The organism is Frigoribacterium sp. VKM Ac-2836 (assembly GCF_013248995.1).
In the GTDB taxonomy this organism is placed as follows: domain Bacteria; phylum Actinomycetota; class Actinomycetes; order Actinomycetales; family Microbacteriaceae; genus Frigoribacterium.
Map to the genome: position 1 here is coordinate 395599 of NZ_JABRPK010000002.1, position 227831 is coordinate 623429.

Here is a 227831-nt window from a genome sequence, read left to right on the forward strand (position 1 = left end):
ACCGCGAGGCCCGCGCCGGCGACGAGCGCGGTCACCGCGGCCACGGCGCCGACCGTCAGCCCCAGGCGGCGAGCCCGGGAGGCGCGGGTCCAGACCCGGCGCAGCGCACCACCGGTCCGGGCTCCGACCGTCCGCAGCGGGGACGGCCCCGCGCGCCTCCCTGCCCCGGTCGCCTCCACCCCGTCCGACTCGTCGCGAGCATCGGCGTCGGCCACGGGATCACCGGGGCGAGCGGGCAACCTCGTCGGCGGCCCGGAGGAGTCGACCCGCGCCTCCCAGGCTGCCGGCGGGCGCTCGGGGCGCATCGGCTGCCACGACGGTCCGTTCACATCGTCCCTCCCGCCCGCCATGCTACGAGACGGGACCGGTCCGCCGGTATGCTGGCGCGTCGTCCCCCGAGCCGGGGCCGCCGCACCCACCAGCCCACCCCGCCCGCACCACCCCAGGAGGCAGCATGAGCACCGTCCCCAAGTCCCGGGGTCTCAGCACCCTGTGGCGCACCAAGTCGGTCGAGTCCTCGCTCGCCGACTCGACGGGGCCCGAGAACGGGCTCAAGCGCTCGCTCGGCGTCACCGATCTGACCCTCATGGGCATCGCCGTCGCGGTCGGGGCCGGCATCTTCTCGGTCGGCGCCAACGCCGCCGCGAACTTCGCGGGCCCGGGCGTCACGCTGTCGTTCGTCCTCGCGGCCGTCACCTGCGGCCTGGCGATCATGTGTTACGCCGAGTTCGCCTCGACGATCCCCGTCGCGGGCAGCGCCTACACCTTCACCTACGCCACCCTCGGCGAGTTCCTGGCCTGGATCATCGGGTGGGACCTCATCCTCGAGACCCTCACCGGCGCGGCCGTGCTCGCCAAGTACTGGGGCATCTACCTCAGCACCGTGTTCGCGGGCTTCGGCCTCGACGTGCCCGACACCCTGTCGATCGGACCGCTCGAGCTGAGCTGGGCGCCGTTCGTCATCGTCGCCTTCTTCACCGTGCTGCTCGTCCTCGGCACCCAGCTCAGCTCGCGGGTCGGCAGCGTGTTCACGATCATCAAGGTCGCGATCGTCCTGTTCGTCATCGTCGTCGGCTTCTTCTTCGTCAAGGCCTCGAACTACACCCCGTTCGTGCCCGAGTCGCAGCCCCGCCCGGCCGGCGAGGGGGACGTCTGGACGCAGTCCCTGTTCTCGTTCGTCTCGGGCGCCGAGCCCGCGCAGTACGGCGTCTTCGGCCTGCTCGCCGGCGCCTCGCTCGTCTTCTTCGCCTTCATCGGCTTCGACGTCGTGGCGACCAGCGCTGAAGAGGTCAAGGACCCGCAGAAGACCATGCCCCGAGGCATCTTCCTCGGTCTCGGCATCGTCACCGTGCTCTACGTGCTCGTCTCGATCGTGCTCACCGGCATGGTCTCGTACCGCGATCTCGCCGCCGTCGAGGCCCCGACCCTCGCCACCGCCTTCGACCTGGTCGGAGTCGGCTGGGCGGCCCAGGTCATCGCGATCGGGGCCCTGATCGGCCTCACCACGGTCATCATGGTGCTGCTGCTCGGCCTGGCCCGCATCGTCTTCTCGATGGCCCGCGACGGCCTGCTGCCCCGATGGCTCGCCAAGACCTCGGCCACCCGCAAGACACCGGTGCGCGTGCAGGTCATCGCCGGCGTGCTCGTCGCCCTGATCGCCGGGTTCACCGACGTCGGCGTCCTCGAAGAGATGATCAACATCGGCACCCTGTCGGCCTTCGTCCTGGTCAGCATCGGCGTTATCGTGCTGCGTCGCACGCGGCCCGACCTGCCCCGCGCCTTCCGCGTGCCGCTGTCACCCGTGCTGCCGATCCTCGCGGCCGCGCTCTGCGTCTGGTTGATGTTCAACCTGACGACGCTCACCTGGGCACGGTTCGCCGTGTGGCTCGTGATCGGTGTCGTCGTGTACTTCGCCTACGGGCGCCGGCACTCGCGGGTCGGGCTCGGCGAGGACGCCGCCGCCCCGGCGCCGTCCGTCGAGCCCCGCTGAGCGGCACCGCCGATCGACGAAGAACCCCGTTCGGGACGATGAACCCCAAATCTTGGGGGTTCACCGTCCCGAACGGGGTTCTTCGCGGTGGGCCAGGGGTGGCCGGCGCAGGTCAGGAGGCGGGAGGCGTCTCGAGCGCGTCGACGGCGGCGAGGACCTCGTCGACCTCGGTGCGGGTCGTGTAGTCGACGTGGACGTCGGCGAAGACGACCTTGCCGTCGCGGTCGACGACCAGGACGGTCGGGAACGGCACGTCGGCGGTCGCGTCGGCGTTGCTGTCGGCGACGTCGAACCCGAGGTCGGAGTGCACCGCGCGGGCGGCCGCGACCGGCTCGGTCTGGATGCCCAGAGCCCGGACGAGCACGTTGCCCGGGTCGGACAGCACGGGGAACTCGAGCCCGCCGTTCTCGACGGACCGTTCGCTGCCCTCGGGTGTCTGGGGGCTGATCGCGACCAGCGCGACGCCCCGCGTGCGCAGCTCGGGCAGCAGGTCGGCCTGATAGGTCTTGAGCGTCAGGTTGCAGTACGGGCACCAGGCGCCGCGGTAGAAGACCAGGACGGCCGGGCCTTCGCCGACCGTCTCGGACAGCGAGACCTCGTCGCCGGCGGTCGTCACGAGCGTGGCGTCGACGATGGTGTCGCCCACCCGGACGGCGCTCTCGGGAACGCCCGTCTCGCGCAGACCCGACTGCTCGTCGTCGAAGACCTTCGTGGCGTCCGCGCCGATCCGGGCGTTGAAGCCCCCGCTGAACTCGCTCACCTGGTCGGCGATGCTGTGGGGGGTGCTGGAGTCGGCGTTCGACATGGAGGTCCTCTCGACTGCGGCAGGGCTGACCGGGCAGGGCTGACCAGGGCAGGGCTGACCGGGTTCGGGCCGGCCACCTCGATAGAGGGTAGGCGGATCGGTGCCCGCCGTCCGCACCCGACGAGTTCTCGTTCGCAAACGTCCTGCCGAGAGCGGAGACGGGCGTCGATCAGGCGGCGCGTCGCTCGAGCAGGTCGAGTGCGGCGATGATCTCGTCGACCTCGGTGCGGGTCGTGTAGTCGGTGTGGACGTCGGCGAAGACGACGACGCCGTCGTGGTCGATGACGAGCACGGTCGGGAACGGGATGTCGCCCGTCGCGTCCGCGTTGCTGTCGGCGACGTCGAACCCGAGCTGCGTGTGGACGGCGCGGGCGGCGGCCGCAGGCTCGGTCCGGATTCCCAGGGCGCCACTGAGCACGTTGCCCGGGTCGGACAGCACGGGAAACTCCAGGCTGCCGTTCGTCACCGACGCCTCGGAACCCTCGGGGGTCTGCGGGCTGATCGCGACGAGGGCGACACCTCGCTCACGGAGGCGCGGCAGCAACTCGGCCTGGTAGGTCTTGAGCGTCAGGTTGCAGTAGGGGCACCAGGCGCCGCGGTAGAAGACGAGCACGGCCGGCCCTTCGCCCACGGTCTCCGCGAGCGAGACCTCGGCGTCCTGGGGTGTCAGCAGTGTCGCCTCGACGACGGTGTCGCCGGGCGCGACGGCGTCGTCGGGGACGCCGGCCTCACGCAGGGCGCTCTGCTCGTCGTCGAAGACCTTCGAGAACTCGGGGCCGATCTGCGCAGTGAAGCCTTCGGTGAACACGGTCACCTGATCGGCGATGGTCTGGGTGTCGCTGGGGGTGTTGGCGTTCGACATGGTGGTCCTCTCGCGGTGACGGGCTCGCCGGGTACGGCCGTCAGGGGTGCCGCTGATCGTAGGCAGGCCGGCGCGGGCCGAGGGCGTCGGGCGTCACGGAGCGTCACACGGGCCGGGGCCGGGGCCGGGGCCGGGGCCGGGCCGGGGCCGGGGCCGCGGCCGGCCCCAGCCGTGTGACCCGTCAGCTCTGCCCGTGACGACCCGTCAGCTCTGGCAGTGCGGGCACCAGTAGGTGTCGCGCAGCTCGAGTTCGCTCTCACCGAGCTCGCCCCGCAGGATCTTCGTGCCGCAGCGAAGGCACGGCTTGCCCGCCCGGCCGTAGACCCAGTCGGTCGTGCCGCGCAGGTTGCCGGTCGTCGTGCGATCGACCCGATCTTTGTTCGCCTGGATCAGCCGGTGCGCCAGGTCGATCATCTTGGGTCGGTTCTCGACCTCGCCGACCGGACGCGTCGGCAGCACACCCCGGAGGAAGCAGAGCTCGTTGCGGTACACGTTGCCCACACCGGCGAGCACTCGCTGGTCGAGCAGGGCGAGCCCGACCTCGCGGGCCGGGTCGGCCTCGAGGTTGGCGAGGGCACGCGCGGCGTCCCAGTCGGGGCCGAGCAGGTCGGGGCCGAGGTACGAGACCACGCTGTCGTCCTCGTCTCGGGCCACGAGCTCGACGATGCCGAGGTCGAACCCGACGGCGACCCACTCGGCGGTCTCGAGCACGACGCGCGCCTGGTAGGCGGGGCGCTTCCACTTCGTGCCGTGCCGGTAGACGTGCCACGAGCCCTCCATCTTGAGGTGCGTGTGCAGCGTCACGTCGCCGATGTGGTGCAGCAGGTGCTTGCCGCGGGCGATGACGTCGTCGATCACCTCACCGCTGAGGTCGACGGTGGCGAACGCCGGCACCCGGAAGTCGCTGGCGGTGAGCGTCTGGCCGTGCAGCACCGCATCGAGGTTCTTGGCGGCGCGGTAGACGGTGTCTCCTTCGGGCATCGGTCAGGCCCTCAGCCGGATGCCGCTCGGCGTCGGTGCGAACCCCGCGTCGCGCAGGGCGTCGCCGAGCGAGGTGCCCAGCACGAACTCGCCGTCGACTCGTTCGACGGCCAGCTTGCCGATCCGGTTGCGCACGGTCGCCGCCAGCGAACCGGCGGCCAGGGCGAGCTCACGCTCGTCGGGCTCGCCGAAGGTCAGCACGGTCTTGCCACCACGCTCGACGTAGACGACGAGCCGCCCGTCGACGAGGACCACGAGCGAACCGGCCTTGCGCCCCGGGCGGTGACCCGACTTCTTCTTGCCGCCCGCGCCTCCTGAGGGGTCGTTCGTCTCGCTGCGGCCTGCCCCCGAGGAGGCGCGGGTCGCGTCACCCGCGGAGCTCGCCTCGGCGCGCGTCCCGGCTCCCGTCGCCGTGGTCGCCGCCGCCGCGGTGGCGGCTCGTGCCGCCGCGCTCGCGACGGCCGCGGCCTCGTCGGCGGAGGCCCCGTCGAGCGTCTGACCCGGCCAGGGCAGAGCGGCGCCGTAGGGGTTCGCCGGGTCGGTCGCGGCGAGGGTCACCACCGGCACGTCCCGCTGACGACCCGCCGCGACGAGGGTGTCGTCGTCGCGGCGGTCGCCCTCGTCGCGCACGAACGATCGGAGGCGGTCCACCGTCGGCCCGGTGGCGAACTGAGCCGCACCGAGCCCCTCGACGAAGTAGCCACGGCGGGCACGGCCGGTCTCTTCGAAGCCGCTGAGCACCTTATAGGCCGTGGAGAAGCCACCTCGGACGCCCTCGTTGACGACGGCGCCCCGCGTGACGACGCCGTGCCGCTCGAGCAGGATCTCGGCCGTCGCGGCGGCCCGCACGGTGCCGTCGGGTTCGGCGAGGGGAAGCAGCGACCACCGCCCGCCGACCGTGGGTGGTCCCGCCTGGCGGGGCATGGCTACGCGACCTCGGCTGCGGTAGGACGAGCGGGACCGTGTCGGGGTCCGGGGCTTCGGTGTGCGTCCACCCCCGACCTGGGCGCGCAGCGGGGCGAAGGTGTCGTTCGTGATCTGGCCGGCCCAGACGAGCTGCCAGATGGCGGTGACGAGCGAGTCGTCGTCGGTGCTGCCGACGGCGTCGGAGAGCTGACGGAAGAAGTAGGCTCCGCCGCCGGCCAGCGCGGCGAGCACCTCGCGTTGGAGGTCGTCGGTCTCGGCGCCCGACGGTTCGGGCAGGGTGACCTGGGCACCGTCGGCGAGGTGCAGGCTGACCCAGCCGTCGTTGCCCGGCAGGGTGCCGGTACCCGACCAGATGACGTCGCCGGTGGCGGTGAGCTCGTCGAGCATCGACGGGTTGTAGTCGGTCACACGGGCCGGCAGGATCAGGGACTCCCACGCCGACGCGGGCAGCGAGACACCGCTGAGCTGGTCGACGACCTGCACCACGCCGTCGAGGCCCCGCAGCCCTGATCCCTTGAGCCCGGTGGCGACGTGCTGCCACGCGGGCAGGAAGCGGCCGAGGGTCTCGGGCGCGACGGGTTCGACCTCGTGTCGCAGCGCGGCGAGCGATTTGCCGCGAAGTCGTCGCAACACCTCGGAGTCGCACCACTCGCTGCCCTGCTGCCGGGGCCGGAACTCGCCCTCGACGACGCGGCGCTGGGTGGCGAGCTTGCGCAGGGTGTCCATCACGACGGCGGTGCCGAGGCCGAGACGGTCGGCGACCATGGCGGGGGTGAACGGCCCGTGCGTGCGGGCGAATCGGCCGATCAGATCGCCCAGGGGGTCGTCGACCGGTTCGACGAACGCCGTCGGCACGCCGATGGGCAAGGCGACGCCGAGGGCGTCCCGGAGGCGCGAGGCGTCCTCGATGCCTGCCCAGCGCACGGTGCCGGCGTGGGTGAAGCGCAGCACGCGGTTCGACCAGGCGAGGTCGGTCAGGGCGGTCTCGAGCGACCGGTGCGCGTCGTCACGGGCGGCGACGTCGCCGGTGACGAGCGTCGCGGCGAGCCAGCTGCGGTCGATGATCTCGTCGGTGGTCAGCGGGCCGAGCAGGCGCAGCAGGTCGACGACGCCCTCGATGTCGCGGGCGCGACGGTCGGGGGCGAGACGCTGCAATTCGAGCTCGTGCTGGTCGATGACGTCGGCGTCGAGCAGCTCGCGCAGCTCGGCCCGGCCGAGCAGCTCTTGCAGCAGGCTCGAGTCGAGCGACAGGGCGGCCGCACGCCGCTCGGCGAGCGGCGAGTCGCCCTCGTACATGAAGGCGGCGACGTAACCGAAGAGCAGCGACCGTGCGAAGGGCGACGGCACCTCGGTCTCGGTCTCGACGATGCGTACGGTGCGGCTCGCGAGGTCACGCGTGAGGCTCATCAGGGCCGGCAGGTCGTAGACGTCCTGCAGGACCTCGCGCACGGCCTCGAGCACGATCGGGAACTGCGGGTACTTGCGGGCGACGTCGAGCAGCTGCGACGACCGCTGGCGCTGCTGCCAGAGCGGCGACCGCTTGCCGGGGTTGTAGCGGGGCAGCAGCAAGGCCCGGGCGGCGCATTCGCGGAAGCGCGACGAGAACAGGGCGGAGCCCCCGACTTCTTCGGTGACGATCTCGTCGAGGTCGTCGAGCTCGAACGAGAACAGCTCGGCGCCGGGAGGCTCGGCGTCCGTGTCGGGGATGCGGACGACGATGCCGTCGTCGGCCGCCATGGCCCCGCCGTCGACTCCGAGCTGGTCGCGGATGCGGGCCGAGACGGCCAGCGCCCAGGGGGCGTGCACCTGCATGCCGTAGGGCGAGTGCAGGATGAGCCGCCAGTCGCCGAGTTCGTCGCGGAAGCGCTCGACGACGAGAGTGGTGTCGGTCGGCACGTACGACGTGGCGGCCTTCTGTTCGGCGAGGAAGGCGATGAGGTTGCGGGCCGCGCGTTCGTCGAGGCCGCCGGCGGCGACGCGGGTCGTGGCGTCGGTCTCGCTCGAGTTCGACAGTTCGCGGACGTAGCCGCCGATGGCCTTGCCGAGCTCGGCGGGTCGCCCGATGCCGTCGCCCTTCCAGAAGGGGACACGGCCGGGCTGGCCGTAGGCGGGCGAGACGAGCACGCGGTCGTGGGTGATGTCTTCGATGCGCCAGCTCGTGGCCCCCAAGGCGAAGACGTCGCCGACGCGCGACTCGTAGACCATCTCTTCGTCGAGTTCACCGACGCGGGCGGCCTTCTCGCCGACCATGAAGACACCGAAGAGGCCCCGGTCGGGGATGGTGCCGCCGCTCGTCACCGCCAGGCGTTGTGCGCCGGGTCGGCCGGTCAGCGTGCCGTGCACGCGGTCCCAGACGATGCGAGGGCGTAGCTCGGCGAACTCGTCGGACGGGTACTTGCCGCTGAGCAGGTCGAGGGTGGCGTCGAAGGCGGAGCGGGGCAGGGTGGCGAAGGGTGCGCTGCGACGCACGGTGTCGAACCAGGCGTCCGCGTCGAGCTCGTCGAGTGCGACGGCCGCGACGGTCTGCTGGGCCAACACGTCGAGGGGGTTGGTCGGCACCCGGAGCTCTTCGATGAGCCCGGCGACCATGCGCTCGGCGGCGACGGCGGAGTGGATCAGGTCGGCCCGGTGCTTGGGGAACAGCACGCCCCGTGAGGTCTCTCCGACCTGGTGCCCGGCTCGGCCGACGCGTTGCAGGCCGCTGGCGACGGACGGCGGCGACTCGACCTGGATGACCAGGTCGACCGCACCCATGTCGATGCCGAGTTCGAGCGAACTCGTTGCGACGACGCAGCGCAACCGCCCGCTCTTGAGGTCGTCCTCGATCAGCGCTCGTTGGTCTTTGGACACCGAGCCGTGGTGGGCGCGGGCGAGCAGCGGGTCGCTGCCCGCGGTCTGGCCCGAGCCCCCCATGAGCTGGGCCGGGGCCCCGCCGCCGACGGACGCGTTGCGCTGCGCGGCGGGTGCCGGGGCGAAGGGGTCCACGGTGTCGGCGGCCGCGTCGTCGCCGACCGGACCGACGGTGACCAACTCGCCCCGCGCCTCCTCGGTCGCGCGTTCGGCGGCCTCGAGGTCACCGCCCTGGCGTTCGATCCAGATGTCGTTGAGGCGGGCCGTGAGGCGCTCGGCCAGGCGACGCGAGTTCGAGAAGACGATGGTCGAGCGGTGCGCGGCGATCAGATCGACGATGCCCTCTTCGACGTGCGGCCAGATCGAGCCCTGTGGCGCCGCGCCGGCGGCGGAGCCCTCGAGCGGGGCGGCGGTGCCGAGTTCGGTCATGTCGTCGACGGGCACGACGACGCGCAGGTCGAACTTCTTGTCGGCACGCGGGTTGACGATGGTGACCGGTGCCGGGCCGGCGAGGAACCGAGCGACCTCTTCGGGCGGGCGCACGGTGGCGCTGAGCCCGATGCGCTGTGCGGGCTCGTCGAGCAGCGCGTCGAGACGCTCGAGCGAGAGGGCCAGGTGGGCGCCGCGCTTGGTGGAGGCGACGGCGTGGACCTCGTCGATGATGACGGTCCGGACGCCCTTGAGGGTCTCTCGCGCCTGCGAGGTGAGCATCAGGTAAAGCGACTCGGGTGTCGTGATGAGGATGTCGGTCGGGGTGCGGGCGAGCCGGCCGCGGTCGCTCGAGCTCGTGTCGCCCGAGCGCACGCCCACCGTGATGTCGGGAGCCTCGGTGCCCAGTCGGCGGGCGGTCTGGGTGATGCCGACGAGGGGTGAACGGAGGTTGCGTTCGACGTCGACGCCGAGCGCCTTGAGCGGTGAGATGTAGAGGACGCGGGTGCGGTGCAGTTTCTCGTCGGGCGGGGGTGACGAGGCCAGCGAGTCGATCGACCACAGGAACGACGCGAGCGTCTTGCCCGACCCGGTCGGCGCGATGACGAGCGCGTGGTCGCCCTGGCTGATGGCCGTCCAGGCGCCTTCTTGGGCACGGGTCGGCGCGGCGAAGGCCCCCCGGAACCACTCGCGGGTCGCGGGGGAGAATCGGTCGAGCACGTCGGTCATCGCTGCCATCCTGCTCTGTGCCACCGACATTCCGCCGAGGTGTCACGACGTGCCGCTCACATCTGAAGCCGAGCGGCACGTCGTGACACCTCGCCAGTCGTGTCGGCCGCCCCGGCTACGGTGGGCGCATGCCGAACCTGCTCCACCTCGATTCGTCCGCCGACCTCACCACGAGTCGCTCGCGCGCGATCACCGAGGCGTTCGCCGACGCCTGGCGCGAATTCGGCGCCGACCACACGGTCGCCCGCCGCGACCTGCACCGCGACCAGTTGCCTCACCTGAGCGACAGCGCGCTGCACTGGCCGCCGCGCCTCCGTCTGCCGGGTGACGCCCCCGACCCCGCTCACGAGGCACTGCAGCAGGCCCTGATCGCCGAGCTCGTCGCCGCCGACGTCGTGCTGATCGGCGCCCCGCTCTACAACTACTCGCTGCCCTCGACGCTCAAGGCCTGGGTCGACAACGTCCACCTGCCCGGCGTCACCGCGCCCTTCGACGGCGACGATCAGCAGCCGATGCTCGGGCGACCCGCGGTCGTCGTCACCAGTCGGGGCGGCGTCTACGACGAAGGCACCCCCACGGCCGGCCGGGACCACGCCACCCCGGTCCTCGACATCGTCCTGGGGTCGACGCTCGGCATGCGCGTCGAGACGATCGCCACGAACCTCACGCTCAGCGACCGGTTACCCATGCCCGAGGCGGCCCGCGAGCGGGCCACGCGTGAATTGCGAGAAGCGAAGGAGGCGGCGGTCGCCTCGGCCCGTCGCCTCGGCTGACCGTGTCGTCGCGTCGGCGAGACGGCCGTCAGGCCCGGGGCGCGCCTCGGGCCGGGCCCGCGCCTCGGGCCGGGGGCGCGCGTCGGGCGGGGGCCGCGCGTCGCGCCAAGTCGATCGTCGCGCGGGTCTTCGGCATGCTGGCCGCGGCACTCGCCATCGTCGGCCTCGTACGGCTGCTGCAGGGGCAAGCCGGGTTCGGCGTGGCGTTCCTGTTCGCGGGGTTCGTCTCGGTGGTCGTCGCCTACGCACTCGTCCGCAGCGTGAACGCCTCCCGGCGCTGACCTCCGCGATCGGGCCGGCCTGCGCAGTCTGGGCCACCGGGTACCGGGCCTGGCTAGGCTCGGCGGCATGCAGAGCCGCACCCTCGGAACCCGTTCATCCTTCCTGTCCGACCGCCCCGTCTCGGTGATCGGCCTCGGCACCTGGCAGCTCGGCGCGGACTGGGGCGACGTCAGCGAGAGCGACGCGCTCGACGTGCTGGGCGCCTCCGTCGAGTCCGGGGTCACCTTCTTCGACACCGCCGACGTCTACGGCGACGGGCGCAGCGAGCAGATCATCGGGCGCTTCCGTGCCTCGAACCCCGACGTGCCGCTCACGGTCGCCACCAAGATGGGCCGCCGACTCGACCAGGTGCCGTCGAACTACGTCCGCGACAACTTCGCCGCCTGGACCGACCGCTCGCGCCGCAACCTCGGCGTCGACACGCTCGACCTGGTGCAGCTGCACTGCCCGCCCACCCCCGTCTTCGAGAGCGACGCCGTCTACGACGCCCTCGACGAACTGGTCGAGAAGGGGGCGATCCGTGCGTACGGCGTCAGCGTCGAGGAGACCGCGCAGGCACTCACCGCCATCGCCCGGCCGAACCTCGCGACCGTCCAGATCATCTTCAACGCGTTCCGGCTCAAGCCCCTCGACGAGGTGCTGCCCGCCGCGCAGCGGGCCGGTGTCGGCATCATCGCCCGCGTCCCCCTCGCGAGCGGGCTGCTCTCGGGCAAGTACACGACCGAGACGACCTTCGCCGAGAACGACCATCGCACGTACAACCGTCACGGCGAGGCCTTCGACCAGGGCGAGACCTTCAGCGGCGTCGACTTCGAGCAGGGCGTCGCCGCCGCGCAGGAGTTCGCCGCTGCGGTCCCCGACGGGGTCACCGTGCCGCAGGCCGCCCTCGCCTGGATCGTCGAACAGCCGGGCGTCAGCACGGTGATCCCGGGCGCCCGCAACGTCGCCCAGGCCACGGCCAACGCGGCGGCGGGCAGCGTGGGCGAGCTCGACGACGGTCTCGACAGCGAGGTCGTCCGCATCTACGACCAGTACTTCCGCGAGGCCGTCCACCCCCGCTGGTAGGCCCGGTGCCCGAGGGCCGGGCTCGAGGTCAGTGCCTGTTCGGCGTCGACACGAGCCGGCCCAGCAGGGCCACACCCGATCCGATGATCAGGCCGCCGACGACGTCCGAGGTCCAGTGCGCCCCCACGTGGAGGCGCGACCACGAGACCGCACCGGCCAGCGGGACGAGGGCTGCCGCGGCCCCCGGCGACTCGATCGCGACGCCCGTGACGAAGCCCGCGGCGCAGGCCGCATGGCCGGACGGGAACGACGCGGACAGCGGTTGGCTGCGCAGGCGTCGCTCGATCGGTACGTCGTCGATCAGCGGACGGTTGCCGCCGAAGAGGCGCTTGCCGACGATGTTCGCCATGGCGCTGGCGAATCCGAGCGAGAGGGTGCCACGGACGGCCGCGCGACGCTGCCCGACGAGAGCGAGACCCGCCGCGACCGCGGCCCAGAGCAGGCCGTGGTCGGCGAAGTGGCTGAGGCGGCTGAGGTTGCGGTCGACCACCGGCACGCCACGGACCGCGTTGATGCGTTTCGCGGCCCGCCGATCGGCACGCAGCACCCAGGCGGGCAGGACCTGACGGGGCGTCTCGGAAGGCAAGGGCAACAGGGGCACCCGTCCACCGTATCTTTCCCCGGGGGCCGCGCCCCGCCTCCTCTGCTCGTCTCGGTGTCCGCATCCCGTCATGTCGCCGTGCGCAGGGGTACAAGCTGTGCCGATGCGGCCGCAGGGCCGCGTACACCGGGGGACATGGCAGACAACATGTACACCCCGCAGAACCCCGTCACCCAGTACCCGCAGCCCCCCTTCGAACACCAGCAGCAGAGCGCTCCCGGTGACGTCCACGCCATGAAGCCCGAGCCCGACCACGGCGAGACCAGCTACGTCGGCAGTGGCCGTCTCGCCGGTCGCAAGGCCCTCGTCACCGGGGCCGACAGCGGCATCGGCCGCGCCACGGCCATCGCGTTCGCTCGTGAAGGCGCCGACGTCGCGTTGAGCTACCTCGCCGAGGAGCAGGCACAGGCCGATGAAGTCGCCGCCCTCGTCCGCGAGGCCGGCCGCACCGCAGTCCTGCTGCCGGGCGACCTGCAGGTCGAGCAGACCAACGTCGACGTCGTCGAGAAGACCGTCGCCGAGCTCGGGGGCCTCGACATCCTCGCCATCATCGCCGGTGTCATGCCGACCGTCAGCAGCATCGACGATTTCGAGACCGAGACGCTCGACCACGTCCTGAAGGCCAACATCTACCCTCTGTTCTGGCTGACGAAGGCCGCGTCGAAGCACCTGGAGCCAGGGGCGTCGATCATCACGACCTCGTCGATCCAGGGCTTCCAGCCGTCGCCCGACCTCGCCGAGTACGCCGTGTCGAAGGCCGGCATCGCCAACTGGACCCGCGCCATGGCCCAGCAGCTGGCCGAGCGCGGCATCCGGGTCAACGGCGTCGCACCCGGCCCCGTCTGGACGCCGCTGCAGCCCGCCTTCGTGCCGAACGAGAAGATCGAGAGCTTCGGTTCGGAGGCCGCCTACGGGCGCCCCGGCCAGGCCGTCGAGCTCGCCCCGTCGTTCGTCTTTCTGGCCAGCCAGGAGTCGAGCTACATCAGCGGTGAGACCATCGCCGTGACGGGTGGCACGCCGATCCACTAGGCATCGACCATTCCCTCGAGAACACCGTCGAGTGGACCGGGCACCGCCGAACACGGCGGCGCGCCGTCCGCTCGGCGGTGTTCTCGTGCGCCGTGGGCCGTGGGCCGTGGGCCGTGGGCCGTGGGCCGTGCGCCGGGCGGGTAGGTAGCTGGGCAGCTGGGCCGGGCAGGCCCGGTCTCAGGGGTGCCGGACCCCCTCACCCGCGATCACGGCCCGGTACCCCTCGCGGTAGGTCGGATACGCGAAGTCGAACCCGGTGCCGCGCAGTCGAGCGTTCGACAGCCGTTTGTCGCCGCCGGCCTGACGGCCCCGAGGAGGCGCGCTCGGCGGCACGGGCAGCCCCAATTCGTCGGCCACGAACGCCAGCACGTCGTCGAGCCGCGAGGGCTCGTCGTCGACCCCCACGTACAGCGCGGCGGTGGGCCCCGAGCTGGTGGTGAGGTGGACGATCGCGGCCGCCGCGTCGTCGCGATGGATGCGATTCGTGTGAGGTGAGCTGCCCGCCGGCTCGGCCAGTCGGGCTTCGCCGTCGCGCACCTGGGTGATGAGCCGTTCCCGCCCGGGGCCGTAGATGCCGCCGAGGCGGAGGACGATGCCGCCCGGGCGACGTCGGTGCAGCAGGGCCTCGGCCTCGAGGATCACCTCGGCCGTCGGCGAGGCCCCGGTCGCCGGCGTCGTCTCGTCGACGACGCTGCCGTCGTCGACGTCGTAGACGGCCGTCGACGAGACGAACAGCACTCGGGCTTCCACCGCCCCCGCCTCGTCGAGCGCGTCGAGGACGGACCGCAGCCCGTCGACGTAGGACGCCCGGTAGGTGTCGACATCGCGCGACCCGGCCGAGAGGGCGACGACGACGACCTCGGTGTCGGCGGGGAGTGTCGGACGTATCGTGCTCAGATCGATCGAGACACCCTCGATCGACGAGGGCAGCTTGCCGGCCGAGCGACGCAGGCCGAGGACGTGGTGCCCGAGGGCGGCGAACCGGAGCGCCGCCTCGGTGCCCAGGTCGCCGCAGCCGGCGAGGACGACGGTCATCGGGTGGCCTCGCCGTCGGATGCGGACGACCCGCCGGCGAACCGGTCGGTGGCGGCGATCAACGCCTCGAGGATGCCCGGCTCGTCGAAGGCGTGCCCGGCGTCGTCGACCAGGACGAACTCGGCGTCGGGCAGGGCGGCGTGCAGGTCGAACGCCGTGGTCGCCGGAGTGCACAGGTCGTAGCGGCCCTGCACGATGACCGTCGGGATGTGCGCGACGAGGTGAGCGTCACGGATGAGCTGACCCTCGTCGAGGAAGCCGCGGTGGACGAAGTAGTGGTTCTCGATGCGGGCGAAGGCCAGGGAGAACGCCGGGTCGGAGTACCGCTCGACCAGGTCGGGGCGCGGCAGCAGGGTGATCGCCGAGGCCTCCCACGACGACCACGCGACGGCGGCCGGCCCGTGCACGGCCGGGTCGGGGTCCGCGAGCAGGCGCGCATACGCCTCGATCAGTCCGCCCGGTCGGCGTTCGTCGACCGGCACCGGGGCGAGGTAGCCCTGCCACCGGTCGGGCAGCACGTTCGACGCCGGGCCCTCGTAGAACCAGTCCAGCTCGCTCTGTCGCAGAGTGAAGACGCCGCGCAGCACGAGCTCGGTGACCCGGTCGGGGTGGGTCTCGGCGTAGGCGAGCGCCAGGGTCGACCCCCACGAGCCACCGAACACCTGCCAGCGGTCGATGGCCAGGTGCTCGCGCAACGTCTCGAGGTCGGCCACGAGGTGCGGCGTCGTGTTCGTCGAGAGGTCGGTGCCGAAGGTGCCCGCGTGCGGCGTGCTGCGGCCCGCCCCGCGCTGGTCGAGCAGCACGATGCGGTAGCGGGCCGGGTCGAACAGGCGGCGGTGCGCGGGCGACGAGCCGCTGCCGGGCCCCCCGTGCAGGAACACCACGGGCTTGCCGTCGGGATCGCCGCATTCTTCCCACCAGACGTGCTGGCCGTCACCGACGTCGAGCAGGCCGGAGTCGTACGGTTCGATCGCGGGGTAGAGCGGGGGCATGTCGACGAGCGTAGCCGCGGGCGCCGACACCGGCAGGGGAGGCGCGACGCCTGTGGATGGTGACCCGCGCCTCCTCGTCCGGGGACGAGCCTTCTCGCGACCCAGGGTCGCCGACGAGCTCAGAGGCGGGCGACGGTCAGATCGTCCTCGACGCCGTCGAACCAACGCTCGAGCACGGCCCGGAACGCGGGCTCGGCCGGGTCGGCCCGCCCGAACAGCGTCATCGACGAGCGCAGTTTGAGGGCATCGATGCCGCCCATCAGGGCCTCGGCGCTCTCGGCGTCGGCCCGGGCCGTGACCTGCGCCGCCTCGCGCAGCCGCGGGCCGAGCACGGGGTGCGCGAGGTAAGCCCGCGCCTCGTCGAGCGAGCGGATCGCGTAGGTGCGATCCATGCCGCTGCGACCGAGGCCGGCGATCTGCGGGAACACGAACCACATCCAGTGCGAGGACTTCCGCCCCCGGCGCAGCTCGGCGAGGGCCTGGTCGTGGGTGTTGCGCACGTCCTGGGCGTCGACGTACCGTTCGAGGTCGAAGGCATGGCTCATCACCCCGTTCTACGCCTCGCGAGTCGAGCCATCGCCCCCTGGCAGGGAGGCCGAGACCGGCGCTAGTCTGGTCGGCTGCCCTGCCGGGCGGCGGACCACGTCCCCGCCTCGACCCCGGAGCCCCCGTGACCGACATCGTGATCGACGAGATCGTCGTGCCCAGCACTCTCGAGCCCCGTCGCGCCACCGACCGGGACGCCGACCCCGACCCGGGCCCCGACCACGCCGCCAGCGTCGCCGCCTATGTCGAGGCGATCGCCCTCGAAAACGCCGTCCAGACCGAGGTGCTCGGTTTCGGCGACCTCGACTTCGCCCCGGCCGAGCAGCTGCCGCAGTGGCACGACCCGTTCACGCCGCGGCGACTGTTCGTGGTGCGGGCCGAGGGGCGCATCGTCGGCCAGGCCACGTACGAGACGCTCGCCGACCCGGCCGTCACGACCTGTTGGCTCTGGGTCGCCGTCGCCCCCGAGCACCGCCGCCTGGGCCTCGGCACGGCCCTGCTCGACCACGTCGAGGCCGTCGCCCGCGCCGCCGACCGAACCGACGCCATCGCGTTCGTGGCCTCCGGTCAGGGGGTCGCTTCCGGCCAGGACGTGGCCTCCGGTCAGGACGTGGCCTCCGGTCAGGATGCCACCGCAGGCTCGGGACCCGCAGCGGGCTCGGCCCCTGCGGCCGCCCTGGCCGACCGCCTCGAGGCCTCGACCGGTCACGGCTGGGTGCCCCGCGCCTCCTCGGAGGTCCGGTTCGCGCTCTCGCGCGGCTACGCGCTCGGCCAGGTCGAGCGCATCAGCCGCCTGCCGCTGCCGGTGGACGAGGAGGCACTGGCCGCGATCCGCTCCGAGGCGCTCGCCGCGGCGGGGGACGACTATCGCGTCCACACCTGGTCGGGCCCCACGCCCCGGCGCTGGCAGTCCGGCGTCGCGGCCATGGCGACCGCCCTGAGCACCGACGCGCCGATGGGCGACGTGCCCGAGCCCGAGGACGTCTGGACCGTCGAACGCCTCGTCGAGGCCGAGCAGCGACGAGCCACGAGCGGACGTGCCTCGCTGACCGCAGCGGCCGAGCACGTGCCGACGGGTCGGCTCGTCGCGTGCTCCGACCTCGCGGTGCCCGACGACGCGTCGCGGCCCGCGATGCAGCAGATGACCCTCGTGCGACGGGAACACCGCGGGCACCGGCTGGGCTGGCTGGTGAAGGTCGCCAACCTCGACCGTCTGGCCGTGGAGAAGCCGGGCCGCCCGGCCGTGCTGACCTTCAACGCCGAGGAGAACCGGCCCATGCTCGCCGTCAACGAAGCCGTCGGGTTCGTGCCGATCGGCGTCGAAGGGGTGTGGCACCGGCTGCTGTGAGGTGCGCCGCCGGGCCGAGGGGCGGCACGGCGGTGCGCCGGGGTGCGGGAACCGGAATCAGACCGGCGTCTCGAGTCGGCGTGTGCCGAACCCGACCGGCGGCATGTGCCCGCGTGTGCCGAACCCGACCGGCCGAGCGACTCCTGGCGTGCACAACCCGACAACGCGGCGACGACACGCCGCTCAGGTCGGCCGCCGCCCGGCGTGTCGACGGCCGATTGGCGCGATTTGCACACCGGGCAGGGGCCGCGGTGGCGAGCAGAGGCGGGCGGAGGCGGGCGGGGTCAGGCGACGAAGTCGGCGCTGACCTCCGCGGAGACCTCGATGTCGTCGGGGTGCAGGTCGAACGTGGTGGAGCCGCCCGACGAGAAGGTCGCGGCGGCACGGGCCAGGCCGAACGGGCTGCCGCCCCCGGGGGCACCCGGTCGCAGCCCCGGCTCGAACACCGACTGCAGAGTGGGCCGCCCGAGCCCGAGAGCCTCGGCGTAGTCGCCGGCCCGGGTGACGGCGTCGGCGATCGCGGCGACCCGCACGGCCTTCTCCACCTCGGGACGGCGGGCATGGCTCAGCGACCACTCGACCCACTCGATGTCGACACCGGGTTCGAGGGCGACGTCGCCCACCCACGACGCCAGCGCCTCGAAGTCGCTGAACCGGACGTCGACGGCGGCGCGGGTGCGGAACCGCACCGTCGAGGAGGCGCGGGTCGCCTCGCCCCCCTCGCCCCGGTCGGTCTCCCTCTCGGTCACGACGGCGACCGTGACGCTCCGGGCGCTCCACCAGGTCGCGGCCTCCTGCCGGCGCCAGGCCGTGGCCTGCTCGGAAAGCCGGGAGTGCACCGCGATGGTGTCGCGGACGACCTTCTCGCGGTCATCGCCCTCGAAGCCCATGCTCAGGTGGACGACACCGCGCTCGGCACGGTGGCGGTGGGTGGCGGAACCGGACACCGAGAGCGTCGCCATCGCGCGCCTCCTTCGTTCGTCGGGTGGAGCGGGGCGTGTGGGCGCCGGATCAGTCGGTGGGGTCGGCGCCGACGGCCGACACGGGTGCGTCGGCGTCGACGACCGGGGCGGCGGTCACGCGTCCGATGAACGCGTTGAGGTCGTCGAGCTCTTCTTGCGAGATGCCGTGGGCCAGACCCGGGTACACGGTCTGTTCGGCGTCGGCGTGCGCCTCGAGCCAGGCCGAGGTGCGCTCGACGGCCTCGGCGGGGATGACCTCGTCGACGTCGCCGCGACCGTAGAAGACCGACGGGCGGACGGCCACCACGGCGTCGTCCCGTGCTGCTGCGCGCTCGAGCGTGGCGTCGTCACCCGCGGCGGGGACCACGAACCCGGCGAGCACGGCGGCGAACGCGAACCGCTCGGGTGCGTGCCGCACCAGTTGCAGCGAGAGCGATCCGCCCTGCGAGAAGCCGAGCAGGCTGACGCTCGGGTGGTGGGTGGTCAGCTCGTCGAGCCAGGCCAGCACGGCCTCGGCGGCGTCGTCCACGGCGCCCGGGTCGGGGGCCCCGGGGGTCGAGAGCGGGTACCACGAGAAACCGTCGCCGTGAGGCAACGGCGCCCGCAGCGACGCCGCCACGAACTGCTGCGGCAGGTAGGGCACGAGGCCGATCAGGTCGCCCTCGTGAGAGCCCACGCCGTGGAGCAGCACGAGCAGGGGCCGCCCGTCACGCTCGGCCTGGACGGCGGACCACTGGACGAGGGACGGGTCGATCTGCACCATGGACCGAGCCTAGCGACGGGTGGCGGCATCGGGGCCGGCGCTGTTCGCCCGTAGCGTCACGCCACACGATCGGGCCGTCGAGCCGGTAAGAATGGCCCATGAGCTCCGTGCGGACACCCGACCCCGACCCCAATCCCGGCTGGCTCTCGGAGGACGAGCTCTTCCAGGCGCGGCAGCACCTGCCGATCCTCTACGTCGAGGCCGTGCCGGTGCGCACCGATGGCATGGGGGTCGTGACCGAGGTCGGGGTGCTGCTCCGCGCCTCCGACGAGGGGTCGATCTCGCGCATGCTCGTCTCGGGCCGGGTGATGTACGGCGAGAGCCTGCGCACCGCGCTGTTCCGTCACCTCGAGAAAGACCTGGGGCCGATGGCGTTCCCGCAGCTGCCGCCGTCGCCGGTGCCGTTCCAGGTGGCCGAGTACTTCCCGCTGCCTGGCTCGTCGGTCTACACCGACCCGCGGCAGCACGCCGTGTCGCTGGCGTACGTGGTGCCGGTCACGGGCACCTGCGACCCTCGGCAGGACGCCCTCGAGCTCACGTGGCTGACGCCGCACCAGGCCGCCTCCGACGAGGTCGCCGCCGAGATGGAGGGCGGCCGCGGCACTCTGCTGCGCAGCGCCCTCGCCTCCGTCGGCGCCCTGCACTAGCCCCTGTCGCGCAACACCCTCGGACCGGCGTGACGCCCTCGGATCGCGGGGTGTCGCGCCGGTTCGGGGGTGTCGCGCGGCACGTCTCCACAGGCGAGGAGGCGCGGGTCGCGTCCCTGGCGGCGCTCGGCCAGGCTGGGGCGATGCGTGACATGTCGGGACTGCTCATCCGTCGTGCCCAGCTCGTCGACGACGGCGTGGATGCCTCGTCCCTCGAGCGGGACGCACGACGTGGCCTCGCGGTGAGGCTCGCCGCCGGCGTGTACGTCCGGACGGAGGACTGGCGATCGCTCGGCGCCGCGTCGCAGCACACCGCCCGCGTCCATGCGGTGCTGCCCCGACTCGGACCGCACGCCGTCGTCTCGCACGAGTCCGCCCTCGCCGTTCGGGGCTTTCCGCTGCTGGGCGAGTGGCCTCGCCGGGTGCAGGTCGTGGCACGGCAGCGCGTTCGCGACAAGGTGACCGGGTCGGTTCACCAACACACGGCGCCCCTCGGCGACAGCGAGATCGACACGGTCGACGGGTTGCCGGTGGTGGGTGCCGCCCGTGCGGCCGTCGACAGCGTGCGCCGGCGCGACCTCCGCGGGGCGACCGTCGTGCTCGACCACGGGCTGCACGCGGGCGCGTACGACCGGGCCGCGCTCGAGGCCACCGTGGCCGCCCGACCCAGGGTGCCCGGGCGTCGACGGGCGGCGGTCGCCGTCGCCTTCGCCGACGGACGGTCCGAATCGCCGGGTGAGTCGCTGAGCCGGGCGGGCATGAGGGCCGCGGGGCTCGCGGCGCCCGAGTTGCAGGCCCGGTTCCCGGTGACGGGCCCCCTCGTCGGCTTCGTGGACTTCTGGTGGCCGCAGTTCGGCATCATCGGTGAGTTCGACGGCGAGGTGAAGTACCGCAACGAACGGATGCGGGCCGGGCGCAGCCCCGAGCAGGTCGTGATCGACGAGAAACGGCGCGAGGACCATCTGCGGGCGCTGCCCGGCGTGCACACCGTCGTCCGATGGACCTGGGGCGACGCCCTGCGCGCCGAGCCCATGGTGCGGGCCCTGCTCCGCGCCGGGGTGCGCTGACGCGCGCGGAAGCGCGCCGCGCCGCGCGGGTGCCAACCGAACAGCCCCGAACCCGCGCGACACCCTCGGGACAGGGGGTGTGGCGCGGGTTCGGGGGTGTGGCAGCTGGTCGGGTCAGCGACCGCCGCGCTGGCCGCCGCCGGTGCGGGCCTTGCCGCCGACGAGGCCGCCGACCTTGAGCGAGCCGGGACGGCCGCCCTCGGACGAGGCGCGGCGTCCGCCGCTGCGCTGGACGCCCTCTCGCTGGCCGCCCTCACGCGAGCCGCCGAGAGACGCGGCGAACTCGGCCTGGTCGTTGCGGACCGCGTTGGTGCGGCTCTGGCCGCCGTCGCTCTGGGTGCCGCTGCTCTGGGCGCGGCGACCGGTCTGACGGGTGCCACGGGTCTCGTCACGAGCACCGTCACGAGCGCCACGGGCGTCGTCACGGACGGGCGTGGACGAACCACGGCCCGACTCGGTCGAGTAGAAGGTCGAGGCGCCACCGCGGGGAGCGGCGTCGCGGCGCGAGCCGCCGTCGCGACCCCCCTGACGTCCGCCGTCACGCGAGCCGGCCGAACGACCGGCACCGGTACCGGCGCGACCGGCGTCGGAACCGCGACCCGCGCCTCCGGACCGTCCGCCGGCCTGGCCGGCAGTGGGGCGACCCGAGCGGTCCTGACGGGCGATGGGGTTGCCCTGCGAGTCCTGACGGGCGGCACGCTTGCGCTGCGCGTTGGCGCCCTGCGAGCGTCCGCCGCCACCCTGCTGCTGGACGGCGGCCTTGGGCGAAGGCTTGACGTATGCGGCGACCTGGCCGACCAGGGCGTCGACCTCGGGCGAGGACGGCGTCACCGAGGTGATGGTCGGGCGGATGTCGGCCTTCTTCATCAGCTGGGCGACGTCGCGCTTCTGGCTGGGGATGACGAGGGTGACGACGTCGCCCTCGGCACCGGCGCGGGCGGTGCGGCCCGAACGGTGCAGGTAGGCCTTGTGTTCGGTCGGCGGGTCGACGTGGATGACGAGCTCGATGTCGTCGACGTGCACGCCTCGGGCGGCGACGTCGGTGGCGACGAGCACGCGGGCGGAGCCGTCCTGGAACGCGGCGAGGTTGCGGTCACGCTGCGGCTGCGAGAGGTTGCCGTGCAGGTCGACGGCGGGGATGCCCGACTCGGTCAGCTTCTTGGCGAGCTTCTTGGCGTGGTGCTTGGTGCGCATGAAGAGGATGCGACGGCCCTGGCCGCCGGCGAGCTTCTGGATCAGCGCGTTCTTGCTGTCGACGTCGGGCGTCTCGAAGACGTGGTGGGTCATCTTGGCGACGGGCGAGTTGGCCTCGTCGACCGAGTGCAGCACCTCGTTGTGGAGGAACTGCTTGACCAGCTTGTCCACACCGTTGTCGAGCGTCGCGCTGAAGAGCAGGCGCTGGCCGTCGTTCGGGGTGGCCTTGAGGATGCGCGTGACGCCGGGCAGGAAGCCCAGGTCGGCCATGTGGTCGGCCTCGTCGAGCACGGTGATCTCGATGGCGTCGAGCTTGACGAAGCCCTGCTTCATGAGGTCTTCGAGGCGGCCGGGGCAGGCGATGATGATGTCGACGCCGGCCTTGAGGGCCTGGACCTGGCGGTTCTGCGAGACGCCACCGAAGATCGTGGTGGTGCGCATGCCGTAGGCCTCGGCGAGCGGGGCGAGCACGGCGTCGATCTGCGTGGCGAGCTCGCGGGTGGGGGCGAGCACGAGGCCGAGGGGACGGCCGGCGCGGCGGTTGCCGCCCGCCAACTTGCCACCGAGGCGCGCGGCCATGGGGATGGAGAAGGCGAGGGTCTTGCCCGAACCCGTCTTGCCGCGGCCGAGCACGTCGCGGCCGCCGAGGGTGTCGGGCAGCGTGTCGACCTGGATCGGGAACGCGGTGGTCTTGCCTTCTGCGGCCAGGGACTTCACGATCGGGGCGGGCACGCCCAGCGAGCTGAAGGTGACGGCGTCGGCCGTCTCGTCGACGGTCGTGGCGTCGGTGTTCTCGGTGTCGAGGGTGTTCGTTGACATGTGGTGCACCTTTCGGGGCATCGGTGTCGAGCCGGGCCGAGGCTGCCAGCACGTCGCGGTGTCACGTTCGGGGACGTGCTCGCACGAGGGCGGGGCAGTGCCGGGAGAACGGCTGTCGTAGCCGGGCTCGAGGTGTGGCGACGGTGCAGGTGTGCACGATCGTTTCGCCGCAGAGTGAGCTTCGCGCGCCTGCTGGTCTGCCTGGGTGTGTGCCAGGGCTGAGAGGCGGTGAGGGGCGTGCTACGACGCAGGGAGCCGATCGGACCGGCTCGCAAGTACCTCCAGCGTAGCGGTCGCGGCCCGAAAACGCGACGGGCGTCGTCGGGGTCCGCCTCAGACCGCGCGCCCGTACCGCTCGCCGACGGGGATCTCGACGGCGACCGTGTTGCCCGGCTGTGCGAGCGGGCAGGCCCAGGCCGGGTCGTAGGCGCAACTCGGGTTGTACGCGAAGTTGAAGTCGAGCACGATCGTGCCGGGCTCGCCACCGGCGCCGAGGTCGGCTCCCTTGACCGAGTCGATCAGGTAGCGGCCGCCGCCGTAGGTGCCGCCGGGCTTGCCGGCCAGGGCGTCCTTGATCGGGATGAACAGGCCGCCCGCGTACTGCGCCAGCTTCCACACGTCGAGGCTGCCGACGCCGGGCACGTCGGCCACGCCGACGAGGTCGAAGAGCACGTCGCCGTCGGTGCCGGTCTCGACCACCATGCGTCGCGGTTCGGCCGGCTCGACCGGGACCTCGAAGCGCCAGGCCGAGTCGTACGGCTTCGTCGGCAGGCCCGTGAAGTCCGGGCGGTCCTCGGGCAGCAGCGGCGTCGAGGGGTGCGTCGAGAACAGCTCGTCTCGGGTCCGCCGCCAGAGGTCGTGCGCAGCGGCCAGGTCGGTCGCCTCGCGGACGTCGCGGTACAGGCCGTGGATCGTCCGGCGCCAGGACGCGATGTCGAGGGCGCCCTGGGCGGGCGTCGTGGCAGAGGACGAGGAGGCGCGGGTCGAGTCGGTCATCCCTGCCACCGTACGCAAGCGGTCACCACTGCGCCCGTGGTTCCCTCACAGGTGGGTCGATCGTCCACAGCCCCTCGTCGCGGATGCGGCGGCCGACAGCCCGTGGCTACGCTCGCCCCATGACGACCGACACCACGACCACCGACCCCACCGTCACCCCGGCCGATCTCGCGCAGCTGCACCGCGCGATCGAGGTCGCGCAGCTGGCTCGCGAGCACGGCAACCATCCCTTCGGCTCGTTGCTGCTCACGGCGGGCGGCGAGGTAGTCGAGGCCGAGAACACGGTCGTCACCGAGGGCGACCCGACCGGCCACGCCGAGACGAACCTCGTCCGCGTCGTCGCGCAGCGGTTCGACAAGGCGACCCTCAAGGCGGCCACCCTCTATACGAGCACCGAGCCGTGCGCGATGTGCGCCGGGGCCATCCACTGGGCGGGCGTCGGCCGCGTCGTCTACGCGCTCGCCGAGCAGCAACTGCTCGCCATGGTCACCGAGCAAGAGGGCGAATCGACACTCGACCTGCCCTGCCGCGAGGTCTTCGCCCGCGGGGGAGGCGCGGTGTCCGTGTCGGGACCGGCCCTGTTCGACGAGGCCTCGGCCGTACACGCCGGCTTCTGGAGCTGAGGCCGGCCGCCTTCCGCCCCCGGCCGCCTTCGGTCTCGCTACCGTCGCCCCGTGGTCAGGCGTGCTTCGGGTGAGAGGACACCCCGCGCCAGGTCGGCGCGAGCGCCTTCATGCGCAGGGCGCGCCATTGCCAGGTCGCCCAGAGCCCGGGCCACAGCAGCAGGCCCAGCGGTCCGGCGTGGAACTCGAGTCGGTCGCGCAGCAGCGTGTGGCCCGGGCCGTCCGGCACGACGGCCATCCGGTGGTTGATGCGCATGCGGGCGAACTGCCCACTCGTGCCGCGTCCGGTGTCGCGCTGGATCCACGCACCGTCGCGCTCGTGCCAGTCGAGGTCGACGTGCGTGCTGCCGAGCGGCAGGACGCCGAGGATGCTCGCCGACACCGGGTGCGCCTCCTCGGTCCAGCGGTCGGGGAAGCCCGAGGGTGACTCGGATCGGTAGACGACCAGAGGCTTCGTCACGGCGACCATCACCCGGGGGTCACGCAGGGCGTCGGTCGCGACGTCGACGGGGCAGGCGAGGCGGAGCTTGAGCTGCACGTGCATGTGTCGATCCAACTCCCGGAGGCTGACCGGGTCCGCCCTGCCCGCTGCGTCACGTCGCGTCACGCACGTGCGGCGACCCACGTGGGCTGCCTACGCTGGTCCGATGAGCTCGCACGGCCAGCAGAAGTACCAGGTGAGGTTCGACCACGGGGTGGCCGGCGCCGCCCGCATCGCACCCGGCGCGCACGTCGTCGTCGTGGTCGACGTGCTCGACGGGCACGGCAGGCTGACGCGAGACGAGACCGTCCGCGTCATCACCGAGGCCGTGGACCGTGCCGATGCCGGGGTTCCGGTCGCCGGCTCCGGCGACGGCACCCGCGTGCGCCGTGCGGACGTCCTGCTCGTGACCGGTGCCGGGGCGGCCGACGACGTCGCTCGGCACGTGGTCGATCGCCAGGCCCGACAGGGCGACCGCGCCCTCGTCGCGATCGTCGCCGCCGGGGCCGTCGAGCCGGACGGCTTCCGACCGGCCGTCGAGGACCAGCTCGCCGCCGGGGCGGTGGTGGACGCGCTCGCCGCGGTCGGCATCGACTTCTCGTCACCCGAGGCGGCCGTCACGTGCGCCGCCGCCGGGGCGCTCGCCCGGGCCTCGGCGCACCTGCTGACGGCCTCGGCCTCGGCGACCGAGCTGACCGCGACCGACCGGGGTGGCGTCGTCGACGCGGCCCGCGCCTCCTCGTCCTCGGGTGCGGTCGCGGTCGTGGTCCGAGCGGGTTCCGCCGAGGAATTCACCCACTCGGCGTAGCGTTGCAGCGAGAGCGACCAGGACGTCGCCCCCGACCGCAGGAGGAACCATGAAGGCAGTGCTCACCGACGGAACCGTCGTCGCCGAGGCCCCGAAAGACGAGCTGATCTCGATCGAGGGCAACTGGTACTTCCCGCCCGCGAGCGTGAACTCGGATCTGCTGACCGAGAGCCCCACCCAGTACCACTGCCCGTGGAAGGGCGACACCCAGTACTTCAGCGTGACCTCGGGCGACGACCTGCTGCAGGATCGCGCCTGGAGCTACCCGACGCCGATCCCGACCTCGTTCGAGCGCGTCGGCAAGGACTACTCGGGCTACGTCGCCTTCTGGAAGGACGTCTCGGTCGTCGACTGACGCCCACGCGCTCGAGTCGACGCCCTTTAGGGGCGCGCCGGCTCAGCCCCGGGAGGCGCGGGCCCGGTGGGCGCGTACCTTGGCCCGGTTGCCGCAGCGCTGCATCGAGCACCACCGGCGACTGCCCGCCCGTGACTCGTCGAAGAAGACCAGCCCGCAGGCCTCGTTCGTGCACCGACGGAGGCGCGAGTCGGGTCCGCCGACGAAGCCCACGGTCGTGAAGAGGGTCACCGCGTCGCGGGCCACGGACGCCATCGCCTGCCCCAGCCGCAGGCGGCCCGCGCCGGCCTGACGCCGACCGCCCTCGAGCGACGGAGGGACGTCGGGCAACGCCGCGAACAGGTTGAGCGTGTCGACGTCGTCGGGGTCCGTCGAGGTGCCGTCGGCGGCGGCCACGGCCAGACGGGCGATCGAGTCGCGCAGGCCGCGCGCGTCGGCGAGTTCGCGGTCGCCCGCCGAGCCTGCGATGCCCTCGAACCGTTCGCCGATCCAGTCGTCGAGGTCGGCGGGCAGCAGCAGACCGTCCCACGGTGTGGACCCGTCGGCAGGCAGGTCGAGGCCCGACTCCGGGCCGAAGCGCGACCCGGCGCGGAAGCCGCCGAGGTAGGCGAAGTCGAGGCTGAGGGCGCCCGAGTCGAAGAACCACCGGGTGTCGGTGTCGGATCTGAGCCACTGTCCGGTCTGCACCTGACCACCCTAACCGGTTACGCGCCTCCTGGGCTTTCCTGCCCCTGGGGCGCTACGGCCCGCCGGCGAGATGACACGACGTGCCGCTCACCTCTGAAGATGAGCGGCAGGTCATGACAGCTCGCCGAGGGACCGGCCCGGGAGGAGCGGCGTCAGACCTCGCGCTTCGTCCAGGTGATCAGGTGGGCCGGGTCGTAGCGTCGCGAGCACCGCCCGCAGGCGAGCAGCCGCGCCGGCTGCCGGTAGCGGTAGTGCTCGTGCCCCGCCGGGCAGACCCCGACCCACGGGGCGAGTTCGCTGGCGATGGCTCCGTCGTGCAGGCGTGAACCGACGTAGCCCAGATCGGTCGCCACGGCCTTCCACCTCGGGCCGTGGCCCGCGCGTGAGCCGGCGAGGGCGTGGGCGACCTCGTGCAGCAGCACCTGGTGGATCTCGTCGTCGTCGTAACGCCCGGCGAGGTGCCGTGAGACCGTGATGCGCTTGGTCGTGTAGTTGCAGAGGCCTGCGCGGGTCTTGGCGTTGTCGAAGCCGAAGGTCCACACGGCGGGGTCGAGGTGCAGGTCGATGAGCGCGGCGGCCCAGCGCCGCACCCGGTCGAGGTCGGCCACGTCGAGGTCAGGAGGCGCGGGTCAGCGCCGGGGGAACGGCCAGGTGGTGGGCTCGTCGTCGCGGGGGAGTCCGTCCACGACCCCGGTCACGCCGGTGCCGCCCGTGCGGGGCCGGTCGGTGACGCGGTCCGCGTCGTCGCCCCGCCGCTCGGCGTCGAACTCGTCGGAGTCGCGGTCACGGTGACCCGCGGCACGTTCGGCGAGGTGGCTGATCTTGCCCCAGAGTCCTCCGTCGCGTGGCGCGGACGGGGCCGAGGCGGCGACCTTCTCGGCCCGGGCGGCAGCGGCCTGGGCCACCGGTGAGGCCGCGGCCTCGTCGGGCATGGACTCGGGGTCGAAGCTGATGGCGGCCGTGCGTGCGGCGTCGATGGGCTGACGGGTCGGCACGGTGCCCTCGTCGGCCTCGACGTCGGACGTCGTGGCCGCGACGGGCGGCTGTGCGCCTGGGGTGGGTGCGGACGCCGGTGCCGGTGAGCCGCCGTAGAGCGAGGCGATACCGTCGAACCGGGGGACCTCGGTCCGGGCCGGGGCCGAGACCGGGGACGCGGGGGCCGAGACCGGGGAGGCCGGGGCCAGGGACTGCAGCGGCACGGGATTCGTGTCTCCCGCGGCGGGAGCGTCGAGCCGCGGCTGCGGGCCGGTGTCGCTGAGGTAGGCGCGCATGACTCCCTCGATCGCGACGCGCAGCCCGTTCGTCCGATCCCGCGGAGCGCCCGACGCCTCGTACGCCTCGAGCGCCTTGGCCAGGGTCTCGCGCGCTTCTTCGTTGCGACCCAGGTCGTAGAGCGTGTAGCCCTCGAGCTCGGCGGCCGCGGCCTCGAGCTCGCGCCACTCCTCCGTGGCCGCGGTGATGCGGCTCGTGTGCAGGTCGTTCAGCGCGCGGTCGAGCTTGCCCTGCTCGCGGAAGATGTGGGCGCGTCGGATGCGGGCGGCCGTCGAGTCGGCCCGGTCGCCGGTGAAGTGCGCCAGGCGGAAAGCCTCTTCGGCGATGGCGAGGGCTTCGTCGAGGCGGCCGAGCAGGCGGAGCAGATCGGCGCGCTCACCGAGGGCCGCGGTGCTGCGGCTTTGGCCGAGCGCGGCGAGGCGGGCCTCGGCGGCGGGCACGTCGACGGCCGTGCGCAGGCTGATGGGGTCGAAGCCACCGGCACCGCCGATGCCGCGCACGACGGGCGCGGCGAGCCCCGGCGGCACGGTCTGGGGGCGGGCGCTGCCGGGTGCTGTCGTGTCGGGTCGGTCGTGCTGGCTCATCGAGTACGAGGGTAACCGCCCGGCCCCCGAACAGGCCGCGCGGCGCGCAGCGTGTGAGCACGTGTCGGAGCCGACCTGCCCGACCCGACCCGCGCCTCCTCGGGTCGCGTGCCGAACCCGACCCGCGCCTCCTCGGGTCGCGTGCCGAACCCGACCCGCGCCTCCTCGGGTTCTGGGCAAATCCCGACCAGTGAGCGCATTCCGCCACGAGATGGTGCCGGCCGGGCGGCGTGTCGCCCTACGGCTGTCGCGATTTGCACAGGGACGAACTCCTGGAGAGGGGCGGGCGCGGCCGGGAGGCGCGCGCAGTGGGGCCGGGTCAGGGGGCGGCGGTGAGGGGGACGCTGACGATGCGGTCGTCGCCGGCGCTCGGCGTGCCGCGCCCGTCCGCGTTGTTCGTCACGAGCCAGAGGGTGCCGTCGGGACCGGGCAGCACGTCGCGGATGCGGCCGAGCGACGCCGAACCGGCGAAGAGCTCGGTCGGCACGGCCTCGGAGTCGGGCGCGACCTGGATCTCGAAGAGCTTCTCGCCGCCGAGCCCGGCCAGGTACAGCGTCGTGCCGACCGCCGCGAGGCCGCTCGGGCTCGCGTCGTCGGTCGACCACTGCAGCACCGGGTTCGTGAATCCCGCGGTCTCGCCCCGACCCTCGACCTCGGGCCAGCCGTAGTTCGCTCCGGGTTCGAGGGCGTTCAGCTCGTCGTAGGTGTTCTGGCCGAACTCGGCGGCCCAGGCGACGCCGGTCGCGTCCCAGGCGATGCCCTGCGGGTTGCGGTGGCCGAGGGTGTAGACGAGCGAGTCGGGCGACGGGTTGTCGTCGGGCACGCCGCCGACCTCCGTCGCGCGCAACACCTTGCCGCCGAGCGAGCCCGGGTCCTGCGCGTTCGGGCGCTGGTTCGCGTCGCCCGTCGTCACGTACAGCAGCCCGTCGGGGCCGAACGCGAGGCGCCCGCCGTCGTGGTTGCTCGCCTTGGGGATGCCCGTGATCACGGCGTCTTGCTCGCCCAGGCCGTACGAGCCGGCCTCGCCCGTGATCGGCGCACGCACCACACGGTTGTCGTCGGCGGTCGTGGCGTAGGCGTAGAGGTACGACGGCGACCCGGCGAGCACGGCCAGGCCGAGCAGCCCGCCCTCGCCCTCGTGCACGACCCCGCCGATCGTGCCGGCCTCTCGTGTGCTGCCGTCGGCGAGCAGCTCGAGCACGGTGCCGGTGTCGCGCAGGCTGACGAACGACGAGCCGGTGTCGAGACGGACGACCGACCAGGGGGCGTCGAGCCCCGTGGCGACGTCGGTCGGTTCGGCGTCGGCCGCGACGGTGACGGCGGTCGTGTCGGTCGTCGGGGCGACTGGTCCCGGGCCGGCGTCGGCGGTCGGATCGGTCGGGGCCTCGGACGCCGGGCGGGTGGCGGCCTGGCCACCCGAAGCCGTGGCGTCGGCCCCGGCGGTGCAGCCGACCAGCAGGACGGCGGTGACCGCCGCCATCGTGCCGACGGCGAGCCGGTGCCGTGTGGTGCGTGGTGTCGTGATCATGGTCGCGCCTCCTACATCCCAGGAAAGCCGATGCCCGCCACGCCCGCATCCGTCGTCACCACACCGTCACCGCCTTCGCAGCCGGTGCCCAGCCACCGGCCGAGCCACCGTCCCAGCCGGTGCCCGGTCGCGAGGCGGGTCTACGAGCGCGGGCTCAGCTCCGCACGCAGAGGCCAGTCCTGGCCCTCGAGGATCAGCTGGGCACCCGCCCCGGTGCGCACATTGACCACGATGGGTGCCAGCAGGTTGACGGTCATGCCGGTCGAGGCGGGCGTCGCGACGACGAGCAGCAGGGCCTCGGCGGCGTCCTGCAGGTCGAGGGCGAGCGTCTGCTCGTCGCTGACGACGGGCGAGTAGTCCGGCAGGTGCACCGCCGCGTCGAGCACGAACAGGCGCACGTCCGAGTCGGTCGAACGCAGGGCGTAGAGGCCCTCGGCCCCCTCGACACGTTCGAGCGAGAAGGCGACGAGCGGCTCGAGACCGAACGGAGGCGCGACGAACGACACCACGGAGCCCACGACGTCGCGGGCGGCCTGGGCGCTCATCGGAGGAAGTCCATCAACGTCGGCTGCAGCACCTTGGCGGTGACCGCGAGGGCCGCCTGGTACGAGGTGTTCTGCATCTGCAGGTCGAGCACGGCCTGGCCGAGATCGAGGTCCATGATGCCGGCGCGCTGCGCCTCGAGCGTGGTCTTGGTGTCCAAGAGGGTGTCCTCGGCTCTCAGGATCTGGGACTGTCGTGCCCCGATGTCGGACTGTACGCCGCGCACGGCCGTCAGCCGGGCGTCGACCTCGGTGAGCCGCGCGCCGACGTTGACCCCGCCCCGCAGGTCGCTGCTGATGCGGTCGAGCATGCTGAAGACCGAGTCGGCGCCGCTGCCGAAGGCGGTGGCGCCGTCGGCGTCGACGCGCACGCTGGTCTCGGCACCGATCTGGCGGGTGACGGAGGATCCCGGGGTGCCGGTGTAGCTGAAGTCGGGGCGGAACGCGACGCCCGCGTCCGACGTCCCCGCGAAGACGCTGCGGCCGTTGTACGAGGTGTTGGCGACGGCGAGCAGGTCGGCCTTCAGGCCGTCGATCTCGGTCGCGATGGCGTCGAGGGCGGGTTGCGACAGCGCGCCGGTGTTGGCTCCCTGCACCGTGAGGTCGCGCACTTTCTTGAGCACGTCGTCGGTGGACGACAGGGCCGCGTCGGCGAGCGAGAGCCACCCGTCGCCGTCGCCGACGTTGCGGGAGAACTGCACGTTGGCGGCCTGCTCGGCCTTGACCCGCAGGGCGTCCGCGGTGCCGGCCGGATCGTCCGACGGCTTCGAGATCTTGTCGAGGGTCGACGCCCGCTGCTGGGCCTGGTCGACCCGGTACGAGCTGGTCTGCAGGTTGCGTTGCGCGGTGAGCATCGCCATCTGGTTCGTGGTGCGGGTGATCATCGGTTACCTCCCGACCCGTCCCATGCCGTTGATCAACGTGTCGAGCATCTCGTCGATCGCGGTCATGACGCGGGCGGCGCCCTGGTAGGCGTGCTGATAGGTGAGCAGGTTGACGTTCTCCTCGTCGAGGCTGACCCCGGCCGTCGAGAGCTGGCGGTTCTTGGCCGACGTGGCCGACAGATCGGTGAGCGTCGAGCGGTCGGCCTCGGTCTGCGCGACGGCGCCGATCGTGCTGACGATCGAGCCCCAGGCACGGTCGGGCGAGCCGGTCGACAGGCCGATCTGACCGATGGACCGGGCGACCGACCCGTCGAGGGCGCCGCCGGTCCCGTTGCCCGAGGCGATCGTGGCGGCGCTCGTCGGGACGACGGTCAGGCCGCGGGCCGCAGGGACGCCGGCGGTGAACGAGAAGAACGCGTGACCGGTGGTGCCGTCCGCCGTGGTCCCGGTCGCGTGGACGGCGTTGACCTGGGTCGCGAGCTGGGTGGCCAGGGCGTCGTAGCTCGCGGCTGCTTCGGCGAGGACGCCGCCGGCGCCACCGGATGCAGCCGGCGCGAGGACCGACAGCGAGCCGGCGATGCTGCCGCCGTCGAGCGCGACGGGGTCGCCCGCACGGTGGGTCCATTCGAGCGAGACCCCCGAGGAGGCGGTGGCCAGGGTGTAGTCGCCGGTCACCTTCACCTGCCGGGCCGAGTCGCCCGACACGAGCGCGTTGCCGCCGACGATCACGTCGACCGTGCCGTCCGCGTTGTCGCGCACCGTGCCTCCGGCGAGCGTCGCGATCTTCTCGGTCAGCACCGCGCGGGCGTCCACCAGCTCGTTGGTGCTGACACCCTGCTGCTGCGCCGTGCGGATGCGCACGTTGAGGTCGGCGACCTGGGTCGCGGCCGAGTTGAGCTGCGAGGCGAGGCCGTCGAGCTGCTGCCGCTGGGCGGTCCACTGGTCGTCCACGGCCTTGTAGCCGCTCGCGAGGGTGCCCGCGATGGTCTGCGCCTGCCCGAGCAGCACGGCGGCGGGGGCCGCTGCCGAGGGGTCGTTCGAGACGTCCTGCCACGCCGACCAGAACCTCGTGAGCTGTGCCGAGAGTCCGGTGGTGCTCGGCTCGTTCAGTGACGATTCGAGGGCGGCCGTGACCGAGGCGCGGACGCCCTGGTAGCCGGCGGCCCCCGCGGCACCGCGCACCTGCGCGTCCGCGAACCGGTCGCCGATGCGGGCGATGCCGTCGACCGACACGCCCTGTCCGGGCTGGACGCCGGTCGAGAACAGGCCCACACGGGCCGCCGCCTCGATCGAGGACTGGGTGACCCGTTGACGTGTGTAGCCGTCGGTGTTGACGTTGGCGATGTTCTGGCCGACCACGTCGAGCCCTGTCCGGGCCGCTGCCAGTCCTCGGTAGGCCGTGTTCAGGCTGCCGAAGGTGCTGGCCACGTCAGAGCCGCCCGTCGAAGAGGTGACCGCCGGAGGCGCTGGTCGAGTTCGCGTGACCGGTCCGGCCGGTCGCGTCGTAGGTCGCGGTCGCGGGGCCGGTCGACGCGGTGGCCAGGGTCTCCTGGGTGGCGCGGGCGGCGGCCCGGAGGAAGCGCTCGTTCTCGTCGCGGAGCTGGGCGATGCGGCCGGTCAGTTCGGTCATGGCGCGCAGATGGGCGGTGAAGATCTCGCCCCACGGGCCGGACGGGGCCGCGGTGATGATCTCGCGCAGGGGCGCCTCGTCGTCGATGCCCCACTCGCGGGCGACGGCCGACACCTCGACGCTGCGCTCCAGGCCCGCTGATCGCAGGCGACCGAGCACCTGCTCGACCTCACGCGTCGCGTGGTCGACCCAGCGGCTGCGGCCCGCGGTGAGCAGCAGCTGCTCCTCCTCGAGCTTGAAGGTCAACAGCTCGAGCAGCTCGCGCTCTCGCCAGAGCAGCGCGGAGAGTTCGTTCGCGCCCATGGGGGCCTCCTCGGTCGGGTACGTCGGGTTCGTCGGTCGTCGGCGAGGAGTGCCGGACGTCCTCTGCACCGGTGACTATCGGCGGAGGAGCGCCGTGCGTTAGCGTCCGCGCCGACCGTCCTCGTGAGGACGCATAGCCTCAAACCACCGCTCGACGGAAGGGGCGTTCCGACCCAGTACGGGGGTGGGGGTAGGGGACGTGTCCCCCGAAGAGATGACGGGCGTTCCCCCGCACTGGGGGCAGTCCCGGTCTGCCGCCGCCCCCCTCCTGCTCGATAGCGTTGCAGAGCAGCGACGGGCCCGGTCGGGTCGGTCGCACCGCACCATCCGCGGTCCCGCCGTCCTCTCACACGGTGACCCGCGCCTCCTCGGCGATCCCTGTCGACGTGCCCTGATCAGAGGGCCGTTCGTCGCGCCCGGAGTCACCGTCACCGGACCCGAGAGGTCCCCTTCGCACTGGGAGTCGCGATGAACCGCACCGAACGCAACGCCATGGTGGTGGAGAACCTGCCGCTGGTCGGCTACCTCGTCTCGGAGGTGTGCGCCCGCGCAACCCACCTGTCGCGCGACGACCTCGCCTCGGTCGGTGCCGTCGCCCTGGTGCAGGCCGCCGACGCCTTCGACCCCACCCTCGGCATCCCGTTCGGCGCCTACGCCCGCACCCGCATCGTCGGCGCGTTCGCCGACGACATGCGCTCGGGCGACTGGGCCAGCCGCGGTACCCGCAAGCGCATCAAGGAGACCCTGGCCGTGCAGGAGGCGCTCACCGCGACCCTGGGGCGCGCCCCGAGCGTCGACGAGATCGCCGGTGCCCTCGGCGTCGACCGCCAGACGGCCGCCGGCGCCCTGACCGACGCCGCGCGGACGGTCTCGGCCCTCGACGACACCGTCGCCGACCACCTCGCCGCCGACCTGCCGCTGCCCGAGGAGAACCTGCTGGTCTCCGAGCGCAGCCGCTACGTCGCCGCCGCCGTCGAGGCCCTGCCCGAGCGCATGCGCCTGATCGTCGAGGGTGTCTATTTCGGCGACCGCACGGTCACCGAGATCGCCGACGAACTCGGCATCACCCACTCGGCGGTGTCGCAGCAGCGCACCGAGGCCGTCCGCCTGCTGCGCGACGCCCTCGAGTCGCACTACGCCGACGATCCCGACGCCGAGTTCACGCCGGTCTCGAAGACCGCTCCGGCTCGCCGCAGTGCCTACCTGTCGCGTGTCGCGACGAACGCCGCCGTGGGCATCGCCCGTGCCATGCGCGAGCCCGACGCGGCCGCGATCAGCACCGCGGTCTGAGGCCGTCAGAAAAACTTCTGCGGCTGACTAACAGTCGCGGTCGACCGGCCGACAGTAGCCGGTGTCAGCCCACGGATGGGCAGACGAACACCACCCAGTCACGGAGGAGAACACCATGGGTATGCAGATCAACACCAACCTCGCGGCCAACAACACGTACCGCAACCTGAACGCCACGCAGAACGACCTGTCGAAGAGCCTCGAGAAGCTCTCGTCGGGCCTCCGCATCAACCGTGCCGCTGACGACGCGGCCGGCCTCTCGATCTCCGAGGGCCTGCGTTCGCAGGTCGGCGGTCTGACGGTGGCCGCTCGCAACGCCCAGGACGGCATCTCGGTCGTCCAGACCGCAGAAGGCGGCCTGACGGAGGTCCACTCGATCCTCCAGCGTGTCCGCGACCTCGCCGTCCAGGCGGGCAACGACTCGAACAACGCCGACGCCCGCAAGGCGATCACCACCGAGGTCACGGCCCTGTCGGACGAGCTCACCCGCATCTCGGGCTCGACCAACTTCAACGGCATCGAGCTGCTCAGCAAGGACAAGAGCCTGACCTTCCAGGTCGGCGCGGGCAGCACGGCCGCCAACGACCAGATCGACGTCAAGCTGATCGATGTCAGCGCCGTCGCCACGGCCATCGGTGGCACCGTCGCAGCAGGCACGCCGGGGACGCCCGACACGACCGACCCCGACACCGGTGTCGTCACGCCGGGCACGCCTGCCGGGCCTGGAGTCCGCTCCGGTGCACTGAAGTTCGACACGGCCGCCGACGCCCTCGACTCGATCGCCGCGATCGACGCGCAGATCGCCAAGGTCTCGTCGGCTCGTTCCGAGCTGGGTGCCGTGCAGAACCGCTTCGAGCACTCCATCGCGTCGACCAACGTCGCGAAGGAGAACCTCTCGGCGGCTCAGTCGCGCATCCGCGACGTGGACATGGCCGAAGAGATGGTCAAGTACACCCGCTCGAACGTGCTCAGCCAGGCCGGCACCGCGATGCTCGCCCAGGCGAACCAGAGCACCCAGGGCGTGCTGTCGCTCCTCCGCTAGTCGTAGCCGAGGAGGGTCCCGTGCTCCCAGCTCGGGCCTGACACATCGCCTCACCGCGGTTCGAGACCGGGTGGTCTCGACGGTGCAGCTGATCCTGCACCGTCGGGCCACCCGGTCTCAGCACGTCCCCCCTACTTCGATCTGCCCCACGGTCCGATCCCGGACACCCCACCTCGACAGGAGCACCAGATGGCCTCGCTCGGCATCGACGGCCTCGTCAGCGGGCTCGACACGACCACGCTCATCAACACGTTGATGCAGTCCGAGGCCGTGCCCCAGACGATCCTGAAGAACAAGGCCACGGCCGGGCAGACGCTCGTCACGGCCCTGCAGGGCCTCAACACCAGGATCGCCGACCTGGCGACCCTCGCGACCTCGACCGCCAAGGCGGGCTCGCTCTCCCTCTTCACGCCGACCAGCAGCTCGACGGCCGTGACGGTCACCACCGCGGCCGGGGCCGTCTCCGGCTCGATCGACCTCGTGGTCGGAGCGACCGCGTCGTCCAAGACCGCGGTCACCGCGGCGATGACGGCCTGGCCCGACTCGCCCGCGACCCTCACCTTCGTCTCGGCCGCCGGCACGAAGACCGAGGTGACCGCCGCCTCCTCGTCCCTCGACGACGTCGTCAAGGCCGTCAACGCCTCGGCCGCCGGCGTCTCGGCCGTCAAGGTCGCCTCCGGCAAGGACGCCTCCGGGGCCGTCCAGTACCGCCTGCAGTTGTCGAGTACGACGAGCGGCGAGGCCGGCGGCTTCGACGTCCGTCGCGGGACCGCCGCCGACGTCGACGCGGGCACCGCCCCCGACCTCATCTCGCAGCCCGGCGCCGCCGTGATCTCGCAGGCCCGCGACGCGTCGATCACCCTCTGGGCGGGGACGGCGGCCGAGCAGGTCGTCACGAGCGCGAGCAACACGTTCACCGACGTCATCCCCGGCGTCTCGGTCACCGTCTCGGCCGTGACCACCGAGCCGGCGCACGTCTCGATCACGCGGGACGCGACCGCCGCCACCAAGGTCGCGACCGACCTGATCGCGGGCGTCAACGGGGCCTTGAGCCTGATCAGCAGCAAGAGCGCCGCCAGCACCACGACCAACTCCTCGGGCGTGAGCACGGTCGCCGCCGGCGTCTTCGGCGGCAACTCGACCACGCGCGGCATCACACAGCGGCTGACCGACGCCGTGCTCAGCCCGGTCGGCGGGCAGTCGCCGAGTGCCATCGGCATCTCGATCGACGCCAAGACCGGCCAGTTCGCCGTCGACGCCACGAAGTTCGCCGCCGCCCTCGCCGCCGACCCCGCCAAGGTGCAGGCGACCATGAGCGCCATCGCCGCCCGGGTCGCCTCGACGTCGACCGCCGTGTCGGACAAGTTCGACGGATCGTTGACCAAGGTCATCACGGGGCAGCAATCGGTCGTGAAGGACCTCAACAACCGCGTCAGCGATTGGGACGATCGCCTCTCCGCACGCCGCGCGAGCCTGCAGAAGACCTACTCGGCCCTCGAGACCTCGCTGAGTGCCCTGACCGCGCAGCAGAACTACATCTCGAGCCAGCTCGCCACCCTCTCGTCGAGCAGTAACTGATGGACGCCACCTCGTTCGCCGCCTTCGCCGCGGCCTCGGCCGGCCCCTCGGCCGTCGTGCAGAAGCAGCGCGCCCAGTACACGAGCGACGCCGTGCTGTCGGCGACCCCGGTGCAGCTCGTCACCATGCTCTACGACCGCCTCATGCTCGACCTGTCGCGCGCCGAGATGGCGCAGGTCGCCGCGAACTGGGGTGCCGCCTCCGAACAGCTGCTGCACGCCCAGGCGATCATCGCCGAGCTGTCGTCGTCACTCAAGATCGACGTCTGGGACGGCGGCGAAGGTCTGCTCGCCCTGTACACGTACACCTCGACCGCCCTGGTCAACGCCAATGTGCACCGCGACGTCGCGCAGACCCGCGAGGTGGTCGGGCTGCTCGAGCCGCTGCGTCAGGCCTGGCACGAGGCCGCGGCCTCGCTGCAGACCGGTGCGGTGTCCTCGGCGCCGGGCCTGGCGGGAGGCTTCGGTGTCGCCTAGGACCGACCGGACGCACGCCGCCTGGCGCGCGGCCCTGGACGAGCTGGAGGCGCTGGTCGCCGAGGCGGACGCCTCTCTTCCCGCAGGCGAGGCCGATACGGCCACCCCGCCGACCGAGCCGCGACGCTGGACGCCCCCCACGGGGCTGGGCCCGTTGCCGCAGGACCTGGCGACCCGCGCCTCCTCGTTGGCCGAGCGCCAGCGCGGCGTGATCGGTCGCCTCGAGGCCGCGCGCGCCGCCGTGTTGCAGCACCTCGGCGCCGTCCGCACGGTCGAGGCCTCTCACGAGCCCTCGCGTCCGGTCTACCTCGACGCCACCGGCTAGGCAGGCCTCACCGAGATGTCACGACGTGCCGCTCACCTATGAAGGTGAGCGGCACGTCGTGACATCTCGAGCGAACAGGAGGGCTCAGCCGAAGGGGATCACCCCGACGACGATCGCGACCACGAGCATCACGACCGAGACCACGGCCGCCCGCCAGAGCACCTTCTTGTGGTGGTCGCCGAGGTTGACGTTCGCCAGGCTCACCAGCAGCAGGATCGCCGGCACGAGCGGGCTCTGCAGGTGCACGGGCTGACCGATCACCGAGGCGCGGGCCATCTCGACCGGTTCGATGCCGAACGCCGCGGCGCTCTGGGCGAGCACCGGCAGGATGCCGAAGTAGAAGGCGTCGTTGCTCATGAAGAAGGTGAGCGGCAGGCTGAGCAGCCCGGTGATGACGGCCAGGTACGGTCCCAGCTCGTTCGGGATCACCTGGACGAGCCACTGCGCCATCGCGTCGACCATGCCCGTGCCGTTGAGCACGCCGATCAGCACGCCGGCCGCGAAGACCATCGAGACCACGCCGACGATGCTCGGCGCGTGGGCGACGATCTCGGCCGACTGCTGCTTCACCTTCGGAAAATTGATCAGCAGCGCGACCGCGACGCCGACCATGAAGACGTAGGCCAGCGGGAACAGGTCGAGCACGAGCAGCACCATCACGACGACGGTCAGGGCGAAGTTGAACCAGATCAGCTTGGGGCGCAGGGTCTCGCGCGTGGGGTCGAGCATCGTGTCGGCGAGGGTGCCGCTCATCGGGGTGCCGTTCTCGCTGCCGGTGCCGGCCGGGCCACCGGGGTTGTCGACCGCGCGCTCGCCGGGGGCGTCCGCGCGGCTGCCGTCGGCGCGACCGCCGCGCAGGCCCAGGGCGACCGTCGGGCTGGTGAACATCGAGACCCCCACGCCCGCCGTGCCCGGGCCGCCGCCGCGGGCGGCCGTGGCGAGCTCGCGCGACAGCGGTGACATCTTCTCGGCGGCGGCGGCCAGCACCGAGCCGCCGAGTTCGACCGTGCCGAGGCGGCGGCGCTCGCGCAGGCCCATCAGCCAAGCGAACACGAACACGATGATCAGGCCGGTGATCAGCGACGGCACGAGCGGCACGAAGATGTCGGACGGCGCGACGTTCAGCGCGGCGGCCGCCCGCACCGTCGGACCACCCCACGGGACGATGTTGAGCGTGCCGTTGGCGAGGCCGGCGACGCAGGTGAGCACGACCGGGCTCATGCCGAGCTTGAGGTAGATCGGGAGCATGGCGGCGGTCGTCACGATGAAGGTGGTGGACCCGTCGCCGTCGAGCGAGACGGCCCCGGCCAACAGGGCCGTGCCGAGCACGATCTTCGCGGGGTCGTTGCCCGTGACCCGCAGGATGAACCGGACCAGCGGGTCGAACAGGCCGACGTCGATCATCAGGCCGAAGTACATGATCGCGAACATCAGCAGCGCCGCGGTCGGGGCCAGGTCGCCGATCGCCTCGATCACCATGTCGCCGATGCCGAGCCCGGCCCCTGCGAACAGGCCGAAGATGGTCGGCACCATGATCAGGGCGAGCATCGGCGAGAGCCGCTTGGTCATGATCAGCACCATGAAGGTGGCGATCATCAGATAGCCGAGGATGACGAGCATCAGGACTCCTTCGTCCAGTTCGTGTGTCCGGGCACGCTAACCGCGCCGCCCGGCGCCCGTCGCGCTTGTGCGCATTGGCCGACTATCGCGCGTTCGGCACCTTGTGCTCGTTCTGCTCGGTCCGGTGCGTGCGGTCCACGAGGAGGCGCGGGTCGGGTCGGCCCCGCCCGGTACCCTGACGGGCGTGACCGACGACAGCTCACCACGGGGACGCCTCACGACGGCGAGACGGGGGACGGGTGCGCGACGCGACGCGAGGCGGGTGCCGACACCGCGCCTCCGGAAACGACGTTTCGCCACCGAGGTGCTGCTGTTGCAGCTGGCCGTCGTCACCGCCATCGTGCTGCTGACCAGCGCCGTCTTCGCGACGATCGCCGTGCAGCGCCTGGCGCGCGAGGCCGAGTCGACGGCCCTCGCCGTGGCGCAGAGCGTCGCGAGCGACGCCGACGTCCGCGAGCAGGTCGCACTGCTGAGCGTCGACGGGACCGCGATCGACCAGGAGGCGCTGGCCGGCGGAGCCCTGCAGCGCACCGCGGTCGCGGCCCAGCAGCGCACCGGGGCCCTCTTCGTCGTCGTGACCGACGATCGCGGGGTGCGGCTGGCGCACCCGGACCCCTCCCGCATCGGCGAGCGCGTCAGCACCAGCCCCGAGGCCGCGTTGCGCGGAGAAGAGGTCGTCGCCTGGGAGCGCGGCACGCTCGGCGACTCGGCCCGGGCGAAGGTGCCGATCTACGCGCCAGGCGTCTCGGCCGACGCGGCGTCGGAGGTCCCGGGTGCGGCGGTCGGCGTGGTCGGCGAGGTCAGCGTCGGCTACGCGCCGACCCGGGTCTACGACACCCTCGTGCAGGACGCCCTGCCCGTCGTCGGGGTGGCCGTGCTGGCCCTGGCGCTCGGCGTCGTCGCGTCCGTGCTGATCCGTCGGCGGCTCGATCGGGCGACGCTCGGTCTGCAGCCCGAAGAGCTGTCGACCCTCGTGCAGAACCAGCAGGCCGTGCTCGGCGGGGTCGGCGAGGGCGTGCTCGCGGTGTCCCGCGACGGCGTGGTGACGGTCTGCAACGACCAGGCCGCCCGTCTGCTGGGGCTCGACGCGGGCGCCGTGGTGGGGCAGCCACTCGACGGGCTCGACCTGCCCGAGGGGCTCGTCGCGCTGCTCGGCTCGAGCGGTCGGCACGACGACGTCGAGGCGATCCCGGCAGGAACGCCAGTCGGCACCCCGGCCGACACGACGCTCGTGGTCGACCATCACGTGCTGCTGGTCGACGTGCGCCCGGTGTCGCGCGACGGGGTCGACCTCGGCCGGGTGGCTGTGGTGCGCGACCGCACGGCCGTCGAGGCCCTGACCCGCCGGCTCGACGCCGTCGGCGCGATGACCACGGCCCTGCGCGCGCAGCGACACGAGTTCGCCAACCGGCTGCACGCACTCTCGGGGATGCTCGAGCTCGGTCGGGCCGAACAGGCCCGCGCCTACCTCGCCGACGTGCTCGACCACGGGCCGTTGCGCTACCCGGTCGCCCACGCCGACCGGTTGACCGAGCCGTACCTGCAGGCGTTCCTCGGGGCGAAGGGCGTCGAGGCGGCCGAGCGGGGCGTGCTGCTGAAGCTCGGGCCCGAGACGCTCGTCACGGGCTCGGTCGTCGAGCCCGGCGACGTGACGACCGTGCTCGGCAACCTGGTCGACAACGCGGTCCGCGCCGCCGTGGCCGGTCGGGTCACCCCGGCCTGGATCGAGGTCGAGGTGCTCGACGACGGCACCGACCTGCACCTGTCGGTGATGGACTCGGGTGACGGCGTCGCCGACGCGGGGCGGCTGTTCGACCGCGGACCGCACGGCGCGGGCGACGAGCCCGACCCCGCGCGGGTGCACGGCCTGGGCTTCGGGCTGCCGTTGTCCCGTGACATCGCCCGGCGTCGGGGCGGGGACGTCTGGCTGGGCTCGCCGGGCGGTGACGAGCACGGTGCGGTGTTCTGCGCGAAGCTCGTGGACGCGGTCTCGAGCGAGGCGGCGGCGACGGTCGTGGCCGAGCCGCCCCGCGCCTCCTCGTCCCCCGACGGACCACACGACCGGCACGACCCGCGTGCCGGCGGCACACCCCGCCGCCCCGAGAGGACCACCCCGTGACGACCGAACTCACCGTGCTCGTGGTCGACGACGACTTCTACGTCGCCGACCTGCACCGTCGCCAGGTCGAGCAGCTGCCCGGCCTGCGGGCGCTGCCGGCCGTCGGCACGGTCGCCGAGGTGCGTCGCGTCCTCGCCGAGCAGCAGCACGTCGACCTGCTGCTGCTCGACGTGCACCTGCCCGACGGCAGCGGACTCGACCTGCTGCGCGAGGTCGACGTCGACGCCTTCGTGCTCAGTGCCGCGTCGGACGCCACGACCGTGCGGCGGGCCCTGCGGCGCGGGGCGCTCGGCTACCTGATCAAGCCGTTCGCGTCGGGCACGCTGGTCGACCGGCTCCGTGCCTACCAGCGGTACCGCAACGTGCTCGACGAGCGGACGGCCGTCGACCAGGAGGCACTCGAACGGGCCCTGCGCATCCTCCACTCCGGCGACGCGGCCAAGGCGGCCTCGCCGTCGCGGTCGGCGACCGAGCAGGCGGTGCTCGAGCAGTTCGGCGCGGAGGCCGGGGGAGGTGCCGGTGCCGGTGCCGGTGCCGCTGCCGCCGGCGGGGCCGAGGTCGGGCCGCTCGAGCTCTCGGCGGCGGACGTCGCGGCCCGGGTCGGGGTCTCGCGTGCCACGGCCCAGCGCTACCTCGCGGCGCTCGCCGCCGACGGCCTCGTGACGATGAAGCTCAGCTACGGCACCACCGGCCGCCCCGAGCACCGCTACTCGCGCCCCTGACCCGACCCGCGCCTCCTGCCCGCCGCCCTGCCCGTCGCCCTGCCCGCCGCTTCGCACCACGGACTGGACGTCGCACCGCCCACTTCGGCGGTGCGACGTCCAGCAGGGGGTGCGATGCCCCCCCGCTCATCGGGGCGAGCCGCCGAGGAGGCGCGGCCCGGCCAGCACCACGACGAAGAGCACCCGGCGGTCAGCCGTCGAGGCCCACGAACCACCAGAGTGACGCGATCTCGGCGGGCTGCCGCTGGAGGCCGATCCACAAGCCGACCGGCCACAGGAGCAGGGGCAGCACGACCCCGACCGCGATCGCCGCGACCACGACGGCGAGGAACACGAGCCCGACCAGAGCGCCGACCGATCGGCGACCGACAGCCGCATCCGCAGCCGCCTCGTCGTCGTCGTCCACGACGATCCTCTCGTCGGGGTCGGCGGCGTGCTCGTCCCCGAGGCCCAACAGCCGTCGGCCGTCCTCGTCCATGCGCGCGCCTCCGTCCCCCGGTCCTGGGCGCGACGCTAGCAGTAGCGGGCGTGCGCCCCCACTACGGGGCAGCTGCCCGCCCGACGCTTACGTCGCCCCGCGTCCCGCCGATAGAGCGCCGTGAGCACGGATCGCTCGCACCCCCCGGCCACGGATCGGCCCTCGCACTCCACCGACCCCACCGGGACAGGCATGCCACTCGAATCCGTGACGCAAGCGGCGCTGCAGAGCGCCCTCGACGGTCTCTCGCTGCGCCAGAAGACGATCGCCGCGAACATCGCGAACGTCAACACCCCGAACTACACCGCCAAGCGGGTGCAGTTCGAGGAGGCGCTGGGCAGGTCGGTCGCGTCCGGCAGCGGAGCGGTCCAGGCGTCCACGTCGCGCAGCCTCGAGCCCACGCGCCTCGACGGTAACAACGTCAACCTCGACACCGAGACCCTGTCGAACGTCGACACCGTGCTGCGGTACCAATTCGCCACGCAGGCCATGAACTCCGAGCTGACGGCCGTTCGTGCGGCGTTCCGGACGAACTCGTGACCGCCTTCGACGCGATCGGCATCGCGAGCACCGGCCTGACCGTGCACCGCAAGTGGCTCGACGCCGTCTCGGACAACATCGCCAACGTCAACACCGTCAAGTCGATGGACGACACCGCCTTCCAGGCTCGCTACGTCGAGGTGCAAGAGGGTGCCGGCACGTCGGGCGCCTTCGTCAAGGCCGACCGGTACGGCAGCGAGGCCGGCCGCGTCACCTACCTTCCCGACCACCCGCTCGCCGACGCCGAGGGATACGTGCGCATGCCCGACATCGACCTCGGTGCCCAGATGGGCGACCTGATCATGGCGCAACGTGGCTACCAGGCCAACGCCGCCGTGGTCGACCGTGCCAAGACGGCCTACGAGGCCGCACTCCAGATCGGACGTGGCTGATGCCCATCGCAGGAATCCAGGCCCTCGGGGCCGTGCAACAGTCCGGCTACGCCGACGTGGGCTCGCTCATGCGGGCCGGCGGCGCGTCCGACGTGACGGGTGCGACCGGCGCGACCGGCGCCTCCTCGGTCTCGGGTGCGACCTTCGGGGCGACGATGACCGGTGCCGTCGAGGGGCTGCAGCAGCTGCAGTCCGAGGCGAAGACCCTCGCGGTCAAGGCCGTCACCGGTGACCTGACCGACATCCACGACGCGACCATCGCGGCGACGCGTGCCCAGGTCACGCTCGAGCTGGTCAGCGCCGTCCGCAACAAGGGCGTGGACGCCTTCAACGAGATCATGAGGATGCAGGCCTGATGCCCACCGCCGTCAAGGGTCAACTCGCCAAGCTGGGCGCCGCCCTCCAGAGCTTCACGGTCGCGCAGCGCACGATCGCCGTCATCCTGCTCGCCGCCCTCGTGCTCGGCGTCGTCGCCTTGGTCAGCTGGCTGGGCAAGCCCACCTACACGCCGCTGTTCAGCGGTATCGACCCGACCGACGCGAGTGCCATCGTCGAACTGCTGCAGACCGACGGCGTCCCGTACGAGTTGACGGCGGGCGGCGGCACGATCCTCGTGCCCGAGGCGAACGTGTACGACGAGCGACTCAAGGCCGCGGCCGCGGGGCTGCCCGCCGCGAGCTCGGGCGGCGGCTACTCGCTGCTCGACACCATGGGCGTCACCTCGTCCGAGTTCCAGCAGAACGTCACCTACAAGCGCGCCATCGAGGGCGAGCTCGCCAACACGATCAAGGCGATGGACGGCGTGAAGAACGCCAGCGTGCAGCTCGCGATCCCCGAGGACTCGGTGTTCGTCTCCGAGCAGCGCGACCCGACCGCCTCGGTCTTCGTCGAGACGCGGGCCGGCGCGACGCTGGACTCCAAGCAGGTGCAGGCCATCGTCAACCTCACCAGTGCCTCCGTCGAGGGCATGAAGGCCACCGACGTGGCCGTCACGGACGCCTCGGGCACGGTGCTGTCGGCCGTCGGCAGCGGAGCCGTCGGAGGCGCGGGCGGCGATGCGAGCGACTACGAGTCGAAGGTCCAGGCCTCGGTCCAGGCCATGCTCGACAAGATGGTCGGCCCGGGCAACTCGTCGGTCGTGGTGGCCGCCGACCTCGACCAGAGCTCGGGCACGAAGGTGACCGAGTCGTTCTCGCAGCCCGAGAGCGGACCGATCGCCCTCAACGAGTCGGGCACCACCGAGCAGTACGGCTCGGGCGCGAACGGGGCGAACGGCACCGGCGCGACCGGTGTGCTCGGACCCGACAACATCGCCGTCCCCACGGGCACCAACGGCACCACCACCGCAGGGACCGGTGCCGACGGGGGGTACACCAACGAGTCGACGACCAAGAACAACGCCGTCGACAAGGTGACCGAGAGCCTCGCCGTTCCGGCCGGCGAGGTGAGTCGTCAGACCGTGTCGGTCGCGCTGAACTCGGCCGCAGCGAACGGCGTCAACATGCAGAGCGTCCGCGACCTGGTCGGCGCCGCCGCCGGGATCGACGCCGCCCGCGGCGACACCGTCCAGGTCGCCCAGGTCGACTTCGACACCTCGGCCGCGGACGCCGCCGCCGAAGCGCTGAAGGCCGCCGACGCGGCCAGTGCCAGCGAGGCGATGTGGGGCACGATCCGCACCGTCGGCATCGTGGCGGCCATCGCGATCGCGGCCATCGTGGGTCTGATCGTCTTCGCCCGTCGCAGCCGTCGCCAGGACCGCGAGGACGTCGACCTCGGCGAACTCGCCCCGCAGAACGGTGCCCAGACCTGGGACGCCACGATGCCGTTGTCGCTCGACGACGCCGTGGCCACCTCACGGCTGACGCTGCCCGGCATGGGCGAGCCGAAGACCGAACTGCTCGACGTCGACGCTCCGACCCCCTCGCCCGAGTTCGTGTCGGCCGAGCGCCGCCGCGCCGAGATCGACGCGATGGCCGAACGCGACCCGGGCAAGACCGCCGAGTTGCTGCGGGGCCTGATGGACGACCGGCAGCCCGCATGAGCCTCGTCCCCACCACGTTCGGCAGCCCCGCGGCGCCCGGTGTCGGCACGCCTCTGACCGGGCCGCAGAAGGTCGCCGTCATCCTGATGCAGATGGACCAGGCCCGCGCGGCCGCGGTCATGAAGGAGTTCAGCGAGGTCGAGGCCGAAGAGATCGCCGCCGAGATCGTGCGCCTGCGTCGCGTGGACCCGTCGATCGCCGAGGCCACCGTGGCCGAGTTCCACGACCTCAGCGTCAGCGGCCGTTACCAGCGCCGCGGCGGGCACGACGTGGCCGTCGGCCTGCTCGAGGCCTCGTTCGGTTCCGAGCGCGCCGCCGGCGTCATGGAGCGCATGGCGTCGAACATGGCCGGCAAGTCCTTCGAGTTCCTCGACGAGGCCGAGGCCGGTCAGGTGGTGACGCTGCTCGACGGCGAACTGCCGCAGACCATCGCCCTCGTCCTGGCGCACCTGAGGCCGCAACAGGCGTCGGCCGTGATGTCGGGCCTCGACGTCGAGTTGCGCGCCGACGTCGCCCAGGCCATCGCCACCATGGGCACGGCCACCCCGGAGTCGGTCGGCATCGTCGCGGCCACCCTCAAGGTGCGGGCCGGCGCGGTCGTCGCCCCGCGAGAGCAGGTCGAGGTCGTCGGCGGCATCCAGCCGTTGATCGAGATCCTCAACCGCAGCGACGTGGCGACCGAGAGGGCCTTGCTCGAGGGCCTCGACGAACGCGACCCCGAGCTGGCCGAAGAGGTGCGCTCGCGAATGCTGACGTTCGAGGACATCGTCAAGCTCGAGTCGCGGGACATCCAGCAGGTGCTGCGGGGCATCGACGCGGCGATTCTCGCCACGGCGATGAAGGGGGCTCCGCCCGCGGTCACCGAGGTCATCCGCGGCAACGTCTCCGAGCGCAACCGCGAGCTGCTGGACGACGAGCTGCAGTCGATGGGTCCGGTCCGCAAGTCGCAGATCGAGGAGGCGCGGGCGTCGGTCGTGCGCGCCATCCGCGAACTCGAGGCGATGGGCGCGATCACCATGCACCGCTCCGACGACGACGCCCTCGTCGACTAGCCCGGCCCCGGGCAGCGTGTCTCGACCCCGGCACGCGCGGAGGCCCCCCTTCGGGGCAAGGGCTAACGCCGGCCCGGCGGACGCCGAGAGTCGCCGGTGAGCACGGATCGCTCACCCACCCCTGGCCACGGATCGGCCGTCACCCCCAACGCCGAACGGCCCGTGATGCTCGATTCCGTGATGACCCCCGAGGGCGCTGCCCCGGCCTTCGCGCGCGTCAGCTATCCCTCCGTGACGGTGCCCGGGTCCGACGCCGCCGCCACCCGACAGGTGCACGACGCCCGCTCCGAGGCTCGCGGTCACGCCGCCGGGTACGCCGCCGGCCTGCGGGCCGCCGAGCTCGAGCTGGCCGCCCGACGGGCCGTCCTCGAGGCCGAGCACTCCGACCTGCTGTACCGCCTCCAGGCTGCGACGGTCTCGACCGTCGAGGCCCTCGCCGCGTCCGCCCGTGCGCTCGACGCCCGCGTCGCGCCGGTCCTCGACGACGCCGAGGAGGCGCTGGTCGCGACCGCTTTCGAACTCGCCGAGGCGGTCCTCGGGTACGAGCTGCGGGCCTCCGAGCCCGTCGACGCCGGGTCGTCCGTGGCCGAGGCCGTCGACCCCCGCGCCGGACGCACGGCTCGCGCGGCCGTCGCCCGGGCCCTCGCCGTGACCGACCCCGGCGACGTGGTGACGGTGCGTCTGCACCCGGCCGACCTCGTCCAGCTCGACGCCGCGACGCGCGACTCGGTGGCCGCCGCCGTGGCCTTCGTCGCGGACGCGTCCCTGGCTCGCGGCGACTCCGAGGCCGAGCTGCGCGTCGGCCAGGTCGATGCGCGACTCGGCACGGCGCTCGACCGTGCCCGGACGGCGTTGCTCGGCGACTCGGCGACGGACGGGGGCGTCTCGTGACCCTCACCGCGCCTCCTGCCCTCGTGTCGACCGGTGCCGTCGTCGACGGCGAGCGTCCGCACGTGCCGGCCGTCGTCGCCCCCCGCCTCGACGCCGCCCGCGCCGCGGCTCGCCCGCAGCGCGTCGGCCGGGTCAGCTCGGCCGTGGGCCTCGGCCTCACGGTGCAGGGTCTCGACGCGGCCGTCGGCGAGATCGTCGCCGTGGGCGACAGGACCGCGACGTCCGGTGCCGATGCCGGTTCGAACCTCGCCGAGGTCGTCGCGACCACGCCCGACGGCGTGCGCTGCATGCCGCTCGGCCGCCTGACCGGCATCACGACCGGCACGCCCGTGCGCTCGACCGGCCGCCCGCTGCTGGTCCCGACCGGGACGGGCCTCTTCGGGCGCGTGCTCGACGGCCTCGGTCGACCCATCGACGGCAAGGGCCCCCTGTCCGGCTCGGACGGCGGTCGCGTCGACCTCGTCCCGCTCGACCACGAGACTCCCTCCGCCATGCATCGGGCGCGCATCGACACGCCCCTGCAGCTCGGCGTGCGGGTGCTCGACACCTTGACCACGGTCGGCAAGGGCCAGCGCGTCGGTTTGTTCGCCGGCTCGGGCGTCGGCAAGTCGTCCCTGCTGTCGATGATCGCCCGCGGTTCGGACGCGCAGGTCAGCGTGATCGCCCTGGTCGGCGAGCGCGGTCGCGAGGTGCGGGAGTTCCTCGAGGACGACCTCGGCCCCGAGGGCCTCGCCCGCTCGATCGTCGTCGTGTCGACCAGCGACGAGCCCGCGCTGATGCGCCTCCGTGCCGCGTTCGTCGCGACCCGCATCGCCGAGTCGTTCCGTGACCAGGGCGCCGACGTCGTGCTGATGATGGACTCGCTCACCCGCGTCGCGATGGCCCAACGCGAGATCGGCCTCTCGGTCGGCGAACCGCCGGCGACCCGGGGCTATCCGCCGTCGACGTTCTCGGTGCTGGCCGGTCTGCTCGAGCGTGCCGGGACCGACCGCGTCGGCTCGGTGACCGGGCTCTACACGGTGCTGGTCGACGGTGACGACCACAACGAGCCGATCGCGGACGCCGCGCGCAGCATCCTCGACGGGCACGTCGTGCTCGATCGCAAGCTCGCCGTGACCGGGCACTTCCCGTCGGTGGACGCACTCGGCTCGGTGTCGCGCGTCGCGTCGAAGGTGACCAGCCCGCCGCAGCGCGCCGCGGCGACGAGCCTGCGCAAGGTGATGGCCGCGCGGCGGGCCGCCCAGGACCTGCTCGACGTGGGCGCGTACCAACGCGGCACGAACCCGCTCGTGGACGCGGCCGTCGACCACCAGGGCGCCATCGACGCGTTCCTGCAGCAGGGCATGGACGACCGGGCGGCCTCGGCCGACTCGTGGAACGCCCTGGCGTCGCTCACCTCGCGGTTCGGAGGGCTCTGATGGCACGCCCGTTCTCGCTGCTCGGTCTGCTGCGGCTGCGTCACGCCCAGCAGGACCAGGCCGGAGCCGTCCTCGCCGAGGCCAACGACCGTCTGCGCGAGGCCGCCGACGAGCGCGTGCGCGCCAAGCGCACCCTCGCCGACGAGCCGTCCGAGGTCACCGACGCCGCGATGCTCAGTGCGCTGGCCGCGTCGCGGGCCTCGTCGCGCGGCATGCTCGCCGAGCTCGACGCGGTCGCCCGGCGCCGTCAGTCGGACGTCGATGCCGCGCAGGCCGCCTTCAACGAGGCGCGTCGTGCGGCGATCGGCCTCGAGAAGCTCGAGCACAAGCACGTGGTGGCCGAGGCGGCCGCCGACCTGCGCGACGAGCAGATCGCCCTCGACGAGATCGCCTCGCGCCCCCGCCCCGACGGCTCGCCGTCCGGCACCCACCCCGAGAACCCAGGAGGCGCGGCGTGAGCCCCGTGACCGAGGTCCTGTCCCGGATCCAGGACATCCAGGCGACGATCGCCCAGCTGCGTGCCGGTGCGACCGGTGCGACCGGCGGGATGACGTCCGCGACCGCCGCCGCCGGGTCGAGCACGTCGGCCACGGCGTTCGCCGACGCCCTCGCCGGCACGTCCGGGACGGGCGCCACGGCGACGAGCGCCTCCGTCGACGCCGTGGCCGGCTCGGTCGCGAGCGGCAGCGGGGCCGACGGCTCGGACGTGGTCGAGTCCGCGAAGAAGTACCTCGGCGTGCCCTACGTCTTCGGCGGGGAGGACCGGACGGGCATGGACTGCTCGGGCCTCGTGCAGACGGTCTTCAAGGACCTCGGCGTCAGCATGCCGCGCGTCGTCCCCGACCAGGCGAAGATGGGCGCCGAGGTGTCGTCGCTCGCCGACGCGAAGCCCGGCGACCTGCTCGTGCCGAAGGGTGAGGGCCACATCGTCATCTACCTGGGCGACGGCAAGGTGCTGCACGCGCCCCGCCCGGGCAAGGACGTGCAGATCGTCGACAACTGGTACAAGGACGCCGACCTCAGCACGATCCGACGCATCGTCCCGGCCGAGGGCGCGTCGGCCTCGCCGGCGAAGACGGTCACCCCGACCGCGTCGACCGCGTCGTCGGGGACCGACCTGATGACGGCGGCCCTGCAGAAGTTGATGAGCGCGGGGGTGGCCTCGTGACCCTGTCCCGCACCCAGCCGTTCGCACCTCCCGCCCTCTCGGACTCCTCGGCGCTGCGCAGCCCCACGGGGCCGCGAGGGCCGGGTGCCGGGGGAGCCGGTGTCGCCCGCGACGCCGATCGCTCGGCCACCGGCTTCGGCGCGGCCATGCGTGAGGAACGCGCCTTCGTTCGTACCCCGGATCGGCGCGAGGCCCCCGTGGACGGCCGGGACGCCCCGGCTGCCCCGGAGCTCACGGAGCCCTCGACGCCCGCCTCGGACGAGACCATCGCCCAGTCGTCGCCGCTCGATCCCGCCGCCGTCGTGTCGGCCTGGCACTGGCCCCTCGCGGGGGAGCGGGCGGCCCCGACCGGCGGTGCCGACGTGCTCGCCGCCGAATCGACCTCGACCACCGACGGTGGACTTGCAGCCGTGGGCGGCGCGACGCCCGAGGACGCGGCGAGCGGGCCCGAGACGGCCGGTCTCCCGGTCACCGGTGCGGCGTCCTCGGCGACCGCCGGCTCGGCCCTCGTCGGCTCGGCCCTCGTCGGCTCGCCCCTCACCGGCTCGCCCCTCACCGGCTCGGCCCTCGCGGGCTCGCCCCTCACCGTCTCGCCCCTCGCCGGCTCGGTCCTCGCCGCTCAGGCGGCCCCGGTCGCCCTGTCGGCGCGACCCGCCGCGTTCGCTGATCCGGTACGGACCGGATCGAGCGCCTCGTCGGTGTCCGCCGGGCCGGCCTCCGCCCTCGACACGACCCGGACCGGTTCGACGCTCGAGGTCCCCGCCGAGTCGCTGATCGACGCGGCGCCGGCCGCGTCGGGCACCGCGATCCCCGCGCCGGCCGCGTCGGGCACCCTGAACCCCGCGCCGGCTGCATCGAGTGCCGCGATCCCCGCGCCGGCCGCATCCGCCTCGGGCACCGCCGTCACCACGAGCTCCACCGTCACCTCGGGTTCCGCCCTCGCCACGGCCCCGACCGCCGAGGTCGCCTCCCCGTCGTCCGTCGGCACGAGCGCACCGCGCTGGCCAGTCGATCCGGCGGCGGCCGGGCCGGTCGATCCGGTCCGTACCGGATCGCTCGCTCCGGCGGCGGCCGGGCCGGTCGATCCGGTCCGTACCGGATCACCGATCTCGCGTCCTGCCCACCCCGAGGGCTCGGCGGCGGACGGCCGCGGCGTGTCGCCGGCCGCCACCGGCACCTCCGGCTCCACGCTCGGGCTCGCGCCGGCGGCCTCGGCCTCGGCGGCAGCTTCCTCCACCCCGTCCGCGGCCGCAGCAGCTCCTGCGGCCGCCCCCTCCCCGGCGGCATCCGCCCCTGCGACCGTGTCCGTCGATCCGACCGTCCTCGCCGTCCCCGCGGCCGGAGCGACGTTCTCCGTCGCGGCGACCGGCGCCTCCTCGTCGGCGACCCCGACCGCGGCCGCGACCCAGCAGGCGCCGCTGCCCCAGCAGCTCGCCCGCCCCCTCTTCACGCTCGCCGCGGCCGGTCCCGGCGTGCACGTCGTGACGGTGGACGTCGCTCCCGAGGCGCTCGGCCCGGTGACGGTCCGCGCCCACGTCTCGGCGCAGGGTACGCACGTCGAGATGTTCGCCGCGTCGGACGCCGGTCGGGACGCGGTCCGGGCGATCCTCGGCGACCTCCGTCGCGACCTCGCGACGGCCGTGTCGTCCGCGAACCCGGGAGGCGCGGGTCAGCAGACCAGCGTCGACCTCTCGTCCCAGAACCAGCCGTCCGACCCCCGTGGTGACCGATCCGGTCAGCTCGGGACGCAGGGTGGCGCGGAGGGCGGACCGGGCCGACAGGCGCGCGACGCCGCCGAGGCGCGCAGCGCCGACGCCCGTGCCGGACGCGCGCCGCGCGACGGAACCGACCCCCTCGACGCGACGGGTGCGGTCGACCGCACCCGCGCCTCCTCGTCCCTCTCGACGTCGATCGACGTCCTGGCCTGAACCGGAGACCCCATGCCCTCGATCGACCAGATATCGGGAACCGTCGACGTCGCGACCCAGATCGCAGCCGCCAACGCCGCGAAGAGCGGTTCGAGTCGCACGACGTCGAACACGATGGACAGCGAGATGTTCATGAAGCTGCTCGTCACGCAGCTGAAGAACCAGGACCCGTCGACCCCGATGGACACCAACGCCATGATGTCGCAGACCACGCAGCTGGCGATGATGGAGCAGGTCACCGCCCAGACGACGACCGCCAACGAGAACTTCTCGCTGCAGATGCGCATCGCCGCCTCGAACCTGGTCGGTCGCGAGGTCAGCTACACGGGCGCCGACGGTGTCGAGGTGAAGGGCACCGCCACGAGCGTGTCGTTCGCCGAGGCCGTCCCCAAGGTCTCGGTCGCCGGGAAGGAGGTCGCGTTGGATCTCATCTCGGGCATCGCCACGACGACGGCGTGACACCACCGGCACGACCCACACCACGGACACCACCCGCACCACCCGCACCACCACACGAACCGCCCCGGGAGCAGGACGCGACCGGCACCACCCGCGCAGGACGCGCCTCCAGATCTCTCCCCAGCTGAAAGGCAGCACCCATGCTCCGCTCCCTCTACTCCGGCATCTCGGGCCTCCGTTCGCACCAGACGATGCTCGACGTCACCGGCAACAACATCGCCAACGTCAACACCGCCGGCTTCAAGTCGTCGACCACCCAGTTCCAGGACACGCTGTCGCAGATCACGCAGGGCGCGGGCGGCCCGCAGACCGGCATCGGCGGCACGAACCCCGCCCAGATCGGCCTCGGCGTGCAGGTCGCCGGCATCTCGACGAACTTCTCGCAGGGCTCGGCGCAGGCCACCGGCAAGGCGACCGACCTGATGATCTCGGGTGACGGCTTCTTCGTCACGCGGCTCGGCAACGACACGATGTACACGCGTGCCGGTGCCTTCGACTTCGACGCCGACGGCCGCCTCGTCTCGTCCGACGGCAAGATCGTCCAGGGCTACTCGGCCACGAACGGCGTCATCAACGACGGAGGCGCACTCGGCGACATCACGCTGCCCCTGAACGCGGCGGCCCCGGCCTCGGCGACCTCGAGTGCCACCGTCGGCGGCAACTTGCCCAGCGAGTCCGCCGTCAACGACAGGATCGTCCGTGACACGAAGGTGTTCGACGCGAACGGCCTCGAGCGCACCCTGACGTTGACCTTCACCCGCACGACCACCGGCTGGGACGCCTCGGCGACCGACGGCAACGGCGGAGCCACCACCTCCCTCACCTTCGCCGACGGCAAACAGACCGGTGCGGCGGCGTTGAACCTCAACGGCGTGACCGTCGACCTGTCGGGCGTCACCGGCTTCGCAGCGCTCAACACGACGTCCATCACCGAGCAGAACGGTCGCGCCGCCGGCACGCTGCAGGGCTTCTCGCTGTCGAAGGACGGCACGCTGATGGGCCAGTTCAGCAACGGCTCGACCGTGGCGCTCGGCCGCGTCGCGCTCGCCACGTTCGCGAACCCCGGCGGCCTCGAGAAGGAGGGCAACTCGGGTTACCGTGCGACCGCCAACTCGGGTGCCGCGACGGTCGGCGCCCCCGGCTCGCCCGGCGTCGGCTCGCTCTCCAGCGGATCGCTCGAGATGTCGAACGTGGACCTGTCGCAGGAGTTCACCAACCTGATCGTCGCCCAGCGCGGCTTCCAGGCGAACGCCCGCATCATCACGACCTCGGACGAGGTGCTGCAAGAGCTCACCAACCTCAAGCGCTAGTCGTCCTCGGCCCTGACGTCGCCGGCTACCCCCGCGTGAGCCGCCGGGCCGCTCGGCGCGAGCATCCGCTCACGAACGCCTCGAGCGGTCCACGACGGTCGAGGAGCGCGAGGACCGCTCCGACGGCGATCGCGGCGGTCACGTGCACGGCGACGATCACGGGCCCGCTGTACCACCACGGATAGCCGGTCAGCGTCGCCCCGCCCTCGACCAGGAGTTGGAGGGCGACGGTCGTGAGCCCGGCTGCCGCGACGTGCAGCGTGTAGACGGTCAGCGGTGCGGCTCCGGCCGCGCGGAGGGGCTCGGTGACGCGTGCCGCGTTCTTCGGCAGCCGTGCCGTCGCCATCAGCAGCAATGAGATGACGAGGACCGCGAGACCGGTGCCGCGAAGGATGTCCAGCGTGGTTCCGGTGTGCGGCGTCCGCAGGGCGAGTGCCCACCAGTCCGAGCTGAACGGCGCGCCGAATCCTGGCGATCTCGTCAGCATCGTGAGTTGCTCCGGTGTCAGACCGGGCAGGGACGACACCATGGCCGCTTGCCCGCCCACGGTCGCCAGCAGCCAACTGATCGCGAAGGCGGCGGCCGTGGCGGAGGCGCCGACCACTGCGGCCCGGCGGAGCAGACGCGTCTGTGAGCCGTCGCGTCGTGCGTCGAGCAGCCACGTCGCGAACGCCATCCCGACGAGCAGGTACACGAGCCAGGTGACGACCGGGTACATGCCGGTGATGAGCACGGCGCGCCCCGCTCCGAGCGGGTCGCCGATCACGGTGTTCCAGCCGAGGCTCCCGCCCTCGTCGACGACCTGGAGCGAGCTGCGGAGCATCGCGTTCGCGATCGGGCCGAGGGCCGCCAACAGTCCGGCCCCGGCCAGTAGCCGGGACGGTCGGACGCCGAGAAGGGGGATGCAGAAGATCATCGCCGCGCCGAAGTAGACGAGCACGACCACGATGTTGCCCGGCATGAGGCCCAGGGTCGCGCCGAGGATCATCACGAGGAGGGCCCTGGTGAGCAGGGCCCACCGCGCTGCGGCCCCGTGGCCGTGCTCGAGGTAGCGTCTCGTGGCGAGCACCACGCTGACTCCACCGATGACCGCGAACAGTGTCGACGCATTGCCCTCGGTGATGCTCGACAACCACTCGACGGCACCGGGGGTGCCTGCCGTCGGCATGAGGTGCACGCACATCATGCCGACGATGGCGACGAACCGGGCGAGGTCGAGACCCACGAGCCTCGGGAGGCTGCCGGGCCGAGGCGAACCGTCTTGCGGTGTCGGCGGTGTCGGCGGTGTCGGCGATGCCGGGTGCGTGGCGGGGGCGTCCGGCACCCGGCGCCTCTGACGTGTGGCTGGGGAGATGTCGTTCATGGGTTCTCGTGCTCCGATGAGTTCGTGCGAGGCGGGGTCCGCTCGTCGTCAGCGTGCAGATGGGTGCGAGGAGCAGGCATCCGCCCGCAGGACGACAGCGATCACCCCCGTGACATTGACCATGTTACATGTCAGTTGCTGTGATTGGTCGGTCAGCGGGGGATGCGTGCGAACGCCGCGCGCAGCCGGGCCCCGCGCGACGGGTTCAGCTGCTCGACCCAGCCGATGCGGCCCCACAACTGCGCGGCGAAGTCCGGGTGCCCGGCCCGGTTCTGCGCCTCGAGCCCGGTGGTGGCGGCGTTGTGCAGCACGGCCCGCAGCCGGTCGTACTCGGAGCGCACCGTGTTCGTGCCCTGGTTCACGACGACGCCCGTGACGACCTGCCGTGTGGCCGCCCCGCGCACCCGCGTCTTGGCCGGGTTGAGGTCGTGGCCCTCGTCGGCGACGATGCGTCCCACGCCCCGCACGAACGCGTCGGCCCGTGCGGCGAACGCCCCGTCGCCGCTGAACGCGAGATCGTCGGCGTACCGCGTGTACGTCGCCCCCGCGGCCCGGGCGTACCCGTCGAGCCGCGAGTCGAGTCGGCGGACGGCGACGTTCGCGAGGGCGGGCGAGGTCGGTGCGCCCTGGGCGAGGTGGGCGACGGCGAGTGCTCGGCGAAGGGCGAACCGGTGATCCGGGCTGCCGCCGGGGGGCATGCGAGAGAGCACGCCCGGCGGCACGGAGGTGGTGCAGAGCCCGGTGAGCACGTGGGCGACGGCGTCCGGCAGCCCCTCGCGCCGCAGGGCGCCGAACACGTGACCGGCGGTGACCCGGGCGAAGAACGAGGTCAGGTCGAGGGCGATCACGACCTCGCGACCGACGTGCTGGCTGGCTCCGCTGATCGCGCTGCGCCCCGGGACGAAGCCGTGTGCCGCGTCGTGCAGGGGCACCGCCGCGAGCACCTCGTCGAGCACGACCCGTTGCAGGTCGCGCAGCCGGAACCCCGGCACCTCGAGCAGTCGCGGGGTGCGTCCCGGTCGCGCCCGCCACTCGTACCGGTGGTGCTGCAGGGGGCCGCGTTCGACGCGGCGGTGCCACCGGCCGGGGTCGGCGAACCAGTCGAGTTCGCCCACGGTGAGGCCCAGCAGACGCGCGACGTCGGCCACGGTGCCCAGGCGCAGGAGGCGCGGGTCGGCCGAGCGCGCCTCCTGCGTCACGGGCACGTGGTGGGCGATGCGCAGCGGTCGGCCGAGCGCGCTCGCCTCGGCCACCGCCTCGACGAACGCCGGGTGGTCGCGGACGAGGGCGACGAGGGTGCGGGGGTCGTCGTGCGGCGCTCGCGGCAGTGTGCGCACGAGGTCTCGGGCCAGGGGCCGCCAGAACCGGGACGGCCCGTCGATCGCGTCGGAGGCCGCTGCGGCGAGCTCGCGGACCGACCACTGCGCGCCGAGCAGGGCGTCGGCGAGGGCCGTCGCGACGGCGTCGGGCCCCGGGTCGGGGTCGCGGGCCAGCGCGGCCGACGCCGGTGAGTGGCCGATCACGAGATCACCGGCCGGGTGAGGGACCGGGAGGCGGTGGCCGCCGTGGGCGAAGGGAAGCGGCGGTGCCTCGGCGACTCGTGCATCGGTGCGGGCCGCGCGCCGCGCGAAGCGCGGTCACCGGCCTGCGGGGCGGTGCCGTGGTCGATCTGCGTGCCCCGGGGTAGCCCCGGAGAGGACGGCACAGCGCGTGTGCCACCCACCTCGCCGAGACACCGCCGCATCCCGTCACGCTAACCGAGGCCACCGACGGTCGAGATCCCTCGTGAGGCTGAATCGGGTGCGTTGCGCCTCCCCGCCCGGGATGACGAGGAGGCGCGGTGCCTGCTCTGCAGACACCGCGCCTCCTGTGCTCCCCGGCTCGTGCGCCGGGGTCGGGCGATCTAGTAGGTCTGGACCTGTGCCATCCCGGCGCTGAAGGTGGCGATGCCGATGACGATGCCCAGGACGAGGAAGACAGCGCTGAGGATTACTCCGGCCAGGGCGAGGCCATGGCCGCGCTCGCCGGTCTTCTTGATCTGCGACAGCGAGATCAGGCTCACGATCAGGCCGGCCAGTGAGAAGACGAAGGCCAGGATGAAGCCGACGATCGCGAGGACGTTGTAACCCGCGGCGGTGCCGGCGGACTGGGGCATAGCGGTGTTGGACATGGGTGCTCCTAGGTGAGGTGACGCCGGGGACATGAGGCGAGACGAGTGCGACCTGTTCGAATCGAGAATGCCTCAAACAGACCGGCCGCGCGCGCGATTCTGACAGATCGATGTGATCACGTGTGACCAACATATCGCCCGGCCTTGTGGTTCATCGCGAGGACGAGGTTCAACACGACGGCGCCGAGGGCCGAGAGCAGCACGATCCAGGGCGAGACGACGGTCAGCGAGGTCAGCACGATGAGCACGTCGAAGCCCATCTGCACGTAGCCGGCCCGCAGCCCGGCGCGTTCCTGCAGCACCAGGGCGAGGATGTTGATGCCGCCGAGGCTCGCCCCGTGGCGGAAGAGGATGAGCAGGCCCACGCCGACGAGCAGGTTGCCGGCGAGGGTGCCGTAGACCGGGTCGACGCCGTCGATGTCGAACATCAGGGGGTGCAGGTACGAGAAGGCGGACAACATGACGACGGTCAGGATCGTCCGCAGGGTGAACGGCCAGCCCTTCTTCCACACGGCGAGGGCGAAGAACGGCACGTTGACGAGGACGAACAGCACGCCGAAGGTCCAGCCCGTGGCGTAGCTGGTGAGCAGGGCGAGACCGGCGGTGCCGCCCGAGACGGCTCCGCTGGTCTTCAGCAGGAACAGTCCGAACGAGGCGAGGAAGACGCCGGTCACGACGCCCATCACGTTCTCGGCGAGGGTGTGTTTGTTCGCGTCGACGGTCTCGATCGAACCGGTCAGGGCGGGGTCGTCGATGCCGTGGCGGGCCGGGGCCGCGGCGTCGGGGGTCGCGGCGTCGGGCAGGCCGGCCGGCGAGGACTCGGACGCCTCGGCTCGATCGCTCTGCGCGGTGGGGGAGGAGGTGCGGGTGACGTCGTCGGCGCGGGCGGCGGGGGTGGTGCCGGGGCGCGACTCGTCGAGGGGTTCGTGGGTCACCGGCACATCCTGCCAGCCCCCTGTTTCGCGCGCGTGACGGGCCGCGCCTCCTGCGGCTCGACGGTGTCCCGTTGGAGCGATCAGGCCACGCCGGCCGTCACCATGGCGATCGGCACGACGACGGCGATCAGGCCGGCGACCGCCACGAAGGCGCAGAGCACCGGACGTCGGTTCGTCAGCGGGACGACACCGGGCACGATGAGAGCCGCCTTCTTGCCCGAGAAGACCTGATCGGCAGGCATGATCGTGAGGCGTGCGTGCTGGGCGATCTCGAGCAGCTGTTCTCCGGGCCAATTGGCCTCGGTGAGGACGAGGCGGCGGCCCTTGCCGTTGCGGACGGCGAGGTATGCCAGGTTCTGCACGCCCATGTTGAGGGTGCAGAGGATGCCGCGCTGTGAACCGTCGAGGTCGATCGTCGTGGTGCGTCCCCAGCTACGTCGGGCCACCGCAGTCTCGGACACCGTGATGCTCGTCGTCCGCAGGTAGAGCCACAGGCCTCCCGTCAAAACGATCAGCAGGACGAGGAGGTACGGGACGACGGCCAGTCCCATGCGGTTCCAGCCGATCAGGAAGGCGAGGGGGATGAGAACGAGCCGGTTTTTGGCCTGGGACCAGAAGTGCGGCCAGTCCGGGCGGTAGGTGGTGGCGGACGCGGGGGAACTAGTGGTCATGGTTCTGCTTTCTCTGGGGTGGTGTCTGATGAAGGGCCGTTCGTGGGACGCCAGGAAAGACCTTGTGCGAGCTCGTCCATCAGGGTGACGACCTCGGAGAACGGGTGGGGAAAAGGAGCTTCGGCGATCAACGTGACACGGGTCGAGGTGTCCGCCCGCAACCACGTCCAGGTCACCTGGCCCATGGCGGCTGGACACAAGAGACCCGGAAGTGGCACGAGGCGGACGGCCTGAATCCGATGGGCGCTTCCGAGCTGCGTTCCGAGGGTGGCGACGGAGGGTGGCCCGAGGCATGTCGAGCTCGCGGCGAGGGCCTCTCTCAGTAGCCCCTCTCGTGTGGGACGGTCGTCTTCGCCGACGTGGAGGGCGGCCCAGGCGGCCAGGCCAGAGCTCTGACTCCCGGAGGCCACGAACGCGGCTATCGCGCCTTGTTCCTCCAAGGTCGTCCGCAGTCCGGCAATCGATCGGGAGTCATTGGGAGACCCCTGGCCCGCCACGCCGAAGAGTGGTCGCCAGAGAGACGAGTGATGGATGGTCAATCCCAGGTCTTGGTCGGACCTCATGCGCTCGCCACCGCGACGACACGGGGAGCCCAGAGCGACCAGATGGCGATGCCAATGAGGACCGCGGCGATCATGGTCAGGCAAACCGTGATGACGAGGGTCGCCCAAGGATGTCGTTGCAGGGGCGACAGCATGCCTGGCGCGAGGGCGTCTGCTTCCGCAGGGCTCAGCAGACCATGGCCGTTGGAGTATCTGAGAGGAAAGTGGCGGGAGATCCGTTCCAGGTCGGAGGTGGCCCAGTAGGCACCCGTCAGACGCATGATGGGCTGCCTGCCCCGCCCCAGGATGAGTCGAAGAACGGGTCGAGGACCATCGACGTTGGCGAAAATTCCGGCCATCGGGCGAGTCCTAGGCACATGTCGAGTCAGGAAGAAGCGCGAGTAGCTCAACCCCTGGTCGTGCAAAACGATGCGGGTGGTCACCATGTAGAGGCCGACGCCGCCGAGAACGAATGCCAGTACGACTGCAGCAAGAGCCCAGCCCGCCGCCGAGTCCCGAACGGTGAACGGGATGAGGCTCGTGGACCCGACCGAGATGACGGCGTTTCGTGCGTAGTGGCGCCATTGTGGCCGCAGGACGAGTGGCGTTGACGTCGCCCGGCTCACGATGCGTCCTCCAAATCAGCTGAGGTCGACGAAGCTCCGGTTCTGGCAGGCATGGTCCATCGGAAGGCGCGCACGAGGTCATCGGCGTGGGCGAGTTGCGGCGAGAGAAAAGCTCCGCCCGTCGCGATGAACGTCAAGACGAGGACACAATCGCCCCGCTCGGGAACGTCGACGACGTAATGAACGCGTGCCGTTTCGAGGGGGTCCTCCAGCGCTTCGCGTTGCTCGGGTGAAAGATTTGTCCGGCCGTCGATTCCCGACCGCTCGAGCGCGACTTCGGTCGTCCTGGTCCACTGCGCGGCGCTTTCCGTCCAGCGATCCAGGACCCGAGCGATGTCGCCCTGGCTGGTACTCATGCTGCTGAGCAGGCTCGTCGGCCCGGAAAGGGAACGTGCGACTTCTACCTGCAGCGAGACGCCGGGGCGAGCCTCACTCGTCACCACGGGCAGGACGGACAGGCACATGGGGCCCATCGGCGGCCCGGCGGCCGAAGAGAAGACGAAGAGGTCGACTTCGAAGGTCACGCGAGTCTTGGTGCGCGCCGAAACGGCATCCCGAAGGGTTCGCTCGATCGCGTCGCAACTCAGCGCGGTTCCGGTATGGATGAGCGACACGGCCAAGGTCATCGGAAGAATGCCGGTCCGCGAAGGTCCGCAGAAGAGGAGAAGTGCGGCCAGTCCGGGCGGTAGGTGACGGGGGTGGTGGGTGCTGTGGTCATGGTCCTTCTCTCAGGTGGGAGTTGACGGCTGGCGGTGCTGCCCTGCTGCGTCGGTGACGCGTGCTCACTCATGCCGATGTCGAGATCTGCAGGAGTCGGGCCATGTCGTCGACCTCGGGTACGACGAGATCCGCGGGTTGGGGGTGTGGGCATTCGGTGACGAGGAGAACGACCTGACGGGCACCGTCCGCGTCGGGGACGACCCAGGACCAGGTGACGCGCGTGACGGCAGCACACGACGTCGGTTCCAGGCCGGGTCCGAGGACGCGAACGTTCTCGGTCCGGCAGGCGGGGCCCATGGCCGTCGAGGGATGGCCGTGGTCGGGCCGGTCGGTCCTCCGGCCTCGACCGCGAGCGTCGAGGTGCGGACAGCAGATCTCTTCTTCGTTTTGCACGATGACCAGGGCAGCCCAGCCGATCAGGCCGGCTGAGGCGTCGATGCGGGCCAAGGCGAAGTCGAAGTCCGCGAGTGAGGCCGCCAGCGCTTCGGCTCCCTGCAGCCCTTGACCGTGCGACAGGTCGATGCTCTGGGGCGAGTGCCTATCGTGGACGAGTCGCCAGGCGTCGTCATGGGTGATGGAGATGTTCACGGGGCATTCTCGTTTCGTGAGCCCCGGACCTCTCGGACGGTGCCGGACGTCGATCGGGACATGGCGATCAGGCGGGCGAGAACGCCCATGAAGGCGACGACGGAGCAGACCGTGGAAGCCGTCGCCACGCCGACGAGCAGCTCGGTCTGCAACGGCTCGAGAGCCGGGCCCGCGTCGGAGCGGAGGAAGACCACTCCGACGATCGACAGGGCGATGAGGCGGACGCTCGGGGCGAGCATTCGTGTCTGCAAGGCGCCGTACCCGGCGGCTGCATCGATGTGTAGCCCCCGGTTGAACTCGGGCCCGAGCGAGCGGATGGGCCGGGGCACCGGCCCGGGGAGCTTCGTCTTCGTCAGCCCGGCCGAGTCCAAGACCTCGAACAAACGGGTGCGACTGGTTTCGTCCGGGGCCCAGAGCGTCAGGGGCAAGGTCACCCGTTCGACACCTGACCGGTCGACGAGCGCGAGGGACCCCGCGGTCCTGCGAGAACGAAGGACGTACGACACCAACTCGGTGCCGGACGCGCTTCGGCTGGCTACGGTGACGAAATCCATGCCCACGGAAAGCTGGTCTCGCAGATGCAACCCGGTTCCGTCCACCCAGAGGCAGGCTCGGCGCGCGAAGCGTCGTGGTGATCGGGGGCTGACGGGGTGTTCGTGACCGCGGCGTCTCGTCGGCACGGGGAGCCATTCCACACAGGACGCCGAGACCGTCATCCCTGCACAGACGAGCGCGATGCAAAGAATGTTTTCACCGATGACGAAGGGAGACGCGTCCCTCAGTCGCACGGTCAGCCAGGAGGTCACGGCGACCATGAGGAAAGAGAGGACGACCGCGATCGTCGCAGCCACCTCGGCGCCGAGCCAGATGCGGTTCTCTCGAGTGGGTCGAAGTCCGACGAGGACGAGGTCGCCAGGGGCCGGGGTGCCCGACAGGAACGAGTCGGCGGAGGCCAAGGGGACGTCGAGCCGAGCTGCGAGGGACGCGAAGCCGGAACTTCGCATCATGAGGTCTGGATGGAGGTATCGGTGCCCTGGCCACCATTCGTTGAGGGGCCAGACGAAGGTGCCTTGTCGGGTCTCGATCCACGCGGCACCCTCCTGCCCGAACGGCGTCAGCGGAAACGACCGCGACTCGGACGAACTCCACCCCACCCGGACGACGTCCTCCCTGGGGACGAGAGTCTGGAGGCGTCCCCGAGCATCCGCGAGAACGAGGGCGCCCTGGTCGTCGAGTCCTGCAGCGACGTGCGCCCGAGCTCCCGCGAGCACGGGGCTCCTCGACGTGGCCGTGACGAAGGGGACCATCGCTGGAGACGGTGTCAATCTGCCCATGAGAACGTCCTGACGATCGAGTCGAGATGGGCGATCTGCGCTCCGAGCAGCGAGGTCCCCAGCGTGGACCCGGACAGGACGAGGAAGTTTCGCGGAGAGTTCCGGATGCCCGTCGCGAAGTGAACAGTGCCCTGCGACAAGGATGCCGACGTGGGGGTTGTTCCGACAGCGGTCCCGTCGATGCCGATCGTGTCGTGCAGGACTGTGTTCCACTCGTCCGCCGATCGGCTGACCCGTTGGACGGACCGAGACCAGGCGATTTCTGTGTCCTCGAGGGCACCGATCGAATTCGACGGCAGTCCTAGTCGGAGCAGCGCCCCCGTCGGATCGCTCTCCTGCGAGCAGGCATACACGACGAGCGACATGAGCGACATGGGCCCGATGCCCGTCCGAGACGCTCCGGCGCAGAAGTACAGCTCGAGTGCGCCGACCGCACGCGCCCGAGTGAGCGGTCTCGAGAGGGCTTCTCGGTAGCGGCGTCGCGCCGACGCCACCTCCCGAGAATCCCTGTCGGGGAGTCCGTCGAACGCGGCCCTGGCCAGTCGTTCGCATTCGACCGAGCTGTCGTTTCTCAGGTCGGCACGTCGCCACGAGGCGGGCAAGGTCAGCGAGAATGCGGTTTCGGTCACAGTGAACCCACGACCGGTTCACGTCGTTTCTGTCGGTACGACCCGTCGACGAGGTCGGACACGATCGTCTTGATCGTGACCACGTCACCGACGTGCCCCACGAGTCCGACGGGGCCGCTGACGCCGGCCCAGAGAATCCCCGGACCGAAGTGGGCGGTGGCTGACGGGCCACCTCGTGCCAAGCGGCGGACGAGGACGAGCTCGAGGCCGCCGCCGCCGACCATCTCGTCCACGAATCGAACCAGGGGGCTGCGGCCGATGGCGTCCGCTTGGGCCGAGAGCTCGCGACGGGCTTGCGCCCTCACGGCGTTGGCATACTTCGGGGCAACAGTGTTGGCCCGCAGAGCGGCACCGGAATGGGTCACCGACGTCTTCGTGGCCGACACGGCCCGGCTGACGGCGCGAAGTCCGCCCAGGCCGACGCAGGCCATGCCGAGGTTGGCGAGGTCACCGAGCACGTCCGCCGGAGTCGCGTCGCCGGCTGCGGCCTGGGCCAGGGTGATCAGAAGCGAGAGGGCGCCCGCAGCGATCGAGATCCCGAGCAGCAACGGGGCGACGGGACCGGCGAACATCGCAGCGATGCCGAGCACGAAGCCCAGAACGCTCAGGACGTCTTTGGTGATGTTCAGGGCTTCCTGCGCGTCGTGCACCACCTGCTTCACGTCGTCCCACCAGGTGTCGCGCAGCTCGTCGTCGCCGGCCAGGCGGATGGCCGCGATTGCCTGGTCGTTCAGGGCGCCGTACTCGCCGTCGGTGTCACCGCCGCTGCCGACCAGGCGGGTGATGACCGCCTTCGCGTCGGCGAGGTCGGTGTCGGCGAGGTCGACGGCCCGCGTCCGGGCGGCCTCTTGTCGGTCGATCTCGAAGGGGTCGGTCTCGCCGGGGACGACGAACTTGTCGGCCGTGCGCCGCGCCTCCTTCGCGTCGTCGGCGTCGAGGCGCGCGGCGTCGGCCTGGCGCTGCAGCTCTTCGAGGTCGTCCGCATAGGTGTCGAGCGCCGTGGCGAGGTCGAGGTAGCGCTGCTTCGCCTTGTCGATCGCGTCGGCGAGCGGTTCCGCCGAGGTCGTGAAGGTCCGGCCCGACTCGGAGTCCCAGCCGTCGGCCTTCGCCAACCGACGCAGTCGCCTCGACTGTGTCTCGATCGACGTGCCCGTGGCCCGAGCCGCGCTCGCCGACGACCGGATCTCGGTCGGGTCGCCGGGGACCGGGTCGCCAGGCAGGTCGAGGGGGCTCCAGTCCCACGGGCGGCTCATGCCGCACCCGCCGTGTCGGTCGGGGTCAGCGCCGCGGCCAGCTCGTCCTCGGCCTGCGTGAAGGTCTTCCGAGCCCCCTCGGCCATGGCGCCGACCGCGGCGATCGACTCGAGCATGCGCCCCCGGGCGATCGCCCAGTCATCCGCGAACGCCGTGACGGCCTGCTGCAGGCGGGGCGAGCCGATCCCGTCACCCGTGGTGCCGGAGCTGCCCGACGACAAGTCGGTGTGCAGGGTCTGCAGGTCGCGCGCCAACGTGGCCAGCGCCTCCAGGTCGATGTCCATGTACCCGGCCACGGTGGCTCCCCTCGTCGATATGAGCAATGTCACACACCATACCGACTGTTCGGCCCACCACGACCTGCCTGTGGACAACGCGTCGCCCGACGGGACACGCGCCGGCGATCCGCACCTAACGCCCCGCCACCCCCGGCCGATAGTCACCCGTAGCCGCTCAGGACGAGCAGCGACACCTGCCCCCACGGACGGAGGCAGGAGACACAGACCTAGGACGGGCCGATGATCGTCGTCACGCGACTCAACGACAGCAGATTCGCTGTCAACCCTGACCTCATCGAGCGCATCCACGAGACGCCCGACACGGTCCTGATCATGGTCGACGGCGCCAAGTACGTCGTGACCGAGCCGATGGCCGAGGTCATCGAGATGATCGCCCGTTACCGGGCCCGCATCGTCTCGCTCGCCTACGACGAGCCGTCCGTCACCGCGCCGGCCGGTCAGGCCCTCGGCAACCGCACCTCGACGGGTCCGCAGCTCGGCATCGTCCGTGGCTCGTCCGGGTCCGGAGGCGCGGGTCGCGTCACCGAGTTCCGTCCCGCCGTGCAGGCTCCCGCCGTGCACGCGCCGGCGCCGCACGCCCCGGCGGCTTCCGCCCCGACCGACGCCACGCAGGGACGCTGACCGTGGATCCCGCAACGATCATCGGCATCGTCCTCGCGCTGGGCGCCCTCTTCGGCATGATCCAGCTCGAGGGTGTCAGCATCGCCGGGCTGCTGCTGCCCGCGCCGATCATCCTGGTCTTCGGCGCCACGATCGGCGTCGGCATCGCCGGGACGACCATCAAGGACGCGATCCTCAGCTTCAAGAAGATCTCGCGCGCGTTCACCGGCAAGGTCGTCCCCCCGCAGTCGGTCATCGACGGCGTCGTCTCGCTCGCCGAGAAGGCCCGCAGCGAAGGTCTGCTCTCGCTCGAGCAGGAGGCCGAAAAGCTCGACGACCCCTTCATGAAGGGCGCGCTGCAGAACATCGCCGACGGCACCGACGGCGAAGAGCTGCGCATCCTGCTCGAGGACGAGATGGAGTCCCGCCTGGCCGCCGACCGCACGGCGAGCAAGTTCTTCATGAGCCTCGGCGGATACGCCCCGACGGTCGGCATCGTGGGCACGGTCGTCAGCCTCACCCACGTCCTCGAGAACCTCGCCGAACCGGACGAACTCGGCCACATGATCGCCGCGGCCTTCGTCGCGACCCTGTGGGGTCTGCTGACGGCCAACTTCCTCTGGCTGCCGCTCGGTGCGCGCCTGAAGAAGCTCGCCGACCTCGACGAGCTGCGCATGACGCTGCTGATGGAGGGGGTGCTGGCCGTCCAGGCCGGAAGCCAGCCGCGCCTCCTCGGCGAACGCCTCAAGGCCATGGTGCCGACGCACGCGCTCGAAGGCGGCGACGGGAAGGGCGGCAAGGGCGGCAAGGCCAAGGCCGGCGCGAAGAAGGGCGGCGACGACCAGGGGCTGGCCGCATGAGCGGGGCACGTGGCGGACGCAAGAAAAAAGGGCACGCCGAGGACGAGCACCCCGACGAGCGCTGGATGGCCTCGTACATGGACATGATCACCGTGCTGATGTGCATGTTCATCGTGCTGTTCGCCATGTCCAACGTCGACCAGGACAAGTACATCGCCCTGCGCAACTCGCTCGCCACCGGCTTCGGGCAGACCGACGTCGGCAAGGTCGACACGGCCTCGGGCACCGTCGTCAACGCCTCCGACGTGACCGCAGAGGGCAAGGGCTACTCGTCGGGCGACGAGACCGACATGAGCAAGGCCGCCGCCTCGGGCGAGGCCCAGACCGCCGAGCAGGCCGCCGCCGCCATGACGGCGGCTCGGGGCGAGCTCGACGACCTCACCGCGATCAAGGCGGCCATCGCGGCGAACCTCGAGGGCTCGGGGCTCAGCGCCGACGTCCAGTTCACGGTCGACGCGCGCGGCCTGACCGTCCGCCTGATCGGGTCGGAGACCTTCTTCGGCACGAACAGTGCCGACCTCAGCGGCACCGCCGTCGCCGTGATGAACGCGATCGGGCCGGTCCTGAAGGCCGCCGGTCACGACGTCTCGGTCGAGGGGCACGCCGACCAGCGCAGCTCGACCGCTCCCTACGCCACCAACTGGGAGCTCTCGTCCGCGCGGGCCACCCAGGTGTTGCGCGACCTCGTCGAGCGGGGCGGTGTGGGCGCGGATCACATCCAGTCGGTCGGATTCGGTTCGTCCCGTCCCCTCAGCGCGGGCTCGACCGACGCCGATCTCGCCGCCAACCGGCGCGTCGACATCGTCGTCCTGTCGAACCAGTCCGACGCCGTGAGCGCCCTGCTGCCGCAGCTCGAGCAGGCGGCGGCGGCCGCAGGAGGCGCGGTGACCGACGGTCGCAACCCCTCCGTCCAGCAGGCGGCCGACACCTCGACCACGGCCGAGTCGGGCGGCGCGTCGACGGCGGGCGGCGCGGCCGAGACCACGGCCGAGAAGAAGACGGAGAAGAAGACCGAGAAGAAGGAGGAGTCCTCGGGCCACTGACCTCCGACGGGCGACCCGGCCCGACAGCACGATGACGGCAACCCAGTCCGGGGGGTACGGACGATCCTGGGCTAACGCTCAGGTGGGGCGGGCCGATAGCTCCGTCCGTGACACTCCTCGACGCCCCCACGGGCAGCAGCGCACCGACCGCCACGGTCGGTTCGTCGACGCGCCCGCAGAAGGCCGTCGAGGTCTACGACTTCCGCCGTCCGACGACCCTCGCCCGTGAGCACTCGCGTGTCCTCGAGCTGGCCTTCGACACGTTCGCCCGGCAGTGGGGGACGCAGCTCACCGCCAAGGTCCGCGTGCTCTCGCAGGTCACCTGCGACCAGGTGCAGATGCTCACCTACGACGAGTACGCCTCGTCCCTGCCGCCGACCACCGCGATGGTGCTCTGCACGCTCGAAGGCGTCTCGGCGAAGGCCGTCGTCCAGTTCCCGTCGTCGGCCGCGCTGGCCTGGGTGAGCCACATGCTCGGCGCGGTGAAGCCCGCCACGCTGCCCGAGCGCACCTTCACGCCCATCGAGCAGGCCCTCGTGCGCCGCTTGATGGACGACGCCCTCGACGACCTGCGCTACTCGTTCGGCACGATGCTCGCCGATCCGATCAGCGTCGGAGGGTTCCAGTACAACTCCCAGTTCGCCCAGGCCGCGCAGAAGTCCGACCTGATGATCGTGGCCTCGTTCGAGATCCGCGTGGGCGAGCACGTGGCGCCGGGCACGGTCGCGATCCCCGCCGACGTCCTGCTGTCCCAGCTCGGCGAGTCCAACCCGACGATCGACTCCGCCGACGCGCGCGATCTGCTCGGCGCCCAGCTGGCCTCCGTACCCGTCGGCGTCTCGCTGACCTTCGCCCCGGCCGCGGTGCTGCCGAGCGTCGTGCTCGGGCTGGCCGTGGGCGATCTGCTGCCGCTGCCGCACCCGCAGCACCGTCCGCTCGAGATCAGCGTCGACGGCCAGCCCGTCGGTCGCGCCGCCGTCGGGGCCGCGGGCTCTCGTCTGGCCGGCATCGTCGTCTCCACCTCCCTGACCGGCACCGAAGAAGGAACCTCATGACCGGCACGACCATCACCCTGCACACCGCGGCGGCCGAGGCGCTGGTCGCCCAGCTGCCGACGCCCACGCCGCTGCGTGCCGTGGCCGTCGACCCGGCCTCCGCGCAGGGCCTCCGCGCCGCGGGCTCGTCCGTCGTCGTCACGTCGTTCGTCGGGTCCGTCTCGGCCGACACCGCGATCCTGCTCGCCGACATGGACCAGCTCGCGGCCGCCGCCGGCACCGACAACCCGATGGTCTCGGTCTCCGACGTCCTGCGTCCCGCTCTCGAGGCCGCGAGCGGCGTGCTCGGCACGGGCGTCCTCGGCGAGAGCCGTCGCGAGTCGGCCGACGCCCTGCTGGCCGATCCCGAGACGGTCGTCTTCGAGCTGACGGCCGCGGGTCAGCCCGCGGGCTGGTTCGCCCTGCGCCTGCGCGAGAGCGGCACGATCGGCGGCTCGTCGCCGGTGGCCCCGATGCCGGGAGCGGTGTCGACGGGCAACCTCGGCCGCATCAACAACGTCGAGATGGCCCTGACGGTCGAGATCGGACGCACCCGCATGTCGGTCCGCGACGTCCTCGGCCTCGAGCCGGGTGCCGTCATCGAGCTCGACCGCTCGGCCGGCGCCCCCGCCGACGTGCTGCTCAACGGTCGCCTGATCGCGCACGGCGAGGTCGTCGTCGTCGACCAGGACTACGCCGTCCGCATCACCAAGATCCTCGACGTCGCCGACGGCATCGCCTGATCGTGGACACCGTCGTCGTCGGCCTGCGGGTCGTCCTCTCGTTGGGCGTCGTCCTCGCCCTGCTCTGGGTGCTGCAGAAGCGCCTGGTGAAGGGCGGTCGCGCGGGCACCCGTGCCACGTCGCAGGTCTCGGTCGTCGCCCGTCAGGGCGTCGGCGCGAAGGCGAGCGTGGTCGTGGTCGACGTCGAGGGCGAGCGCCTCGTGCTCGGTGTCACGGAGTCGTCGGTGACCGTGCTGGCCGCCGCCGACCGTCCGGTCGACGCCGGCGCCCTCACGCTGGTCCCCGAGCCCACCGGGGCCGGGGCCGAGCCGGCAGCGCAGGAGGCGCGGGTCACCCCGATCGCGCCCGTCGCGTTCGCGTCCGTCCTGTCCGCCGAGAGCGCCGCGGCCCGCGACGAGCTGCCCGCCCGCCCGGTCGACGCGACCCCCGTCGAGCTGTTGCGCCCCCGCGGCGCCGCCCGTCGTGCCGCCGTCTCGCGTCCCCGTGACCTCGACGCCCGTCGCCGTGGTCGCACCGCGAAGTCGCTCGATGGCTCGATCCTGGCCCCCGACACCTGGCGCCAGGCCGCCGCGGCCCTGCGCAGCGGACGAGCCGGATGACCGGCCGTCGGTCGTCCGCGTCCCCGACCCGCCCCTCCTTCTCGTCCGCCCTGCGCGGGCTCGTCCGTCCCACGCTGCGCGACGGCCTGCACGGCGCCCCCCTCGGTCGCTCGGTGGTCGGCGCCGCCCCCGTGCGGTTCGCCGACACGCGCCTCGCCCGGGCCGTCGTCGTCACTCTTCTGGCGCTCGTCGTGGCGTCAGCCCTCGTGATGCTGATCGGTCAGCAGGCGAACGCGGCCCCGGTGGCGCCGACGGCCCCCACCGCGCCCACGGCCCCGGCCACGGACGGCAGCGGCACCGAGGGCACCACCGGCACGACCCCCACCGACTTCACCGACACCGACCAGACGACGTCCGACGGCACCGGCTCCGGTGGGCTCAACATCGACATCAACGGCCCCGACGGAGCGCCCAGCCAGGCCGTCGTCACGCTGATCGGCATCACGCTGCTGAGCGTCGCGCCCGCGTTGCTGTTGATGATGACGTCGTTCACGAAGATCTTCGTGGTGCTCGCGATGACGCGCAACGCTCTCGCGCTGCCCTCGATCCCGCCGAACCAGGTGCTCGCGGGGCTGGCCCTGTTCCTGAGCCTGTTCATCATGGCTCCGATCCTGACCCACATCAACACGGACGCCGTGCAGCCCTACCTCGACGGCCGTCTCGACCTGCAGGGCGCGATCGACGCGGGCATCGCCCCGCTGCGCGAGTTCATGCTCGCGCACACCCGTGAAGAGGACCTCGCGTTGATGACCCGGTCGGCGAACCAGCCGAACCCCGCCAGTCAGGCCGACGTGCCCATGCTGACGCTCATCCCGTCGTTCATGATCAGCGAGCTGCGCGCCGCGTTCATCATCGGCTTCGTCATCTTCATCCCCTTCCTCGTCATCGACCTCGTCGTCAGCGCCGCCCTCATGTCGATGGGCATGATGATGCTGCCGCCGGTGATGATCTCGTTGCCCTTCAAGATCCTGTTGTTCGTGCTCGTCGACGGCTGGGGGCTCATCATCAAGAGCCTCATCGAGAGTTACCAGGTGGGTGCCTGATGGATTCCAACGCCGTCCTCGACCTCTCGATGCAGGCCCTGATCATCACCGGCAAGCTCGCCGCACCCGTGCTGATCACCTCGCTCGTCGTCGGCTTCGCCATCTCCCTGCTGCAGTCGATCACGCAGATCCAGGAGGTCACCCTCTCGTTCGTGCCGAAGGCCGTCGCCGTCGGCATCGCCCTCGTCGTCACCGGCCACTGGATGATCAGCGAGATGGTGTCGTTCACGACCATGGTGTTCGACCGCATCCCCCAGCTGCTCAGCGGCGGGTAGGGGCGACCGTGTCGTTCGACCTGAGCTGGCTCGAGGCCACCCTCCTCGCCGCCGTGCGCATGACCGCGTTCCTCGTCATCGCGCCTCCGTTCTCGTACCGGGCCTTCCCGGCGCGGGTCAAGGCCATGCTCGGCATCGGGCTGGCGCTCGCCGTCGCACCGCGGGTCGCGCCCGGCTACGTGTCGCTCGAGACCGGCCCGTTCGTCATGGCCCTGGTGCTCGAGATCGTCGTCGGCGCGGTGCTCGGGTTCCTCGTCTTCGTGGCCTTCGCCGCCGTGCAGGCGGCCGGCAGCCTGATCGACCTCTTCGGTGGCTTCACGCTCGCGCAGGCCTTCGACCCGCAGTCGATGGTGAACGGCGCGCAGTTCACCCGGTTGTTCCAGATGACCGCGCTCGCGCTGATGTTCGCCACCGGCGGCTACCAGCTGATCATCGGCGGGCTCACGCGCTCCTTCGACGCCGTGCCGCTCGGTCTCGGCATGGACCTCACGCGCCCGGTCGAGCTGCTGACCACGGGGGTCAGTCAGCTCTTCCTCTCGACGATCCAGATCGCCGGGCCCCTCTGCGTCGTCCTGTTCCTCGCCGACGTCGGCCTCGGCCTGCTCTCGCGGGTCGCTCCGGCGCTCAACGCCTACGCGATGGGCTTCCCGCTCAAGATCCTCATGACGGTCATGCTGGCCGGTGGCGTGTTCCTCGCGCTGCCGGGCGTCGTCGGCTCGCTGACCGGCGACGCCGCCGACATGCTGCTGGGGGTGGGCTGACATGGCGGACGACTCCGGCGAGCGCTCCGAGGCCGCGACCGACAAACGGATGAAAGAGGTCCACTCCAAGGGCCAGCTGTCGCGGTCGCAGGACCTCAGCGCCTGGGTGGGCGTGGGGGCCGCCGCGGTGATGATCCCGTCGACGATCGAGCGGGCCTCGTCGGCCGGCGTCGACCAGATCTTCTCGATCCGTCAGGCGATCACGCACCCCGACGCGTCGACCGTCGTCACCGAATTGATGCAGGGCGCCGGGTCGATGGCTGCCACGCTCGGGCCGATGCTCGCCGTCGTCGGTGTGGCCGTGCTCGCGACCGCGATCGTCCAGGGCGGCGTGCACATCAAGCGCATGACCGGCAACTACGAGCAGTTCAACCTGCTCAACGGCTTCAAGAACACGTTCGGCACGCAGGCGCTCTGGAACGGCGCGAAGGCCTTGATCAAGACGACGGTCGTCGGCCTCGTGCTCTGGTTCGCGATCCAGGGCCTGATGCCCGTCCTCATGAGCGGCGGCGGACTCAGCGTCTCGGCCGTGCTCGAGGAGGCGAAGGCCGGCACCGGCATCCTCATCAAGGCGGCGATCGCCGCGGGGCTGCTGCTCGCCTTCGCCGACGTGTTCGTCGTCATGCGCCGCAACCGCAAGAAGACGCGCATGACCAAGAAAGAGGTCAAGGACGAGAACAAGTCGAGCGACGGCGACCCCCTGGTCAAGTCGCAGCGCCGCTCCCGTCAGCTCGCCATGAGCCGCAACCGCATGATCGGGGCCATCGCCGACGCCGACGTCGTCATGGTCAACCCGACCGACTACGCCGTCGCCGTGAAGTACGAGCCCGGCAAGTCGGCACCGCGCGTCGTCGCGAAGGGTGCCGGCACGGTCGCCGCCCGCATCCGCGAGCAGGCCACCGCCGACGGCGTCCCGCTCGTCGTCGACGTCCCCCTGACCCGCGCCCTGCACGCCGCCTGCGGTCTGGGCGACGAGATCCCCGTCGACCTCTACACGCCGGTCGCCCGCGTGCTGACCTTCGTCATGGCGCTCAAGGCCCGCGGCACGCTGAAGGGCACGCACACGCCGCCCCGCGTCACCACGGCCGACGAGGTGGCGGGCTTCCTCGCCCCCGAGTCGCTCGAGGCCGACGCCGTCCCCCGCCGACTCCGCGTCGCCCGCGAGGTCGCGACCGCCGCGGCCGACGCGACCTCCGCGTCCTCGCGCACCGCGCCTCCCGCGCCCTCCCGCTCCGTCCGTCCCGCCACCTCTGGAGGCATCCGATGAAGTCCACCCTGCCCAAGCTCGCCGTCCCGGTCGGCATCGTCGGCATCGTGCTGCTGCTCGTCGTGCCGGTGCCGGCGCCCCTGCTCGACGTGCTGATCATCCTCAACATCCTGTTGGCCCTGGTGATCCTGCTGACGACGCTGTTCGTCAAGAAGCCGCTCGACTTCTCGGTGTTCCCGTCGCTGCTGCTCGTCGCCACGCTGTTCCGCCTCGGGCTCAACGTGGCGTCGACGCGTCTCGTGCTCGGCGACGGCTTCGCGGGCGACGTGATCGCGTCGTTCGGACACGTGGCGGTGAGCGGCTCGATCATCATCGGTTCGGTGATCTTCCTGATCCTCGTGGTGATCCAGTTCGTGGTCGTCACGAAGGGTGCCGAGCGCGTCGCCGAGGTGGGCGCGCGGTTCACCCTCGACGCCATGCCGGGCAAGCAGATGGCGATCGACGCCGACCTCAACGCGGGCCTCATCACCGACGAGGTCGCCAAGCAGCGTCGCGCCGACGTCAGCGCCGAGGCCGACTTCTACGGTGCCATGGACGGTGCGTCGAAGTTCGTCAAGGGCGACGCGATCGCCGGCATCATCATCATCATCATCAACCTGGTCGGCGGCATCGCGATCGGCGCCCTGCAGAACGGCATGGCCATCGGTGACGCCCTCTCGCACTACGGGCTGCTGACGATCGGCGACGGCCTGACCACCCAGATCCCGGCACTGCTGATGGCCGTCTCGACCGGCATGATCGTCACGCGATCGGGTGCCGACACCGAGATGGGCGCGCAGGCCGCGTCGCAGCTCGGTCAGTCGCGCATCGCGCTCGCCGTGGCCGGAACCGCCGCCATCGGCATGGGCTTCATCCCCGGCATGCCGATCATCGCCTTCCTGCTGATCGGCGGGGCGCTGCTGATCGTCGCCTACCGGCTCGGCGTGGCCGCCAAGGCCGAGGAGGCGCGCGCGGCCCTCGCGGAACAGCAGGCGGCGGTCGTCGCCCCGACCGACACGACCGACGACCTGCTCGAGCAGATGCGGGTGCACGCGCTCGAGATCCTGCTCGCACCGGACCTCGTCGACATGGTCGGCGGGTCGTCGGACGACCTGCTCGGTCGGGTCAAGGCCCTACGCCGCAAGATCGCCGTCGACCTCGGCATCGTCGTGCCGCCGGTCCGGACCCGCGACAGCGTCGACCTGCCCCCGGCCACCTACTCGATCCGCATCGCGGGCGTCGAGGCCGGTCGCGGTCAGGCCCCGGCCCGTTCGGTGCTCGCCCTGGGCGACGCGCTCGACGGTCTGCCCGGCACCGCCACGGTCGAGCCGGTCTTCGGTCTCGCCGGCAAGTGGGTGCCCGCCGAGATGCGGCACAGCGCCGAGATGACCGGTGCCACGGTGATCGACCGCGTCTCGGTGCTGGTGACGCACCTCTCGTCGATCATCGCCGACAACGCCGCCCGCCTGCTCACCCGCGAGGACGTCCGCGTGCTGGCCGAGGGTGTCAAGCAGGTCAACGCGCCGGCCGTGGACGACCTCGTGCCGAGCATGCTGTCGCTCGCCGAGCTGCAGCGCGTCCTCCAGGGCCTGCTCTCCGAGCGCATCCCGATCAACGACCTGGCGCGGATCTGCGAGGGGCTGACGCTGCGGGCCAAGGTGTCCACCGACCCGGAGGGACTCGTCGAGGCGGCCCGCGCCTCCTTGGGGCCCGCGCTCACGGCGCAGTACCTCGACGGCCGGGTGCTGCGGGTCATCATGATCGACCCGACGCTCGAGCAGTCGATGCTCGAGGGGTTGCGGCCGAGCGACCAGGGCACGCAGATCCTGCTCGACGGGCACCGGGTCGAGCAGGTGCTCGGATCGTTGCGCGAGGCCGTGCAGTCGGTCGAGGCGCAGGGGCTCAGCGCGGTGCTGGTCTGCGCCCCGGCGTTGCGACCGGCCATCCACCGGTTGGTGTCGGCGCAGCAGAACGGCCTGCCGGTGCTGTCCTACCAGGAGGCCACCGCCGCCGGGTCGACCATCGAGACCGTCGGCGTCGTCCGTGCCGCCGACTCGATCGTGGCCTGACATGGCGACCACGATCGTCATGACCGGCGAGTCGCTCGACGGACTGCGCCGCGAGGTACGGGCGACCCACGGGGCCTCGGCGCGCATCGTCGCGGCCCAGAGGGTGACCGTCGGGGGAGTCGCCGGCTTCTTCGCCCGCAAGCACTACGAGGTGACGGTCGAGGTGCCCGAGGTGGGCGTCGACCTGCCCGTCGCCCGCGTGCGCATCACGACGCCGGTGCCCGCCGAGCGCGCCGGCATCGCGGCGCTGCTGGCCTCGGCTGACGAGGCCGAGGACGCTCTGCAGGCGGGAGCTCCGGCACCCCGGGCCGCCTGGTCGGCGTCGATGGCCCCGGGTGACGTGGCCTCGTCGAGCGCCCCGGTCCGGGACGGGTTCGACGACGTGCTGACCGGCTCGGCCGCGCCCGTGAGCCCGCGCCGGGCCGCCCGGGCCGCCGCGGCCGCCGCGACGACGACGGGCGGTGCCCCGGTCACGGCGTCCGCCGCAGGAGGCGCGGTGCCGGCCCCGGTCCCGGCCGACGTCTCGACGCGCACCGACGCCTTCGCTTCGATCATGGACGACCTCACCTTCAACGGGATCGCGCCCGCCGCCGGTGCCGACACCGGCGCCGGAACCGCGGGTGCGGGTCCCACCGCCCTCGCCGACGGTGACGCCGCCGACCCCGACCTGCCGCGCGGGGCCGCTCCCCGCCGCACGGCCGCCTCGCTCGCGGCCGCCGCCGACGCCCTCGCCGCGCAGGCCCGGGCCGTGGCCTCCCCGGGTGTGCCGCCCGCACCCGACGTGTCGCGCGGGGCAGGCGACCTCGTCGTGGTGGTCGGTCGCCCCGGCGACGCCTTCCGCGTGGCCGCCCAGATGGCGTCGACGTTCGGGCTGCGCTCGGTGGACGTGTCCGACCGCCGCAGCGGCATCCTGGCCCGGGCCACCGGCGTGCACGAGAACTCCGCCGTCGTGACGGCCCTGGCCTGGGACGCCGCCGCACCCGCCGCCCTCGAGGCGATCGCCGCCGATCAGGTCTGGGTCGCGGTCGACGTCGGCCGCAAGCACGACGACACCGCCCGCTGGGTCGAGGCCGTCCGGGCCGTGACGCCCGTGGCCGCGGCCGCGGTGGTCGGCGAGGACGACACGGCGACCCCGGGCACGGTGCACCTGCTCGGCGTGCCGGTGGGCTGGCGCGAAGGAGGCGCGACCCGCTGAGCCGCGCCTCCTCGGGTGGTCGTCCTGCCGCGGTCGCGCCTCGTGGTCGCCGCCGTTCCGCGGTCGCCGACCCGCGCCTCCTGCCTGTCGTCGTGACCGGACCGCCCCGCGCTCACTAAGCTGGCCCGATGCTGGTGCTGACACGCAAGGTCGGAGAACGCATCGTGATCGGCGACGACATCGTCATCACGGTGCTCGACTCCCGTGGCGACGGCGTGCGCATCGGCATCGACGCGCCCCGCGGCGTCAAGATCCAGCGCGAAGAGGTCATCAAGGCCGTCACCGAGGCCAACGTCGAGGCGGCGAAGGCCCCCGACGACGCCGAGGCCCGCCTCCGCGCCGCCCTCGGCGCACCCGCCCCCCGCGCCGACCAGTAGCAGGCGGTCACGCCGCCACGGGATGGTCACGCCGCCATCTCTTCGCCTGGCGTCGTGTCCACATCATGGTGCTATCGAGGCCCTCTCAGCGGGCCCCGAACACGCTGCGCGACGGCTCGGGCGACGGGACGGCGGTGGCGTCGGTGACCACGGGCGCGCCGGCGACGAAATCGCGCAGCTCGCGGCCGTGGACGACCTTGGCCGGCAGCGGGTCCGACGAATAGAGCCGAGGCATGCGGTCGGTCGGCAGCGGAGACGGCGAGCCGATCAGCACGACGTTGCCGAAGCGTCGGCCCTTGAGCGTGGCGGGATCGGCCACCGCCGCCACGTGCTCGAAGACGGTGGCGAGCGTCGACGCCTGCCCCCGGGCGAAGGCCAGCCCCGCGCCGTCGGCCGAGTTGACGATCAGCATGCCGGTCGGCGACAGGAACTCGGCCGCGGCCGTGTAGAACTCCAGCGAGGTGACGTGCGCGGGGATCTGCGAGCCGCCGAACACGTCGACGATCAGCAGGTCGACCGTGCCGCGCAGTCCGGCGGGCAGCTTCACCATCACCTCGCGGGCATCGCCGTAGCGCACCCGGATCGAGGCGCCGCGCGGCAGCGGCAGCGTCTCGCGCACCAGGGCCACCAGGTCGGCCTCGAGTTCGATCACCTGCTGGCGAGAGCCCGGCCGGGTCGCCTCGACGTAGCGCGGCAGGGTCAGGGCGCCGGCGCCGAGGTGGAGGGCCGTGACCGGGCCCTCGGGCAGCAGGTCGACGGCGTGCCCGATGCGCCGGACGTATTCGAACGCCAGGTGCGTGGGGTCGTCGAGGTCGACGTGCGACTGCGGTGTGCCGTCGACGACGAGCGTGTACGAACCGGGTCGGTGGCGGTCCTCGTCGACACGGGCGAGGCCCGCTCCGATCGAGATCTCGACGGGCGGTTCGTCGTGCTGTGCGGCCATGCCTCCAGCCTCCCATCCCGGGGACGAGGAGGCGCACGCGGCCCCCGATCCCGTGGAATGCCTGTGCATGCGCCCGGGTTATACCGAAGCTCGAGCGAAAGGTCAACGACAGGGCTTGCCAGGCGTGTCCGGGGCGACCTAGTATGGACCTTTGCGCTCCCCGTGCGTCCTGTCGTCATATTGCGGTCGACAACGTCTCGAGACACCCACCCCGAATATGACGGCGGGGTGGATGGTGTCCGCCGGGTAGGGCCGTTCACTCACTCACCACATACTGTCCGACAGTGATGACCCGACGGGGTCCACGGAGGTTACTTCCTTGGCTGCTGCGAACAACGCATCCACCAACTCACCCAAGAACGGTCGCAACGCATCGCGGCTCTCGTTCGCCAAGATCACCGACACGCTGACGGTCCCCGACCTGCTGGCGCTCCAGACCGAGAGCTTCGACTGGCTCGTCGGCAACGACATCTGGAAGGACCGCCTCGCCGAGGCGACCGAACAGGGTCGCACCGACCTGGCCCTCCACTCGGGCCTGGAAGAGATCTTCGAAGAGATCTCGCCGATCGAAGACCTCGGCGAGACCATGCAGCTCTCGTTCACGGCTCCCGAGCTCGAAGAGCCCAAGTACACGATCGACGAGTGCAAAGAGCGTGGCAAGACCTACGCCGCGCCGCTCTACGTGAACGCCGAGTTCATGAACCACCTCACCGGTGAGATCAAGACCCAGACGGTCTTCATGGGCGACTTCCCGCTCATGACCGAGCGAGGCACCTTCATCATCAACGGCACCGAGCGTGTCGTCGTCTCGCAGCTCGTCCGTAGCCCGGGCGTCTACTTCGAGCGCGCCTCCGACAAGACCAGCGACAAGGACATCTACTCGGCTCGCGTCATCCCGAGCCGTGGTGCCTGGCTCGAGTTCGAGATCGACAAGCGCGACCAGGTCGGCGTCCGCATCGACCGCAAGCGCAAGCAGAGCGTGACCGTCTTCCTCAAGGCCCTCGGCCTGACGAGCGAAGAGATCATGGAGGAGTTCAAGGGCTTCGCCTCGATCGAGGCCACCCTCGAGAAGGACGCCATCCTCACCAAGGAAGAGGCGCTCAAGGACATCTACCGCAAGCTGCGCCCGGGCGAGCAGGTCGCCGCCGAGGCCGCGCGTGCGCTCCTCGACAACTTCTACTTCAACCACAAGCGCTACGACCTGGCCAAGGTGGGTCGTTACAAGATCAACCGCAAGCTCGGCATCGACGCGCCCCTGGGTGACTCGGTCCTGACCGTCGACGACATCGTCGCCACGATCAAGTACCTCGTCTCGCTGCACGCCGAAGAGAAGTCGATGAACGGCACGCGTGACGGCGAGCCCGTCCAGTTGCGCCTCGACGTCGACGACATCGACCACTTCGGCAACCGTCGCATCCGCGCGGTCGGCGAACTGATCCAGAACCAGGTCCGCACCGGTCTGTCGCGCATGGAGCGTGTCGTCCGTGAGCGCATGACCACCCAGGACATCGAGGCGATCACGCCGCAGACCCTGATCAACGTGCGCCCCGTCGTCGCCGCGATCAAGGAGTTCTTCGGCACCTCGCAGCTGTCGCAGTTCATGGACCAGAACAACCCGCTCTCGGGTCTGACGCACAAGCGTCGCCTGAGCGCGCTCGGCCCCGGCGGTCTGTCGCGTGAGCGCGCCGGCGTCGAGGTGCGCGACGTCCACCCCTCGCACTACGGCCGCATGTGCCCGATCGAGACCCCTGAAGGCCCGAACATCGGTCTGATCGGTTCGCTCGCGTCCTTCGCGCGCATCAACTCGTTCGGCTTCATCGAGACGCCGTACCGTCGCGTCGACAAGGGCAACGTCACCACGACGATCGACTACCTCACCGCCTCCGAAGAAGACGACTACGTCGTCGCCCAGGCGAACGCCCCGCTCGACGACAAGTTCGACTTCGTCGACGACAAGGTGCTCGTCCGCAAGAAGGGCGGCGAGGTCGAGCTCGTCGACAAGGCCGAGGTCGACTACATGGACGTCTCGCCGCGCCAGATGGTGTCGGTGGCCACGTCGCTGATCCCGTTCCTCGAGCACGACGACGCGAACCGCGCCCTCATGGGTGCCAACATGCAGCGTCAGGCCGTCCCGCTCGTCCGCAGCGAGAGCCCCCTCGTCGGCACCGGCATGGAGGGCTACACCGCGATCGACGCCGGTGACGTCGTCACCGCCGACGCCGCGGGTGTCGTCTCCGAGGTGTCGGCCGACGTCGTCACCGTTCAGCTCGACGACGGCGGCACGCAGGACTACTACCTGCGCAAGTTCGACCGCTCGAACCAGGGCGCCAGCTACAACCACCGTGTGATCGTCGACGCCGGCCAGCGTGTCGAGGTCGGCGAGGTCATCGCCGACGGTCCCGCGACCGAGAACGGCGAGCTCGCGCTCGGCAAGAACCTCCTCGTCGCGTTCATGCCGTGGGAGGGCTACAACTACGAGGACGCGATGATCCTGTCGCAGAACCTCGTGAAGGACGACACCCTCTCGTCGATCCACATCGAAGAGTACGAAGTCGACGCCCGCGACACGAAGCTCGGCAAGGAAGAGATCACCCGTGATCTCCCCAACGTCAGCCCCGACCTGCTGGCCGACCTCGACGAGCGCGGCATCATCCGCATCGGTGCCGAGGTGCGTCCCGGTGACATCCTCGTCGGCAAGGTCACGCCCAAGGGCGAGACCGAGCTCAGCGCCGAAGAGCGTCTGCTGCGTGCGATCTTCAACGAGAAGAGCCGCGAGGTCCGCGACACGTCCCTGAAGGTGCCCCACGGCGAGCAGGGAACGGTCATCGGCGTCAAGGTCTTCGACTCGCAAGACGGAGACGACGAGCTCGGCTCGGGCGTCAACCAGCGCGTCGTCGTGTTCATCGCCCAGAAGCGCAAGATCACCGCGGGTGACAAGCTCGCCGGTCGTCACGGCAACAAGGGCGTCATCTCGACGATCCTGCCGGTCGAGGACATGCCCTTCCTCGCCGACGGCACCCCCGTCGACATCATCCTCAACCCGCTCGGCGTGCCCGGCCGCATGAACTTCGGCCAGGTGCTCGAGATCCACCTCGGGTGGATCGCCGCGCAGGGCTGGAACGTCGAGGGCATCCAGGAGTGGGCCAAGAACCTTCCCGAAGAGGCGCTCAGCGCCGCTCCGGGCACGAAGGTCGCCACCCCGGTGTTCGACGGTGCCGCCGAGCGCGAGATCGAGGGTCTGCTCGACTCGACCCTGCCGACCCGCGACGGCGAGCGTCTGATCGGTTCCTCCGGCAAGGCGCGCCTGTTCGACGGTCGTTCGGGTGAGCCGTTCCCCAACCCGATCTCGGTCGGCTACATGTACATCCTGAAGCTGCACCACCTCGTCGACGACAAGATCCACGCGCGTTCGACGGGCCCGTACTCGATGATCACGCAGCAGCCGCTGGGTGGTAAGGCGCAGTTCGGTGGCCAGCGCTTCGGCGAGATGGAGGTCTGGGCCCTCGAGGCCTACGGCGCCGCGTACGCGCTGCAAGAGCTCCTCACCATCAAGTCGGACGACATCCTCGGCCGCGTGAAGGTGTACGAAGCCATCGTGAAGGGCGAGAACATCCAGGAGCCCGGCATCCCCGAGAGCTTCAAGGTCCTCATCAAAGAGATGCAGTCGCTCTGCCTGAACGTCGAGGTCCTCTCGGCGGACGGTCAGACGGTCAGCCTGCGCGACACGGACGACGAGGTCTTCCGTGCCGCTGAAGAGCTCGGCATCAACATCTCCTCCCGCTTCGAATCGTCGAACGTCGACGAGATCTAAGCCCCCTTCCCACAACGACACGTCGATACATCTGACAAGGGATTAAATTTTGATCGAAGCAACAACTTTCGATGAGCTGCGGATCGGCCTCGCCACTGCCGAGAACATCCGTGCCTGGTCGCACGGTGAGGTCAAGAAGCCGGAGACCATCAACTACCGCACGCTGAAGCCCGAGAAGGACGGTCTCTTCGGAGAACAGATCTTCGGACCCTCGCGTGACTGGGAGTGCGCGTGCGGCAAGTACAAGCGCGTCCGCTTCAAGGGCATCGTCTGCGAGCGCTGCGGCGTCGAGGTGACGAAGTCCTCCGTGCGTCGTGAGCGCATGGGTCACATCGAGCTCGCCGCTCCCGTCACGCACATCTGGTACTTCAAGGGTGTGCCGTCGCGTTTGGGTTACCTGCTCGACATGGCTCCGAAGGACCTCGAGAAGGTCATCTACTTCGCGGCCTACATGGTCATCTCGATCGACGAAGAGGGTCGTCACGCCGACATGCCCGGGCTCGAGAACGAGCTCCGTCTCGAGATCAAGCAGCTCGAGTCGCAGCGCGACACGCGCATCGCCGACCGCCTGAAGAAGCTCGAGGACGACCTGGCCGTCCTCGAGGAAGAAGGCGCGAAGAGCGACCAGAAGCGTCGTGCGAAGGACGGCGCCGAGAAAGAGATGTCGCAGACGCGCAAGTCGTTCGACGAGGACATCAACCGCCTCGAGCGCGTGTGGGAGGACTTCCGCAACCTCAAGGTCGGTGACCTCAAGCCCGAGGACGCCGTCTTCCACGAGCTGCAGGACCGTTTCGGCATCTACTTCGAGGCCCACATGGGCGCCGAGGCGATCAAGAAGCGCCTCGAGGGCTTCGACCTCACCACCGAGGCCGAGAACCTGCACCTGCAGATCTCCGAGGGCAAGGGTCAGAAGAAGATCCGCGCCATCAAGCGCCTGCGTGTCGTCAGCTCGTTCCTGGCCACCGGCAACTCGCCGGCCGCCATGGTCCTCGACGTCGTCCCGGTCATCCCGCCCGAGCTGCGCCCGATGGTGCAGCTCGACGGTGGCCGCTTCGCGACCAGCGACCTGAACGACCTCTACCGTCGCGTGATCAACCGCAACAACCGCCTCCGTCGCCTTCTCGACCTCGGTGCCCCCGAGATCATCGTGAACAACGAGAAGCGCATGCTGCAAGAGGCCGTCGACGCGCTGTTCGACAACGGCCGTCGTGGTCGCCCCGTCACGGGTACCGGCAACCGCGCCCTGAAGTCCCTGAGCGACATGCTCAAGGGAAAGCAGGGTCGCTTCCGCCAGAACCTGCTCGGCAAGCGCGTCGACTACTCGGGTCGATCGGTCATCATCGTCGGCCCGACGCTGAAGCTGCACCAGTGCGGTCTGCCCAAGCAGATGGCCCTCGAGCTGTTCAAGCCGTTCGTCATCAAGCGCCTGATCGACCTGAGCCACGCTCAGAACATCAAGTCGGCCAAGCGCATGGTCGAGCGTTCGCGCCCTCAGGTCTGGGACGTCCTCGAAGAGATCATCCGCGAGCGCCCTGTGTTGCTGAACCGTGCACCCACCCTGCACCGTCTCGGCATCCAGGCGTTCGAGCCCCAGCTGGTCGAGGGCAAGGCCATCCAGCTGCACCCGCTCGTCTGCGCGGCGTTCAACGCCGACTTCGACGGTGACCAGATGGCCGTGCACCTGCCGCTGTCCGTCGAGGCCCAGGCCGAGGCGCGCATCCTGATGCTCGCGTCGAACAACATCCTGAAGCCGTCCGACGGCCGTCCGGTGACCCTGCCCGCACAGGACATGATCATCGGTCTGCACTACCTGACGACGGTCACCGAGGGCGCCGAGGGCGAAGGCCGTGCCTTCTCGTCGGTCGCCGAGGCGATCCTCGCGAAGGACCAGGGGACGCTCGACCTCAACGCGATGGTCAAGATCCGCATGAACGGCGTGCACTTCGCCGAGGGCGAGGCTCCCGAGGGTTACGAGGTCGGGCAGGACATCCTCCTCGAGACGACCCTGGGCCGTGCGCTTTTCAACGAGAACCTGCCGGCGGACTACCCGTTCGTGCAGCAGGTGACCGACAAGGGCATGCTCTCGACGATCGTCAACGACCTCGCCGAGCGCTACCCGAAGGTCGCCGTCGCGGCAGCCCTCGACAACATCAAGGACGCGGGCTTCTACTGGGCCTCGCGTTCGGGTGTCACCGTGGCGCTGTCCGACGTGCTCACGCCGCCGCGCAAGCCCGAGATCGTCGCCGGCTACGAGAAGCAGGCCGCGGCGGTGCAGTCCGAGTTCGACAAGGGCCTCATCTCCGACGCCGAGCGTCGTGCCGACCTGATCAAGATCTGGACGGAGGCCACGAACGAGGTCGCCGCCGAGATGCGGGCCAACTTCCCGGTCGACAACACCATCAACCGCATGGTGACGTCGGGTGCTCGTGGTAACTGGCTGCAGGTGCGCAACATCGCCGGCATGCGAGGCCTGGTGAACAACCCGAAGGGTGACATCATCCCCCGCCCGATCATCTCGTCTTACCGCGAGGGTCTGTCGGTGGCCGAGTACTTCATCGCGACGCACGGTGCCCGCAAGGGTCTGGCCGACACGGCCCTCCGTACGGCCGACTCGGGGTACCTGACGCGTCGTCTCGTCGACGTGTCGCAGGACGTCATCATCCGTGAGGACGACTGCGGCACCTCGCGTGGCCTCGAGATGCCGATCGCCGCACCCGATGCCAACGGCGTCATGGTGCGCGACGCGACCGTCGAGAACACCGTCTTCGCACGGTCGCTCGCCGCGGCCGCGGTGGACGCCCAGGGCACGGTGCTGGCCGAGGCCGGCGCCGACGTCGGGGACGTGCTGATCGACGAGCTCGTGGCGGCCGGTGTCGAGACCATCAAGGTCCGCTCCGTCCTCACCTGCGAGGCCGCCGTCGGTGTCTGCGCCCAGTGCTACGGCCGTTCGTTGGCCACCGGCAACCTGGTCGACATCGGTGAGGCCGTCGGCATCATCGCGGCCCAGTCGATCGGTGAGCCCGGCACGCAGCTGACCATGCGTACCTTCCACACCGGTGGTTCGGCCTCGGCCGACGACATCACGCAGGGTCTGCCCCGCGTGACCGAACTGTTCGAGGCGCGTACCCCCAAGGGTGCGTCCCCGATCGCCGACTCGGCCGGTCGCATCACGATCGAGGACACCGACAAGGCTCGCCGCGTCATCCTGCAACCCGACAATGGCGACGAAGAAGTGATCTACCCGGTGCTCAAGCGTTCGACCCTCCTCGTCGAGGACGGTCAGCACGTCGAGCTCGGTGAGCAGATCATCGCCGGTGCGGTCGACCCGAAGGAGGTCCTGCGAGTCAAGGGCGTCCGTGCGGTTCAGCAGCACCTCGTGGGCGGCGTCCAGGACGTCTACCGCTCGCAGGGTGTGCCGATCCACGACAAGCACATCGAGGTCATCGTCCGTCAGATGCTCCGCAAGGTCACCGTCGTCGACCACGCCGACACCGACCTCCTCCCCGGAGAGCTCGTCGACCGGTCGAAGTACAACGAGATCAACCGTGCGGCACTGACCGAGGGCAAGCGGACCGCGTCCGCTCGTCAAGAGGTCATGGGCATCACGAAGGCCTCGCTGGCGACCGAGTCGTGGCTGTCGGCCGCGTCCTTCCAGGAGACCACCCGCGTCCTGACGCAGGCGGCCATGGAAGGCAAGAGCGACCCGCTGGTCGGTCTGAAGGAGAACGTCATCATCGGAAAGCTCATCCCCGCGGGCACCGGCCTGTCGCGCTACCGCGACGTGTCGGTCGAGGCGACGGAAGAAGCGAAGGCCGAGCGGTACCCCAACCGCGTCTTCACCGACGATGCGTCGTTCAACGAAGCCGACCTGAGCTTCGTGGACTTCGACTCGTTCTCGTCGGACGACTTCACGCCCGGCACCTACAACTGAGCGCCTGAGGCAGGCGCGGTGAGGGGCTGACCCGCACCGCGCCTCCTGAAGGTCTCACCTCGAAGGGCCCCGGCTCGCACCTCGTGCGGACCGGGGCCCTCCGTCGTCCCCCCGCCCGCCCCGTCTGTGCAAATCGCGACACGTCGGGGTCCGCGTGGGTGTTCGGTGACGAGATGGGCGGCGTGTCGAGGACGGGCTGTCGGGAATGGCACGTCTGGCGGTGGAGGCCAGGTCGGGTTCGGCTCGTCGAGGTGCGGGTGCGGGTGCGGGTGCGGGTGCGGGTGCGGGTGCGGGTGCGGGGTGCGCGTGCGGCCCGTGGGACGCAGGGTGCGGGGATCGGCGAAAGGAACGGAGGCGCGGGGCGCGGGACGCAGGACGCAGGACGGACGCGGGACGCGCTGCCGGTCGTCCGTCCGGCCGTCCGCGCCGGTCATCCTGCTGATGCGAGGGGGTCGTCCCCCGACGGGCTGAGGCGACGGCGGCAGCCGACCCGGCAGGATGGACGGATGCCTGACGACCAGCCCGCCGAGACCGAGCCCACCGCCGAGCCCACCGCCACGACCTCCGTCGCCGAAGCCGTCACGGTCGGTGCACCGGCCACCTGGTCTCCCGTCGTCGCTCCCGGCGAGGCTGCCGAGGACGTCAGCATCGGCAGCGCCGACCGACCCGTGAGCGAGCGGGTGACGGCGTCCGACGTGCTGACGTCGCCCGAGCCTGTCGCCGGCGTCTCCTGGCGGCCGCTCACGCTCGACGACCTCGTGCCGCTGCACGCCCTCTGCGTGCGCGTCGGTGCCGTGGACCACCCCGATCGGGGTCGATCGCTCGAGGCTGTGCGCGACGACCTCACCGCTCCCGGCATCGACCTCGTGCGCGACAGCACCGTCGCCGTCGATCACGAGGGGCGATTCGTCGCCTGGGGGCTCAGCCACCTCGGACCGACCCGGGTCAGCATGGTCTGGGTGGACGTGAACGGCGGGGTCGACCCGGCCCGGCGGGGGGAGGGCATCGGCCGTCGACTCCTCGCGTGGCAGTGCGCCCGCGGAGAGCAGCAGCTCGCCACCTGCGACGAGCGGCTGCCCGCCGGCCTCGGCACCGACGTCGAGGAGGACGCCGCCGCCTCGCGCGCGCTCTTCCGCCGGGCGGTTTTCGACGAGGCGCGCTGGTGGTCGGAGCTGCGTCGTGAACTCGCGGAACCGATCCATGACGTCCCACTCGACCGGGCCGTCCGATTGGTCACGATGACGGACGAGTGGGTCGAGCCGGCCCGTCACGCGCGGAACGACGCCTTCCGTGACCACTGGGGCAGCCAGCCGACGAGCGAGGACCGCTGGGGGCGGATGACCGGTGCCGGAACCTTCCGGCGCGACCTCTCGATGCTGGCCGTGGCTCGGCCGCTGGACGACCCGGCCGCCGCCGAGCAGGTCGTCGCGTTCGTGCTCAGCGACGTCGATCCCGCGGACTGGGCCGCTCTCGGTCGGCGCTCCGTCTACGTCGAGTACGTCGGCGTGCGGCGGTCCTGGCGCGGGCGGCACCTCGCCCAGTCGCTGCTCGCGTCGACCCTGAGGGCGCACGCGGCCGAGGGGCTCGAGGTCGCCGTGCTCGACGTGGACTCGGCGAGCCCGACCGGCGCCCTCGGCCTGTACGAGCAGGCGGGGTTCGTCGCGGCGAGGCGGTCCACGACGGTCATGCGCACTTACTGAGGCCGAGCGGCGGTCGCGCCGCGACGGCCGGGCGTCGCACCCCTTCGAGGGGCACCCGCTCTGGGACGTGCCGCCGACGGCAGGGGGCCTTAGCGTGAGGCAAGCTCGGTCCCGACCCCGAGCGTCGACCGGCCTCGTCGTCCTACCCCCGAGGCCCTGTACTTCCGAGGAGGTACGCGTGGCTTCCATGACCGAGATCCTGATCTTGCACGGGCTGTTGCCGATCGAGCAGCTCGACGTGATCCCGCGCGGCCCCGCCGAGGAGGAGGCGTCGATCCGCGACCTGCTGTCGCGAGGGATCGTCACCGAGATGCAGGTGGCCCGGGCGCGGGCGACCGCCGCGGACCTCGACTTCGTCGAGCTGATCGACTATCCGGTCGACCGGTCGGCCGTGACGATGGTGCCCGCGGCCGTGTGCCGTCGACACAAGGTGCTGCCCATCGGGGTGCGCGACGGTGCGCTGATCCTCGCCATGGAGGACCCGGGCGACGTCTTCGCCATCGACGACGTCCGTGCCGGCCTGCGGATGGGTGTCGATCCCGTCGTCGCCGAGAAGAACGACCTGCGTGCCGCGATCGACCGCTACCTGCGTGCCGACGACGAGCTCAACGACCTGACGTCGACACTCGAAGAGGAGAAGGCGCACGAGACCGCGGCCGACATCACCGACGGTCCCGACGACGACGTACCGATCGTCCGGTTCGTCAACCTGCTCGTCAGCCAGGCCATCACCGACCACGCCTCCGACATCCACATCGAGCCGTCCGAGACCGACGTCCGCATCCGCTACCGCATCGACGGCGTGCTGCACGAGATGCAGCCGGCCCCGAAGGCGATCCAGAACGGCGTGATCTCGCGCCTCAAGATCATGAGCGAGATCGACATCGCCGAGCGCCGCAAGCCGCAGGACGGCCGCATGTCGGTCCGCCACGGCGGCCGTCAGATCGACCTGCGCGTGGCGACCTTGCCGACCGTGTGGGGCGAGAAGGTCGTCATGCGGATCCTCGACAATTCGAACACCTCGATGAGCCTGCGCGACCTCAACCTGCTCGAGCGCAACTTCGACGTCTACGCCGAGTCGTACTCGAAGCCCTACGGCATGATCCTCGTCACCGGTCCGACGGGTTCGGGCAAGTCGACGACTCTGTACACGACGCTCAACGCCGTCGCCCGCCCCGAGATCAACGTCATCACGGTCGAGGACCCGGTCGAGTACCGCATGAAGGGCATCAACCAGGTGCAGGTCAACCCCAAGGCGGGTCTGACCTTCGCGAGTGCCCTGCGCAGCATCCTGCGGTCCGACCCCGACGTCGTCCTGCTCGGCGAGATCCGCGACCACGAGACGGCGCAGATCGCGATCGAGGCGTCGCTCACCGGCCACCTCGTGCTGAGCACCCTGCACACGAACGATGCCCCGAGCGCGATCACCCGGCTCACCGAGATGGGCATCGAACCGTTCCTCGTCGGGTCGGCCATCGACTGCGTCGTCGCCCAGCGACTCGCGCGCCGGCTCTGCGACCGGTGCAAGACACCGACGGCGTACTCGCCGCTGCAGCTGGCGCACCTGAAGTTCCGGGTCGAGCCCGACGAGAACCCCACGGTGTACCAGCCGGTGGGCTGCCAGCAGTGCTCGAACACGGGCTACCGCGGCCGAATCGCGCTGCACGAGGTGATGAGTGTCTCCGAGGACATCGAGCGGCTCGCCGTCGCCCGGGCGTCCAGCGCCGAAATCGGTCGGGTCGCACGCGAGCAGGGCATGTTGAGCCTGCGCCAGGACGGGTGGGCGAAGGCCAAGCTCGGGCTCACCAGCGTCGAAGAGATCTTGCGGGTCGTCGCGTGACGCCCGCCTCCGGCCGCGGCCGGACCGACCACGAGGAGGCCCTCGCATGAGCGCTTCGATCTACGACATCCCCGACGACGCGGCCGCCGAGGCCGCCGCGGCCGCCGCCCTCGCGGGCTGGACGCCGGGCCGACCGGGCGACGAGGTCCGGGCGGCGGCGACCGCCGTGGAGACGACACCGGCAGGGGGGCCGGGCCGCGCCTCCACCGGTTCGCCCTTCCCGCCTGCCCCCTCGTCGTCCGACGGTACCGCCGCGGCGCCCGTCTACAGCCTCGACGGTGGCCAGGACCCCGTCATGGGGTGGACGCCCACGCGCGCACCCTCGAGTCGGCGAGCCGCCCGGCTGGCCGAGGCCCTGGTCGACAAGGCCGCCCTCGCCGACCAGGAGGCCCTGCTCGTCCCCGACACCGGCCCCTCGCCCGTCCTGTCCCGGTCCGTGGTGGCCCCGTCCTCGCCGGCCGAGCCGTCCTCGGACGCCACCACCCCGGCACCGCTCAGCCCGCCGCCCGCCGGCCACGTGCTGCCCTCGCCGTCGCGACCCGGCTGGGTCGACCCTCGCTTCGACGAGCCGATCCGTGCCTCCCGGGCTCGGGCGACCCCCACGCAGGAGGCGCGGGCCGGCTCCGCGGCGGACCTCGCCGCCACCGCGCCCACGGTCGCGATCCCGGCGACGGTCGGCACCACGGCGACGAGTCCGTCGCCCTCTCCGTTCGCGGCCGAGGGCGTGGTCTTCCCGACGGACCCGGGTCCTGCGGCGAGCCCGACCCCTGCGGCCCCCTGGGACGTTCCGGCGCCGCAGCACGTGGCCGCCGACGCGCCGACCGCCGTCCTCACGACGCCCGAGGCCGCGGCCGACTTCCACGGCATCGAGCTGCACCGCCACCCGCGTGACCATGCGCACGCCGGTCTCGTCTCGGCGCTGATCCAGGTCGTGCTGCAGAACGCGTCCGACCTGCACGTGACGACCGACGCGATGCCGACCATCCGTGTCGACGGCGACCTGCGGCCGGCCCTCGCCGGCGGCACCGTCTGGGACGCGGCGATCGTCCGCACGGCACTGGAGAGCCTGCTCACACCCGAGCAGCAGCAGCGCTTCGACGACGAGCTCGAGCTCGACTTCGCGTACTCGCTCTCGGACGAGTCGCGCTTCCGCGTGAACTTCTACCAGCAGCGGGGCTCGCTGGGGGCGGCGTTCCGGTTGATCCCGACCGAGATCAAGCAGCTCGGCGACCTGGGCGTGCCCGAGTCGGTGTCGACCTTCGCCAAGCTGCCGCGCGGTCTCGTGCTCGTCACGGGCCCCACGGGGTCGGGCAAGTCGACCACCCTCGCGGCCCTGATCGACCTGGTGAACCGCACGCGGGCCGACCACATCGTGACGGTCGAGGACCCGATCGAGTTCATGCACCAGCACAAGAAGTCGCTCGTGAACCAGCGCGAGGTCGGGCACGACACGCACAGCTTCGCGGCGGCCCTGAAGCACGTGCTGCGGCAGGACCCCGACGTCATCCTGATCGGCGAGCTGCGCGACCTCGAGACCATCTCGGTGGCGCTGACCGCCGCCGAGACCGGCCACCTGGTGTTCGCGACCCTGCACACGCAGAGCGCGGCGCAGACCATCGACCGCGTCATCGACGTGTTCCCGCCGTACCAGCAGGACCAGGTGCGCACGCAGCTCGCGTCGACGCTGCAGGGTGTCGTCTGTCAGACCCTTTTGCCCAAGGCCAGCGGCCGAGGACGCGTCGTGGCGACCGAGATCATGATGATGACCCCCGCCATCGGCAACCTCGTGCGCGAGGGCAAGACCTACCAGATCGCCTCGTCGATGCAGGCGGGCCGTGACCTCGGCATGCACACGATGGACCAGAAGCTCGCCGACCTGGTGAACACCGGCGTCGTGACGCACAAGGCCGCGATGGAGAAGGTCCACGACCGTGAAGGGTTCGACCGTCTCGTGACGCGCGTGATCAACAAGTCCGAGAGTCAGGGCCTCGACAGCGGCATCGACTTCGGCGACTCGTTCTCGGGCGGGGCCGCCTGATGGCCGGGGCAGTCGCCTACGCCTACAAGGGGCGCGACGGGGCCGGCAAGGTCGTCAAGGGCAAGGTCGACGCGTCCAGCGAGGGCGCGGTCATCACGCGCCTTCGCACCATGGGTGTGCAACCGATCTCGATCAGCGAGGCGGGCGCCGGCACGGGTCTGCAGCGTGAGGTGTCGATCCCCGGGCTCGGCGACCGCGCGGTCAAGATGAAGGACATCGCGGTCATGTCGCGCCAGATGGCGACCATGATCGGCTCGGGGTTGTCGCTGTTGCGCACCCTCACGATCCTCGCCGACCAGGTCGACAACAAGCGGCTGGCGAAGATCATGGCCGAGGTGCGCGACGACGTCGAGACCGGCGTCTCGTTCTCGGACGCGGTCGGCAAGCACGACAAGGACTTCCCGCCGTTGATGATCAACATGATCAAGGCGGGCGAGACCGGCGGATTCCTCGACAAGGCACTCGAGTCGACGGCCGAGAACTTCGAGAAGGAGGTCGCGCTGCGGTCGACGATCAAGTCGGCCATGACCTACCCGGTCGTCGTGCTCGTCATGTCGCTCGTCGCGGTCGTCGTGATGCTGCTGTTCATCGTGCCGATTTTCCAGGACATGTTCACGAACCTCGGCGGGCAGCTGCCCTTGCCGACGATGATGCTCGTCTACGCGTCGCGCGCGATGCCGTACGTCGTGCCGATCGCCGTGGTCGTGGGCATCGCGTTCTCGATCTGGTGGCGGACGAACAAGAACTCGGTGAAGGTGCGGTCGTTCCTCGACCCGCTCAAGCTGAGGCTGCCCGTCTTCGGTGCACTGTTCCGCAAGATCGCGATCGCCCGGTTCAGCCGCAACTTCTCGAACATGATCGGGGCCGGCGTGCCGATCCTCACGGCGCTGCGCATCGTGGGCGAGGTGTCGGGCAACTACGTGCTCGAGGAGGCGCTGGTCAAGGTGGCCGAGTCGGTGCGGCAGGGCGAGTCCATCGCCGGACCGCTGACCGAGTCGGGGGTCTTCCCGTCGATGGTCACGCAGATGATCTCGGTGGGTGAGGACAGCGGTTCGCTGCAGACGATGCTCGAGAAGGTCGCGGACTTCTACGACCAAGAGGTCAAGTCGACGACGGAGTCGCTCACGGCCCTGATCGAGCCCCTGCTGATCGCCTTCCTGGGCGTCGTGGTCGGCGGCATGATCGTGGCGCTCTACCTGCCCATCTTCCAGATCACGTCGCTGATCAAGTAACGCACCAGGTACCCCCGCAGGAGGCGCGGGCCGGCTCACGAGGCCGGCTCGCGCCTCCTTCTCGTGCCCGGCGTCGGGCGACGAGTCGGTCTACCCCACAAACGGGTGCTGACCTGCGATTTTCGGCCTTTCGGGGGATACCCGAACTGGGGCCGTGGCGCAGGCCAAAACCCCCCTTCCAAGGGATTCTGGGGCACTTTCCCAGGTGGCACCATCGATCCCGGCGGGAGCTCAGTGACCGCCTCACCCGATCACCGGGCACCACTCCCGCACCCGACCGAACAGGACCAGCGACATGTACTTCACCCTCATGGGCAAGCTCAGCGCCCGCCGCCAGAACCTCGCCGAAGACAAGGACAAGGGCTTCACCCTGATCGAGCTCCTCGTCGTCGTCATCATCATCGGCATCCTCGCCGCGATCGCCATCCCGGTGTACCTGGGTGTGCAGAACAACGCGAAGGACTCGTCGGTCAAGAACGACGTGAGCAACTTCAAGACGGCGGTCATCAGCCTGCAGACCAATTCGTCCTCGACAGCCCTTCCGGCCAAGACGACCATCTCGACCGCGGCGACCCTGCCCGCCGACTACGCCTCGGCTGGTGCCACGTTCGGCGGCAGCACGACGAGCATCGCCTACGGCCCTTCTGACGCCGACGGCTTCTGCATCATCGGCACGTCCTCCGCCGGTGACAAGAAGAAGTTCTACGCCACCCAGACCGCTGGCGTGAGCGAAACGGCCTGCACCATCAAGTAACCCCTCGGAGGCAGGTGGGTGACGACCACCTGCCTCCATCTCTCCGTGCCACGCCCCTGACCCGACCGGGAGGTGAACCACCTTGTTCCAGCGTCTCAGCGACCGATTGCGGCCAGCCGACCCGGATGACCGCGACGCCGGCCTGTCGATCGTCGAGGTGGTCGTCGCCCTCCTGGTCTTCGCGATCATCTCGGTCGGCTCCATCGTCGCAGTCGGCACGACCCTGGCGTTGTCGAGCGACAATCGCAACCGTGAGGTCGCGGCGAACCTCGCCGCTCAGGCCGTCGACACTGCCCGGGGAGTGAACGACGTCGTCTCGGTCTCGTCGGGAACTACCACGACGACCGTCAACGGCACCATCTTCACGGTCGCCCAGACCGCGGCCTTCGTCACCACCACGGGCGTCGACACGACCTGCACGCCCGCCGCATCGTCCGGCAACGGTTCGCTGTTCTACAAGCGCCTCCAGATCTCCGTGACCTGGCCCGGCATGCGCAAGTCGACGGCCCCGGTCCGCAGCGACACGATCCTCGCGCCCAACAGCCGGCTCAACGACCAGGACACCGGCACGATCCTCGTCGGCGTGAAAGACACCACCGGTGCCGGCGTCTCCGGCCTCGTGGTGACCGTCGAACCCGACGACAAGTCGTCGGCCCCCGGCAAAGCGCTGGCCTCGGCCTCCCGGCCCGGCCTGACGAACGGGGACGGGTGCGCGGTGGCCATCAAGGTGCTGCCCGGCAGCTACAAGGTCACCGTGTCCCGTGCGGACGCAGCCCCGTGGCGGGACGCGTACCAGTCGCAGGCTCCGGTCAAGACGGGGATCGTCGTGGCGAAAGGCGACTCCGCCGGTGTCTCCTTCACCTACGACCTCGGTGACGACTTCGCCGTCAAGTACGCGTCGACCTACACCGGAGGAACCTTCTTGCTGCCGAACGACCTCAAGACCACCGTGCTCGGCGGTCCTCTGCCCTACACGATCAACGGAAACGTCAGCGACGTCTACCTCTTCCCGAAGACGACCGGCTACCAGATGATCGCGGGTGACTACCGCCCGACGGGAGCGGAAGGCGGCAGCTGTCTGTCTCCCGACCCGGCCGCCTGGCCCGCCAACCCGACAGGCAAGACTGCCGTGCGGCAACCCTTCGTGGCGGCGTCGGCGGGTGGTGCGTCGTACGACCTGCCCATGGGCGTCACCACGGTCAAGCTGGCGTCCGCGTCCGACACGGTCATCCAGGCTCGCTCGACGACGGCCCTGAACGGCGACCCCGGATGCGCGGCGACGCAGACCTACACCTTCGACGTGAAGAACAAGACGGCGAAGAACGAGGTGACCATCGCCTTGCCCTACGGCTCGTGGGCGATCACTTCGGGACGATCCACGTCGTCGCTCTCTCCCCTCACCATCAGTGGTTTGATCGGCAGCGTCATCGGCTCGATCTTCGGCGGCACGGGAAGCACTGCGAACGTGGTCACCCTCGACCCGAGGCCCGCCTCGTGACCGGGCTCCGGGAGCTGCTCCACGACCGTGCCCTGGACGCTCGACGTCGGGACGTCGGCCTCAGTCTCGCCGAGCTCCTCGTGGCGATCATGGTCTTCGGAATCATCGTCACCATCGTCACCACGACCTTCATCTCCCTGACGAAGGCGACGGCGCAAGCACGAGGCGTCGACGCCAACACGCGCGTTGCGTCGAACGGCATGAACGAGGTCGCCCGTGTCGTCCGCGCGGCCCGAACCATCCCGACACCCGGGGGCACCGAGGCGACGTCGTTCAGCCTGGCCACCACCGAGAGCATGACGCTGACCACGGCCGTCAACGGCTCGGACTCGTTGACCACCGTGCCGCGGAAGGTGACCTTGAGCATCGCCTCCGACCGCAGCCTCGTCGAGTCGACGGTCGTCGGCACGGCGTTGAAGACCGACTTCTGGCAGTTCGTCTCGACTCCGTCGAAACGGACGCTCGGGGGGGCGGTCGTCACGACCCCGGCCAGCGGCACGCCGCTCTTCACGTACTACGACTTCTCGGGCGCCGTCCTCGCGCCCGACGCGGGCGGCACCCTGAGCCCGACACAGTTGCCGTCGATCGCCTCGGTCCAGATCAGCCTGACGATCGATCGCACGGCGACGCGGTCGAGCCAGGCCGTCACGCTGCAGACCACCGTCTCCCTCTCCAACCTCGTCGGTGGAGCTGCCTCATGACCGCCCTCCGCAGACGTCTCGGTCTCGTCGGTCACGAACGAGATGGCGGCATGGCGATGGCCATCACGATCATCTTCGGCATGGTCCTCGTCATCATGGCCGCCACCGCCCTCACGGTCGCCACGAGTGGACTCAAGAAGTCCTCGGCGGACCAGGACTGGATCGGCGCGCTGGCAGCGGCCTACGCGGGCGTCGAGGAGTACCAGGCGCGTCTGGCCAACGACAACAGCTACCAGCAGTACGGCGACTCCAACGCGCCGTTCAGCAAGGCGACCGGTAGTGCACTCACCTTGCCGACCGGCAAACAGGTGAACAAGGCGTTCGGCCACGGCAGCTCGGGAGGGTGGGCCAGCGTTCCGGGCAGCGCCGATCGGGCTCAGTACCGGTACGAGGTCGACAACTCGAAGTACGTCGCCTCTGGAGCCCTCCGCGTCCGCGCCACGGGCAAGGTCGGAGGGGCCACGCGCAGCGTCATCGCGGACCTGCGCCAGAAGGGGTTCATCGACTACCTGTACTTCACCGACATCGAGTCCCAGGATCCCGTCCTGACCGGCAGTACCAACAAGGACTGTGCGAAACACGCCTGGGAGTCCCGCACCCAAGCCGATAAATGCGGTGAGATCGCGTTCAGCGGCGGCGACACGATCTATGGCCCGGCCCACTCCAACGACACGATGCGCGTCTGTGCCGCCACGTTCAAGGAAGCCGTCAGTACCGCCGACCCGACCCCGGGCAAGACCTACTCCAAGGTCGATTCCAACGGCACGGCATGCAGCGGTGCCTCCTTCGAGAAGGAGCGGGCCAAGGGGGCAGGGCCGGACCAGGTCGCCAGCGTCACGATGCCCGACACCAACAGCGACAAGATCCGCGAGACCCGCACCGACCTGCCGACCGAGGTACCTCGTCCCGGATGCCTCTACACGGGTCCGACCGACATCGTCTTCACGTCCGACGGCAAGATGACCGTCAAGTCGCCGTACTCGAAGATGACCCGCATCTCCAATGACGCAGCGACCAAGGGAACGGCCGACGCCGACTGCGGTCTGCCCGGGACGGCAGCAGGCCAGCTCGGCTCACCCGGTGGAGCGACCATCACGGTCCCGGCCAACAACCTGATCTACGTGCAGGACATCCCCGTCCCACCGTCGGCTGGCGCGGAGCCCAACGTCAACGCCTCGGCGTCCAAGGGCGACCTGACCGAGACGTCCTGCAGCAACAACCACGTGGGGTACCCGACGGCCAAGGAGTCCGTGCCGACGTCGTCCACCGCAGGCGGCCCCGGCAAGGGCGCCTGCGCCTACGGCGCACGAAGCGGTGACGTCTTCGTCAAGGGTGCCTTCCAGGGGCAGTTGACGATCGCTGCGAAGAACTACCTCTACGTCACCGGTGACCTGACCTACTCGACCACCAACGCGAGCACGAACATCCTCGGTCTCGCCAGCGACGGTGTGGCCTGGGTGTGGAACCCGGTGGACGACCGCGGCAGGTCGCTGCTCGGGGACTCCGATCGCGAGATCGACGCCGCCATCATCTCGGTGCAGCACTCGTTCCTTGTCCAGAACTACGCGACGGGTGGTGATCGGGGCACCCTCACGGTCAAGGGGTCGATCACCCAGGCCTACCGAGGCGTCGTCCGCAACGGGTCGAACGGTTACGTCAAGGCGTACACATACGACACCCGCCTGCGCTACCTCGCCCCGCCGAAGTTCCTCAGCCCGGTGACCACCTCGTACGGCGTCACCACGCAGACCGAGGTCAAGGCTGCCTTCACCGCGACAGGAGCGGCCTCGTGATCGTCGCCCCCTGGACCGTGGCCGTCCTCGTGGCCGGTGGCTTCGGCCTCCTGATCGGCTCGTTCCTCAACGTGGTCGTCTACCGCGTGCCCGCCGGCCTCTCGGTCGCCCGACCCGCCAGTGCCTGCCCCGGTTGCAGCACTCCCATCCGTCGCCGCGACAACGTGCCCGTGGTCAGTTGGCTCGCCCTCGGTGGAAAGTGCCGCGACTGCCGGACGTCCATCTCGGCCCGCTACCCGATCGTCGAGCTGGCCACCGGCTTGTTCTTCGTGCTCGTGGCCGCCCGTCTCTGGCCGCTGACGGACGTGCCGACCGAGGCGCTGCCGCTCGTCTCGCGCCTCCTCTCGCTCGTCGCCTTCCTCTGGCTGGCCGGCATCAGCGTCGCGCTCGCCGTGATCGACCTCGAGCACCACCGGTTGCCGAACGCGATCGTTCTGCCGTCCTACGTGGTCGGGGGCGTCCTCCTGGCCGCCTCGAGCATCCTCGTCGGTGACTGGTCGGCCCTCGTCCGTGCCGCCATCGGGCTGACTTCACTCTTCGCCTTCTACCTGATCGCCGCTCTGTCGTACCCGGGCGGCATGGGCTTCGGCGACGTCAAGCTCGCCGGCGTCCTCGGCCTGTACCTCGCCTGGCTCGGCTGGGGCGAGTTCGCCGTGGGGGCCTTCGCGGCGTTCCTGCTCGGCGGCGTCTTCGCCGTCGTCCTCCTCGTCACCCGGCGCGTGCAGCGCACGGGTGGCATCCCCTTCGGACCCTGGATGCTCGCGGGCGCCTGGGTCGGCGTCTTCGCCGGCGGCACCGTCGCCACGGCGTACCTCACCCTCCTCGGCCTGGCATGACCCGGCGAGCTGACAGAGAGCAGAACTGATGGGCAAGAACATCGTGGGCATCGACATCGGCAGCCGCTTCGTGCGCGCGGTCGAGGTCGCCGACGCCGACAAGGCCAAGCCGACCATCGTGCGTTTCAGCGAGGTCGCGCTGCCCGACGGCGCCGCCAGCCGCGGCGAGGTCATCGAATCGCAGACCATGGCCGGCACGCTCAAACAGCTCTGGTCGGCAGGGGGCTTCAAGAGCAAACGCGTCGTGCTCGGCATGGGCAATCAACGGGTGCTCGCGCGTGACATGACCGTGCCCAAGGCCTCGCACCAACGCATCCGCGAGATGTTGCCGTTCCAGGTGCAGGACATGCTGCCCGTGCCGGTCGCCGACGCCCTGCTCGACTTCTACCCGTACGCCGAGGGGCTCGGCGAGAACGGTCCCGTCGTCCACGGGCTGCTGATCGCGGCCGTCAAGGACGCCGTCCTCGGCAACGTCCAGGCCAGCAAGCTCGCCGGCCTGACCACGCTGGGGGTCGACCTGATCCCGTTCTCGAACACGCGCCTCCTCGTCACCCGTCCACGCATCGCGGGCACGGTGGCCCTCGTCGAGATCGGTCACAGCACGACCTCGGTGATCATGATCGCCGACGGCGTCCCCCAGTTCGTGCGCATCATCCCTTCGGGGGGCGACGACGTCACCCAGGCCGTCGCGGCGAAGCTCGAGGTCTCCGCCCAGGTGGCCGAGGGCATCAAGTTCGGCCGCGGCCTGGCCACGACCGTCACGACGCCCGACGAACAGGCCGCTTCGAGCGCCATCTTCGAATCGGTCAACGAATTGCTCGGCTCGCTCCGCAACACGATCCAGTACTACGTCAACACCCGCCCGACCGAGACCGTCGCGGGCATCATGATCGCCGGCGGGGGAGCGGCCCTGCCGGGCCTGCCCGAGGCGCTCAGCGAGGTCACCCGCCTGCCGGTGGCCCTCGCCGACCCGTTCGCGACGGTGGGCTTCGCCAAGAACCTCGACGAGGCCGCCCTGCGGTCCCGGTCGACCGACCTGACCGTGGCCCTCGGCCTGGCCCTGGGGAGTGCAGCATGAGAACCCGCGGAAAAGACACCGGCATCACCGTAGGAGGCGCGCCCCGCGTCGACCTGCTGCCTCCCGAGGTGCGGGCGGAACGTCGTACCGCGGCGTTCACCCGCCGGGCCTGGGCGGGCGTGGCCGTCGTCGCTGTCGTGGCAGCCATAGGTTCGGGTGCTGCCTTCCTGCAGCGAGTCCAGGCCGAGGACGCACTGGTGATGGCCCAGGCGGAGACTCAGGCGCTGCTCATGTCCCAGACCAAGTACGCCGACCTCAAGGCGACCCAGAGGAAGATGGCCGTCGCGATCGCCGCCGAGAAGGTCGGGGGTTCCACCGACATCGACTGGCCGTCGTATCTCGAGAAGGTGCAGGGCACCCTGCCGGTGGGGGTGACCGTCGTCAGCGTCTCGCTGGACCAGGCCTCTCCGCTCGCGCAGTACGCACAGCCGACCGCGCCCCTCCAGGGTTCCCGGGTCGCCACTCTCACCTTCCAGGCGACGAGTCCCACCCTGCCGTCCGTCCCCGACTGGCTGAACGGACTCGCGACCCTGCCCGGCTTCGCAGACGCGCAACCCGGCTCGGTCACCCTCGACGACGGGCTGTACAAGGCCGACATCACCATGCACATCACAGCGGACGCCTTCTCGGGCCGCTTCGACCAGAAGGCCGGTGAGTGATCGTGGATCGCACCCGCATGCTCTTGATCGCCGCGGCGCTGACCGGCGTGGTCGTCCTCGCCTTGGGGTTCCTCGTCGGAGTCCAGCCACAGCTCGCGGCAGCCGCCGCGGCAGGCGAGCAGCAGTCGAACGTCGAACAACAGAACGGAGGCCTGAGGCAGAGTCTGACCCAGCTCGCGAAGGACGACGCCGAACTGCCGGCGTTGAAATCCGAGCTCGGGACGCTCACGACTTCCGTCCCCTCCCAGGCAGCGCTGTCGTCGTTCCTGACCCAGCTCGACGAGCTGGCGACGGCGTCGGGCACCACGGTCACGGGCTTCACGTCGTCGGACGCCGTGTCGTACGAACCCGTCGTCGTCGACACGACGGCCACAGACGCCGCTGCAGCCGCGGCCTCGGACCCGGCCGCGAACGACGGCGCGACGGCGACAGCCACGGCGCCCGTCCTGCCGACGGCGCCCGAACTGGTCACGGACCCCGAGATCACGGCGTCGAACTTCTCCTCCATCTCGATCACGGTCAGCATCAACGGCAGCTACGCCCAGGCCCTGGACTTCGTCTCGAAGCTGCAGGGGGGCTCGCGACTTTTCCTCGTGACGGCCTTCGCCAGCACCGGCAGCTCGGAAGGCGGCGACACGTCTGCCGTCCCGGACCAGTGGACCGTCGGCGGTCTCGTCTACGTCCTCCAGGACGCCGCCGCGACCCAGGCCTCCCAGGCCGCCGAGACGCCCACGACCACCGCCGAGGGCACCGACGGCACGAGCTCGGACACGGCCGCCGGCGAGTAGTCCAACGGCTCGTGCAGGCGCGTAGCCTCGAAGGATGTCCCGCGCCGTCTACGCCGTCATGGGCACCGTCCTCTTCGGTGCGCTCGTCATCATGGTCGCGGGGTTCGAGGCGCTGCTGCTCGACCGCGATCCGATCGACGAACCCGACGCTGGCACGCTGCTCGGGCCTCTGATGGTCGCCGCCGCCGTGCTCGTCGTCCTGCTCTCGTTGTTGCGGTCGGCGGCCCTCTCCGACGCCCGCGACGACAGGGCTCCGGAGGTGCGGGGCACGTTCCTCGCCCAGCCCGCCGTGTTCGCGCGCCCGGCGGGCTCGGGCGCGACGCGCTCCGGCACCGGTGACGAGGTGGCCGGCCCCCGAGGGCCCGCACCGCACCTCCTCGTCGTCGCGATCGTCACCGCGGCCCTCGTGTACGTCCTGATGCTCGCCGTCGGGGGAGTCGTCTACGGCCTCGTGCGCCAAGAGGTCGTCTGGGTGCTGCTCTTCGCCGCCCGGTACGCCGTGTCACCGTTCGTGATCGGCTCCGCGGTGTGCGCCGGACTCGTCGTCGGGGGCACGCTCGCGGTGTCCCGAGTCGACCCGGGGCGTTCCGACCCTCGACCATTTGATTAAGGCACTACCGCAAGATAAGCTCTTTCGGGTGTGCGCCTGACCGCGCGCCCGAATAAAAGCCCCCTCGACCTCGCGGCCGAGACGGGCAGACCGTCTCGGTCACCGAGACGAGGATGCCGGCTGATCAGCCGGACAGAGCAGAGCGATGCGAGAGCAGCGCGACTCGGCGTGTTCGAGAGGACGACGTCGAGATCCGATGAGGAGAACCAGTGCCAACTATTCAGCAGCTGGTCCGCAAGGGACGCACGCCGAAGGTCGTCAAGACCAAGGCCCCCGCCCTGAAGGCCAACCCCCAGCAGCGTGGCGTGTGCACCCGTGTGTACACCACCACCCCCAAGAAGCCGAACTCGGCGCTCCGCAAGGTCGCCCGTGTCAAGCTCTCGAACGGCACCGAGGTCACCGCCTACATCCCCGGCGAGGGTCACAACCTGCAAGAGCACTCGATGGTGCTCGTCCGCGGCGGTCGTGTGAAAGACCTCCCCGGTGTGCGTTACAAGATCGTCCGTGGCGCGCTCGACACCCAGGCCGTCAAGAACCGCAAGCAGGCGCGCAGCCGCTACGGAGCGAAAGCAGAGAAGAAGTAATGCCTCGTAAAGGACCCGCTCCCAAGCGCCCTGTCGTCGCCGACCCGGTCTACGGTGCTCCGATCGTCAGCCAGCTCGTCAACAAGATCCTCCTCGACGGCAAGAAGGGCCTCGCCGAGCGCATCGTCTACGGTGCTCTCGCCGGCGTCTCCGCCAAGAACGACCAGGACGCGGTCGCCACGCTGAAGAAGGCGCTCGACAACGTGCGCCCCACGCTCGAGGTCCGCTCGCGTCGCGTCGGCGGTTCGACCTACCAGGTCCCCGTCGAGGTCAAGCCCCACCGCGCCAACACCCTGGCCCTCCGCTGGCTCACCAGCTACGCCAAGGCTCGTCGCGAGAAGACGATGACCGAGCGTCTCATGAACGAGATCCTCGACGCGTCGAACGGTCTCGGCGCCGCTGTCAAGCGTCGCGAAGACACGCACAAGATGGCCGAGTCGAACAAGGCCTTCGCGCACTACCGCTGGTAACCGGCACGAGGAGGCGCGGTGTGCGCACGACGCGCACCGCACCTCCTCGTCCCCCCAACTTCCCCACCTACCCCTTCGGAGGAACCTGTGGCACAGGACGTGCTCACCGACCTGAACAAGGTCCGCAACATCGGCATCATGGCGCACATCGATGCTGGCAAGACGACGACCACCGAGCGCATCCTGTACTACACGGGCATCACCCACAAGATCGGTGAGGTGCACGACGGTGCAGCCACCATGGACTGGATGGCGCAAGAGCAAGAGCGTGGCATCACGATCACCTCGGCGGCGACGACCTGCTTCTGGAACAAGAACCAGATCAACATCATCGACACCCCCGGCCACGTCGACTTCACGGTCGAGGTCGAGCGTTCGCTTCGCGTGCTCGACGGTGCCGTCGCCGTCTTCGACGGCAAAGAGGGCGTCGAGCCTCAGTCCGAGACCGTCTGGCGTCAGGCCGACAAGTACGACGTGCCGCGCATCTGCTTCGTCAACAAGATGGACAAGCTCGGTGCCGACTTCTACTTCACGGTCGACACGATCATCAACCGCCTCGGCGCCAAGCCGCTGGTGATGCAGCTCCCGATCGGTTCCGAGAGCTCCTTCGAGGGCGTCGTCGACCTGGTCGAGATGCGTGCCCTCACGTGGCGTGGTGACGCCAAGGGAGACGTCGAGCTGGGCGCGAAGTACGAGATCGAAGAGATCCCGGAAGACCTCAAGGAGAAGGCCGCGGAGTACCGCGCCAAGCTGCTCGAGACCGTCGCCGAGTCCGACGACGTGCTGCTCGAGAAGTACTTCGGTGGCGAAGAGCTCACGATCGCCGAGATCAAGGGTGCCGTCCGCAAGATGACGGTCAACTCCGAGCTCTACCCGATCTTCTGCGGTTCGGCCTTCAAGAACCGCGGCGTGCAGCCGATGCTCGACGCGGTCATCGACTACCTGCCTTCGCCGCTCGACGTGCCTCCCATGGAGGGCCACGACGTCCGCGACGCCGAGAAGATCATCATCCGCAAGCCCGAGTCGAGCGAGCCCTTCTCGGCTCTCGCCTTCAAGGTCGCGGTGCACCCCTTCTTCGGTCGTCTCACCTACGTCCGCGTCTACTCGGGTTCGATCGAGTCCGGCGCCCAGGTCATCAACTCGACCAAGGACAAGAAAGAGCGCATCGGCAAGATCTTCCAGATGCACTCCAACAAGGAGAACCCCGTCGACAGTGTGACCGCGGGTCACATCTACGCCGTCATCGGGCTCAAGTTCACCACCACCGGTGACACCTTGTGCGATCCGTCCGAGCAGATCGTCCTCGAGTCGATGACGTTCCCCGAGCCCGTCATCGAGGTCGCCATCGAGCCGAAGACCAAGGCCGACCAAGAGAAGCTGTCGCTGGCCATCCAGAAGCTCGCCGAAGAAGACCCGACGTTCCGCGTCGAGCTCAACGCCGAGACGGGCCAGACGGTCATCAAGGGCATGGGCGAGCTCCACCTCGACATCCTGGTCGACCGCATGAAGCGCGAGTTCAACGTCGAGGCCAACGTGGGCAAGCCCCAGGTCGCGTACCGCGAGACCCTCAAGAAGGGCATCGAGCGTTACGACTACACCCACAAGAAGCAGACCGGTGGTTCGGGTCAGTTCGCCAAGGTGCAGATCGCTCTCGAGCCCTTCGAGGTCACGGCCGAGTCGACCTACGAGTTCGTCAACAAGGTCACCGGTGGTCGCATCCCCCGCGAGTACATCCCGTCGGTCGATGCCGGAATCCAGGACGCCATGCAGGTCGGCGTGCTCGCCGGCTACCCGACGGTTGGCGTCCGCGCGCTCCTGCTCGACGGTGCGGCGCACGACGTCGACTCGTCCGAGATGGCGTTCAAGATCGCTGGGTCGATCGCCTACAAAGAGGCGGCTCGCAAGGCCCAGCCCGTTCTCCTCGAGCCGCTCATGGCGGTCGAGGTCCGTACGCCCGAGGAATACATGGGCGACGTCATCGGCGACCTCAGCTCGCGACGCGGGCAGATCTCGTCGATGGAAGACGCCAGTGGTGTGAAGGTCGTTCGGGCCAGCGTGCCGCTGTCGGAGATGTTCGGTTACGTCGGAGACCTGCGGTCGAAGACCTCGGGCCGGGCCGTCTACTCGATGACGTTCGAGTCGTACCAAGAGGTGCCCTCGGCCGTCGCCGAAGAGATCATCCAGAAGAACAAGGGCGAATAGTCCTGAACCGCGTGGTCGTCCGACGACCGCGTAACATGTACACACACCAATCCGCGAGGCGTCCGGTAGGCCGGGTCATCGACCCGGCCCCCGGCCGCACCGCAACCGAGTCCTGAGGAGGACCCACAGTGGCTAAGGCCAAGTTCGAGCGGACCAAGCCGCACGTCAACATCGGAACCATCGGTCACGTCGACCACGGCAAGACCACGCTCACCGCGGCGATCACCAAGGTCCTGCACGACAAGTACCCCGACCTCAACACGGCGTCGGCGTTCGACCAGATCGACAACTCGCCTGAAGAGAAGCAGCGCGGCATCACGATCAACATCTCGCACGTCGAGTACCAGACCGAGAAGCGCCACTACGCTCACGTCGACGCTCCCGGCCACGCCGACTACGTCAAGAACATGATCACCGGTGCGGCTCAGATGGACGGCGCGATCCTCGTCGTCGCCGCCACCGACGGTCCCATGCCCCAGACGCGTGAGCACGTGCTGCTCGCTCGCCAGGTCGGCGTTCCCTACATCGTCGTCGCGCTGAACAAGGCCGACATGGTCGATGACGAAGAGATCATGGAGCTCGTCGAGCTCGAGGTCCGCGAGCTCCTCTCGAGCCAGGAGTTCGACGGCGACAACGCCCCGATCGTCCAGGTCTCCGCTCTCAAGGCCCTCGAGGGCGACGAGAAGTGGGCCGAGACGGTCGCCGAGCTGATGAACGCCGTCGACGAGAACGTGCCCGAGCCCGTTCGCGCCACCGACCAGCCCTTCCTCATGCCCATCGAGGACGTCTTCACGATCACCGGTCGTGGCACCGTCGTCACCGGTCGTGTCGAGCGCGGTCAGCTCAACGTCAACGAAGAGGTCGAGATCGTCGGCATCCGCCCGACCGTCAAGACCACCGTCACCGGCATCGAGATGTTCCGCAAGCTGCTCGACTCGGCTCAGGCCGGCGACAACACCGGTCTGCTCCTTCGCGGCACCAAGCGCGAAGACGTCGAGCGCGGCCAGGTCGTCGTCAAGCCCGGTTCGGTCACGCCGCACACCGAGTTCGAGGCGAACGTCTACATCCTTTCGAAGGACGAGGGCGGCCGTCACAACCCGTTCTACGCGAACTACCGTCCGCAGTTCTACTTCCGCACCACCGACGTCACGGGTGTCATCACGCTGCCCGAGGGCACCGAGATGGTCATGCCCGGCGACACGACCGAGATCAGCGTCCAGCTGATCCAGCCGATCGCCATGGAAGCCGGCCTGCGTTTCGCCATCCGCGAGGGTGGTCGCACGGTTGGTGCCGGTACGGTCACCGAGATCAAGAAGTAACCACTGCCTCGGCAGTGCTGCTGATCTGACGAAAAGAGGTCAGGCCCCACGGGGTCTGGCCTCTTTCGCGTTCCCGGTGCACGATGGAACGGACGTCGGAGGGTCCGGCGCCGACAGGAGGACGTCATGGCTGGCTTCGACGACATCACCAAGAAGGCCCAGGCCTTCCTGAAGGACGGCAAGGTGCAAGAGGCACTGAAGAGCGAGAAAGCCGAGGGCGTCAGCGACAACATCCTCGACGCCGTCGCCAACGCGACCGACAAGGCCACCGGTGGCAAGCACAGCGACAAGATCCAGCAGGCGAAAGAGCAGGCCGACAAGAAGCTCGGCAACCAATAGCTCCACGTCGCGAAGCCCCCTCCTCACGGCGGGGGCTTCGCTGTACCCCGCCCAGCCCCCTCGGCGACGAGCGGTGTTCACTCGACCGATGCCGCGCCTCCGGAGGACCGATTCGAGCCGCCCCGGGTTGACCCGGGTCAAAGCCGGACGTGGTTTCTCGTACCGCACCGCCGACGGGACCGCCGTCGCAGACACCGAGTTGCGAGGCCGCATCGAGGCGCTCGCCATCCCGCCGGCTTGGACCGACGTCTGGATCTCCCCTTACGAGAACGGCCACATCCAGGCCACCGGCCTCGATGCGGCAGGGCGACGCCAGTACATCTACCACCCGACCTGGCGCGAACAGAAGGACCGCATCAAGTTCGACCGGGCGCTGGCCCTCGCCGAGTCCCTGCCGACGGCCCGTCGCTTCGTCACCCGCGACCTCCGACTCGACGGGGCCGGTCGGGACCGGGTACTGGCGGCGGCGTTCCGCATGCTCGACACCGGTTCGTTGCGCGTGGGCTCCGAGCGTTACGCCCAAGAGCACGGCAGCCACGGCCTCTCCACCCTGCTCTGCGCGCACGCGACCGTGTCGGGCGACACCGTCGCGTTGGCGTTCCCCGGCAAGAGCGGGCAGGACTGGGACTCCGAGATCCGGGACGCCGACCTCGCGGCCGTCGTCCGCAGCCTCAAACGACGAGGCGGACGAGCCCGGTTGCTGGCCTGGAAGGTCGACGCCGGGGGAGCGAAGGAGGCGCGGGCGGCTTGGCACCCCCTCCGGGCGACCGAGATCAACGAGTACGTCAAAGAGAAGGCGGGCGACGAGTTCACGGCAAAGGACTTCCGCACCTTGCACGGTACCGTCGCCGCTGCCGTCAGCCTGGCCCGTTCCGGGCCGCAGGCGACGGCCTCCCGCCAGTCGAGGTCGCTCGCGCAGGCGATGCGCGCCGCCGCCGCCGTGCTGGGCAACACCCCGGCCATCGCGAAGTCCTCGTACGTCGATCCCCGGCTGGTCGACGCCTACCGCCACGGTGAGACGATCGACCCTGCCCGCGTCCACGCCGCGGAGTCCGAGATCAGGGCGTTGCTGTTCCGCTGAGGCCGCTCAGGGGCGTCGACGTCTCGCAGTCCGCAGAGGGACCCCGTCGTGACGTAACCTAGAGGGTCGCGTCCCGTTCGGGGCGCCCGAGAGGAACAACTGCAGTGACTGACGAGTGCATCCACGGATTCGAGCGAGAGTTGTGCGACATCTGCGCTCCCCGCAAGCGGGAGGGCGTCGCCGATGGCATGCCCTCGGCCGCCGCACGGTCGGTCACCACCCGCCGCCGCCCCTCCAATCGCAAGCCCGAGTCGTTGCGCAGCACGCCCGCACTGGCCCGTGACTCCGCCGCCGTGGCCGTGGCCGCACAGTCGGCCGCCGCTCCTGTCCCCGAGTTCTCCACCCAACGCGCCTACCACTGGACCCACGTCTCGAACCTGCCCGGCATCCTCGAGGCCGGCGCCCTGCGAGCCGAAGCCAGCCCCGTGCTCGACATCAGCTCCGAGGCCACACGCGCCCTCCGCGCCTCCGTTACGACCGCCTCGGGCCAGCCCGTCGCCGCGCACGTCCCGTTCTCGCTGTCGCCCCACGCGACCGCCTGGGACGCCGTCCGTACCGGCGCCGAGGGCTACGAGTGGTCCGAGGCCGCACGTGAGGCCCGCGCGATCGACTTCGTCATGCTCGTCGTTCCCGTCGCCTCGCTCGGAGACGACTTCGTGGTGACCGAGGGTGATGCGGCCGTCGAAGGCGTCCGCGCAGCCGCAGGGCTCGACGACGCGTCGTCGATGGTTCGTCGTTTCAGCCTGAAGGACCCCGACCTCCTCGGCCCCGAGGTGCTCGTCCCGGGAACGGTGCCCTTCTCGTCGGTGACCCTCGTCGGCGTCCCGAACGACAAGGTCCGCGATGCCGTCAAAGAGACGCTCGCCGAGCTGGGTGCCGCGGCACCACGGGTCGCCGTCTACCCGCCGTGGTTCCGCCCGGCCCCGGTCGTCGAAGCGGTCTGAGATCCGCGACACGCCCGGGTTGCAGCAAATGCAGGCGTGTGGCAAAATCGTCTAGTTCAACATTTCGAGCCTGGCCTCTGCGCCGGGTGTCGGATCACTGCCAGGCAGTGCACAGACGCAAGGCGTCTGGGCCGCGGGTAGAAGGACGCATCTCACAACGAAACCACCACCGTGACCTTGGGTCGCGGTGCGCCGGGGCGAAGCCCCGGGTGCAGGTGGCGGTGGCGAAGATGGCCCTCCCCGGGTCCTTCCTCGCGGGCACCGGCCGGTTTCGGCAGATGGATTGACACAAGAACAGCGGTACGCGAGAGACACGTAGTGCCAATAGATGTTCGCCCAGCGAACAGCGTCAGGCGGCCCTCGAGGTGCGCGACGTCCGAACGAGAGAGAGTCACACATGGCGGGACAGAAGATCCGCATCCGACTTAAGTCGTATGACCACGAGGTCATCGACACTTCCGCGCGCAAGATCGTCGACACGGTCACCCGCGCGGGCGCTACGGTCGTCGGCCCCGTGCCGCTCCCGACCGAGAAGAACGTGGTCGTCGTGATCCGTTCGCCCCACAAGTACAAGGACTCGCGCGAGCACTTTGAGAAGCGCACGCACAAGCGCCTCATCGACATCGTCGACCCGACGCCGAAGGCCGTCGACTCGCTCATGCGTCTCGACCTGCCTGCCGACGTCAACATCGAGATCAAGCTGTAGGGGGGCGACCATGACCATCAGCACCACCAAGAACGTCAAGGGCCTGCTCGGCAAGAAGCTCGGCATGACCCAGGTCTGGGACGAGAACAACAAGCTCGTCCCCGTCACCGTCGTCGAGATCGCCCCGAACGTCGTGACCCAGGTCCGCTCGCTCGAGAAGGACGGCTACACCGCCGTGCAGATCGCGGCCGGCCAGATCGACCCCCGCAAGTCGAACAAGCCCGCCACGGGTCACTTCGACGCCGCGGGCGTCACGCCCCGCCGTCACCTCACCGAGGTCCGCACCGCCGACGCCGCCGAGTACGCACTCGGCCAGGAGCTCACGGTCGACACCTTCGAGGCCGGCCAGAAGGTCGACGTCGTCGGCACCTCCAAGGGCAAGGGCTTCGCCGGCGTCATGAAGCGTCACAACTTCAAGGGCGTCAGCGCCTCGCACGGTGCCCACCGCAACCACCGCAAGCCCGGTTCGATCGGCGCCTCCTCGACCCCCAGCCGTGTCTTCAAGGGCATGCGCATGGCCGGTCGCATGGGTGGCGAGCGCGTCACCATCCTCAACCTCACGGTGCACGCCGTCGACGCCGAGAAGGGTCTGCTGCTCGTCAAGGGCGCCGTCCCCGGTGCTCGCGGCCGCATCGTTTTCGTCCGCACCGCCGTGAAGGGGAAGTAGCTCATGGCCACCACTACCGCACCGGCCGCTTCGGTCGACGTCGTCGACGCCAAGGGCAAGAAGACCAGCACGGTCGAGCTTCCCGTCGAGCTGTTCGACGTCGTCACGAACGTCCCGCTCATCCACCAGGTCGTCGTCGCGCAGCAGGCTGCCGCGCGTCAGGGCACGCACAAGACCAAGCGTCGCGGCGAGGTCTCCGGCGCCGGCCGCAAGCCGTTCAAGCAGAAGGGCACCGGCCGCGCCCGTCAGGGTTCGATCCGCGCTCCTCAGATGACCGGCGGTGGCATCGTCCACGGTCCCCAGCCCCGCGACTACGCGCAGCGCACCCCCAAGAAGATGATCGCCGCAGCCCTGCTCGGTGCTTTGTCGGACCGCGCTCGTGGCGCCCGCGTCCACGTCGTCGAGAGCTTCGTCGCCGACTCGATCTCGACCAAGGTCGCCCTCGAGCTGCTCGCGTCGATCGCTTCGAGCAAGCACGTCCTGATCGTCACCGATCGCGACGACACGCTGACCCTCAAGAGCGTCCGCAACGTGCCCACGGTCCACGTGATCACGTTCGACCAGCTGAACGCCTACGACGTCCTCGTCAGCGACGACATCGTCTTCACGAAGAGCGCCTTCGACGGCTTCGTCGCCTCGAAGACCAAGAAGGAGGCCACCGCATGAGCGGCTACGGAAAAGACCCCCGCGACGTCATCATCGCGCCCGTCGTCTCCGAGAAGAGCTACTCCCTGATCGACCAGGGCAAGTACACCTTCCTCGTGGACCCGCGTTCGAACAAGACCGAGATCAAGCTCGCCATCGAGAAGATCTTCGACGTCAAGGTCGACAGCATCAACACGCTCAACCGAACGGGCAAGACCCGTCGCACCCGCTTCGGCACCGGCAAGCGCAAGGACACCAAGCGCGCCATCGTCACGCTGAAGTCCGGTTCCATCGACATCTTCACGGCTGTCGGCTAGGGAGCAGAGGCATAAATCATGGCAATTCGTAACTACAAGCCCACGACCCCGGGTCGCCGCGGTTCGTCGGTCGCCGACTTCGCGGAGATCACGCGTTCGACGCCCGAGAAGTCGCTGCTGCGCCCCCTCTCGAAGTCTGGTGGCCGTAACAACGCCGGTCGCATCACGACCCGTCACATCGGTGGTGGCCACAAGCGCCAGTACCGCGTCATCGACTTCCGTCGCAATGACAAGGACGGCGTCAACGCCAAGGTCGCGCACATCGAGTACGACCCCAACCGCACGGCTCGCATCGCGCTCCTGCACTTCGTGGACGGCACCAAGCGATACATCATCGCGCCGAACAAGCTGAAGCAGGGCGACGTCGTCGAGTCGGGTGCCGGTGCCGACATCAAGCCCGGCAACAACCTGCCGCTGAAGAACATCCCGGTCGGTACCGTCATCCACGCCATCGAGCTCAAGCCCGGTGGCGGCGCGAAGATGGCCCGCTCGGCCGGCGCCTCGGTGCGTCTCGTCGCCAAGGACGGCCCCTACGCGCAGCTCCGTCTGCCGTCGGGCGAGGTCCGCAACGTCGACGCCCGCTGCCGCGCCACGATCGGCGAGGTCGGCAACGCCGAGCAGTCGAACATCAACTGGGGCAAGGCCGGCCGCATGCGCTGGAAGGGCGTCCGCCCGACCGTTCGTGGTGTCGCCATGAACCCCGTCGACCACCCGCACGGTGGTGGTGAGGGCAAGACCTCCGGTGGACGCCACCCGGTCAGCCCGTGGGGCCAGAAAGAGGGCCGCACGCGTCACCCCAACAAAGAGAGCGACAAGCTCATCGTCCGTCGTCGTAACGCTGGCAAGAAGCGTAAGTAGGAGTTGTAGAAGATGCCACGCAGTCTTAAGAAGGGCCCCTTCGTTGACGACCACCTGCTTCGCAAGGTCGTCTCGCAGAACGAGGCCAGCACCAAGAACGTCATCAAGACCTGGTCGCGCCGTTCGATGATCGTCCCCAACATGCTTGGGCACACCATCGCCGTGCACGACGGACGCAAGCACATCCCCGTGTTCGTGACCGAGAGCATGATCGGCCACAAGCTCGGTGAGTTCGCGCCCACCCGCACCTTCCGTGGTCACGTGAAGGACGACAAGAAGGGTCGTCGCCGCTAACGCGGCGACGTGAAGGAGGAGAGAAATGGTGGAGTCGATCGCACGCGTGCGTCACATCCGCGTCACCCCCATGAAGGCCCGTCGTGTCGTCAACCTGATCCGCGGCAAGCAGGCCGCCGAGGCTCTGGCGATCCTGAAGTTCGCGCCTCAGGGTGCCAGCGAGCCCGTCTACAAGCTCGTCGCGTCGGCCATGGCCAACGCTCGGGTCAAGGCGGACGCCTCGAACAGCTACCTCGACGAGCAAGACCTGTACGTCAGTCGTGCATTCGTCGACCAGGGCGCCACCCTCAAGCGGTTCCAGCCGCGTGCACAGGGCCGCGCCTTCAAGATCCTGAAGCGCACCAGCCACATCACGATCGTCCTCGCGACGCCGGATGAGGTCGAGGCTGCCGACGCTACGAAGAAGGCGAGCAAGTAATGGGCCAGAAAGTCAACCCGTACGGCTTCCGTCTGGGCATCACCACCGACCACGTGTCGCGGTGGTTCACCGACAGCACCAAGCCGGGACAGCGTTACAGCGACTACGTCGCCGAGGACGTCAAGATCCGCACCCTGCTCAAGACCTCGCTCGACCGCGCCGGCGTGGCCAAGATCGAGATCGAGCGCACCCGTGACCGCGTCCGCGTCGACATCCACACGGCCCGTCCGGGCATCGTGATCGGTCGTCGTGGCGCCGAGGCCGAGCGCATCCGCGGTGACCTCGAGAAGCTCACGGGCAAGCAGATCCAGCTGAACATCCTCGAGGTCAAGAACCCCGAGGCCGAGGCCCAGCTCGTCGCCCAGGGCATCGCCGAGCAGCTCGCTGCTCGCGTGGCGTTCCGTCGTGCGATGCGCAAGGGACTCCAGGGCGCTCAGCGTGCCGGCGCCAAGGGTGTCCGCATCCAGGTGTCCGGTCGTCTCGGCGGGGCCGAGATGAGCCGCTCCGAGTTCTACCGCGAGGGTCGCGTCCCCCTGCACACCCTCCGCGCCAACATCGACTACGGCTTCTACGAGGCCAAGACCACCTTCGGTCGCATCGGTGTCAAGGTCTGGATCTACAAGGGCGACATCACCAACAAGGAGCTCGCGCGCGAGCAGGCGAACCAGAAGTCGTCTCGCCCCGAGCGCCGCAACGACCGTGACGGCGCCCGCCGCGGCGGGGGCGACCGCGCTCCCCGCGAGCAGAAGGCACCCGCCACCACAGGAGCTGAGGCGTAACCATGCTTATCCCCCGTCGTGTCAAGCACCGCAAGCAGCACCACCCCGGCCGTAGTGGCCAGGCCACTGGTGGCACCAAGGTCAGCTTCGGTGAGTACGGCATCCAGGCCCTCACGCCCGCTTACGTGACCAACCGTCAGATCGAGTCCGCTCGTATCGCCATGACGCGTCACATCAAGCGTGGCGGAAAGGTGTGGATCAACATCTACCCCGACCGTCCCCTCACGAAGAAGCCCGCCGAGACCCGCATGGGTTCCGGTAAGGGCTCGCCCGAGTGGTGGGTCGCGAACGTCAAGCCGGGTCGCGTGCTCTTCGAGCTCAGCGGCGTGAGCGAGGAGATCGCCAAAGAGGCACTCACTCGCGCAATCCACAAGCTGCCCCTCAAGGCACGCATCATCAAGCGCGAGGAGGGCGACGCATAATGGCGATCGGTTCCAAGGAGCTCCGTCCTGTCGAGCTCGACACATTCGAAGACGAGCGTCTCGTCGATGAGCTGAAGAAGGCGAAGGAAGAACTCTTCAACCTCCGCTTCCAGTCGGCCACCGGCCAGCTCGAGAGCCACGGCCGCCTGCGTGCCGTGAAGCGCGACATCGCTCGCATCTACACGGTCCTGCGTGAGCGCGAGCTCGGCATCCGTGCCACCCCCGCCCCGGTCGAGGCAGCCCCCAAGGCCGCCAAGAAGTCGACCAAGAAGGCTGACAAGCCGGCCGAGACGGCTGACGAGACCGCCGAGGAGAGCAAGTAATGGCCACCGAGAACAAGACCGAGGTCGACTCGGCTGCCGTCGAGGTCCGCGGCTACCGCAAGACGCGTCGCGGTTACGTGACCAGCGACAAGATGGAGAAGACCATCGTCGTCGAGGTCGAGGACCGCGTGAAGCACCCCCTGTACGGCAAGGTCATCCGCCGCACGTCCAAGGTCAAGGTCCACGACGAGGCCAACTCGGCCGGTGTCGGCGACCTCGTCGTGATCAGCGAGACCCGTCCGCTCAGCGCCACCAAGCGCTGGCGCCTGGTCGAGATCCTCGAGAAGGCGAAGTAGGCCTCGCGGCCTGCTTGCGTAGAAGGAGACACAAGTGATTCAGCAAGAATCCCGCCTCAAGATCGCCGACAACACCGGGGCGAAAGAGATCCTGACCATCCGTGTGCTCGGTGGCTCCGGCCGTCGTTACGCCGGCCTCGGTGACGTCATCGTCGCCACGGTGAAGGACGCCATCCCCGGTGGCAACGTGAAGAAGGGTGACGTCGTCAAGGCCGTCATCGTTCGCACCAAGAAAGAGGTCCGTCGTCCGGACGGCTCATACATCAAGTTCGACGAGAACGCCGCAGTGATCCTGAAGGCCGACGGAGACCCTCGCGGTACCCGCATCTTCGGACCGGTCGGTCGCGAGCTTCGCGACAAGAAGTTCATGAAGATCATCTCGCTGGCGCCGGAGGTTATCTAAGTCATGGCAAACATCAAGAAGGGTGACCTCGTGCAGGTCATCACCGGTGCCTCGCAGGCCCGCGGCGGAGACCGTGGCAAGCAGGGCAAGGTCCTCGAGGTGCTCGTCGAGCGCAACCGCGTGGTCGTCGAAGGCGTGAACTTCGTCACCAAGCACGTGCGTGTCGGCCAGACCCAGCGTGGTTCCAAGACCGGTGGCATCGAGACGCACGAGGCACCGATCCACGTGTCGAACGTCGCCGTCGTCGACCCCAAGACCAAGAAGCCGACCCGCGTCGGTTTCCGCGAAGAGACGGTCACCAAGGACGGCGTGTCCAAGACCGTTCGCGTCCGTTACGCCAAGAAGTCTGGTGAGAACCTCTGATGACCGACACCACCACGCAGGCCGCCACGGCCCAGCCGCGGCTCAAGGCCAAGTACCGCGCCGAGATCATCGAGCAGCTGAAGTCCGACTTCGGATTCACGAACGTGCACCAGGTGCCCGGTCTCGTGAAGATCGTCGTCAACACCGGTGTCGGCGAGGCCGCCCGTGACAGCAAGATCATCGACGGTGCCATCAAGGACCTCACGGCGATCACGGGTCAGAAGCCCCAGGTCACGAAGGCCCGCAAGTCCATCGCGCAGTTCAAGCTCCGTGAGGGCCAGCCGATCGGTGCGCACGTCACGTTGCGTGGCGACCGCGCCTGGGAGTTCCTCGACCGACTGCTGTCGCTGGCGCTTCCGCGCATCCGCGACTTCCGTGGTCTGAGCGACCGCCAGTTCGACGGCAACGGCAACTACACGTTCGGTCTCAACGAGCAGAGCATGTTCCACGAGATCGACCAGGACCGGATCGACCGCGTCCGTGGCTTCGACATCACCGTCGTCACGACCGCCAAGAACGACGACGAAGGTCGCGCGCTGCTCAAGGCGCTCGGGTTCCCGTTCCGTTCGGCCGATTCAGCCAACTAAGATCGTCCGGTCGGCAACTCTCTCGTAGAGTTGCCGGCCGTTCCCCTGAGGTCGACGAGAACCGCTCGTCGACCAATCGATCGCCCAGGTCGGCACCCGGTGTACCGGATGTCGAAACCGGACGAGAAAGTGACAAACCGCATGACGATGACAGATCCGGTCGCAGACCTGCTGACCAGACTGCGCAACGCGAACTCGGCTTTCCACGAGACCGTGTCGCTCCCGAGCAGCAAGCTCAAGTCCCACATCGCCGAGATCCTCAAGCGCGAGGGTTTCATCGAGTCGTGGAAGGTCGAAGACGCCCGAGTGGGCCAGACCCTCACGATCGACCTCAAGTACGGCCCCGCCCGTGAGCGCTCCATCAAGGGCATCAAGCGCGTGTCGAAGCCGGGCCTCCGCGTCTACGCCAAGTCGACCGAGATCCCCCAGGTGCTCGGTGGCCTCGGCGTCGCCATCCTGTCGACTTCCTCCGGTCTGTTGACCGACCGTGAGGCCCAGAAGAAGGGCGTAGGCGGAGAAGTCCTCGCCTACGTGTGGTAACTCGTCATGTCTCGAATCGGAAGACTCCCCATCTCGATCCCTGCCGGGGTCGACGTGAAGATTGACGGCCAGGCCGTCAGTGTCAAGGGCCCCAAGGGTGAGCTGTCGCTCGTCGTCAAGAGCCCCATCGAAGCCAAGATCGAAGAAGGCACGGTCGTCGTGACCCGTCCCGACGACGAGCGCGAGTCGCGTTCGCTCCACGGCCTCACGCGCACCCTGATCGCCAACCAGATCATCGGCGTCACCGAGGGCTACACCAAGGGCCTCGAGGTCGTCGGTACCGGCTATCGCGTCCAGGCCAAGGGCTCGAACGTCGAGTTCGCCCTGGGCTACTCGCACCCCATCACCGTCGAGCCGCCCGCGGGCATCAGCTTCACGGTCGAGGGCAACAACAAGCTCACCGTCGTCGGGATCGACAAGCAGGCCGTCGGCGAGATGGCTGCCAACATCCGCAAGCTGCGCAAGCCCGAGCCCTACAAGGGCAAGGGTGTCCGCTACGCCGGCGAGGTCGTCCGCCGCAAGGCCGGAAAGTCAGGTAAGTAATCATGGGTCTCGGTACACGAGGAAAAAGCAAGTCGGCTGCCACCAAGCGCCGTCACACCCGCCTGCGCAAGAAGGTCGTGGGCACCGAAGAGCGCCCCCGTCTGGTCGTCACCCGTTCGGCACGGCACGTGTTCGTGCAGGTCGTCGACGACAGCAAGGGCTTCACCGTCGCCAGCGCATCGACCCTCGAGGCCGACCTGCGCACGTTCGACGGTGACAAGACCGCGAAGTCCCGCAAGGTCGGCGAGCTCGTCGCCGAGCGTGCGAAGGCCGCGGGCATCGAGGCCGTCGTGTTCGATCGCGGCGGCAACAAGTACGCCGGACGCGTCGCGGCCATCGCCGAAGGCGCCCGAGAGGCTGGTTTGAACCTGTGAGCGACGCTACGAACACCACTCCCCCCGCAGAGACCGAAGCGACCAAGGCACCGGCTGAGGCCGTCGTCGAGCGTCCCGTCGAGACCGCTGCCGGCTCGGAGTCGAACAACCGCGAGGGTGGTCGCACCGACCGCCGTGGCGGCCAGGGTCGCGGAGACCGCAACCAGGGTGGTCGCGGACGCGGCGACCGTGACGACAAGAGCCAGTTCCTGGAGCGTGTCGTCACGATCAACCGCGTGTCGAAAGTCGTCAAGGGTGGTCGGCGCTTCAGCTTCACCGCGCTCGTCGTCGTCGGTGACGGCAACGGACTCGTCGGTGTCGGCTACGGCAAGGCCCGCGAGGTCCCCACGGCCATCAGCAAGGGTGTCGAAGAGGCCAAGAAGAACTTCTTCCGCGTCCCGCGCATCGGCAACACCATCCCGCACCCCGTGCAGGGTGAGGCCGCTGCCGGTGTCGTGATGCTGCGTCCGGCCTCGGCCGGTACCGGTGTCATCGCCGGTGGTCCCGTCCGCGCCGTGCTCGAGTGCGCCGGCGTGCACGACGTCCTGAGCAAGTCGCTCGGGTCGTCGAACACGATCAACATCGTCCACGCCACGGTGGAGGCACTGCAGCAGCTCGAAGAGCCGCGCGCCGTCGCCGCCCGTCGTGGACTCGACATCGACGCTGTCATGCCGGCCTTCATGGTCCGTGCCGAGCAGGCAGCTCGTACCGCCGCGACCGAGAAGGCAGGTGCCTGATGGCCGCCAACCTCAAGGTGACCCAGATCAAGTCCGTAATCAGCGAGAAGCAGAACCAGCGTGACACGCTGCGGAGCCTGGGCCTCAAGCGCATCGGCCAGTCGGTCGTTCGCGAGGACACCAAGCAGAACCGCGGCTACGTCAACACGGTCGCCCACCTCGTGAAGGTCGAGGAGATTGACTAATGGCTGACGAGAAGAACGAGGCCGCCGCGAAGGCTGCTCCGAAGAAGGCCGCCGCCCCCAAGGCGACGACCACCAAGGCTGCTGCCCCCAAGGCCGCCGCCAAGAAGCCCGCAGCCGACAAGGCCGCTGCTTCGACGGGTTCGACCACCAAGGCCGCTCCCGCCTCGACGACGTCCTCCGACGACGTCGCGCGTCCCCAGGTGCTCAAGGTGCACCACCTTCGTCCGGCTCCCGGTGCCAAGAAGGCGAAGACGCGCGTCGGCCGTGGTGAGGGCTCGAAGGGTAAGACGGCCGGACGTGGCACCAAGGGTCAGAAGGCCCGGTACCAGGTCAAGGTCGGTTTCGAGGGTGGCCAGATGCCCCTCCACATGCGCACTCCGAAGCTGCGCGGGTTCAAGAACCCGTTCCGCGTCGAGTACCAGGTGGTCAACCTCGAGAAGCTGAACGAGCTCTACCCCCAGGGTGGTGACGTCACCGTCGGTGACCTCGTCGCCAAGGGTGCCGTTCGGAAGAACGAGAAGGTCAAGGTCCTCGGACAAGGCGACCTGAGCGTCAAGCTCACCGTCGCGGTCGACAAGGTCTCCGGCTCTGCCGAAGAGAAGATCGTCGCCGCCGGCGGGTCCGTCAACAAGTAAAAATCACCTGAGGGGGTGGTCCGCCAGGGCCACCCCCATCAGTCGTCTATCCTTCATACCGGGAGGCCCCACGTGTTCAGAGCTGTCGCGCGCATCATGCGCACCCCCGACCTGCGTCGCAAGATCGGGTTCACGCTCGGCATCATCGCGCTCTTCCGGCTGGGTAGCTTCATCCCCGCGCCGTTCGTCGACTACCAGAACGTCCAGGCCTGCCTCGCCGGCAACCAGGGCACCTCGGGCCTCTATGAACTCGTCAACCTGTTCAGCGGTGGCGCTCTGCTCCAGCTGTCGGTCTTCGCGCTCGGCATCATGCCCTACATCACGTCCTCGATCATCGTGCAGCTGCTGCGCGTGGTCATCCCGCACTTCGACACCCTCTACAAAGAAGGCCAGTCCGGGCAGGCGAAGCTCACGCAGTACACGCGCTACCTCACGATCGCCCTGGGTGTCCTCCAGTCGACGACCCTCATCACGGTGGCCCGGTCGGGTGCGCTGTTCGGTTCGTCGGGCATCGCGGAGTGCAGCCAGCTGATCACGAACGACGCCTGGTACGCCGTCATGCTGATGGTCGTCACCATGACCGCAGGCACCGGCCTCATCATGTGGATGGGTGAGCTCATCACCGAGCGCGGCATCGGCAACGGCATGTCGCTGCTCATCTTCACCTCGATCGCGGCACGTTTCCCGACGGCACTCTGGAGCATTGCGCAGTCGCGTAGCTTCGAGATCTTCTTGCTGGTGATCGCCGTCGGGCTGATCATCATGGCCCTCGTCGTCTTCGTCGAGCAGTCCCAACGACGCATCCCCGTCCAATACGCCAAACGCATGGTCGGCCGGCGTACCTACGGCGGTAACAACACCTACATCCCCATCAAGGTCAACATGGCGGGCGTCGTCCCGGTCATCTTCGCCTCGTCGCTGCTCTACCTGCCGGCGCTGGTCGCGCAGTTCAACCAGCCTGCGGACGGCACGGCTCCGCCGGCCTGGGTCAGCTGGGTGCAGGCCAACCTCACCTCCGGTGACAACCCGCTGTACATGGTGTTGTACTTCGCGCTCATCGTCGGGTTCACCTACTTCTACGTCGCGATCACCTTCAACCCCGAAGAAGTCGCCGACAACATGAAGAAGTACGGCGGGTTCATCCCCGGCATCCGGGCCGGTCGACCCACCGCCGAGTACCTCGACTACGTGCTGACGCGCGTGACCTTGCCCGGTGCGCTGTACCTCGGCATCATCGCGCTGATCCCCTTGATCGCCCTCGCCACGGTCGGTGCCAACCAGAACTTCCCCTTCGGCGGCGCGAGCATCCTGATCATCGTGGGTGTCGGCCTCGAGACGGTCAAGCAGATCGACTCGCAGCTCCAGCAGCGTCACTACGAGGGTCTGCTCCGATGAGCGCCGCTGAGACCCGACTCAGCCCGCGCCTCCTGATCGTCGGTCCTCCCGGGGCCGGCAAGGGGACCCAAGCGGTCGCCATCGCCGAAGCCTTGGGCATCCCGGCGATCTCGACCGGTGACATCTTCCGCGCCAACGTCAAGGACGAGACCGAGCTCGGTCTCCAGGTCAAGGCGATCCTCGACGCAGGCGACTACGTGCCCGACAGCCTCACCAACGAACTGATCTCCGACCGGTTGTCGCAAGCCGACGCGGCCGAGGGGTTCTTGCTCGACGGTTACCCCCGCACCCTGCAGCAGGTCGACTTCCTCGACGAGCACCTCGCCGAGCAGGGCCAGTCCTTGACGACCGTGATCCAGCTAGTCGCCGACCGGGACGAGATCGTCGAACGGTTGCGCAAGCGAGCCGCCGACCAGGGGCGCTCGGATGACACCGAAGACGCGATCCGCCACCGCCAGGACGTCTACCTCCGCGAGACCGCTCCGCTGATCGACACCTACCGCGAGCGGGGCCTCCTGGTCGAAGTGGACGGTCTGGGCGGCATCGACGAGGTCGCGGGACGCATCGAGTCGGCACTGGCCGCCCGTGGGTTCACGTCCGTCGCCTCGGCCTCCTGATCCCGTGGCGTTCCGACGCTCCGGCATCTACAAGACACCCGACGAGCTCCGCCGTCTGGTGGCACCGGGCCTCCTGACGGCCGCGTCGCTCGATGCGGTGCAGGCCCTCGTCCGGCCCGGCCTGTCCACGCTCGAGCTCGATGCCGTGGCCGAGGCCACCATCCGCGATGGCGGGGGAGAGCCCAACTTCATGCTGGTGCCCGGCTACCGCCACACGGTGTGCGCGTCGGTCGACGACGAGGTCGTCCACGGCATCCCGGGCTCCCGTCTTCTGACGCCGGGCGATCTCGTCTCGATCGACAGCGGGGCGCAACTCGACGGATGGAACGGCGACAGCGCTCGGACCTTCGTCCTCGACGACGTCGACCGTCCCGACCTGGTGGCCGAGAGGCGACGTCTGAACGAGGTCACCGAGCAGTCGCTCTGGCACGGGATCGCCGCGCTCTCGACGGCGTCTCACCTGAACGAGGTCGGCGGCGCCATCGAGGACTACATCGACGCGCAGGGTGACTACGGCATCATCGAGGACTACACCGGCCACGGCATCGGGCGATCGATGCACGAGGACCCGCCCGTCTTCAACTACCGCGTCCGTGGACGCGGACCCGCCGTGCGGCCTGGTCTCGTCATCGCGATCGAGCCCATGGTCACCACCGGTGGCATCGACACGGTCACCCACGACGACGGCTGGACGGTCAGCACCCGAGACGGGTCCCTCGCCGCGCACTGGGAGCACTCGGTCGCGGTGCACGCCGACGGCATCTGGGTGCTCACGGCACACGACGGTGGTGCAGCGGGCCTGGCGCCGCTGGGTGTGACTCCCGTCCCCGTTCCCTGACCCGCGCCTCCTGGGTGCGCCCCCTCGGGACCGACCGGACCCGAGGAGGCGCGGTGCCCTCTATCGGGAGGAGCCGACGCTGCAGGTGGCCTCGGCGGCCGACTGCCCGGTGATCGTGGGGGGCAGAGTGGTGGTCGGCGGGGTGGTCGCGGCCGGGTCCACCGGGGCCGCCGACCCGGACGTCGAGTCGGTCGGCGCCGTCGTCTCGCTCGGTGCTGCGGGGGTCGTGCTCTCGACCGGGGCGGTGCCGTCCGAGACGGAGCCCCGCCCGGCGCTGTCGTCGCCGAGGGCGAACTTCTGGTCGGCGTTGAGCGCCGCGTTCAAGGCCGCGGCGTCGGTCGACGACTCGACGACTCGGTTCGAGTTGCGAGGGTCGTCGACGACCGGGTACTGGACGAAGACGATCCCGGCGGGCTGGATGTCCTTCAGGGCGAGCGCCAGGCGGACGAGGGTGTCCGGGGAGCTGAGGGTCGACGACAACGTCATGTTGCTCAGTGCCGCGGAGGCGAGCTTGTAGAGCGTCGTCACGTCGCCGAGCGTGCCGCCCGAGATGATCTTGCGCATCATCGACGAGAGGAACACCTGCTGTGAGCTGATGCGCGCGATGTCGCTGCCGTCGCCCACCCCGTGACGGGTCCTCAAGAAGGCCAGAGCTTCGGCGCCCTGCAGGGAGTGGGTGCCCGCGCCGAGGTCGATGCCCGAGTCGGTGTCGCGGATCGTCCGCGTGACGCAGACGTCGACCCCGCCGATCGCGTTCGACATCTCGATGACGCCGTCGAAGGTGATCTTGCCGGCGTAGGGGATCGCCAGGCCGGTCATGCCCTCGACCGTCTTGACGGTGCACGAGAGCCCACCACGTCCGATGGTCGTGTTGAACTGCACGTAGTCCTCGGCGGGGTAGACCTGGCCGTCGCCCCCGACGCACTCGGGCACGTCGATCATGAGGTCCCGCGGGAAGCTCACGGCCGTCAGCTGGGTGTGATCCGCCGAGAGGTGGGCGAGGATCGTCACGTCGTTGCGGATGCCGTCCACCTCGCCGGCGTCCACCTGGCTGCCGTCGTCACGTTCGTCGCTGCCCACCAGCAGGATGTTGGCGCCGCCCTCGATGGCCGAGATGTCGACGCCCTGGACGTCGTCCTCGTTGCCGAGCGAGATCGTCTGCACCCCGGAGGTCGCGGTGCGCACGGCGATGGCCGCGACGGACACCCCGCTCACGAGCACGACGGCCATGGCTCCGGCCACGAGGGCCAGGAGCATGCGGACGGGGCCTCGCCGTCGGAGACGACCGTGGCGGGCGACCCCCTGGGGCGACGAGGGGGTGGACGGGCGTTCAGGCATGGTGCTCCCGGTCGGTCGTGGTTCGTGCTCCGTGGGCGGCGGCTGAGGTGGGCGGCTCGGGTCGAGCGGCGCCCCGGCGTGTCGGGTTGACCCGCCGGGTTGCTGAACTCTACCGGGATCACCTAGGATCGATCTTTGGTGTTCCATGTGCGTTTCTGCGCGCCTGGGCACCGCATCCCCGCACGACCAACACCCCTATTCTTAGCGACAGTGAGGCTATGGCCAAAAAAGACGGTGTCATCGAAATCGAAGGCGCAGTGATCGAAGCTCTGCCCAACGCGATGTTCCGCGTTGAGCTGACCAACGGACACAGGGTCCTCGCGCACATCTCCGGCAAGATGCGGCAGCACTACATCCGCATCCTCCCCGAAGACCGTGTGATCGTGGAGCTCAGCCCCTACGACCTGACCCGCGGCCGGATCGTCTACCGCTACAAGTAGGGCGTGCTGGAAAGGAACGGCCCCACGCACCCGTGGGGCACGAAGCCAGCGAGATCAAGGAATCAGCAATGAAGGTCAACCCCAGCGTCAAGCCCATCTGCGAGCACTGCAAGGTCATCCGCCGCAAGGGCAACGTCATGGTCATCTGCAAGAGCAACCCGCGCCACAAACAGCGCCAGGGCTGACTCGTCCGCCGCTCTCGCGGCGTGCCGATGCCGACCCGGCCGAGCCGGGTCACCCAGCAACACCCTCCCAGCAGCACCAGAACTCGTCACGACCACTCGTCAGGGTGGACGGAGGCGGGGGACACCCCGGGTCGGAGGCCCGGGCACCGGTGCTGTGACAGACCTCCACCATCTCTGAAAAGAGGCCATCATGGCACGTCTAGCAGGCGTTGACATCCCGCGCGACAAGCGCGTCGAAGTCGCACTGACCTACATCTACGGAGTCGGCCGCACCAGCGCGCTCAAGACTCTCGCCGAGACCGAGATCGACGGCAACATCCGCGTCAAGGACCTCACGGACGACCAGCTCGTCCTGCTCCGCGACTACATCGAGGGCAACTACAAGGTCGAGGGCGACCTCCGCCGCGAGGTGGCCGCCGACATCCGCCGCAAGGTCGAGATCGGCAGCTACGAGGGCATCCGCCACCGCCGTGGCCTCCCCGTCCGCGGCCAGCGCACCAAGACGAACGCTCGTACCCGCAAGGGCCCGAAGCGCACCGTCGCCGGCAAGAAGAAGGCTCGATAGGCCTCGGCTCCCGCCGTACGCCCCTCAAGGTTGTAGGAGAAAAAATTGGCAGCACCGAAGACGGCCGCGCGTAAGCCCCGCCGCAAAGAGAAGAAGAACGTCGCCGTGGGCCAGGCCCACATCAAGAGCACGTTCAACAACACGATCGTCTCGATCACCGACCCCTCGGGCGCCGTCCTGAGCTGGGCCTCGTCCGGCGCCGTCGGCTTCAAGGGTTCGCGCAAGTCGACCCCCTTCGCCGCGCAGCTCGCCGCCGAGTCCGCTGCTCGTCAGGCGCAGGAGCACGGCGTCAAGAAGGTTGACGTCTTCGTCAAGGGCCCGGGTTCGGGTCGCGAGACGGCGATCCGTTCGCTCCAGGCCGCAGGCCTCGAGGTCGGTTCGATCAACGACGTCACCCCCCAGGCGCACAACGGCTGCCGCCCGCCGAAGCGTCGTCGCGTCTAACTGAGTTACCGCCCGCCGCACCCGGCGCCAGTCCCTCGCCGGGGCTCACGGGTGCGGCGGGCTCCCCCGCGTCAGCACCGCCTCCCGCGTGTTCGCCCGAGGCGCCCACAACTCAACAGACCCGACGGGCCAGCCACCTGTCGTACCGCCAAGAGTCATATAGCGGACTCTTCGCCGAAAGGAATCCACAGTGCTCATTGCACAGCGCCCCACCCTCACCGAGGAGAACATCTCGGAGTTCCGCTCCCGCTTCGTGATCGAGCCGCTCGAGCCCGGCTTCGGTTACACCCTCGGCAACTCGCTGCGCCGCACGCTTCTCTCGTCGATCCCCGGCGCTGCTGTCACCAGCATCCGCATCGACGGCGTGCTGCACGAGTTCACGACCGTCCCCGGCGTGAAAGAAGACGTCACCGAGGTCATCCTCAACATCAAGCAGCTGGTCGTGGCCAGCGAGCACGACGAGCCCATCACGGCCTACCTGCGCAAGCAGGGTGCCGGCCAGGTCACGGCCGCCGACATCTCGGCCCCGGCCGGTGTCGAGATCCACAACCCCGAGCTCGTCATCGCCACCCTGAACGACAAGGCGAAGTTCGAGCTCGAGCTCACGATCGAGCGTGGCCGCGGTTACGTCTCGGCCGTCCAGAACCGCAGCGAGTTCAGCGAAGCCGGTCAGATCCCGATCGACTCGATCTACTCGCCCGTGCTCAAGGTCACCTACCGCGTCGAGGCGACGCGTGCCGGTGAGCGCACCGACTTCGACCGCCTCGTCGTCGACGTCGAGTCGAAGCCGTCGATCTCGCCGCGTGACGCCATCGCGTCGGCCGGTCGCACGCTGACCGAGCTGTTCGGTCTGGCCCGCGAGCTCAACACCGCCGCCGAGGGCATCGAGATCGGTCCCGCACCCGTCGACGCCGTCCTGTCGAGCGAGCTGCAGACGCCGATCGAAGACCTCGACCTGTCGGTCCGCAGCTACAACTGCCTGAAGCGCGAAGGCATCAACACGGTGTCCGAGCTGGTCGCCCTCTCCGAGACCCAGCTCATGAACATCCGCAACTTCGGTCAGAAGTCGGTCGACGAGGTGAAGGACAAGCTCGTCGAGCTCGGCCTCTCGCTGAAAGACACGGTCCCCGGGTTCGACGGAGCCCACTTCTACAGCGGTTACGACGAAGAAGAGACCACCAACTAGGTCTCTCCGCCCGACGCCCTCCACTCTCGACTCACTTAGGAACAGACAATGCCCAAGCCCACCAAGGGACCCCGCCTCGGAGGCGGCCCGGCGCACGAGCGCCTCATGCTGGCCAACCTGGCCGCCTCGCTCTTCGAGCACAAGACGATCAAGACGACCGAGACCAAGGCCAAGCGCCTGCGTCCCGTCGCCGAGCGTCTCGTGACCTTCGCGAAGCGTGGCGACCTGCACTCGCGTCGTCGAGCCATGCAGACCCTGCGCAACAACAAAGAGGCCGCGCACATCCTCTTCACCGAGATTGCCCCTCTGGTCGAGAACCGTGACGGTGGATACACCCGCATCACCAAGCTCGGCTTCCGCAAGGGTGACAACGCCTCGATGGTGTCGATCGAGCTCGTGCTCGAGCCCGTGACCCCCAAGGTCAAGAACTCGAAGACCACCGCCTCGGCGGCCCCGGTCACCGAGCCCGTCGAGGACGAGTCCACCGAGGCTCCCGTCGACGAGACCGAGACGGTCGAGGAGTCCGCTCCCGTCGAGACCGAGACCGAGACGGCTGCCGCCGACGAGGTCGAGTCCGACGCCGCCGCCAAGTCGGACGACGAAGCAGCCAAGTAGTCTCCCCAGCACCACCCGAAGGGCCCGTCACCGTGAGGTGACGGGCCCTCCGTCGTGCGGTGAGGGGGGCCGGTCCGCACAAGAGAGGACTGGCCCCTCGGGCGAGGGTCGTTTACCTTGGCGATTGTTCTGCGACACCTGTGGTGCACCTGTGCCTCCTAGGGTGACCGGAGCCCGACCCGATCACGAAGGACGTCATGACGCCACGCCCCCGCCCGCTCAAAGCCCTCGCCCTCACCGCCGGCGCCGCCCTGGTCCTGGGGCTCGCTCCGCTCGCGACCTCGGCCCCCGCGGTCGCCGCGCCCGACGGATCGGCCGTGGTCATCAGCGAGGCCTACCTGAAGGGCGGCAGCCGGAACGCTCCCTTCAACCGCAAGTTCGTCGAGCTGTACAACCCGACCTCCTCGCCCGTCTCGCTCGCCGGATGGTCGCTGCAGTACCGGTCGGAGGCCGGCGCCGGTGCGTTCGCGGCCGCGGCCCTCGCGGGCACCGTTCCGGCCGAGGGGTACTTCCTCGTCGCGATCCCCGGCAACGGCGCGACGGGTGCCGAACTGCCGACCCCCGACGCGACGGCATCGCTCAACCCCAGTGGGACGACCGGGACGGTCCTGCTCTCGGACCAGGCCGAGCCCCTGACCCTCACGCCAGGTCCGGTCGCCGCGGGGACGGCGGGTGTGGTCGACGTGCTGGGTTACGGCGCCTCGAACACCTTCGAGACGACCGTCGCGCCGGTCACCGGCGCCAACGCCGTGCCCAATTCGCTCGCCCGCGCGGCAGGCCTCGACACCGACGTCAACTCGGCCGACTTCTCGACCCAGACCACGGTCACCCCGCAGAACTCCGGCGGCACGGGCAGCGAGCCGGCCCCCGAACCCCAGCCCGAGCCCGACCCGGTCCCCGAAGCCGACGTCACCATCGCCCAGATCCAAGGCGAGACCGACGCGAGCCCGCTGGTCGGCCGGACGGTCACCACGCGTGGTGTCGTCACCGCGACCTACCCCACGGGTGGCCTCGACGGATACGTCATCCAGACCCCGGACACAGGAGGCGCGCTCGACCTCGCGACGCACGTCGCGTCGGACGCGCTGTTCGTGTACTCCGCGAGCACCGCCTCCTCGGTCGCCGTCGGCGACTACGTCGAGGTGGACGGAACGGTCACGGAGTACTTCGGCCTGACGCAGATCACCGTCCCCGGTGCCTTGTCGCTCAGGCAGCTCGACGCTTCCACCGTCGCCGCCCCGCGAGCGGCGAGCGTGGGCCTGCCCGCCACGGACGCCCGACGCGAGACGCTCGAGAGCATGCTCGTGCTGCCCCAGGGCGAGTTCACGGTGGCGGACACGTACACGACGAACCAGTACGGCGAGGTCAAGCTCGCCTCGGGTGACCGCCCGCTGATCCAGCCCACCGAGGTCGCCCGCCCGGGCTCGTCCGACTACGCGGCGGTGGTCGCCGACAACGCGGCCCGTGCCGTGACCCTCGATGACGGCGCCACGACGAACTTCTTCACGGCGGCCAATCAGTCGATCCCGGTGCCCTACCTCTCGAACGAGGACCCCGTCACCGTGGGCGCCTCGGTCGCCTTCACCGATCCGGTCGTGTTCGACTTCCGCAACTCGGCCTGGAAGTACCAGCCGACCGCCCGCCTCACCGGGGACACCGCGTACGGCGACCTGCCGGTCACGTTCGAGGACATCCGCACCGATGCCCCCCGCGAGGTGGGAGGCGACGTGACGCTCGCCAGCTTCAACGTGTTGAACTACTTCACCACCACGGGCGACCAGCTGCCTGGCTGCACGTTCTACACCGACCGGGCCGGTGCGCCCGTGACCGTCGACGGCGGTTGCGACGCCCGCGGTGCCGCGAACGCCGAGAATCTCGCGCGCCAGCAGGTCAAGATCGTCACCGCGATCACGGCGCTGGGTGCCGACGTCGTGTCGCTCGAGGAGATCGAGAACTCCGCACGCTTCGGCGAGGACCGCGACTCCGCGCTGGCGACCCTGGTCGGCGCGCTCAACGCCTCGGCCGGCAGCGAGGTCTGGGACTACGCCCGCTCGCCGGAGGCGCTGCCCGCCAACGAGGACGTCATCCGTCTCGCCTTCATCTACAAGAAAGCCGTGGTCGAACCCGTCGGTGGATCGACGATCCTGACCGGCTCCGCCGCCTTCAGCAATGCCCGTCAGCCCCTGTCGCAGGCGTTCCGTCCCGTCGGCGGCGACCTCGACTCGACGTTCGTCGCCATCGCCAACCACTTCAAGTCGAAGGGCAGCGGCTCGGGCCCCGACGCCGACCAGGGTGACGGCCAGGGCGGCTCGAACGGGTCGCGCGTCAACCAGGCGAACGCTCTGGTCGCCTTCGCGGCCGAGCGGGAGGCCGCGGCGGACACCGACAAGGTCTTCCTGCTCGGAGACTTCAACGCCTACTCGCGAGAGGACCCGATCGAGGTACTGCGCACCGCGGGCTACGTCGACCTCGGCTCGACCGAGACCGAGGAGTACAGCTACGTGTTCAGCGGCCTCAGCGGTTCGCTCGACCACGTGCTGGCCTCGCCTGCGGCGGCGCAGGCCGTGACGGGTGTGGACATCTGGAACATCAACTCGGGCGAGGGCGTCGGGCTCGAGTACAGCCGCTTCAACTACAACGTGGAGCAGCTCTACCAGCCCGACCAGTTCCGCTCGAGCGACCACGACCCGGTCGTCGTCGGTGTGTCGTTGCTCGCCGCTCCCGTCGACCCGGTGCCGCCGGTCACCGACCCGGGTGCGACGCCCGGTGACGGTGCCGACCCCACCACGCCGGGTGCCGGCTCCGGCGCGGTCACCCCGGGCACGACGGCGCCGACGGCGGACGGTTCGCTCGCCTTCACGGGCTCCGCTCCACTGGCCGGGTGGCTCGCACTCGCGCTGGTGCTGATGGCGATGGGTGGCACGGTCCTCGTGGTCCGGCACCGCGCCTCCTCGGCGGGCTGAGCGGCATCACCTGACGGCGGTCGCGACACGGGTGCCCGTGTCGCGACCGCCGTCGTCGTCCGGCGACCCGTCGGGCCGAGGAGGCGCGGTGTCGGCCCCGTAGGATCGTCGGGTGACGATCGACGCCCCGGCCCTGACGCGCCTCCGTCTCGGGGTGGCCTACGACGGCACCGGCTTCTCGGGCTGGAGCGAACAGCCCGGCCGGCGCACGGTCCAGGGCGAGATCGAGACCGCGCTGCAGACCCTCTTCCGCCGGCTCGGCGACGTACCGACGGTGACCGTGGCGGGCCGCACCGACGCCGGGGTGCACGCGCGCGGGCAGGTGGTGCACCTCGACCTCACCGACGCCCAGATCGCCCAGCTGCAGAAGCCCCACCGCGGTCTGCGCGACCGGTCGCCGCTCGATGCCCCGACCGTGCTGGCCCGGCGCTTGAACGGGCTGGCGGGCGCGACCGACGAGATCGTGATCTCGGGTGCGCGAGTCGCGCCTCCCGGATTCCACGCGCGGTTCGGTGCGCTCTGGCGCCGGTACGAGTACCGCATCGCCGACCGGGGGACCGAGCGCGACCCGACGAGGCGCAGCCACACCCTCTGGTACGACCAGCGCCTCGACCTCGATCTGATGAACGCCACGGCGACGGGCCTGCTGGGCCTCCACGACTGGGCCGCCTACTGTCGGCACCGCGACTACGCGACCACCATCCGCGAGCTGCAGGAGTTCTCGTGGAGGCGCGAGGCCGACGGTGTGCTCGTCGCCTCGGTGCAGGCCGACGCGTTCTGCCACAACCTCGTGCGTAACCTGGTCGGCGCCTGCGTCGCCGTCGGCGAGGGAGCGATGGAGGCGCATCGAGCGGTGGGCGTGCGGCGCGAGGCCCAGCGCAACGGGGAGTTCCGCGTCGTGCCCGCCCACGGGCTGACCATGGTCGAGGTCGGCTATCCGCCCGACGACGAGATGGCCGCTCGGGTGGCCCTGACGCAGGTGAAGCGGTCGCACGATCAGCTGGGGGAGTGACGCCCGGGCAGGGCGGGCGGCGGTTGACCGCCTGGTCCGCGTCGGGTAACGTGAACTCTTGGTGTCTGCGCAACTGCGCGCTTTCGCCCGAAGTTGAGCCCTCCACCTGACTCGTTCTCATCGCCTCTGCGGTGACAACGGCAACGGAGCGGGATTCACGAACCTCTCACCTCGACCAGAAAGCAGCACTACTGTGACGCGCACTTTCTCCCCCAAGCCGGCTGACGTTCAGCCGAACTGGCTGATCATCGACGCCAACGACGTCGTGCTCGGCCGCCTCGCGAGCCACGTGGCAGCCCTGCTGCGCGGCAAGCACAAGCCGACCTTCGCCCCCCACATGGACATGGGCGACTTCGTCATCGTCATCAACGCCGACAAGGTGGCCCTGACCGGCTCCAAGCTGGCCGAGAAGCTCTACTACCGTCACTCGGGTTACCCGGGCGGCATCACGGCCACCACGTACTCCGAGATGGTCGAGAAGCACCCCACCCGTGCGGTCGAGAAGGCCATTCGTGGCATGCTGCCGAAGAACTCGCTGGGCCGTGCCCAGATCAAGAAGCTGAAGGTGTACGCGGGTGCCGAGCACCCCCACGCTGCTCAGCAGCCCACGGTTTACACCCTCGACCAGGTCGCCCAGTAGCGTCCGCCTTCAGACTTAAGGACCCCCACACAGTGGCTCAGATCGCAGATTCCATCGACCAGGCTCCCGAGAGCTTCACCACCGAGAGCTCGGCCCCCGAGGCCGCCGCGACGCCCCGCCCCGTGCTGAGCGTCGGCGGTTCCGCCGTCGGTCGCCGCAAAGAGGCCATCGCTCGCGCGCGCCTCACGCCCGGCTCCGGCACGATCGTCGTGAACGGTCGCACCCTCGAGGACTACTTCCCCAACAAGCTGCACCAGCAGCTGATCAACGACCCGTTCAAGGTCCTCGACCTGCTCGGTTCGTACGACGTGGCCGTCAAGGTCACCGGTGGCGGCCCCTCGGGCCAGGCCGGTGCCCTCCGTCTCGCCATCGCCCGTGCGCTGAACGAGATCGACCGTGAGAACAACCGCGCCACGCTCAAGAAGGCCGGCTTCCTCACCCGTGACGCCCGCGTCATCGAGCGCAAGAAGGCCGGTCTCAAGAAGGCCCGCAAGGCCTCGCAGTTCTCGAAGCGCTAACCAGCACCACACAAGGCAGGTCTCGCGATGTCGCGTTTGTTCGGTACCGACGGTGTCAGAGGCCTCGCCAACCGTGAATTGACCGCCGCGCTCGCCCTGGGGCTCTCCCAGGCGAGCGCGGTGGTGCTCACGAAAGGGCATCACGCCGATGCCCGTCGTGCCGAGGGGCGGCGACCCGTCGCCGTCGTCGCGCGCGACCCCCGTATCTCCGGTGAGTTCCTCACCGCGGCCGTCTGTGCCGGGCTCGCCAGCTCGGGCGTGGACGTGCTCGACGCCGGGGTCATCCCGACCCCCGCGGCGGCCTTCCTGGTCGACGACATCGGCGCCGACTTCGGCGTGATGATCAGCGCGTCGCACAACCCGGCGCCCGACAACGGCATCAAGTTCTTCGCCTTCGGTGGCACCAAGCTGCCCGACGAGGTCGAAGACCGCATCGAGGCCGCGATGGCCGACCCGCAGCTCATGCCGATCGGTGGCGACGTCGGACGCATCCGTCGCTTCGCCGACGCCGAGGACCGCTACGTCCTGCACCTGCTCGGTGCCCTGCCGAACCGGCTCGACGGCATCCACGTCGTGCTCGACTGCGCCCACGGCGCCGCCTCGGCCGTGTCGCCCGAGGTGTTCACCGACGCCGGGGCCACCGTCACGCTGATCGGTGCCGATCCCGACGGTGTCAACATCAACGACGGCGTGGGCTCGACCCACCTCGACAACCTCGCGAAGGCCGTGCTCGAACACGGCGCCGACATCGGTATCGCCCACGACGGCGACGCCGATCGGTGCCTCGCCGTCGACGCCACCGGTGCCGTGGTCGACGGTGACCAGATCATGGCGATCATCGCCGTGGCCCAGAAAGAACGCGGTGCCCTGGTCGACGACACGCTCGTCGCCACGGTGATGAGCAACCTCGGCCTGATCCGCGCCATGGCCGAACACGGCATCACGGTGCGCCAGACCAAGGTCGGCGACCGCTACGTCCTCGAAGACATGAACGAGCACGGCTTCACCCTGGGCGGCGAACAGTCCGGCCACATCGTCTTCGCCGACTACGCCACCACCGGCGACGGCATCCTCACCGGTCTCTCGCTCGTCGCCCGGATGGCCGCGACGGGCAAAAGCCTGGCCGAGCTCGCCTCGGTCATGACGGTCTTCCCTCAGATCATGATCAACGTGCGCGACGTCGATCGCTCGCGAGCCGCGTCCGACGAGGGCGTGGCCGAGGCCGTCCGCCGGTTCGAGGCAGAGCTCGGCGACACCGGCCGGGTGCTCTTGCGCCCCTCCGGCACCGAACCCGTCGTCCGCGTCATGGTCGAAGCCGCCGACCAGGTCACCGCCGACCTTGTGGCCCACGCCCTCGCCGACGTCGTCCGCGAGCGCCTGGCCCTCTGAGCCTCTCGGCGGACGGGGCGCGACGTCGCGGAGACGTCCCTCGCGCCTCCTGACCGGGGCACGGCGTCGTCGACGCGCGTCAGATCTTGCGGAGCAACACCGAACTGACCTTGTGGTCCGCGGCCTTGCGCAAGACGAGCGTCGCCCGTGAGCGGGTCGGCAGGACGTTCTCGATCAGGTTGGGCTCGTTGACCGACTTCCAGATGCCCGAGGCGAAGGACCGGGCTTCGGGCTCGCTCATGTCCGCGAAGCGATGGAAGAACGAGCGCTCCTGAGTGAAGGCGCCCTTCTGCAGGGCGAGGAACCGGTCGACGAACCAGTTCTCGATGTCGCCCGTCCGGGCGTCGACGTAGACCGTGAAGTCGAAGAGGTCGCTGAGGGCGAGGCGACCGGCCACGGCGGGTTGCAGCACGTTCAGGCCCTCGACGATGAGGATGTCGGGGCGACGGACCACGACCTCGGCGCTCGGCATGATGTCGTAGCTCGTGTGGGAGTAGAAGGGTGCGCGCACCTCTTCGGCGCCGCTCTTGACCTGCGAGACGAAGCGCAGCAGGTGGCGTCGGTCGTACGACTCGGGGAACCCCTTGCGGCTCATGATGCCGCGGCGTTCGAGCTCGGCGTTCGGGTAGAGGAACCCGTCGGTGGTCACCAACTCGACGCGCGGGGTGTCGTCCCAGCGGCTGAGCAGTTCGCGGAGGAGGCGCGCGACGGTGGACTTGCCGACGGCCACCGACCCCGCGACGCCGATCACGAACGGTGTGCGCTGGGCCCGTTCGCCGAGGAAGTCGCTCGTCGCCCGGTGCAGGTTGCGTGCGCCGGCGGCGTACAGGTTGAGCAGGCGGCTCAGCGGGACGTAGACGTCCTGTACCTCGCGCATGTCGAGCCGGTCGCCGAGACCCCGCAGCTGGACGATCTCGGTCTCGGTCAGCGGCAGGCGCGTCGTGGGGGCGAGGTCGGCCCAGGCGTCACGCCCGATCTCGACGAAGGGGCTCGCGTGCACGGCGGAGGGTGCGGTCGTCGGGTTGGCTTCGGCCATGCGCACGAGGCTACCGGTCCGTCGTCGGCGTGCGTCGGCACGGCCCGCCGGGCTCTCGGACGGGAGCCTCTAGGATCGACCTCATGTGTGGAATCGTGGGATACGTCGGATCGGGTGACAAGAGCATCGAGGTGCTGCTGGGCGGCCTCAAGCGTCTCGAGTACCGCGGGTACGACTCGGCGGGCGTCGCGGTGATCGACGCCGAGGGTCACCTCGGAACCCGCAAGAAGGCCGGCAAGCTGCAGATGCTCGTCGACGACCTCGAGGCGACGCCGCTGACCGACGGCACGACCGGCATCGGCCACACCCGCTGGGCGACCCACGGCGGCCCCACCGACGAGAACGCACACCCCCACCTGGCCGACGACGGCAAGTTGGCGCTCATCCACAACGGCATCATCGAGAACTTCTCCGAGCTCAAGGCCGAGCTGCTCGCCGAGGGCGTCGAGTTCCTCAGCGAGACCGACTCCGAGGTCGCCGCGCACCTGGTGGCCCGGGCCTACCGCGCGTCCGGCGACCTGGCCGAGGCCCTGCGGGCGGTCGTCAACACCCTCGACGGCGCCTTCACGCTGCTCGTCGTCCACGCGGACCAGCCGGGCGTCGTCGTCGGCGCCCGCCGCAACTCGCCCCTGGTCATCGGCCTGGGCGACGGCGAGAACTTCCTCGGCAGCGACGTGGCGGCCTTCGTGGCGCACACCCGTCGCGCGATGTCGATCGGACAGGACCAGCTCGTGACCATCCGCCCCGACTCGGTCGAGGTCGTGGACTTCGCCGGTGCGCCCGTCGAGACGACCGAGTTCGAGGTCGACTGGGACGCCTCGGCCGCCGAGAAGGGCGGCTGGTCCAGCTTCATGGCGAAAGAGATCAGCGAAGAGCCCGAGGCCGTCGCGAAGACGCTGCTCGGCCGCATCACGACCGAGGGCGCGGTGACGCTGACCGAGCTCGACGGCGTGCGCGAGCGCCTCCTGACGGTCGACCGGGTCATCGTCATCGCCTGCGGCACCGCGGCGTACGCCGGCATCCTGGGCAAGTACGCCATCGAGCAGTGGGCCCGCATCCCCGTCGAGGTCGAGTTGGCCCACGAGTTCCGCTACCGCGACCCGGTCCTCGACGAGAAGACCCTCGTGGTGTCGATCAGCCAGTCGGGCGAGACGATGGACACCCTGATGGCCGTCAAGTACGCCCGAGAGCAGGGCGCCCAGGTGCTCTCGATCTGCAACACGCAGGGTTCGACGATCCCGCGCGAGTCCGACGCCGTGCTCTACACGCACGCCGGTCCCGAGGTGGCCGTCGCGTCGACCAAGGCCTTCGTCGCCCAGGGCACGGCGCTCTTCCTGCTGGGACTGCACCTGGCGACCCTGCGGGGCACGCTCAGCACCGAGGCCATCGCCGAGCAGGTCGCCGACCTGCACGAGATCCCGGGCAAGATCGAGCAGGTGCTCGAGTCGTCCGAGCGCATCAAGACGCTCGCCGGGTGGATGGCCGACACCCGGTCGGTGCTCTTCCTCGGTCGTCACGTGGGCTACCCGATCGCCCTCGAAGGGGCGCTCAAGCTGAAAGAACTCGCCTACATCCACGCCGAGGGCTTCGCGGCCGGCGAGCTCAAGCACGGCCCCATCGCCCTGATCGAGCCCGGCCAGATCGTCTTCGTCATCGTGCCGAGCCCCCGCGACCCGCGGTCGTTGCACCCCAAGGTCGTCTCGAACATCCAAGAGATCCGTGCTCGCGGCGCCCGGGTCATCGCGATCGCCGAAGAGGGCGACGCCGCCGTGCTCCCCTTCGCCGACGAGGTTCTGCACATCCCCCTCGCGGCTCCTCTGTTCGAGCCGCTGTTGTCCGTCGTGCCGCTGCACGTCTTCGGCATGGAGCTCGCGGCCGCCAAGGGCCTCGACGTCGACCAGCCGCGCAACCTGGCCAAGTCGGTCACCGTCGAGTAGCGCGTCGTGCAGCCGGGGCAGGGCATCGGGCGGGTGAGGACGTGATCGTGGGCATCGGCGTGGACGTCGTCGACCTCGAGCGCTTCGGCCGGTCGCTCGAGCGGACCCCGGCGCTCGCCACCCGCTTGTTCCGTCCCGACGAACTCGTGTTGCGCGACGGAGGTCCTCGCGGGCACCACTCCTTGGCGGCGCGGTTCGCCGCGAAGGAGGCGCTGATCAAGTCCCTGGGCGGGTCCACCGGGGTGCGCTGGCACGACGTCCTGGTCGTCTCCGACGACCAAGGAGCCCCGTCGCTCGTGCTGAGCGGGGGAGCGCGGGCGCTGGCGGACTCGCGGGGCGTCTCGCGCCTCCACCTGTCCCTCAGCCACGACGGCGGGGTGGCCGTCGCCTACGTGGTCGCCGAGGGTCAAGACCTAGGCCCCTCCCGCCACGACGAACCAGAGAACGAAGGGGCGGTCCGATGACCCACGACGTCACCATCACCGTCGACACGGCGGCGCTGCGACACAACGTCGGGGTGCTGCGGGCCGCCGTGGCGCCGGCGGCCGTCATGGCCGTGGTCAAGGCGAACGCCTACGGCCACGGTGCCGTCGAGTGCGCCCGGGCCTTCGTCGAGGCCGGCGTCGACTGGCTCGGCGTGGCCGACCTGACCGAGGCCGTGGCGCTGCGACGCGGCGGTGTCGAGGCGCCCCTCCTCGCCTGGTTGCACGCCCCTGACGAGGACTTCGTCGAGGCTGCCGCGCTCGACATCACCCCGGCCGTGTCGAGCGTCGAGCAACTCGAGGCCGCCGTGTCGGCCGGCGTCCGCGCCGTGCACCTGGCGATCGACACGGGTCTGAGCCGCAACGGTGCGGTCGAGTCCGAGTGGCCCGAGCTGTTCGAGCGCGCGGCCGGCCACGCCGCCGTCGTGCCGGTCGAGGGCCTGATGACCCATGTGTCGAACGCCTCGTCCGAGGACGACGGCCTGCAGATGGCCCGCTTCGCTCGGGCGTGCGAGATGCTCGACGGGCTCGGCGTCCGACCGCCGCTGCAACACGTCGCCGCCTCGGCGGCCGCGCTGGACTACGTCGGGTCGAGGGCGACCATGGTGCGCTTCGGACTCGCGGCGTACGGCCTCAGCCCCTACGCCGGCCGCACGTCGGCCGAGCTCGGCCTGCGACCGGCCATGACCCTCACGGCCCCGGTGACCACCGTCAAGCGCATCCCGGCGGGCGAGGGCGTGTCGTACGGCTACCTGTTCCGCCCCGAGCGCGACACCTCGATCGCGATCGTGCCGGTCGGGTACGCCGACGGCATCGACCGTGCCGCGAGCGAGCGGGCCTCCGTCACGATCGGTCAGCGCACCTATCGGGTCCGCGGGCGCATCGCGATGAACGCACTCGTCATCGACGTGGGCGACGACCCGGTCGAGATCGGGGACGAGGTCGTGCTGTTCGGTGACCCGGCGCTGGGTCGGCAGTCCGCCGCCGACTGGGCCGAGGCCATCGGCGGCATCACCTACGAGGTAGTCGCCTGCCTGGCGGCCGGCCTCACGCGGAGGTACCTGGCATGAGCGCCGCCGCGTCCCTGCGCCGGGCCACGGTCGACCTGGCCGCCTACCGGGCGAACCTCGAGTCGTTGATCGCCCGTCTCGACCCGGTCGAGATCCTGGCCATCGTCAAGGCCGACGCCTATTCGCACGGGGCCGACGTGCTCGTGCCCGAGGCCGTCGCGGCGGGCATCCGCTGGTTCGGCACGGTCGAGCTCGCACCGGCCCTCCGACTGCGACGGCTGGGCATCGGCGGCGAGGCCTCGTTCTTCGCCTGGCAGCTCAGCCCGTCCGACGACCTCGAGGCCGCCGTCGACCTGCAGGTCGACCTGGGTGTGTCCACGTTCGAGCAGCTCGAAGCCGTGGCCTCCGTCGCGCGGGCCCGGGACGGAGTCGCCCTGGTCCATCTGACCATCGACACCGGGCTGCACCGCGAGGGCTGCCTGCCCTCGGACTGGCCGGCATTCGTCACCCGTGCCGTCGCCTTGCGTGACGAGGGCGTGATCCGTCTGCGCGGGATCTTCTCGCACGTCAGCGAGACGAGCGAGGCCGACGACCAGGCCGCGGCCCGGGTGTTCGAGAAGGCCGTGGCCGACGCCGAGGCGCTCGGCGCCACGGTCGAGAAGCGGCACATGTCGTCGAGCTCGGCCGCGCTCGAGCACCCCGAACGGCGCTTCGACATGGTGCGCATGGGGTCGAACGGCCTGGGCATCCCCGTGACCGAGGGGGTGACGGCCGCCGACCGGGGGCTGCGGCAGGTGCTGACGCTGAGCGCCTCCGTGGTGAAGGTCAAACGTGTCGCCGCGGGCACCGGGGTCTCGTACGACTACACGTTCCGTGCTCCGTCCGACACCACGCTCGCCCTCGTGCCCCTGGGCTACGCGGACGGAGTCAGCCGCCGGGCGCAGGGGGCCGTCCACGTGGTGGTGAACGGCGCGCCCCGCCCGATCGTGGGCCGGGTCGCGATGGACCAGTTCCTGGTCGACATGGGCGACGACCCGGTCGCGGTCGGTGACGAGGTCGTGCTCTTCGGGCCGGGCGACCAGGGTGAGATGACCATCGGGGAGTGGGCCGACGCCACCGGCACGATCCCCGAAGAGGTCGCCTGCCGCATCGGAGCCCGGGTGCCGCGCGTGTACGTGGGCGGCCGCCCGTGACCACCGCGTCCGGTGCGGTCGACCTGACCGTCGCCGACGCCGCCGAGATGGAGTCGCTCGGGCGTCGGGTGTCCGGTCTGCTCCGCGCGGGCGACCTCCTGGTCCTGAGCGGGCCGCTCGGCGCCGGCAAGACGACCTTCACGCGGGGGCTCGGCGAGGGGCTCGAGGTGAGAGGCCAGGTCGCGAGCCCGACGTTCGTCCTCGCCAGGACGCATCCCACCGCCTCCGGGGTGCCCCTCGTGCACGTCGACGCCTACCGGCTCTCGGGCGAGGCCGAGCTCGACGATCTCGACCTCGACTACGAAGGCTCGATCGTCGTGGTCGAGTGGGGCGCGGGCCTGCTCGACGGGGTCGCCGAGTCCTGGCTCGACGTCGTCATCGAGCGACCGACCGGTGGGGTCGACGGGCGCGACGCCGACTTCGTCCAGGACGGCACCGTGGACGACGTGCCGGAGGAACCGAGGCGGGTGGTGATCACGGCACACGGCGCTCGCTGGGCCGATGTCGCCCTGCCCGCCACCTGACCGTCACGGAGCGGCGCACCCCCTCCGGGGGTCGTGAGGACTGCTCTGCTCCAGGTATGCTCGCGAGGTTCCACCACTTAACCCGGGAGTGTCCGTTGGATCCTCAGCACTACTGGCGCGCTCTCCTGAAGAGTTGGCCCCTCGTCGTCGTCCTCGCCCTCCTCGGCGGGGCCGCCGGGTACGCCTACGCCCAGACACAACCCGACTCGTTCCGGGCGACGAGCAGCGTCTTCGTCTCGGCGACCGAGGGCTCCGACCCCAACGAGCTGTTGCAGGGGTCGTCGTACACGCAGAACCTCGTGCAGAGCTACACGCGCCTGGCGACCTCGTCCGTCGTGCTCGAACCGGTCATCGGGCAGATGGGTCTCGACCTGACCCCCACCCAGCTGGCGCGACAGATCACCGCCGAGAACCCCCTGAACACCGTCATCATCGACGTCGCGGTGGTGGACGGCGACGCGCAACGGGCGGCCGACGTCGCGAACGCGGTGACCATCTCGTTGAGTCGACAGGCCCGAGCGCTGTCGCCCGAGAACACCGCCGGCAACTCGACGCTGAGCGTCGCGCCGATCGCCGAGGCGACGCCTCCGACGTCGCCCATCAGCCCGAACCGCCGGCTGATCGCCCTGAGCGGCCTCGCGCTCGGGGGAGTCCTCGGCATCGCCCTGGCCCTGCTGCGATCGGTGGTCGACACCAGGCTCCGCACCGCCCGCGACGTCGAGGACCTGCACCTCGTGCCCCTGCTCGGCAGCGTCACCCGGCGCAACCGTGGTGTGCTCGCCCTCTCCGACGAGCCCCAGGGCGCGGCGGCCGACGACTTCCGTCGCATCCGTGCCCAGCTGCAGTTCGCGGACGTCGACCGGGTCACCCGCACCATCGCCGTCTCCTCGGTCGCGGCCGACGAGCGCGAGGGCCGTGCGGCAGTGGCCCTCGACCTCGCGCTGGCGTTCGCCGAACGGGGCCTCGACGTGCTCGTGGTGGACGCCGACCTGCGGGGCAGTGGTCTCGCCGAACTCGCGGCCGTGTCGGACGAGGTCGGCCTGACCGACGTCGTCGTCGGTCAGCTCGAGTTCGCCGCCGCCGTCTCGTCGTGGCGCGACGGCGTCGACATCCTGACGGCCGGTGACGTGCCGCCGAACCCGAGCCCCCTGCTCAGCTCACGCTCCATGGCACTGCTGCTCGAGACCGCCCGGGAACGCTACGACGTCGTCGTGGTCGATGCGCCCGCGGTGCTCACCTCGTCCGACACGCTCGAGATCGGCCGTCTGACCGACGGCGTCGTCATCGTCGCCACGGCGGGCCGGTCGACCCGTCCGCGGCTCGCGTCGGCGGTCCGTGCCCTCGAGAACGTCAAGGTCCGCGTCATCGGTGTGGTCTTCGACGGCGTCACGGCCGGCAAGCAGCGGGCGTCACGCGACCTGCCGCCGTCGGTGCTCGTGCCCGTCTCGACGTCCTCCCACGAGCAGACCTTCCCCTTCGCCCGCGAGGCGACGAGCGGGTCCCGCGGCACCACGGGTCACGCGAGCGACGCCACCTCGTGAGCCCGACCCGCCGGTCTCGGAGTCGCGCGCCGCGCCTCCCGGCGGTCCGTCTCTACGAGTCGCTCCGCACGGCTCACCTCGAGCGGGCGCACGAGCTGGCACCGGCCAGCATCGTCTACCGGGTCACCCGGTACGACTTCGACGAATCGCTGGCCGCGGGGCTCGACCTCGTGCCCGCCGGCCCGCTCGCCTCGGCCTGGCTGATCGCGCGGTCACGCGTCGAGACGCTCGAGGTCAACGAGCCGCTCATGACCTCGAGCCTGCCGACCACCGCCTCGGTGCTGGCCGCGCTGGCGGTGCGCCGACGACTGACCGGCCGCCGGACGGTCGTCGTGAGCTATCTGATCGGCAACGCCGACCCCTTCGACGCGGCGACGGCTCCGCGCCTGAGGACGCGACTGCGCCGACGCGGCGAACGCGTGCTGGCGCGCGCGGTGTGGCGGCGACTGGATCGGATGGTCTTCGGGACCGACGCGGCTCGTGAGACGTACACGCGCCTCCTCGGGGCCCCCTCGCCCCGCGCCACCCCGACCACCGTGCCCGCGCTGCCCACCCGGCACCCGGACGCCCGGGGTGGCGGGGCCCGCCCGCCCTCGGTCGCGTTCGTCGGGTCGTTCGTCGAGCGCAAGGGACTGCGCGTGCTGGCGGCGGCCTGGCCGCTCGTCGTCGCGGCACGACCCGACGCGACGCTGACGCTGCTCGGCAAGGGAACGCTCGAGCAGGAGGCGCGGGCCCTGTCGGTCGCGCACCCCTCGGTCACCGTCGAGGTCGACCCGCCGCGCCCGCGCATCCACTCCGTGCTCGACGAGGCGCGCGCGCTCGTGCTCTGGTCCCAGCCGAGCCCGACCTGGCGCGAACAGGTCGGACTGCCGATCGTCGAGGGGCTGTCGCACGGGTGCACCGTCGTGACGACGACCGAGACCGGCCTCGCCGACTGGCTCGGCGCCCACGGCCACGTGGTCGCCGGTGACCCCCGGTCGCCCCGGGTACTGGCCGACGCGATCGTCGAGGCCCTCGACGCGGGGCGCACCGCCGACGACGTGCTGGCCGACCTGCCCGACCGGGACGGACGCCTCACCGCCGACGATCGACTGTTCGGGCGTGCCTCGTGAGCCGGTCGACGACGGGTTCGGCCGGTCGTCCCCGCCGGGGCGGCGCGATGGCCGCCGTGGGCTCGACCGCGGCGACGAAGGTCATCGTGATGGGCCTGTCGGGCGTGCTCGGCATCATCACGAGCCGCATGATCATCCAGAACTTCGGGACCGACGCCTACGCCCAGTACGGGCTGCTCTCGACCTTCCCGACCCTGCTGCCGTTCGCCGACCTCGGCATCGCGGCGATCGTGATCAACGCCGTGGCGGGGTCGTCGTCCGTCAGGACCGACGACTTCGTCAAGCGGTCGATCGTCACGGCCTTCCGGGTGCTGCTCGTATCGGGCGGAATCATGGTCGCGGTCGCGTTGCTGATCACGCTCGCCGGCTGGTGGCCCGTGCTGCTCGGCGAGGGCTTGCTACCCGACGGCGGTTCGCTCGCGGCCGGCCTCTGCCTGGCGGTGTTCGGCCTCGTGATCCCGCTGACGGTCGGCCAGCGCATCCTCGTCGGGCTGAAGAAGACCAGCACGCAGGTCGCCAGCCAGGCCGTCGTGGCGCCGTTCATGCTGCTCGCGATCGGCTCGGCCGTCATGTTCAGCGTGCCGGTCGGCAGCTACCTCGCCGTCATCTCGTACGTGGCCAACAGCCTGGTGTCGGTGATCTGCCTGATCGTCGCGGCCCGGGCGCTGTCGCCGCAGATCGGCTCGGCCGTCAAGCTCGTGCCGCGCGTCCGCAGCTACCGCGGGGTGCCGGCACTCGGGCTCGCCTGGCCGATGCTCGTCCAGATGATCGCCTTGCCGGTCGCGATGCAGACCGGCCGTCTGCTGCTCAGCCACCTGGCCGGGCCGGACGAACTCGCGCAGTACAACCTCGCCTCGCAGCTGTTCGGCATCGTGCTGCAGACGGTCGCCGCCGCGGGCATCGCGCTCTGGCCCGTCTACGCGGCGGCCCGTTCGGCCGGACGGGTCGAATCGCCGACCGTGCCGACCCTGTGGTTCCTGCTCGGCGGGCTGGTGCTGGGTACGGCGCTCGCGGTGCTCAGCCCGTTCCTGGCACGGTTCGTCTCGGGCGGGGCGATCACGCTCGACGGCTGGATGCTCGTCGGGTTCGTCGTGTTCGTCGGCCTGCAGGCCGCGAAGTACCCCGTCGGCATGTACATGACCGACAAGACCGGCCTGGTCTTCCAGGTGCTGCCGATCGTGCTCATGGTGCCCCTCAACCTCGGGCTGTCCTGGTGGTTCATCGGGCAGGTCGGGGCCGCGGGGCCCGTGCTGGGGTCGGCGATCTCGGTGGCTCTCTGCCAGCTCGTGCCGAACCTCTGGTACGTGTCGCGCGACCTCGGCCGGCGGCGGGCCGAAGCGGCGGCCGGCGGGCCGGATGACGGCACGCGGCACGACACCGACGACGGCACCGTGGGCCTCGACGTCGACGAGCAGCGCGGCGACGAGACGGCGACCGACCAGGCCATCGTCGAGCGGGCCGCGGCCGAGCAGGGCACGGACGACCGTCCGGGTGACGGTCCGGGGGAGGCGCGGTGATCGAGGTCCTGTTCGCGAGCGAACGTGACGTCCCCGGCTGGGCGGCCGACCACGGCGCCGGGCTGCGGCCCGGGCTCTGGCCCTACGGCCTCGAGGCGCTGCGCGACTCGGACCCGGAGGCGCGGATCGCGTCGGTCGGCGAACCCGGCCGCCTGCAGGTGCTGCGCGACCGGGTGGTGCCGCGCCGCGCCTCCTCGTCCGGGGTCCCCTCCGACGACGTCGGGGTGACCTGGGACGAGAACGTCGCGCGGCGGATGGTGTTGGCACGGCCCCACGAGCGCATGTACACGGGCGTGATCTGGGTGACCGACCGGGTCGCGCGCGGGCAGGACGTCGGGCGCATGCGTGACGTGCTGCGACGCATGAGCGGGCTCTGGGTCATCAGTCGCGGGCAGGTCGAGCCGCTGCGACGCTTCGTCGGCGAGGACGGCCCGCCGGTCGGGTTCTTCACCTTCGGGGTCGACGAGGAGTTCTTCGCGGCGCGCCCGTGGCCCGAGCGGCCGATGGTGCTGAGCATCGGCGGCGATCGCGACCGCGACCCGGCGACCCTGTTCGCGGCACTGGAACGCGTGCACGCCGAGCGGCCCGACGTCGAGCTGGTCGTGCAGACGACGAGCGACGCGGCTCCGCCCGAGGGGGTCACCGTGGTGCCGCACGTCTCGCACCGCGAACTCGCCGAGCTGTACGCACGGGCCTCGATCGTGGCCGTGGCGACGCGGGACAACCTGCACGCGTCGGGCATGACGGTCAGCCTCGAGGCGATGGCCACGGGTCGGCCCGTGGTGATGACGGACACCCCGGGCATCGAGGACTACGTGGCGCACGAGCGCACCGGGTTGCTCGCGCCGGTGGGCGACTCGTCGGCGCTCGCGGGGCACGTGCTGCGGCTGCTCGGCGACGAGGCCGAGGCACGCGCGTTCGGCGCGGCCGGTCGGGCCCTCGTCGAGGAACGCCTGACGACGCGGCACCTGGCGGCGTCGCTGGCGGAGTTCGTCGCGGGCTGAGCCCGGCTGGGGACATCGGATGCTCCCCGTGCAGTGCTGTCACCGTCCCGGTCGGGCTCAGCGGGCCGTCCGGGCTCTGCGCCGCAACTCGGCCGCGACGATCCGACGCCCCTCGAGCACGGCCCGCAACCCCACGAGCAGCGTGCCCGGCGATCGCACGAACTGCCGCCGACCGCCCTGCAGCAGCACCTCCCAGGCGATGCGAGGGGTCAGCCCGCGCCACCGGCGCAGGTCGTCGTCGTCGAGGTGCTTCGCGGCGAAGAGCAGCCGGTTGCGGATGTTGTACCGGTAGTACCCGGCCGACTTCGCCTGCCCCGACCGGTCCGCCCCGCCGGCGGTCTGCGTGCCCCCCTCGGCGTGGACGACGGTGACGTCCTCGAGCAGCCGCAGCGCGCCTCCTGAACCGACGACGCGGCGGGACAGGTCGACGTCCTCCCAGTAGAGGAAGTAGTCGTCGTCGAAGCCGCCGCAGCGCTGCCACAGCTCGTCGCTCAGCACGAGGCAGGCCCCGCTCAGCCACTCCTCGACGCGGACGCCGGGCAGCCGTCGTCGTCGCGACCGGATGCGGCCGTCGTCGAGGTACAGGTCGCTGCCCGCCGACCAGACGCTGCCGTCGGGGCGCAGCACGGTCGGCGCGCTCATCGTCAGCGGGTCGGACGAGGAGGCGCGGTGCAGGGCGGCGAGGGCCCCCGCGTCCGCGACGGCGTCCGGGTTCAGCAGCACGTGGTGACGGGCACCGGCCTCGCGGGCGCACGCCACCCCGAGGTTCACGCCGGTGCCGAAGCCCTCGTTGCCGTCGGGCGCGACGAGGTGCCAGCCCTCGGCCGCGGCGAGCTCGCTCACCCGGGCGCGCTCGGTCGCCCCCGACCAGTTGTCGACGACGACCACGACGAGACCTTCCGTCACCCGTGAGACGGGCGCGAGGTTCTGCCGCAGCAGGTCGGTCGAGCCGTAGTTCACGACGACCACCGACAGCCCGGCGAGCGACTCACCCACGGTTCGTCCCCCGTCCACCCGGAGGAGGCGCGGTGAACGACCCGAGGCCGGTCACCGACCTGACATGCTGGGGGCCGTGACGACCGACCCGACCGCCCCGCGCCTCCTGACGATCGCCGTGCTGACCTTCCGCCGGCCGCGTGATCTCGACGCGGTGCTGCCGCTGCTCGTGGACCAGGCCCGTGGCGTGCGCGCGCTCGGCGTCGAGGCGCGCGTGCTCGTGGTCGACAACGACGCGGGTGGGTCGGGACGCGAGCGCGTCGAGGCGGCGGCGCTCGCCGCGGCCGGCACCCGTGATGGTGTGACCGTGGACTACGTCGTCGAGGCGACGCCGGGCATCGCCTCGGCCCGCAACCGGGCCTTGGCCGAGAGCGGCGACAGCGACCTGCTGGTCTTCATCGACGACGACGAGCGGCCGTCCGAGGACTGGCTGCGGTCGCTGGTCGCCCTGCAGGCCGAGACCGGCACCGCAGCCGTGGTCGGTCCCGTGCGCAGCGAGTACGAGGTCGAACCCGAGCCGTTCATCGTCGAAGGTCGCTTTTTCGTGCGCCGTCGACTCGCGACCGGCACGTCCGTCGACGTCGCGGCCACCAACAACCTGCTGCTCGACCTGGGCGAGGTCCGTCGCCAGGGTCTGGCCTTCGACGTGGCGCTCGGCCAGCTCGGCGGCGAGGACACCTTGTTCACCCGGAGTCTGGTCGCCGGCGGCGGCACGATCCTGTGGTGCGCCGAGGCGATCGTCACGGACGTCGTCCCCGCGAAGCGGGTGACCCGGCGATGGGTCGTGCAGCGCGCCTACAGCAGCGGCAACGGCTGGAGCCTCACCTCGGTGATGCTGTCCGCGCGAGGGGCCTCGCGACTGCTCACGCGCCTCCGGCTGTCGGCGAAGGGTGCCGTGCGCGTCGTCGGCGGGCTCGGCCGGTACGCGGTCGGCACGGTGACCCGCCCCCTCGGTCGACGATCGCTGGGGCAACGCGCTCGCGGCATCCGGACGATGGCCCGGGGCGCCGGCATGGTGGCGGGCGCGTGGGGCGCGGGCTACCGCGAGTACGGCCGCGTCGACGGCTGAGCTCACGGGCGCGCCCGATGCCCCGCGACGCCGCGGCGACCGCGGGTGGCAGCGATCGCCCGCCGGTACGCCGCCACGTGAGCCTCGCCGGCGCGGTCCCAGTCGCGGGCCGACAGGTCGGGTCGGGCGTCGTCGTCCAGTCGCGAGGCCGCGTCGAGGGCGCGCTCGACGTCGTCGGGTCCGAGGTCGTCCGAGTACTGACGCACCCAGTCGGCACCGACCTCGTCGGCCAGGCGGGCGTTGACCTCGTTGGCCGGCACGAGCACCGGTCGCCCGAGCGACAGGGCGGTCAGCACCCCGCCCGAGTTGTGCATCTCGCGATACGGCAGCACGACCAGCTCGGCCCGTCTCACGGTGTCGATGAGGCTCTCGTCGTCCAGGAACCTGAGATCGAGGCTGACCCGCGGGTCGTCCGCCGCGAGTTCCTCGAGGCCGCGCGCGAGCTCCGGCGTCGACGGTTTGCCGGCCGCGTGCAGTCGCCGGTCCTCGCCCCGCACGCCCCGAAAGGCCCGGACGAGGGCGTCGACGCCCTTGTAGCGCCGGATGAAGCCGAAGTACGACACCCGTCCCGCCTCGCGCGACGGCCAGGGCCAGCGCGAGAACCAGTCGACGTAGTGGCCGTGGGGGATGAGCGCCCCGAGGGCGTCGGGGTGCTCGGGCGTCTCGTCGTTCAGCCGCACCCAGAGCGTGGTGCGTCGCTCGATCCAGCGCAGCAGGGCGCGCTCGCGGCGCGAGATGCCGCTCGGCAATTCGAGGTTGTGCTCGGTGCGGACGATCGGGGTGCGCGTCAGTCGCAGCTTCGTCACCAGGGCCACGGTCAAGGCCTGCCGCACGAGCGCCTTCAGCGGGCTCTGCCCCGAGACGAGGATCTCGGGCCAGTGCACGTGGAACACGTCGTAGCGGCCGAGCAGCGCACCCTTCCAGTCGAAGGTGCGCACCTCGACCCCGGGGACCGCCCCGACGGCGTCCCGGAGCATCACGAGGTAGGGGTTCGTCGTCGGCCGCGGTCGGGGGAACGACTGCTGGACGACGAGCCTGCTCGAGGGCTCCGGGACGTCGCCCGTCACGGCTTGAAGACGCTCAGGTCGTCGAACGAGACCGTCTGCGGCGCGTTGGTGGCGCTGCCCGACGCGTAGGCGCCGAGGGCGACCCAGCCGGGAGCCTGCAGCCCCGCGTACGTGTCGGTGGTCGACACGGTCCAGGCCGTCGGCTCGGTCGTGCCGTCCGCCCAGACCTTCGCGCGGATCGTCGTCGTGCCCGAACCGCTGACCTCGAGACGCACGTTGAGCTTGGCGCCGGGGGTGATCGTGCCGGGCACGAGGGTCTCGCCGACCAGGTTGACCCCGGTGGTCGAGCCCTTGAACGCCGTCAGGGCGACGACCGCACGCCCGTCGGAGCGGTAGCGCAGGGTCGCGCGGTACTCCGAGTTCGTCGCCACCTTGCGGCCGGTGACGTACACGAAGGTACCGCCGCCGGTGGCTGCCTTGTCGAGGCTGACGCTGGTCCGCAGGTCGGCATCGGTCGTGCTGACGCCGGTGAGGGCCATCGACGAGTTCCACCCCGCTGCTCCCAGGAACTGCGTGCCGACACCACCGGTGACCGCGTACTGCGACGCGCTCCCCGTGCGGGTCCAGCTGCCACCTACCTCGGCGGCGCCCCAGCCACCCGTCGTCGTCCGGCCGAAGCCGTCCTGCGCGACGGTCGTCACCACAGGAGGTGCGGTGACCGTCACCGTGGAGGTGCGGGTCCCGGTGGCGCCCTTGTCGTCGGTCACCGTGAGGGTCACCGTGTACGTGCCGGCGGCCGCGAAGTCGTGCTTCGCCGTGCTGCCGGTCGCGGTGGCTCCGTCACCGAAGTCCCAAGCCCACGCGGCGACGGTCCCGTCGGTGTCGGTCGAGGCACGACCGTCGGTGGTGACCGTGAGCTTGTCGGTGGCGGTCGTGAACGACGCCGTGGGGGCCGCGTTCGGGATCGGGGCCACCGTCACGGTTCCGGTGGAGGTACCGGTGGCGCCCTTGTCGTCGGTCACCGTGAGGGTCACGGTGAACGTGCCGGCCGCGGCGTACGTGTGCGATGCCGTCGCGCCGGTGGCCGTGCCTCCGTCGCCGAAGGTCCAGGCGTAGCCGGCCAGGGTGCCGTCGGGGTCGGTCGAGGCCGACGCGTCGGTCGACACCGCCAGACCCGTCGTGGCGCTCGTGAAGGAGGCCGTCGGGGCGACGTTCGCCGGCGGGGCCGGGGCGACGGTGACCGTCCCGGTGGAGGTGCCGGTGGCGCCCTCGCCGTCGGTCACCGTGAGGGTCACGGTGTAGGTGCCGGCGGCGGCGTACGTGTGGCCGCTGGTCGCGCCGGTGGTTGCGGCCGTGCCGTCACCGAAGTCCCACCGGTACGACGCGATGCTGCCGTCGGGGTCGGTCGAGGCCCTCCCATCGACGGCGACGACCAGGTGGTCGACGGTCGAGGCGAACGAGGCGGTGGGTGCCGCGTTCACGCGGGGAGGCGTCACCGTGACGGTCGCGGTCGTGGTGCCGACGGCACCCCGGTCGTCGGTCACGGTCAGGGTCACGGTGTACGTGCCGCCTGCGGCATAGGCGTGCGTGGGCTTGATCCCCGAGGCCGTGGCGCTGCCGTCGCCGAAGTCCCAGGCGTACGAAGCGACCGATCCGTCACGGTCGGCCGAGGTGCTGCCGTCGAAGGCGGCGCCGAGTCCGGACACCGTCGAGGTGAAGGCAGCGGTCGGGGCGGCGTTCGGCTTGTTCGCGCCGAGCGCGTAGTGCTGGGCGATCGTGGTGGCGTCGAGCGGCCGGGCGTAGACGGCCGCCTCGTCGAGGCTGCCGGCCCAGTAGCCCGAACCGGAGTTCCACGAGCTGTCACCGCCGAGGCGCCAGAACCCCCGGTATCCGTCGGAGCGGGTGCTCGCGTTCGACCCGACCTGCGTGCCGTCGACGTACAGCTTCATGCCGTCGGCGCCCTGCGTGGCCACCACGTGGTGCCAGCGACCGTCGTTGTAGCTCGCCGTGCTGCTCGCGAGGTTCATCTGTCCGGTCCAGTTGCCGAACTGCAGACGGCCGTCCTGCTCCATGTAGACGTGGCGGTCGTAGTTGCCGCTGTAGCCGGTCTGCTGGTTGCCGAAGCCGATCAGCTTGCCGCCCGAGGTCGTGGTCGTGTTGAACCAGGTCTCGAGCGTGTAGTCGTTCGGGCTGTCGTACGAGGTGGTGGTCGCCACGCCGGCGTCCTGCCCGTTGAACGTCGCCGACTGGCCGCTACCGCCCACGGCGGACGTGCCGCCGGTGGCCACGCCACCGGTGACGACGCCGTTGGTGCCGACGGGCGACGAGTCGGCCGAGACGGTGGACGCGTCCCCGTCGAGGCGGAAGTACGCCTCGGGGTCGTCCTGGAACACTCGAGCGCCATAGGCGTCGGCGGGTGCCTTGGGCAGTTTGCTCGTGCGTCCCGAGGCGACCCACTGGCCGTCGACCTGCTTGGCGCTCAGGGCCGCCGGGTACACCGACACGTCGTCGATGTCACCCTGGAAGTACGGGGCGCCGTCCCAGTTGTTGTCGCCGCCGATGCGCCAGTAACCCGTGTAGTCCTGTGCTCCCGTCGTCCCGGCGTCCGTCGCGACCTTCTTGCCGTCGACGTAGAACGACTGGCCGGCCGAGCTCAGCGTGCCCACGACCTGGTGCCACTGTCCGTCGTTCAGGGCCGTCGGGCTCGTGATGATGCGGCTGGCGTTCGGGTAGACACCGAACGACACGCGTCCCCGCGGGTCCATGTAGAGGTGGCGGTCGTAGGAGTTCGACGCGCCCGTGTTCGAGCTGCCGAAGCCGACGATCTTGCCTCCGGTGGTCGAGGTCGTGCGGAACCAGGCCTCGACCGAGAAGGTCTGCGGGCCGGGAATCGCCGAGGCGGTCGACGAGAGCCCGGTGTCGGTTCCCGAGAACGTGCTCGAGCCGTCCGAGTCGGTCGCCGCCTGGCCGGTCGCTCCACGCGTCACGCCGGCCTGGGCCTTCTGGTCGTCGTAGCCGACCCAGTCGTAGACCGTCGAGCCGCTCTTCTCACCCAGGCGCCACAGCGACGTGGCGCCGTCGGCAGCGACCTGCTTCGCGTAGGGCGAGACCTTGTCGGCGGTCACCGTGACGTCGACGCCGTCACCCAGGGCCGTGTTGCCGAGCGGATCCGTGGCGCGGACACGGTAGCTGTGGGTGCTGCCGGGTGCGAGGTCCTTGTCGACGAAGCCCAGGGCCGGTCGCTTCCAGAAGGTCGAGGCCGACGTGGTCGTGTACACGGGGTTCGTCAGGTCTCCGTCGCGGTACACGGCGTAGCTCAGATTCGCGTTGTCCTTGTCCCAGTTGGACTGCCAGCTGACGCGCACCGTGCCGGACGACAGCGAGACGAGGCTCGGGGTGAAGAGCGCACCGGACGCCTCGGGGCCCGTCTTGTTCGGTGCGAGGCTCGAGACGGCGAAGCGCACGAGGCCGTTCTGCGGTTTTCCGTTGACGGACGGGAACTCCCCGCCGTAGACGACGTACGTGTCGTTCGCGGCGACGCTCCACGGGCCCTGGCTCAGGCCGGTGTAGGTGCCGGTGGCGAAGTCGGGGAACCAGTTCAAGATGCTCGGGGCAGGGGTGCCGGCGAAGTTGTAGTACCCCAGGGGGTCGTTGGTGATCGTCTGGGTCGCCGAGTCGCTGAAGGCCATCGCCCGCTGGAAGGTCCAGGGGTTGGTCTGCGGCTGGCCGCCGATGTTGCCGCAGTAGTGCGGGTGACCGGCGACGTAGACGGCGGTGCTGTTGGCCGCGACCGAGTAGGTGTCGCCGTGGCAGTCCTCGACCCAGGCGAGGTCGCCGTTCCAGGTGGACTTGAAGGCGCCCTCGAGACGACCGCCGCCACCGAAGGTGTAGCCCGAGCCGTAGAAGCCGTTGGCGGTGGCGCTGAGGCTGTAGATCGCGGCCTGACCGCCGCCGTTGCGGACCACGTCGTTGGCCTGCAGGGGAAGGTTCGCCGCCGAGGTCGAGTCGAGCATCGCGAGACCGTAGCCGGGCTGCGACGAACCGTTGACCGAGCTGAACGACCCGCCGAGCACGATCTTCGACCCGTCGGGGCTGGCCACGAGGCCGAGGACGTCACCACCGGCGACCTGCGGGGCCCACGGCAGGTTCGTACCGTTCGACGCGGTGACCGCAGCGGCCTTGCTGCGGGTGTCCTTGCCGATGCTCGAGAACACGCCGGCGATGTAGACGTTCGGCCCGACGGCGGCGATGGCGTTGACCGTGGCGTTGGTGCCGGGGTTCCAGCTCGTGACGAGGGCACCGGTGGTCGGGTCGAGAGCCGCCAGGCGGTATTTGTTCACGCCGTTCACCTTGGTGAAGGCGCCGCCGATGTAGAGGCGCTTGCCGTCGGGCGAGGCCGCAAGGGCCTTCACCTGGCCGTCGATCACGGGCGCGAACGTGGTCGACAGCACGCCGGTCGTGATGTCGTACGCGAGGAGGTAGCTGCGGGGCACTTCGTTGACACCCGCCGCGGCGCCGGCCGGACGGGCTTTGCTGAACTTGCCGGCGGCGTAGACGGTGTTGCCCACGATGACCTGCGTGAAGACCGAGCCGTCGATCTGAGGCGCCGGCAAGGCGTCGGCCGTGACGGTCGCCGGGGTCGAGGGCGACGTCGGGTCGACGGGGGCGGAGTCGGCCGCAGCGGGCTGGACTCCGACCAGGACGGACAACAGCACGGCGGACGCAGCGACGATCGCGGGTAGGCGAAGGCGCGACGAGACGGTTCTTCCCATGGGGGAGCCTCATTCGGGTCGGGTAGGCGTCACCGGCATTCGGGTACCGATGGCTTGACGACTATAAGGTCCCCCCAAGGGGGGACAATGGCCCCCGTTGTGGGTACAGGGGTATTAAGAGGTCGATCCCTCGAAGACGACGACGGGGACGTCCACGGCGTAGTCGACCGTCAATCGGAGCTCGGCCTGCCCGTCGGCGGGCACGGCGAACACGTAGACGCCGTCGGCCGTCGCCCCGGCGGCCACGCTCGCCGGGAAAGAAGAAGTCCCGGTCGAGAAGGTGTTCGCGGGTGTGCGGTCGGCGCCGTAAGCCAGGTTGACGACGACGGTCGAGAGGTCGATCGGGGCCGCGGACGAGTTGTCGATCTCGAGTTCGGCGCGAACGGCGGGCCCGGTCACCTCACCGGGCAGCGTGGCCTCGCCGTCGACCGCATCGAGGCTTTTCACCCGGACCGTCACCCCGTCCACGACGGTGGGCGACTCGTCGAGGCCGACGGGTGGTGCCTCGGGTGTGTCCGGCCCGGCTGCAGGAGGCGCTGTGTCGGTCGGGGCCGCGGTGGCGTCGTCCGAGGAGGCATCGGCCGTGGGTGAGCTCGAGTCCGGCCCCGTCCCGCCGGCTCCGGGACCATCGGCGCCCCCGCCCGAGACGGCGGGCACGATCACGAAGGCGACGATCAGCGCGAGCACGACCGCGACGGCCCCGACGATCATCACCAGGCGTTTCCGCGACCGGGCAGCGGTGGGGTCGACGGGCGTCTGGTCCTCTGACGACATGGTGGCTCCTCGGTCGGGTGGCCCGTCCCGCCGGACGCCGGCGGGGTCCAGGGCCGCTGCTAGCATGCCAGCACTCCGGGCCACCCGCACCCGACCCGTCGGTCCGGTCGCCCTCTCCCTCGTCCGAGGCGACGGCCCGCGGTCGGCCACGTGTGAGGACGGCCATGACCAGCACCACCCCGACGACGCACCCCGCCGGGACCGCGGCGGCCTCGAGACGCCTCCGCGCCTCCTCGGTCGGTGTCGCGCTCGCGCTCGGTCTCGCCGGCACGGCCGTGGCGCTCGTCGGTTCGTCGACCGTCTCGCTGTGGACCGACGAGGCCGCGACCGTGTCGGCCGCGACCCGCAGCCTGCCCGAGCTCTGGGCCCTCGTGCAGCGCATCGACGCCGTGCACGCGGCGTACTACCTGCTGATGCACGTCTGGACGGCCGTCGCGGGTACCTCGCCCACGGCGCTGCGCTTCCCGAGCGCTCTCGCGGCCGGGGCGGCCGTCGTCGGCGTACATCGTCTGCTCGTCGTGCTCGGGCGCCCGGACGCGGCCGTCGCGGGCGCGGTCGTCGCCGTCGTGTTGCCGCGCATCACCTGGATGGGGATCGAGGCTCGCTCGTTCGGCCCCAGCGCGGCCGTGGCCGTCTGGGCGACCGTCCTGCTCGTCGTCGCCCTGAACCGAGGAGGCGCGGCGCGGTGGGTCGGGTACGCCGTCCTCGTCGGGGTGGGCACCGCTCTCAACATCTACGTCGCCCTGCTGGCCGTGGCCCACGCCGTCACCGTCGTCGCCTGGCGCCGCGTGGGCCTGAGGCGTCGGCTGGCCTGGCTGGTCTCCGCGGCGGCGGGCGGTCTCGCCGCGTCACCGGTCGTGCTGCTGGCCGCGGGCCAGCAGGGTCAGCTCGGGGACAACTCCCTGGGGCTCGTGCAGATCGCTCGCGGCGTCGTCGTGAACCAGTGGTTCCTCGGGGGGACGCCGACGCGTGTCGATTCGACGGCGTCGCCCACCGAGCCGTGGGCGCTGGCGTCCCTCGCGCTGGCGCTCGTGGGGTGGCTCGCGATGGTCGTCGCGGTCGTCGCAGGGGTCCGTGGCCGACGGACCGGGCCGCTCTGGGTGCTGATCGCCGTGCTCGTCGTCCCCACCGCCGTCGTCGTGGCGTACAGCCTGCTGGTGAGCCCCCTGTACAACCCCCGGTACTTCACCTTCGCGGCGCCGGCGTGCGCGGCCCTGGTCGGGGTCGGGGTGACCGCCCTGCGGCGTCGCAGCGCTCGCGTCGTCGCCCTGGTCCTGATCGTCGCCCTGTGCGCACCGGTCTGGCTGTCCCAGCGCCAGGTCACGGGCAAGAGCGGCACCGATTGGTCGGAGGCAGCGGCTGTGGTGGAGCGGGGTGCCCGTCCCGGGGACGGGGTCTACTTCGCTCCTCTCGACGCCGATCCTCCGCGGGTCGTCGAACGGACGACGGCCAACGTCGACCTCGTCTATCCCGACGCTTTCGACGGTCTCGTCGACGTGACGCTGCGGAGCCGGCCCGTCGACCAGGACAGCCTCCGCGGCACGGCCTGGCCGCTCGACTCGCCCCGCACGCGGCTCGACGAGGTCGAGCGCCTCTGGGTCGTCGAGCCGGCCGACGAACCCACGGCCGTCGACGACGACGCCGTCCTCGAAGCGGCCGGCTTCGAGGCCGTCAGCCGGTGGTCCGGCGAGATGACCGCAGTCGAGGAGTGGCGCCGACCCTGAACGTGTCGAGCCCCTCGCGGGCGACGGGAGAGAACGCCAGGGCCAGGGCGATCACCAGCGTCGGGAAGGCGCTGTAGAAGGGCGCGAAGAAAAGGTTCCAGCTGCTCTGTGCCGCGGCGTAGAGCAGGATGCCGCTGGCCGTGCCGTCCGCGATGCGGCGGATGACGCCGACCGCCAGCACCCCGAGGACGATCGCGGCGAGGGCGAGTCCGGCGATGCCGGACTGTGCCCAGAGGTCGCCGACGACCGAGTGCAACTCGAAGTGTCCGCCGAACATGAACCGTTCGACGTAGCCGTTGTCGGGCTGGTACCCGATGCTGCTCATCCCCTCTTTCGCGATTCGGATGTCGTCTGCGGTCGGGACGACTCCGGCTCCGAATCCCCACGGGTGGTGCTCCATGAGGGCGACCGTGGCGGCGAGCTCCGGCCGCCCGCCCAGGATCAGCGAGCCCGAGACCCTGAGCTGTTCGACGCTGCGCGCCTGGGTCGCCAGGCCGAGGTAGCCGTCGAGGATCAGGGCCTGGCCGAGCTGGAAGACCACGACCCCCAGCACCCCGAGCCCGAGCAGGACGGCCGCGAAGGACGGCCGCCGATGCGGGCGCACGATCGCCAACTGGGCGAAGACGAGCAACGCCGCGAGCAGCAGCAGCCCGAAGGCCGAGCGGAAGTCGCTGAGCGCCGCGACCAGCGTCAGAACCATCAGGACGGCGAGCTCCCACCGGCGTCCGTACCGCGCGGCGAGGGCCAACGCGATGACCGTGACCGGCAGGGCGAACCCGAATTTCCACGGGTTGCTCGCGAAGAGGGGCGTCGCCGAGGAGAACCCCAGTGCCAGGCCGATGCCGAACCACAGGACGGCCCGGTCGGGTGTCAGGACCTCGGTTCCCCAGAGGAAGAGGCCCACGCCGAAGAGGGTGCCGACCAGGATGACCGTCATCGGCACCGTGGACGACGCCGAGACGTGGTCCCCCGAGTTGGCCACGCCCAGCCAGAGGCCCAGGACGACCGCCAGGAGGCCCACCGTCATGAAGGCGACCGCCCCGCGGTGTCGTCGCAGAGAGCCCCACCACACCGGAAGCAGCAGCGCGGCCACGACGAAGCCCGCCTGCATGCCCTGGGGCAGGGTGAAGCGCATCCCGAGCACGACGAGGGCCGCGGCGGCGAGCGCCCGGGCCCAGGCGCGCGGGTCGCCCGAGGAGGCGCGGGTGCGGTGGGGACGGTCGGCCGCCGGCGCCGACGGGGCAGCTCGGAGCAGCGTCATGCGACGAACTCTAGGCGACGGTGACGGTCGCGACGACCCTCGTCCTGGTGTCCCCCACAATGCCGACACCCGAGTGGGAGCCACCTTGTTGGGGACTGACGGCCCCTTGCGGACTACGCGTGAATGTAACAAGATCACCTCTTGTCCTGACCGGGTGAGAATCCGTCCCCTCAGATCCATTCCGCGCAAGCCCCCGTCCTGGGGTCATGGCGCGGCGTTCTTCCTCTCGCACGAGCCTCCGCCCCGCGGCCCGTGGCGGGATCGCCCACACCTTCCTCTGATGAAAGCAGTGACGATGCCCAGCGCCCCCGAGCACCGCCTTTCCCCGCCCCACCGTGTCCGCACCGCCGTCGGCGCCCTGGCGACCCTCGCCGCCGTCGTGGCCGGTGTCCTCGTCCCGGTGACCAGCGCTTCGGCCGCCCCCAGCACGGTCGCCACCGACTCGTCGACCCGCGCGTCGACGACCGGATGGGGGAACGCCGACAAGGGCGGGGCCTGGTCGACCTGGTCCGGTCCGTCGAAGGCCTCCTTCACGGTCGGGTCGGGCGTCTCGACGATCTCGGACCTCGCCCCCGGTTCGACCGCGACGGCGACGCTCGCGAGCGTCTCGGTCAAGGACGTGGAGGTCGAGGGCACGATCGACCTGCCCAAGACCAAGGCCGGCTTCTACCAGGGCTGGGAGCTCCGTCGCCAGGGTGACGGCTCCGCGTACCGGGGTCGCCTCGAGTCCGGTGGCTCGGGCAAGGTCTCTCTCGCGGTGACCAAGGTGAAGAAGTCCGGCGAGAAGCTGCTCGGTCGCGTCGCGCTCCCCTCGACCGTCGTGGCGGGCTCCTCGCTCGCCATCTCGTTCCGCGCCGAGGGCACGACCACCGTGAACCTCAAGGGCAAGGCTTGGGTCGACGGTTCCGCCGAGCCGGGTTGGCAGCTGGCCGTCTCGGACTCCGCCGCCGACCGCGTCTCGCAGGGTGGCTCCGTGGGCCTCTGGCAGTACGCGAGCGCCGGCAACACCGCCCGCTCGAGCACGTCGTTCGACGATCTCGTCGTCATCGGCAGCCCGTCGGACTCGGCGCCCGCCCCAGCGCCTGCGCCTGCGCCAGCGCCTGCTCCCGCGCCTGCGCCTGCTCCCGCGCCTGCGCCTGCTCCTGCGCCGACGACCGAGCCCGCGACCGTTCCTGCCGGCTCCCGCGGTTCGCTTCCCGTCGGCTCCGCCTCCTACCCCGTGCCCTCGGGCGCGATCGTCGTCTCGCCGAGCGGTGACGACGGCGCAGCGGGCTCGCAGGCGGCTCCCCTCCGCACCCTCGCGGCGGCGGTGTCGAAGGCGAAGTCGGGCGCGACCATCGTGCTCCGCGCCGGCACCTACAACGAGAGCGTCGTCGTGCCCTTCCAGAAGAAGGTGACGATCCAGTCGTACCCGCGTGAGGCCGTGTGGCTCGACGGATCCGTTCCGGTGACGTCGTGGACGCGCTCGGGATCGGGGTGGAGCACCCCGTGGTCCGCGTTCCCGTCCTCGGTCATGGACAACGTGACCGACAACCCCCGCTTCGTCTCGCCGTCCTTCCCGCTCGCCGCGCGTCCCGACCAGGTGTTCCTCGACGGCGTCCAGCTCACCCAGGTCACGCCCGATCGGCTCGCCCCGGGCACCTTCGCGGCCGACCCGGCCTCGGGTCGCATGCTCATCGGCAGCGACCCGGCAGGTCATGCGATCCGTGTCAGCAACAAGGCGCAGGCCATCTGGGTGCAGTCGGCCGACACGACCGTCCGCGGCTTCGGCGTCAGGGGGTACGCGACGCCCTACTCGGAGCGTGGTGCGATCCGCCTCGGCAACACCGGTGCGACGGCCGAGAACCTCGTCATCCAGGACAACGCGATGATCGGGATCAACCTCGAGAACAACGGCGGCAGCCTGTCGAAGTTGACCGTCGAGCGCAGCGGTCTGCTGGGCATCGGCACGAACGCCTCGTACGACCTCTCGATCACCGACTCGGTGATCCGTCAGAACAACTGGCAGCGCTTCAAGGAGGCTCCCGTCTCGGGCGGCATCAAGATCACCCGCTCGCGGGGCGTGACGGTGTCGAACAACGACATCAGCCGCAACTACAGCTCGGGTCTGTGGCTCGACGAGTCCGTCTACGACAGCAAGGTGGTCAACAACACCGCCGAGGGCAACGAGTGGACGGGCATCCAGCTCGAACTCTCGAGCAAGGCCGTCGTCGCGGGCAACACCATCACGGGTGGCAAGGCCGGGCTGCAGATCTTCAACACCGACGACGTCCGCGTCTACAACAACTCCATCGGTGGCTTCAGCCAGTTCGGCATCAAGATCACCCAGGACGAGCGTCGGCAGGCCACCGCATCCACCGGTCAGGACCGTCGACGCCCGCTGCCCGATCCGACGATGACCTGGGTCACCGGCAAGATCAGCATCGCCAACAACGCCTTCGGCAGCGGCGGGTCGTACCAGGTCTTCGTTCTCGACGGCAAGACGAACCGCTCGGCCGACTCGATGGGCATCTCGCTCACCGGCAACGCCTTCAACCAACGACGCACCACGGCGCAGGCGACGCTCGTCGGCTGGGGGGCCGGGGACAACAAGACCGTGACCCGCCTCGACTCGGTCGCCGCCCTGTCGGCCAAGAACGCCGCGTGGCGCAACGTCGAGACGTCGGGGGTGCTCGACCTGGGTGGGATGGGCAGCCTGCTGGCCTCGTCGCTCGGCATCGCGGCCGCCCTGCCGTCCGACGTCGCGGCACTGCTCGGTCAGCCGGGCACGGCCCGCCGCATCGGCGCGTTCTGATCCACCGACGAAGCCCGGCGCCGCGAGGTGCCGGGCTTCGCCGCGTCCCGGTGCCCACGCGCCGGTCGAGGAGGCGCGGGTCGCCTCGTCCACACCGCCTACGATTGACCCGTGATCCTGGCCATCGACACCTCAGCCGGCTCCTCCGTGGCCGTCGTCGACCGCGACGGCGGAGTCCTCGCCGAGCACACGGTCGCCGACACCCGGCGTCACGCCGAGGTGATCGGCCGCCTGATCCACGACGCCCTGAGCGAGGCCGGCGTCGCGCCGTCCGAGCTCTCGGCCGTGGTCGCCGGCCGTGGCCCCGGCCCCTTCACGGGCCTGCGTGTCGGCATCGCCGCCGCCCGGGCCTTCGCCTTCGGTGCGGGGGTGCCGTGCCTGTCCGTGGGCAGTCACGACGCCGTGGCGTTCGAGCGGCTCTCGCCAGCGGCCGGGCGCTCCGTCGCCGCCTCCGGCGGAGCCGTCGACTCGCCGCTGGTCGTCGTCACCGACGCCCGACGCCGCGAGGTGGCGTACAGCTCGTGGTCGGGGCTCGACGACGACGGCCTGCCCGTGCTCGTGGCCGGCCCCGCCCTCGTGAGGCCGGCCGATCTCGACGAAGCGATCGGCGCCTCCTCGTCCTGGCCGCGCACCGACCCCGACGCGACGACGGTCTCGGCCGCCGCGCTCGGCATGCTCGCGGAGCGGCTCTTCGAACACGGCCGCCCGTTCGCCGACGCCGAGCCGCTCTACCTGCGCGAACCCGACGTCACCCCGTCCGCCGGACCGAAGCCGGTCACGCGATGAGCGTGCTGTTGCGGACGGCCACCCTCGACGACCTCGACGGCATCATGGCGATCGAGACGTCCACCTTCGCGAACGACGCCTGGTCGCGGGCGAGCATGACGCACGAGCTGACGGCACCAGGCGGGCGGTACCTGGTGGCCACGGCCGAAGGCGACGACACCACCGTCGTCGGTTACGCCGGCATGCTGGCGCCGAAGGGAGCCCCCGAGGCCGACATCCAGACCATCGCCGTGCTCGCCGGTCACCGGGGGCAGGGGCTCGGCCGGGCGATGCTGACCCAGTTGCTGACCGAGGCGCGGCAGGCCGGCGTGCGCGAGGTGTTCCTCGAGGTGAGGGCCGACAACCCGGGGGCCCAGCACCTCTACGAGACGCTCGGTTTCGAGCCGATCGCCGTCCGTGCGCGGTACTACATGCCCGACGGTGTCGACGCGGTCGTCATGCGGCTGAGCATCCCGACGGCCGTCACCGAGACCACCCCCGGCCGCGTCGAGCCGTTCGGCGACGCGCCCCTCGACGAACAGGACGTCCGCCCGTGACCGCCACCCGCGCCTCCTCGGCCGTCGCCGCCGAGCCGTCCGCCGCCGGGCCGCTCGTGCTGGGCATCGAGACCAGCTGCGACGAGACCGGCATCGGCATCGTGCGCGGCCGCACCCTGCTCGCCAACGTCATCTCGTCGTCCATGGACGAGCACGCCCGCTACGGCGGCGTCGTGCCCGAGGTCGCCGCCCGCGCACACCTCGAGGCGCTCGAACCGGCCCTCGCCGCCGCGCTCGCCGAGGCCGGCGTGACGGTGGCCGAACTCGACGCGATCGCCGTGACGAGCGGGCCGGGACTCGCCGGCGCGCTCATGGTCGGCGTCGGCGCGGCCAAGGCCCTCGCGCTCGCCACCGGCAAGCCCCTCTACGCCGTGAACCACCTCGTGGGTCACGTCGGGGCCGACGTGCTGCGCGACGACGGCAGCGACCTCGAGTTGCCGACCATCGCGCTGCTCGTCTCGGGTGGGCACACCTCGCTGCTGCACGTGCGCGACCTCGTCGACGACGTCGAGCTGCTCGGCGAGACCATCGACGACGCCGCGGGCGAGGCCTTCGACAAGGTCGCCCGCCTGCTCGGCCTGCCCTACCCCGGTGGGCCGCAGATCGACCGGGTCGCCGAGGGCGGCGACCCCAAGGCCATCCGCTTCCCGCGCGGGCTCACCCTGCCCAAAGACCTGGCGAAGCACCGGTACGACTTCTCGTTCTCCGGGCTCAAGACGGCCGTCGCCCGCTGGGTCGAGCAGCGACGCAGCGAAGGAGGCGCGGTGCCGGTCGCCGACGTCGCCGCCAGTTTCCGCGAGGCCGTCGCCGACGTCCTGCTCACGAAGGCGCTCGCGGCCTGCGCCGACCGGGGCGTGCCGCGTCTGTTGCTCGGTGGGGGAGTCGTGGCCAACGCCCGCGTCCGGCAGCTGGCCGCCGAACGGTGCGCGGCGGCCGGGGTCGAGCTGCGTGTGCCACCCCTGTCGCTCTGCACCGACAACGGCGCCATGATCGCGGCGCTGGGCGCCGAGCTGGTGTCGCGCGGACGGGTGCCCTCTCCCCTCGACTTCGGGGCCGACTCCACGCTGCCCGTGACGACGGTCCAGGCGGTCTGACACCTCGGCCGGGCGTCGGGCGACGCGTCACCCGGTCAACGGCACACCGTCGCCGATAACATGAGCGCTCGACCGACCGTGGCCGTCACCGGCCGAACCTCAGCAGAAGGACGTCCCCGATGACCGACCAGAACCCCACGCCCTACGGCCAGCCCTCGTCGCAGAACTCGCACCCGGGCCAGCAGCCGGCCTATCAGGGGCAGCAGTACGGTGGTCAGCCCGCCTACCAGGGTCAGAACGGTGCTCCCGGCCAGCGCAACACGCTCGCCCTGGTGTCGATGATCCTCGGCATCGCGGGGTTCGTGACCTCGATCTCGAGCATCGCCGCCATCATCACGGGACACATCGCCCTCAGCCAGATCAAGAAGCGTGGCGAGGAAGGCCGCGGGATGGCGCTGACCGGGCTCATCCTCGGCTACGTCGTCTTCGTCCTCTCGGTCATCGCCGTCATCGCCGCCGTGGTCATCTTCGGTGCCATCGCGAGCAACCCCGACCTCTACGACGGCAGCTACAGCTCGTAGGTCGTCCTCGCGTCGGCGAGCAGCGCCTCCCAGGGGCCGCTCATCGCGACCCTCGCTAGCATGACGGGGTCCGCACCGGACGGTGCGGGCCCTTTCGTGTCCCGAGACGCGACCGCCACCTCCGTGGCCGGTCGGGTCGACGGCACGACTCACGCACCGCTCGCGAAAGGCAGCTGATGGCCACCGACGACACCACCTCCGACAAGCCGTCCTCGGCACCGACCCCGCCCTCGGCACCGACCCCGCCCGACGCGCCCACTGCGCCTCCGACACGTCCGGTCGAGGGGGCGCCCTCCGCTTCGCCGCCGCTGCCCCCCACGGCCTTCCCGGGGGCTGCGTCCCAGGCGCCCGCGTCCTCGCCCTACGCCGGGGCCGGGGCCCCTCCGACGGGGTCGGCACCGTACGGCGCTCCCCAGGGGTCGCCGGCGCCGCAGTCCCGCCCGGGGCAGGTCCCGCCCGGTGCGCCCCAGCCGCCTCGGCCGCCCTACGGTCAGCCGGGTGCCCAGCCTCCGGCGGGCTACGGGCAGCCTCACGGGTACGGGCAGCAGCCCGGGTACGGGCAGCAGCCGCAGGGGCCCCAGCAGGGCAACGGCCAGCAGGCAGGCTACGGCCAGCAGCCGACCGGCCAGCAGTCCTACGGTCAGCAGTCCTACGGTCAGCAGACGGGCTATGGCCAGCAGCCCTACGGCCAGCAGGCAGGCTACGGCCAGCAGCCGACCGGTCAGCAGCCGACCGGTCAGCAGCCCTACGGTCAGCCTCCGACCGGCCAGCAGACGGGCTACGGCCAGCATCCGGCCGGTCAGCAGTCGGGCTACGGCCAGCAGCCCTACGGCTCGCCCTACCCGCCCTACGCGTCGGCCGGGGCCGCGCAGCCGCCGCGAATCCTCAGCCTGCTGTCGATGATCGGCTCGATCGCCGGGCTCGTGCTCGCGCCGGTGACGTTCGGGCTGTCGATCGTGGCCTCGATCGCCGGTGTCGTGCTCGGTCACCTCGGCATGTCACGCGAGCGTCCTGCTCGTGGCTTCTGGCTCGCGGGACTGATCGTCGGTTACGCCGGCATCGTGCTGATCGTGATCGGCTGGGTGGCCTTCGGCCTCTTCATCGCCGGTTTCTCGTCGAGTTCGGACTACTACGGCGGGTACTGACCCGCGCCTCGCCTCGGTGACGCATCGAGTGGGCGGAAGTCGTCGTTCCCGCGCAGGCGGATGACGCTTTCCGCCCACTCGTCCGTCACGGCAGGGGTGTCGAGCCGGGGCCCGGAAGGCTCAGACCAGCCGCTCGCAGAGAAGTGCCGTGTGCCGACCGGCGACCCGGGTCAGCACGAGGGTCGCCGACCCGGTCCCCTGCAACGAGAGCCGTTTGCGGAACGTCGCGGGGTCGACGTCGACCCCGCGCTTCTTGATCTCGAGGCGCCCGATGCCGCGCGCTCGCAGCTCGCGCTTCAGCGTCCGCTCGTCGAGCGGGAAGGTCTCGAGCACGCGGAAACCCTGGGCGAAGGGGGTGTCGACCCGCGCCTCCGTCGTCAGCCAGGCGATGTCTCGGCTGATCATGCGGGCGCCGATCGAGCGTGCGAGGTCGCCGATGAGGCGGGCCCGGATCACGGCACCGTCGGGCTCGTAGAGGTATTCGCCGAGGTCGCCCGTGTCGACGTCGTCGGAGTCGGCCGCGGCCGTCAGCTCGGCCGCCCCGGATGCGCTGACCACCAGCGCCGACCGGCCCACCCCCGGCCGTGCGAGGGGACCGAACCACACGCCGACCTCGACCACGTCGCGGTCGACCGAGATCCACTGGCACTCGGCGTCGGTCGGCAGCAGCTCGCGGTCGACGCCCGGACCGAGCTTGACGCCGGTGGGCAGACGCTCGGCGAAACCGAACGCGACGTCGAGGCCGGGCGACCAGTCGGCCGGGTCGGCGAGTCGCTTCGTGGCGTTGTGGCCGGACGTCCGGCGGGCAGGGTCGAGGAAGACCCCCTCGACGCCCCCGAGGTCGGTCGTCTCGGCGTCGCCCTGCTCGACTCGTGACGACGGCCACGGCGCGAGGTTGTACGAGGCCACGGCCGCGGTGACCTCGTCTCGGTCGACGGCGAGAACGTCGAGGTCGAGGGCGGCGAAGGCCAGGGCGTCACCACCGATTCCGCAACCGAGGTCGGCCACGCTGCCGAGGCCGGCGGCGGCGTAGCGACCGGCGTGGCGTGCGGCGACCGGGAGGCGCGTGGCCTGTTCGAGGCCCGCCTCGGTGAACAGCATGCGGCTGGCGAACTCGCCGAACTTGGTCGCGGCCCGGCCACGGAGTCGGGCCTGCGTGAGCACCGCCGACACGAGGGCGGGGGAGTGGCCCTGCTTCCGCAGCGCGGCCACGGTGCCGACGACGTCGTCGGCGATGCCGCCGCCCGTCGGCAGCGAATCGAGCAGCCGCAGCCCCTCGGGGGAGAGGACTTCGAGCAGCTCGGAGGAATCCATGTCGTCCAGTGTGACGCACGCGGGCCGGGGAGTTGGCACTCGGATTGACCGAGTGCCAGTCTCGTCCTACAGTTGTTCTGGCACTCGCCCCCGGCAAGTGCCAGCCCCCATGTTTTCGTAGCACCGAGAAAGAAGAGGTCACCCGTGTCGGTCAGCATCAAGCCGCTCGAAGATCGCATCGTCATTCGTCAGGTCGAAGCCGAGCAGACCACTGCTTCGGGCCTCGTGATCCCCGACACCGCCAAAGAGAAGCCCCAAGAGGGTGAAGTGGTGGCGGTCGGACCGGGCCGCATCGACGACAACGGCAACCGCGTGCCGCTCGACGTCGCCGTCGGCGACAAGGTCATCTACAGCAAGTACGGCGGAACCGAGGTGAAGTACGGCGGAGAAGACCTGCTCGTGCTCTCGGCTCGCGACGTCCTGGCGGTCATCGTCCGCTAGCGCCTTGGCACGGCTGAGACCGTGCCCCGCGACCTCGGTCGCGATCCCGAAGGCCCCTGCTCCGGCAGGGGCCTTCGTCGTGTCACCGGCTCGCCGAGCGGTCGTCCGCTTGTCCCCGGGCGTGATCGTCCGTCGATCGATCCACGGTGGCAGGAGTGGCCGTTCCCGCCGGGTGCGCAGCCACCTAGAGTCGCCTGGTGACCTCGACCCGCGCCTCCTCGTCCCCGACCACGCCGACCTCGGGGCTCGGCGTCGCCGGGGCCGGCGGGGCCGGCCTGGCCTACGCCCTGGGGGCGTACGGGCTCTGGGGCGTCCTGCCGGTCTACTTCTTGCTCCTGGCACCTGCCGGCCCGTTCGAGATCGTCGCCTGGCGGGTGCTGTTCTCGCTCGTGTTCTGTGCGGTGCTGCTCGTCGTGACCGGGGCTCTGCGTTCGTTCCTGGCCCTGCTGCGGCAGCCGCGCGTGGTGGGCACCATGGGGCTGGCCGGGGCGTTCATCGTCGTCAACTGGACGGTCTTCATCTCGGCGACCCTCAGCGGGCACGTGGTCGAGGCGGCCCTCGGCTACTTCATCAACCCGATCGTGACGGTCCTGCTCGGCGTGGTGGTGCTGAGAGAACGCCTCCGCACGACCCAGTGGGTGGCCGTCGGGCTGAGCGCCGTCGCCGTCCTCGTGATCGCCATCGGGTCGGGCAGGCCGCCCGTCATCTCGCTCGTGCTCGCTTTCTCGTTCGGGCTCTACGGTCTGGTCAAGAAGCAGGTCGGCGGCCGGGTCGACGCGGTCGGCGGGCTCACGCTCGAGACATTGTGGATCGCGCCGTTCGCTGCCGCGACCTTGATCGTCCTGCATGTGACGGGCCTCGGGGGCGGCGTCGTGCTCGGCAGCGTGAGCGTCGGGCACACCGTCGCCACGATCGGCACCGGCGTGATCACCGCCGTGCCCCTGTTGCTGTTCGCTTCGGCGACGCGGCGCCTGCCCCTGACCACCGTGGGGCTGACGCAGTACCTCGCCCCGGTGCTGCAATTCGTGGTCGGGGTCGTCGTGCTCGGCGAGCACATGTCGGTCGCACGCTGGGTCGGCTTCGCCGTCGTCTGGGTCGCGTCCGTCGTGCTCACGGTCGACATGGTCCGCGTGGGGCGTCGGTCGCGACGACCGCTCGCCGTGGCGCCGACGACCTAGAACCGACCATCTCTCGCAAAGTCACGAATGGCTAACGAAACGTCACTTTGACGTCGAGAACACACGCCAGAAACATTCGACCCCTAGTTTCGGACCAATCGCGGCAGGTTCGACCGCCACCGGTCGGGCTGCACTGCCGCTGTCCACGAAAGGGTTCCACGGATGATCCGATCCAGCACCGCCCTCCGAGCACTGGCTCTCGCCGGCGCAGCCTCCGTGCTGCTCGCTGCCTGTTCGACGGCATCTCCCTCCGACGACGCCTCGTCGTCGTCGTCGGCCAAGGCCGATCCCGCCGCGAAGTGCGAGGTCGGGACGCCCAGCACCGATCCGTTCGCGATCGGCACGATGCTGCCGTTGACCGGAACCCTGGCCTACCTCGGCCCGCCCGCCATCGCCGGGGCGAACCAGGCCATCAGCGACATCAACGCCGCCGGCGGAGTGCTCGACCAGCCCGCCGAGATCTCGACCAGCACCGACTCGGGCGACAGCAACGACATGACCGTGTCGAGCAACGCCGCGACTCAGCTGATCGACGCCGAGGTGCCCGTCGTGCTCGGGGCCGAGTCGTCGAGCGTCACGCTCAACGTGGTCGACCAGCTCACCAGCAACTGCATCATCGAGATCTCGCCCGCCAACACGGCGAGCTCGCTCAGCGGATACTCGTCGTACTACTACCGGACGGCTCCGCCGGACTCGGTCCAGGGCTCGGCGCTCGGTCAGCAGATCACCGCCGACGGCAACGCCAACGTCGCGTTCCTCGTCTTCAACGACACCTACGGCACGGGCCTCCGCGACTCGACGCAGGAGTCGATCGAGAGCTCGGGCGGAACGGTCGTCTACGGCGGTTCGGGCAAGGGCGAAGAGTTCCCCCCCGGTCAGACCACCTTCTCGTCCGAGGTCTCGGCTGCCATCGCCGCCGAGCCCGACGCGATCGTGATCCTCGCCTTCGACGAGACCAAGTCGATCGTGCCCGAGCTGAAGAGCCAGGGCTGGGACATGAGCAAGGTCTACATGTCCGACGGCAACACGGCCGACTACAGCGCCGACTTCGACCCGGGCACCCTCGAGGGTGCCAAGGGCACGATCCCCGGTGCCGACGCCAGCGCCGACTTCAAGGCGAAGCTCGCCGCGGGGTACCAGCAGAGCGAGGGCCAGACGCTGGCCGACTACTCGTACGCTGCCGAGTCGTACGACGCCGTCATCCTGACCGCCCTCGCGGCGCAGGCCGGTGGCGGCACCGACGCCGGGACGATCCAGGCCAACATGGCCGCGGTCTCCGGCGCCAACGGGGGCACCTCGTGCACCACGTTCGCGGACTGCAAGACCGCGCTCGACGCCGGTGACGACATCCACTACACCGGCCCCTCGGGCATCGGACCGTTCAACGACAACAACGACCCGTCGTCCGCCTCGATCGGTGTCTACACGTTCGACGCCGACAACAAGCCCGTCTACCAGACCGGCATCGAAGGTCAGGTCGAATAACAGCACCACGCACCACGCACCACCGGGGCCCGGCACGAGTCATCGTGCCGGGCCCTTTGGCGTGCCGGGGAGGCGCGGTGCCGGGCCGCCAGGAAGGTCGCGACGTCCGCGTCCTCCGGCACACCGCGCCTCCTCGTCCCCGAGCCTGCGGGGCGCACGCACGAGGCCCCGACCACGCCAACGCGTGATCGGGGCCTCAGGACAGGACCTCAGGGAGGGCGTCAGGCGCCTTCGACGTCCTTCGCCAGGGTGCCGAGGTACAGCTCGATGACCTTGGGGTCGTCGGCGAGCTCACGACCGGTGCCCGAGTAGGCGTTGCGGCCCTGGTCGAGGACGTAGCCGCGGTCGCAGATCTGCAGGCAACGGCGGGCGTTCTGCTCGACCATGATGACCGAGACGCCGGCCTTGTTGATCCGGCGCGTGCGGATGAACGTCTCGTCCTGGCGCACCGGCGACAGGCCGGCGGACGGCTCGTCGAGCAGCAGCACTTTGGGGTCCATCATCAGGGCCCGGGCCATGGCGACCGACTGACGTTCGCCGCCCGAGAGCGATCCGGCCCGCTGGCCGCGACGCTCGGCGAGCACCGGGAAGAGGTCGTAGATGACCTCGAGGCGCTCGGTGAACTTCTTGGGCCGCAGGAACATGCCCATCTGCAGGTTCTCCTCGATGGTGAGCGAGGGGAACACGTTGTTCGTCTGCGGCACGAAGCCGACACCCGCCTCGACCAACTTGTTGGCCTTGAGGTTCGTGATGTCGGTGCCACCGAGGGTGACCGAGCCCGAGTGGATCTTGACCTGGCCGAAGAGGGCCTTGAGCAGCGTCGACTTGCCGGCGCCGTTCGGGCCGATGATGCCGATCAGTTCGCCGGGATAGCAGACGAGGTCGCACCCGTTGAGGATGTTCACGCCCGGCAGGTAGCCCGCGACGAGGTCCGTCGCGTTCATCACCGGCTCGACGCCGGCGAACTTCTCGGTGCCCGGGTGCTTGGGCGCGGTGGTGGCGCCCGCTCCGTCCTGTGCGGTGCTCATCGCTTGTCTCCGCTCTGCTGCCCGTCGGACAGCTGGTCGTCGGCCGCGTTCGTGGCCTGCGGGGTCGAGGGGTCGGGGTGGCCGGGAAGATCGCGTCCCGCGACCCCGCCCGTGGACGAGGAGGCGCTGGTCGTCTCGGCCGCGCGGGCCGCGTCCTCGCGGATCACCTCTTCTTCGAGTTGCTCGAGCGCGGCGTCGTCGAGCAGCGAGTCGTCGCCCAGGTCGGTGTCGTGGTGCGCGCCGAGGTAGGCGTCGATGACCGCCTGGTCGTCCATGACCGTGTCGGCCGGGCCCTCGGCGACGATGCGCCCCTCGGCCATGACGATCACCCAGTCCGAGATGTGGCGGACCATGTGCATGTCGTGCTCGACGAAGAGCACCGTGGTGCCGTCGTCGCGCAGGCTCTGGATGTGCCCGAGCAGCGATTGCGTCAGCGCGGGGTTCACGCCGGCCATCGGCTCGTCGAGCATGATCATGGCCGGGTCGCTCATCAGGGCGCGGGCCATCTCGAGCAGCTTGCGCTGGCCGCCCGACAGGCTGCCGGCGAAGTCGTCCTTCTTCTCGAGCAGCTTGAACCGGGCGAGCAGGTCCTCTGCCTTGAGTTCGATCTCGCGTTCGCGCTTCCGCCAGAGCGGCGCGACGATCGCGACGAAGAAGTTCTCGCCGGGCTGGTCCTTGGCACCGAGCAGCATGTTCTGCATGACGGTCAGCCGCGAGAGGGCCTTGGTCAGCTGGAACGTCCGCACCATTCCCGAGCGGGCGACCTTGGCGGCGCCTACGTTGCCCATGGCCTTGCCCTCGAAGACCCACTTCGCGACGCCGGCACCGCTGCGCTTGAACGCGGTGGGGGCCGACGAGGCCTTGTCGAACCCGGTGAGCAGGTTGAAGAACGTCGTCTTGCCGGCGCCGTTCGGGCCGATGAGGGCCGTGATGGCGCCGCGCTGCACCTCGACGTGTCCGACGTCGACGGCGGTCATGCCGCCGAAGCGTCGCACGACGTTGTCGACCGTCAGGATCGGGTCGGGCTTGGCCGAGCCAGGGGTCTTCTCGACCGTGGCGAGCTTGGAGCGCAGCACGGTGCGGTCGTAGTCGTACCCTTCGCGACGCGGCCGGGTGCTGCCGCTCGCCGTGAGGGGCGTGGTGGTGCTCGAGGTGTCAGACACTGAACGCCAACTCCTTCTTCTTTCCGAGGATGCCCTGTGGCCTGAAGATGATCAGCAGCATCAGGGCGATGCCGACGAGGACGTACGAGAACTGTTCGGCCTGCTGCCCGTTCATGATGCTCGACGGGATGAAGTCGCCGGCGAGGGTGCGCACCAGCAGGCGGGTCACGAAGAACAGGATCGCGCCGAGGACGGGCCCGAAGACCGTCGCCGCGCCTCCCAGCAACAGCGCGGTCCAGATGAAGAACGTCATGGAGCGGCCCATGCTGTCCGGCTGCACCGAACTCGGCAACACGTAGATGATGCCCGCGAGCGATCCCATCAGGGCACCGAGCACGAGTGCCTGCATCTTGTACGAGTAGACGTTCTTGCCGAGGCTGCGCACGGCGTCCTCGTCCTCGCGGATGCCCTTGAGCACGCGGCCCCACGGGCTGCGGCTGAGCAGGAACACCAGCAGGCAGAGCAGGGCGACGATGCTCCAGCCGACGATGCGGATCCACCAGCCGTTGACGCCGTTGTTCTCGTAGCTGAACCAGAGGATCGTGGTCTGGCCGTCGGGAAGCGGCGAGAGAGCCGTGAAGGCCTCGCGATACGAGGCGCCGGGGATGCCGTTCGATCCACCGGTCGTCGAGGTCAGGACGCTCGAGCGACCGACGTACCGGATGATCTCGGCAGAACAGATGGTGACGATGGCGAGGTAATCGCCCCGCAGCTTCAGGGTCGGCACACCGAGGATCAACGCGAAGACGAGCGAGCAGACCAGGGCGATGATGACCGCCAGCCCGAGCGGCAGGCCGTTGCTGATCGAGATGGCGAAACCGTAGGCGCCCAGCAGCAGGAACGCCGCCTGGCCCATGTTGATCAGTCCGGTGAAGCCGAAGTGGATGTTCAGGCCGATCGCCGCGATGGCGAAGGCGGCCGTCGTGGGCGCGAGGGCCTCGGCGCTCAGCGCCCGGAGGAGTTCGATGAAGTACATGGTCGTGTCCCCTTAGCCCACTCGTTCTTTTCGCCCGAAGATGCCCTGTGGTCTGAACACGAGGATCAGGATCAGGATCAGCAGGGCCGTCGCGTACTTGAAGTCGCCGGGCAGCCAGATGTTGGTCAGCTCGACGATGATTCCGATGATCAGCGAACCGACCAGGGCGCCGAAGGCCGTGCCCAGGCCTCCCAGGGTGACGGCGGCGAAGATCAGCAGCAGGATCTGCAGGCCGGTCATCCAGTTGACGCCGTTCAGCACGAGGCCGAGCATGACGCCCGAGAGCCCCGCGAGTCCGGCGGCCAGCGTCCAGACCAGGCGGATGATGCGGTCGACGTCGATGCCCGAGGCGGCGGCCAGGGCCGGGTTGTCCGACACGGCTCGCGTGGCGCGACCGGTGCGGGTCTTGAGCAGGAAGAGCCCGGTGCCGACGAGCACGACCACCGAGATCGCCATGGCGACGTAGGACTGCACCGTCAGCGTGACGCCCAGGAAGTCCACGGTCGTCGGGTTGGCCCGGTCGATGCGGACGGTGCCCGCGCCGTAGAAGTACTGGAACGCGTACTGCAGGGCGATCGAGAGGCCGATGGTCACGATCATCAGCTGCGTCAGGCTGAGCCGGCGTTTCCGCAGGGGTTTCCAGATCGCGAGGTCCTGGAGGTATCCGGTCGCCGCGCAGATCACCGTGCTCAGCACCGCGGCCAGGATCAGGGGCACCCCGATCGAGGTGAACGAGTACGCCAGCAGACCGCCGAGGGTCACCTGCTCACCGTGCGAGAAGCTGCTGAGGCCCGTCGTGCCGTAGATCAGCGAGAGGCCGATGGCCGCGAGGGCGAGCAGCAGGCCGAGCCTGATGCCCGAGGCGAACTGCTGGGCGAAGCGGTCCCAGTTGAAGCTCGTGGCGGCGGCCTCGCCGCTCGTGGCACCTTCTTCTGCGGTCAGGGCGAAGAGGGCGCTCGCCGTGGCCCCGAGGTTCACGTTGACGGTGCGCTCGGCGTTGTCGGCGTTCACCAGGAACTGGCCGTCGGGAAGCGTGTCCTGGTCGACCGTGACGGTGTAGCTGCCGGCCTCGGTCACCGCGATGCTCCAGCGGCCGGTGTCGTCGGTGGTCGCGGTCTGCTCGTCGCCGGCGGCGTTCGTCGCCGTCACGTCGACGCCCGAGGCGGGCTCGCGATCACTGTCGTTGATGGTGCCCTGGATGCACCCGGTCGCCGTGTCGGTCGTGCAGGCCGCGGCAGCGGCGTGGGCGGACGTCGGGACGAACGCGGTCGCCATGAAGGTCGCCAGGAGTCCGAGCAGTACGGCGGAGGCCGTCACGATCAGGGACTGCCGCAGCCGGGGCCGCGACGCGATGGTCGTCGAGAGTCTCACAAAACCTCCTGGTGGGAAGCGCCCCGTCGAGATTCGGGCGGTCTCGTTCTGCTCCCGGGGCGTCGTCGTCGCTGACAGTAACTCCGCTGTGTGTCGAGCATGTTTCAAGTGCAAGACGGAGTGGAGTCGGTACAGAATCCCCCATGTCGAGCGAGAATCACGAATCTTCCGTGTGTCGGATCGGTAACGGTGCCGATTCATTGCGTCCTCGGGGGCGGCGCTGCGCCTCCTCGTCGGCCGGCGGCCCGCCGACGACAGGAATGCAGGAGGCGCGGGCTGGGTTAATATCGACTACCGGACTCGACGGCGAACCGGTGCCAACCCACCCACCCTCATCTCGCTCCTTCGAAGGGGACTCATGGACCAGCCGGACCCGTTCGGATTCATCGGACTCACCTACGACGACGTCATGCTGCTTCCGGGCCGCACGGACGTCATCCCCAGCGAGACCGACACCTCGTCGCAGCTCACCAAGCGCATCCGGGTCGCGGTGCCGCTGCTCTCGGCGGCGATGGACACCGTCACCGAGTCGCGCATGGCCATCGCCATGGCGCGCCAGGGCGGCATCGGCATCATCCACCGCAACCTCTCGATCGCCGACCAGGCCGCGCACGTCGACAAGGTCAAGCGCAGCGAGTCGGGCATGATCACCAACCCCGTCACGACGACGCCCGACGCCACGGTGGCCGAGGTCGACGCGTTGTGCGGGCAGTTCCGCGTCTCCGGCCTGCCTGTCGTCGAGGAGGACGGCACGCTCGTCGGCATCATCACCAACCGCGACATGCGCTTCGTCTCGCCCTTCGAGATGTCGACGACGTTCGTCCGCGACGTCATGACCAAGGCGCCGCTGATCACCGCCCCCGAGGGCGTCGACCCGGACTCCGCGATCGCGATCTTCGCGCAGCACAAGATCGAGAAGCTGCCCCTGGTCGACGAGGCCGGCCACCTGCGCGGCCTCATCACCGTCAAGGACTTCGACAAGAGCGAGAAGTACCCCGACGCCACGAAGGACGACGAGGGCCGCCTGCGCGTCGGTGCCGCGATCGGCTTCTTCGGCGACGCGTGGGAGCGCGCCTGCGCCCTGCGTGACGCCGGCGTCGACGTCCTGGTCGTCGACACCGCCAACGGCGAGAGCTCGGGTGAGCTCGACATGATCCGCCGCATCAAGGCCGACGCGAGCTTCGCGCACGTCGACGTGATCGGCGGCAACGTCGCCACCCGCAGCGGTGCGCAGGCGCTCGTCGACGCCGGTGCCGACGCCATCAAGGTCGGCGTGGGTCCGGGGTCGATCTGCACCACCCGCGTCGTCGCGGGCGTCGGGGTGCCCCAGGTCACGGCGGTCTACGAGGCGTCGCTCGCCGCGCGCGAGGCCGGCGTGCCGGTCATCGCCGACGGGGGCCTGCAGTACTCGGGCGACATCGCCAAGGCCCTGGTGGCCGGTGCCGACACGGTCATGCTGGGCTCGCTGCTCGCCGGCTGTGACGAGAGCCCGGGTGACCTGGTCTTCGTGGGCGGCAAGCAGTTCAAGAACTACCGCGGCATGGGCTCGCTCGGTGCGATGCAGACGCGCGGCAAGAACACGTCGTACTCGAAGGACCGCTACTTCCAGGCCGACGTGCCGAGCGACGACAAGCTCATCCCCGAGGGTGTCGAGGGTCAGGTCCCCTACCGCGGCGCGCTCAACAACGTCGTGTACCAGCTCAGCGGTGGCCTGCGTCAGTCGATGTTCTACGTCGGCGGACGCACCGTCTCCGAGCTCAAGGCCAAGGGCAAGTTCGTCCGCATCACGGCGGCCGGGCTGAAAGAGAGCCACCCGCACGACCTGCAGATGGTCGTCGAGGCACCCAACTACCGCCGGTAGACCACAGCCGTCCCAGAAGCGGGCGAGTTCGTCGCACACGGTCGTCCCTGGGCGACCGGTCACGACGAACTCGCCCGTTCTCGTCGGACGTCGTCGAACGGGCCACCGGACGTCTCGTCCCCCACCCAGGAGGCGCGGGTCGCCATCCACAGAAGACGTCCGTCCCTCTCGTCGCCGGGCCGCGTTCCGGCACCGTGGTGTCGTGCTCATCACGCCGCGCCACCCCGATCTCCTGCTGAGCCGCGACCTGGCGGCACTGGGCCTGGACGACGCGCGGCTGCGAGTCGCCTGTCGGCGCGGCGACCTGGTCCGCGTCCGTCGAGGCGCCTACGTCGAGGCCGGCCGCTGGGCCGCGCTGGGGATCGAGGGGCGGTACCGGCTGACCGTCGTCGCAGCCGCCGCCTCGTGCCGGACCCGGGTGCTCGTCAGCCATGTCTCGGCCGCGGTGCTGCACGGTCTGCCGCTGGTGGGGGCTCCGCCCCGCCGGGTGCACGTCCTCGTCCCTCCTGCCGGCGGAAGTCGGCAGGAGCACGGGTTCGTCAAGCACGCACGCGACGACCACGAGCGCCCCGACGCCCTCGACGTCGAGGGCGTGCACGTCACGCCCCTCGACGCGACCATCGTCGACGTCTGCCTGACCGAGCCCTTCGTCCGGGCCGTCGTGATGACGGACCACGCGCTGCACCAGGGGGCGGTCACGCCCGAGTCGCTCGCGACGGAGTTCGCTCGGCGAGGCACTCGACGAGGCTCGAAGAAGGTGGCGGCCGTACTCGAGTTCGCGACTCCCCTCGCCGACCGCCCACTCGAGTCGATCAGCCGGGTCGGGTTCCGGCTGCTCGGGCTGCCGGACCCCGTTCTGCAGCACCCGCTCTTCGACGAGACGGGGCGACGGGTGGCGATCGTCGACAACTGGTGGCCCGGGTTCGGAGTCGTCGGCGAGTCCGACGGCCGAGTGAAGTACACCGATCCCGAGATGATGGCCGGCCGCACGACGGCCCAGGTGGTGATGGACGAGAAGGACCGCGAGGACGACATCCGGGCCCTGCCCGAGGTGCGTGGCTTCGCTCGCTGGGGCTGGGACGTCGCCCTCGACGTCCGCCGCCTCGGTCCCGTTCTCGCTCGCGCCGGCGTCGTGCCCCTCGGACCGACCGGACGGGCGACTTCGTCGTCGACGGTCGAGAACGACCGCCCGGGATCGACGAAGTCGCCCGTTCCCGCGCCGGGCGGGCCCGCCCGGTAAGGTGGCACGGTGACTGAGGTAGAGATCGGCGTCTCCAAGCGAGCCCGCCGCGCGTACGCGTTCGACGACATCGCCATCGTTCCGAGCAGGCGTACCCGCGACCCACGCGACGTCTCGGTCGGCTGGTCGATCGACGCGTTCCAGTTCGAGTCGCCGGTCATCGCCGCCCCCATGGACTCGGTGGTCAGTCCGGCCACGGCCATCCGCATCGGCCAGCTCGGCGGTCTCGGCGTGCTCGACCTCGAAGGCGTCTGGACGCGGTACGACGACCCCGAACAGGTCCTCGCCGAGATCCGTGAGCTGCCCGAAGAGGACTCGGTCGCCCGCATGCAAGAGATCTACAGCGAGCCGATCAAGCCCGAGCTCGTGCGCGACCGTCTGGCCGAGATCCGTGCGGCCGGGGTCACCGTCGCCGGTGCCCTCAGCCCCCAGCGCACCCAAGACCTGTACCAGACGGTCGTCGACGCCGGTGTCGACCTCTTCGTCATCCGGGGCACGACGGTCAGCGCCGAACACGTCTCGAAGAGCAGCGAACCGCTCAACCTCAAGAAGTTCATCTACGAGCTCGACGTCCCCGTCATCGTCGGCGGGGCCTCGACCTACACGGCTGCTCTGCACCTGATGCGCACCGGCGCCGCGGGCGTCCTCGTCGGGTTCGGGGGCGGCGCGGCCAGCACGACCCGCGCCTCCCTGGGCATCCACGCGCCGATGGCGAGTGCCGTGGCCGACGTCGCGGGTGCACGCCGCGACTACCTCGACGAGTCGGGCGGGCGCTACGTGCACGTCATCGCCGACGGGGGTCTCGGCACCTCGGGCGACCTGGTCAAGGCCATCGCCTGCGGCGCCGACGCCGTCATGCTCGGTGCCGCCCTGGCGCGGGCCGACGACGTGCCCGGTGGGGGGTACCACTGGGGTGCCGAAGCGCACCACCCCGAGCTGCCCCGCGGCCGTCGCATGCAGGTCGGCACGATCGGCTCCCTCGAGAAGATCCTCTACGGGCCCGCCACGACCGTCGACGGCACGTCGAACATCATGGGTGCATTGCGCCGCTCGATGGCGACCACGGGCTACAGCGACCTGAAAGAGTTCCAACGGGTCGAAGTGGTTGTGGCCCCCTACCAGCCTCACTAGCGTTTGATGGGGTGGTCCGGTCGAGAGGCCGGGCCACCGAATCCAACGATGGAGGCTCGCATGGTCAAGTCCGCGTCCGTTTCGCTCTCCACGAAGCTCGGCCCCGACGAACGGGCCGCAGCCGTCGAGGCGTTGAAGACGAAAGAACTCGACATCCTCGTGATCGGGGGTGGCATCGTCGGTGCGGGGTCCGCGCTCGACGCCGTGACCCGGGGCCTGAGCGTGGGCATCGTCGAGGCCCGTGACTGGGGATCGGGCACGTCGAGCCGTTCGTCCAAGCTCGTGCACGGGGGCATCCGGTACCTCGAGCAGTTGAACTTCCGTCTCGTCCGCGAGGCGTTGATCGAACGTGGCCTGCTGCTGCAGCGTCTCGCGCCGCACCTGGTCAAGCCCGTGCGGTTCCTCTACCCGCTGAGCAAGCCGGTCTACGAGCGGTTCTACATCGGGGCCGGCATGGCCCTGTACGACATCTTCAGCTGGACAGGAGGCCGCCCGCCCGGCGTTCCCCACCACCGACACCTCAGCAAGACGCAGGTGCTACGCGCCATCCCGAGCCTGTCGAAGGACGCCGTCGTCGGCGGTCTCACCTACTACGACGCCCAGGTCGACGACGCCCGCTACGTCTCGTCGCTGGTGCGCACCGCCTCCAGCTACGGTGCCCACGCCGCGAGCCGCATCCGGGTCGAGGGGTTCGTCAAGGTCGGCGAGCGGGTCGTCGGCGTCAAGGCGCATGACTACCACACCGGCGAGCACTTCGAGATCCGCGCCAAGCAGGTCGTCAACGCGACCGGTGTGTGGACCGATGACACGCAGGCGATGGTCGGTGAGCGGGGCCAGTTCAAGGTGCGGGCGTCGAAGGGCGTGCACCTCGTCGTGCCGCGCGACCGCATCCACTCCGACATGGGCATGATCTTCCGCACCGAGAAGAGCGTCCTGTTCGTCATCCCGTGGGGCCGGCACTGGCTCGTCGGCACGACCGACACCGACTGGGACCTCGACAAGGCCCACCCCGCGGCGACGGCGGCCGACATCGACTACATCCTCGAGCACGTCAACAAGGTGATGGCCGTTCCGCTCACCCGTGCCGACGTCGAGGGCGTCTACGCCGGCCTGCGTCCGCTGCTCGCGGGCGAGTCCGACCAGACGTCGAAGTTGTCACGCGAGCACATCGTCGCTCACACCGTGCCGGGACTCGTCGTCGTGGCCGGCGGCAAGTGGACGACCTACCGGGTCATGGCCGAGGACGCCATCGACGAGGCCGTGGCGGCCCTCGACGGGCGCATCCCGTCGAGCACGACGATGGAGATCCCGCTGATCGGCGCCGAGGGCTACCACGCGGCATGGAACAAGCGCGGCAAGATCGCCAAGGCCTTCGGCGTGCACAAGGTGCGCATCGAGCACCTGCTCAACCGGTACGGCACCACGACCGACGAGATCCTCGACCTCATCCGAGACGACCCCTCGCTCGCCGAGCCGCTGCCCGGCGCCGACGACTACATCCGGGCCGAGGTCGTCTACGCCGCCAGCCACGAGAGCGCCCTGCACCTCGAGGACGTCCTGGCGCGTCGCACGCGCATCTCGATCGAGGCCTGGGACCGCGGTGAGTCCGCCGCCCCCGTCGCCGCCAAGCTGATGGCCGGCGTGCTCGGCTGGAGTGACGACGAGGCCGAGGCCGAGGTCGCCAACTACCTGAAGCGCGTCGCCGCCGAGCGCGCGAGCCAGCTCGAGCCCGACGACGAGTCGGCCGATCGTGTCCGCCTCGAGGCGCCCGACATCACCTTCGGCTTCGACGAGGACGACATGGTCGTCGCCGGAGCCGACCAAGGAGGCGCGCCCAAGCCGGGTGAGAAGGTCACCGAGCCGGCGGGCACGCCGGGCGACGACACGTCGGCGGGCAGCCCGGGCGGCCGCCAGGGTTGACCACGGGTCGCCGAGGCGACCGTCTGAAGGAGGCGCGGTGCCCGTTCGTCGGGCACCGCGCCTCCCACGGTTTCTCCGTCCGAGAACGCGGGAACACCTGTGGAGGGTGGCGGGTTGTCCCCACCGTGAGCAGCCCGGCTGCCGCGGCCGAACCCGCCGCTAGGCTGAGACGACTGCCCCCGAGTCCACTGGAGACGAACCATGGTTGACGTGCGTCGAGTCAAGCTCCCCGGCGTGGGTGTGCTGCACACCTTCATCACCGACGACGGCGGCAAGTGCGGTGTCATCACGCACCGATCGGGCCACAGCGACCTCATCACGTTCAGCGACGACGTCGACGGCGACCACGTCACGAAGGTCTCGCTGCGACTCAGCGAAGACGAGGCCCACACCCTCGCCGAACTGCTCGGCGGCACCCGCATCACCGAGTCGCTCTCGGCGCTCGACCAGATCCCCGGCCTCAGCATCGACTGGTTCACGGTCGACTACGACGACCACATCGCGGGGCAACCGCTCGGCGACCTCGGCGCCAAGGGGGTCGTGGGTCTGACCGTCGTCGCGGTCGTCCGCGGCGACGCGGCCAACCCGGCACCGTCGGGCGACTTCAAGGTGTTCCCCGGCGACACGCTCGTCGTGGCCGGTTCGCCCGAGAAGGTCGCCAAGGCGTTCTCGTTCTACCGCACGGGCGAGCTCAAGCACCGCTCGCCGGTCGACGCCCCGCCCGGGGGCTAGGCCCATGCACCTGGGTGAAGAGCTGATCGTCCTCGGCATCCTGCTGCTGATCGCCTACGTGCTCGGCCGAGCCGGCAAGCTCATCGGCCTGCCGTCGATCCCGATCTACATGATCGTGGGGCTGCTCGCCAGCACGAACACGGGGTGGTTCCCGCTCAGCTTCGAGTCCGACAACATCGAGCTGATCGCGATCTTCGGTCTGATCCTGTTGCTGTTCAACCTCGGCCTCGAGTTCGACCAGGACGAGTTCTTCTCGAACGCGGGGCGGCTGATCGTCTCGGGCGGCAGCTACATCGCCATCAACATGGGTGTCGGGCTGGTCTTCGGCTTCATGCTCGGCTGGGGCACGCGCGAAGCCCTGATCATCGCCGGCATGACGGCGACGTCGTCGAGTGCGATCGTCACCAAGCTGCTCATCGAGCTCAACCGCCTGGCCAACCGAGAGACGCCGATGATCCTCGGCGTGACGGTGGTCGAAGACATCTTCATCGCCATCTACCTCGCGATCGTCTCGGTCGTGCTCAGCGGCGAGACCGACCCCGGGCCGGTCATCCTCAAGCTCGGCATCGCCTTCGCGTTCCTCGTCGTGATGTTCGGTGTCGCGAGGTGGGGCGGGCGGGTCGTGTCGAGGCTGATGCGCACCCGCGACGACGAGCTCTTCACCGTGCTCTTCTTCGGCCTGGCCGTCCTCTTCGCCGGGCTCGGTGAGGTCCTCGGCGTGACCGACGCGATCGGTGCCTTCCTCATCGGCCTCATCATCGGGGCGACGAAGTTCCGCAACCGGGTCGAGCAGTTCGCCCTGCCCATGCGCGACGTCTTCGGGGCGTTCTTCTTCCTCAACTTCGGCCTCGGGCTGAACCCGGCACTCTTCCCGAGCGTGCTCGGGCCCGTCGCCATCGCCGTCGGCATGACCGTGCTGCTGAACATCGGTGCGGGGCAGTTCGTGGCGTGGCTCAACAAGCTCGGGCCGCAGGCCGGCATCAACACGACGGTGATCCTGGTGAACCGGGGCGAGTTCGCGCTGATCCTGGCGACCTTGTCGGCCGGTGCCGGGCTCGACGAGCGGTTGCAGCCCTTCGCCGGCCTGTACGTGCTCATCATGGCTGTGCTCGGCCCGGTGTTGGCGGCGAACAGCGAGCGCATCGGCTCGGTCGTGCTCAGGTCGCGCAAGAAGGCCGAGCGAGCCGAGGCCGAGGCTCGTCGCCTCGAACGCGAGGCACGCGGCGGCGACGAGATCGCCCTGATGGAGGCCGCGCTCGCCGGTGACGACCTCGACCAGACCGAGGTCACCGAAGACGACGACGAACGCGAGACCGAGCGCGTCCGGGCCGGCACGGCGCGGGCCGCCGCCGGGCGCGGTGACGCGTCGCGGCGCGCGGTCGACGACGACGCTGACGACGACGACCTGGACGACCTCGACGCGATGGACGCCGACGAGGCCCGGCTCTGGGCCGAGCAGGCCGGACAGCAGAGCGACCAGCGGGCCGCGCGTCGGCGCGACCCCGAGTACTGACCCCGCCGAGGTCCCAGCGAGCTCGTCGACGGCGAGAGGTACGATCGCCTGCGTGACCCGGACCGAGCAGCGCCCCGCCCTCCTCGGCGTCGACGGCGAGCCGCTGCCGGCGACCATGTGGCACGTCGCCCGACGTCCCCGGTGGATCGCCCTCCTCGGCCTCGCCCTCGTGGTGGCAGGCATCTTCGCCTGGCTCGGGCACTGGCAGATCGAGCGCAGCGTCGAGAGCGTGCAGGTCGTCAACCCCGAGACCGAGACCACCAAGGTGCTCTCAGCGGTCGCCACCCCGCAGGCCCCGTTCGCCGACTCGCTCGGTGCCCAGCGGGTGTCGGTCACGGGTGAGTTCGACCCCGACGACTTCGCCGTGGTCGGCGACCGGGTCAATGGCAGCGAGACCGGTTACTGGCTGATCGGTCGCTTCGTCGACGACGCCAACGGCGCCTCGCTGCCCGTGGGGCTCGGCTGGTCCGCGACCCGCGGGGGTGCCGAGGCCGCAGAGCCCTCGGTGGCCGCGACCTCCACCGTCACGGTCGAGGGGCGGTACTTCCCGTCCGAGTCACCGACCGAGAGCGACTTCGAGAGCGGTGCGCAGACCGTCGTCTCGGTGGCCGCACTCATCAACGAGTGGCCCGGCTTCGACGGCCAGGTCTACGGCGGCTACGTCGTCTCCGACGTCGCGCCCGCCGCGCTGAGCGAGATCGACTCGGCCCCGCCGGCTTCCGACGTCCAGTTCAACTGGCTCAACGTCTTCTACGCGATCGAGTGGGTCGTCTTCGCCGGCTTCGCCGTCTTCCTCTGGTTCCGGCTCGTGCGCGACGCGTTCGAGCGCGAGCACGAAGAAGCCGAGGAGGCGCGGGCCGAGGCGGACGCGCGCGGCGCGACCCAGCCCACCCGCGCCTCCTGACCCCTCGCGTCTCGGCCCCCGCCGGGCGGTGGGTCGGCCTCGTTCGACGTCGACAGGTGCCGTCCTGGCGCGTCGGCGGGCGCGGCTAGAATCGTGCCCATGCCTTTGAAGCCCCGGCAACGCGACATCCCGAAGATCCCGGGTGCCGTCAAGTTCTACAAGATCTCGGCGTACGTCACCGGCGTGATGCTGTTGCTGCTCATCTTCGAGATGGTCTTCAAGTACACGCCGCTGCAGCTCGAGATGCAGCTCGGCGGCCAGGGCGGGTTCCTCGTCCCGGTCGACTCGACCACCGGCTTCAACCTGTCGACGGCGATCCTCATCGCGCACGGTTGGTTGTACGTCGTCTACCTCTTCGCCGACTTCCGCCTCTGGAGCCTCATGAGGTGGCCGTTCTCGCGGTTCTTCCTCATCGCGCTCGGCGGTGTCGTACCGCTGCTCTCGTTCTTCGTCGAGAGCCACATGACCAAGCTCGCGACGCAGCAGTACGACGCGCTGACCGCCGAGACCACCCCCACGACCGAGGGAGCCCCCGCGTGACCGACGCACCCGAGACCGCCGAGGAGTCGGCGACCACCGCCGCCACGGCACCCGCACCGGCCGATCGCGCCCCCGAGACGGCGCAGAGCCCCGTGCTCGTGGTCGACTTCGGCGCGCAGTACGCGCAGCTGATCGCCCGCCGCGTCCGCGAGGCCAACGTCTACAGCGAGATCGTGCCCCACACGATCACCGCGGCCGAGATCGCCGAGAAGAACCCCGTGGGCATCGTGCTCAGCGGTGGGCCGTCGAGCGTCTACGAAGAGGGCGCGCCGAGCATCGACGCGGGCATCTTCGACCTCGACATCCCCGTGCTGGGCATCTGCTACGGCTTCCAGGCGATGGCCAAGGCGCTCGGCGGCGAGGTCTCGCAGACCGGCCAGCGCGAGTACGGCGCCACCGACGTGACGCTCGCCGAGGGCGACAGCACGTTGTTGTCGGGCCAGCCGACCTCGCAGACGACGTGGATGAGCCACGGCGACTCGGTGTCGAAGGCGCCCGAGGGCTTCGACGTGTTGGCCTCGAGCGCCTCGACCCCCGTCGCCGCGTTCTCGAGCGACGCGCGCAAGCTCTACGGCGTGCAGTGGCACCCCGAGGTCAAGCACTCGTCGTACGGCCAGGCGGTGCTCGAGAACTTCCTGCACCGGGCCGCCGGCATCCCCGCCGACTGGAACAGCGGCAACGTCATCGCCGAGCAGGTCGCCCGCATCCGCGAGCAGGTCGGTGACGCCCGCGTCATCTGCGGCCTCTCGGGCGGTGTCGACTCCGCAGTCGCGGCTGCGATCGTGCACGAGGCCGTCGGCGACCAGCTGATCTGCGTCTTCGTCGACCACGGTCTGCTGCGGGCCGACGAGCGTCGTCAGGTCGAAGAGGACTACGTCGCCTCGACCGGTGTGCGCCTCGTCACGATCGATGCCGAGCAGCAGTTCCTTGACGCCCTCGCCGGGGTCACCGATCCCGAGCAGAAGCGCAAGATCATCGGCCGCGAGTTCATCCGCAGCTTCGAGGCCGCCGCCGAGGCGCTCGTGCTCGAGGCCGCGGCCGAGGGCGACTCGGCCGTGAAGTTCCTCGTGCAGGGCACGCTCTACCCCGACGTCGTCGAGAGCGGTGGCGGCACGGGCACGGCCAACATCAAGAGCCACCACAACGTGGGCGGGCTGCCCGAAGACCTGCAGTTCGAGCTCGTCGAGCCGCTGCGCACGTTGTTCAAGGACGAGGTGCGAGCCATCGGTCGCGAGCTCGGTCTGCCCGAGGTCATCGTGGGCCGCCAGCCGTTCCCCGGCCCGGGGCTCGGCATCCGCATCGTGGGCGAGGTCACGCACGAGCGTCTCGAGTTGCTGCGCGCGGCCGACGCCATCGCGCGGGCCGAGCTGACCGCCGCCGGTCTGGACGACGAGATCTGGCAGTGCCCCGTGGTGCTGCTGGCCGACGTCCGTTCGGTGGGCGTCCAGGGCGACGGTCGCACTTACGGTCACCCGATCGTGCTGCGTCCGGTGTCCTCCGAAGACGCCATGACCGCCGACTGGACGCGTCTTCCCTACGACGTGCTGGCCCGCATCTCGAACCGCATCACGAACGAGGTGGACGGCGTCAACCGCGTCCTGCTCGACGTCACCTCGAAGCCCCCGGGCACCATCGAATGGGAATGATCAGGCCGTTTTCGGCGCGGAGCGCCGAGGCCTGATCATTCCGGGGGAGCCTGCGACCCCGGTGCCCACCAGTAGCCGCGAACGTGGAGTGAGGGAGACCTCCCGCGAAGCGCAGTGACGCGAAACCCCCTCTGGCATGTGCCCGAGGGGGTTTCGTCAATCCTGGATCTCTCCGTGGGTGGGGGCAAGGACCCGGTCGAGTGGGCAGAACGTGCTGCTCAGCCGAGCACGAACAGCACCTTCTGCCCACTCGACCGTCGGCCCGCACACATAGAAGCGGGGCCCGCCCCTCTCGGAACGAGCCCCGCCTCGGGGTGGTGCTGGTGGTACCGTGGTGACTAGTCGCTGCCTCGCAGGATCGCGAGCATGCGCAGGATCTCGACATAGAGCCAGATGACCGTCATGACGATGCTGAAGGCGGCCGACCAGGCGTAGATGCGGGGGGCGCCGCGCTCGACGCCGGTCTTGACCTGGTCGAAGTCGAGGACCAGCGAGTACGCGGCCATCAGGACGACGAGGATGCCCAGGAAGAAGCCGAGCGGGATGCCGAAGATCTCGACAGAACCGCGCAGGCCCCACGGGTTGCTGTTGGCACCGAAGGCCATGAGGCCGAGGTTGAGCAGCGAGAAGACGGCGTAGCCGACCATGCCGATCAGGAAGATCTTGGTGGCCTTGGCCGAGGCGCGTACCTTGCCGCTCTTGAAGAGCAGCAGGGTCACGACGAAGACCGCCGCGGTGCCGAGCAACGCCTGGGTGACGATGCCGTCGAACTGAGCCTCGAAGATCGAGGAGATGCCACCGACGAAGAGGCCCTGTGCTGCCGAGTAGGCGAGCACCAGCCCGGGGGAGGGCTTCTTCTTGAAGATGTTGACGAGCGCCAGCACGAAGCCCGCGATGGCGCCGACGAACGCGAGGGCCGGGACGAACCAGCCCACGGCGGCGAAGACGAGAACGACGCCGAAGGCGAGCAACGTCTTCGAGATCGTGTCTTCGTACGTCATGCGGTCGGTCTGCGTGGGGCCGGCGGCGGGCTGCGAGTAGAGCTGCTGCAGCTGCTCGGCGGTCATGCCGTTGTACTCGACCGGCTGGGCGGCGCCCTGCTGCTGACGGATGACGGGCCCGCCGTTCTTCGAGAAGGCCGGCGACTGACTGAAGCCGGGATTCGAGAATGCCAAGGGGTTCCTCTTCTGATCGCTAGGGATGTGTGGACCGCCCGCGCAGGTGCACGAGAGCGGTTCCGTACACATGAGGCTAACCGTGCCGTGCAACGAATGGCTGAAGATCTGCCTGATGAGAGCCGCATTCTCGCAGGGCGAACGTGCATGGCGTGCAGTCTTTTGCGTCTGCGGTGGGTGGGACGCCTCGTCCCCAAGGCCCGCGCCTCCTCGGTGGCCCACAGCCCACGAGCGGCTCGGGCCGTGCACGGGCACGCCCGTTAGCGTGGCCGGGTGTCCACCTCGCCTCTCGTCATCGCCCACCGCGGCGCCAGCGGCCACCGACCCGAGCACGGCGAGGACGCCTACCGCCTCGCGATCGAGCTCGGGGCCGACGCCATCGAGCCCGACCTGGTCGCGTCGAGCGACGGCGTGCTCGTCCTGCGGCACGAGAACGAGATCTCGGGCACGACCGACGTCGCCGACCACGACGAGTTCCGACACCGGCGCACCACCAAGACCATCGACGGCACCACGGTCACGGGCTGGTTCACCGAAGACTTCACCTGGGACGAGCTCAGCACGCTGCGCATCCGCGAGCGACTGCCCGAACTGCGACCCGAGAGCGCCGCGCACGACGGCGAGGGGCGCATCCAGCGGCTGGGCGACCTGCTCGACCTGCTGGACGCCGCCGATCGCCCGGTCGGACTCGTGGCCGAGGTGAAGCACGCCACGTACTTCGACTCCATCGGCCTGCCGCTCGGCGAGCTGCTCGCCGACGAGTTGCGGCAGCGGCGCTGGGTCGACGACCCGCGGTTGACGATCGAGTCGTTCGAGCAGACCGTGCTCGGCCGGCTGGCCGACCAGCGACTCGGGGCCCGGCTCGTCTATCTGCTCGAGAAGGCCGGTACGGCGGCCGACCTCGTGGCCGCGGGGCGCGCCTCCGTGGGGTATCGCGACCAGCTGCACGCCGAGTCGCTCGAGTCGTTCGTCGACGCGGGGCTGTACGGCGTCAGCCTCGACAAGCGCACGCTCCTCGACGCCAAGGGGGCGACCGACGGTCGGGTCGTCGATCGGGCGCACGCGGCCGGTCTCGACGTCTTCACCTGGACGCTGCGGGCCGAGAACGCGTTCCTGGCCAAGGCCAATCGCGGGCCCGGCGGCAAGGCCGCCTTCGGCGACTGGCGGGCCGAGTTCACCTCGCTCATGGCGCTCGGCGTCGACGGAGTCTTCGCCGACCAGCCCGAGCTCGCCGAGGAGGCGCGGGTCGCCTTCGCGTCCCGCTGACCCCGCCCGACGCCTCCCGTGACCGTGGTCGACCTGCACCCCCTCACGATGTCGGCGGTCGCGCTTAGACTCGACGGGCCATGACGATCGTGCTCGAGCCCTCTGACGCTGCCGGCGGTTCCGGCGACCCCCTGACCGCCGGTCTCAACCCCCAGCAGAAAGAGGCGGTCGAGTACCGCGGGCAGTCGCTGCTGATCGTGGCCGGTGCCGGCTCGGGCAAGACCAGCGTGCTCACCCGTCGCATCGCCGGGCTGCTGGCGACGCGCGAGGCGTGGCCCAGCCAGATCCTCGCCATCACCTTCACCAACAAAGCCGCGGCCGAGATGCGCGAGCGCGTGGCGCACCTCGTCGGTCAGGCCGGCGAGGGCATGTGGATCAGCACGTTCCACTCGGCGTGCGTGCGCATCCTGCGACGTGAGGCCGAACAGTTCGGCTTCACCAAGAGCTTCACGATCTACGACTCCGCCGACTCGCGGGCGCTGCTCAAGCGCATCCTGAAAGAGCTCGACGCCGACCAGCTCGGGCTCACCGTCAGCATGGCGTCGGGCAAGATCTCCAAGCTCAAGAACGAGCTCAGCGACGTCGAGTCGTACTCGCGCCAGATCAACATGAACGACCCGCAAGAGGTCATGTTCCTCGAGATCTTCCGGCAGTACACCCGCGAGCTGCAGCGGGCCAACGCCTTCGACTTCGACGACCTCATCGCGCAGACCGTCTACCTGTTCCGGGCCTTCCCGCATGTGGCCGCTCAGTACCAACGCCGGTTCCGGCACATCCTGGTCGACGAGTACCAAGACACCAACCACGCGCAGTACTCGCTCATCCGCGAGCTGACCCGACCCGTCCAGGCCGACCTCGTCGACGAACTCGAACGCGGCGGCCAGTTCGTCCAATCGATGCGCGACGGCAGCGGTGGCATCCCCGGGGCGTCGCTCACCGTGGTCGGCGACTCCGACCAGTCGATCTATGCGTTCCGTGGTGCCGACATCCGCAACATCGTCGAGTTCGAACGCGACTTCCCCAACTCGAAGGTCATCTTGCTCGAGCAGAACTACCGCTCGACGCAGAACATCCTCGACGCGGCCAACGCGGTCATCTCGAACAACTTCGACCGTCAGGCCAAGAACCTCTTCACCACGGTCGGTGCCGGCAGCAAGATCGTCGGGTTCACCGGCTACACCGGGCACGACGAGGCCCAGTTCGTCGCGGACGAGATCGCGGCTCTGCACGAGTCCGGCACCGACTACAAAGACATGGCCGTCTTCTATCGCACCAACTCGCAGACGCGTGCTCTCGAAGAGATCTTCATCCGCTCGGCCATCCCGTACCGCGTGCTCGGCGGCACCAAGTTCTACGAGCGTGCCGAGATCAAGGACGCCATGGCGTACCTGATCACCGTCGCCAACCCGGCCGACCCGCTCGCGCTGCGGCGCATCATGAACGTGCCCAAGCGCGGCATCGGTCCGGCGACCGAGACCGCGATGCAGCGCTGGGCCGACACGAACGAGGCGCCGCTGCGTGACGCGATGCGCAACGCCGGCCAGCTCGGTCTCGGGCCGAAGGTGACCGGTGCGATCACGGGTCTGGCGAAGCTGCTCGACGACGTGCAGGCCACGGCGGCGACCGCGCCCGTGCACGAGATCCTGTCAGCGCTGATCGCGGGCAGTGGCCTGGTCGAGGTGCTGCGCGCGTCGCGTGACCCGCAGGACGAGGCCCGTGCCGAGAACATCGACGAGCTCGTCGCGGTCACGAAAGAGTTCCAGAAGAACAACCCCGACGGCACGCTGCTCGACTTCCTCACCGAGGTCACGCTGGTGGCGGCGGCCGACGACCTCGACGACACGAGCGGCACGGTGTCGCTGATGACGCTGCACACCGCCAAGGGGCTCGAGTACGAGGCGGTGTTCCTCACCGGTGTCGAAGAAGACCTGTTGCCGCACCGTATGTCGGCCAGCGAGCCCGGTGGCCCGTCCGAAGAGCGGCGGCTGTTCTACGTGGGCATCACCCGCGCCCGCCAGCGGCTGTTCTTGTCGCTCGCGATGACGCGGGCGCAGTTCGGCGAGGTCAACGTGGCGATGCCGTCGCGGTACCTGCAAGAGATCCCCGTCGAGCTGATCGACTGGAAGCAGTCGCCCGGCATGGCGAACAGCCGCGGCGGCACGCAGCCGAGGGCGCTCAACGCCCGTCGCGAGGGTGGCGACGGCAACCGGGGTGCGACGCCGCGGGCGTCGGGCGGCTACGGTTCGGGCAGCTACGACCGGGCCACGGCGGCGGCGAAGACCAAGCCGAAGACCGAGTGGGCCAACCGGGTCACGGGCACCGTCCGCGACAACGGCGACATGGAGCTCGAGGCCGGCGACCGCATCTCGCACGTCGACTTCGGCGAGGGCCGCGTCATGGCCGTCACCGGCATCGGCGCCCGCCGCATCGCCGAGGTCCTCTTCGACGGCGCCGGCCGCAAGAAGTTGCTGATCAAGGTCGCGCCGATTGAAAAAATTTAGGCCCAAAGGGCTCGGTCAAGTTCGAGTCACTCGATTCACAACCTCTGGGGTCGAATTGAGTTTGGTTGACGATGAATATGAGGACTTTCTTGCCGGTCTAGAGCCGTTTCACGCTTCGGGGCTGCCCGAAGTTCCTAGGCAATAGAAGCCATCAGTAAGGCCGCATTTTATTTTATTTCCGAGCTCGAACGGCGCGTTCTGCTTTGACTGCGAGCCCACTGACTCCCTAACGTGCTGACGCGGAGTGGTGCGTTGTCGATAGCGGCTACAAGTTGCGCGCGGAGTTAGCGAGATTCGCGCTTAGCTCGAATACGTTCTAAGCGAGCGGGGTCTTGAAACACCTCGGTTAAGACCGACGCCATAAGAGCGAGAATCTCTTCGGAGTCGATCGCATCTGGAACTACGTCGATGTCACCATGAGCCATATCGTTCCCGGCGTAGCGGACTTCGTGCGCTTGATCAGCGACCGCTCGCCTGATAAGTTGATTATCCTTCATTGTATTGATTTTCTTGGACAGGTCGCCGTTCGAAATGCCTTGCGCCTTGGCTGTCGCCTCGATAACTGTTCTAGCCATCAGAATCGAGGCCATGTGGTTCCCGACGGAGGCACTCGAGTAAGCCTCCCGTGCCGCCCTACCTATTGCCTCAGGGACGTCCACCACTTCGGGCGCATCGGCGGCTGTGGGGAGCCATTGAATATGAGTCGCTTTCTCAATTTGACGACTCGATGCGTGGAGTTCAATCTCGTCGCCGCGCGGGCTGGGATTGCCGCCCGAACCCTCACCGATTGACAGTCGCGAGCAGAAGTCGCAACTTACAGCGACACGGGTACGTTCGCCATTCGAATGGACTTCCCCCCAACGCACTGTGACGTGGCTGTGCTTGTGGCAATAAGGGCAAAGGATGGCAACCATGATGTCATTGTGCCTGAAGCGGAATGAAATCGGTCGATGCCCAACTACAGCTCTTTCTGCCGCTAGTTCGTAGACTTATTCGGGACCAGGTAATGCGGTCCGATGAGGCCGACATGTACCTTTTTCGTCGTTCCGCCTGTGTCGTCGTGGAAATACACACGAGGCGCCAGGCTTCCGCCGCCTTCAGAAATCTTCAGGTGCGCCAGCATTTTGGCTTCGCCTGATGCGTCGACCTTCTTATCGACCTTGAAAACTCGGGTGCGAATGAGCTTCTCACTGTTCTGAACCGACTCGCTCTCTGTCATCGCAAGCTTCTTGCTGGTGGCTGGCCATCCGAGTAGTGGGCCTGAAGCGCACCATTCCCAGAACCCACCCTTGTCCCATCCGGCAGCTCGATCTTCGGCGTAGGCAGCAAGCGCACGAAGCCCTCGCCACGTCTTGTTCCCCCAGTTGTAGGCCTCTGGTGAGCTATCTATATCTTCGAGTTCTCTGATCGCTGAATCCGGGAGTGCGAGCCAGTCCGATAGATAAGCCTGCGCGGCCATCGCGGACTCCGAGGCGTCTTGTACTGCGTCTGGAGTAGAGGATGCCTCCTCGTGTTGAGTGCCCCACAAGAGGTCGGCGTGCCCCTGGTCGATCAGCACCTTCTTTAGGCGTGCAAGATGCCCGTTGGCGCTAGACAGTTCTCGCTCGACAGAGCTCTGCTCGTCCCGGGCAAGCTCGGACGCAAAATCCCAGTTCTCACGCGCTTCCACTAGCGACTGTGCTGAGATCATCCCGTTCGAAGAACCAGACGGAATGCTGCCCTGAACGTCAAATAGGCGGAAAGCTTCCGGTACTCGACGCCTAGTCGAAAGTTGAGCTACGGAGTACACGATCCGGTCTATCGTCGACTGTCGTGCCTGCTCCAAACGCGACCCAAGATAATAGCGGTGCTGCCAACCATCCGAGTCCCCCACGACTACGCCTGGCGCGTAAATACGCACTCCGCCGTCCCAGATAGCGAGTGATCCAATGTGTCGTCGGAACTCCACCGCGGCGCTTAGCCCCAGTGTGATCACGACGGCAATGCCTTCGACACGTGCCGCAATTATGTCCGCAGTTCGAAGCCAAACGTCGGCGTGAGGGCCGGTCGGCTCGGCGCAAACGATGATCGGAAGGCTTCGGGTCGGATCTGCGAGCAAGTCTGTCAAGATGGCAATTCCGTTGGCAGGTAGGTCGAGAGGCCCCAGGAGGAGACGGCTGCCACCAAGACGAGGCTTCTCGACCGCAGCGAGCAGTTCATGAACGACTTTTGGCCGGCCGACTGAGACTCGACGTGCTAGATCGTCGGAAGACATGCTCAACTCGACAAGTGTGTGCACGCCCTTCTGGTCCGCGATGACACGGATCACCGTCGCCCACTCGGTCGGGTCGCCGGGAACTTCGTCTGTGGCTACGATTTCGAAGGCTTCGGGAGTGACAGTTCGGAGTGCGACAGTTCTTATGCGCCCCTGCGACACCTCGAAGGTGCTTTCTCCTTCTGGCAGAGGCTCCGGATCAGGTCGATCCTGAATCCACTTAGCGGCGCAATCCTTGAGGGCTTGCGTGACCGGTTCTCTGTCTCCTTCCGTTGTGTCCGACCACACGGCTCGATAAAGAACACTCATGATGCTGATCCTCTGAGGTTAAAGTCGAAGTTGTCTACGCCGACAGCATGACCATAGGATCAAACTCCGTAGAGGGCGAGCCTCAACTCCTACGAAGCAGGAACGACGGAGCTTGGACGGTCCGCTGGACGCGCCAGGGATTCTTCCGCATCCTATGGCGGGCTAAGGCGCGGCGTTGCGATGGCCATCGAGCTCGTCCTTTCCTGTGCCGCCATCGCGGTGCGCCCACGGGACTTTGTTCGAGAGGCTAGGTGCCGATTGAAAAGGATCTCTGGCACGCTCGTCAGTCGCCTGCCGGGCAGAAGCCTTGTTCTATGGAGAACAGCTGTGCGCCTCTTCGCGCACCACGCCTCCTTTGTTCGGATGACGAAGGCGACCGGCGGGGGACGAGCCGTGACGCGACGACGCCCCCGTCGCGAGCTGCGGCGGGGGCGTCGTGAGACGGTGGTGACCTCAGGTCACTCGGTCTCGTCGAGGTCGATGTCGTCGCCCTCGAGGTCGTTCGAGGCGTACTCGGGCGAGCCCTCGCGGGGCGCGCCACCGGTCGGGCCGTCGTTGCCCTCGCCGACGCCGGGGAAGACCGTCTCGCCAGCAACCGCGTCGTTGGTTGCGATCTGCTCGGACTCGGCGAACTCGTCGGCCTGGTCGTAGGGCTGCTCGCCCGATGCTGCTGGGGTGTTCGTGTCGCTCATGATGCGTCCTCTCGAAGGTGGTGCGGGGTGGTGGGGGAGCGGCTCAGGCGAGGCCGAGCTGCTGCTTCATGCCGGCCTCGTCGGTGGCGCCCCAGCGCTCGACGAGCAGGCCGTCCTCGTCGAAGCGGCCGACCTGGATGCCACGGACCGTGAACGACTTGCCCGTGGGCTCCGCGCCCTGGAACGTGCCGGTGTGCGTGCCCGAGATCGTGAAGACCGCGGTGACGTTCTCGTCGTCGGCGACGAGCGTCTCGACCTGCAGGTCTGCGTCGGGGAACGCCGTGAAGAACTCGGTCCAGAAGGCCTGGATGCCGGCGAGTCCGGCGGGCGCGTCGGGGGCCGGGTCGTGGTCGACGACGTCGGCGTGGAAACCCTCGCCCAGACGGTCGATCTCGCGGGCGGTCAAGATCTCGCCGAGGCGTTGCTGCGTGGCGATGTTCTTCTCTTTTGACATGCGTGTCTCCGTCTTCTCGTCCTGTCGGGGTGTCTCTCGTCTACTCCCCAGGCGCGCACCAGCCGCCGATGCTCACAGCAGACGCGACGCTCGGCGTACCCCTCGGCTCGCCCGCTAGGCTGACCGCTGGCCCATTGTCTTCATGTCGAGATGGCTCGATGTCGAGACGGATCATGGTGAGACGACGCAGCGATGCGGATTGGAAGAACAGCGTGGATCTTTTCGAATACCAGGCCAGAGACCTGTTCGAGCAGTACGGCGTGCCCGTGCTGCCGGGCATCGTGGCCGACACCCCCGAGGAGGCGCGAGCGGCGTCCGAGAAACTGGGTGGCGTCACCGTCGTCAAGGCCCAGGTCAAGGTCGGCGGTCGCGGCAAGGCCGGCGGCGTCAAGGTCGCGAAGACCCCGGACGACGCCGAGGCCGCGGCGAAGGACATCCTCGGGCTCGACATCAAGGGTCACGTCGTCAAGCGCGTCATGATCGCCGGCGGCGCCCAGATCGCCCAGGAGTTCTACTTCTCGGTGCTGCTCGACCGCGCCAACCGCTCGTACCTCTCGCTCTGCAGCGTCGAGGGCGGCATGGAGATCGAGCAGCTCGCCGTCGAGAAGCCCGACGCCCTGGCCCGCATCGAGGTCGACCCCCGCGCCGGCATCGACCTGGCGAAGGCAACCGAGATCGCGCGAGCCGGCGGATTCCCCGACGAGCTCATCGAGAAGGTCGCGCCCGTCCTGGTGAAGCTCTACGCCGTCTACGAGGGCGAGGACGCGACGCTCGTCGAGGTCAACCCGCTCGTGCTGACCGAACAGGGCGACATCGTCGCCCTCGACGGCAAGGTCTCGATCGACGAGAACGCCGAGTTCCGTCACCCGGGCCATGCCGAACTGGAGGACGCCGACGCAGCCGACCCGCTCGAGGCGAAGGCCAAGGCGGCCGGCCTCAACTACGTGAAGCTCGACGGCGAGGTCGGCATCATCGGCAACGGCGCCGGGCTCGTCATGTCGACGCTCGACGTCGTCGCCTACGCCGGTGAGGCCCACGGCGGCGTCAAGCCCGCCAACTTCCTCGACATCGGCGGCGGAGCGAGCGCCGAGGTCATGGCGGCCGGGCTCGACGTGATCCTGGGCGACGCCCAGGTCAAGAGCGTGTTCGTCAACGTCTTCGGCGGCATCACCGCGTGCGATGCGGTCGCCAACGGCATCGTCGCCGCCCTCGGCATCCTCGGCGACGCGGCCACCAAGCCGCTCGTCGTGCGGCTCGACGGCAACAACGTCGACGAGGGTCGGCGCATCCTGGCGGAGGCGGCGCACCCGCTGGTCACCGTCGTCGCGACCATGGACGAGGCTGCCGACAAGGCCGCCGAGCTGGCTTCGAAGTAAGGACTGCACAGAACAATGTCGATCTTCCTCAACAAGGACAGCAAAGTCATCGTCCAGGGCATCACCGGCGGCGAGGGCACCAAGCACACCGCCCTCATGCTCAAGGCCGGCACGCAGGTCGTGGGCGGCGTCAACGCCCGCAAGGCCGGTACGACCGTCACCCACGGTGACGTCGAGCTGCCCGTCTTCGGCACCGTGACCGAGGCCGTCGCCGAGACCGGCGCCGACGTCTCGATCGTCTTCGTGCCGCCGGCGTTCGCCAAGGACGCCGTCGTCGAGGCCATCGAGGCCGAGGTGCCGCTCGTCGTCGTCATCACCGAGGGCATCCCCGTGCAAGACAGTGCCGAGTTCTGGGCCCTTGCCAAGGCCAAGGGCGGCACGACGCGCATCATCGGCCCGAACTGCCCCGGCATCATCACGCCCGGCGAGTCGCTGGTCGGCATCACGCCCGCCTCGATCTCGGGCTCCGGCCCCATCGGCCTGGTCTCGAAGTCGGGCACCCTGACGTACCAGATGATGTTCGAACTGCGCGACCTCGGCTTCTCGACCGCCATCGGCATCGGTGGCGACCCCGTCATCGGCACGACGCACATCGACGCGCTCGAAGCGTTCGAAGCCGACCCCGACACCAAGGCGATCGTCATGATCGGCGAGATCGGTGGCGACGCCGAAGAGCGTGCCGCCGACTACATCAAGGCGCACGTCACCAAGCCCGTCGTCGGCTACGTCGCGGGCTTCACCGCCCCCGAGGGCAAGACGATGGGCCACGCCGGCGCGATCGTGTCCGGCTCGGCCGGTACCGCACAGGCCAAGAAAGAGGCACTCGAGGCGGCCGGCGTCAAGGTCGGCAAGACGCCGAGCGAGACCGCTGCCCTGCTGCGCGAGGTCTACGCCTCCCTCTAGGGGCCGACCCGCGCCTCCTCGACGGGCGTGTTCGTCACGGCCGGTCGTCCTCGGACGCCCGGCCACGACGGACACGCCCGTCGTCGTCCGACCCGGACGCACGGCGTCGTCGTCGCGGGCGGCGGGGCAGCAGCCCCGGCCCGCCCGGCACCGGTACAGTCGCTCGCGATGAACCGCCCAGTCACCGCCCTCTTCGCCGCGCTCGAAGCCCTGCTCGTCGTGGGCATCGGCGTCGGCATCCCCCTCGTCGTGCTGACGTCGCTCTGGGCGTTCCAGTACGGCCTGCAGATCGACTGGATCGTGTTCTGGCGTGCGGCCGTCGACTCCTGGCTCGTCGGTCACGGGGCCGACCTCACCCTGCAACTCAGCTCCGACGCGGCTGCGGCGACCGGCATCGCCGGAGCCGACGCCCCCGTCGTCGTCTCGCTGGCCGCGCTCGGATTCGCCCTGCTCACGGTCTCGATGGGAGTCCGCGCCGGCCGGGCGGCGGCCGAGACCGCCCACCGGGTGACCGGTGTGCTCGTGACCATCGGCACCTTCGCGCTGCTGTCCCTCGCCCTCGCGGCCTCGGCACAGCACGAACTCGCGCGCCCGTCGTTGTGGCAGGGCACGCTGCTGCCCGCGCTCGTCTACGCCGTACCCGTCGTGGCCATGGCCGAGATCACCCGCCGTCGTCGAGGCGAGGCGCCCGACCCGGTGACCGGCATGGTGATCGGGCTGCTGACGCGACTGCCCGGTCAGGTGACCGGCATCGCCTCCGCCGGGCTGCGCCTCGGCGCCGTGGCAGCGTCCACCGTGATCGCCGTGTCGGCCCTGATCGTCTCGGTGCTGATCGTGACGAACTACGCCGAGATCATCACCCTGTACGAAGGCGCGCACGGTGGGTTCCTGGGCGGGCTCGCGCTGACGCTCGCCCAACTCGCGCTCCTCCCCGACGTCGTCGTCTGGGCGGCGTCATGGCTCGTCGGACCCGGCTTCGCCATCGGCACCGGGTCGTCCATCTCGCCGCTGGGCACCGCGGTCGGCCCGATGCCCGCGATCCCGTTCTTGGGCGCCCTGCCGACCGCCGACCTGTCGTTCGGCTTCGTCGGTCTGCTGGTGCCGATCGTCGCCGCCTACGTCTGCGCGACACTGCTGAGGCCCCGACTGCAGCGCATGCTCGCCGGGCACGGTGTCGACGACCTGGTCCGCCGCATCGTCGTCGCGGTCGTCGGAGGTCTCGTCGGGGGAGTGCTGCTGGGCCTGCTCGCCTGGGCCGCCTCGGGTTCGGCCGGGCCCGGGCGACTGACCGAGGTCGGCCCCGACCCGCTGCTGGTCGGCGGCTTCGCGGCGCTCGAGTTCGCCGTCGCCGGAGTCCTGGCCATGGTCGTGACGCCTCCGAGGTTCGCAGGCGACCGGGCCGAGACCTCCTCGGGCGGGCTCGGTACCGACCGGCAGGACGATCGCGTCACCGAGAAGACCCCAAAGACCGAGAAGACCGAGAAGACCGAGAAGGCCGACACGGCCGGAAGACCCAGCAGGGCCTGGAAAGCCTGGAAGGCCGGACGTGCCGAGGGGACCGACCGGGGCGACGGCCTCCGAGGGGCCGACGAGCTCGCGACGTCCCCGGCGCGCGAGTCCGCGACGGCGCCGCCCTCCGCCCCGCGACCCGACGGCGACGACACCGAGCGCATCGAGGGCATCACGCGCTGAGGCCGTCCCGGGCGGACCACCTGCCCCGCGGGGCGGGCGACCGGCCCGCTAGGCTTGCCGGGTGCTGAAGCTCGTGGTGCTCATCTCCGGTGGCGGCTCGAACCTGCGGGCGCTGCTCGAGGCCGCGAGCGACGCCGAGTACCCCGCTCGAGTGGTCGCCGTCGGCGCCGACCGTGAGGCCGACGGCTTCGAGCACGCCGAGCACTTCGGGGTGCCGAGCTTCTCGGTGTCGTTCTCGAACTTCGCCGACCGTGCCGCCTGGGGCGACGAGCTGCTGGCCCAGATCGCTCAGTGGCAGCCCGACCTCGTCGTGCTCAGTGGTTTCATGCGGCTCGTGCCGCCGCGTGTCGTCGAGGCCCTCGCCCCGAACCTGATCAACACGCATCCCGCCTACCTGCCCGAGTTCCCCGGGGCTCACGGCGTCCGGGACGCGCTCGCGGCCGGGGTCCAGCAGACCGGCGCCAGCGTGATCGTCGTCGACGAGGGGGTCGACAGCGGCCCCGTCCTCGCACAGCGTCGCATCCCCGTGCTTCCCGGCGACGACGAGTCGTCGCTGCACGACCGCATCAAGGTCGTCGAACGCGAACTGCTCGTGCAGACCGTGCTCGACATCGCCAACGGAACGATCTCTCTCGAACAGGAGCCCACCGCATGAGCGGCCACGCCATCGATCCCAGCCTCTACCGCGACCGTGACGCCGTGCCCGTGCGTCGGGCCCTGATCAGCGTCAGCGACAAGACGGGCCTGCTCGACCTGGCAGGCGCCCTGTCGGCCTCCGGGGTCGAGATCGTGTCGACCGGCTCGACCGCCCGGACCATCCGCGACGCCGGGCACGCCGTCACCGAGGTCAGCAGCGTCACCGGGTTCCCCGAGTCGCTCGACGGCCGGGTCAAGACGTTGCACCCCGCGGTGCACGCCGGCATCCTCGCGGACCTGCGTCTCGAGTCGCACGAGGCGCAGCTGGCCGAACTCGACATCGCCGCGTTCGAGCTCGTCGTCGTCAACCTGTACCCGTTCGTCGAGACCGTGGCGTCGGGTGCCGACGTTCCCACCGTCGTCGAGAACGTCGACATCGGGGGCCCCGCGATGGTGCGGGCCGCCGCCAAGAACCACGCCAACGTCGCGATCGTGGTCTCGCCGTCCAACTATCCGCAGGTCGTCAAGGCGCTCACGCTCGGCGGCACGACCCTGGCCCAACGGCAGCGTCTCGCGGGGGAGGCCTTCGCCCACACGGCCGCGTACGACACGGCAGTCGCGGCGTACTTCGCCGCACACGTGGGTGTGCGGGCCGAGGCCGACGCGTCCGCCTCGGCGACCAGCGCCTCCTCGTCCGTCGCCGACCAGCAGGAGGCGCGGGCCGGCTTCGACCCCGAGGTCACCCTCTCGGCCGAGTTGCAGCACACCCTCCGCTACGGCGAGAACGCCCACCAGGCCGCCGCGATCTACGCCACGCCCGACGGGCACGGCATCGCCCAGGCGACGCAACTGCACGGCAAAGAGATGTCGTACAACAACTACGTCGACGCCGACGCGGCCCTGCGCGCCGCCTTCGACTTCGACGAGCCCGCCGTCGCGATCATCAAGCACGCGAACCCCTGCGGCATCGCCGTCGCCTCGGTCGACGCCGTCGACGCCATCGCCGACGCGCACCAGCGGGCACACGCCTGCGACCCCGTCTCGGCGTTCGGCGGCGTCATCGCGGCCAACCGCCCCGTGACCCGGGCCATGGCCGAGACCGTCGCGGACATCTTCACCGAGGTCGTCATCGCTCCGGCGTTCGATCCCGAGGCCGTCGAGATCCTCAGCGCGAAGAAGAACATCCGCCTGCTCACCTTGCCGGCCGGCTTCGCCCGCGAGGCCCGCGAGATCAAGCAGATCTCGGGTGGCCTGCTCGTCCAGGACGCCGACCGGTTCGACGGTTTCGCGTCCGACGGCTGGACGCTCGTCGCCGGCGACGAGGCCGACGCCGCGACGCGCGCCGACCTCGAGTTCGCCTGGAAGGCCTCACGCGCCGTCAAGTCGAACGCGATCCTGCTCGCCTCGGGTGGGGCGTCCGTCGGCGTGGGCATGGGCCAGGTCAACCGGGTCGACTCCTGCCACCTCGCCGTCGACCGCGCCGGCGCCCGGGCCACCGGGTCGGTGGCGGCCTCGGACGCGTTCTTCCCGTTCGCCGACGGGCTGCAGGTGCTGCTCGACGCCGGGGTGGCCGCGGTGGTGCAACCCGGAGGGTCGATCCGTGACGACGAGGTCGTGGCCGCGGCGAAGGCCGCCGGCGTGACGATGTACTTCACGGGCGAGCGCCACTTCTTCCACTAGGACGCCGTCCACGATTCCGAACGATTCAGTCTTGCGGCGGAGTCGACCGCACACATATCCTGTAAGGCTGCTCACAGCCGGTCGGTCACGACCGCACGGACGGACGACGACACTCAGGAGGACATGATGACGACGACGACACTGACCACGGTGGGTACGGCCACCGACGGTGTCCGCGTGGGTCGCGCCTCCTCGGCGTACCCGAGCCCGGCGCCGCTCGGCTAGACGAGACGGCCTGCCGCCCGCCAGCACCACCCCGCCACCCCTGCCCGGCGACCTCCCGGGCGCGACCGCGCGTCCTCCCCGGACGCTCGCGGCACCACCTCTCTCCACAACGGGTCAGCGTCCAGCGCTCTCGCCTGTGCCAGATCACGACACTTGGATCACCCATGTCTCAGAAGTCCTCGTCCGCCCGTCCGCCCGACGCCGGCAAGCGCCCCTCCACGGTGCAGTCGCTCGCCCGGCTGTACCCCTACGTCAAGCCGGCCCTGCCCCGCATCGTGCTCGGCATGGTCGCGGCCCTGCTCGCCGCCGTCGTCGCCCTGCTGATCCCCCTCGTCCTGCAACTGCTCGTCGACGGACCGCTGTCGAGCGGTGATCGATCGCAGGTGTGGCCCGCCTTCGCCGTCGTGCTCGGCCTCGGCGTGGCCGAGGCGATCATGATCGGTGCTCGCCGCCGACTCGTGCTCACGCCGAGCACCCACGTCGAGGCGACCATGCGCAACGCCCTGTACGCCAAGCTGCAAGACCTGCCGGTGGCGTTCCACGACCGGTGGCAGAGCGGTCAACTGTTGAGCCGATCGGTCAGCGACCTCAGCCTCATCCGTCGCTGGCTCGCGTTCGGCGTCGTGCTGCTCGTGGTCAACGTGCTCACCATCGTCGTCGGCTTCGTCGTGCTGTTCTCGTACAGCTGGGTCCTCGGTCTCGTCTTCCTCGTCGCGTCGCTGCCCGTGTTCTTCGTCAGCTTCGCGTTCGAGAAGCGGTACTCGGTCGTCGCCCGTCGGTCCCAGGACCAGGTCGGTGACCTGGCGACCAGCGTGGAAGAGAGCGTCCACGGAATCCGGGTGCTCAAGGCCTTCGGTCGCGGCAAGCACTCGCTGCGGGAGTTCGCGAAGCAGGCCGAAGACCTGCGCGGCACCGAGATCGAGAAGGCCAAGGCCATCTCGAAACTGTGGCTCTGGCTGCTGCTCGTTCCCGACGTGGCCTTCGCGCTCTGTCTGCTCGGCGGCGTCTGGCTCGCCGCCGACGGCCAGTTGACCGTGGGGCAGCTCTTCGCCTTCTTCGCCACGGCGACGGTGCTGCGCTGGCCGGTCGAGTCGATCGGGTTCCTGCTCTCGATGACCTTCGACACCCGCACGGCCGTCGACCGGTACTTCGAGGTGATGGACAGCGAGAACACGGTCACCGACCCCGAGAGCCCGTCGACGATCGCCGAACCCCACGGACGCCTCGAGTTCAAGAACACCCACTTCCGCTACCAGGACTCACCGGCCCAGTTCTCCGATCTCGTCAACGGGGTCGACCTGGTCGTCGAGCCGGGCGAGACGATGGCGCTCGTCGGTCTCACCGGGTCGGGCAAGACCACGCTCTTGTCACTCGTGTCGCGGCTCTACGACGTCACGGGCGGGCAGGTGCTGATCGACGGTGTCGACGTGAGAGACCTCAGCCGCGAAGAACTCCGCCGTCACATCGGCATGGCGTTCGAGGACGCGACGCTGTTCAGCGCGTCCGTGCGTGACAACGTGCTGCTGGGGCGGCCCGACCTCGCGGAAGACCCCGACGAGGCCGACCGGGTCATGCGCGAGGCGCTCGAGATCGCCCAGGCAGACTTCGTCGAGAGGTTGCCCGAGGGCGTCGACACCCGGGTGGGCGAAGAAGGTCTCAGCCTGTCCGGCGGTCAACGTCAACGCCTCGCGCTGGCGCGGGCCATCGCGGCTCGTCCGGCCGTGCTGGTCCTCGACGACCCGCTGTCGGCCCTCGACGTCGACACCGAAGCACGTGTCGAGGCCGGCCTGAGACGCGTCCTCGCATCGACGACGTCCCTGATCGTCGCCCATCGACCGTCGACGGTCACCCTGGCCGACCGGGTCGCCCTGCTCGAGAACGGCACGGTCACCGCGGTGGGCCGTCACTCCGACCTCATCGCGAGCAACCAGCACTACCGCTACGTCATCTCGTCGCTCGACGACGACTCCACCACCAGCCGAGAGGAGGTGCTCGCATGACCGACACGACACTCGAGGACGACCGTCCCGACCGTCCGGCAGCCGCCGACGGCCCCGTCGAGCGCGAGGCGCTCGACGGCCGCACACCCGCCGAGAAGCGCGCCGAGCAGGGCTCGACGACGCAGGGCGTCCGCGGCGAAGAGCGCGAGAACTTCACCAAGGACGAGAGCAAGAGGCTGCGCCGTCGTTCGCTGCGCCTCCTCGGCTCGCTCGTGCACCCGCTTCGCTGGCGTCTCGCGCTGATGGGCGTCGTCGTCGTGATCAGCACGGCCTCGCAGGTCGCGGGGCCCGCCCTGATCGCGATCGGCATCGACACCGCCCTGCCGGCGCTGATGGACGACCAGGACTGGGCGCCGGCGATCCTCGTCGTGGTCGCCTACCTGGTCACCGGCGTCATCGGCGCGGTGTTGATGGCCCAGTACACGGTGCTGTCGGCGCGCATCAGCCAGGCGATCCTGTTCGACCTGCGCAAACGGTTGTTCCTCCACACGCAACGCCTCAGTCTCGAGTTCCACGAGACGTACACGTCGGGCCGCATCATCTCGCGCCAGACGAGCGACCTGGACTCCATCCGAGAGCTGCTGGACTCCGGCATCAACCAGCTCGTCTCGGGCCTGCTCTACATGGTCTTCACCGCGGTCGCCCTGGTCGCACTCGACCCGCAGAGCGGGCTCGTGCTCGCCGTCGCGCTCGTGCCGCTCGTGGCGTTGACGCGGTGGTTCCAGGTGCGCTCGCAGAAGCTGTTCCGGGCCACACGCGTCACGAGCGCCCGCGTCATCGTGCACTTCGTCGAGACGATGACGGGCATGCGCGCGGTGCAGGCGTTCCGCAAAGAGGCTCGCAACGAGAAGGAGTACGCCGGACACGTCGAGGACTACCGCCAGGCCAACTCGAAGGTGTTCACCCTCTTCGGCACCTTCGACCCGGGCCTGGTACTGATCGGCAACGCCACCCTGGCGGCGGTCGTGCTCTTCGGCGGCTTCCGGGTGATCGACGGCTCGCTCGAGATCGGCGCCCTGCTCGCGGTGGCGCTGTACGCGAAACGGTTCTTCGACCCCGCCGAAGAGATGGCCATGTTCTACAACGGTTACCAGTCGGCGTCGGCCGCGCTCGAGAAGATCTCGGGCGTGCTCGAGGAGCAGCCGAGCGTGCCCGACCCGACACGTCCGGTCGACCTGTGGGACGCCAAGGGCCAGGTGCACTTCGACGACGTCGAGTTCGCCTACAACGCCGACACGGTCGTGCTGCCCGGGTTCGACCTGCACGTGCCGGCAGGGCAGACCATCGCCCTCGTCGGCTCGACCGGAGCGGGCAAGTCGACGCTGGCCAAGCTCATCTCGCGTTTCTACGACCCGACGCGCGGTGCGGTGACGCTCGACGGCGTCGACCTGCGTGACCTGCACCCGAAAGACCTGCGCCGCGCGATCGTCATGGTCACGCAAGAGGCCTACCTCTTCTCGGGATCGGTGGCAGACAACATCTCGCTGGGCAAGCCCGACGCGACGCGTGACGAGATCGTGCGGGCGGCGAAGGCCGTCGGCGCGCACGAGTTCATCGAAGCGCTGCCGGACGGGTACGACACCGACGTGAACAAGCGCGGTGGCCGGGTGTCGGCCGGGCAACGTCAGTTGCTCTCGTTCGCTCGGGCGTTCATCGCGAACCCGAGCGTGCTGATCCTCGACGAGGCGACGGCGTCCCTCGACATCCCGTCCGAGCGCATGGTGCAAGAGGCTCTGCAGACCCTGCTCGCCGACCGTACGGCCGTCATCATCGCCCACCGGTTGTCGACGGTCGCGATCGCCGACCGGGTGCTCGTCATGGAGCACGGCAAAATCGTCGAGGACGGCACCCCGGACGACCTGATCGCGGGCACGGGCCGTTTCGCCCAGCTGCACGCGGCCTGGCGCGATTCGCTCGTGTGAGAACCAGTCACCGATGACCGACGCGACGAACTACCTGCAGGCCTACGACGAGCAACTCCGCACCGACGCCGAGACGCCGAGCGCCGTCGCCGTCACCCGGCTGGGTCCGCTCCGACTCGTCACCTTCGCCGGAGGCCGCGGGTTCGTCACCTACCGCGACCTCGGCGGGGCGGATGCCGAGGCCGTGCGCGAGCTCGTGGCGGACGCCGTCGCCCAGTTCCGGGCCGACGGCGAGATCACGCGTGTCGAGTGGAAGAGCCGTGGTCACGACGAGGCGCCGGGCTTGCACGATGCGCTCGTGGACTCGGGCTTCGCACCCGGCGAGCCCGAGTCGATCATGATCGGGCCGCTCACGGCGCTCGCCGGCCTCGGCGAAGTGCCCGAAGGGGTGACGGTCCGTCGGGTCACCACCGAGGCGGACGTGCGGGCGATGAGCGCGATGGTCAACGAGGCGTTCGGCGAAGCGGTCGACGCGCGGATGGCCGACGCGTTGCTCTCGCGACTCGGTCGCGGCGACGGCATGGAGCTCTGGGTCGCCGAGGTCGACGGCCGGATGGTCAGCGGCGGCCGACTCGAACCCGTCCCCGGCACGGACTTCGTCGGCATCTGGGGTGGTGCCACCCTCGAGGCCCATCGTCACCGCGGCATCTACCGTGCGCTCACCGCCGTGCGGGCTCGCTCGGCTCTGGCGCAGGGCAAGACCCTCGTGCACAGCGACTCGACCGAGGACTCGCGTCCGATCCTCGAACGGTCGGGCCTGGTCGCGGTGTCGACGACGACCCCGTACGACTGGACTCGCTGAGGTCTGTCAGGGACGGTAGGAGGCGCGCTCGAGATCGACGCGGAAGGTGCCCGCCCGGCTCCACAACAGTGGCGTACCCTCGACGCGGTACCTCTCGAGGGCGCGCTGCTCGTGATCGCGCGGGGCATGGCCCGACGCGCGGATCACCCGCCACCAGGGCAGGTCGGCCCCCGCGTACGCCATCACCTGGCCGACGCCTCGTGAGGCCCGGGAGCCCAGGGCTGCCGCGACCGAGCCGTAGGTCATCACGTGGCCCGGCGGGATCGACTCGACCACGGCGATGACCTGCGAGGCGAAGTCGTCGGGGTGGGGCCCGGGTCCGGGTGCGACTGCGTGGCCGGACTCGTTGCAGGGGATGGGCTCGTCCGGGGTCACGTCGTCGGGCTCACGCCGTGCCGGCTCAGGCCTGCGACGACGCCAGCGTCAGCCCCGCGACGTGTTCGCCGTAGGGCGTCTCGGAGATGACCTCGAAGCCGATGTGGCGGAAGAACTCTTCTGGCCCGTCGTCGCCGGGCTCGTAGATGACGGTGACGCGGTCGAAGCCGCGGCTGCGGGCCTCGTCGGCGAGGGCGTGCACGGCGAACCGCCCGATGCCCCGGCCCTGGGCGTCGGCCTCGACGTTGATGCGCCAGATGCCGCTGCGCAGAGCTTCGTCGTCGGCTTCGGCGTCGAAGTTGCCCATGATGAAGCCGACGACCGTGTCGTCGTCGTCGACGACGACCCGGGGCCAGGCGGTCGTCGGGTTGACGTAGGCCTCGGCGATCGAGTGCGAGACGGGCGCGACGAACTGTTCTTGCCCCGGTTTGAGCGTGAGGTTGTTGGCCGCGACGACGGTGGCGGCGGACAGTTCTTCGAGGCGCAGACCAGACATGGCTTCAGGGTAACGGCGCCTCCCGACGGGCACCACCGTCGGGCGGATGACGGCACGACGTGCGCGCGATGCCCCCGACGTCGTGGATGATGACGAGAATGAACCGCGGGACGAACCTGCCGGCGATCGGCGGCTACAACCGATCGGTCGTCCTCGACGCGATCCGTCGAGAGAGCGCGGGGCTCAGCCGGACCGAGATCGCCGGGCGCACCGGACTCAGCCCCCAGGCCGTGACGAACGTCTCGCGTCGATTGATCGAGGCGGGCCTGATCCGTGAGAGCGGCACCGTCATCAGCGGCCCCGGCAAGCCCCGCACCATGCTGCAGCTCGAGTCCCGGGGGCGCTTCGCGATCGGCGTGCACGTCGACCCCGCCGTGTTGACCTTCGTGCTGCTCGACCTCGTCGGCACCGTGGTGGCGCACGCTCGCGAGCTGACCCCGTCGGCCGTCGAACCCGACGAGGTGGTGGCGCTGATGGCCCGGGCCATCGACGGCTTGGTCGTCGCGAGCGGTGTCGACCGCGACCTGTTGCTCGGGGTGGGCATCGCCTCACCGGGACCGGTCGACATCGAGCCCGGCCTCGTGCTCGACCCGCCGATGATGCCGCTCTGGCGGCACGTGCCGCTGCGCCGGGCGCTCAGCGAGGCCACCGGCCTGCCGGTCCTGCTCGAGAAGGACGTCACGGCCTGCGCGGTAGCCGAGCTCTGGCTGAGCGACGGAGGCGCGGGGGAGCGCAGCGACTTCGCCTTCGTCTACTACGGCACCGGGTACGGCACCGGTCTCGTGCTCGGCGGTGACGTGCTGCGCGGGGCCAGCGCGAACGCGGGGGATTCGGGGCACGTGATGGTGGACGACCACGGCCACCGTTGTACCTGCGGCCGGATCGGCTGCGTGGGCGAGCTGATCACACCGCACGCCCTCGTGCGAGAGGCCGTCGCCGCGGGTGTGCTGGTCGAGGGAGACGTGTCGCACGACGCGCTCGTCGAGTCGGCGCGCAGCGGGGACGACGTCGACATGCGTCGCATCGACGAGGCGTTCGCCGCCCTGGTCGGAAAGGCCGACGCCGCCGACGCCGGGGCGTTGCGGGTGCTGCACGGAGCCGGGCGACACCTGGCCCGTGCCCTCGTGACGATCGTCAACCTGCTCGACCTCGACGAGGTCGTCTTCGGCGGGCCGTTCTGGGCGCCGTTGTCACGGCACGTCCTCGCGGTGCTGCCGACCGCGCTCCGCGAGGACCCTGCGTTGATCCCGAAGCACTCGATCCGGCTCGTCGAGTCGTCGATCGGCGTCGACGTGGCGGCCGTGGGGGCGGCCTGCCTGGTGCTCGACCAGACGTTCTCGCCGCGACCGTCCGCCCTGCTGATCCGGGCCTGACGCAGCCGACCCGCGCCTCCTGCGGTTCCCGACCCGCGCCTCCCGGTCGTCGGGCCGTTACCGGACCGTTGCCCGCGAGGATCTTGACACGAGTTACTCCATACGATGTAGTAATCGCATCGCGGTCGGGCAGAGCAGCTCGGCGTCGTCGCGGATGGAGCAAAGGAGCACCATGTCACGCACGTTCACCTCGGCCCGGGGGCGCAAGCGCGCACTGGCCGTCGCCGCCGCGGCGGTCGCCACGGCCCTGCTGGCCTCGGGATGCTCGGGGGGCGCCGGCAGCGGCGACTCCGACACGATCAAGGTCGCCTACCAGAAGTTCGGCACGTTCACCCAGATGGACGCCCACATGAAAGAGACCGCGAAGACCTTCGAGGCGGCGAACCCCGGCATGAAGGTCGAGTTCGTGCCCATCGCGGCGCAGAACGACGACTACTTCACCAAGCTGGCGCTGATGAACCGATCGGCGGCCACCGCACCCGACGTGATGTACGAGGACACGTTCAAGGTGAAGAGCGACGCGGCGGCCGGCTACCTGCTGCCGCTCGACGAGTACACCGACGCCTGGGACGACTGGGACAAGTTCTACGACAACGCCAAAGAGGCCGGCGTCGGCGAGGACGGCAAGACCTACGGCATCCCGATGGGCACCGACACGCGCGCCCTCTGGTACAACAAGGACCTCTTCGCCCAGGCGGGCCTGCCCGTTCCGTGGGAGCCGACGACCTGGCAGGACGTGCTCGACGCCGCCGAGACGGTCAAGGCGAAGGTGCCCGACGTGGTCCCGCTCAATGTCTACTCGGGCAAGCCGCAGGGCGAGGGCGCGACCATGCAGGGCTTCGAGATGCTGCTCTACGGCACGCCGACCGGCACCCTCTACGACGACGAGACCGGCAAGTGGCTCACCGACTCGCAGGGTTTCGTCGACTCGCTCGGCTTCATCCAGGACGTGTACCAGGGCGGCATCGGGCCCAAGCCCGAGGAGGCGCTGGACACCAACATCGCCACCATCGTCGGTGGTGAGTGGCTTCCGCAGGGCAAGCTCGCCATCGCCCTCGACGGCTCGTGGATGAGCGGCACCTGGCTCGAGACCGGCACCAACCCGTGGCCCGAGTGGAACGACGTGATGGGCCAGGCGCCCATGCCCACCCAGGACGGCGCGAAGCCGGGTGCGACGAGCATGTCGGGCGGCTGGACGTTGGCCGTCGGCTCGAAGACGAAGAACCCCGACAAGGCGTTCGAGTTCATCGCCGACGCCCTCGACAAGGACGGCTCGCAGAGCTACGACATCGCCGCCAGCCAGATCGCGGTGCGCAGCGACGTCGCCGAAGACCCCGAGTACGTCGGCAGCAACCCGACCTTCGAGTTCTTCTCGTCGATCGTGCCGGTGACGCACTTCCGTCCGGCGACCACCGACTACAGCCGCATCTCGAACGAGATCACCGTCGCGATGGAGGCCGTCATGACCGGCCAGCAGACGCCCGAGGAGGCGGCGGCCGCGTTCGACGACCAGCTGGTCGGGATCGTCGGCGAGGACCAGACGCAGAAGGCGAAGGACTAGCCACATGGCGACCATCGCCCCCACCCCGGTCGGCCGTGAGAGCGGCCGACCGGGGGCCCCCGGGCCCGGCCCCGGGCCCCATGGCGAGAAGCCGGGCCGCCGGGCGGGTGCCTCGAAGGCGCGCGCCCTGCGTACCGGCGCACGCACCCTGCCGCTCGTCCCGGCCTTCGTCCTGCTGGCCCTGTTCCTGCTGGGGCCGGTCGTCTCGAGCTTCTACGGCTCGTTCACCGACGCCTCGTTGACCGGCTACGCCGCCGGCGGCTCGGAGTTCATCGGCCTGCGCAACTACACCGAGTTGTTCGCCGACCCGGACTTCCCGAAGTCGGTGCTGCTGACGCTCGCCTTCGTCTTCTTCTCGGCCGTGGTCGGCCAGAACCTCGTCGGCCTGGGCCTCGCCCTGCTGATGCGGAACGGCCACAAGGTCGTGCGCTCGATCGTCGGCACGTTCGTGATCGCCGCGTGGGTGCTGCCCGAGATCGTCGCCGCTTTCGCGGCGTACGCGTTCTTCAACGACGCGGGCACCTTGAACACCGTCCTGTCATGGTTCGGGATCACGGGGGCCAACTGGCTCTACGAGCTGCCCATGCTCTCGGTGATCCTCGCGAACGTCTGGCGCGGGGCCGCCTTCTCGATGCTCGTCTACTCGGCGGCAGTGCAGGAGGTGCCGCCCGAGATCACCGAGTCGGCGGAGGTCGACGGCGCCACCGGCTGGCAACGCCTGGTCTACATCACGCTGCCGGTCATCCGACGCAGCATCTCGACCAACCTCATGCTGACCACGTTGCAGACGCTCTCGGTCTTCACGCTGATCTACGTGATGACCGGAGGTGGACCGGGCACGAACAGCACGACGCTGCCGATCCTGGCCTACCAGGAGGCCTTCCAGTTCTCGCAACTGGGCTTCGGCACGGCCATCGCCACGATCATGCTGCTCGTCGGCGCCGTCTTCTCGATCATCTACATCAGGGCCCTGAAACCGGAGGTCGACTGACCATGGCCATGACCTCACCCAGCGGCCGCAGCATGAAGGCCGTCTCGAACGTCGTGCTGATCGTCATCGCGATCTGCTTCGCCGTTCCGCTCGCCTGGTTGCTGCTGGCGTCCTTCGACCCGTCGGCCACGCTGTCGGCCAAGGTGCCGTCGCAGTTCACGCTCGACAACTTCACCGCCGTGCTGACGCCCGAGATCTCGTTCGTGCCGCTCGCCAACAGCCTCATCGTCTCGGGTGGCTGCGCCCTGGTGACCGTGGTCGTCGCGATCCTCGCCGCCTACCCGCTCTCGCGGTACCGGATGCGCATCAACAAGCCGTTCCTCTACGGCATCCTGTTCGGCACCGGCCTGCCGATCACCGCGATGATGGTGCCGGTCTACAGCCTGTTCGTCTCGCTGAACCTGATCGACTCGATCGGCGGCACGGTGTTCTTCCTGGCCGCGACCAGCCTGCCGATGGCGATCTGGATGGCCAAGAACTTCATGGACTCGGTGCCGATCTCGCTCGAGGAGGCAGCCTGGACCGACGGAGCCTCGATGTTCTCCACCCTGACGCGCATCGTCGTGCCGCTCATGCGGCCGGGCATCGCCGTGGTGTTCATCTTCGTGTTCATCCAGGCGTGGGGGAACTTCTTCGTGCCCTTCGTGCTCTTGCTGAGCCCCGACAAACAGCCCGCGGCCGTGAGCATCTTCAACTTCTTCGGTCAGTACGGCTCGGTCGCCTACGGGCAGCTCGCCGCGTTCTCGATCGTCTACTCGGTGCCCGTCATCGCGTTGTACGTGCTCGTCTCGCGGACCCTCGGCGGCTCGAACGCGCTGGCCGGCGCCGTGAAGGGGTGACACGCCTCCCCACCAGTGCCCCTCACGCCCTCTCGCTCCACAGAACGACCCGCCCCACCGTGCGCTTCGGCGCGCCCGTCAGGAGACTGATCCCATGCACGACAACACCGTCCTCGTCGAGGCCCGCATCGACCGCTTCGTCCGCGACCGCATCACGCCGGCCGTCTACCGCCGGTCCGTCCCGTTGACGATCACGGCCTGGGAGGCCCCGGGTGAGCCGGTCCCCTTCGCCGAGGCCGTCTCGCAGCCCTACCAGCCGTTCGCGGTCGGCTCTCCGTGGAGCCGGCCGTGGGGCACGACGTGGTTCCACGTCACGGGCACGGTGCCCGACGACTTCGGCACCGATCCGGCGACCGCACTCGAACTCGTGGTCGACCTGGGCTTCAGCATCCGCCAGCCCGGCTTCCAGGCCGAGGGCCTCGTCTGGCGACCGGACGGCACGATCGTCAAGGCGATCGAGCCGTACAACGGCTACGTGCCGTTGACGGCGATCGGGGCGGGTGCCACCCCGGGCAGCACGATCGACGTCTACGTCGAGGCCGCCTCGAACCCCGACATCGGCGGTGACGACTTCCACGGCGAGACACCGCTGGGCGACCCCGAGACCGCGGGCGACGCCCCGATCTACGCCCTGCGCGGCATCGTGCTCGCCGAACGCGACGAGGTGGTCGCCGAACTCGATCGCGACGTGTGGACGCTGGTCGGGCTGATGCGCACGCTCGAGCTCACCTCTCCGCGGCGGCACGAGATTCTGCGGGCCCTCGACCGGATGTGCGACGTGGTCGATCACGCCGACGTCGCGGGGTCGTCGACGGCCGCTCGGGCCGCGCTCGCCGACGTGCTCGCGGCGCCGGCGAACGCGAGCGCGCACCGGGTCGTCGCGACCGGCCACGCGCACATCGACTCGGCCTGGCTCTGGCCCGTCCGCGAGACACAGCGGAAGGTCGCCCGCACCTTCTCGAACGTCGTCGCGCTGATGGATGACGACCCCGATTTCGTGTTCGCCGCCTCGAGCGCCCAGCAGTACGCCTGGTTGAAAGAGCGCTACCCGGAGCTGTTCGACCGGGTCAAGCAGAAGGTCGCCGAGGGCCGGTTCGTGCCCGTCGGCGGCATGTGGGTCGAGTCCGACACCAACATGCCCGGCGGTGAGGCGCTCGCCCGCCAGTTCGTCGCGGGCAAGGGGTTCTTCCTCCGCGAGTTCGGCGTCGACGCCGACGAGGTCTGGCTGCCCGACTCGTTCGGCTACACGGGGGCCATGCCGCAGATCGCCCGTGCGGCCGGCGCCAGCTCGTTCTTCACGCAGAAGGAGTCCTGGAACGAGACGAACCGCATGCCGCACCACACCTTCCTCTGGGAGGGCATCGACGGCAGCCGTGTGTTCACGCACTTCCCGCCCGTCGACACCTACAACTCCGACCTCTCGCCGGCCGAACTCGCCCACGCCGAACGCGGCTACGCCGAGAAGGGCTTCTCCAACGTCTCGATCGTCCCGTTCGGCTGGGGTGACGGCGGTGGTGGCCCGACCCGCGAGATGATGGCGGCCGCTCGTCGGGCCGGTGACCTCGAGGGCTCGCCGCGCGTGACCGTCGACACCCCCGCCTCCTTCTTCGCCCAGGCACGCGACGAACTCGCGGACCCGGCCGTCTGGTCGGGCGAGATGTACCTCGAGTTCCACCGTGGCACCTACACGTCACAGGCCCGCACCAAGCAGGGCAACCGCCGCAGCGAGCACCTGCTGCGCGAGGCCGAGCTCTGGAGCGCCACGGCGTCCGCCCGCGGCCTTCTCGACTACCCCTACGACGAACTCGAAGAGATCTGGCACGTCGTGCTCTTGCAGCAGTTCCATGACATCCTGCCCGGGTCGTCGATCGCCTGGGTGCACCACGAGGCCGAACGGCACTACGCCCGCGTCGCCGAACAGCTCGAGACGATCATCGGCGCGGCGCAGCGCGCGCTCGCCGGGTCGGGGTCGGCGACGACCACGTTCAACGCCGGTCCGGTGCCGGCGGCCGGGGTCGTCGCCTCGGGTGGCTCGGTCGAGGGTCGCGCCCAGGAGGCGGGGGTCGGATCGGTGGCGCCGGTCGCCTCCGACGGCGGTTGGGTGATCGACAACGGGCTCGTCCGTGCCGTGTTCGACGGTGACGGCCTGGTCGCCTCTCTCCTCGACGCCTCGTCGGGGCGTGACCTCGTCGCTCCGGGCGCGCGGCTCGGTCTGCTGCAGCTCTTCCGTGACACGCCCAACCAGTGGGACGCGTGGGACGTCGACCAGGCCTACAAGAACGTGCGCACCGACCTGGTCGAGGCCGAGTCGGTGGTCGCCGACGGCGGGGCCCTCGTCGTGACACGGCGATTCGGCGGGTCGACCGTCGTGCAGCGGTGGTGGCTGGACGACGGCGAGGCCGAGTTGCACGTGCAGACCGTCGTCGACTGGCACGAGAGGCAGAAGCTGTTGAAGCTCGCGTTCCCGCTCGACGTGCACGCCGACCGGGCGGCCTCCGAGGTGCAGTTCGGCCACGTCCAGCGACCGACCCACCAGAACACGTCCTGGGACTTCGCCCGGTTCGAGACCGTCGCGCACCGCTGGGTGCACGTCACGGAGCCCGGTTTCGGTGTGGCCGTGGCGAACGACGCCACGTACGGCCACGACATCACGCGCAGCACCCGCGACACGGCCGACGGCGGCGACGGCGGCACGACGACGCTCGTGCGGCAGTCGCTGCTGCGGGCACCGACCTTCCCCGATCCGCACGCCGACCAGGGGCGGCACGTGCTGCGCTCGTCGGTGCGGGTCGCGCCCGACGTGCTCGACGCGGCGACGGCCGGCTACCGACTCAACCTGCCCGTCCGCCGGGTCGACGGGTCCTCGGGTGCGGCGGTGGCACCCCTCGTCACGTCGTCGTCGCCCGCCGTGCTGGTCGAGGCGGTCAAGCTGGCCGAGGACCGCTCGGGTGACCTGATCGTGCGCTTGTACGAGGCACGCGGGGCGCGGGCGGCGACCACGATCACGGTGGACGCCGACAGCGGGTTCGGTGAGGCGTGGCGCACCGACCTGATCGAGCGCGAGCTGGCCGACGGCACGGCTGGTGCGGGCCGGTGGGCGGCTGGTTCGGCGGTCGAGCTGACGCTTCGCCCGTTCGAGATCGTGACGCTGCGGGTGGCCCGGGCGTAGTCGCCGCGTCGCTCAGCTCGGGTGGGTCGAATCCGTCACGGCACCACGCCATGGGCACGGCGCCAGGTTTTCTCCTGGCGCTGTGCCCATCGCCTGGCGGAGTGGTCGTGGCGGTGAGTGCGGCAGAGGTTCCGCACGCAGAGGTCAGACGGCGGCTGCGGTGGCGGTCCCGCGGGCCCCGACCGTCGCGGCACCGACGGCCGCCACGGGGAATCCCGGTGGCAGCAGCTCGATGCGCGACGAGAGGTCGAGCGAGGCGAGGAACGCTGATCCGGCGGCCCAGCGGTCCAGTACGCCGGCGACGTCGTCGAGCAGAGGGCGTCCGAGGTTGCTGAGCCCGCCTCCGATCACGACGGAGTCCACGTCGATCGCCAGGACCAGGAGGCGCACCGCGGCCGCCACCCCCGCCGCGAGGTCGGCACGGACGCGCACGGCCTCGGGGTCACCTGCGTCGGCCGCCGTGAACAGCGCCACGGCCGGGTGCGCTCCCTCGGTCGGCCAGTGGCGTGCCACCGCGGCGCCGGCCGCGACGGTCTCGAGGCACCCGCGCTGCCCGCACGGGCAGAGTTCGCCGCCGGGGTCGACGGGGACGTGGCCGATCTCGCCCGAGACGCCCCGCGAGCCGCGCCAGAGCTCACCGTCGACGACGAGGCCGGCGGCGAGGCCGGTTCCGAGGTTGAGGTAGCCGACCGACCCCGACAGCGACATCGCGAGGTACGCGCCGAGGGCGGCCGCGTTGACGTCGTTCTCGACCCGGACCGGCACCCCGAGCCGGGCGTTCAGCGCGGACCCCACCGCGACGTCGTCGAAACCGATGTTCACGGCGTGCCGCACGCGACCCGTGGCGCCGTCGACGAGGCCGGGGATGCCGACGCCCACCGACTCGAAGGCCGAGACCTCGACGCCGGCTCGACGGGCCAGCGAGGTCACGGCGGTGGTCGCGTTCGCCAGCACGGCCTCGGGGCCGAACCCCGTCGGCAGACGCAGCCGGTGCACGGGCGCACCGGACCCGTCGACGACCACCGCGTCGATCTTGGTGCCTCCGATGTCGAGGCCGACCCTCACGGTCGCTCCGCCGTCTCGATCGAGGAGCCGTCGACCGAGGAGCCGTCGGTCGGAGGGGCGCCGGTCGGAGGGGCGCCGGGCAGGCCGAGGCGTGACCCGTCGAGCGGGGCGACGGACGCGATGGCGGGCCGGGACATGTTTGTTAGTAAAGCTTACGAACCAGGCTCCGGCAAGCGGTCGGCCCTGACGGTCCGTGATGTTTCGGGTGTTGACCCGCGGTGTTTCGTGTGCGTAAACTCGCCGCCACGCACCTTGACACGTGTTTGTAAGGCCCATTTACTAACGGCACGCCACCACGGCGACGCCACCTCGGCACCGCTGCCGACGGGCCCTCCACCCGGGTCCGAGGTCGGCGACGATGCCGAGAAGAGAGGACGCGCCCGTGACCACCACGACGATCAGCAGGCAGCAGCAGCCGCCCCTCCGCGCACACAACCGCTCGCTCGTCCTCGAGGCGCTCTACCGCGACGGCTCGATGAGTCGGGCCGACCTCGCCCGTCGCTCGGGCTTGACTCGGCCCACGGTCTCGGCCCTCGTCTCCGACCTGATCGACGACGGCATCGCTCGCGAGCTCGGAGTCCGGGACGACGCCCGGGTCGGCAAGCCGGCGACGCTCGTCGGCATCGAGTCGGACGCCTTCCACATCGTCACGGTCGATCTGTCGAGCGCCGAACGTTTCGTCGGGGCCGTCGTCGACCTGCGGGGCGGGGTCGTCGAGCGCGCCAGCGTCGAGCTCGACGGTGCCGTCGGCGAGGCCGCGGTGGGCCTGGTCGAGCGGCTCGTGGACGATCTCGGCTCGCTCACGACGCGTCCGCTGCTCGGGATCGGGGTGGCGACCCCGGGCATCGTCGACCACGAGGGGGTCGTGCGCACCGCCGTCCACCTGGGGTGGTACGACCTCGACCTGAGGTCCCGTCTCTCCGATCACGTCGGGCTGCCCGTCCACGTCGGCAACGACTCGAACGCGGCGGCCGTGGGCATCCGCACCTTCGGCGAGACGACGGGGCAGGCCGCCGCCGGCCAGAGCCTCATGGTGGTCACGATCGACCACGGCGTCGGCGTCGGGCTGGTCGTCGCCGGTGCGCTCGTCGAGGGGGACCAGTTCTCGGCCGGAGAGATCGGGCACGTGACGGTCGACGAGAACGGCGACGTGTGCGCGTGCGGTCGACGCGGTTGCCTGGAAGAGGTCCTGGCGGCCCCGCAACTGAGGTCCCGCCTCCGTCAGCACGACGAGGGGTCGCGGGGCGCCGTCCTGAACGACGCCGGGCGCGCTCTCGGTCTGGTGCTCGCGCCCATCATCAGTGCGCTGAACCTGAACGAGGTCGTGCTGTCGGGCCCCGCCGACCTGGTCGAGGGCGCTCTGTTGCGGGCCGCCCGCGAGACCGTCCGTCAGCGGACGTTGTCGGCCGTCAGCAACGGCCTGATCATGCGCATCGCGGGCAGCGGCACCGACTTGGCCCTGCTGGGCGCCGCGTCGTTCGTGCTGCAGGCCGAACTGGGGCTGACGTGAGCCCGCGGGGCTCCGGCCCGACCACAGACCTCGGGGGACCACCCCCGGAGGCGGCGAGGGCTTCGGCCCGGGCCGCATTCCCGACCCGACGCTTGTGCGAGCGCGGGCCGGGACCACAGCGATGCGGCATCCCCGCTTCGAGAACGAGGAGATGACATGCGAAACCAACGCTACACGGCGGTCGGGGCCCTGGGCCTGGCCGCGGCACTCGCCCTGACCGCCTGCTCGAGCTCGGGCACGGGCGGCAGTTCGTCCGACGAACCCCAGGCCGTGCCCACCACCAAGGGTGACGGCAAGACCCTGACGGTCTGGGTGATGACGGGTGACTACACGCCCGAGACCATCGACGCCATCAACGAGGAGTTCACCGCTCAGACGGGCGCCGACGTCGACGTCCAGATCCAGCAGTGGGACGGCATCACCACCAAGATCAGCACGGCGCTCGCCACCAAGACACCGCCCGACGTGCTCGACCTCGGCAACACGCAGGTCGCCAGCTATGCCGCCAACGGTGCGCTGCTCGACCTGACGTCCTACCGGGACGACCTGGAACAGGGGCAGACCTGGCTGACCGGCCTCGAGGAGCCCGCCACCGTCGACGATTCGCTCTACGCCGTGCCTGGTTTCGCCGGTGCCCGCGCCGTCATCTACAACAAGACGATGTGGGCCGAGGCGGGCGTCACCGAGGCCCCCACCACCTACGACGAGCTCACGGCCGACCTCGACAAGGTGAAGGCCGCCAACACGGCGTCCGACTTCTCGGCGTTCTACCTGCCCGGTCAGTACTGGTACGCGGGCATGCAGTTCGTCTGGGACGCCGGTGGCGAGATCGCCACGTCGAGCGACGGCACCTGGACCGCCGGTCTCGAGAGCAAGGAGGCGCAGCAGGGCCTCGAGGACTTCACCGAGTTCCAGAACGCCTACTCGACCCCTGCCTCGCAGACCCTCGACACCGACGCCCCCGACCAGACGCAGGTCTTCGCCGACGGCAAGACCGCGACGATCCTGCACACGAACGGCTCGATCGACCTGATCCAGAAGGCCAACCCCGCCCTGACCGACGACGACTTCGGCACCTTCCCGATGCCGGGCAAGTCGGGCGAGACGCAGCCCGTCATGCTGGGCGGCTCGGACTGGGGCATCGCCGCGAAGAGCCAGAACACTGACCTCGCCCTGCAGTGGACGAAGATCGCGACGAGCCCCGACATCCAGAACGAGTGGGTGGTCGGCAACGACGGCTGGATCCCCAACAGCGAAGAGGGCATCAAGGCGGCGGGCAGCGTGGTGACGCCCATCCAGAAGGGCTTCTTCGATGCCGCGCTCAACTCGAAGGCCACGCCGGCCAGCGCGAACTGGGCCGCCCTCGAGGGCGACAAGAGCATCAACCAGCTCTTCTCCGCGGTGGTCTCGGGCTCCAAATCGGCCGAGGCCGCGGCCACGTCGTTCGACGAGGCGACCGACAAGGCGCTGAACGACTGACGAGCATCCCGGCGGAGCGTCGCATGACCATCCGATCACGCGACGCTCCCGCCCTCTCGACCCGCACCTCCTTGACTCGAACCGAAAGAGGAACCGTGGCCCTCTCGACAGCCCCCGGTCTCACCGAGACCCCGCCCGGCGCGGCTCCCGATCACCCGGGCGGCGGCAGGCGTCCGAAGGTGGAGCGGCAGGCCCCGGTCCGGCCGGGGAAGAAGCGTCAGCTCGCCCCGCTCTGGCTGCTCTCGCCCGCCGGCATCGTGCTGCTCGCCGTGACCGTCGCGCCCATCGTCTTCTTGGTCTTCACCTCGTTCACGGACTACGACCAGCGGTCGCTCTTCACCGGCGCCTACGACTCGGTCGGGGTGGGGCAGTACACGACGCTGTTGGCCGACACCGACTTCTGGTGGTCCCTCGTCCGCACCCTGGTGTTCACGGCGGCGATGGTCGGAGGCAGCGTGCTGATCGGCACGGGCGTCTCGCACCTGCTCACCCGCCTCGGAGCGCCGATGCGGTACACGGTCACCGTCGTGTTGATCCTCGCCTGGGCCATGCCGAACGTGGCGTCGTCGATCGTCTGGAAATGGCTCTTCCAACCCGGTTACGGCGTCGTCAACTGGCTGCTCACCCAGACCGGCCTGGTCGGCGACATGACCAACGTCGACTGGTCGAACGACGCCGCTCTCGCCTACACGAGCATCTGGATGCTGATCGTCTGGCAGGCCGTTCCGTTCATCGCCCTGACGATGTACGCCGCCGAGACGCAGATCCCGCTCGAGTACAAAGAAGCCGCGCGGCTCGACGGCGCGAGCGAGTGGCGCGTCTACCGGACCGTCACCCTGGTGTTCCTCAAGCCGACGCTGCTGCTGATCACGATCTTGTCGATCATCTGGGACTTCAACGTCTTCAACCAGATCTGGCTCGTCTCGGCCGGTGGGCCCGACGACGCCACCTCGACTCTCGGCGTCTTCACCTACGTCACCGCCTTCGTCGGTTTCGACATCGGGCAGGGCGCCGCCATCTCGGTGGTCACCACCCTGCTGCTCGTCGTGCTGACCGCGTTCTACGTCCGCAACCTCGTCCGATCCGGAGAAGACCTGTGACCACGACCGCACCCACCGGCGTCGGCACCACGACGACCGAGACCGTCGCCCGCCCGACCCGTCGCCGCCGGAAGCCCCGCTGGGTCAGCAACGCGATCGCGATCGTCTTCAGCCTGGTCTGGCTGTTCCCCGTCTACTGGATGGTGAACACGGCCTTCAAGCCGCGCCCCGAGGTCATGACGTCGACCCCGCTCTTCTGGCCGCAGAACCCGACCTTCGACAACTTCGTCGTCGCGGTCACGCAGTCCGACTTCTTCACGAACCTGCGCAACAGCGTGATCGTCGTGGTCGGGGCCGTCGTCTTCTCGATCGTGCTCGGTCTCTTCGCCTCGGCCGCCCTGTCGCGGTTCCGGTTCCGAGGGCGTCGCACGATCATGGTGTTCATCCTGATCGTGCAGATGCTGCCGGCGACGGCGCTGCTGATCCCGCAGTTCTTGATCTTCAACAGCCTCGGGCTGCTCGGCACCTACGGCGGGCTCATCCTGGCGTACGTCGCGGCGACGTTGCCGTTCTCCATCTGGGTGATGCGCGGGTTCTTCCTGGCGATCCCGGTCGAGGTCGAGGAGGCCGCTCAGCTCGACGGAGCGAGCACCTGGCAGGTGCTGACGCGCATCATGTTCCCGCTCGTGCTGCCCGGCATGATCGCGACGAGCATCTTCGCCTTCATCGCCGCCTGGAACGACTACCTCGTGGCCTACACGTTCATGAAGGACCAGTCGATGTACACGCTGCCGGTCTGGTTGGCCTCGTTCAGCACGCCGACCAGCGGCACCGACTTCGGCGGGCAGATGGCGGCCTCGGTGCTGTTCTCGTTGCCCGTCGTCGTCTTCTTCATGATCATCCAACGCAACCTGGTGACCGGCATGTCCGCCGGCGCCGTGAAGGGCTGACCCCGTGACGACCCCATCCTCCACCCGCTCGATCACCGCACCGACCGGCACCGTGACCCCCGAGACCGCACCGGTCGCGATCGTCCCGCGCCCCGCCCGGCTGACCCGCTCCTCCGGGGCGTTCCGCCTCGACTCGGCGACACGGGTCTCGGCGCCCGACGAGCTCGCCGGTGTCGTCGCCTGGTTGCAGCAGGCGTTGCGACCGGCGACCGGGTTGCCGCTGCGCGAGGGCAGTGCCGACGGCACCGGCATCTCGTTCGATCTCGACGACTCGCTCGGGGCCGAGGCCTACCGGCTGGAGGCGCGACCCGCCGGAGTGCGCATCACCGGGGGCGACGTGGCCGGCGCGTTCCACGGGGCGCAGGTGTTGCGTCAGCTGCTGCCCGCCGCCGTGTACCGGACGGCCCTCGTGACCGGGGTCGACTGGGTCGTGCCCGCCGTCGACGTCGAGGACCGTCCGCGGTTCGGATGGCGGGGGACCCACCTCGACGTCGCCCGGCACTTCCTGCCGAAGCACGACGTGCTGCGGTTCGTCGACCTGATGGCGCTGCACCGGTTGAACACGCTGCACTGGCACCTCACCGAGGACCAGGGCTGGCGCATCGAGATCACGAAGTACCCGCGCCTGACCTCGGTCGGCGCCTGGCGGGGGTCGTCGCAGGTGGGGGCCGGACCGGACGCCACACAGGACGGTCGGCCACACGGCGGCTTCTACACACAGGACGACATCCGCGAGGTCGTCGCCTACGCCGCCGCCCGCCACATCACGGTCGTGCCCGAGGTCGACGTGCCCGGCCACTCGATGGCAGCGATCACGGCGTACCCGCACCTGGGCGTCGGCGCCGTCGAGGTCGGCGGTGCAGCCGTGGCGGAGCCGAGGCAGATCGCCGTCGGCACCGAGTGGGGCATCTTCGAGGACGTCCTCAACACCGAGCTGTCGACCGTCGAGTTCTACACCGACGTGCTCGACGAGGTGATGGAGCTCTTCCCGGGCACCTGGATCGGCATCGGCGGAGACGAGTGCCCGAAGGCCCAGTGGCAGGCCGACCCCCGCACGCAAGAGCTCATGCGCGAGCGGGGCCTCGCCGACGAGGAGGAGCTGCAGGCGTGGTTCATCGGACGGCTGGACGCCCACCTGGCCGCGGCCGGGCGCCGCACCTTCGGCTGGGACGAGATCCTCGAGGGGAACGGCACGATGTCGCCCGGCGCGACGGTCGCGTCGTGGCGCGGCATGACGGGTGCCGTCACGGCGGCACGGCGCGGGTACGACGTCGTCGCCTGCCCGGACGACCAGGTCTACCTCGACTACCGGCAGTCCGAGGGGCCGGACGAGCCGATCCCCGTGTCGATCCCGCTCACCCTCGCCGACGTCTACGCCTTCGAGCCGGTGCCCCCTCAGCTGACCGAGGACGAGTCGCGCCACGTGCTCGGCGGTCAGGCCAACATCTGGACCGAGCACATGGACTCGCCCCGCACCGTGGACTTCTTCGCCTTCCCACGGCTGTGCGCCGTGGCCGAGGCGCTGTGGACCACCGAACCGCGGGACTTCGACGACTTCTTCACACGCCTCGCCGTGCACCTCGATCGCCTCGACGCGATCGGCGTCGAGTACCGACACGAGTCGGGGCCGCTACCGTGGCAGCGGCGTCCGGGCGTGCCCGGGCGGCCGGCCTCGCGAGAAGAACGCGAGGCGTACATCGCGTCGGTCGTGGCCAACATCAGCTGACGCCTCGGCAGCAAGGAGCACCATGGAGATCATCATCGTCCGCGACGCCGACGAGGTCGGTCGTGTCGCCGCCCTCAAGATCGCGTCGGTCGTCCAGCGCCGGCCCGAGGCCGTGCTGGGCCTCGCGACCGGGTCGTCACCGACCGGCATCTACGCCTCGCTCGCGGCCCGGGTCGCGGCGGGCGAGCTCGACTTCTCCCGCGCCTCCGGGTTCGCCCTCGACGAGTACGTGGGCATCCCGCTCGAGCACCCCGAGAGCTACGCCTCGGTGATCCACCGCGACGTCGTCGTGCCGCTGGGCATGGACGCGTCGAGGGTCCACGTGCCCGACGGGCGGGCGGCCGACGTCGAGGCCGCGGTCGTCGACTACGAGCAGGCGATCGTCGCGGCAGGGGGCATCGACATCCAGATCCTCGGCATCGGTGCGAACGGGCACATCGGGTTCAACGAGCCCACCTCGTCGTTCGCGTCGCGCACGCGCATCAAGACGCTCGCGCCGCAGACCCGGGCCGACAACGCCCGCTTCTTCGACGACCCGTCGCAGGTGCCCACCCACTGCCTGACCCAGGGTCTCGGCACGATCCTCGACGCGCACGAGGTCGTGCTCGTGGCCCAGGGGGCGGCCAAGGCGTCGGCCGTGGCCGGCATGGTCGAGGGGCCGCTCGGCGCGATGTGCCCGGGCAGCGCACTGCAGATGCACCGGCACGCCACCGTCGTCGTCGACGAGGCCGCCGCGTCCGAGCTGCAGCTGGCCGACTACTACCGCTACACCTACGCCAACAAGCCCGAGTGGCAGCGCTTCGAGTAGCGCACCCGTGACGGTGCTCTCGTGACGGTGCTCGTGACGGCGGCCGGGTGCGCGTGACGACGCCGGTGTCCTCGGCAGGGCGGGAGGCACGCTCGGCGTCGACCCCGGGCCCCCCGCCGACGCGTGCACATCGCGACAGTCGACGGGCGACACGCCGCCTCGGCGCGAAGGTGAGCGGCGTGCCGGCCTACAGATGTCGCGATTTGCACACGTTTGGGGTGCTGGGTGGTCGGGTTCGGTCCGGGGGCGGGGGCGGGGGCTGTTCAGACGACTCTCGGCCCGGTCTTGGGTGAGCGGTGTTCGCTTTCCTGAACGACAGGAGGCGCGATGAAGGTTCTGGTGCTGGGAGCGACCGGGGGCACGGGCTCACACGTTCTGCGGGTCGCCCAGTCGGCGGGGCACGAGGTGATGGTGCTCGTCCGGGACGCGTCCGCCCTCGACGTGACCGACGGCGTCCGGGTGCTCACCGGGGACGCGACCTCGGCCGAGGACGTCCGCGCCGCGGTGGTGGGACAGGGCGCCGTGCTCAACGCGGTCGGCTCGCGGAACATCCGGCACCCGATCGAGGTCGAGGTCGGCCGGGCCCTGCTGCCGGCGATGCATGACGCGGGGGTCGATCGCCTCGTCGTCTGTTCTGCCTTCGGCGTCGGCGACAGCCAGGCCGACGCGAACACCTTGCAGAGAGTGTTCTTCCACACCGTGCTCGGCAAGGTGTACGCCGCCAAGGAGGTCGCCGACGCCGAGGTGCGCGCGAGCGGTCTCGACTGGACGCTGGTCTACCCGACGCGCCTCACCGACGAACCGGCGACCGGGTCGCTCGCCACGGGGGAGCGGCTGCCCGGGGGTGCGGGCATCCACGTCACCCGAGCCGACGTGGCCCGCTTCATGCTGGCCCAGCTGACCGACGCGACGTGGTCACGGAAGACCGTGGTCGTGACGGGCGCGGCCGACTGAGCCCGCGCCTCCTGCGGTGGTGTCGTCGCGTTCGACGTCCGGCCGGGAGGCAGGTCGGGTTGCCGGGCTGCCGGGCGTCAGGTGAGGATGGCCAGCGCGTCGATCTCGACGAGCATGGCCTCGTTCGGCAGTTCGACGAAGACCGTCGTGCGGGTGGGGAACACGCCGCTCGGGACGTTCTGCAGGAGGTAGGTCTCGTACGCGGCGTTCATCTCGGCGAAGTCGTCGCGCGTGGTCAGGAAGACCCGCAGCGAGACGACGTCGTCGAAGGTGCCGCCGGCGCCCTCGACGATCGCCTTGACGTTGTCGAGGGTGCGGACGGTCTGCGACGTGAGGTCGCCGGGATGCAGGTACTCGCTCGTGGCGGGGTCTTGCGGGCCCTGACCGGAGACACTGAGGAAGCCGTTCTTGAGCACGCCCTGCGAGAAGGTCGAGATGGGGGTGGGGGCGCCGCCGGTGCGGACTTCGGTCTTCTCGCTCACAGGTCTGCTCTTCTCTGATCGATGGTCGATGCGCCCGACGTGATGTGTCGTGTGTCGGGGGTGACTGCAAAGCTACCGTCAGGCACCGACACACGGCCTGACCGCAGCACGTCCCCGAACCGCCCCGTCGGAAGGCACCATGACCACGTCATCCTGGACCCCGTCCGCCCCCGGCCTCACCTCGGCCACCAAGGTCGGCTTCGGTCGTGAACCGCGCCCCGTCCCGCTGATCGACCTCGCGACCCCGCTGCTGACGATCGACCTCGACGCCCTCGACCACAACGTCGGCACCATGGCGGCCTGGTGTCGCGAGGCCGGGGTCGACCTGGCGCCGCACGGCAAGACGACCATGGCGCCCGAGATCTGGCGACGGCAGCTCGACGCCGGGGCGTGGGGCATCACGCTCGCGACGGCGTTCCAGGTCGCCGTGGCGCGCGAGGCCGGGGTGCCGACTGTCGTCATGGCGGGCACCGCGTTCGCGCCCGCGACCCTGGCGGCGCTCGCCGCCCCCGGGGTCGACGTGCTCATGTGGGTCGACTCGGTCGAGACCGTGCGGCTCGTCGACGCCGCCCTGGCGCGGGCCGAGGCCGACCGTCCGCTCGCCGTGCTGGTCGAGTTCGGGTCGCCGCTCGGTCGGACCGGGGCCCGATCGGTGCGCGAGGCCCTGCTCGTCGTCGAGGCCGTGACGGCCGCACCGCACCTCGTCCTGGCCGGCGTCGCCGGATACGAGGGCGCCCTCACGCACGACGTCGATCCCGCCGGCATCGCCGTCGTCGACGACTACCTGCGGGGCCTCCTCGAGGTGTTCGACGGCATCGACGGCCCGGCCTTCGATCCGTGGCTGTCGTCCGGCCACGACGTGGTGGTGAGCGCCGGCGGCAGCGTCTACTTCGACCGCGTCGTGGCGGTGCTCGGTGGCCGCCACGACCCCTCGGGCCTGCAAGGGCCACGGACCCGTGTCGTGCTGCGGTCGGGTTCGTACGTCGCCCACGACCACGACCTCTACCGACGGCTGACACCGTTCGCCCGCGACACCGTGCCGACCACCGCAGGAGGCGCGGCCGGCACGGACGCAGACGTCACGGTGGTCGTCGGCGACGGTTCCGCCGGCACGGCGGCCGATCGTGAGATGGGTGGCCCCACAGACGGCGAGCTGACCGGGCTCGACGGCGCGGCCGAGGGTTTCGGGCCCGAACGGTCGAGCGGGGTGCGGGCGGGGGCGTCGGGCGAGGGGGCGGCCGGGGCCGCGTCCGGCCCGTCGTTCCTGCCGGCCCTCGAGCTGTGGGCCTCCGTGGTGTCGCGCCCCGAGCCGGGCCTGGCCTTGCTCAACGTCGGGCGGCGTGACACGTCCGACGACGAGGGCTTGCCGGTGCCCCTCGAGGCGTGGCGTCCGCAGGCGGCCGACCGGCGCCTCCCCGGGGTGCTCGACGGGTCGCACGTGTCGGCGCTCAACGACCAGCACGCCTTCCTCCGGCTCGATCCGTCGTCGGGGCTGCAGGTCGGCGACCTGGTCCGTCTCGGCGTCTCGCACCCCTGCACCACGATCGACAAGTGGAACGAGATCGCCACGGTGCGGGGTGCGGCCGACCGCCGCGGTGTGCCGCCCGTGGTCGAGGGCGGCATCACCACGCGGTTCTGACCGGCAGAGGGCGGTTCTTGACCGACACAGGGCGGTTGTGACCGGCACGGAGCGGTTCTGCCCGGTGCCGGGCGCCTCCGGCCGGCCGGTCGCGACCGGCGACCTACGAGCCCGAGCCGTCCTCGGTGCCGGGGGTGGGCGTCGGTGCGTCCGCCGGAGGGGTGGGCGCGTCGGTCGGCGGGGCGGGGCGGTCGGAGTCGTCCTCGGTGTCGCCGGAGTCCGTCTTCGGGCCGCCCTTCTCGGGGCCGTGGCCGTGGCCCGGGCCACCCTTCGGGCCACCCGCCGCCGGGCCACCCGCCGCGGGGCCACCGTCGGCAGGACCGCCCTCGGGCGCGTCGGGCAGGGCCTTCCCGTCGGGGCCGGTGCCCGGGGTCGGCAGGGCCTTCCCGTCGGGGCCGGTGCCCTCGGCAGGAGCGTCTCCGTCCGAGTCGTCGCCCGCGGCCGGCGGGGTCGGCGCGTCGGTGGGCGCACCGGTGGCACCCTCGTCGGAGCCTCGTCCTCCGGGGCCCTGTCGTGAGTCGTCGCCCTGGTTCGCGCCGTCGTCCTGGCCCGGCGTGGCGCTCGCGGAGGCGCTGGTCGAGCCCCCGGCGTTCGACACGGCGACCGCGGTGCTCGTGCCGACCAGGGCGAGTCCGGCCGCGGCGATGCCGATGCCGACGAGCAGGCGCTTCGTGGGTCGGCGGCGGGTGGCCGTCCCCCCGGTGCCTGCGGTGGTGTCGGCTCGGAACGCGCTGCCCTCGGCGGGCAAATCGCGGGTGCGCTGGTCGTCGGCGACGATCGGCGTGGTCGGGGCCGTCGGCTGACCGGGTGCCGCGGCAGGCAGCTCGGTGGTGGCGCGGGCGTCCTCGTCCTCGTCCTCGCGGCGCAGCCGTTCGGCCCAGGCATCGTCCTGCGCGGGGCTGTGCTCGTCGCGACGGCCGTCGTCGCGGCCGTCGGGGGTGGTGTCCTTCGCCATGGTGTCTCCAGATGTCGGGTGCCGGGCGAGCCGCGATGCGGCTGGCGGTCGGGGCGTTCCCGCCGGCACACACCACTCTCGGAACCGAATCTGAAGCGGGGCTTAAGTCACGTCGGCCCCGGCCGCTGCCGCCACCGGGGCACGGAGCGACGCGTCCGGGCCCCCGTACCGCCAGCCGACGGTCGGAAGGTCAGCGGCCTCCGGTCGATTCGTGCCGCCGCAGCGCGGCGACGACCTGGTCCAGGAAGTCGTCGACCTCGTCCTGGTCGTAGCCCTCCTTGAACTTCGTCGGTCGGAAGCGTGAGTCGACGACGTCGACGGCCGTCAGGACGCCGGAGGCCGTCCCCTGCTCGTAGGCCGCGAGAGTCGTCCGGATGCGTTCGAGGAACGCGTCCACGTCGTCCATCGCGTACCCGCCACGGAATCGGACCGGGGTGAACCCCTTCTCGGTCACGTCTCGTGCGAACACCATGCCCCCTGTCTCCCGGCCGGTTCGTCACGGCCGAGCTCCCCGATCTTTCCACGGACCGAGGCCCGCGGGGTCAGAGGGTGGTGCTCCCGGACGTCGGCGTCGGGTCGGACTCGCGTGCCTCCAGCAGGATCGTGCGCAGTCGTCGAGCGAGCTCCGCGGCCACGACGCGATCGACGCGATCTGCCGCATGCCCCTCGGTCGATGCTTCGACGGCGCCCGTCACGGCCTCGAGCTGGTCGAGCGGCACGACGAACCACGGGTCTCGGGTGACGTCGACGTCGACATCGCCACCTCCGGCGTCCTGCTCGAGCGCCCAGGCGGTCCACGCGATGCGTCGTGCACCGACGGCAGCGGTGCTCGCCGGGTCGGGCCGGGGTGCAGGCGCATCGCGGGCGGCACGGGCGGCCCGACGCGACCAGGCGAGCGCGTCCGGCGCGGCGAAGCCGATCTCCCTGGCCGGGTCAGGGGCACCGGAGTCCTCGGCGTTCGCCTGCAGCGCGGCCGACATCATCAGGAGGTCCTGGGTGGAGAACGCCACGACGATCTCTCTCTTCGGGCCGATCGGGCCGTCGCCTCGGTCGTCGACGAGCAGGTGCTCGAGGGTCTCGTCGGCGTCGACTCGACGGAGGACCGGGACGACCCGGTCGACCCAGGCGTGGCGGCGCCGGGAAACGACAGGGGCGACATGCGGGTCCCGGGGGATCGGAGCCTGCCGCCGCTGGAACGGCCAGAGGCTCGGAGACCTGTGGCCGCCCGGGGTGCCTCCAGGAGGATCGTCGCGCTCGGCGATGACGAGCAAGAACAACCAGAGGGCGACCAGGAAGAGCCCGAACGAGACGAACCCGACGGTCAGGGAGGCCGAAGGCCACCGGGCCGAGACGGGCACACCGAGCCAGACCGACGACAGGGACAGCCCCAGCAGGACGCCGCCGGCGACGAGCTGGCGGCGTCGACGCGGTGTCCCCATGGGCCGACCCTAGCGGGAGCCGTTCCGGCCGCGACACACACCCGCCACCCAGCCGGCCCATAGCCTCCGCCCACCGGCCGCACCTACCGTGCGAAGAATGCTCAGCCCCGCCCGTGTCCTCGTGATCGACGACGACGAGACCATCCGCACCGCCGTCGTCGCCGCGCTCGGTGCCGAGGGCTTCGCCGTGCACGGCCTGGCCGACGGGTCCGACCTGCCGGATCAGCTCAAGGCCTTCGTGCCCGACCTGGTCGTGCTCGACTGGATGCTGCCCGGGGCCAGCGGCATCCGCCTGGCGGGCACGATCCGCACCTCGTCCGACGCGGCGGTCGTCATGCTCACCGCCCGCGACGAGGTCGACGACCGGCTCCGTGGTTTCTCCGAGGGCGTCGACGACTACGTGGTGAAACCCTTCGCCGTCGCCGAGCTGATCGCGCGGGTCACGGCCGTCCTGCGTCGCCGCGGTCGCATCCCCTCGGTGATCGAGATCGGTGACCTCGTTCTCGACCCCGAAGCGGCCCGCATCACGCGCGGCGGCGAATCCCTCGACCTCACGGCGACCGAGTTCCGTCTGCTCGGGTTCCTCGCCGAGAGCCGTGGGCGCACCGTCTCGAAGACCCAGATCCTCACGCAGGTCTGGGGCTACGACGACTACGACCCCAACCTCGTCGAGGTGCACCTCAGCGCCCTCCGCCGCAAGATGGAGATCCGCGGCCCCCGCCTGATCCACACCGTCCGCGGCCTCGGCTACCGGATGAGCGCGTGATCCGCCGCCGCCGAGCCTCCCTGTCGACGGGCGATCCGCTCCGCCTCCACGGCGGGGCGGGCCAGCCCCGAGGAGGCGCGGCGCCGGTCCCCGAGGCCACCGCCCCCGGGCTGCGCACCGGCTCGTTGCGCCTCCGCACGGTCGTCGCCGTGCTGCTGCTGCTGGCCGTCCTGCTGGCCGCGCTCGCCGTGACGGTCGAGCTCACCCTCGGCCAGCGCCTCCGCGCCCAGGTCGTCGACCGGCTGTCCGACCGCGCCGCGGCCGCCGCTGCCCTGGTCGGCACGGTGGACGGCGACGAGCTCGCCGACCGGCTCTCGGCCCAGGGGCTCTCGGTCGTCATCCGCGACGCGAACGGCGACGCCATCGTCGCCGGCCCGAGCCCCGACGAGCTGCGCGACGGTCCGCCCTCGCTCGGCGATGGCCCCGGGCGCGGCGGCCCGGCCTCGGGCCTCGACGGCGGACGAGGAGGCGCGGGTACCGACGCCCAGGACGGCACCGGCACCGGCGCGACCGGCACCGACTCCCCGACCGGCACCGACTCCGGGGACGCGACCGGCGCCTCCTCGTCCGAGGCGGTCACGGTCAGCTCCTCCGAGGTGCGGAGCGACGACGAGGTGACCACGCTCGTGTCGCAGCTGAGCGACGGGTCGACGATCACCCTGACCACGGACTCGCGCTCGGTGGGCGAGACCCTGGTGCAGCTGCGCTGGGTGATGATCGGCGCCTCCGCGGCGTTCCTGTCGATCGCCGCCGTCGGCCTCGCCCTCGTGGTGCGGGCGACCCTGCGGCCGCTCGACCGGATGACGAGCGTCGCCAGGTCGATCGCGCACGGCGACCGCGGCCGCCGTCTGCGACCGGCGCGACGCGACACCGAGATCGGGCGGGTCGCCCTCGCCTTCGACGAAATGCTCGACGGCGTCGAGGGCGCCGAGCGGACGGCCCTCGATGCCGAGATGCGCGTGCGGGCCTTCGTCTCGGACGCCGCGCATGAACTGCGCACCCCCGTGGCCGGGATGCGTGCCGCGGCCGACACCCTCGTGCGGTCGCCCGGCACGGCCGACGAACGGGAGCGTCTCGCGGCGCACGTGGTGCGCGAGGCCGGGCGCGCCTCCCGGTTGATCGACGACATGCTGCTGATGGCCCGCGTCGACCAGGGGCTCTCGCTCGACGTCGCCCCCGTCGACCTCGGGGCGTCGCTGCTCGCCGACGTCGAACGCCAGCGGCTGCGGCGGCCGTCGCTCGACCTGCGCGTCGTGCTGCCCGACGGGCCGGTCGTGGTCGCCGCCGACGCGGGCCGGGTCTCGCAGATCGTCGGCAACCTGGTCGACAACGCGGCCCGGGCGACGGGTGGCGCGGGGCAGGTGACGCTCTGGCTCGACGCGTCCCGGGCCGACCAGGTCGCGGTGCTGGTCTCGGACGACGGCCCGGGAGTGCCCGCCGCCGACCGG

General features: G+C 70.3%; 213 protein-coding genes and 1 pseudogene (2 of these 214 only partly in view). 153 read left to right on the forward strand and 61 right to left on the reverse strand.

The features are described 5' to 3' along the window. Positions 1–215, reverse strand: partial view of a PQQ-binding-like beta-propeller repeat protein gene (locus HRF36_RS08215; protein WP_173208816.1) — the start only. The gene continues 1456 nt to the left of window position 1, outside the view; the window shows 215 of its 1671 coding nt (coding positions 1–215); it begins with the start codon at positions 213–215; its stop codon lies off the left edge, out of view. A 239-nt stretch (positions 216–454) separates the two neighbouring features. On the opposite strand from HRF36_RS08215, the gene HRF36_RS08220 reads away from it, so the two are divergent. Then, positions 455–1990: an APC family permease gene (locus tag HRF36_RS08220; RefSeq protein ID WP_173208818.1), complete on the forward strand. Its 1536-nt coding sequence runs from the start codon at positions 455–457 to the stop codon at positions 1988–1990. 112 nt (positions 1991–2102) lie between these two features. On the opposite strand, the gene HRF36_RS08225 is transcribed toward HRF36_RS08220, so the two are convergent. From HRF36_RS08225 to HRF36_RS08240, 4 genes are all read right to left on the reverse strand, one after another. Then, complete coding sequence (locus tag HRF36_RS08225; protein ID WP_173208820.1) at positions 2103–2795, reverse strand: peroxiredoxin-like family protein; 693 nt, start codon at positions 2793–2795, stop codon at positions 2103–2105. Between the two features lie 169 nt (positions 2796–2964). Next, positions 2965–3657, reverse strand: a complete 693-nt coding sequence (locus HRF36_RS08230; RefSeq protein WP_173208822.1) for a peroxiredoxin-like family protein — start codon at positions 3655–3657, stop codon at positions 2965–2967. Positions 3658–3861: 204 nt separating this feature from the next. Continuing rightward, positions 3862–4638, reverse strand: coding sequence for an Fpg/Nei family DNA glycosylase (locus HRF36_RS08235; protein ID WP_173208824.1), 777 nt, complete (start codon positions 4636–4638; stop codon positions 3862–3864). A 3-nt stretch (positions 4639–4641) separates the two neighbouring features. Continuing rightward, positions 4642–9573: a DEAD/DEAH box helicase gene (locus tag HRF36_RS08240; protein ID WP_173208826.1), complete on the reverse strand. Its 4932-nt coding sequence runs from the start codon at positions 9571–9573 to the stop codon at positions 4642–4644. A gap of 128 nt (positions 9574–9701) precedes the next feature. Between HRF36_RS08240 and HRF36_RS08245 the strand changes: the two genes are divergently transcribed. The 3 genes from HRF36_RS08245 (at position 9702) to HRF36_RS08255 (ending at position 11693) form a co-directional block, all read left to right on the forward strand. Then, entirely contained in the window at positions 9702–10346 is a 645-nt protein-coding gene (locus HRF36_RS08245; protein WP_173208828.1) for an FMN-dependent NADH-azoreductase, read from the forward strand. A 2-nt stretch (positions 10347–10348) separates the two neighbouring features. Further along, on the forward strand, positions 10349–10627 hold the full coding sequence (locus tag HRF36_RS08250; RefSeq protein ID WP_173208830.1) for a hypothetical protein: 279 nt from the start codon (positions 10349–10351) through the stop codon (positions 10625–10627). Positions 10628–10694: 67 nt separating this feature from the next. Continuing rightward, a complete protein-coding gene (locus HRF36_RS08255) occupies positions 10695–11693 on the forward strand; it encodes an aldo/keto reductase (protein WP_173208832.1) in 999 nt (332 codons plus the stop codon). Positions 11694–11721: 28 nt separating this feature from the next. Here HRF36_RS08255 and HRF36_RS08260 read toward each other — a convergent pair whose 3' ends face one another. Then, positions 11722–12294, reverse strand: coding sequence for a phosphatase PAP2 family protein (locus tag HRF36_RS08260; RefSeq protein ID WP_173208833.1), 573 nt, complete (start codon positions 12292–12294; stop codon positions 11722–11724). Positions 12295–12429: 135 nt separating this feature from the next. On the opposite strand from HRF36_RS08260, the gene HRF36_RS08265 reads away from it, so the two are divergent. Beyond that, on the forward strand, positions 12430–13323 hold the full coding sequence (locus tag HRF36_RS08265; RefSeq protein WP_305792162.1) for an SDR family oxidoreductase: 894 nt from the start codon (positions 12430–12432) through the stop codon (positions 13321–13323). A gap of 177 nt (positions 13324–13500) precedes the next feature. Here the strand turns inward: HRF36_RS08265 and HRF36_RS08270 are convergent, their stop codons facing one another. The 3 genes from HRF36_RS08270 to HRF36_RS08280 form a co-directional block, all read right to left on the reverse strand. Then, positions 13501–14358, reverse strand: coding sequence for an NAD-dependent epimerase/dehydratase family protein (locus HRF36_RS08270; RefSeq protein ID WP_173208835.1), 858 nt, complete (start codon positions 14356–14358; stop codon positions 13501–13503). Next, positions 14355–15350, reverse strand: coding sequence for a prolyl aminopeptidase (gene pip, locus HRF36_RS08275; RefSeq protein ID WP_173208837.1), 996 nt, complete (start codon positions 15348–15350; stop codon positions 14355–14357). Before pip ends, HRF36_RS08270 begins: the two co-directional genes overlap by 4 nt. Positions 15351–15469: 119 nt before the next feature. Next, positions 15470–15895, reverse strand: coding sequence for a DUF1810 domain-containing protein (locus HRF36_RS08280; protein ID WP_173208839.1), 426 nt, complete (start codon positions 15893–15895; stop codon positions 15470–15472). A 125-nt stretch (positions 15896–16020) separates the two neighbouring features. On the opposite strand from HRF36_RS08280, the gene HRF36_RS08285 reads away from it, so the two are divergent. Beyond that, positions 16021–17244 carry a GNAT family N-acetyltransferase gene (locus HRF36_RS08285; protein WP_173208841.1) on the forward strand — a complete coding sequence of 408 codons (1224 nt, stop codon included), beginning with the start codon at positions 16021–16023 and terminating at the stop codon, positions 17242–17244. A 284-nt stretch (positions 17245–17528) separates the two neighbouring features. Here HRF36_RS08285 and HRF36_RS08290 read toward each other — a convergent pair whose 3' ends face one another. Together HRF36_RS08290 and HRF36_RS08295 are read right to left on the reverse strand one after the other, a co-directional pair. Continuing rightward, entirely contained in the window at positions 17529–18206 is a 678-nt protein-coding gene (locus tag HRF36_RS08290; protein WP_173208843.1) for an SIMPL domain-containing protein, read from the reverse strand. Positions 18207–18255: 49 nt separating this feature from the next. Further along, positions 18256–18969, reverse strand: a complete 714-nt coding sequence (locus HRF36_RS08295) for an alpha/beta hydrolase (RefSeq protein WP_173208845.1) — start codon at positions 18967–18969, stop codon at positions 18256–18258. A gap of 98 nt (positions 18970–19067) precedes the next feature. Between HRF36_RS08295 and HRF36_RS08300 the strand changes: the two genes are divergently transcribed. Next, positions 19068–19616, forward strand: a complete 549-nt coding sequence (locus tag HRF36_RS08300) for an NUDIX hydrolase family protein (protein ID WP_043595902.1) — start codon at positions 19068–19070, stop codon at positions 19614–19616. A gap of 143 nt (positions 19617–19759) precedes the next feature. After that, complete coding sequence (locus HRF36_RS08305; RefSeq protein WP_173208847.1) at positions 19760–20683, forward strand: hypothetical protein; 924 nt, start codon at positions 19760–19762, stop codon at positions 20681–20683. A 114-nt stretch (positions 20684–20797) separates the two neighbouring features. On the opposite strand, the gene HRF36_RS08310 is transcribed toward HRF36_RS08305, so the two are convergent. Both HRF36_RS08310 and HRF36_RS08315 read right to left on the reverse strand, forming a co-directional pair. Beyond that, entirely contained in the window at positions 20798–22696 is a 1899-nt protein-coding gene (locus HRF36_RS08310; RefSeq protein WP_217271091.1) for a DEAD/DEAH box helicase, read from the reverse strand. 333 nt (positions 22697–23029) lie between these two features. Further along, positions 23030–23692, reverse strand: a complete 663-nt coding sequence (locus HRF36_RS08315) for a DUF1684 domain-containing protein (RefSeq protein ID WP_173208851.1) — start codon at positions 23690–23692, stop codon at positions 23030–23032. A 119-nt stretch (positions 23693–23811) separates the two neighbouring features. Here HRF36_RS08315 and HRF36_RS08320 point away from each other — a divergent pair, with 119 nt between their 5' ends. Further along, on the forward strand, positions 23812–24315 hold the full coding sequence (locus HRF36_RS08320; protein ID WP_173208853.1) for a nucleoside deaminase: 504 nt from the start codon (positions 23812–23814) through the stop codon (positions 24313–24315). A gap of 55 nt (positions 24316–24370) precedes the next feature. Here HRF36_RS08320 and HRF36_RS08325 read toward each other — a convergent pair whose 3' ends face one another. Continuing rightward, positions 24371–24859 carry a hypothetical protein gene (locus tag HRF36_RS08325; RefSeq protein WP_173208855.1) on the reverse strand — a complete coding sequence of 163 codons (489 nt, stop codon included), beginning with the start codon at positions 24857–24859 and terminating at the stop codon, positions 24371–24373. A 103-nt stretch (positions 24860–24962) separates the two neighbouring features. Here HRF36_RS08325 and HRF36_RS08330 point away from each other — a divergent pair, with 103 nt between their 5' ends. Together HRF36_RS08330 and HRF36_RS08335 are read left to right on the forward strand one after the other, a co-directional pair. Then, the gene (locus HRF36_RS08330; protein WP_173208857.1) at positions 24963–25604 is read left to right on the forward strand and encodes a hypothetical protein; all 642 of its coding nucleotides are present in this window, start codon (positions 24963–24965) and stop codon (positions 25602–25604) included. A 49-nt stretch (positions 25605–25653) separates the two neighbouring features. Continuing rightward, entirely contained in the window at positions 25654–25959 is a 306-nt protein-coding gene (locus HRF36_RS08335) for a DUF427 domain-containing protein (RefSeq protein WP_173208859.1), read from the forward strand. Positions 25960–26001: 42 nt separating this feature from the next. On the opposite strand, the gene HRF36_RS08340 is transcribed toward HRF36_RS08335, so the two are convergent. The 8 genes from HRF36_RS08340 to HRF36_RS08375 all read right to left on the reverse strand — a co-directional run bounded on the left by HRF36_RS08340 (position 26002) and on the right by HRF36_RS08375 (position 33389). Next, complete coding sequence (locus tag HRF36_RS08340; protein ID WP_173208861.1) at positions 26002–26646, reverse strand: CGNR zinc finger domain-containing protein; 645 nt, start codon at positions 26644–26646, stop codon at positions 26002–26004. A 152-nt stretch (positions 26647–26798) separates the two neighbouring features. Further along, entirely contained in the window at positions 26799–27254 is a 456-nt protein-coding gene (locus HRF36_RS08345; RefSeq protein WP_173208863.1) for a SprT-like domain-containing protein, read from the reverse strand. Positions 27255–27275: 21 nt separating this feature from the next. Continuing rightward, positions 27276–28502: a hypothetical protein gene (locus tag HRF36_RS08350; protein WP_173208865.1), complete on the reverse strand. Its 1227-nt coding sequence runs from the start codon at positions 28500–28502 to the stop codon at positions 27276–27278. 319 nt (positions 28503–28821) lie between these two features. Further along, positions 28822–30030, reverse strand: coding sequence for a sorbosone dehydrogenase family protein (locus tag HRF36_RS08355; protein ID WP_173208867.1), 1209 nt, complete (start codon positions 30028–30030; stop codon positions 28822–28824). A 140-nt stretch (positions 30031–30170) separates the two neighbouring features. Next, positions 30171–30575 carry a flagellar assembly protein FliW gene (locus HRF36_RS08360; RefSeq protein WP_217271092.1) on the reverse strand — a complete coding sequence of 135 codons (405 nt, stop codon included), beginning with the start codon at positions 30573–30575 and terminating at the stop codon, positions 30171–30173. Next, the gene (flgL, locus tag HRF36_RS08365) at positions 30572–31456 is read right to left on the reverse strand and encodes a flagellar hook-associated protein FlgL (protein ID WP_173208869.1); all 885 of its coding nucleotides are present in this window, start codon (positions 31454–31456) and stop codon (positions 30572–30574) included. Before flgL ends, HRF36_RS08360 begins: the two co-directional genes overlap by 4 nt. 3 nt (positions 31457–31459) lie before the next feature. Beyond that, a complete protein-coding gene (gene flgK, locus HRF36_RS08370; RefSeq protein WP_173208871.1) occupies positions 31460–32884 on the reverse strand; it encodes a flagellar hook-associated protein FlgK in 1425 nt (474 codons plus the stop codon). A 1-nt stretch (position 32885) separates the two neighbouring features. Then, positions 32886–33389 (reverse strand): flagellar protein FlgN, encoded by a 504-nt coding sequence (locus HRF36_RS08375; RefSeq protein ID WP_173208873.1) that lies wholly within the window; start codon positions 33387–33389, stop codon positions 32886–32888. A 468-nt stretch (positions 33390–33857) separates the two neighbouring features. Between HRF36_RS08375 and HRF36_RS08380 the strand changes: the two genes are divergently transcribed. The 5 genes from HRF36_RS08380 to HRF36_RS08400 all read left to right on the forward strand — a co-directional run bounded on the left by HRF36_RS08380 (position 33858) and on the right by HRF36_RS08400 (position 38100). Continuing rightward, positions 33858–34679: a sigma-70 family RNA polymerase sigma factor gene (locus HRF36_RS08380; protein WP_173208875.1), complete on the forward strand. Its 822-nt coding sequence runs from the start codon at positions 33858–33860 to the stop codon at positions 34677–34679. 115 nt (positions 34680–34794) lie between these two features. Continuing rightward, complete coding sequence (locus tag HRF36_RS08385) at positions 34795–35721, forward strand: flagellin (protein WP_305792163.1); 927 nt, start codon at positions 34795–34797, stop codon at positions 35719–35721. A gap of 189 nt (positions 35722–35910) precedes the next feature. Then, on the forward strand, positions 35911–37299 hold the full coding sequence (gene fliD / locus HRF36_RS08390; RefSeq protein WP_173208877.1) for a flagellar filament capping protein FliD: 1389 nt from the start codon (positions 35911–35913) through the stop codon (positions 37297–37299). After that, positions 37299–37775, forward strand: a complete 477-nt coding sequence (gene fliS / locus HRF36_RS08395; protein ID WP_173208879.1) for a flagellar export chaperone FliS — start codon at positions 37299–37301, stop codon at positions 37773–37775. Before fliD ends, fliS begins: the two co-directional genes overlap by 1 nt. Then, the gene (locus HRF36_RS08400; RefSeq protein ID WP_173208881.1) at positions 37765–38100 is read left to right on the forward strand and encodes a hypothetical protein; all 336 of its coding nucleotides are present in this window, start codon (positions 37765–37767) and stop codon (positions 38098–38100) included. Before fliS ends, HRF36_RS08400 begins: the two co-directional genes overlap by 11 nt. Positions 38101–38184: 84 nt before the next feature. Here HRF36_RS08400 and HRF36_RS08405 read toward each other — a convergent pair whose 3' ends face one another. Next, on the reverse strand, positions 38185–39720 hold the full coding sequence (locus HRF36_RS08405; RefSeq protein WP_173208883.1) for a CitMHS family transporter: 1536 nt from the start codon (positions 39718–39720) through the stop codon (positions 38185–38187). A 184-nt stretch (positions 39721–39904) separates the two neighbouring features. On the opposite strand from HRF36_RS08405, the gene HRF36_RS08410 reads away from it, so the two are divergent. Both HRF36_RS08410 and HRF36_RS08415 read left to right on the forward strand, forming a co-directional pair. Continuing rightward, entirely contained in the window at positions 39905–41839 is a 1935-nt protein-coding gene (locus HRF36_RS08410; RefSeq protein ID WP_371740086.1) for an ATP-binding protein, read from the forward strand. Further along, positions 41836–42561 (forward strand): response regulator, encoded by a 726-nt coding sequence (locus HRF36_RS08415; protein ID WP_173208885.1) that lies wholly within the window; start codon positions 41836–41838, stop codon positions 42559–42561. The genes HRF36_RS08410 and HRF36_RS08415 overlap by 4 nt, the downstream gene beginning before the upstream one ends. Positions 42562–42751: 190 nt before the next feature. Here the strand turns inward: HRF36_RS08415 and HRF36_RS08420 are convergent, their stop codons facing one another. Continuing rightward, positions 42752–43039: a hypothetical protein gene (locus tag HRF36_RS08420; protein ID WP_173208887.1), complete on the reverse strand. Its 288-nt coding sequence runs from the start codon at positions 43037–43039 to the stop codon at positions 42752–42754. A 192-nt stretch (positions 43040–43231) separates the two neighbouring features. Between HRF36_RS08420 and HRF36_RS08425 the strand changes: the two genes are divergently transcribed. From HRF36_RS08425 to HRF36_RS08480, 12 genes are all read left to right on the forward strand, one after another. Beyond that, positions 43232–43579 (forward strand): flagellar basal body protein, encoded by a 348-nt coding sequence (locus tag HRF36_RS08425; RefSeq protein WP_055975153.1) that lies wholly within the window; start codon positions 43232–43234, stop codon positions 43577–43579. Further along, a complete protein-coding gene (locus HRF36_RS08430) occupies positions 43576–43971 on the forward strand; it encodes a flagellar basal body rod C-terminal domain-containing protein (protein WP_173208889.1) in 396 nt (131 codons plus the stop codon). The genes HRF36_RS08425 and HRF36_RS08430 overlap by 4 nt, the downstream gene beginning before the upstream one ends. Beyond that, on the forward strand, positions 43971–44327 hold the full coding sequence (gene fliE, locus HRF36_RS08435; RefSeq protein ID WP_173208890.1) for a flagellar hook-basal body complex protein FliE: 357 nt from the start codon (positions 43971–43973) through the stop codon (positions 44325–44327). The genes HRF36_RS08430 and fliE overlap by 1 nt, the downstream gene beginning before the upstream one ends. After that, complete coding sequence (gene fliF / locus HRF36_RS08440) at positions 44327–46012, forward strand: flagellar basal-body MS-ring/collar protein FliF (RefSeq protein WP_173208892.1); 1686 nt, start codon at positions 44327–44329, stop codon at positions 46010–46012. The genes fliE and fliF overlap by 1 nt, the downstream gene beginning before the upstream one ends. Beyond that, complete coding sequence (gene fliG, locus HRF36_RS08445) at positions 46009–47064, forward strand: flagellar motor switch protein FliG (RefSeq protein WP_173208894.1); 1056 nt, start codon at positions 46009–46011, stop codon at positions 47062–47064. The genes fliF and fliG overlap by 4 nt, the downstream gene beginning before the upstream one ends. Positions 47065–47160: 96 nt before the next feature. Further along, positions 47161–47955: a hypothetical protein gene (locus HRF36_RS08450; protein ID WP_173208896.1), complete on the forward strand. Its 795-nt coding sequence runs from the start codon at positions 47161–47163 to the stop codon at positions 47953–47955. Between the two features lie 62 nt (positions 47956–48017). After that, positions 48018–49373 carry a FliI/YscN family ATPase gene (locus tag HRF36_RS08455; protein WP_173209975.1) on the forward strand — a complete coding sequence of 452 codons (1356 nt, stop codon included), beginning with the start codon at positions 48018–48020 and terminating at the stop codon, positions 49371–49373. Then, positions 49373–49831: a flagellar export protein FliJ gene (locus HRF36_RS08460; protein ID WP_173208898.1), complete on the forward strand. Its 459-nt coding sequence runs from the start codon at positions 49373–49375 to the stop codon at positions 49829–49831. Before HRF36_RS08455 ends, HRF36_RS08460 begins: the two co-directional genes overlap by 1 nt. After that, positions 49828–50541, forward strand: coding sequence for a C40 family peptidase (locus HRF36_RS08465; protein WP_371740087.1), 714 nt, complete (start codon positions 49828–49830; stop codon positions 50539–50541). The genes HRF36_RS08460 and HRF36_RS08465 overlap by 4 nt, the downstream gene beginning before the upstream one ends. Further along, the gene (locus tag HRF36_RS08470) at positions 50538–52469 is read left to right on the forward strand and encodes a flagellar hook-length control protein FliK (RefSeq protein ID WP_173208900.1); all 1932 of its coding nucleotides are present in this window, start codon (positions 50538–50540) and stop codon (positions 52467–52469) included. Before HRF36_RS08465 ends, HRF36_RS08470 begins: the two co-directional genes overlap by 4 nt. A 12-nt stretch (positions 52470–52481) precedes the next feature. After that, on the forward strand, positions 52482–52928 hold the full coding sequence (locus tag HRF36_RS08475) for a flagellar hook assembly protein FlgD (RefSeq protein ID WP_173208902.1): 447 nt from the start codon (positions 52482–52484) through the stop codon (positions 52926–52928). A gap of 140 nt (positions 52929–53068) precedes the next feature. Next, a complete protein-coding gene (locus HRF36_RS08480) occupies positions 53069–54238 on the forward strand; it encodes a flagellar hook protein FlgE (RefSeq protein ID WP_173208904.1) in 1170 nt (389 codons plus the stop codon). Between the two features lie 25 nt (positions 54239–54263). Here HRF36_RS08480 and HRF36_RS08485 read toward each other — a convergent pair whose 3' ends face one another. The 11 genes from HRF36_RS08485 to HRF36_RS08535 form a co-directional block, all read right to left on the reverse strand. Continuing rightward, entirely contained in the window at positions 54264–55463 is a 1200-nt protein-coding gene (locus HRF36_RS08485; protein ID WP_371740088.1) for a heparan-alpha-glucosaminide N-acetyltransferase domain-containing protein, read from the reverse strand. A gap of 290 nt (positions 55464–55753) precedes the next feature. After that, a complete protein-coding gene (locus tag HRF36_RS16290) occupies positions 55754–57124 on the reverse strand; it encodes a reverse transcriptase family protein (RefSeq protein WP_217271093.1) in 1371 nt (456 codons plus the stop codon). Positions 57125–57504: 380 nt separating this feature from the next. Next, positions 57505–57771 carry a DUF4190 domain-containing protein gene (locus tag HRF36_RS08495; protein WP_173208907.1) on the reverse strand — a complete coding sequence of 89 codons (267 nt, stop codon included), beginning with the start codon at positions 57769–57771 and terminating at the stop codon, positions 57505–57507. 116 nt (positions 57772–57887) lie between these two features. Further along, complete coding sequence (locus HRF36_RS08500; RefSeq protein WP_371740137.1) at positions 57888–58526, reverse strand: YitT family protein; 639 nt, start codon at positions 58524–58526, stop codon at positions 57888–57890. Between the two features lie 260 nt (positions 58527–58786). Then, complete coding sequence (locus HRF36_RS08505) at positions 58787–59377, reverse strand: hypothetical protein (protein WP_173208909.1); 591 nt, start codon at positions 59375–59377, stop codon at positions 58787–58789. Between the two features lie 559 nt (positions 59378–59936). Further along, on the reverse strand, positions 59937–60545 hold the full coding sequence (locus HRF36_RS08510; protein ID WP_173208911.1) for a hypothetical protein: 609 nt from the start codon (positions 60543–60545) through the stop codon (positions 59937–59939). Then, complete coding sequence (locus HRF36_RS08515; RefSeq protein WP_173208913.1) at positions 60542–61171, reverse strand: hypothetical protein; 630 nt, start codon at positions 61169–61171, stop codon at positions 60542–60544. Before HRF36_RS08515 ends, HRF36_RS08510 begins: the two co-directional genes overlap by 4 nt. A 160-nt stretch (positions 61172–61331) precedes the next feature. Next, positions 61332–61853, reverse strand: coding sequence for a hypothetical protein (locus HRF36_RS08520; RefSeq protein WP_173208915.1), 522 nt, complete (start codon positions 61851–61853; stop codon positions 61332–61334). Beyond that, a complete protein-coding gene (locus tag HRF36_RS08525; protein ID WP_173208917.1) occupies positions 61850–62860 on the reverse strand; it encodes a hypothetical protein in 1011 nt (336 codons plus the stop codon). The genes HRF36_RS08520 and HRF36_RS08525 overlap by 4 nt, the downstream gene beginning before the upstream one ends. A gap of 952 nt (positions 62861–63812) precedes the next feature. Beyond that, a complete protein-coding gene (locus HRF36_RS08530; protein ID WP_173208918.1) occupies positions 63813–65069 on the reverse strand; it encodes a WXG100 family type VII secretion target in 1257 nt (418 codons plus the stop codon). Continuing rightward, positions 65066–65365 (reverse strand): hypothetical protein, encoded by a 300-nt coding sequence (locus HRF36_RS08535; protein ID WP_173208920.1) that lies wholly within the window; start codon positions 65363–65365, stop codon positions 65066–65068. Before HRF36_RS08535 ends, HRF36_RS08530 begins: the two co-directional genes overlap by 4 nt. A 222-nt stretch (positions 65366–65587) precedes the next feature. On the opposite strand from HRF36_RS08535, the gene HRF36_RS15820 reads away from it, so the two are divergent. The 13 genes from HRF36_RS15820 (at position 65588) to csrA (ending at position 77213) form a co-directional block, all read left to right on the forward strand. Beyond that, on the forward strand, positions 65588–65989 hold the full coding sequence (locus HRF36_RS15820) for a flagellar FlbD family protein (protein ID WP_254281163.1): 402 nt from the start codon (positions 65588–65590) through the stop codon (positions 65987–65989). A gap of 2 nt (positions 65990–65991) precedes the next feature. After that, complete coding sequence (locus HRF36_RS08545) at positions 65992–66828, forward strand: MotA/TolQ/ExbB proton channel family protein (RefSeq protein ID WP_173208922.1); 837 nt, start codon at positions 65992–65994, stop codon at positions 66826–66828. After that, positions 66825–67871: a flagellar motor protein MotB gene (locus tag HRF36_RS08550; protein WP_217271094.1), complete on the forward strand. Its 1047-nt coding sequence runs from the start codon at positions 66825–66827 to the stop codon at positions 67869–67871. Before HRF36_RS08545 ends, HRF36_RS08550 begins: the two co-directional genes overlap by 4 nt. Before the next feature lie 107 nt (positions 67872–67978). Continuing rightward, positions 67979–68926 carry a flagellar motor switch protein FliM gene (locus HRF36_RS16295; protein WP_173208924.1) on the forward strand — a complete coding sequence of 316 codons (948 nt, stop codon included), beginning with the start codon at positions 67979–67981 and terminating at the stop codon, positions 68924–68926. After that, positions 68923–69648 carry a flagellar motor switch protein FliN gene (fliN, locus tag HRF36_RS08560; RefSeq protein ID WP_173208926.1) on the forward strand — a complete coding sequence of 242 codons (726 nt, stop codon included), beginning with the start codon at positions 68923–68925 and terminating at the stop codon, positions 69646–69648. Before HRF36_RS16295 ends, fliN begins: the two co-directional genes overlap by 4 nt. 2 nt (positions 69649–69650) lie before the next feature. Then, positions 69651–70247, forward strand: a complete 597-nt coding sequence (locus HRF36_RS08565; protein WP_173208928.1) for a flagellar biosynthetic protein FliO — start codon at positions 69651–69653, stop codon at positions 70245–70247. Next, positions 70244–71290: a flagellar type III secretion system pore protein FliP gene (gene fliP, locus HRF36_RS08570; RefSeq protein WP_371740089.1), complete on the forward strand. Its 1047-nt coding sequence runs from the start codon at positions 70244–70246 to the stop codon at positions 71288–71290. Before HRF36_RS08565 ends, fliP begins: the two co-directional genes overlap by 4 nt. Continuing rightward, the gene (gene fliQ / locus HRF36_RS08575; RefSeq protein ID WP_123519563.1) at positions 71290–71565 is read left to right on the forward strand and encodes a flagellar biosynthesis protein FliQ; all 276 of its coding nucleotides are present in this window, start codon (positions 71290–71292) and stop codon (positions 71563–71565) included. Before fliP ends, fliQ begins: the two co-directional genes overlap by 1 nt. 8 nt (positions 71566–71573) lie before the next feature. Further along, on the forward strand, positions 71574–72326 hold the full coding sequence (locus HRF36_RS08580; protein WP_371740090.1) for a flagellar biosynthetic protein FliR: 753 nt from the start codon (positions 71574–71576) through the stop codon (positions 72324–72326). A 1-nt stretch (position 72327) separates the two neighbouring features. Then, positions 72328–73593, forward strand: coding sequence for a flagellar biosynthesis protein FlhB (locus HRF36_RS08585; RefSeq protein WP_173208930.1), 1266 nt, complete (start codon positions 72328–72330; stop codon positions 73591–73593). Then, on the forward strand, positions 73590–75641 hold the full coding sequence (locus HRF36_RS08590) for a flagellar biosynthesis protein FlhA (protein ID WP_173208932.1): 2052 nt from the start codon (positions 73590–73592) through the stop codon (positions 75639–75641). The genes HRF36_RS08585 and HRF36_RS08590 overlap by 4 nt, the downstream gene beginning before the upstream one ends. 1 nt (position 75642) lies before the next feature. Continuing rightward, entirely contained in the window at positions 75643–76836 is a 1194-nt protein-coding gene (locus tag HRF36_RS08595; protein ID WP_173208934.1) for a hypothetical protein, read from the forward strand. 128 nt (positions 76837–76964) lie between these two features. After that, on the forward strand, positions 76965–77213 hold the full coding sequence (gene csrA, locus HRF36_RS08600; protein WP_043596512.1) for a carbon storage regulator CsrA: 249 nt from the start codon (positions 76965–76967) through the stop codon (positions 77211–77213). An 85-nt stretch (positions 77214–77298) separates the two neighbouring features. Here csrA and HRF36_RS08605 read toward each other — a convergent pair whose 3' ends face one another. Continuing rightward, positions 77299–78156, reverse strand: a complete 858-nt coding sequence (locus tag HRF36_RS08605; RefSeq protein ID WP_173208936.1) for a spermidine synthase — start codon at positions 78154–78156, stop codon at positions 77299–77301. Between the two features lie 319 nt (positions 78157–78475). Between HRF36_RS08605 and rpoB the strand changes: the two genes are divergently transcribed. The 45 genes from rpoB (at position 78476) to map (ending at position 121306) form a co-directional block, all read left to right on the forward strand. Further along, positions 78476–81967 carry a DNA-directed RNA polymerase subunit beta gene (gene rpoB, locus HRF36_RS08610; RefSeq protein WP_123519568.1) on the forward strand — a complete coding sequence of 1164 codons (3492 nt, stop codon included), beginning with the start codon at positions 78476–78478 and terminating at the stop codon, positions 81965–81967. Between the two features lie 49 nt (positions 81968–82016). Continuing rightward, on the forward strand, positions 82017–85898 hold the full coding sequence (locus HRF36_RS08615) for a DNA-directed RNA polymerase subunit beta' (RefSeq protein WP_173208938.1): 3882 nt from the start codon (positions 82017–82019) through the stop codon (positions 85896–85898). A 506-nt stretch (positions 85899–86404) separates the two neighbouring features. Further along, complete coding sequence (locus HRF36_RS08620; protein WP_173208940.1) at positions 86405–87598, forward strand: GNAT family N-acetyltransferase; 1194 nt, start codon at positions 86405–86407, stop codon at positions 87596–87598. Positions 87599–87776: 178 nt separating this feature from the next. Further along, positions 87777–89438: an ATPase, T2SS/T4P/T4SS family gene (locus HRF36_RS08625; protein WP_173208942.1), complete on the forward strand. Its 1662-nt coding sequence runs from the start codon at positions 87777–87779 to the stop codon at positions 89436–89438. A 46-nt stretch (positions 89439–89484) separates the two neighbouring features. Continuing rightward, positions 89485–91476, forward strand: a complete 1992-nt coding sequence (locus tag HRF36_RS16145) for a type IV pilus twitching motility protein PilT (RefSeq protein ID WP_305792164.1) — start codon at positions 89485–89487, stop codon at positions 91474–91476. Further along, on the forward strand, positions 91476–92708 hold the full coding sequence (locus tag HRF36_RS08635) for a type II secretion system F family protein (RefSeq protein ID WP_173208944.1): 1233 nt from the start codon (positions 91476–91478) through the stop codon (positions 92706–92708). Before HRF36_RS16145 ends, HRF36_RS08635 begins: the two co-directional genes overlap by 1 nt. A 295-nt stretch (positions 92709–93003) precedes the next feature. After that, entirely contained in the window at positions 93004–93462 is a 459-nt protein-coding gene (locus HRF36_RS16300; protein ID WP_371740091.1) for a type II secretion system protein, read from the forward strand. Between the two features lie 82 nt (positions 93463–93544). Continuing rightward, the gene (locus HRF36_RS08645) at positions 93545–94960 is read left to right on the forward strand and encodes a carboxypeptidase-like regulatory domain-containing protein (protein ID WP_173208946.1); all 1416 of its coding nucleotides are present in this window, start codon (positions 93545–93547) and stop codon (positions 94958–94960) included. Next, positions 94957–95661 (forward strand): type II secretion system protein J, encoded by a 705-nt coding sequence (locus HRF36_RS08650; protein WP_173208948.1) that lies wholly within the window; start codon positions 94957–94959, stop codon positions 95659–95661. The genes HRF36_RS08645 and HRF36_RS08650 overlap by 4 nt, the downstream gene beginning before the upstream one ends. Continuing rightward, complete coding sequence (locus tag HRF36_RS08655) at positions 95658–97454, forward strand: hypothetical protein (RefSeq protein WP_173208950.1); 1797 nt, start codon at positions 95658–95660, stop codon at positions 97452–97454. Before HRF36_RS08650 ends, HRF36_RS08655 begins: the two co-directional genes overlap by 4 nt. Beyond that, positions 97451–98290: an A24 family peptidase gene (locus HRF36_RS08660; protein WP_173208952.1), complete on the forward strand. Its 840-nt coding sequence runs from the start codon at positions 97451–97453 to the stop codon at positions 98288–98290. Before HRF36_RS08655 ends, HRF36_RS08660 begins: the two co-directional genes overlap by 4 nt. A gap of 28 nt (positions 98291–98318) precedes the next feature. Next, a complete protein-coding gene (pilM, locus tag HRF36_RS08665; RefSeq protein WP_173208954.1) occupies positions 98319–99368 on the forward strand; it encodes a type IV pilus assembly protein PilM in 1050 nt (349 codons plus the stop codon). After that, a complete protein-coding gene (locus tag HRF36_RS08670) occupies positions 99365–100027 on the forward strand; it encodes a hypothetical protein (protein WP_173208956.1) in 663 nt (220 codons plus the stop codon). Before pilM ends, HRF36_RS08670 begins: the two co-directional genes overlap by 4 nt. A gap of 2 nt (positions 100028–100029) precedes the next feature. After that, positions 100030–100815, forward strand: a complete 786-nt coding sequence (locus HRF36_RS08675; protein WP_173208957.1) for a hypothetical protein — start codon at positions 100030–100032, stop codon at positions 100813–100815. Between the two features lie 34 nt (positions 100816–100849). Then, positions 100850–101425, forward strand: coding sequence for a DUF6121 family protein (locus tag HRF36_RS08680; protein ID WP_173208959.1), 576 nt, complete (start codon positions 100850–100852; stop codon positions 101423–101425). Between the two features lie 209 nt (positions 101426–101634). Then, positions 101635–102009: a 30S ribosomal protein S12 gene (gene rpsL / locus HRF36_RS08685; RefSeq protein ID WP_056043579.1), complete on the forward strand. Its 375-nt coding sequence runs from the start codon at positions 101635–101637 to the stop codon at positions 102007–102009. Further along, on the forward strand, positions 102009–102479 hold the full coding sequence (rpsG, locus tag HRF36_RS08690; protein ID WP_055799861.1) for a 30S ribosomal protein S7: 471 nt from the start codon (positions 102009–102011) through the stop codon (positions 102477–102479). The genes rpsL and rpsG overlap by 1 nt, the downstream gene beginning before the upstream one ends. A gap of 87 nt (positions 102480–102566) precedes the next feature. Then, entirely contained in the window at positions 102567–104681 is a 2115-nt protein-coding gene (gene fusA, locus HRF36_RS08695; RefSeq protein ID WP_173208961.1) for an elongation factor G, read from the forward strand. A 128-nt stretch (positions 104682–104809) separates the two neighbouring features. Further along, on the forward strand, positions 104810–106000 hold the full coding sequence (tuf, locus tag HRF36_RS08700) for an elongation factor Tu (RefSeq protein WP_173208962.1): 1191 nt from the start codon (positions 104810–104812) through the stop codon (positions 105998–106000). A gap of 126 nt (positions 106001–106126) precedes the next feature. Next, a complete protein-coding gene (locus HRF36_RS08705) occupies positions 106127–106339 on the forward strand; it encodes an Rv0909 family putative TA system antitoxin (protein WP_173208964.1) in 213 nt (70 codons plus the stop codon). Between the two features lie 88 nt (positions 106340–106427). Beyond that, positions 106428–107420: a DNA topoisomerase IB gene (locus HRF36_RS08710; RefSeq protein WP_173208966.1), complete on the forward strand. Its 993-nt coding sequence runs from the start codon at positions 106428–106430 to the stop codon at positions 107418–107420. A 104-nt stretch (positions 107421–107524) separates the two neighbouring features. Beyond that, on the forward strand, positions 107525–108364 hold the full coding sequence (locus tag HRF36_RS08715) for a DarT ssDNA thymidine ADP-ribosyltransferase family protein (RefSeq protein ID WP_173208968.1): 840 nt from the start codon (positions 107525–107527) through the stop codon (positions 108362–108364). 397 nt (positions 108365–108761) lie between these two features. Further along, entirely contained in the window at positions 108762–109070 is a 309-nt protein-coding gene (gene rpsJ / locus HRF36_RS08720) for a 30S ribosomal protein S10 (protein ID WP_043593369.1), read from the forward strand. A 16-nt stretch (positions 109071–109086) separates the two neighbouring features. Next, positions 109087–109737 (forward strand): 50S ribosomal protein L3, encoded by a 651-nt coding sequence (rplC, locus tag HRF36_RS08725; RefSeq protein ID WP_167599061.1) that lies wholly within the window; start codon positions 109087–109089, stop codon positions 109735–109737. Positions 109738–109740: 3 nt separating this feature from the next. Continuing rightward, on the forward strand, positions 109741–110403 hold the full coding sequence (gene rplD, locus HRF36_RS08730) for a 50S ribosomal protein L4 (RefSeq protein WP_173208970.1): 663 nt from the start codon (positions 109741–109743) through the stop codon (positions 110401–110403). After that, entirely contained in the window at positions 110400–110699 is a 300-nt protein-coding gene (gene rplW / locus HRF36_RS08735; RefSeq protein WP_043593363.1) for a 50S ribosomal protein L23, read from the forward strand. Before rplD ends, rplW begins: the two co-directional genes overlap by 4 nt. Before the next feature lie 18 nt (positions 110700–110717). Next, positions 110718–111557, forward strand: a complete 840-nt coding sequence (gene rplB / locus HRF36_RS08740; protein ID WP_056043560.1) for a 50S ribosomal protein L2 — start codon at positions 110718–110720, stop codon at positions 111555–111557. A 12-nt stretch (positions 111558–111569) separates the two neighbouring features. Then, positions 111570–111851 (forward strand): 30S ribosomal protein S19, encoded by a 282-nt coding sequence (gene rpsS / locus HRF36_RS08745; protein ID WP_043593360.1) that lies wholly within the window; start codon positions 111570–111572, stop codon positions 111849–111851. 25 nt (positions 111852–111876) lie between these two features. Further along, a complete protein-coding gene (rplV, locus tag HRF36_RS08750) occupies positions 111877–112269 on the forward strand; it encodes a 50S ribosomal protein L22 (RefSeq protein ID WP_173208977.1) in 393 nt (130 codons plus the stop codon). Then, positions 112269–113048, forward strand: a complete 780-nt coding sequence (gene rpsC, locus HRF36_RS08755) for a 30S ribosomal protein S3 (protein ID WP_123355174.1) — start codon at positions 112269–112271, stop codon at positions 113046–113048. The genes rplV and rpsC overlap by 1 nt, the downstream gene beginning before the upstream one ends. Before the next feature lie 2 nt (positions 113049–113050). Continuing rightward, positions 113051–113470: a 50S ribosomal protein L16 gene (gene rplP / locus HRF36_RS08760; protein ID WP_043593355.1), complete on the forward strand. Its 420-nt coding sequence runs from the start codon at positions 113051–113053 to the stop codon at positions 113468–113470. Beyond that, the gene (gene rpmC / locus HRF36_RS08765) at positions 113470–113793 is read left to right on the forward strand and encodes a 50S ribosomal protein L29 (RefSeq protein ID WP_054145424.1); all 324 of its coding nucleotides are present in this window, start codon (positions 113470–113472) and stop codon (positions 113791–113793) included. The genes rplP and rpmC overlap by 1 nt, the downstream gene beginning before the upstream one ends. After that, complete coding sequence (rpsQ, locus tag HRF36_RS08770; RefSeq protein ID WP_228498083.1) at positions 113793–114089, forward strand: 30S ribosomal protein S17; 297 nt, start codon at positions 113793–113795, stop codon at positions 114087–114089. The genes rpmC and rpsQ overlap by 1 nt, the downstream gene beginning before the upstream one ends. Positions 114090–114123: 34 nt before the next feature. Then, positions 114124–114492, forward strand: coding sequence for a 50S ribosomal protein L14 (rplN, locus tag HRF36_RS08775; protein WP_043593350.1), 369 nt, complete (start codon positions 114124–114126; stop codon positions 114490–114492). A 3-nt stretch (positions 114493–114495) separates the two neighbouring features. Further along, complete coding sequence (rplX, locus tag HRF36_RS08780) at positions 114496–114855, forward strand: 50S ribosomal protein L24 (protein ID WP_043593348.1); 360 nt, start codon at positions 114496–114498, stop codon at positions 114853–114855. Beyond that, entirely contained in the window at positions 114855–115442 is a 588-nt protein-coding gene (gene rplE, locus HRF36_RS08785) for a 50S ribosomal protein L5 (RefSeq protein WP_173208979.1), read from the forward strand. The genes rplX and rplE overlap by 1 nt, the downstream gene beginning before the upstream one ends. Before the next feature lie 141 nt (positions 115443–115583). Beyond that, positions 115584–115982 (forward strand): 30S ribosomal protein S8, encoded by a 399-nt coding sequence (gene rpsH, locus HRF36_RS08790; protein WP_043593344.1) that lies wholly within the window; start codon positions 115584–115586, stop codon positions 115980–115982. 6 nt (positions 115983–115988) lie between these two features. Then, the gene (rplF, locus tag HRF36_RS08795; protein ID WP_043593343.1) at positions 115989–116525 is read left to right on the forward strand and encodes a 50S ribosomal protein L6; all 537 of its coding nucleotides are present in this window, start codon (positions 115989–115991) and stop codon (positions 116523–116525) included. 2 nt (positions 116526–116527) lie between these two features. Further along, positions 116528–116899, forward strand: a complete 372-nt coding sequence (gene rplR / locus HRF36_RS08800; RefSeq protein WP_043593341.1) for a 50S ribosomal protein L18 — start codon at positions 116528–116530, stop codon at positions 116897–116899. Beyond that, complete coding sequence (gene rpsE / locus HRF36_RS08805) at positions 116896–117636, forward strand: 30S ribosomal protein S5 (protein WP_043593339.1); 741 nt, start codon at positions 116896–116898, stop codon at positions 117634–117636. Before rplR ends, rpsE begins: the two co-directional genes overlap by 4 nt. Continuing rightward, positions 117636–117821: a 50S ribosomal protein L30 gene (gene rpmD / locus HRF36_RS08810; RefSeq protein WP_043593338.1), complete on the forward strand. Its 186-nt coding sequence runs from the start codon at positions 117636–117638 to the stop codon at positions 117819–117821. Before rpsE ends, rpmD begins: the two co-directional genes overlap by 1 nt. Then, on the forward strand, positions 117821–118456 hold the full coding sequence (gene rplO / locus HRF36_RS08815; RefSeq protein WP_217271095.1) for a 50S ribosomal protein L15: 636 nt from the start codon (positions 117821–117823) through the stop codon (positions 118454–118456). Before rpmD ends, rplO begins: the two co-directional genes overlap by 1 nt. 72 nt (positions 118457–118528) lie before the next feature. After that, positions 118529–119851: a preprotein translocase subunit SecY gene (gene secY / locus HRF36_RS08820; RefSeq protein ID WP_173208981.1), complete on the forward strand. Its 1323-nt coding sequence runs from the start codon at positions 118529–118531 to the stop codon at positions 119849–119851. Next, entirely contained in the window at positions 119848–120468 is a 621-nt protein-coding gene (locus tag HRF36_RS08825) for an adenylate kinase (protein ID WP_173208983.1), read from the forward strand. Before secY ends, HRF36_RS08825 begins: the two co-directional genes overlap by 4 nt. Positions 120469–120472: 4 nt before the next feature. After that, positions 120473–121306, forward strand: coding sequence for a type I methionyl aminopeptidase (gene map / locus HRF36_RS08830; RefSeq protein ID WP_173208985.1), 834 nt, complete (start codon positions 120473–120475; stop codon positions 121304–121306). Positions 121307–121366: 60 nt separating this feature from the next. Here map and HRF36_RS08835 read toward each other — a convergent pair whose 3' ends face one another. Next, entirely contained in the window at positions 121367–122563 is a 1197-nt protein-coding gene (locus HRF36_RS08835; protein WP_254281164.1) for an LCP family protein, read from the reverse strand. 299 nt (positions 122564–122862) lie between these two features. On the opposite strand from HRF36_RS08835, the gene infA reads away from it, so the two are divergent. The 11 genes from infA (at position 122863) to glmM (ending at position 132601) form a co-directional block, all read left to right on the forward strand. After that, the gene (infA, locus tag HRF36_RS08840; RefSeq protein ID WP_043593329.1) at positions 122863–123084 is read left to right on the forward strand and encodes a translation initiation factor IF-1; all 222 of its coding nucleotides are present in this window, start codon (positions 122863–122865) and stop codon (positions 123082–123084) included. A gap of 68 nt (positions 123085–123152) precedes the next feature. Beyond that, positions 123153–123269: a 50S ribosomal protein L36 gene (gene rpmJ / locus HRF36_RS08845; RefSeq protein ID WP_043593327.1), complete on the forward strand. Its 117-nt coding sequence runs from the start codon at positions 123153–123155 to the stop codon at positions 123267–123269. 190 nt (positions 123270–123459) lie between these two features. Then, on the forward strand, positions 123460–123834 hold the full coding sequence (rpsM, locus tag HRF36_RS08850; RefSeq protein ID WP_043593325.1) for a 30S ribosomal protein S13: 375 nt from the start codon (positions 123460–123462) through the stop codon (positions 123832–123834). Positions 123835–123879: 45 nt separating this feature from the next. Beyond that, positions 123880–124278: a 30S ribosomal protein S11 gene (gene rpsK, locus HRF36_RS08855; protein WP_043593323.1), complete on the forward strand. Its 399-nt coding sequence runs from the start codon at positions 123880–123882 to the stop codon at positions 124276–124278. A gap of 190 nt (positions 124279–124468) precedes the next feature. Next, positions 124469–125464: a DNA-directed RNA polymerase subunit alpha gene (locus tag HRF36_RS08860; protein ID WP_043593322.1), complete on the forward strand. Its 996-nt coding sequence runs from the start codon at positions 124469–124471 to the stop codon at positions 125462–125464. 48 nt (positions 125465–125512) lie between these two features. Continuing rightward, entirely contained in the window at positions 125513–126079 is a 567-nt protein-coding gene (rplQ, locus tag HRF36_RS08865) for a 50S ribosomal protein L17 (RefSeq protein WP_173208989.1), read from the forward strand. 197 nt (positions 126080–126276) lie between these two features. Next, positions 126277–129042 (forward strand): ExeM/NucH family extracellular endonuclease, encoded by a 2766-nt coding sequence (locus HRF36_RS08870; protein ID WP_217271096.1) that lies wholly within the window; start codon positions 126277–126279, stop codon positions 129040–129042. Positions 129043–129154: 112 nt separating this feature from the next. Further along, positions 129155–130054, forward strand: a complete 900-nt coding sequence (locus HRF36_RS08875) for a tRNA pseudouridine(38-40) synthase TruA (RefSeq protein WP_371740092.1) — start codon at positions 129155–129157, stop codon at positions 130052–130054. A 193-nt stretch (positions 130055–130247) separates the two neighbouring features. Continuing rightward, the gene (rplM, locus tag HRF36_RS08880) at positions 130248–130694 is read left to right on the forward strand and encodes a 50S ribosomal protein L13 (RefSeq protein ID WP_043593314.1); all 447 of its coding nucleotides are present in this window, start codon (positions 130248–130250) and stop codon (positions 130692–130694) included. Between the two features lie 32 nt (positions 130695–130726). Next, complete coding sequence (gene rpsI, locus HRF36_RS08885) at positions 130727–131212, forward strand: 30S ribosomal protein S9 (RefSeq protein ID WP_082059799.1); 486 nt, start codon at positions 130727–130729, stop codon at positions 131210–131212. A 27-nt stretch (positions 131213–131239) separates the two neighbouring features. Then, the gene (glmM, locus tag HRF36_RS08890) at positions 131240–132601 is read left to right on the forward strand and encodes a phosphoglucosamine mutase (RefSeq protein ID WP_173208991.1); all 1362 of its coding nucleotides are present in this window, start codon (positions 131240–131242) and stop codon (positions 132599–132601) included. Positions 132602–132680: 79 nt separating this feature from the next. Here glmM and coaA read toward each other — a convergent pair whose 3' ends face one another. After that, positions 132681–133637 (reverse strand): type I pantothenate kinase, encoded by a 957-nt coding sequence (gene coaA, locus HRF36_RS08895; protein WP_173208993.1) that lies wholly within the window; start codon positions 133635–133637, stop codon positions 132681–132683. Between the two features lie 83 nt (positions 133638–133720). Between coaA and glmS the strand changes: the two genes are divergently transcribed. The 9 genes from glmS (at position 133721) to HRF36_RS16305 (ending at position 143957) form a co-directional block, all read left to right on the forward strand. Continuing rightward, complete coding sequence (gene glmS / locus HRF36_RS08900) at positions 133721–135574, forward strand: glutamine--fructose-6-phosphate transaminase (isomerizing) (protein WP_173208995.1); 1854 nt, start codon at positions 133721–133723, stop codon at positions 135572–135574. A gap of 41 nt (positions 135575–135615) precedes the next feature. Further along, on the forward strand, positions 135616–136038 hold the full coding sequence (locus HRF36_RS08905; RefSeq protein ID WP_173208997.1) for a holo-ACP synthase: 423 nt from the start codon (positions 135616–135618) through the stop codon (positions 136036–136038). Continuing rightward, positions 136035–137126 carry an alanine racemase gene (alr, locus tag HRF36_RS08910; RefSeq protein ID WP_173208999.1) on the forward strand — a complete coding sequence of 364 codons (1092 nt, stop codon included), beginning with the start codon at positions 136035–136037 and terminating at the stop codon, positions 137124–137126. The genes HRF36_RS08905 and alr (HRF36_RS08910) overlap by 4 nt, the downstream gene beginning before the upstream one ends. Continuing rightward, positions 137123–138259: an alanine racemase gene (alr, locus tag HRF36_RS08915; protein ID WP_173209001.1), complete on the forward strand. Its 1137-nt coding sequence runs from the start codon at positions 137123–137125 to the stop codon at positions 138257–138259. Before alr (HRF36_RS08910) ends, alr (HRF36_RS08915) begins: the two co-directional genes overlap by 4 nt. 47 nt (positions 138260–138306) lie before the next feature. Then, on the forward strand, positions 138307–138783 hold the full coding sequence (gene tsaE, locus HRF36_RS08920) for a tRNA (adenosine(37)-N6)-threonylcarbamoyltransferase complex ATPase subunit type 1 TsaE (RefSeq protein WP_173209995.1): 477 nt from the start codon (positions 138307–138309) through the stop codon (positions 138781–138783). Positions 138784–138878: 95 nt separating this feature from the next. Next, positions 138879–140324 carry a polysaccharide biosynthesis tyrosine autokinase gene (locus tag HRF36_RS08925; protein ID WP_173209003.1) on the forward strand — a complete coding sequence of 482 codons (1446 nt, stop codon included), beginning with the start codon at positions 138879–138881 and terminating at the stop codon, positions 140322–140324. After that, positions 140321–141436 carry a glycosyltransferase family 4 protein gene (locus HRF36_RS08930; protein ID WP_173209004.1) on the forward strand — a complete coding sequence of 372 codons (1116 nt, stop codon included), beginning with the start codon at positions 140321–140323 and terminating at the stop codon, positions 141434–141436. Before HRF36_RS08925 ends, HRF36_RS08930 begins: the two co-directional genes overlap by 4 nt. Then, a complete protein-coding gene (locus tag HRF36_RS08935) occupies positions 141433–142953 on the forward strand; it encodes a polysaccharide biosynthesis protein (protein ID WP_217271097.1) in 1521 nt (506 codons plus the stop codon). The genes HRF36_RS08930 and HRF36_RS08935 overlap by 4 nt, the downstream gene beginning before the upstream one ends. Next, positions 142950–143957, forward strand: a complete 1008-nt coding sequence (locus HRF36_RS16305; protein WP_173209006.1) for a glycosyltransferase family 4 protein — start codon at positions 142950–142952, stop codon at positions 143955–143957. Before HRF36_RS08935 ends, HRF36_RS16305 begins: the two co-directional genes overlap by 4 nt. A gap of 57 nt (positions 143958–144014) precedes the next feature. On the opposite strand, the gene HRF36_RS08945 is transcribed toward HRF36_RS16305, so the two are convergent. Further along, positions 144015–144953: a glycosyltransferase family 2 protein gene (locus HRF36_RS08945; RefSeq protein ID WP_173209008.1), complete on the reverse strand. Its 939-nt coding sequence runs from the start codon at positions 144951–144953 to the stop codon at positions 144015–144017. A 76-nt stretch (positions 144954–145029) separates the two neighbouring features. Between HRF36_RS08945 and HRF36_RS08950 the strand changes: the two genes are divergently transcribed. Further along, positions 145030–146022, forward strand: coding sequence for a glycosyltransferase family 2 protein (locus tag HRF36_RS08950; RefSeq protein ID WP_371740093.1), 993 nt, complete (start codon positions 145030–145032; stop codon positions 146020–146022). Between the two features lie 2 nt (positions 146023–146024). Here the strand turns inward: HRF36_RS08950 and HRF36_RS08955 are convergent, their stop codons facing one another. From HRF36_RS08955 to HRF36_RS08965, 3 genes are all read right to left on the reverse strand, one after another. Beyond that, the gene (locus HRF36_RS08955) at positions 146025–147089 is read right to left on the reverse strand and encodes a glycosyltransferase (protein WP_173209012.1); all 1065 of its coding nucleotides are present in this window, start codon (positions 147087–147089) and stop codon (positions 146025–146027) included. Continuing rightward, positions 147086–151801, reverse strand: coding sequence for a PKD domain-containing protein (locus HRF36_RS08960; RefSeq protein WP_173209014.1), 4716 nt, complete (start codon positions 151799–151801; stop codon positions 147086–147088). Before HRF36_RS08960 ends, HRF36_RS08955 begins: the two co-directional genes overlap by 4 nt. A gap of 114 nt (positions 151802–151915) precedes the next feature. Further along, positions 151916–152575 (reverse strand): DUF4352 domain-containing protein, encoded by a 660-nt coding sequence (locus HRF36_RS08965; protein WP_173209015.1) that lies wholly within the window; start codon positions 152573–152575, stop codon positions 151916–151918. A gap of 164 nt (positions 152576–152739) precedes the next feature. Between HRF36_RS08965 and HRF36_RS08970 the strand changes: the two genes are divergently transcribed. Next, positions 152740–154299, forward strand: a complete 1560-nt coding sequence (locus HRF36_RS08970) for a glycosyltransferase family 39 protein (RefSeq protein WP_173209017.1) — start codon at positions 152740–152742, stop codon at positions 154297–154299. Here HRF36_RS08970 and HRF36_RS08975 read toward each other — a convergent pair. After that, a complete protein-coding gene (locus tag HRF36_RS08975; RefSeq protein WP_173209019.1) occupies positions 154247–155560 on the reverse strand; it encodes a hypothetical protein in 1314 nt (437 codons plus the stop codon). The genes HRF36_RS08970 and HRF36_RS08975 overlap by 53 nt on opposite strands. Before the next feature lie 295 nt (positions 155561–155855). Here HRF36_RS08975 and HRF36_RS08980 point away from each other — a divergent pair, with 295 nt between their 5' ends. The 6 genes from HRF36_RS08980 to HRF36_RS09005 all read left to right on the forward strand — a co-directional run bounded on the left by HRF36_RS08980 (position 155856) and on the right by HRF36_RS09005 (position 162436). After that, entirely contained in the window at positions 155856–158354 is a 2499-nt protein-coding gene (locus HRF36_RS08980; RefSeq protein ID WP_173209021.1) for a nitrous oxide reductase family maturation protein NosD, read from the forward strand. A 111-nt stretch (positions 158355–158465) separates the two neighbouring features. Continuing rightward, complete coding sequence (gene tsaB / locus HRF36_RS08985) at positions 158466–159140, forward strand: tRNA (adenosine(37)-N6)-threonylcarbamoyltransferase complex dimerization subunit type 1 TsaB (RefSeq protein ID WP_173209023.1); 675 nt, start codon at positions 158466–158468, stop codon at positions 159138–159140. Further along, positions 159137–159676 carry a ribosomal protein S18-alanine N-acetyltransferase gene (gene rimI / locus HRF36_RS08990; RefSeq protein WP_173209025.1) on the forward strand — a complete coding sequence of 180 codons (540 nt, stop codon included), beginning with the start codon at positions 159137–159139 and terminating at the stop codon, positions 159674–159676. The genes tsaB and rimI overlap by 4 nt, the downstream gene beginning before the upstream one ends. Then, entirely contained in the window at positions 159673–160770 is a 1098-nt protein-coding gene (tsaD, locus tag HRF36_RS08995) for a tRNA (adenosine(37)-N6)-threonylcarbamoyltransferase complex transferase subunit TsaD (RefSeq protein ID WP_371740094.1), read from the forward strand. Before rimI ends, tsaD begins: the two co-directional genes overlap by 4 nt. A gap of 119 nt (positions 160771–160889) precedes the next feature. Beyond that, entirely contained in the window at positions 160890–161291 is a 402-nt protein-coding gene (locus tag HRF36_RS09000; RefSeq protein WP_173209027.1) for a DUF4190 domain-containing protein, read from the forward strand. A gap of 176 nt (positions 161292–161467) precedes the next feature. Next, positions 161468–162436: a DUF4190 domain-containing protein gene (locus HRF36_RS09005; RefSeq protein WP_217271098.1), complete on the forward strand. Its 969-nt coding sequence runs from the start codon at positions 161468–161470 to the stop codon at positions 162434–162436. A 120-nt stretch (positions 162437–162556) separates the two neighbouring features. Here HRF36_RS09005 and HRF36_RS09010 read toward each other — a convergent pair whose 3' ends face one another. After that, entirely contained in the window at positions 162557–163750 is a 1194-nt protein-coding gene (locus HRF36_RS09010; protein ID WP_173209029.1) for a class I SAM-dependent methyltransferase, read from the reverse strand. A 144-nt stretch (positions 163751–163894) separates the two neighbouring features. On the opposite strand from HRF36_RS09010, the gene groES reads away from it, so the two are divergent. The 3 genes from groES (at position 163895) to HRF36_RS09025 (ending at position 166854) form a co-directional block, all read left to right on the forward strand. Then, positions 163895–164191, forward strand: coding sequence for a co-chaperone GroES (gene groES / locus HRF36_RS09015; RefSeq protein WP_123519617.1), 297 nt, complete (start codon positions 163895–163897; stop codon positions 164189–164191). A 197-nt stretch (positions 164192–164388) separates the two neighbouring features. Continuing rightward, a complete protein-coding gene (gene rarD, locus HRF36_RS09020) occupies positions 164389–165369 on the forward strand; it encodes an EamA family transporter RarD (RefSeq protein WP_173209031.1) in 981 nt (326 codons plus the stop codon). Positions 165370–165531: 162 nt separating this feature from the next. Next, the gene (locus HRF36_RS09025; RefSeq protein WP_173209033.1) at positions 165532–166854 is read left to right on the forward strand and encodes an ABC transporter substrate-binding protein; all 1323 of its coding nucleotides are present in this window, start codon (positions 165532–165534) and stop codon (positions 166852–166854) included. Between the two features lie 221 nt (positions 166855–167075). Here the strand turns inward: HRF36_RS09025 and HRF36_RS09030 are convergent, their stop codons facing one another. The 4 genes from HRF36_RS09030 to HRF36_RS09045 all read right to left on the reverse strand — a co-directional run bounded on the left by HRF36_RS09030 (position 167076) and on the right by HRF36_RS09045 (position 171392). After that, entirely contained in the window at positions 167076–167798 is a 723-nt protein-coding gene (locus tag HRF36_RS09030) for an ABC transporter ATP-binding protein (protein WP_173209999.1), read from the reverse strand. 80 nt (positions 167799–167878) lie between these two features. Further along, on the reverse strand, positions 167879–168958 hold the full coding sequence (locus tag HRF36_RS09035) for an ABC transporter ATP-binding protein (protein WP_371740138.1): 1080 nt from the start codon (positions 168956–168958) through the stop codon (positions 167879–167881). Positions 168959–169037: 79 nt separating this feature from the next. Beyond that, positions 169038–170021 carry a branched-chain amino acid ABC transporter permease gene (locus HRF36_RS09040; RefSeq protein ID WP_173209036.1) on the reverse strand — a complete coding sequence of 328 codons (984 nt, stop codon included), beginning with the start codon at positions 170019–170021 and terminating at the stop codon, positions 169038–169040. A gap of 12 nt (positions 170022–170033) precedes the next feature. Continuing rightward, positions 170034–171392 carry a branched-chain amino acid ABC transporter permease gene (locus tag HRF36_RS09045; protein ID WP_371740095.1) on the reverse strand — a complete coding sequence of 453 codons (1359 nt, stop codon included), beginning with the start codon at positions 171390–171392 and terminating at the stop codon, positions 170034–170036. Positions 171393–171750: 358 nt separating this feature from the next. On the opposite strand from HRF36_RS09045, the gene guaB reads away from it, so the two are divergent. From guaB to guaA, 9 genes are all read left to right on the forward strand, one after another. Next, complete coding sequence (guaB, locus tag HRF36_RS09050) at positions 171751–173253, forward strand: IMP dehydrogenase (RefSeq protein ID WP_173209038.1); 1503 nt, start codon at positions 171751–171753, stop codon at positions 173251–173253. Positions 173254–173455: 202 nt separating this feature from the next. After that, positions 173456–174493: a type IV toxin-antitoxin system AbiEi family antitoxin domain-containing protein gene (locus tag HRF36_RS09055; RefSeq protein ID WP_173209040.1), complete on the forward strand. Its 1038-nt coding sequence runs from the start codon at positions 173456–173458 to the stop codon at positions 174491–174493. 9 nt (positions 174494–174502) lie between these two features. Then, positions 174503–175624 (forward strand): GuaB3 family IMP dehydrogenase-related protein, encoded by a 1122-nt coding sequence (locus HRF36_RS09060; protein ID WP_173209042.1) that lies wholly within the window; start codon positions 174503–174505, stop codon positions 175622–175624. A 60-nt stretch (positions 175625–175684) separates the two neighbouring features. Beyond that, a complete protein-coding gene (locus HRF36_RS09065; protein ID WP_173209044.1) occupies positions 175685–177544 on the forward strand; it encodes a glycerol-3-phosphate dehydrogenase/oxidase in 1860 nt (619 codons plus the stop codon). Between the two features lie 201 nt (positions 177545–177745). Further along, positions 177746–178276: a cation:proton antiporter regulatory subunit gene (locus HRF36_RS09070; RefSeq protein ID WP_173209047.1), complete on the forward strand. Its 531-nt coding sequence runs from the start codon at positions 177746–177748 to the stop codon at positions 178274–178276. A gap of 4 nt (positions 178277–178280) precedes the next feature. Continuing rightward, on the forward strand, positions 178281–179789 hold the full coding sequence (locus HRF36_RS09075) for a cation:proton antiporter (RefSeq protein ID WP_173209049.1): 1509 nt from the start codon (positions 178281–178283) through the stop codon (positions 179787–179789). 52 nt (positions 179790–179841) lie between these two features. Continuing rightward, positions 179842–180693, forward strand: a complete 852-nt coding sequence (locus tag HRF36_RS09080; protein ID WP_173209051.1) for an SURF1 family cytochrome oxidase biogenesis protein — start codon at positions 179842–179844, stop codon at positions 180691–180693. A gap of 99 nt (positions 180694–180792) precedes the next feature. Continuing rightward, complete coding sequence (locus tag HRF36_RS09085; protein ID WP_173209053.1) at positions 180793–181233, forward strand: DUF3817 domain-containing protein; 441 nt, start codon at positions 180793–180795, stop codon at positions 181231–181233. 92 nt (positions 181234–181325) lie between these two features. After that, on the forward strand, positions 181326–182879 hold the full coding sequence (gene guaA / locus HRF36_RS09090; protein ID WP_371740139.1) for a glutamine-hydrolyzing GMP synthase: 1554 nt from the start codon (positions 181326–181328) through the stop codon (positions 182877–182879). Positions 182880–183217: 338 nt separating this feature from the next. Here the strand turns inward: guaA and HRF36_RS09095 are convergent, their stop codons facing one another. Beyond that, a complete protein-coding gene (locus HRF36_RS09095) occupies positions 183218–184054 on the reverse strand; it encodes a Bax inhibitor-1/YccA family protein (RefSeq protein ID WP_254281165.1) in 837 nt (278 codons plus the stop codon). A 273-nt stretch (positions 184055–184327) separates the two neighbouring features. Between HRF36_RS09095 and HRF36_RS09100 the strand changes: the two genes are divergently transcribed. Both HRF36_RS09100 and HRF36_RS09105 read left to right on the forward strand, forming a co-directional pair. After that, the gene (locus HRF36_RS09100) at positions 184328–185320 is read left to right on the forward strand and encodes a glycerophosphodiester phosphodiesterase family protein (protein ID WP_173209059.1); all 993 of its coding nucleotides are present in this window, start codon (positions 184328–184330) and stop codon (positions 185318–185320) included. An 80-nt stretch (positions 185321–185400) separates the two neighbouring features. Beyond that, positions 185401–187821, forward strand: a complete 2421-nt coding sequence (locus tag HRF36_RS09105; RefSeq protein ID WP_173209061.1) for an ATP-dependent helicase — start codon at positions 185401–185403, stop codon at positions 187819–187821. A gap of 284 nt (positions 187822–188105) precedes the next feature. Here the strand turns inward: HRF36_RS09105 and HRF36_RS09110 are convergent, their stop codons facing one another. From HRF36_RS09110 to HRF36_RS09125, 4 genes are all read right to left on the reverse strand, one after another. Continuing rightward, on the reverse strand, positions 188106–188735 hold the full coding sequence (locus HRF36_RS09110; RefSeq protein WP_173209063.1) for a DUF4145 domain-containing protein: 630 nt from the start codon (positions 188733–188735) through the stop codon (positions 188106–188108). A 62-nt stretch (positions 188736–188797) separates the two neighbouring features. Further along, positions 188798–190384 carry a hypothetical protein gene (locus HRF36_RS09115; RefSeq protein ID WP_254281166.1) on the reverse strand — a complete coding sequence of 529 codons (1587 nt, stop codon included), beginning with the start codon at positions 190382–190384 and terminating at the stop codon, positions 188798–188800. 458 nt (positions 190385–190842) lie between these two features. Further along, the gene (locus HRF36_RS09120) at positions 190843–191076 is read right to left on the reverse strand and encodes a hypothetical protein (protein WP_173209065.1); all 234 of its coding nucleotides are present in this window, start codon (positions 191074–191076) and stop codon (positions 190843–190845) included. Between the two features lie 43 nt (positions 191077–191119). Further along, positions 191120–191530 (reverse strand): ester cyclase, encoded by a 411-nt coding sequence (locus HRF36_RS09125; protein WP_173209067.1) that lies wholly within the window; start codon positions 191528–191530, stop codon positions 191120–191122. A gap of 212 nt (positions 191531–191742) precedes the next feature. Between HRF36_RS09125 and sucC the strand changes: the two genes are divergently transcribed. The 8 genes from sucC to HRF36_RS09165 all read left to right on the forward strand — a co-directional run bounded on the left by sucC (position 191743) and on the right by HRF36_RS09165 (position 202766). Next, positions 191743–192906 carry an ADP-forming succinate--CoA ligase subunit beta gene (sucC, locus tag HRF36_RS09130; RefSeq protein ID WP_173209069.1) on the forward strand — a complete coding sequence of 388 codons (1164 nt, stop codon included), beginning with the start codon at positions 191743–191745 and terminating at the stop codon, positions 192904–192906. Positions 192907–192921: 15 nt separating this feature from the next. Further along, entirely contained in the window at positions 192922–193809 is an 888-nt protein-coding gene (gene sucD / locus HRF36_RS09135; RefSeq protein ID WP_043594275.1) for a succinate--CoA ligase subunit alpha, read from the forward strand. Between the two features lie 168 nt (positions 193810–193977). Then, positions 193978–195501, forward strand: coding sequence for a DUF6350 family protein (locus HRF36_RS09140; protein WP_217271100.1), 1524 nt, complete (start codon positions 193978–193980; stop codon positions 195499–195501). Positions 195502–195562: 61 nt separating this feature from the next. Then, positions 195563–196156: a phosphoribosylglycinamide formyltransferase gene (gene purN / locus HRF36_RS09145; RefSeq protein WP_173209071.1), complete on the forward strand. Its 594-nt coding sequence runs from the start codon at positions 195563–195565 to the stop codon at positions 196154–196156. After that, a complete protein-coding gene (gene purH, locus HRF36_RS09150) occupies positions 196153–197817 on the forward strand; it encodes a bifunctional phosphoribosylaminoimidazolecarboxamide formyltransferase/IMP cyclohydrolase (RefSeq protein WP_173209073.1) in 1665 nt (554 codons plus the stop codon). Before purN ends, purH begins: the two co-directional genes overlap by 4 nt. Positions 197818–198206: 389 nt before the next feature. Continuing rightward, positions 198207–200042, forward strand: a complete 1836-nt coding sequence (locus HRF36_RS09155) for an ABC transporter ATP-binding protein (protein WP_173209075.1) — start codon at positions 198207–198209, stop codon at positions 200040–200042. Beyond that, positions 200039–201964, forward strand: a complete 1926-nt coding sequence (locus tag HRF36_RS09160) for an ABC transporter ATP-binding protein (protein ID WP_173209077.1) — start codon at positions 200039–200041, stop codon at positions 201962–201964. The genes HRF36_RS09155 and HRF36_RS09160 overlap by 4 nt, the downstream gene beginning before the upstream one ends. A 13-nt stretch (positions 201965–201977) precedes the next feature. Next, the gene (locus HRF36_RS09165; RefSeq protein WP_173209079.1) at positions 201978–202766 is read left to right on the forward strand and encodes a GNAT family N-acetyltransferase; all 789 of its coding nucleotides are present in this window, start codon (positions 201978–201980) and stop codon (positions 202764–202766) included. Between the two features lie 6 nt (positions 202767–202772). Here HRF36_RS09165 and HRF36_RS09170 read toward each other — a convergent pair whose 3' ends face one another. Together HRF36_RS09170 and HRF36_RS09175 are read right to left on the reverse strand one after the other, a co-directional pair. Further along, positions 202773–203141, reverse strand: a complete 369-nt coding sequence (locus HRF36_RS09170; protein ID WP_371740096.1) for an MGMT family protein — start codon at positions 203139–203141, stop codon at positions 202773–202775. A 25-nt stretch (positions 203142–203166) separates the two neighbouring features. Beyond that, positions 203167–203637 (reverse strand): N-acetyltransferase, encoded by a 471-nt coding sequence (locus tag HRF36_RS09175; RefSeq protein WP_173209081.1) that lies wholly within the window; start codon positions 203635–203637, stop codon positions 203167–203169. Between the two features lie 98 nt (positions 203638–203735). Here HRF36_RS09175 and HRF36_RS09180 point away from each other — a divergent pair, with 98 nt between their 5' ends. The 5 genes from HRF36_RS09180 (at position 203736) to HRF36_RS09200 (ending at position 211570) form a co-directional block, all read left to right on the forward strand. Then, positions 203736–205010, forward strand: a complete 1275-nt coding sequence (locus HRF36_RS09180; protein ID WP_173209083.1) for an ROK family transcriptional regulator — start codon at positions 203736–203738, stop codon at positions 205008–205010. 172 nt (positions 205011–205182) lie between these two features. Beyond that, positions 205183–206571, forward strand: coding sequence for an extracellular solute-binding protein (locus tag HRF36_RS09185; protein WP_254281167.1), 1389 nt, complete (start codon positions 205183–205185; stop codon positions 206569–206571). Positions 206572–206575: 4 nt separating this feature from the next. Then, complete coding sequence (locus tag HRF36_RS09190) at positions 206576–207562, forward strand: carbohydrate ABC transporter permease (RefSeq protein WP_173209093.1); 987 nt, start codon at positions 206576–206578, stop codon at positions 207560–207562. 2 nt (positions 207563–207564) lie between these two features. After that, a complete protein-coding gene (locus HRF36_RS09195; RefSeq protein ID WP_056259591.1) occupies positions 207565–208401 on the forward strand; it encodes a carbohydrate ABC transporter permease in 837 nt (278 codons plus the stop codon). 94 nt (positions 208402–208495) lie between these two features. Then, positions 208496–211570 (forward strand): glycoside hydrolase family 38 C-terminal domain-containing protein, encoded by a 3075-nt coding sequence (locus HRF36_RS09200; protein ID WP_173209095.1) that lies wholly within the window; start codon positions 208496–208498, stop codon positions 211568–211570. A 144-nt stretch (positions 211571–211714) separates the two neighbouring features. On the opposite strand, the gene HRF36_RS09205 is transcribed toward HRF36_RS09200, so the two are convergent. Together HRF36_RS09205 and HRF36_RS15835 are read right to left on the reverse strand one after the other, a co-directional pair. Continuing rightward, positions 211715–212635, reverse strand: coding sequence for an ROK family protein (locus tag HRF36_RS09205; RefSeq protein WP_371740097.1), 921 nt, complete (start codon positions 212633–212635; stop codon positions 211715–211717). Next, positions 212632–212772: a hypothetical protein gene (locus HRF36_RS15835; protein WP_254281168.1), complete on the reverse strand. Its 141-nt coding sequence runs from the start codon at positions 212770–212772 to the stop codon at positions 212632–212634. Before HRF36_RS15835 ends, HRF36_RS09205 begins: the two co-directional genes overlap by 4 nt. Before the next feature lie 245 nt (positions 212773–213017). On the opposite strand from HRF36_RS15835, the gene HRF36_RS09210 reads away from it, so the two are divergent. From HRF36_RS09210 to HRF36_RS09240, 7 genes are all read left to right on the forward strand, one after another. Then, positions 213018–214145 (forward strand): ROK family protein, encoded by a 1128-nt coding sequence (locus HRF36_RS09210; protein ID WP_371740098.1) that lies wholly within the window; start codon positions 213018–213020, stop codon positions 214143–214145. A gap of 156 nt (positions 214146–214301) precedes the next feature. Further along, on the forward strand, positions 214302–215624 hold the full coding sequence (locus HRF36_RS09215; protein WP_173209101.1) for an extracellular solute-binding protein: 1323 nt from the start codon (positions 214302–214304) through the stop codon (positions 215622–215624). Between the two features lie 95 nt (positions 215625–215719). Then, positions 215720–216724, forward strand: coding sequence for a carbohydrate ABC transporter permease (locus tag HRF36_RS15840; protein WP_217271101.1), 1005 nt, complete (start codon positions 215720–215722; stop codon positions 216722–216724). Then, positions 216721–217614, forward strand: coding sequence for a carbohydrate ABC transporter permease (locus tag HRF36_RS09225; RefSeq protein ID WP_217271102.1), 894 nt, complete (start codon positions 216721–216723; stop codon positions 217612–217614). Before HRF36_RS15840 ends, HRF36_RS09225 begins: the two co-directional genes overlap by 4 nt. Before the next feature lie 4 nt (positions 217615–217618). Then, positions 217619–219340, forward strand: coding sequence for a beta-N-acetylhexosaminidase (locus HRF36_RS09230; RefSeq protein WP_173209104.1), 1722 nt, complete (start codon positions 217619–217621; stop codon positions 219338–219340). Between the two features lie 22 nt (positions 219341–219362). Beyond that, positions 219363–220148, forward strand: coding sequence for a glucosamine-6-phosphate deaminase (gene nagB, locus HRF36_RS09235; RefSeq protein WP_173209106.1), 786 nt, complete (start codon positions 219363–219365; stop codon positions 220146–220148). Between the two features lie 327 nt (positions 220149–220475). Next, a complete protein-coding gene (locus tag HRF36_RS09240) occupies positions 220476–221102 on the forward strand; it encodes an NAD(P)-dependent oxidoreductase (protein WP_173209108.1) in 627 nt (208 codons plus the stop codon). Positions 221103–221179: 77 nt separating this feature from the next. Here the strand turns inward: HRF36_RS09240 and HRF36_RS09245 are convergent, their stop codons facing one another. Next, entirely contained in the window at positions 221180–221584 is a 405-nt protein-coding gene (locus HRF36_RS09245; protein ID WP_173209110.1) for a RidA family protein, read from the reverse strand. Between the two features lie 139 nt (positions 221585–221723). On the opposite strand from HRF36_RS09245, the gene HRF36_RS09250 reads away from it, so the two are divergent. Continuing rightward, entirely contained in the window at positions 221724–223223 is a 1500-nt protein-coding gene (locus HRF36_RS09250; RefSeq protein ID WP_173209112.1) for an alanine racemase, read from the forward strand. Between the two features lie 103 nt (positions 223224–223326). Here HRF36_RS09250 and HRF36_RS09255 read toward each other — a convergent pair whose 3' ends face one another. The 3 genes and pseudogenes from HRF36_RS09255 to HRF36_RS09265 all read right to left on the reverse strand — a co-directional run bounded on the left by HRF36_RS09255 (position 223327) and on the right by HRF36_RS09265 (position 225617). Then, positions 223327–224178 carry a hypothetical protein gene (locus tag HRF36_RS09255; protein WP_173209114.1) on the reverse strand — a complete coding sequence of 284 codons (852 nt, stop codon included), beginning with the start codon at positions 224176–224178 and terminating at the stop codon, positions 223327–223329. Between the two features lie 214 nt (positions 224179–224392). Beyond that, a pseudogene (locus HRF36_RS09260) lies at positions 224393–224650 on the reverse strand (DivIVA domain-containing protein); the annotation flags it as partial. A 70-nt stretch (positions 224651–224720) separates the two neighbouring features. Beyond that, positions 224721–225617, reverse strand: coding sequence for a hypothetical protein (locus tag HRF36_RS09265; RefSeq protein WP_173209116.1), 897 nt, complete (start codon positions 225615–225617; stop codon positions 224721–224723). A gap of 97 nt (positions 225618–225714) precedes the next feature. Here HRF36_RS09265 and HRF36_RS09270 point away from each other — a divergent pair, with 97 nt between their 5' ends. Together HRF36_RS09270 and HRF36_RS09275 are read left to right on the forward strand one after the other, a co-directional pair. Further along, entirely contained in the window at positions 225715–226383 is a 669-nt protein-coding gene (locus HRF36_RS09270; RefSeq protein WP_173209118.1) for a response regulator transcription factor, read from the forward strand. After that, a protein-coding gene (locus HRF36_RS09275; RefSeq protein ID WP_371740099.1) for a sensor histidine kinase crosses the window boundary here: on the forward strand, positions 226380–227831 show its 5' portion. The gene runs 240 nt beyond the window's last position; the window shows 1452 of its 1692 coding nt (coding positions 1–1452); it begins with the start codon at positions 226380–226382; its stop codon lies off the right edge, out of view. The genes HRF36_RS09270 and HRF36_RS09275 overlap by 4 nt, the downstream gene beginning before the upstream one ends.

What these genes read in the sequence shown, in the direction of transcription:
- HRF36_RS08220 (WP_173208818.1), top strand. Translation starts at nt 455, where the DNA reads ATGAGCACCGTCCCCAAGTCCCGGGGTCTCAGCACCCTGTGGCGCACC.
- HRF36_RS08225 (WP_173208820.1), bottom strand. Translation starts at nt 2,795, where the DNA reads ATGTCGAACGCCGACTCCAGCACCCCCCACAGCATCGCCGACCAGGTG.
- HRF36_RS08230 (WP_173208822.1), bottom strand. Translation starts at nt 3,657, where the DNA reads ATGTCGAACGCCAACACCCCCAGCGACACCCAGACCATCGCCGATCAG.
- HRF36_RS08235 (WP_173208824.1), bottom strand. Translation starts at nt 4,638, where the DNA reads ATGCCCGAAGGAGACACCGTCTACCGCGCCGCCAAGAACCTCGATGCG.
- HRF36_RS08240 (WP_173208826.1), bottom strand. Translation starts at nt 9,573, where the DNA reads ATGACCGACGTGCTCGACCGATTCTCCCCCGCGACCCGCGAGTGGTTC.
- HRF36_RS08245 (WP_173208828.1), top strand. Translation starts at nt 9,702, where the DNA reads ATGCCGAACCTGCTCCACCTCGATTCGTCCGCCGACCTCACCACGAGT.
- HRF36_RS08255 (WP_173208832.1), top strand. Translation starts at nt 10,695, where the DNA reads ATGCAGAGCCGCACCCTCGGAACCCGTTCATCCTTCCTGTCCGACCGC.
- HRF36_RS08265 (WP_305792162.1), top strand. Translation starts at nt 12,430, where the DNA reads ATGGCAGACAACATGTACACCCCGCAGAACCCCGTCACCCAGTACCCG.
- HRF36_RS08270 (WP_173208835.1), bottom strand. Translation starts at nt 14,358, where the DNA reads ATGACCGTCGTCCTCGCCGGCTGCGGCGACCTGGGCACCGAGGCGGCG.
- pip (WP_173208837.1), bottom strand. Translation starts at nt 15,350, where the DNA reads ATGCCCCCGCTCTACCCCGCGATCGAACCGTACGACTCCGGCCTGCTC.
- HRF36_RS08280 (WP_173208839.1), bottom strand. Translation starts at nt 15,895, where the DNA reads ATGAGCCATGCCTTCGACCTCGAACGGTACGTCGACGCCCAGGACGTG.
- HRF36_RS08290 (WP_173208843.1), bottom strand. Translation starts at nt 18,206, where the DNA reads ATGGCGACGCTCTCGGTGTCCGGTTCCGCCACCCACCGCCACCGTGCC.
- HRF36_RS08295 (WP_173208845.1), bottom strand. Translation starts at nt 18,969, where the DNA reads ATGGTGCAGATCGACCCGTCCCTCGTCCAGTGGTCCGCCGTCCAGGCC.
- HRF36_RS08300 (WP_043595902.1), top strand. Translation starts at nt 19,068, where the DNA reads ATGAGCTCCGTGCGGACACCCGACCCCGACCCCAATCCCGGCTGGCTC.
- HRF36_RS08305 (WP_173208847.1), top strand. Translation starts at nt 19,760, where the DNA reads ATGCGTGACATGTCGGGACTGCTCATCCGTCGTGCCCAGCTCGTCGAC.
- HRF36_RS08310 (WP_217271091.1), bottom strand. Translation starts at nt 22,696, where the DNA reads ATGTCAACGAACACCCTCGACACCGAGAACACCGACGCCACGACCGTC.
- HRF36_RS08315 (WP_173208851.1), bottom strand. Translation starts at nt 23,692, where the DNA reads ATGACCGACTCGACCCGCGCCTCCTCGTCCTCTGCCACGACGCCCGCC.
- HRF36_RS08320 (WP_173208853.1), top strand. Translation starts at nt 23,812, where the DNA reads ATGACGACCGACACCACGACCACCGACCCCACCGTCACCCCGGCCGAT.
- HRF36_RS08325 (WP_173208855.1), bottom strand. Translation starts at nt 24,859, where the DNA reads ATGCACGTGCAGCTCAAGCTCCGCCTCGCCTGCCCCGTCGACGTCGCG.
- HRF36_RS08330 (WP_173208857.1), top strand. Translation starts at nt 24,963, where the DNA reads ATGAGCTCGCACGGCCAGCAGAAGTACCAGGTGAGGTTCGACCACGGG.
- HRF36_RS08335 (WP_173208859.1), top strand. Translation starts at nt 25,654, where the DNA reads ATGAAGGCAGTGCTCACCGACGGAACCGTCGTCGCCGAGGCCCCGAAA.
- HRF36_RS08350 (WP_173208865.1), bottom strand. Translation starts at nt 28,502, where the DNA reads ATGAGCCAGCACGACCGACCCGACACGACAGCACCCGGCAGCGCCCGC.
- HRF36_RS08355 (WP_173208867.1), bottom strand. Translation starts at nt 30,030, where the DNA reads ATGATCACGACACCACGCACCACACGGCACCGGCTCGCCGTCGGCACG.
- HRF36_RS08360 (WP_217271092.1), bottom strand. Translation starts at nt 30,575, where the DNA reads ATGAGCGCCCAGGCCGCCCGCGACGTCGTGGGCTCCGTGGTGTCGTTC.
- flgL (WP_173208869.1), bottom strand. Translation starts at nt 31,456, where the DNA reads ATGATCACCCGCACCACGAACCAGATGGCGATGCTCACCGCGCAACGC.
- HRF36_RS08375 (WP_173208873.1), bottom strand. Translation starts at nt 33,389, where the DNA reads ATGGGCGCGAACGAACTCTCCGCGCTGCTCTGGCGAGAGCGCGAGCTG.
- HRF36_RS08380 (WP_173208875.1), top strand. Translation starts at nt 33,858, where the DNA reads ATGAACCGCACCGAACGCAACGCCATGGTGGTGGAGAACCTGCCGCTG.
- HRF36_RS08385 (WP_305792163.1), top strand. Translation starts at nt 34,795, where the DNA reads ATGGGTATGCAGATCAACACCAACCTCGCGGCCAACAACACGTACCGC.
- fliD (WP_173208877.1), top strand. Translation starts at nt 35,911, where the DNA reads ATGGCCTCGCTCGGCATCGACGGCCTCGTCAGCGGGCTCGACACGACC.
- fliS (WP_173208879.1), top strand. Translation starts at nt 37,299, where the DNA reads ATGGACGCCACCTCGTTCGCCGCCTTCGCCGCGGCCTCGGCCGGCCCC.
- HRF36_RS08405 (WP_173208883.1), bottom strand. Translation starts at nt 39,720, where the DNA reads ATGCTCGTCATCCTCGGCTATCTGATGATCGCCACCTTCATGGTGCTG.
- HRF36_RS08420 (WP_173208887.1), bottom strand. Translation starts at nt 43,039, where the DNA reads ATGGACGAGGACGGCCGACGGCTGTTGGGCCTCGGGGACGAGCACGCC.
- HRF36_RS08425 (WP_055975153.1), top strand. Translation starts at nt 43,232, where the DNA reads ATGCCACTCGAATCCGTGACGCAAGCGGCGCTGCAGAGCGCCCTCGAC.
- fliE (WP_173208890.1), top strand. Translation starts at nt 43,971, where the DNA reads ATGCCCATCGCAGGAATCCAGGCCCTCGGGGCCGTGCAACAGTCCGGC.
- fliF (WP_173208892.1), top strand. Translation starts at nt 44,327, where the DNA reads ATGCCCACCGCCGTCAAGGGTCAACTCGCCAAGCTGGGCGCCGCCCTC.
- fliG (WP_173208894.1), top strand. Translation starts at nt 46,009, where the DNA reads ATGAGCCTCGTCCCCACCACGTTCGGCAGCCCCGCGGCGCCCGGTGTC.
- HRF36_RS08460 (WP_173208898.1), top strand. Translation starts at nt 49,373, where the DNA reads ATGGCACGCCCGTTCTCGCTGCTCGGTCTGCTGCGGCTGCGTCACGCC.
- HRF36_RS08475 (WP_173208902.1), top strand. Translation starts at nt 52,482, where the DNA reads ATGCCCTCGATCGACCAGATATCGGGAACCGTCGACGTCGCGACCCAG.
- HRF36_RS08480 (WP_173208904.1), top strand. Translation starts at nt 53,069, where the DNA reads ATGCTCCGCTCCCTCTACTCCGGCATCTCGGGCCTCCGTTCGCACCAG.
- HRF36_RS08495 (WP_173208907.1), bottom strand. Translation starts at nt 57,771, where the DNA reads ATGTCCAACACCGCTATGCCCCAGTCCGCCGGCACCGCCGCGGGTTAC.
- HRF36_RS08505 (WP_173208909.1), bottom strand. Translation starts at nt 59,377, where the DNA reads ATGACCACTAGTTCCCCCGCGTCCGCCACCACCTACCGCCCGGACTGG.
- HRF36_RS08515 (WP_173208913.1), bottom strand. Translation starts at nt 61,171, where the DNA reads ATGACCTTGGCCGTGTCGCTCATCCATACCGGAACCGCGCTGAGTTGC.
- HRF36_RS08525 (WP_173208917.1), bottom strand. Translation starts at nt 62,860, where the DNA reads ATGATGCGAAGTTCCGGCTTCGCGTCCCTCGCAGCTCGGCTCGACGTC.
- HRF36_RS08530 (WP_173208918.1), bottom strand. Translation starts at nt 65,069, where the DNA reads ATGAGCCGCCCGTGGGACTGGAGCCCCCTCGACCTGCCTGGCGACCCG.
- HRF36_RS15820 (WP_254281163.1), top strand. Translation starts at nt 65,588, where the DNA reads ATGATCGTCGTCACGCGACTCAACGACAGCAGATTCGCTGTCAACCCT.
- HRF36_RS08550 (WP_217271094.1), top strand. Translation starts at nt 66,825, where the DNA reads ATGAGCGGGGCACGTGGCGGACGCAAGAAAAAAGGGCACGCCGAGGAC.
- fliN (WP_173208926.1), top strand. Translation starts at nt 68,923, where the DNA reads ATGACCGGCACGACCATCACCCTGCACACCGCGGCGGCCGAGGCGCTG.
- fliP (WP_371740089.1), top strand. Translation starts at nt 70,244, where the DNA reads ATGACCGGCCGTCGGTCGTCCGCGTCCCCGACCCGCCCCTCCTTCTCG.
- fliQ (WP_123519563.1), top strand. Translation starts at nt 71,290, where the DNA reads ATGGATTCCAACGCCGTCCTCGACCTCTCGATGCAGGCCCTGATCATC.
- HRF36_RS08585 (WP_173208930.1), top strand. Translation starts at nt 72,328, where the DNA reads ATGGCGGACGACTCCGGCGAGCGCTCCGAGGCCGCGACCGACAAACGG.
- HRF36_RS08590 (WP_173208932.1), top strand. Translation starts at nt 73,590, where the DNA reads ATGAAGTCCACCCTGCCCAAGCTCGCCGTCCCGGTCGGCATCGTCGGC.
- HRF36_RS08595 (WP_173208934.1), top strand. Translation starts at nt 75,643, where the DNA reads ATGGCGACCACGATCGTCATGACCGGCGAGTCGCTCGACGGACTGCGC.
- csrA (WP_043596512.1), top strand. Translation starts at nt 76,965, where the DNA reads ATGCTGGTGCTGACACGCAAGGTCGGAGAACGCATCGTGATCGGCGAC.
- HRF36_RS08605 (WP_173208936.1), bottom strand. Translation starts at nt 78,156, where the DNA reads ATGGCCGCACAGCACGACGAACCGCCCGTCGAGATCTCGATCGGAGCG.
- HRF36_RS08620 (WP_173208940.1), top strand. Translation starts at nt 86,405, where the DNA reads ATGCCTGACGACCAGCCCGCCGAGACCGAGCCCACCGCCGAGCCCACC.
- HRF36_RS16145 (WP_305792164.1), top strand. Translation starts at nt 89,485, where the DNA reads ATGAGCGCTTCGATCTACGACATCCCCGACGACGCGGCCGCCGAGGCC.
- HRF36_RS08635 (WP_173208944.1), top strand. Translation starts at nt 91,476, where the DNA reads ATGGCCGGGGCAGTCGCCTACGCCTACAAGGGGCGCGACGGGGCCGGC.
- HRF36_RS16300 (WP_371740091.1), top strand. Translation starts at nt 93,004, where the DNA reads ATGTACTTCACCCTCATGGGCAAGCTCAGCGCCCGCCGCCAGAACCTC.
- HRF36_RS08655 (WP_173208950.1), top strand. Translation starts at nt 95,658, where the DNA reads ATGACCGCCCTCCGCAGACGTCTCGGTCTCGTCGGTCACGAACGAGAT.
- pilM (WP_173208954.1), top strand. Translation starts at nt 98,319, where the DNA reads ATGGGCAAGAACATCGTGGGCATCGACATCGGCAGCCGCTTCGTGCGC.
- HRF36_RS08670 (WP_173208956.1), top strand. Translation starts at nt 99,365, where the DNA reads ATGAGAACCCGCGGAAAAGACACCGGCATCACCGTAGGAGGCGCGCCC.
- HRF36_RS08680 (WP_173208959.1), top strand. Translation starts at nt 100,850, where the DNA reads ATGTCCCGCGCCGTCTACGCCGTCATGGGCACCGTCCTCTTCGGTGCG.
- rpsG (WP_055799861.1), top strand. Translation starts at nt 102,009, where the DNA reads ATGCCTCGTAAAGGACCCGCTCCCAAGCGCCCTGTCGTCGCCGACCCG.
- HRF36_RS08705 (WP_173208964.1), top strand. Translation starts at nt 106,127, where the DNA reads ATGGCTGGCTTCGACGACATCACCAAGAAGGCCCAGGCCTTCCTGAAG.
- HRF36_RS08710 (WP_173208966.1), top strand. Translation starts at nt 106,428, where the DNA reads ATGCCGCGCCTCCGGAGGACCGATTCGAGCCGCCCCGGGTTGACCCGG.
- rpsJ (WP_043593369.1), top strand. Translation starts at nt 108,762, where the DNA reads ATGGCGGGACAGAAGATCCGCATCCGACTTAAGTCGTATGACCACGAG.
- rplD (WP_173208970.1), top strand. Translation starts at nt 109,741, where the DNA reads ATGGCCACCACTACCGCACCGGCCGCTTCGGTCGACGTCGTCGACGCC.
- rplW (WP_043593363.1), top strand. Translation starts at nt 110,400, where the DNA reads ATGAGCGGCTACGGAAAAGACCCCCGCGACGTCATCATCGCGCCCGTC.
- rplB (WP_056043560.1), top strand. Translation starts at nt 110,718, where the DNA reads ATGGCAATTCGTAACTACAAGCCCACGACCCCGGGTCGCCGCGGTTCG.
- rpsS (WP_043593360.1), top strand. Translation starts at nt 111,570, where the DNA reads ATGCCACGCAGTCTTAAGAAGGGCCCCTTCGTTGACGACCACCTGCTT.
- rplV (WP_173208977.1), top strand. Translation starts at nt 111,877, where the DNA reads ATGGTGGAGTCGATCGCACGCGTGCGTCACATCCGCGTCACCCCCATG.
- rpsC (WP_123355174.1), top strand. Translation starts at nt 112,269, where the DNA reads ATGGGCCAGAAAGTCAACCCGTACGGCTTCCGTCTGGGCATCACCACC.
- rplP (WP_043593355.1), top strand. Translation starts at nt 113,051, where the DNA reads ATGCTTATCCCCCGTCGTGTCAAGCACCGCAAGCAGCACCACCCCGGC.
- rpmC (WP_054145424.1), top strand. Translation starts at nt 113,470, where the DNA reads ATGGCGATCGGTTCCAAGGAGCTCCGTCCTGTCGAGCTCGACACATTC.
- rpsQ (WP_228498083.1), top strand. Translation starts at nt 113,793, where the DNA reads ATGGCCACCGAGAACAAGACCGAGGTCGACTCGGCTGCCGTCGAGGTC.
- rplX (WP_043593348.1), top strand. Translation starts at nt 114,496, where the DNA reads ATGGCAAACATCAAGAAGGGTGACCTCGTGCAGGTCATCACCGGTGCC.
- rplE (WP_173208979.1), top strand. Translation starts at nt 114,855, where the DNA reads ATGACCGACACCACCACGCAGGCCGCCACGGCCCAGCCGCGGCTCAAG.
- rpsH (WP_043593344.1), top strand. Translation starts at nt 115,584, where the DNA reads ATGACGATGACAGATCCGGTCGCAGACCTGCTGACCAGACTGCGCAAC.
- rplF (WP_043593343.1), top strand. Translation starts at nt 115,989, where the DNA reads ATGTCTCGAATCGGAAGACTCCCCATCTCGATCCCTGCCGGGGTCGAC.
- rplR (WP_043593341.1), top strand. Translation starts at nt 116,528, where the DNA reads ATGGGTCTCGGTACACGAGGAAAAAGCAAGTCGGCTGCCACCAAGCGC.
- rpmD (WP_043593338.1), top strand. Translation starts at nt 117,636, where the DNA reads ATGGCCGCCAACCTCAAGGTGACCCAGATCAAGTCCGTAATCAGCGAG.
- rplO (WP_217271095.1), top strand. Translation starts at nt 117,821, where the DNA reads ATGGCTGACGAGAAGAACGAGGCCGCCGCGAAGGCTGCTCCGAAGAAG.
- HRF36_RS08825 (WP_173208983.1), top strand. Translation starts at nt 119,848, where the DNA reads ATGAGCGCCGCTGAGACCCGACTCAGCCCGCGCCTCCTGATCGTCGGT.
- HRF36_RS08835 (WP_254281164.1), bottom strand. Translation starts at nt 122,563, where the DNA reads ATGCTCCTGGCCCTCGTGGCCGGAGCCATGGCCGTCGTGCTCGTGAGC.
- infA (WP_043593329.1), top strand. Translation starts at nt 122,863, where the DNA reads ATGGCCAAAAAAGACGGTGTCATCGAAATCGAAGGCGCAGTGATCGAA.
- rpmJ (WP_043593327.1), top strand. Translation starts at nt 123,153, where the DNA reads ATGAAGGTCAACCCCAGCGTCAAGCCCATCTGCGAGCACTGCAAGGTC.
- rpsM (WP_043593325.1), top strand. Translation starts at nt 123,460, where the DNA reads ATGGCACGTCTAGCAGGCGTTGACATCCCGCGCGACAAGCGCGTCGAA.
- rplQ (WP_173208989.1), top strand. Translation starts at nt 125,513, where the DNA reads ATGCCCAAGCCCACCAAGGGACCCCGCCTCGGAGGCGGCCCGGCGCAC.
- HRF36_RS08870 (WP_217271096.1), top strand. Translation starts at nt 126,277, where the DNA reads ATGACGCCACGCCCCCGCCCGCTCAAAGCCCTCGCCCTCACCGCCGGC.
- glmM (WP_173208991.1), top strand. Translation starts at nt 131,240, where the DNA reads ATGTCGCGTTTGTTCGGTACCGACGGTGTCAGAGGCCTCGCCAACCGT.
- coaA (WP_173208993.1), bottom strand. Translation starts at nt 133,637, where the DNA reads ATGGCCGAAGCCAACCCGACGACCGCACCCTCCGCCGTGCACGCGAGC.
- glmS (WP_173208995.1), top strand. Translation starts at nt 133,721, where the DNA reads ATGTGTGGAATCGTGGGATACGTCGGATCGGGTGACAAGAGCATCGAG.
- alr (WP_173208999.1), top strand. Translation starts at nt 136,035, where the DNA reads ATGACCCACGACGTCACCATCACCGTCGACACGGCGGCGCTGCGACAC.
- alr (WP_173209001.1), top strand. Translation starts at nt 137,123, where the DNA reads ATGAGCGCCGCCGCGTCCCTGCGCCGGGCCACGGTCGACCTGGCCGCC.
- tsaE (WP_173209995.1), top strand. Translation starts at nt 138,307, where the DNA reads ATGGAGTCGCTCGGGCGTCGGGTGTCCGGTCTGCTCCGCGCGGGCGAC.
- HRF36_RS08960 (WP_173209014.1), bottom strand. Translation starts at nt 151,801, where the DNA reads ATGGGAAGAACCGTCTCGTCGCGCCTTCGCCTACCCGCGATCGTCGCT.
- HRF36_RS08965 (WP_173209015.1), bottom strand. Translation starts at nt 152,575, where the DNA reads ATGTCGTCAGAGGACCAGACGCCCGTCGACCCCACCGCTGCCCGGTCG.
- HRF36_RS08970 (WP_173209017.1), top strand. Translation starts at nt 152,740, where the DNA reads ATGACCAGCACCACCCCGACGACGCACCCCGCCGGGACCGCGGCGGCC.
- HRF36_RS08975 (WP_173209019.1), bottom strand. Translation starts at nt 155,560, where the DNA reads ATGACGCTGCTCCGAGCTGCCCCGTCGGCGCCGGCGGCCGACCGTCCC.
- HRF36_RS08980 (WP_173209021.1), top strand. Translation starts at nt 155,856, where the DNA reads ATGCCCAGCGCCCCCGAGCACCGCCTTTCCCCGCCCCACCGTGTCCGC.
- rimI (WP_173209025.1), top strand. Translation starts at nt 159,137, where the DNA reads ATGAGCGTGCTGTTGCGGACGGCCACCCTCGACGACCTCGACGGCATC.
- HRF36_RS09000 (WP_173209027.1), top strand. Translation starts at nt 160,890, where the DNA reads ATGACCGACCAGAACCCCACGCCCTACGGCCAGCCCTCGTCGCAGAAC.
- HRF36_RS09005 (WP_217271098.1), top strand. Translation starts at nt 161,468, where the DNA reads ATGGCCACCGACGACACCACCTCCGACAAGCCGTCCTCGGCACCGACC.
- HRF36_RS09010 (WP_173209029.1), bottom strand. Translation starts at nt 163,750, where the DNA reads ATGGATTCCTCCGAGCTGCTCGAAGTCCTCTCCCCCGAGGGGCTGCGG.
- HRF36_RS09025 (WP_173209033.1), top strand. Translation starts at nt 165,532, where the DNA reads ATGATCCGATCCAGCACCGCCCTCCGAGCACTGGCTCTCGCCGGCGCA.
- HRF36_RS09030 (WP_173209999.1), bottom strand. Translation starts at nt 167,798, where the DNA reads ATGAACGCGACGGACCTCGTCGCGGGCTACCTGCCGGGCGTGAACATC.
- HRF36_RS09040 (WP_173209036.1), bottom strand. Translation starts at nt 170,021, where the DNA reads ATGTACTTCATCGAACTCCTCCGGGCGCTGAGCGCCGAGGCCCTCGCG.
- guaB (WP_173209038.1), top strand. Translation starts at nt 171,751, where the DNA reads ATGGACCAGCCGGACCCGTTCGGATTCATCGGACTCACCTACGACGAC.
- HRF36_RS09065 (WP_173209044.1), top strand. Translation starts at nt 175,685, where the DNA reads ATGGTCAAGTCCGCGTCCGTTTCGCTCTCCACGAAGCTCGGCCCCGAC.
- HRF36_RS09070 (WP_173209047.1), top strand. Translation starts at nt 177,746, where the DNA reads ATGGTTGACGTGCGTCGAGTCAAGCTCCCCGGCGTGGGTGTGCTGCAC.
- HRF36_RS09075 (WP_173209049.1), top strand. Translation starts at nt 178,281, where the DNA reads ATGCACCTGGGTGAAGAGCTGATCGTCCTCGGCATCCTGCTGCTGATC.
- HRF36_RS09085 (WP_173209053.1), top strand. Translation starts at nt 180,793, where the DNA reads ATGCCTTTGAAGCCCCGGCAACGCGACATCCCGAAGATCCCGGGTGCC.
- HRF36_RS09105 (WP_173209061.1), top strand. Translation starts at nt 185,401, where the DNA reads ATGACGATCGTGCTCGAGCCCTCTGACGCTGCCGGCGGTTCCGGCGAC.
- HRF36_RS09110 (WP_173209063.1), bottom strand. Translation starts at nt 188,735, where the DNA reads ATGGTTGCCATCCTTTGCCCTTATTGCCACAAGCACAGCCACGTCACA.
- HRF36_RS09115 (WP_254281166.1), bottom strand. Translation starts at nt 190,384, where the DNA reads ATGAGTGTTCTTTATCGAGCCGTGTGGTCGGACACAACGGAAGGAGAC.
- HRF36_RS09120 (WP_173209065.1), bottom strand. Translation starts at nt 191,076, where the DNA reads ATGAGCGACACGAACACCCCAGCAGCATCGGGCGAGCAGCCCTACGAC.
- HRF36_RS09125 (WP_173209067.1), bottom strand. Translation starts at nt 191,530, where the DNA reads ATGTCAAAAGAGAAGAACATCGCCACGCAGCAACGCCTCGGCGAGATC.
- sucD (WP_043594275.1), top strand. Translation starts at nt 192,922, where the DNA reads ATGTCGATCTTCCTCAACAAGGACAGCAAAGTCATCGTCCAGGGCATC.
- HRF36_RS09140 (WP_217271100.1), top strand. Translation starts at nt 193,978, where the DNA reads ATGAACCGCCCAGTCACCGCCCTCTTCGCCGCGCTCGAAGCCCTGCTC.
- purH (WP_173209073.1), top strand. Translation starts at nt 196,153, where the DNA reads ATGAGCGGCCACGCCATCGATCCCAGCCTCTACCGCGACCGTGACGCC.
- HRF36_RS09155 (WP_173209075.1), top strand. Translation starts at nt 198,207, where the DNA reads ATGTCTCAGAAGTCCTCGTCCGCCCGTCCGCCCGACGCCGGCAAGCGC.
- HRF36_RS09160 (WP_173209077.1), top strand. Translation starts at nt 200,039, where the DNA reads ATGACCGACACGACACTCGAGGACGACCGTCCCGACCGTCCGGCAGCC.
- HRF36_RS09165 (WP_173209079.1), top strand. Translation starts at nt 201,978, where the DNA reads ATGACCGACGCGACGAACTACCTGCAGGCCTACGACGAGCAACTCCGC.
- HRF36_RS09175 (WP_173209081.1), bottom strand. Translation starts at nt 203,637, where the DNA reads ATGTCTGGTCTGCGCCTCGAAGAACTGTCCGCCGCCACCGTCGTCGCG.
- HRF36_RS09180 (WP_173209083.1), top strand. Translation starts at nt 203,736, where the DNA reads ATGAACCGCGGGACGAACCTGCCGGCGATCGGCGGCTACAACCGATCG.
- HRF36_RS09185 (WP_254281167.1), top strand. Translation starts at nt 205,183, where the DNA reads ATGTCACGCACGTTCACCTCGGCCCGGGGGCGCAAGCGCGCACTGGCC.
- HRF36_RS09190 (WP_173209093.1), top strand. Translation starts at nt 206,576, where the DNA reads ATGGCGACCATCGCCCCCACCCCGGTCGGCCGTGAGAGCGGCCGACCG.
- HRF36_RS09195 (WP_056259591.1), top strand. Translation starts at nt 207,565, where the DNA reads ATGGCCATGACCTCACCCAGCGGCCGCAGCATGAAGGCCGTCTCGAAC.
- HRF36_RS09200 (WP_173209095.1), top strand. Translation starts at nt 208,496, where the DNA reads ATGCACGACAACACCGTCCTCGTCGAGGCCCGCATCGACCGCTTCGTC.
- HRF36_RS15835 (WP_254281168.1), bottom strand. Translation starts at nt 212,772, where the DNA reads ATGTCCCGGCCCGCCATCGCGTCCGTCGCCCCGCTCGACGGGTCACGC.
- HRF36_RS09215 (WP_173209101.1), top strand. Translation starts at nt 214,302, where the DNA reads ATGCGAAACCAACGCTACACGGCGGTCGGGGCCCTGGGCCTGGCCGCG.
- nagB (WP_173209106.1), top strand. Translation starts at nt 219,363, where the DNA reads ATGGAGATCATCATCGTCCGCGACGCCGACGAGGTCGGTCGTGTCGCC.
- HRF36_RS09240 (WP_173209108.1), top strand. Translation starts at nt 220,476, where the DNA reads ATGAAGGTTCTGGTGCTGGGAGCGACCGGGGGCACGGGCTCACACGTT.
- HRF36_RS09250 (WP_173209112.1), top strand. Translation starts at nt 221,724, where the DNA reads ATGACCACGTCATCCTGGACCCCGTCCGCCCCCGGCCTCACCTCGGCC.
- HRF36_RS09255 (WP_173209114.1), bottom strand. Translation starts at nt 224,178, where the DNA reads ATGGCGAAGGACACCACCCCCGACGGCCGCGACGACGGCCGTCGCGAC.
- HRF36_RS09265 (WP_173209116.1), bottom strand. Translation starts at nt 225,617, where the DNA reads ATGGGGACACCGCGTCGACGCCGCCAGCTCGTCGCCGGCGGCGTCCTG.
- HRF36_RS09270 (WP_173209118.1), top strand. Translation starts at nt 225,715, where the DNA reads ATGCTCAGCCCCGCCCGTGTCCTCGTGATCGACGACGACGAGACCATC.